Origin of the sequence: Paraburkholderia sp. GAS38 (genome assembly GCF_050434965.1) — a bacterium.
Lineage (GTDB): Bacteria > Pseudomonadota > Gammaproteobacteria > Burkholderiales > Burkholderiaceae > Paraburkholderia > Paraburkholderia phenazinium_A.
Genome location: NZ_JBNDJO010000017.1, coordinates 1 through 194,709, shown reverse-complemented (window position 1 = coordinate 194,709; position 194,709 = coordinate 1). Strand labels below are relative to the sequence as shown.

The following is a 194,709-nucleotide window of genomic DNA, read 5'->3' as shown; positions in this document are numbered from 1 at the left end:
GTCTATCGCGGCCAGCCCGATCCGGGGTTCTGGCCGCGGCTGTCGGCCAAGGCGACCAATTACCAGTTTCTGCCGGGCGTCGTGACGGGGCTGGCATTGGGGATGGCGCGGCCGTGCTTTGGGCAGACCATTGCCATGCGGCGCGAAACGCTCGAGAAGATCGGCGGCTTCGCGCAGTTCGTGCATCACCTGGCGGAGGATCATGCGATCGGCGAAGCGGTGCGCATGATCGGCGAGAAGGTGGTGATACCGCCGTTCACGGTGTCGCATGCGTGCGTCGAGACCAGCGCCACCAAGCTGATTGCGCACGAATTGCGCTGGAGCCGGACCATCCGCACGATCGATCCGGTCGGCCATTTCGGCTCGGTATTGACGCATCCGCTCGCTTTCGCATTGCTTGCTGCCGCATTCTCGGGTGGTGCGCCGTGGGCATGGCCGCTCGTGGCGGTGGCGCTGCTCGCGCGACTGGCGTTGAAGGTACAGTCGGATCACGCGCTGGGGCAAGCGTATAGCGACTTATGGCTGCTGCCGCTGTGGGATCTCGTGTCGTTTCTGATCTTCGTGGCGAGTTTCTTCTCGACGCGAGTGATCTGGCGAGGCTTCAGCTTCAAGGTGGACGGCGACGGCTTGCTGTCGCCGGTTCAGGACGAGTAGGGCAACGAAGATGCTATCCAAAGACCGCGCACGCCCGCTCCGGCCGCGTGCGCGGATTTCCGCGGCAGTCACGCTCCTTTGAAGCGCAATACCATTTTGCAGCCTGGCTGATTGTCGTGTATTTCCACGTCGGCGTCGTGCACGCGCGCAATGGCTGCAACCAGGCTCAAGCCGAGGCCGTGTCCGGCCGGCGCATGGGCCTGTTGATTCGGACTGCGATAAAACGGCCGCAAGACCGCCTCGCGCTCACCCGCCTCGATGCCGGGCCCCGAATCTGCGACAGACACAATGGGTTCCCCCGCTTCCGTCGTGGCTTCGAGCGTAATCATGCCGCCACGCGGAGTGAACTTGAGCGCGTTATCCAGCAGGTTTTCGACCGCGCCGAACAGCAGGTCTACGTCACCCGTCACCTGAACAGGCTCGTGCCCAAGCACGGTCACTGACAAACCACGATCATCCGCAACGGGTTCGTAGAGATCCACGACATCGCGCAAGACCGTGCTGAGCGACACCTCGCCAAAGCTGGCGCGCCGCCCGTCGGCTTCGATTTCGGCGATTCTGAGCAGTGCGGTGAAGCGGTTCAGCACGATGTCCGATTGCACGATGGCCGCTTCGACGGCGGTCTGGTAATCGTCCACACTGGCCGAACGGCGTCGCGCCCGTTCCAGGCCTGCGCGCAGATGCGTCATCGGCGTGCGCAGGTCGTGCGCGATGCCGGCACACACGCCCCGCACTTCGGCCACGAGCCGCTCTATCTCGTCGAGCATCGTATTGACGATCTCGGCAAGGCGATCCAGATCGTGATGCGTGCCTCGGGTCGGCAGGCGCCGGTTTAGCTGGCCCGCCATGATCTCGCGCCCAGTCACGCTGATGGCCCGGATGCGACGGTTCGACATCGCGTTCAGCGCCGCTCCGCATCCCACAGCAAGGATGATCGTCAACATCAGACCCACGCAGAGCATCTTCACCAGGGTCCGGTCGAAGTCGATGATTTCGTCGATCGAATGCCCCACCACGATGCGCAAGCCGCTCTGGGTCGGCACGATGATGCCGCGAAAATGCGCGTCGATGGCGCGATGGCCGTCTTGCATGACCTGCGTGTAGTAGAACGGTTTGCGGTGCCGGGCAACCGGCAGCGTATGAATATTTCCCGCAAGCCATGTGCCGTCGGCGTCGAACACGCCATAGGGTCTGCTGCTCGCAACATCGCGCCGGCTGAGCGCCGCGATGTCGGCAATCGCCTCCGCGCGGCCAATTGAGTGGAACTCGGCGACCTCTCCCAGCAGCCGCTCGTCGACCTCGTGCAGCAGATAGCTGTGCGTCACCCAGTAAAGCAGGGTGAACAGGACGATAGCCGAACTGATAAACACCGCCAGCAGCCACGTGACGCTGCTGAAGTGCATGCGCGTCTGGCGCTTATTCGCCTGCATGGAGGATATAGCCGACATTTCGAACCGTGTGGATCATCACAGAGAGCCGGCCATTCAGACTGACCTTGCGGCGCAACTGTCCGATATGCATATCGATCACGTTGGTCTGCGCGTTGAAGTGGTAATTCCAGACGGACTCGAACAGCATCGCCCGCGTGACCGGCTGTCCGGCGTGACGCATCATGTATTCGAGCAACTGATACTCGCGCGGCTTGAGCTCGATGACCTCGCCTGCACGCTCGACGTGATGGGTGCTGGTATCGAGGACGAGATCGCCCACGCTTAGTGCGGAGGCTTCGACAGGCGACGAGCGGCGGCGTAGCAATGCATTCAGTCGAGCGGTGAGTTCAAGACTGTCGAATGGTTTGGTCAGATAGTCGTCTCCGCCGGCACGCAGGCCCCGCACGCGCTCGTCGACCGCCGAAAGCGCGCTCAGGATCAACACCGGGGTTTGCTTGCCGACATTGCGCAAGGTGGAGAGGATCGACAGACCGTCGACATCCGGCAGCATGCGGTCCAGCACCACTGCATCGAAATCGCCTTCTAGCGCGCGCAGCAAGCCAGTGTGGCCGCGCGCGACGCTCTCGACGGCAAAGCCATAGTCCTCGAGCGCCGCAGTGACTTCGAGCCGTGTGGGGTCGTCGTCTTCGACAACCAGGATGCGAGGCATGGGGCCCGGCTGGCGGAGGATCGATGCTTCACTTTCCAAGAGGACGTAGTTCCATTAGATGACGCGTCGTTGGGATGCATGCGCAGCGTCGTTGCGGTGTCGCCTGACATCGGGCGTAGGTTCGCGGGCCTCAACGTCTGGCCGCGAAGCGTGCCATGAGTATGTGGCTGTTTCATGACTCGATCTGCGACGCGCCACTTGTCGGCAATCCGTAATAAGAACTTTAACTTCGTAATTTACCCATCACCGGGCATTAATGCGTGGTCTATAGCATCCGGCCTTGTCTGACTCACTGCCCCACCGCCCCATTCAAAAACAAGGATGCATGAACCATGCAACGGGTACGTTCAAAGTTCAATCAGAAACCGCTGACGCAATTCGTTCTTGCGACGCTGTGCGCCGCCGGAGCGCAGGTCTCGCATGCGCAGGCAACCGGCGATCTCGGCTCGGTGCAAAGCACGGCCGTGTCGTCTTCCGATAACAGCGCGCCTGCCGCAAAGAATGCAGAGTCGGCGCCGGCCCAGGCGCCTTCCCAGGGTTCGCTGACGGCCAGCGAACCGAAATCGGTCATCAGCCAGCACTACATACAGAACAGCACGGCGCCCACCTCGAACTACAGCGATATCGTCCAGATCGCGCCTAGCGTGTCGAACATCGACCCGAACGGATCCGGTTTGATGGAGTCGCAAAGCCTCTCCATTCGTGGGTTCCAGGACGGTCAGTACAACGTGACATTCGACGGCATTCCGTTTGGCGACTCCAACGACTTCACCCACCACTCGACCTCGTTCTTCTCGAACCAGGTGCTGGGCAGCATCAATATCGACCGCGGTCCGGGCGACGCCTCGCAGATCGGCTTCGCCACCTTTGGCGGCACGATTGGGTTGGAGTCGAAGGATCCTTCGCTCACGCCGTCGTTTTCGGTGCTGGGTTCATACGGTAGCTGGAACACGTGGATTACCGGCGCGGAACTGAATACGGGCGACATGCAGCAGTGGGGCGATGCCCGCGCGATGGTGGGCTACACGCAGACCGGCAGCGACGGCTACCTGACGGATTCTGCGCAACGTCGTCAGAACGTCTACTTCAAGCTCGAAAAGCCGATTGGCGACAATACTTTAATCACCGTCTTCGCCACCTACAACAATATTCACCAGAATGTGCCGCTCGGCGCAACCGCCGCACAGATTCAGGCCTATGGTCCGAACTTCGGTCTGAACGACAATCCGGCGAGTCAGGCGTTCTCCGGCTACAACGTCGACCTGATCAACACGGACTTCGAGTACATCGACGTTCAGACGAAGGTCGCTCAATGGGTCATCAATAACAAGCTGTACACCTACGGCTACTACCACAACGGCTTTAACGGACTCGATCCGAACGGCGAAACGCCGAACGGCACCAGCCTCGGTGCGAACGATGTGCCGGGTCAGGAGATGAACAACAACTACCGCGCATGGGGCGACGTGCTCACGGCCGAACGGAAGATCGGACCGGGCACGCTGCAGATGGGGGCGTGGATCACGCACCAGTCCAACTTCCGCGACAACTTCAATGTCGACGATTCGTTGAACTTTGCGTTCCTGTCGCAGAACTTCACGATGACCGATACGTTGCTGACGTTCGAGCCTTACCTGCAGTACGCGCTGCAACTCCCCTATGGCCTGACGGTGACGCCGGGTGTGAAGTATGTGTCGTTCAATCGCGATATCGATTCGCCGATGAACCAGAAATCGGGCGATCCGCTCGATTATGGCCATACGTGGACGAAGGTGCTGCCCTCGCTCACGGTCCACGAACAGATTGCTTCCGACTGGAGCGCGTACATCCAGTATGCGCAGGGCTTTCTGGCGCCTAACCTGAATGTGTTCTACGTGCAGAACCCGTCGGTGTCGGGGCAGCCCGATCCGGAGCAAACGGATAACTACCAGATCGGCACGACCTTCAAGACCAACCGTTTGACGGTTTCAGCGGACCTGTACTACATCAACTTCCGCAACGCGGTGACGAGCCGCACGGTGGGCGACAACACGATCTTCACGAATGCCGGCGGCGCGGTGTACAAGGGTTTCGAGTCCGAAGCCACCTTCTCGCTCGGCTACGGTTTCAGCCTCTACGCCAATCTGACGTTCAACTCGGCCAAGCAGAAGAGTACCGGCGACTGGATGCCGAACGCGCCGCAGCAAACCGCTGCAGCCGGCGTGCTCTACGAACACGGCCCGCTCAACGGCTCGCTGATCACGAAGTTTGTGGGCCACCAGTTTGGCGACACCGGCGACACGCAGCCCATTGGCGGCTTTGCGGTGACCAACTTCTCGGCCGCCTACACGATCAAGAGCCTTGCGCCGTGGCTGCATAACACGCGCATCGGCTTCCAGATCGACAACCTGTTCAACCGCACCAGTATCGACGCGCTGGCAGGCTATACCGCTGCCGACAACACGCCGCTGTACTGGACCATCCCGGGCCGTGCCTTCATCGGCACCTTGTCCACCGACTTCTAACCGGAGCTTTCCCATGACCGTCGATACCCTGCTACACCTCGCGAACAATTCGGGCGGCGTTCTGTACGTGATTGCCGCCATGCTGTTCGTCGCCTTGACGATCATCATCGAACGTTGCTGGTTTCTGCAGCGTGCCGCCGGCAGCAGCCGCGCGGCGCTCGAGCAGCTCGACAGACTCGACACGTTCAATGCGGCGACGCTGACCGCCTGCGCCGAGCAGTTTCACGCGCTGCCGATGGCGACGCTGTTCGCCACCGCCGGACGTCTTGCCGGACAGGCCTCGCGCGAAGAGCTCGATGCGTGCCTGGAGGAAGCCATCATGCGCGAAGCGCCGCGCATCGACCGCTTTCTCTGGGTGCTCGACACCATCGTCACACTTGCGCCGCTGCTCGGTCTGTTCGGCACGATCGTCGGCATGTTCAACGCGTTTCAGGTGCTGTCGAACCCAGGCAATGCGCCGACCCAGGTGACGGGCGGCGTGGCCGAGGCGCTGATCGCGACAGCGTCGGGGCTGTTCGTCGCGATGATCGGTCTGGTGTTCTTCAACGGCTTGCACAATCGCGTGCGGGGTGTCGTGCATCAGATGGAGACTGTGAAGGCCGCGCTCGTCAACCGTCTCGCTGGGACGTCGCACGAAGGCTCAAAAGCCGTGCGCGAGGCACCGCGTGCAGTGGTCGGAAAACTTGCGTCGCAGGGAGCGTGACGATGAAGTATTTCGAAGCGCGCAAGGCTCGCATCGAGATCATTCCGATGATCGACATCATGTTTTTTCTGCTGGTGTTTTTCATCATGATCACGCTGCACATGATTCCGAACGCCGGTTTGCGCACACAGTTGCCTTCGAGTACCACGACGCAGTCCTTGCCGCCGCCGAAGGTGACCGTCACGCTCGCGACCGACGGCAGCCTCTCCGTCGATGGCCGCACTTTGAGTCCCGCTGAACTGACGGCGATGCTGGCAGCGAGAGCCGATGCTTCACACACCGTGGTGACGATTGCCGGCTCGAAGCAGGCGCAGATCCAGAAGCTCGTCGCGGTCATGGACGCCTGTCGTGCCGCGGGCGTCTCGCAGATCGCGCTGGCTGCGCAACCCGTGGCGAACTGATATGGCGACTGTCTCCGCCCCCGAGGTTGTGCGGGAACGGCCGCGCCTGATGTCCGCTGCGGTGCTGGCGCTGCTCGCGGAAGTGCTCCTGCTTGGCGGTGCATTTGCGTTTTTGACGCATCGTTCGCCTGCGCCGGCCGAACTGCCGCCGACGTTGCTGACGCTAGCGGCGCCCGCGCCCATGCCGAAACCCGCTGTCGTGCCACCCAAACCGGAGGCGCCAAGCCCCACGCATCCGGTCGTGCCGGTGCATCGTGTGGCGCACGTTGCACCGCCGAAGCCTGCCGCGATCGCGAACCCACGGCCTGAGCCAACGCCCGCGCCGGTCATGCCCGCGGCAACGCCGACTGATCCGCCGCCCGTGCCGCGTCCGCCACCGCCGCCTGCTGCCGCGCCCGCGCCGGCAGTCGTGACTGCCACACCGAGTTTTGAGGGGGCCTTACGCGCGGCCATTCAGGCGGCGCTGCGCTACCCGGAATCGGCGCGTATGGCGGGCATGGCCGGTCGCACGCGGGTCGCGTTTCAGTATCGGGACGGCGAGGTGTCGAACGTGAGCGTCGTGGTGTCCAGCGGCATTGGTTTGCTCGATCGTGCGGCGCTCGCGGCGGTGCGCGATGCGTCGTATCCCAAGCCTGAACCCGCATTTGTCGGCAAGACGCTCGCGGAACAATTGTGGGTCACCTTCAACCTCGACGACCACGAATGACAGCCATCCCGCACTGAGGTTTCGGCATGGCCGGATTAAAGACGCGACGGTTTCAGACCGGAGCGCGATAGCGCTCGTCCGAGTTTCAATCGACATCAACAAACGGAGTCAATTCAAGTGAAAATAAAGCACATTCTGCAAACGCTGACCGTGGGTGGCGTTATCTCTTTGCTTGCCCTTGCCGCGGCGCACGCTGCAACGGTTAAACCCGACGCGCAGTTCGAAGTCGTGAGGCATTATGGTCTGGACGGCGACGAACATTGGGACTACGTAGCGTACGATGCGGTGCGCCATCATCTGTTCATCAGCCGGGACACGCATGTGCAGGTCGTCGATACGCAGACGGGCAAGCTGTTCGGCGAGATCGCGCATACCGATGGGGTGCACGGTTTTGCATTCGTGCAGGACCTTAAGCTCGGCTTCGTGACCAATGGCCGGGCCGATACCATTACCGTCGTCAATCTCGACACGCTGCAGGTGGTCGATACTATCAAGGCCGCAGGCCCGGATCCCGACGGCATTCTCTATGTCCCCTCGCTGCAGCGGATCTTCGTCAGCAACGGGCATGATCAGAGCGTGAGTGAAATCGACGTCGCAACGCGCAAGATCGTCGCCACCTTGCCGGTGGGGGGCAAACCGGAAGCGCTTGCCGCGGACAACCACGGGCATGTCTTCGTCAACGTCGAAGACAAAGGCGAGATCGTCGAAATGGACGGCAGGTCGGCCAGCGTGCTGGCGCATTGGTCGATCGCACCGTGCGAGGAACCGACCGGTCTCGCCATCGACCCCACGAGCGAGCGCCTGTTCTCCGTATGCGCCAACCAGCGCATGATGGTGACGGACGCGGTGTCGGGCCGTCATGTGGCTGAGATTCCGATTGGCGGTCATCCGGACACGGCTGCCTTCGATCCTGCGCTGAAGCTAGCGTTTAGCTCGAATGGCGCGGATGGGACGCTGACGTTGGTGCATGAAGACGATGCGAACCACTACAGCGTCGCACAAAACGTGCAGACGCAAGAGGGCGCGAAAACCATGGCGCTCGACGCCAAGGCACATCGCGTCTATCTCGTGTCGTCGAAGTTCGGCCCTGCGGAAGCGGCTAGCGCCGACACGCCGCATCCGCGACCGAGTGTGATTCCCGGGACCTTCGAGGTACTGGTGGCACAGCGCAAGCCAGCCGGCAGCCGCCATCTCACACCGGATTGATCTCGTCCTGACTACGCCGGGTGGTGCGGGGTCCCAGTACCCGCACCGTCAAGGCCACGGTCAGCAGCGCAGCGGCGATGATGCCGAACATGGCGCCTGCGCCGTACGCACTCAATATCGGCAGCAAGATGAACGGCAGGATGCCGCTGACGATGCGCGACAGCGAATAGGTGCTGCCGATGGCCGTGGAGCGTGCGCCCGCCGGAAATATCTCCGACTGGTACACGTGATAGGCATTACTGAAGACATTCGATGCGCAGGTGGTCAACACACCAAAGCAGACGATCAGCGTGGAATTGTTCGAATAGGCGAAACACAGGCCGCAGGCTGCGATGGCCAGGATCGATACGATCACGAGGGTGCGACGTTCTATCCAGCTGAGAAGCGGAATGGACAGCAGCGAGCCGACCGGGTAGCCCAGAAACGACAGGGCGATAAACAAGGTCCCGTCGGTGACGTCATATCCGCGGCTTTTTACTACCGTGCTGGCCAGTGTGCCAAAGCCGTAATAACCGAATCCTTGCAGCAGGTGGAAGATGGTCAGCATCAGGTAGCGCTTGTCATAGGGCGGGCGGCGCAACAAGGCCACGCGCTCGCGCAACGTGACCGGATGCTGCGTGTTCGCCGCTTCAGGCAGGATGCCCGATATGGTCACCCCCGCGCTTGCGGCGAAGCGCCGAAGCATGGCGTGCGCCTCCTCGACGCGCCCCTGCGCCAGCAACCAGCGCGGACTCTCGGGCAGCTTATGCTGCACGATCAGGACCAGCACAGCCCCCAGGCTGCCGATCACCAGGATGATCCGCCAGCCCGCCACCGCGCCAATGTGCAGCGGATTGAGCCACAGCGCGAGGAACCCCACCAGCGGCACGGCGACATACGAGGTGGTGTAGGCCCACGCGGCCAACCGGCCTCGACGTTCCTTGGGCAGAATCTCGGAGAGGAAGCTATCGGCGACCGGGTAAATCGCGCCTACACCGATGCCGGTGAGCACGCGGCAGATCACGAGCATCCCGGCGTTCACGGAGAACGCACCGGCCAATGAAAACGCGCTGTACCAGACCAGGTTGAACAGGAACGCCTTGCGCCGGCCGATCCGGTCGGCCATGCTGCCGAGACAGAACGAACCGAAAAACATGCCGATAAAGGCCGAGGCCAGCAGGAGCTTGAAGTCGGTGCTGTGTCGGTCGATGCCGTATTCGCCCTGCAGTGCGGTGCCGATCGAGCTGACGAGGAAAATCTCATACATGTCGAAGAACAGGCCGATGCCGATCACCAGCACAACGAATCGATGCAGCGGGCCCACCCGCATGTTGTCCATCCAGTCGCCGAGCGTGAGCGCATGGGTATTTGGCGAGGGCGCCGCATCGGGTGCGGCGCCGGGTGCAGAGGCAGGGAAAGCGGCCTGGGCGCCCGCTCCGCTGCCCAGGCCCAGATTGTTGGCGCTCATGGCGTCTCCTTGATTTATTGGATCATGCTGATGTGCCGCCCACGGTTCTTATGCCTGGTGCGGTGCCGCTGGCTGTGTCATGGCGGGTGCGCGACCTGGGCGCACCCTGCACCACACACCGCGGCAATGACCTTCGCGACTCAGTTCAAGAGTTCGGAAATTTCGATCAGGTTGAGATCGGGATCGCGCACGTACACCGAGCGGATCTTCTGCGTGGCGCCGGTGCGTTCAACCGGCCCCTCGACGATCGGCCACTCCACCTTGTTCAGATGCCTGATCACATCGTCGAGCGGGACGGCGGCAATGAAGCACAAGTCGAGTGCGCCGGGCACGGGGACGTGTGCCTTCGGTTCGAATTCGGATCCGCGAACGTGAAGGTTGATCTTCTGATTGCCGAATCGGAAAGCCAGCCGGCCCGCGCCGAACGTCTCGAGTTCCATCTGCATGACCTGGGTGTAGAAGTGCCGGGTCGCCTCGGGGTCGACACAGGTCAGAACCAGATGATCAAGGTGGTCAATCAATGGCATTGCAAACTCCTGGTTGAACGAAGGCGCGCTACGTCGGAATGCCGCGTCATGTCGTTCATCCTGCTGCATTTCCAGGCGCGCGATAATCGCTGGATTCTCAAGGATGCTTTCCATCCGGGAAAGGCGGCCGCGAGAACCCGCCGGCAAGGCATTGCGGTGGCAGCCTAAGGTTTACCCGCTTAGGCGAGCGACACGACGTGCCGGGGGGTGCCGGCCTGAAATGCGGCGATGTTGTCGATGAGTTGATCGGCCAGCGCCTGAATCGCTTCGTCGCTCGCCCACGCCACGTGCGGCGTCAGAACAAAACCAGGGTGCGACAGGATTTCCTGGAACGGATGGTCGAGCGGCATCGGTTCTTGCGTCACGACATCGAAGCCGGCCCCCGAGATCATCCCCGACTTCAAGGCTGCAACGAGTGCGGTCTCGTTCACCAACCCGCCGCGCGCGGTGTTGATCAGCAGCGGCTTGCGCTTCATCTGAAGAAATTCGGCTTTCCCGATCAGGTCCCGCGTGGCGGGCGTCAAGGGACAATGCAAGGAAATGATGTCGCTCGTCTCAAGCATCTCCTGGAACGGTGTATAGAGCGGACCCATATCCGCGCGGCCTTTATAAGCGGAGAAGAGAACGCGAAGTCCGAGCGCGCGTCCGATATCGGCAACGGCGCGTCCGAGCGCCCCATCGCCGATGATTCCCAGCGTGGTGCCGCTCAGGTCGCGGATGGGAAAGTCGAAGAAGCAGAACTGGTTCGCCTCCAGCCAGCGGCCGGCGCTTACCGCGTCGCGGTAAGCCACGAGGCTGCGCCGCAGTGCAAAGATCAGCGCAAACGTGTGCTCGGGGACGGTGTGCGTGGCGTAGTTCCGGATGTTGCTCACCACGATTCCCCGCTCGCGACAGGTCGTGAGGTCGACATTGTCCGTACCTGTCGCGGCGATGGCGATCATTTTCAGGTGCTTCGCCTGTTCCAGGTCCGAACGGGTGAGGCGAACCTTGTTCACGATGACGATATCCGCATTCGCGATGCGAACCGCAACCGACTCAGCGGGTGTGTTTTGGAAAACCTCAAGGGAATGCGGGAAGGGGAGTGCCTTGAGTACGGTTTGGGGGGAAATGGTTGCGCGGTCAAGGAAGACGACCTTCAGGGGGGCGGGAGCGTTTGGCATGATCGATCTGCAGTGTGGCGTTAGACGTTCGGTGTCGAATCCCCTCCATTGTGAACGGCGCCTGGCGCTGCGGTTTGCTCGATCCTCAACGACGCTTTCCCTAAGGGAAAGGGGCGCTCGAAGTCACGATGAGTGCGGAGACCGGAGCCAGCATGGCCATTCTCATTGGAGCATTTTCCTTGGGATTGCTTGTGAAATTCAGGAACGAGCGACTGTACCGGCAGCGTGACGCTCGAAGCGCCCCCATTCTCGCGCGTGCCGTGTGCGAACACGCGCGAGAGAGAAATCCGCGCTAGCGCGTCAGGCTTCGATCGCAGACGCCTGGTCCTGCGCAGTTCGGCGGAGCTCGATCGCCTGGATCAGTCGCCTGATGGAGTTCGAGATGAAGTCGAGGGTCGGCTTGTCCGTGAAGATCCCGTTTTCGACCTTCTTGTTGACGTGCGGAATGACGATTTCCGGCATAGGCACAACGTGGCAAAGCATTGAACTCAGCGTTTCCCGCAGTTGATACTGCGCGCGGACGCCCCCAAGCGCGCCCGGCGAGATCGTGCAGAAGATAACCGGCTTGTTCTCGAAGCAGCTCGCAAATGCGGGCCGGGAGAGCCAGTCCAAGGTGTTCTTCAGGACACCAGGTATGCCGTGATTGAACTCCGGCGCAACAATGACGACGCCGTCGCTTTGCTCGACGAGGTGGCGTCCCGTTGCGACCGCTGCCGGCAGACCGGCTTCTTCGATATCCTGGTTGTAGTGCGGGAAGTCGCCGATATTCAACAGATCGAGACCGTGCCCGTGGGAGTGAAGCTGCTGGCCGAACGCGTTCAGCACGGTGGACGAGAAAGACGCCTGACGCAGGCTACCCGACAGGCCAACAAATTTGAACGATGTTTTCATGAGCTTGTAGACGAACAACAGGGAAGAGGGACTGGGCAATAAAGAGGATTCGACTATAGCCAACGCGAACACAAGCGGTCGGACATGCACTTTCGAGTTTCGGTCAAATGGTCTACTCGTTGGTCTGACGAAAATGTTCGACCGCGAGATCGATGAATGCCTTGACCTTGAGCGACTGGAATTTGCGGGTCGAGTACACGATCCGGAACTCCCTATCGGCCAGGTGATATTCAGGCAAGATGCGCTGCAAGCGTCCCGTCCGTATGTCGTCCTCAACGAGGTAGGCCGAGAGCGTGGCAATACCCATTCCGGCCAGTGCGCTCGCACGCAACATGCCGATGTTGTTGCACACGAAGGACGTTTTTGGCTGCACGGCGATCGACGTGCCGTCCGCCGCGTGGAAAATCACCTCTTCGCTGCTGTGTTCGGTACGAAAAGCTAGGTAGGGATGATCGGCCAGCTCCGACGGGTGTATGGGCGTGCCATGTTCGGCGAGATAGCCGGGCGCGGCGCAGATGTGAAAATCGGTGGTCGCGAGGTGTCGTGACACGAGGCTCATGGCATTGATGCGGCGCGCGGCGAGAATGCCAAGATCGAACTCTTCCTCGATCAGATCGACCGGGCGATCGGCAAGGACAAGGTCTACGATGACATTCGGATAGGCACGCTGATAGGCCGCAAGCACCGGCGCGAGCTTGTGCTGGGCAAAGAGCGCAGGCGCGGCGACGCGGATGCGTCCCGACGTGCTGACCGCATTCGCCGAGAGCATGAGGTATGTCTCTTCGATTTCACCGAGGATCTGCCGACAGCGTTCCAGATAGATCCGCCCGGGTTCGGTCAGCGACATCTTGCGTGTGGTTCGTTGCAGCAAGCGGGTGCCGAGGTGATCCTCGAGTTCGGAAATGATCCGGCTTGTTCTCGGCACCGCCATATCCAGCGCTTCGGAGGCCCGTGCGAAGCTGTTGAACTCCGCGACTTTGACGAAGACTCGCATCGAATTCAAGGCATCCACGTTGCATTCTCCCGAGCATTGTTAAGGGTGAGGGCCTTGATGCTGCGCCCTGACTACCGGACGCACTCTATCGCGCGGTGTTTCGCTCGACGGGTCAAACGCTTTCGAATTTCGGACATTCGACCTTTTCGGGTCGGCCGCGGGCATCACGGAGCCGTTCGAACAGTGCGTCAAAATGCCACGCAACTTCGCCACCCATCTGGATATGCCCCTATCGAAGTGATAGACTTCCGCGCGTTATTGCGCCCAAACGACATGACCTTCTACAACCGCAAATACCTGACTGCATGGCTTGGCCTGATCGCCATGTGGCTCATCGTATTCGCGCCGGTCGTGAGTCAACTGGTCGTCTCGGCACGCGCGGATGAACCCGTCGCCGCGCTTTGTTCTGCTGCTCAACCTGGTAGTCCAGAGCATCACGATCCCGTCAGTTCACTGGACGCCTGCGGTTATTGCAACCTGTTGGCGCATCATGTGGTGGCGCCGCCTGTTCCTCCCGCTGCGCTGTCTCTCTTCGTACTCACGAGTGCCGCTGCTGCGCCGGTTCTGAATATCCGCTTTACGCCACTCGGCGCTTTTCCTTCCGGTCGTCCACGCGACCCGCCTGCCGTTTCCTGATCGCCGTTATTGCTGCTGGCCGTGCCTAGCCATGCGCCCATGAAGGGCGCGCGCGGCCGCTTGTCCAATGCATTCAGGAAACCTTCATGTTTAACTTCGCTTTGCGAAGGCGGCCCCTTTGCGCGCGCAAACGGGCACGCTCTGTCTCGCCTGTCACGCTCGGCTTGCTGCCGCTTTCCGTCATGCCGTCATTCGCTCAGGCCGGCGATATCGCCAGTGGCGTTACATTGCCTTCGGTGACCATTACTGCGAGTGCACCCAACCCCATCACAGTCGATCCCAATCTGCCGGCCACCGTCGAGACGGTCACCCCCGCCCAGTTCCAGAACTGGAACGTGGTGAACAGCGAGGACGTGTTGCAGTACATGCCTAACCTCGCGGTACGCAAGCGTTTTATCGGCGACCTGAATTCGATCATCGCCGTGCGCGGCACGAGCAATAGCCAAAGCGCGCGAGGACTCGTCTACGCAGACGGTTTGTTGCTGAGCAACCTGCTCGGCAATAGCTATTCGTTTCCACCGGCATGGTCGATGGTGGCGCCTGACGAAATCCAGCAGGTGAGCGTGATCTACGGTCCGTTCTCCGCCGCCTATCCGGGCAATTCGCTGGGCGCGACGGTGCTGATTACCACGCGTATGCCGACGCATTTTCAGGCGGAAGCCGACGTCAAGGGATTTACCCAGCATTTCAGCCTGTTCGGCGTGAACGGGAACTTCAACGGCAGCGAGGCGAGTGCGTCGATCGGCGACAAGGTCGGCAATTTCTCGTATCGGCTCGACGCGAATCATCTCGAGAACACCAGTCAACCGCTGCAGTTCGGGACACTCGCCAGGTCGAACACACTGGCCAAAGCCGGCGACATCCCCGTTACCGGTGCGTATTTCTACAACAACCAGACCAACACGCCGACTGCGGTACTGGGTGTGAATGGGGAAGGTATCGAGCACTCGATCAACGACCAGTTCAAGCTGAAGATGCAGTACGACTTCACGCCGACGCTGCAAGGCGGCTTGACGCTGGGCTATTGGCATCACAGCTATAACAGCCAGACGTCGACATTCCTGCGCGATGACAATGGCAATCCGGTGTATAGCGGCAACGTCAATATCGGGGGCTACGAATACCGGATTCCCGCGGCCGAATTTGCACCCAGCTCGGGCTACAGCGAAAACTGGCTCTATGGCGTCACGCTGAAAACGCGCAACGCGACGGGCTGGAATGGCGAAGCGATTGCTTCCTACTACGATATCGGCAGCAGCGTCGCGCGCACGGCGAACTCAGGCGCGCCCGGCAACGGTCCAGGGAGCGTGACCTTCGGCGACGGCACCGGCTGGAAGACGCTCGATCTGAAGACGACGTATACGCCGGCTACGCCTGCAGCCGGTCTGGCGAACCATGCGCTGACCTTCGGCTATCACTACGACAACTACTTCCTCGACAACACCACGTACAACACGCTCAACTGGCAGGACGGCGCGGGCAACGCATTCGCTAACGCGTTTGCGGGCAAGACCCAGACGCAAGCCGTCTACGCGCAGGACGCCTGGCGTTTCCTGCCGCGCTGGAAGCTCGTGTATGGGGCGCGCTATGAGGATTGGCAAGCCTACGACGGTTCACAGGCGATCGCCGGCACGCGGGTGCCTTATAGCGATGTGAGCGACCAGCATGTCTCGCCCAAGGCATCGCTCTCGTTCGATTTCACCAACGATCTGACGTTGCGCGCATCCATTGGCCGGGCCTACCGCTTTCCGACCGTCAGCGAGCTGTTTCAAGGGCAGATCAACGGTTCCTCGATCGTCAACAACAATCCGAACCTGAGGCCGGAAAACGATCTTTCGAAAGAGCTCACCGCCGAATGGGCTCACTGGAACGGCCTGTTCCGTTTCACACTGTTCCAGGACGACGTCAAGAATACGATCTTCAGCCAGACCGATACGACGGTCGTGCCTAACGTCACGAACTTCCAGAACATCGGCGAGGTGCGTTCGCGCGGCGTCGAGACGAGCTATGCGGGGGAGGACGTCGTGGTGCGCGGGCTGGATCTCATGACGAGCGTGGCTTACACGCAATCGAAGATTCTTGCTAACGCCCAGAATCCGGCGACCGTCGGTAAGTACTTCTACCGCATTCCGTTGTGGCGTGCCGATCTGGTGGCGAGCTATCGCCTGGACGGGCGCTCGACGGTCACCGCGGGCGTGCATTACTCGGGCCGGCAATACAACACGCTGACCAATACCGACACCAATCCGGACGTCTTCGGCGGCACCAGCAGTTACACCGTCGCCGACGTGAAATACACGTTCAAGCCCACGAAGCTCAGCGAGATCGGTATCGGCATCGACAACCTGTTCGATGAGCGCTACTTCGTCTATCACCCGTACCCGGGCCGCACGTTCTACGTGGAAGGCAAGCTGCGCCTGTGAAGTCGGGTCCGAGCTTTAGTCTACGTTTAGCTAATCAGGAGAATTGAATGTCCGCGACCACGACGCACTCCGTGTCTTCGGCACGCAGCACAGCCGGTGCCGGCTATCGAACCTTATGGCGCTGGCATTTCTACGCCGGCCTCTTCGTGATGCCGTTCCTGGTGGTTCTGGCCATCACCGGCACGCTGTACTGCTTTCAGCCGCAAATCGAACCGCTGTTGTACCGGCATCGCCTGGTCGTCGAGCCGCAAGCGCGACCGCGTCTGAGCGAAGACGCGTTGCTGGCGAGCGCCCGCAAGGCGATGCCTGAAGGTGCGCTGGCGACGACCGCGGCCATCGATCAGAACCCTGCACGCAGCGCCGAATTTGTGTTTCGCTTGCCGAGCGGCGAAAAGCAAAGCGTCTATCTGAATCCGTACACAGGAGCGTTGCTTGGCACGCTTAGCGTGGAGCACCGCTTCATGCAGGTGGACCGCATGCTCCATCGCAAGCTGTTACTGGGCAAGCCCGGCGAACTCTTGATGGAGCTGGCCGCCTGCTGGACGCTCGTGATGATCGGTACCGGCGTCGCCCTGTGGTGGCCGCGCGAGACGACGACGTTGCGCGACGCGTTATGGCCGCGCTTCGCGCTTAAGGGGCGTGCGCTCTGGAAGAGTTTGCACGCGGTGTTGGGCATCTGGCTTGCGCTTGGCGCCTTGGCCTTCGTGCTGACGGGGTTACCCTGGTCGGGGTCGTGGGGAAAGCAGTTCAAGGCGCTGGCGACCAGTGCCCATCTCGGCGCACCGCCTGGCTCGTGGGGTGGGCTTCCGTTGCAGTCCACTTTGCCTGGGAGGAGCGATGGGAAACCTGCGCCGGCTAATGTCGCCCACCATGAATCCTCCATGGAGTCGATGCCGGGCATGACGATGGACGACCTGCCGCTGCCCACGACACCGTGGGCGGTGGGCAATGTACCGGTGCCGAATTCGCGCAGTGACGACGCTCAAGGTCACTTTCCACTCGGACGTGTGGTGGCCCTGGTGGCGTCGCTCGGTGTGGCGGGTGGCTACGATATTGTGCTGCCTGCCTCGGCAAGCGGTGTTTATACGGTGTCCTACTTTCCACCGGATCCGCAGCAGGAGCGCACGCTTTATATCGACCAATATAGCGGTGCAGTCCTCAAGGACATTCGTTATGCGGACTACGGCGCGGTGTCGAAGGCCGTCTCTTACGGCACCTCGCTTCATATGGGCCGCTATTTCGGGCTGGTCAACCAGATATTGTGCGTGCTGATCTCACTGGGTCTTGCCGCCATGGCGGTGACCGGTTGCATGATGTGGTGGAAGCGCCGTCCTGCGCGCTCGCTCGGCGCACCAGGCCGCGCACGCGCCGTGCCGCCCATGCGTGCATGGAAGGCCGGCCTGGTGTTCCTTGGAGTCCTGTTTCCGTTGATGGGCGCCAGCATGCTCGCAGTCTGGATGGCCGATCGAACCTTCTTTGGCCGTGCGGCATAGCGTTTGGGTTCTTGAGCACGTGACGCTCGCCGCCCAGACGCGTGGATGCGCGACGCCGCGAGCGGCGGTGCGTCGCGCTGCCGGTTATTCGCCGATGATGTGCGCGACGATGTCGCGGCTTTGAGGATGCTGCCGATGCTCGAACAGGTAGATGCCTTGCCACGTACCGAGCGTCATGCGTCCATGCTCGATCGGCACGGATAGCTGCACTTGCGTGAGGGCGGTGCGCAAATGTGCGGGCATGTCGTCGAGCCCCTCGGTATCGTGCTCGTAGCGGTTGCGGTCTTCCGGCGCGATGGTGCCGAAGTAGGTTTCCAGGTCGCGTTGCACGGACGGATCGGCGTTCTCCTGAATCAGAAGAGAGGCCGACGTATGACGGCAAAACAGCGTCAGGATACCGATCTCGATCTGCTGCTCTTCGACGAACTCGCGGACCTCCGCCGTAAATTCGACGAGTCCACGTACGGGCGCCCTGACGTGAAAATGACGAATGGCTTGCTGCATTGAATCGACTCCTGCCTGGCCGGTTTCATGGGATGCGAAGCACGGGTGCGCCGGCCTGGGTGAAGGGGCGGCAACCGCGCAAGACGATGCGACGAGTATGCCACGCCCTACGGTCCACAGCGCCGGACACGACAGCACCTTCCGCGGCGCGAGTGACGTGCCGGGCCGGCCGTCGCCAGGCAGAACCGGCAACGCGCTTTGATCAGGACTCCCGTGGAGATAGGGCGCCGCAGCCAGGATCGTGTGATTCAGCGCCCGCTGAACTTGCCTTCAATTACCGTTTTCGTCTAATGATTGAAGACGTCGCGCAATCGTTTGCGCGTTGCCGGCAAACGCCGAAGGTTCACAAAAAGCCGTACAAACAGGCTGACGGCGCTGAACTTTATGCATTGCGGGCCGATAACCAGCTATGAGGCGGAAGCGTTCGATCGGTGTCGTGGGCGACATCAACGCGCTGTGCCCAGAATTCGAACCGGAGAATGAGGTATGGGGGCAGATCTGCATGTGGCCGACGAACGTACGAGCTTGACCAGCTCGAACAAATTCGAATTGCTGCTGTTTCGCCTTGGATCGGTCCCCGACAGCGACGCGCATGAGCTCTACGGAATCAACGTCTTCAAGATTCGCGAGATTTCGACGATGCCGTCCGTGACGCCGATTATGGGCGCGTCGGAGTTCGTGATGGGCGCGGTCGACATCCGCGGCCAGATCATTCCCGTGATCGATCTGCCGCGTCTGATGGGTTGCGAGCCGACGCGCGGCCGCAACATCCTGCTGGTGACGGAATTCGCTCGCTCCACGCAGGCATTCGCGGTTGAAGAAGTGGACGATATCGTTCGCCTCGAATGGAATCAGGTGCTGACCGCCGAAGGCGCCGCCGCCGGCAAGTCGATCACGAGCATCGCGCGGATCGACGGCAATACCGGCGACTCGCGGCTCGCGCAGGTGATCGACGTCGAGCAGGTGCTGCGAGATGTGTTTCCGTCGCAACATCCGGCGGTCGACCCGAAGTCCGTCGGCGATCATCTGCAGATGCCTGCCGGCGCCAAGATTCTCGCGGCCGACGACTCGGGATTCGCACGCAAACTGATCGAGCAAGCCTTAGGCGCGATCGGCGCCGAGTACATCATGGCGAAGACCGGCGAAGAGGCCTGGAACATGATGCAGCAGATCGCGCGCGAAGCCCAGACCGAGAAGGTCAGAGTGCGGGACAAGATCGCACTCGTGCTGACCGACCTTGAAATGCCGGAAATGGACGGCTTTACGCTCACGCGACACATCAAGGGCGATGCGCGGATGCGCGACATTCCCGTGGTGATTCATTCGTCGCTCACCGGGGCGGCCAACGAAGCGCACGTCAGAAACGCGGGCGCGAACGGTTATATCGCCAAGTTTGCCGCCGGCGAACTGGCCCAGGCGCTGCGCCAGGCGCTCGCGGGATCCACCGCGGAGTTTCAGATTCAACCGGCCTGAGACGCGCGCGTCGGGTTGCCCGTCAACCCGGCGCGCCTCAATTCGACACGTGCAGGTTCTTCGATAGCACGGTGCCGGTCTGCGGGCTGATCAGCCAGACCGCCTGAATCTCCGTGTAGAGGATCGAGGTGCGGGTCGTGATGTCGGTCGGCTCGTCGTCAGTCGGATCGCTGTGCTCGCGCTGGTCGCTCAGGTAAGGCGGCGCCAGGCTGCACATCAGCGCAATTGCGAAGTCGCCATCCACTTTGGCGAAGGTCGCCGCCGGTAGCGTGAGGTGGCCGCGAATCCTGGTTTTGCCGGTTGCGTCGGACTTGAGTCCAATGAGATCGATCTGCTGGATAAAGCCCTTCGCCTTTGCTTCCGCCGCCACCGTCAGTCCCCGGCCATCGGGTCCGTCGACGGTTTTCTTCAGCAGGATCGCGCCGGGTATGTCTTCGTTAGCCAGGTCCGCGTCGATCGTCAGCACGTGGCTCTTCGACTGGTACAGCACGCCGTAGGGGATGGGGACGACGAACACCAGTTCGCGGTCGAGGCTGGCTTGTGTCAGGCCAAGATCGTGCTGTGCCTTCCGGTAAGGAATCAGCGCACGGATACGGTCGCGCAACGACGGTGCGTTGCCATGGATGCTGTGTTTGGCCAACGTGTTCCGGATGGCAACCGGGTCGTCGCCGACAATTGGCCGTGCCGCGAGGACCTCGGCAATGGCAGCGCTCGCCGCCCCGCTGGCGGCAGCGGCGGTCGATGCCGCCGCGGGTGTCGCAGCGTGTGCGAGGACCGACACGCAGGCCAGCAGGCAAGCCGTGTTGAAGCGAATCAGTCTGGTTTTCAGGTTGGACACAGTGACACCCTCCGGTACGGCAGGAGTCTATCGTAACGGCTGGGCGTTCAACATCGCCGAGCGTGCGGCCCACGTGAAATCAGCCGTCGTGGCATCATCTGATGCACCTTCCCCCCACCGCAGGAGTCTATGCCATGGCGACTTATATCGTCTTCACGCGAGAAAGCACACAGGACCAGAGCGAACTCGACATTTACAGCAGCAAGGTCGGTCCTACCTTCAAGGGCCATGCGGTCAAGATTCTCGCCGCTTACGGACAGCAGCAGGTGCTAGAGGGCGATGCCCCCGAGGGCGTCGTGATCGTGGAGTTTCCGACCACAGCGGAGGCGCGTGCCTGGTACGACAGCCCCGCCTATCAGGAAGTCGCGCAGCACCGCTTCAAGGGCTCGCGCTATCGCGCCGTCCTCGTCGAAGGCGTGTAACACGCGCGCATTGCGCTGTCCGTAGGATGCGCAATGCGCGGTTTTTCTCGCACCATGTTAACGATGGCAGGCGGAGCAAGGCCCGAGATGCATAGGACTACTTACGCCGACAACGAATAAAACGGCCCGGCGAAAGTCGGCTAAGGCTCACGCGCTACGCGTGCGGTACGTCATGAATATATGCACAAATAGATCATATTTAGCGGATCGTGAGGTCGTGGGGACGACTGCTTGAGGCGGCAATGAAAGAGGGGGCAAAGTGAAAGATGCGCTTTTGCGTGCGGCAATTCGCCACAGGCGCTACACTGCGACCGAGTTCCCCCGGAGTTTCTGAGGGGCGTCTATACATTCCAATATAGGAGACGCGACTTCATATGAAAAACATAACAATTCGGCAACTGAAGGCTTTCGAAAGTGTTGCGCGTCATCTGAGCTTTTCCCGCGCGGCGGAGGACCTGCACCTCACCCAGCCGGCCGTGTCGATGCAGGTCAAGCAGGTGGAGGATCAGGCGGGGTTGCCGCTGTTCAGCCATATCGGCAGGCGGATCTTGCTGACCGAGGCAGGCAAGCTGCTGCTGCGTCACAGCATGGTGATTCTGGCGGATCTGAAAGCCGCCGAGCAGTCGATAGCGAGTCTCCAGAGCGGCGGCGCCCAGCGTCTGCGGGTCGGACTGATTACCTCGGGCAGTTATTTCTTTCCGCATCTGATCAGTGCTTTCATGCAGGACAGGAGCCACATCAACCTCGACATGACGGTGCGCAGTCGCGATCAGCTCATCGGTTTGCTGCGAAGCGACCAGATCGATCTCGCCGTGATGGTGCATGCGCCGGATGACCCGGCCATCGTAGCCGAGGCGTTTGCACCGAATTCGTTCGTGCTGGTAGCCGCCCCGACACACCCGCTCGCCGACGAACGCGACATCCCCTATGCGCGTATCGCACTCGAATGCCTGATCGTCAGGGAGAGCGGCACCGACACGCGCAGCGCCGCCAACGATACGTTCCGCAGCCTTGCATCGACGCCACGTTTCATGGAGATCGGTTGCGCCGAGGCGATCAAGCAGTCGGTCATGGCAGGCATGGGCATCAGCTTTCTATCGGCGCAGGCGGTTCAGTCCGAAGTGCGCGCCGGTCTGCTCAAGGTGCTCGACGTGCAGGGTTTTCCGCTTAAGCGCCACTGGTGCGCGGTCCATCGCGCGGACCGGCATCTGCCGCCGGCGGCCCTCGATTTCCGGCAGTTTCTTCTTGCCGAGGGCGGCGCGCGGCTCGAGCATTTCACGGGGATCGACAAGGTGCATACGGGCATGGATATTCCACGTCCTGACGACGCGGCTCGAGAAACACGAACGATTGCCACCACTAGCGCCCGTCACGAAGTCGCGCTTCGTACCCGCGCACTCTTACGAGACGACGGATTGCCAGATGAGCATCACGTTCAGGGCCAGAATCACGCCGGTGGCGACGACAGCGGTGCCGATCAGCTTGCGGCCCGCCGTAAATCCGCCCATCACTGAACGGCGCGAGGACAGGACGACGAGTGCGACGAGCGGAACCGGCAGGATGATGCTCAGTACGATCTGGCTATCCACCATGGCGGTCATGGGATTGCAGGTCATGCAGACGATGACGGCCGGCACCATCGTGATGAGGCGTCGCAGGAGCACCGGCGTCTTGAAACCGACGAAGCCCTGCATGATGTTCTGACCGGCCATCGTGCCCACCACGGAACTGGAGATGCCCGACGCCAGCAGCGAGACGAGGAACAGCGCGGCCGCACCGGCGCCGAGGACGGGCGTCAGGGTGTGATAGGCCACCGCAATGTCCGAGATGCCTGGCGCCTTCTTGCTGAATACTGAAGCGGACATCGTTACCATCGCCAGATTCACGAGGCCGGCGAAGCCCAACGCGATCACCACTTCGCGGTTCGAAAAACGCACCAGCTTGCGGCGTTGATAATCGTTGCGGGCCGGCGCGCGGTTCTGCGTCAGACCCGAGTGCAGGTAGATCGTATGCGGCATGATGGTTGCGCCGACGATACCCACCGCGAGCATCAAGGCATCGTTGCCGTGAAGACGGGGCACGAAGGTGTGAAAGATCGCGGCGTGCCAGTCGGGCGGCGCAATCACCAACTCGCACAGATAGCTCAGACCGATGACGGTGATCAGCGCGGCGATGACGATTTCGAGCGGCCGGAAGCCTTTTTTGTCGAGCGTCAGAATGCCGATCGTGATGATGCCCGTGATCAGCAGACCCCAGCCCATTGCCAGATGGAACAGTAGCGAGATACCCATCGCGGCGCCCATGAATTCGGCCAGGTCGGTCGCCATGGCGGCAATTTCCGAACCGATCCACATCCCCATGACGAGCGGACGCGGAAACTCGTCGCGGCACAACTCCGCGAGACTTCGGCCGGTTACGATCCCGACCTTCGCGGACATCGCCTGAAACAGCATGGCCACGAGGCTCGACAGCAGCACCACCCAAAGCAGTTCGTACCCATAGGTCGAACCGGCCTGGATGTTCGTCGCAAAGTTGCCCGGATCCATGTAGCCGACCGAAGCGATCACAGCAGGACCCGCGAACGGCAACAGTGCACGCACGCCGCGGCGGTTGTTGTCGAGCGTGTCGCGCATCGCCGTGACGGTGTCGGCCGTCGCTTCTCCAGAAAGCGCGTAGCTGGCGGTTCGTTTAATTGCCATCAACATGATGAGCGTCTCTCTTCACGGTGCTGCGTGGTATCGATAGGGACTGACTGCTTCTGCTTATGCTTATGCGCCGGTATCGGAGCGGGACTGCATCGAATCCGTGTGGGGCGCCGTGGACCCGCAGTTCGGATCGAACCGCCGGGCGCACGGCGCCAGCTGCTGCAGGGCCGGCGCGCTTACGCAAGCACGTCGCGGCGTTGCTTCAGGTTGTGGATCGCGTCGAGCGTTTCGTCGTCGACGCGCAAATGCTCCTTGAGCAGTTGACGGGGGACATTCGCTAGCCACTGCGACAGGGTCACCTCGGAGAAGTGGTCCGACTTGAAAAGCTCAAGGAACACAAGATCTTCCTTACCGGTGTTCTTGATGTAGTGACCCAGGTTTTTCTCCACGTAGCCCACGTCCCCCGGGTTGAAGTCCACCGTCTGTGCCGCGGGGCCCGTGTTGAACACCGTCATGCGGCCGGTGCCCTTGATGAAGTACTGCCATTCATCGTTGTCCGGGTGCCAGTGCAGCTCACGCAGACCACCCGGCCTGACCGTCACGAGTGCGGCTGCCACGGTCTTCGAAATCGGGAAGTTGCGGCTGTCCACGATGCGCACTTCGCCGCCCGCGTTAGAGAGGGTCGGCGCCATCGAGCCCATACGGAAGATAGACGGATGATCGGGACGGCCTGCCGGCGACGCGCAGTATTCCTGGTCTGCTGCCAGCGCACCGGCCTTCGCCCCCTGATAGATCCAGAGTTGATCGAGCGGGATTTCCTTGAATTTTTCGGCTGGCACACCGAAGTTCTGCGCCAGAATTTCCGGCGGAGTGTGCGCGAACCAGTCCGTTACCATCAGCGTGTTGAATTCGCCGGCCGCGCCGTTATCGAAAGCCAGCACGAATTCGCCGCCGTTGTCGCCCAGGCCTTGCAGCGAGTGCGGCAGGCCCGGCGGGAAGTACCAGATGTCGCCGGTTTGCACATCGGCGACTTCAGCGCGGCCCTTGGTATCGATGGTCGTGATACGAACCTCGCCGCTGACCATGATGGCCCACTCAGCCTGCTGGTGCCAGTGCAGTTCACGCACGCCGCCCGGTCCGAGGCGCATGTTCACGCCGGCGATGTCCTTCGATACAGGGAACGCCTTCGTCGTCACTTCGCGTGCCCAACCGCCCGCCTGAATGCGCTTGTGCGCCTCGTTGAACGATGCCCATGGAATCGGCATGCCGCCGACGTCGGTGGGCGGCGGGTTGTTGAACGAGGGCAAAACGTCGCGCAGTTGCGGATTTTGCGGGCCGGGTTCGGAAATCGCGGCAGGCGTCGAGTTGATACTTCCTTGCGAAGGACGATCCGGGTTGCCGAATTCCGCGGCTTTGGCAGCGGCCGACGCGCCAAGCGCGACCGCCCCCGCAGCTGCTCCAGCCAGGACACTGCGCCGTTTCATATCAGTCATGCTTTCTTCTCCTAACTATCTGTTTTCGTCAATTCCTGGTGACCGGGATGACGTCCCGTGCCACGCAGGATGTGGGGCAGAACCGGCGAGTTTCCGTGCTGCAGTGAAGCGTCGGTCAACATGAGGCTCACTGCACGATCGGCACCGTCGTCATTCGTTCCGTGCCGCAAATATTAGAAAGATGGGGCACGAATCACCAATCAGGATTTATTGGAGAAACCATAAGCACGTTTGATACACCGTCGATGCAAATCCCCTTACGATCTGCGCCTGACCTGCGGTACTCAGGTGGGGTTGGCGGGTCGGTTCCATACAAACGAAAGGAGTGTGATTATGGGTAGCCTCAGCATGGCTCACTGGTTGATCGTTCTGGCGATCGTCGCGCTTGTCTTCGGTACGAAGAAGATCCGCCATCTTGGTTCGGACCTGGGCGGCGCAATCAAAGGCTTCAAGGAAGGCTTGCAGGAGAGTGAACCCGTCGCGGCGCAGGCGGCCTCGATTCCTGCCGAGCCTGCAATCGACGCGCAGATTCCTCGCGCGACCTCGCAACAATAAGTCGCAGAACTGAATTTTCAGTCCTGCAATGTGGAGATACGGTTGCCATGCTTGATTTCGACATTTCCAAACTGGCCGTCATCGGCACTGTCGCGCTGGTGGTGCTCGGACCGGAGAGACTTCCCCGCGTTGCGCGTACCGCCGGCACGCTGCTAGGACGAGCGCAGCGTTACATCGCTATCGTGCAGGCGGAAGTGGACCAGCAGATCCGCATGGACGATCTGCGCAAATTCAAGGACGGTGTCGAGCGGGCTGCCGGCGATATGCAGGCCACGGTCGACCGTACCGTTGTCCAGCACATGGGTGAACTGCAGGCAGGCGTCGATGCCGCAGCAGCGGATATCCGGGAAGGCTTGCCTGGCGCCTATCTGCCGTCGGTTCACGAAAGTGCCGGCGATTTGCAGAGTGAACTGTTCAAGGTTCGACCGGCACCGGCACCGTTGCCGTTGCCGGTTTCGGTACAGGCCGTCGGCTCGAACCATTCGCTTCGTCTCGCCGCGGATCTGCCGAGCGCGCCGAGGTTTCCGGCTCAGCGCATGCGAACGAAGTGGCACGGCACGGCATCGGCGGGCCGACGTGGCGCAGTCAAGCGCAACCGCATCGTCTCGATGGCTGCCAGCAAGGCCATGGGACGGAATATTGACCGGCTCGCGTAACGCGCGCCGCTTCCGCGAGCGCGGCTGTGGCCGGGAAAGCCGGTAAATTGCAAGCTTGTGTGTCGGCGGAAGGTCCAGATACATTGGGATACAAAGCCCGCCGCGAGCTGGGCTATAAAGCACACATACATGACTGATCGTGGACGTGGAGTGCTTTATGACGACCGATTCGACACAACCCGCCGTTGCCCACGCTCGTGCGTACGGGTTGCCTCTACGGCATCGATCCGTATACGCTGGAGCCCTGTCCGACGCAGCGCGCGAGCCCGTGCGCCGTGGAGGCGGGATGCGTCGGCTGCTGGCCATGCTCGTCTTCCTCGCCGGCGGTTTGATTGCGGAACTGGCGCATCCCGTGCAGTGTTCGCTGATCAACGTGAACCGGGTGCGCGTCAATCTCCGGAAGGAATGATCGCTTGATGGAAACCCTCGACCATGTGCTGATCGTCGACGACGATCGCGGCATCCGCGAGTTGCTCGCCGGCTATCTGGAGAAGAACGGCATGCGCGTCTCGCTCGCCGCCAACGGTCGCCAGATGCGCGCCGTGCTGGAGCAGGGCGCACCCGACCTGATCGTGCTGGACCTGATGTTGCCAGGCGAAGACGGCCTCGTGCTGTGCCGCGAATTGCGCGCGGGCAAGTTCCGTTCGGTTCCGGTGCTCATGCTGACCGCCCGCAGCGAGGAGACGGATCGGATCGTCGGGCTGGAGATGGGCGCCGACGACTATCTCGCCAAGCCGTTTGCGGTGCGTGAGCTGCTGGCGCGCATCCGTTCCGTGCTGCGCCGCGCGCGCATGCTGCCGCCCGGCATGCAGGTGACGGAGACCGCACCGATGATCGGCTTCGGCGACTGGCGGCTCGACACCACCGCGCGCCATCTGCTTGACGCCCAGGGCACCATGGTGGCCCTGAGCGGCGCGGAATACCGCCTGTTGCGCGTGTTCCTCGATCATCCGCAGCGCGTGCTCACGCGCGATCAATTGCTCAACCTGACCCAGGGCCGCCAGGCCGATCCGTTCGACCGCTCCATCGATCTGCTGGTCAGCCGTTTGCGGCAGCGCCTCCAGGACGTGGCGCGCGAGCCTCGTTACATCAAGACGCTGCGCAGCGAAGGCTATGTGTTTTCGGCGGCCGTGACCATGATCGAGGGCAATCCATGACGTTGAGCGCATGGCCGCACTGGCCGCGCACGCTGTTCGCGAGGCTCGCGCTGATCCTGTTCGTCGGCCTCGCGCTGGCGCAGACATTGTCGGTCTGGCTGACCATGACCGAGCGCGATCAGACCATGAACAACGTGATGATGGGTTACATCGAGCGCGAGGTCACGAGTTCGGTCGCACTGCTCGATCATCTGCCACCTGACGAGCGCGCCGAGTGGTTGCCGCGCCTCGCGCGGCGCACCTATCGCTTCATTCTCGGGCCTGGCGTGCCCGGCGCTGCGCCGGACGCCGCGCTGTCGGCGCGCGTGGCGCAATCGATTGCAGACGGCATCGGCAAGCGGTATCCGCTGACCGTCAACGCGGTGCCGGGCCAGCCCGAACGTCTGCAGGTCCATCTGCGCCTGAGCGACGGCTCGCCGCTGACCATCGACTATCAGCCGATGGCAGGCGCGCCGCTCTCGCCCTGGCTGGCGGTGGTGCTGGTGCTGCAACTGATCGTGCTCGCCGCCTGCTGCTGGCTGGCGGTGCGGGTGGCGACGCGTCCGCTGAGTCATTTGGCGCGCGCGGCCGACACGCTAGGTCCCGATCTGAAAGCGGAGCGCCTGCCCGAAGACGGCCCGGACGAAGTGGCGCGCGCGGCGCGCGCTTTCAATGCGATGCATGACCGCGTGAAGCTGTACATGACCGAGCGCCTGCAGATTCTCGCGGCGATTTCGCACGACCTGCAGACGCCGATTACCCGCATGCGTCTACGGGTCGACGTCATGGACGACGACGCGCAGGGGGCCAAGCTGCGGCAGGATCTGCAGGAAATGGAAACGATGGTCAAGGAAGGTGTGACGTACGCCCGCACCATGCACGGCGCGACCGAGGTGCCCATACGCATCGATCCGGACGCGCTGTTCGACAGCCTCGTCTGCGACTATCTGGACGCGGGGAAGGACGTGTCGTTGCACGGGCAGGTCGCGACTTCATTGATCACGCGGCCGCAGGCGCTGCGCCGGATCGTCGGCAACCTGGTGGATAACGCGCTGAAGTTCGGCGGCGCGGCCGAGATCGCGGTTGCGGCCGCACAGGGCGGCGAGGTGACGATCTCAGTGTTCGATCGTGGGCCCGGCATTCCTGCCGAATCGCTGGAAGCGGTGTTCGAACCGTTCGTCCGGCTGGAAGGATCGCGTAACCGCCACACGGGCGGCACCGGACTCGGGCTTGCCATTGCACGACAGCTCGCGCTCGCGATGGACGCAGCGCTGTCGTTGCATAACCGGCCCGAGGGTGGGCTGGAAGCGCGACTCGTGTTGAAAAACGCCGGCTGAAGCGACGTTTACTTCACCGCTCCCAAAGCCAGCCCCTTGACCAGATAGCGCTGCAGCCACGCAAACACCACTGACACCGGCAAGGTCGCGCACAAGGTCGCGGCCATCACCAGATGCCATTCGACGACGTATTTGCCGGCCACCATATCGGTGACCTGCACGGTCAGCGTCTTGTTCTCCGGCGAACGGATCAGCGTATAGACCACCGCGAATTCATTCCATGCGTTGATAAACGTAAAGATCGCAGTGACGACAATGGCGGGCACGGCCAGCGGCAGGAACACCTTGAACACGGCCTTGGCCCGTCCGCAGCCCTCGAGCCAGGCGGACTCTTCGAGATCGCGCGGCACGGTCTGAAAGTACGACGACAGCATCCACACCGCGAACGCAATATTGAACGCCGCATACGAGACGATCACCGCGAGCTTCGAGTCGACCAGATTGCCGTCGCCGTACGGAATCATCGCGGCGAGCCGGAACAGGCCCACCACCAGCAGGATCGGCGAGAGCATCTGCGTGACGAGCAGGAATTGCCGGTACAGGCCACGTCCCTTGAACGGAAAGCGCGCGAGTGCATAGGCGGCAGGCAGGCTGACGGCCAGCGCAAGCGCCATCGAAAGCAGGCTGATCACCACGCTGTTGCGCAAGGCCACGCCGAAGTTGGCGGCCACCCACATATCGGCGAAGTTGCTCCATTGCCAGTGCACCGGCAGCCAGCGCGCCGGATAAACGAACACCTCGTCCGCCGGTTTGAGCGCGGTGAACAGCATGATCGCAAACGGGAACAGCACGAGGACGATCAGCGGAGACAGCGCGAGCCAGCACCACAGCGTGCGTTTCATCTTGGTGCTCATGCGTTTTCTCCTTCCTTCGCCGGCTGCATGCGCAGATACAGCATCGAAAACACGAACAGCATCACCAGCATGATCAGCGATACCGCCGCCGCCTGGCCCGGACGCCCGAGCCGGAAGCCGACTTCGTACAGATAGGTGACCAGAATATGGGTGCTTTCATCCGGACCGCCTTGCGTCATGACCCAGATGATCGGAAACGAGTTGAACACGTAGATGACGTTCAGCAGGATCGCCATGTTGACGAAGGGTTTGAGCAGCGGCAGCGTCAGCTTGCGGAACTGCTGCCAGGCGCTCGCGCCGTCGATGCGCGCCGCTTCGTAGATATCGCCCGGAACGGACGACAGGCCGCCTAGCAGGATCGTCACCGTGAACGGAATCGACACCAGAATGCCGACGCCGATTTCTACCGGAAACGCGAGCTCCGGCGTGGCCAGCCAATGGATCGGCCCGTTGATCAGGCCGAGCCGATGCAGCGTGACGTTGACCATGCCGTAGTCGTCATTGAAGGCCCAGCGCCACACCACGGCGGTCATGGTCAGCGAGACGGACCACGGCAGCATCACAATGGTGCGTGCCACGCCGCGTCCATAGAAGTCCTGATTGAGGACCAGCGCGACCGGTACCGAGATCAGGACGGTGCCGCCCACCACAAAGAAGGTCCAGTAGATCGTGCGCCGCAACGCGCCCAGAAACTCCGGGTCCGCGAAGACGGTATAGAAATTCTTCAGGCCGGTGAAGTCGCGAATCGCGCCAAAGCGCGACACATCGTGCAGCGACTGATACACGATGTTGAAAATCGGATAGCTGATGATAAACAGCGCGAGTATCAGGCTCGGCGCAATCAGCAACCAGGGCGCCGACAGGCGCGGAGAAGCAGGACGGCTCATGCGTGCTCGATCGTAAGTCGCGCCGTGGCCTCATGGCTGGCGCAACGGGATGGGCCGGGTACAACACGGCGCGCGCCGCCTGTCTGCGGTAGCGCGCGCCGGTCTACATTAACGCGGTGTTTCTTCAACTGGGCATGAGCTGGGCATCGGCTATGCCTCGACCCAGCCTTGCCTCAGCCTTACTTGCCGAGCGATTCGTTCGCCTTGTCGGCTGCCGCGTTGAGCGCAGCGGCCGGCTGGGCCTTGCCGAGGTAGATCGATTGCATCGCGTCGGAGACGGCCTTCGCGGTGTCTTCCCAACCCGTGATGGTCGGCGCAAAGTGCGCGCTCGGCAGCAGCGCGATGAACGCCTTCGTGTCAGGATCGTTGAACGCCGGATCGGTCGCTTCGGCCTTCGTCGTCGGCAGGAAGCCTTCCGTGCTGGTGAACTGCACGCGCGGTTCCTTCGTGAACAGATAGTCGAGGAACTTCCAGGCGCTCTTCTTCACCTTCGAGTTCTTGAACATCACGATCGAGTCCGTCACCGCATACGTGGCGTGCGTCGTGCCCATCGGGATCGGATCGATGCCGTACTTCAGGTTAGGCGCTTCCTTCTTGATCTGCTTCGAGAGGAACGGTGCGGAGATCACCATCGCCACGCGACCCTGCTTGAACAGGTTCTGCACGTCTTCGCGGCTGTAGCCGGTCACGCCCGGTTCCGTCAGGCCGTCGTCGATCAGCGTCTTGTAGAGCGTCGCCGCCTTCACGCCGGCCGGCGAGTTGAACGCAGCCTTGCCGTCCTTGCCCACCACGTCGCCGCCGTAGCTCCACAGCGCATAGTAAAAGTAGACGTCCGTTTCGATTTCCTTGCCTTGCAGACCGAAGCCGGCAATGCCTTGCGCCTTCAGCTTCTTCGACGCATCGATCACGTCGTTCCATGTCTTCGGACCGTTCGGGTAGCCGACCTTTGCCAGCAGGTCCTTGTTGTAGTAGAGCGCGCGAGCGGAGGCAGCGATCGGCAGACCGTAGACCTTGCCGTTGATCTCACCCGGCGCCAGGAACGGGCCGATGAAGCGGTTCTTGAAGCTCGCATCCATGTAGCCGTCGAGCGGTTCAGCCACATCGTCCTTCACGAAATCGAGCAGCCAGCGCGTGCCGACAATCGCCAGATCGGCGTTGGCGCCACCGGTAATGTCCGTTTGCAGCTTCTGTTGCAGCGTGTCCCAGCTGACGTCCTCGATCTTGATGGTCGTGCCGGGGTTGGCCTTTTCGAATTCCAGGGCCACTTTCTCGAAGTACGGGGCGGTCGCATCGCTGTAGTGGGCGACGGTGACGCGGACCGTGTCGGCGTGCGCCGCCACGGCCATACCTGCAAACGCGAGCGCTACGGCAATCTTGCCGAGCGCGAAGGAAGCACGGGCTTGCAACGACATTTCTCTCTCCTGGGGTGGTCCGCTGCCGTCGCCGGCCGCTGGGTTGTCAAATTGTTTGAAAAAATCCTACAGGAGTAAAAATTTGTTGTCACGTAGGGTCTACGATATTTTTTCTCGCGGCTGTTTTTGCATAAGATGCTGTAAAGAAGGCGTATTTTTTGCGGTGCAGAGGCGGGCGGCAGGTTGGTCGGAACAGACCCGGTATGCGAAATGAGTGCGTTGTGTTGGAAATTTACAGCACGCGAAGCCTTTAAGCACGAACCTGAGAGCGTTTGACGAGTGGTGCCGGCGTGCTCCGGACCACCGCGATTCACCCGGTCGGCGGCGGTGCCGGCAGGCAAAAAGCAGGGAGAGACATGACTCGAGTGGTGTTGGTCACCGGCGCCTGTGGCGGGATTGGTAGCGCGCTGTGCCGGCGTTTTGTCGAACTGGGCGACACCGTGCTGGCGCTCGACCTCGACGCAGCGGCGCTCGAAGCGCTTGCCGGCGGCTTCGAGGCGGGCCGCGTGACGCCGGTGGTGGCCGATCTGGCCGATGCGGCGGCGGTCCAGCAAGCCGTCGCGCAGGCGGTCGCGCTGCGCGGGCCGGTCGACGTGCTGGTCGCCAACGCGGGCGGCGCCAAGGGGCTGACGCTGGCGACGACCGACGTCGCCAGTTGGCACCGCGACGTCCATCTGAACCTGAACGGCACGTATCACACGGTGGAGGCCGTGCGTACGTCGATGATCGAACGCCAGCAGGGCGTGCTGGTGCTGATCGGCTCGGTGAACGGCATGGCTTCGCTCGGCCACCCCGCGTACAGCGCGGCGAAGGCCGGTCTGATCAGCTATACCAAGGCGCTGGCGCTGGAATTGGGCAAACACGGCATCCGCGCCAACATCGTCTGTCCGGGCACCGTGAAGACGAGGGCCTGGCAGGCGCGGGTCGACAAGAATCCACAGGTCTTCGAGAACCTGAAGAAATACTATCCGCTGCGCGACTTCGCGACACCGGACGACATCGCCGACGCGGTGCAGTTTCTCGCCTCGCCGATGGCGCGTGTGATTACCGGTGTGGCGCTGCCGGTCGACGGCGGCCTGATGGCGGGCAACCGGCTGATGGCCGAGGAATTGACGCTCGAGACGCTTTGAACCAGTGAACGTGGTGCGCCCGCTTCGCGGTGGCACCGGACGACGATGAGGACAGCATGGCAGCAGTGCAACTGAGCGGCATTTTCAAGCGTTACGGCGACACCCAGGTGGTGCATGGCATCGATCTGGATATCGACGACGGCGAATTCGTCGTGCTGGTCGGGCCGTCCGGGTGCGGCAAGAGCACGCTGATGCGCATGGTGGCCGGTCTCGAAGAGATCAGCGGCGGCGATCTGCTGATCGGCGGGACGCGCGCCAATAGCCTTGCGCCGCAGCAACGCAATATCTCCATGGTGTTCCAGAGCTACGCGCTGTATCCGCATCTTTCCGTCTACGAAAACATCGCCTTCGGGCCGCGCATCCGCAAGGAGTCGTCCAGCAGTTTCAAGCCGCGTATCGAAGCCGCGGCGAAGATGCTTAACCTGGGCGGCTACCTCGACCGCTTGCCGCGTGCGCTTTCCGGCGGCCAGCGTCAGCGCGTGGCCATGGGCCGTGCGGTGGTGCGCGAACCGTCGCTGTTCCTGTTCGACGAACCACTGTCGAATCTCGATGCGAAGCTGCGCGTGCAGATGCGCACGGAGATCAAGGCGCTGCATCAACGTCTGAAGAATACGGTGATCTACGTCACGCACGATCAGATCGAAGCGATGACGATGGCCGACCGGATCGTCGTGATGAACGCGGGCCGTATCGAGCAGATCGGCCGGCCGCTGGATCTCTACGATCGTCCGGCGAATCTGTTTGTGGCCAGTTTTCTCGGCTCGCCTTCGATGAACTTTGCCGAAGGCGTACTGGTGAGCGGCGCAAGCGGTCTCGCGCTGAAACTGGCTGACGGCAGTGAAGTGGCGCTGTCGCAGGCACCGGCTTCAGCCAGGACCGGCGCCAAGGTCACGTTGGGCATTCGGCCCGAGCATATCGAAACGCTGGCGCCGCCGGATGGCGTGTCAATGGAAGTCGAAGTGGTGGAGCCGACTGGCGCCGAGACCCACTTGTACGGGAAAATAGGCGGCAGCACGTGGTGCGTGACGACGCGCCAGCGCTCGACAATCGAGCCTGGCCAGCGCGTGGCGCTCCGCTTGCCGATTGGGCATATTCATCTGTTCGATACGGAGAGTGGACGCAGGCTTGCCTGAAACCGCGTGTGGCCGCTGATCTCCATAGAACCAAGACGCGGATTCCAGACCTTGAACCCATAAGGAACACACGGGTGTCCGCTCCCAACCTGATTCCCCACATTCGCGGCGCATTGACCCAGCTACGTCCGGCTGAGCGCAAGGTCGCCGACATGGTGCTGAGCGACGTCGACTTTGCGATGCGCGCCAGCATCACCGAGCTCGCTCAGCGCGCGGAGGTGTCCGAGCCTTCGGTGACGCGCTTCTGTCGCGCGGTCGGTGCGAATGGGCTGCGCGACTTCAAGATGCAACTGGCGCAGAGCGTGGCGGGGGGCTTGCCGTATGCGTCGACGGCCGTCGCGCGGGATGACGATATCCAGACCCTGCTCGACAAGGTCGGCGAAGCGGCGGTCGAAGGCATCACGCATGCGCGTGGGGCGCTCGATCCGGTTGTCGTGGAGACGGCGATTGCCGCGTTGGCCGGCGCGCGCCGCGTGTATTTCTTCGGCGTGGGTTCGGGATCGGGACTGGTGGCCCAGGATGCGGCGCTGCGTTTCCTGCGGCTCGATATCGCCGCGAGCGCATTCACCGATGGTCATTTGCAGCGCCTCTACGCCGGGCTTCTCGAGCCGGGCGATGTGGCGTTTGCGGTGTCGCACTCGGGGCGCAGCGTCGAAGTGAACGAAAGCATCCAGATCGCCAAGGAGCGCGGCGCGACGACCATTGCGCTGACCAATGTCGGCTCGCGGCTTGCGTGGCTGGTCGATATTCCACTGCTGCTGCGCGTGCCGAGTGCGATCGATCCGAATACGCCGGGCGTGTCGCGGCTCGTGCATCTGTGCATCATGGATGCGCTCGCAATCGGCGTGGCGCTCAAGCTTGGGCCCAAGACGCTGGAGAAGATGCGGCATGCGAAGGCGCGGCTCGCGCATGAGCCGGAGCCGGCGGCGGGGGAGTCGTCGTAAGTGCCGCATATTTCCTTGCCAACTCCGACGTTGCACACCGCTCGCCTGCTATTGCGTCCTTTCACGGAAGCCGATACGGACGCCATCTTCGCGCTGCACAGCAGCGCACGCGTGTTGCGCTACTGGGATGCGCCGCCCTGGAAGACGCGCGCGCAAGCAGAGCGCTTTGTCGTGGTTTGCAGAAAAATCGAGCAGGAAGGCAGCGGCGCGCGGCTGGCCATCGAACGTGCCGCCGATGGTGTGTTCATCGGCTGGTGCTGTTTGATCAAATGGGATCCGGACTATCGCAGCGCGACGATGGGCTACTGCCTCGATGACACGGCATGGGGTCAAGGCTTCGCCACCGAAGCCGCAGGCGCCTTGTTGCAGTGGGGCTTCGATACGCTCGATCTGAACCGCGTTCAGGCCGAGACCGACACGCGCAACGCGGCATCGAGCCGCGTGCTCGAGAAGCTCAGGTTTGTCCGCGAAGGTACGTTGCGGGAAGATTGCATTGTGGATGGCGAGGTCTCGGATTCCTGGGTGTATGGGCTTCTCAGGCGGGAATGGAAGCCGTCGCTGTGAGGTCACTCACGGTTTGGCAAGTTGCCTGACCGAGTCCCTCTATCAACTGAGTCTGCACCGACAGGGCTTGCGCGTTGAGCGTGTCCGGCGCCAAACGACTGCCCGACAACCAAACGTGCAGAACCTCGTCTCGATGGGTTACGACCTCTGTACAGACCTCGAAAGAATTGCGAGCGAAGTCGGCTATGCCGACTCGGCGACGTTGCGGAGCTTGGGCAGCACGGCTAGCCCGGCAAACCAGGTGAACGGCCAGATGAGCGGCCAGATGAACGGTACAACGAGCGGCTACGGTACGCCAGGCACTCCCAACTCGGAGAGCGGCATGGCTAACGGGGCGCCGAACTCGGGTTTGCCGAGCAGCAATAGCTCCACGGCCAACAGCGCTCCCAAGACCAATAACACACTAGCGACCCCGAGCGTGGTGTCGCCCGCCGCGGGACAATAGCAGCGGGTAACGACGGTGGACAGGGAGCGATCAACCAGTGACAATCGTTTGTAGAATAAATCAATGTCCAGAGTAATGTTCTCCATGTTCCCAGATCCCTGGCTAGACCGTTGGCTAACACTGATCGAGTCGCGGGCCGGTGATCGGCCCGTGCTTGAGATTGGCTGCGGTTACGGCGACGATACTGCAACCTTGACGAAGACCGGTCTACGCGTAATCGGTTTTGACCTGTCGTTGAGCGCGGTAACGTCGACCAAAATCAGAGTACCCTCGGCGAGCATCGAACGGCGAGACGTTCGCGATCCGCTTCCCGAAGAAGCGACGGACCTGGGCGTTGTGTTGGCGAGCCTGTCGCTTCACTATTTTGCCTGGGAAGAAACCGTGTCGATTGTGGAACGCGTGCGATTGGCGCTTCGACCGGGCGGCGTATTGCTGTGCCGATTGAATTCCACCGAGGATCGAAATTTTGGTGCGGACGGGGGCGAGGAAATCGAGCCGAACTATTTTCTGGTGGACGGACAGGCGAAGCGCTTCTTTGACGAAAGCGCGGTGCGTCGACTCTTTGCGGATGGCTGGCGCACGGTTGCGTTAGAGCATACCGTGACTGATAAGTACCGCAAACCAAAAGCAGCTTGGGAAGTGGTTCTCGAGCGGGAATGATCGTCCGGAGCGGGCGCGCGACACCCGGAGTGCGTCACCCGAGGATCACAGCAAAGAGATCAAAACAGCAAGGATACCTGGGCAGCAGATAGCGGCCACCCGCAATCCATAAAGCAGGCAGCGCGCGGAGACGCGACTATCGCCGTAGCCGCTTCAGGGCAGATTCTTTGTGATGTCCTCGCCCAGCCACTTCTGCGAAATTTTCGCGAGCGTGCCGTCCGCACGCAGGCTTTGCAGCGTGGTACGTATCTTCTCGTTCCATTCGGGATCGCCTTTGTCGGTCGCAATCCAGTTCGGCTCGGCGTACAGTTGGGCGACGATCTTGAACGCCGCCGTCTGGTTAATACGCGCCTTGGCGGTCGCCAGATCGGAGATTACGGCATCGAGACGCACGCCGGGACCCAGCGCCAGGTCGCCGAAGGCGACCGTCTCGTCACTCGGTATTGCTTGCACGGCGCCGAAGGGAAAGGCAATCGGAGGCGTATTGGGGATCACCAGATTTTTCTGCAGATAGTTTTCATAGCTCGAGCCCAGGCCCACGCCGACTTTCTTGCCGGTCAGGTCTTTGGCCGACTGGATCCGGGTCTCCGCCTTGTTCACCACCAGCACTGCCGGGGAGGCGTAGTACGCCACCGGAAAGTCCAGCACACGCGCACGTTCCGTGTTCGGTGTCATCGAGCAGACGCAGAGGTCCCAGCGACCGTTCCAATGTCCGCCCACCACCACTTCCCAACTGGGCGCGGCGAGTTCGATCTTGACGCCGAGGCGTTGTGCAATGGCTTTGGCTACGTCGACGTCGAAGCCCGCATAGTGATTGGACGCGTCGACAAAACCGAATGGGGGATAGCTGTCCACCAGAATGTCACGCATGACGCCGCTGCGCTGGACACGTTGCAGGGTTTCGCCGGCATGCGCGGCCAGCGCGCTCAACATGACGGCGGCCATCACAAGGGCACTTGGGATCGATTTGAACTTCATGAGGTTCCTTAACAGGAGATCGGGCGCGCGCCGCACGTCCACCGATCAGATATGAGCACGTGCATAGCCTTTGCCGAAGCGGCGTTCAAGGCGTGCTTGCAGCAACTCGCAGACGATGGACATCACCCAGTAGATCGCGGCCGCCGCGATCAACATTTCCATATAGTGGTATGTGCTGCGGCCGTAGGATTGCGCAACGAAATTCAGTTCCCATACGCCCATCAAGGAGACGAGGGAAGAGTCTTTCAGCATCGAGACGAACAAACTGCCGGCCGGCGGGATGATGATGCGCAGCGCCTGCGGCGCGATCACGCGCAATGCGATCACGTGCCGCGGCAGACACAGGGCCAATGCCGCTTCTCGCTGTACGGGCGGGACCGACAGCACGCCACCGCGAATGGTTTCAGCCAGATAGGCGCCGTAGTTCAACGACAGCGCCATCACACCCGATGTCACCGGTCCCATGACGACACCGACCTGCGGCAGTGCCAGGTAAATCAGCAGCACTTGCAGCATCAACGGCGTACCGCGAAAGAACGAGCCATAGAACGTCGCGAGGGCGAAGGCAACCGGACTCGCGGACATGCGACCGGCGGCGACGAGCGTTGCGATCACGCAGCAGCATGAGATTGAGATCAGGGTGATCAGGATCGTCAGCGGCGCACCCTGGATAAAGTCGTCGGGAGAGAGGTGCAGGCCCAACAGAAACGGCAGTTTGTCGCGCACCAGTGAAAACTGTAGTCCGAGGTGCGACAGCAGCAGCACCAGCAAGGCGAGCAGGATCAACCATGTGATCCGCGCACGGATCTGGAAGCGGGCACGGCTACGCAACTCTTCACGTAGCGTGTCGAATTCCACGAGGGGCGCGCCTGGTGTGTCGGGTACGGCGGCAATGTCGTGCAAATGCCTGAGCTTCAGCTTGAACATGGAAACGCAAACGGTGAGGTGGCTCGGAAGGCGGCAAGCCTATGCGCTTGCGCCCGAAAGTGTAAATGGTTAGTGACGCGCAACGAAAAAGTAAAAATGCTTATGGATATATTGATACGGTATAAGGGCAATTGCGTCCGGGTGCTAGCATGCACGATCATAAAAATCATGTACCACCGCGACGCGCACAGGAAATTGGCGTCATGTCGGAGCGTAGCGGGCCAGGTACGGCAATATCATTTAAACAGCATGTCAGATAGACCTTCCGACTCACTGATCTCGTTGCGCGGCGTCAGCAAATGGCACGGCCGCACGCAGGTTTTGAAAACCGTCACGCTCGATATCCGCGCCGGCGAGACTCTGGTGATCTGCGGGCCGTCAGGCTCGGGTAAATCGACCCTGCTGCGCACGATCAATGGCCTGGAGAAACGTCAGGTGGGCTCCATTGACGTTGCCGGCGTCGCGCTGGATCTGGAATGCCGCAACGCCGAAGCGGTCCGACGCCATGTCGGCATGGTGTTCCAGCAGTTCAATCTGTTTCCGCATCTCACCGTACTGCAAAATCTGCTGCTGGCGCCGATGCATGCTCGCCGTATATCCCGGGACGAGGCGGAACAGTCGGCGCGATACTACCTTGCCCGTGTGCATCTTCAGGACCACGCCGATAAATACCCGGCGCAACTCTCCGGCGGCCAGCAGCAACGCGTCGCGATTGCCCGGGCGCTATGCATGCGGCCGAAGATCATGTTGTTCGACGAACCTACCTCGGCGCTGGATCCTGAAATGGTCCATGAAGTCCTCGATGTGATGGCCGAACTCGGTGAAGAAGGCCTGACGCGAGTGTGTGTGACCCACGAAATGGGTTTTGCCCGCCGCGTCGCGGACCGGGTGGTGTTCATGGACGGTGGAGAAATCATCGAAGTGGCGGCGCCGGATGTGTTTTTCGAGCGCTCGTCGAATGAGCGTACGCGGCAGTTCTTAAGCAGGGTGCTGGCGCATTGAGCCTGCCATGAGTCGCGCGACGCGCGACTCGATCAGGAGAAACGGGCAATCGTAAAGGCGGACGAGGCGGACACAGATCCGCTCGGTGGTATTCAGACGTATCTTGACAGGTGAGCCAAAAAAATGAACCAGAAAAGCTACTTCGGTATTAATTTAGGATTACTGATGTGGTCGGTGTCGGCCGCATCGGTATGGGCCCAAAGCGCACCGGGCGCAGCCACATCCGGTGTGCAACCCGCGGCAGCCGCCAGCGCGCCGGGCGTGACACTGGACTCGATGGTGGTCACCGGTAGCCGGGCGGTCAACCGCTCGCAGCAGAACAGCACCACTCCCATTCAGGTCATTAGCGCAAAGGATCTCGCGGCCACGGGACAGGGCAATCTGCTCGATGCACTGAAAACTTTGGTGCCGTCATTGACGACACCCGCTGTGGGCTACGACGCCGGCGCGCTGTCTCGCACCTTCCAGCTGCGCGGCTTGGGACCGGGCGAAACACTGGTGCTCGTCAATGGCAAGCGGCGCCATCTTTCGGCGACGCTGTATGCGGACGAGGATCCATCCCAAGGGGCGAATGCGGTTGACCTGGACTTGATACCGCTCGCGCTGATCGATCACGTTGAAGTTCTGTTGGGGAGCGCGGCGGCGCAGTATGGCTCGGACGCCATTGCGGGCGTGATCAACATTGTTCTGAAGCGTGCCAGTCAAGGTAGCACGGCCACCGTTACCGGAGGCGCATACGGCAGTGGGGGCGGCGCCACTGGTCAGGCCGATGTCGAACAGGGGCTGCCGATCGGCGATGACGGTTACCTGACCTTGAGTGCGGGATTCCGGCACCATGGCTACTCCAATCAGAGCGGGCCCAGCGGTGGACCCGAACCCGCCAGGGTGCAAGGCGATCCGCAGACCAATATCGGTACGTTCGGTTTTAACCTGGAGCGCTCGCTGACCCCGGGCGTGACGTTGTACAGCTTCGGGACGGTTGCGGACCGTACCGTGCGTGCCTACGAAGACTACCGTTCGCCGTCCTATATCAGCGAGAACATGCCGGAGTTGGCGGCCCTGTACCCGAACGGCTTTTCTCCGGTGGAGCGCAGTCACGAAACCGACTTCAGCTTTACCATCGGCGTCAAAGGCAGGACGGATTCGAACTGGGACTGGGATCTGAGCACGACCTATGGTCGCGACGAAATCAGTTTGAGCAATCTGAATACCGCCAACTACAGTCTGCTGACCGACAACGGTTATACGCCAACGTCGTTTTACGTCGGCAGCTATACGTCCTCGGAGTTGACTACCAACCTGGATTTGCGCAAGTCGTTTCAACTGCCGCTGTGGAGCGCGCCGGTCAACGTCGCGGTGGGCCTCGAACATCGCTATGAAACGTTTAGCCTGGGCGCGGGCGAGCCCGGCTCGTACTATGAAACCGGGTCCGTTGCATTCCCGGGTTATCTGCCGACCGATGCGAGTAGCTCGAACCGGCAGAGCGTCGCCGCCTACACGGATGTCTCGACGCATATCTTGCCGCCCTGGCAGGTCGATCTGGCCGTGCGCGCCGAAGATTACCAGGCCCTCGGTGCATCCGTTGACGGCACGGTATCGACGCGCTACGACTTCACCGATGCGTTTGGTGTGCGCGGGTCGGCAGGGACGGGCACTCATGCTCCCACCCTGGTGCAGGACCACTACTCGGCCACCAACGTGACGACCGGCGGCGCCTCGATCCAGATTCCGTTAGGCTCACCGGGTGCGGCGATTCTCGGTGCTCCTAATCTCAAGGACGAAACATCCCGGCAATTTAGCCTCGGCATTGCTGGCAAGCCGACTCACAATTTCGACTATAGTCTGGACTTCTATCAGATCGACGTGGACAACCGTATCGTGGATAGCGGCGGTATCTACGGGCCGCTTGCCGCAGAGGCGATTGCAGCAAACGGAACCACGGTGCCGGCCGATGCGGTCGAAAACACCTATGCGCAGTTCTTTACCAACGGCGCCGATACGCGTACGCGGGGGATCGATGCGGCATTGAACTACCTGACGGATTATGGCCGCTACGGCAGCGTGAAGTGGAATCTCGATGCCAACTATAACCGCACCACCATCCGTCATATCAACACGCCGGCAAGCCTCGCTGCGGCCGGTGTTTCAGTGCTGGACGCCATTCAGACCTCGAACCTGACGACCGCGACACCGCGCATCGTGGTCTCGGGGGCGGGTGTCTACACGCTGGGCAACTGGCGGGTAACGCTGCGTGAAACCTACTACGGCAAATCCACGCAGGTTCAATGGTCGACGGACTACAGCACGGTGTATCCGGACAACGTCAATCCGGCCTTTATCACTGACCTCGATATCGCCTACAAGATCAACCGGAACGTGACGGTGGCGCTCGGCGCCAACAATCTGTTCAACACCTTCCCCAACAAGAATAATCCGAACGCGGAGCCTAACTTCGACATGTATCCGCATTTGTCACCGTATGGGATCAATGGCGGCTACTACTACATGCGGTTGACCTGGCAGATTTGAGTTCGATGGCGGTTGCGCGGCGCGATGCGGGTTTGATCGTGGCAAAGCGGAGCGGGACAGTGCGTGGTGCTTGCCTGCTGCTATGGCTGGGCATTGGGTTGGGCTGCGCTCTGCTTTTCGAAATCCTGAGCGGAAATGCCACGCCCTTTATATAGGAACGCGGTCAAGTCCCAGATCGTCTGGTCGTCTTGCGTCTTGCCGAACGCGGGCATCGCGGTCATTTTGACGCCGTTCTTGATGACCCAGAACATCATCTTGGGATTGTTCCGGCGCGTCGGCGCCAGCAGTTCCGGTGCGAGCGGCAGGATCCCCTGACCGATCGGACTCAGCGCGTGTCCCGGTGCGCCGTGGCACGCCGCACAAGTGCTCGCGTAAAGACGCGCACCGGCCTCGACGTTGGCGGTAGTCATCAGATCGGGCGGCACCTCGATATCAGCCGCGTGGCGGTGCAACGACTGCAGGTAAGTCTTGTGCAGCAGCCACGCGACGAGCGGGTTATGTCCGGACGTGGCCGAGACATCGTACACGCCCGAGTACATGAATCCGAAGCCGGCCGCGCCGGCCACGACCGCCGTCGCGACGAACGCGCTCAGCGTGGGATGCCGGGAAAGGAATGAGGCTTCTCTGGCTACCGAGTTCATGTTCGACTACCTGCTATAAAAAATGGGGAAGTGGATTGCTGCGTGCAAGGCCTCGAAATACACACTGACACAAGCGCTTGTGTCAGACCGTGTAGTCATTGTTGGATCGGGTAGATGACGGCGCCCTTGCCCGGTGATTACAGATTTGTCATTTACCCGTAGTGACCGGACCTGGTCGCGCATAGCACTTCAACGCGCATTGGGTCTGGACTGTGCTGCGTAGGCATGACGCCCGACGAGCGCTTTGAACCATTCGACGTATCGATCAAAATTGGCGACAATCGCCCCACGCAGCGACGGTGAATGGCCCCCGTTGCCGTATCTGCCGCTCAATCTGAAAGTCTGAAAAGGCAATATGAAACACGTGCTCCTCGCTGCGCTCGCGGCCGCCTCTTTCGTCACCTGCGTTCATGCGCAAAGCAACGCGTCGGGCCCGCTCGCCACGCCTTCGGGCACGCTGCAATTCGTGCGTGCCGATCGCGATTTCACTGCCATGCTCGACAAGGAAACGTTCGATCGCTTCGAGGCGAACGGGCTCACGCATTTCGATGACGTCGGCAGCACAAACGACAGCGTTACGCGCATGCTCGTGCAGACCGAGTCAGGCCCGGTGCTGTACGACTTTCGCCGCCGTCCGGCGCTCGTGCAGCGCCTGGACAAGCGCATGACGATCAGGCGCGTGTTCTGGCAAGGCGATGAAGTCGTCATGCAAGGCTCGCAAGGCTGGTTTCGATTCGAGCACGGTGTGCTGACGAAGCTGCAGTCTACGAGCACGATCTACCATTGATCATTCAGCTCAGACGGGCTGGTGATGCGCGAAGAAATCAAGCAGACTCTGCGGCGCGTTGGGACCAAGACACGCTTCGAGTACGCCTTCCGCCGCTATAGCCTCAGACGCGCTGCGAGGGAAGAGGTCTTTTTCATACGCAGCGAGCGCCGCTTCAACGTCGCCAGGATTCGCGGCGATGGCCTGCGCGAGTTCAGCGCCGTCGAACATGGCGAGGTTGGCCCCTTCACCAGAGGGGATCATCAGGTGCGCCGCATCGCCTAGCAGCGTCACCCCGGGTACGCGAGCCCATCTGTGCCCAACCGGAAGCGCATGAATAGGGCGCGGCACAGGGTCCGTCTCGCCGTCGGTGATGAGCGCTGTTAGCGCCGGAGCCCAACCCTCGAACTCCTCGGCAACGCGGGCCTTGGCCGCTACCGGGTCGGAGAAGTCGATGCCGTCGATCCAGTCCTTGGGCTTGTGTAACTCCACGTACGTGTGCAGCACACCATTCGGCTCGCGGTGCGCGAGGATGCCCTTTCCGGGCGCAAGCGCAAACAGCGCGCCATCGCCAACCGCTTGCGCGCTAGCCTTGTGACGGGTGTCGCTGTCGTACAGGTGCGTTTCAATGAATGCTGTGCCCACGTACGCCGGTTTCGCCTCTGAAAGAAGCGGACGAACTCTCGACCACGCGCCGTCCGCCCCCACGAGCAAGTCTGTCGTCACCGTCGAGCCGTCGGCAAAGGTCAACTTATGCCGGCCGTCGCCGAGCGCAGACGCTGTGGCAAGTTTGTGTCCCCAGCGGATCGTGTCGGCAGGAAGTGAGTCGAGCAGAATCCGCCGAAGTTCGCCTCGCGGTACCTCGGGGCGGCCGCCGGTGCCGTCGTCGGGTTCATCAAGCAGGACGTTGCCGTCCTTGTCGAGTACCCGCGATGCCTGACCGCCGGCGTGAATGATCGCGAGAAACGGATCGAAGAGCCCTGCTGCCTTGAGCGCGAGCTGCCCGTTGTATTCGTGGATATCGAGCATGCCGCCCTGCGTACGCGCGTTAGCCGAGGCTTCCGCTTCGTAGACCGTCGCGGCAATGCCGTGGACGTGGAGGACTCGGGCAAGCGTCAGCCCACCCAGTCCCGCACCAATAATCGCAATCGAAGTGTTCATCCTGATTCCTTGATGGTCGGAGGTCGTCACACGATCTGCTTCAGACAGTCTATGGAACGTCATTCCATAGTATTATTGGAACGGCATTCCATAAGTGTCAAGATGAACAATGGCAAAAAAAGCACGCAGCACCCAACGGCGCGAGGATTCGCTCTCGCCGGATCGAATCATTGAGGCGTCCATTGCGCTGCTGGACAGTAGCGGGGAGAACGGCCTGACGTTTCGCGCCCTGGCCGAGCGGCTCGCCACCGGCCCTGGTGCGATTTACTGGCACGTCGCCAGCAAGAGCGATCTGCTGACCGCCGCGTGCGACGCTATCGTCGCTCGCACGCTGAGCGAGCCCGTGGTCGGCGCGACGCCGGAGGCCAGCATTCGTGCGCTCGCGCTGGGCATGTTCGACGCGATCGACGCGCATCCATGGGTTGGCTCGGCGCTCACGCGCGCCCCGGGTCAGTTGCCCGTCGTGCGTATTCTCGAACGCCTGGGGCAGCAGTTACGCGCGCTTGGCGTGCCGGACGAAGAACAGTGGGAAACGGTGTCCGCGTTGTTGAGCTATATCCTTGGCGTCAGCGGACAGAACGCGGCGAACGCGCATTTCGCGCGGGAGCGGGACGCCGATAGGTCCAACTTCCTGGATGAGGTGGCGACCATGTGGTCTCAGCTCGATCCGGATGAATACCCGTTCACTCGCAGCGCAGCCGCACAGTTGCGGGTCCACGACGACCGTGTCGATTTTCTCGCCGGGATCGATCTCATCCTTGGCGGGATCAGCCAGCGCGCGGCCGCTGCCCGGAAGGGGCGTGCAGGCGTCGCCGGGACGAAGAGCAGGCGTTGATTCTTCGAGGTCGTATTGAGTGAGGATGACTGACTATCCCCTCACTCCACCACCGCCTTCGGCTCAGCCGAACGACTCGAGCCGCGCACAGCCCGTCCACCAAACGCGCAGACGATCAACGTCGCCGCCACCAGCACGCACAACGCCAGTCGCAACCCCAGCAGTCCTGCGCCGAATCCGATTAGCGGCGGGCCCACCAGAAAGCCCGCGTAGCCCGCCGTGGCGGCCATGGAGACACCTACGGCCGGCGTCGGAGTCGAGCGGCCGGCAGCACTGAAGATGACCGGAACGATGTTGGCCAGACCGAGGCCGACGAGCGCAAATCCTATACAGGCGGTGAACGCGCTTGGGATGCTCAGCACCAGAGCAAGACCGCTCGCCGCGACGAAACCGCCCAGCGCCACCACCTTGCTGGAACCCAGCCGGCGCACGAACACGTCGCCGATGATGCGACATGCCGCCATCGAAAAGGCGAACGCGGAATAACCGAGTGCCGCAATGCTCGCCTCGCCGGTCAGGACGGTGCGCAGGAACACTGCGCTCCAGTCGGCTATCGCGCCTTCCACCATCATGCACAGGAACGCCAGCGCGGCGAGCCTCATGACAGCCGCACTGGGCAGCGCGAAGCCGCTGCCACCTGGCGCTGCACGCGGTCCAAGCTCGCGAAGCGCAAGACCGGCGGCAGCAAGGATCAGTGCGCCGATCAACACATCCGGCAACGCCAGGCTGGCGATCACGCCCATCCCGCTCCTTTGGAGCATCGCGCCGGTCGCGGCGCCGAGTAGGCCGCCGGCGCTCCACGCAGCGTGGAACGACGACATGATCGGCGCGTGCCAGGCGCTTTCGATGGTACTGGCATGGCCGTTCATGGATACATCCAGCGCGCCGTTTGCCGCACCCAGCAACAGAAGCACGATGCACAACAACGGAAAGTTCGGCGCTAGCGCAGGCAGCGGCAGCGCCGCCACAAACGCTACGCCGAGCAGAGCGGTGGCCCGGCCGCTGCCAAGCCGGGGCGCCAGGCGTCCTGCAAGCGGCATCGCGACGATGGCGCCTAGCGCGAACGCGAACAGCGCCATGCCCAGCGAGGCATCGCTTAGCGAAAGGTGTTCCTTGATACGTGGCACTTCGACCGCCCACGCGCCGATCCCGAAGCCATTGGCCAGAAACACCGCGACGGTTGCAATACGCTCCTTGACAGGCTTCATGGCGTGGCCACGATTACGCTACCGCAGACCTTTTCAAGCGTGCGTCGCCCGTCGGCGTGGAGGTCCGCCTCGATCACCAGATAGTCGACGTCCGATGCCGGCGCGACCACGAACGGGGCCGCGGTCATCAGCTTTTCGGATGTCATCGCAATGGCGACCAGACCGCTCGCTTTCACCATGGCGCGCTTCAGTTCGGCATCTTCCGCTTCGAAGGCCGCCACACCTTCGATGGGGTCGAGGGCGCACGCCCCCAGAAAGCAAAGATCGGCCTTGATCTGCTGGACCTGCAGCAGCGCGGTGGCCCCAACCGCACCGGCAACCTGTTTCCCAACCCTGCCGCCGACCAGGATGACATCGAAGCCCGGCCGATCCAGCAAACGCAGGCACGCCTCGGGCGAGTTCGTGATGACCGTGAGGCCGGCGTTGTCAGGCAGCGCTTGCGCGATCGCGACGTTCGTTGAGCCCGCGTCGAGCAGGATGACCTGCTTCCTCTGCACGATCGACACCGCAGCGATAGCGAGCCGCTGCTTGCGATCGACCGCCTCGCGCATCCGCGTGGATGCGGGATGGTCAGCGGGGGAGGTGAGCAGCGCGCCGCCATAGACCCGCTTGCAATGGCCGGCGCTGGCGAGGTCGCGCAGGTGGCGGCGCACCGTATGCTCGGACGTGCTGAGTTCGACCGCCAACTCCGACGCGAGCACGCGGCCCTGCGCTCTGAGCCGCTCAAGAATGAGCCGCTCGCGCTCCTCGGGCAGAAGCCCGTCTACTGCATCCTGCCGCGTTCGTTGCATGCGTGCTTCCCGCTTGAATGGCAAAACGATCATAAACGAGCATAATGTATATAAAACGAGCAGAATACGCAATAGGCGGCGAGCCGGTTAGCCCAAGGTCGAAAACGCGGTGGAGGTAGTACGCGGCGACCTCGGCGGTCGGCACGTTGAGGGCATTCAACCGGTAGGCGCTGAACAGGCCGTTGGCTAGAGCGCGTCAATCCAGGCGGTGACTGCAGCGTTCACGTCTTTGCTGCGGTCCTGCATGATCCAATGGCCTGTGTGGGACCACACGTCAACTTCCGATTTCGGATGTGCGAACCAGGTTCGCATGCGGTTGGCCTGCTCGTTGTCGCGGCACAAGTGCTTCACAGGCACTGTGAGGCTTTTGCAGAACGTGGCGCTCGCCTCTCCAATGCCGACCTGATCGCCGCCAAAGAACAGTGGGGCAAAGGACTCGCGTACGACATGCGCGGGCATGCCCTGGACGCGCCTCGCGTGCCAACGCTTGTACGCCGGATCGGTGCTGCGGTCATAGACAAGTTCGAACAGGGCAGGCGCCGCCACGCCGGGATCGCCGGCGTTCAGATCGCGGCTGGTTGTCGCAAAGAGTTTGGCCGCGGCTTCGGAGAGGCCGAGCGCGCCGTCGACGGACACCACGGCACTGACCAGGTCCGGCCGCCTGGCGGCAAGTCGGGCGGCGATCTGACCACCCATCGAATGGCCCACGATGATGAACTTCTGGCCGGGATATTTCGTCGCGATAAACGCCTCGATGTCCGAGACATAATCCGCGGGCGTGTAGGCGCCCGAGGGCATGACCTGCGATCTGCCATGTCCGCGCAGATCGACAGCGACGACACGGTATTGGCTTTCGAAGTACGGCAGTTGCCAGCTCCAGTCATGGGAGTCGCAAGTCCAGCCGTGGAGAAACATCACATTCTTGCCTTGGCCTCGCTCCGTCGCGAACAGCGTCGCCGGCGATTCGGGCGCAGCAGAGGCCGTACGGCTGCCCAGCGCGCCTGCTACAGTCGCCGCACCGGCGATCTTCAGCATGCCGCGTCGGGACAGTTTGTGTTTCATCATTTCCATTCGTTATCCTTATTGATTGAGCGTGCATCAACCGCCTGGCTCGCTCGCCTGCATGACGTCGAGCTCGAAGCAATTGACCTGACTCCATGTTATACGTTGGATATCTACGGTCAATTACGCACCTTCAGGTGCGCAGATATACAGAAGGATGCTGGGATGACTTGCGAGGTCGATGAGGTTTTCTTTGCGGACTGTGCCGCACGCTCGTTTTTCGATCAGGTGGCGAACAAGTGGTCGGTGATGATTCTCACGCTGCTCACCAGGAAGCCAACCCGCTTCAACGAGATCAAGCGCAGGCTGGAAGGCGTCACGCACAAGGCGCTTACGCAAGCCTTGAGGCGCCTCGAACGGAATGGCCTGATCGCGCGGGCGGTGCTCAATACTTCGCCGGTAGCGGTGGAATATTCGATCACGGAACTCGGGCGAACCTTGCAGGTTCCGTTCGGCGCGGTTTATGCGTGGTCGATCGAGCATCTGGATGAGATTGACCAGGCACAAAAGGTCTATGACCAACATGCGCCGTGAGAGCCATAGTGCCAACACCCGGCCCGTAGCGGGAGACCCTGCCGCTAGTGGGTGATTGGAGACGAGCACCTATTGAGGCGAATCTCCAAAAACCGAAATTAATCTTTGCGAACAACGCGCTTAATTCTTAGCGCCCGCTTTCCTAAACTTGCTGTTAGCTGCTATGGACTCGGTCGCGCGAGTTTGATCGCCACGAGCCAAGCGTACAACGACCGCTATGGAGACATGCAAATGGGTCGTTTACGTCGAAATTGCAGTCCAATCAAAGAGGAACGGGTCATGAAAAAGGCAACTAGCACACTCATCGCGGCGCTCGCCGCACTCACGCTGTCGGGCGTCGCTTATGCGCAGAACAACACGCTGGCCACCCCGACCACCGTGTCGCCCGCCGCCACTGCAACGAGCGGCTACGGCGCGCCTGGCGCCACCAATTCGGAAAGCGGTATGGCCGCCGGATCGTCGAACTCGAACCTGTCGAATAGCTCGAGCAATAGTGCGGCGGCTCTCACTAACCTCCCCGGGAGTCACAACACGCTGGCCACCCCGAGCACAGCGTCTCCGGCTGGCCAATAACGGCAATTGAGGACGACAACCAGGCGTCAATAAACGACGGCAGGAATAAGTCAATACGACTGGCTTAGCTTGCCGTCACGCGCCAGATGGCCGAACCCGCCCCCACGTTGAATGACAGCGTCGGGGCGGGTTCGGCCATGAGCGCTTGTCTGTCTCGCGTGCCTCTGTTCGGCCGCGTGGCGCAGACGCCGCGCCCCATGCCGTTCCCGCAGAGCACCGCCTCCATCGCCGCAACCTGTTGCTTACTTGCCGCCGGTGACATCGAGGAACGTGCCGGTGATGAACGAAGCCTCGGCGCTTGCCAGCCATAGGATCGCCCGCGCAACCTCTTCAGGCTGACCGCCTCGTCCCATGGGGATCGAGTCTTTGACGCGGTCCACCCGTCCCGGCTCGCCGCCACTAGCGTGCATGTCGGTGTAGATGTGTCCCGGGCGAATGCAGTTGACACGTATCCCATCCCGCGCGACTTCTTTGGCGAAGCCGGTAGTGAATGTCTCAAGCGCACCTTTCGAGGCAGCATAGTCGACATATTCGTTTGGACTGCCAAGCCGGGCCGATGCCGATGAGATGTTGATCACCGCGCCGCCTCGACCATTGTGACGACGCGACATCCGCTTCACCGCCTGCTGCGCGCAGAGGATCGGGCCTATCGCATTGACCGCAAAGATGCGCTGCATCCGCTCGAATGCGAGATCCTCTAGCCGAGACTGCTGCGCAATGATCGCGGCGTTATTGACCAGCACATCGATGCGGCCGAACTTCCGGTCGATCGCGGCGAATAGCTGAGCGACCTGCTGCGGATCTGCGCTGTCTGCACGCATGGCTAAAGCCCGGCGCCCGACAGCTTCCACATCGGCGGCCACCGCAAGAGCGGCAGACTCGTTGGAGACGTAGCTTATCGCTACGTCGTAACCCTGTGCGGCAGCCAACCGCGCAGTCGCCGCGCCTACGCCACGGCCTCCGCCCGTTATCAGAATCAATGGGGTCTGCGGAACAGTATTCATTGAGGGAACCTCCATGTGTGATGCTTGCGCTGTGCCGCCTTTATCCGAATGCTGCCTGGCTCGGCCGAATAACAGAGCAGTGTCAATCGCCTTATGCGCAAGAGCGTCAAGCGGCGGCCCATGCGTTGATGTCGAGGACCGCGTCAGCGAACGCTTCGGGTGCCTCCTGCGGAAGATTGTGGCCGGCGTTCGGCACGACGCGGTTCTGATGGCGTCCCGTGAAGCGCTGTGAGTTCGCCTGCCTTCCCCCGGGTGGCGAAACGCCATCGGCGTCCCCTTCGAGCGTGATCGTAGGCACCGTGATCGACGGCATGGCGGACAAGCGGCGCTCGATATCGTCAAACTGGGGATCGCCGTCGACCAGTCCGAAACGGTGCCGGTAAGAATGGACGACCACATCGACGAAATCGGGGTTGTCGAACGCCGCTGCCGAGCGCGCGTAGGTGTCGTTGTCGACGCGCCAGGTCGGTGACCATAGCGACCATAGCAGACGACAGAACGCGCGCCGGTTTTCAGTCAGTCCGGCCCGGCCGCGCTCGCCATGGAGGTAGTACTGGTACCACATCCGGTATTCCTTTTCGGGGTCGGCGGGCCGCACGGCGCTAGCTATGTTCTGGATGTTGTAGCCGTTGACCGAGACCAGTCCTCGCGCTCTCGAAGGATAGAGCGCGGCCACGATGCATGCCGCCCGGCCGCCCCAGTCGTACCCGCCGAGCGTGGCCTGGCCAATCTGAAGTGCATCGAGTAGCGCTAGCAGGTCTGCTCCAAGCGCCGCTTGCTGGCCCGAGCGAAGTGTCGTGGGCGCAAGGAAGCGCGTTGGCCCGTATCCCCGAAGATAGGGGGTGATGACGCGGGCGCCCTGGGATGTCAGGCGTGGCGTCACCTCCGCGTATGCGTGGATGTCGTAAGGGAAACCGTGTAGCAGGACCACCGGCCAGCCGTCGGCATTGCCCTGTTCGTCATAGGCGATGTCAAGCAGGTCGGTTGCAATATGTTTAAGCATGGTGTCTTCCTTCGCAGCAAGAAGGATATCTATCCTGCGGCGGTCCATCAAACCAGATAAATTGCCGAATCGCGTTAGAAAAACGCCTGGTTCCGGGTTGGACTGCCAATGTCGGCCGTTCGACATTGCGAACTGGATCGCTAACAACCGATCACTTTGCCCGACTTGACCTGCTACGATAGCTCTGTCCCTTTACGGAGAAACGGTCGATGACGAACATAGAAGTGCTTCGCGCTTTTTATGCGCGATACATAACGGCCAAGGGAGCGTGCCGAGACCCGAGCGTCCAGGCGGCATTTGCGTTGGTCGAAAGGGAAAAGTATCTGGGTCCCGGTCCATGGAACGTGTACACGTTGACGGGATACATCTCGACCGACACGTCCGACCCTGCCGTTCTCTATCAGGACATCCTGATCGGGCTCAAGACCGATCGAGGCATTAACAACGGTGAGCCGAGCCTCCATGCCCGGTGTCTGGACGCAGCCGCCATCTCGCGGGGCGAAACCATCACACACATCGGTTCGGGAACCGGCTATTACACGGCACTTCTCGCGCACCTCACTGGTGAAGCAGGGCATGTGGCTGCGTATGAGATCGACCCGGGTCTGAGTGCGCATGCGACGTCGAACCTTGCTCACCTGGAACACGTCCGGGTGCTTGAAGAAAGCGGAACTCACGCAGTGCTGCCGCGCTCGGATTTGATTTACGTGAGCGCGGGTGCGACGCATCCATTGGATAGCTGGCTTGAGGCACTCAATGATGGCGGCCGTCTGATTTTCCCGTTGACGCCAAATCGCGGCCTCGGCGGCATGCTGCTTGTGACACGTGTTGCGGCCAACTCATACGCGGCAAAGTTCATCTCACCGGCGCAGTTCATCGAGTGTATCGGAGCTCGCGACGATGCGACCGGAGAATCCCTGGTCAGTGCGTTCAAATCAAATACGACGGCGGCAGTCAAGTCGCTAAGATTGAAAACGCCCGCGGACCAATCGGCGTGGTTCGTGGGGGCCGACTGGTGGCTATCGACCTCCGAGCCGGCCTGACTTCCGCCAGATTCCACCAGACTTGTCTGTTGAGCGACCGTTACACACTACCTTCACCATGGATTCCTGCGTCATGACCGCCACCCGTCGTGCCTATCTGATCGAACAACTGGCCGAGATGCCGCGCTTCCTCGCCGAGGTCTTTCAGGGGATGCCCCGAGAGCACCTTGCTCGCGCGCCGGAAGAAGACAACCTGTCGCTGGTCGAGCATCTCTGGCATATCAAAGACTGCGAGAGCGACCTCTATTACCCGCGAATCGTACAGGCTCTCGATCACGACAAGCCGGCGCTGTTGCCAATGCCGGACATCGGCAGTTGGCCGCTTGCACGCGCTTACGCACAGCGTGACGGCGACGACGCGATCCGTGAGTTTACGACGCTACGGCGGCACTTGATCGATCGCCTGCAAGATCTGGAGCCGAGTCAGTTTGAGCGGGTCAGTATCCGGCAGAACGGCTCGACCTATGAGGTGTACGACCTGCTTGAGCATCTTGCGGATCATGATCGTGACCACCGGTGGCGTATGGCTGCGCTATTGCGGCGCGGCTTGCTCGCCTGACACCGGATTTCGCCCTCTTCATGCCGTGGTCCTCGAGATGAATTCTTTTTCACGGTTCCATAATCGACCCGCCGGGCGCAAGCGGCTACGCTTTCGCTTATCCGGATGCAAGCGAGTGGTCGCCGAAGAAGCGGGTGAATCGCCCATCGAACTTGCCCGCATTTGAGTGAGCGTCGGCCGCGTGTGTCCGACGCTCGCAAAACCTATATTACGTTAGCCTATCATCATGATTTACGTAGACGAGTTGAAAAGCGGCGCCTGGAGCGCCCGCGGTCCGCAAGCCCAACATTGCCGGCTGTTTTCGGACGATCCGACGCCCGATGCGCTGTTTGCAATGGCCTTGCAAATCGGACTTGATCCCGCCTCATGGATTCCCTCACGCGCGGCCGACGGCACCTTCACGCCGAAGGGTGCGCCGTACTACTGGATTCGCCCCGACGTGCGAGCGAAAGCTGTCGCTGCCGGCGCACGGCGCCTTAAGAACAAGGACGCCGACCGGCTTCTGGCGCAAGTCACGGTTAATGTCTCGAACATGCCAATGCCGGTTGCGGACTAGGCAACAGGGGACCCGTATATCCATGTAAATCGTCGGCTAACTCATCAGGTACGGTTGGCGACTTCAACGGAATGAGATCGCAGCGGCGTCGGCCTGGAGCGCGGCCTCGAACATGGGTTTGCCTGGACCTGCTAACCATTCGTCGAAACTCAACAGGTGTCCAAATTCGCTCTTTAGGGCAGCGATGTCCGCATGGCCCGCGAGTCGGCCGTCGTCGAACAGGGATGTAAGACGATCAAGGAAGCTGTTGTCCTGCAACAGGCTATCGGGGAAGCGGTAATAGGCGATTAGCTTGCCCGCCGCGCGGCTCAGACTTTCCTGTAGCGTCACGCCAGTCACCTCGTCCCCGGCAATTTCGATGGTCCGGCCGACGAATCTGTCTGGATCGGAAAAGATGGTCGCGACGATCTTGCCGATGTCTTGCACCGCAATCACCTGTCCGGTCTGACCCGGTCGCAGAAACGACATGAAAACTCCCTTGTCGAGTCCCATGCCGGGAAGCATCAGAAGTTCCATGAAGCCGGCGGGGCGAATGATCGTGCTGCGCAGACGGGTGCCGCGAACATGCGCTTCAATCTCGGACTTGCTATCGAAGTGGCCCATTCCGGTCTTGTCGGGACCAGCAGCATTGACCGAGGTATAGACGAAATGTTGCACGCCCATTTCGATGGCGATGTCCGCGACGCTTTTGCCGTAGCGGATCTCCTGCTCGTCGGATATGCCGTACAACGCGCCCTGTCCCGAACTGGGTTGCACGCTGAAGACGCCATAGGCTCCCGACGTTGCGTTCCTGATCGAATCGCTGTCCGAAAAGTCGCCCTTGAATAGCTCGACGCCCAGGTCCAGGAGAGCTTTCGCCTTGTCGCTGGTGGGATTGCGGACCAGCGCCCTGACCGGCCATCCTTGCAACTTAAGCGCGGTTGCGACGGCTCCGCCTTGCTGTCCAGTGGCACCGAACACAAGCACGGCTTTGGAGGCGGCTGCATCCTGCCTGATCAGGCTGTTTGATTCATGAATATCAACGGTCATTTTCCACCCCAGTCTGTTAGAGATAGGTTATGGTATACATTTGATACTTGAATGCAATTACGCACCTGAATGCTACTAGGTAGCCTGGAATATCCCGGACAATGTCGACACCATCCCGAGAAGACCTTGAATTAAATCGCGTCGTGCTCGAAGAAATTACGACCAAGTGGTCGCTGCTTGTCCTTGGTTGTCTCTGCGGCGGCGCCATGCGGTTCAATGCGCTGCGAAGAGCAAACGAGGGCATCACCCAGAAGGCGCTGACTCAATGTCTTCGCCGGCTTGAGGCCAATGGCTTCATCAATCGCTCGGTCATCAGCACGGCGCCAGTTGCCGTCGTCTACGAAATATCGCCGCTCGGGCGCTCTCTCGAGCCGCATCTACAAGCGATCCTGAAGTGGGCAGAAGATCATCGGGAGGATGTCCAGGCTGCGCAGAGAGCCTTCGCCGCTCGCAGCCCTTTTCCTTGAGAGCATCACGCCGTGGCAATACCACAGCAACGTTGCGTAAAGCCTGGCCACCCGCAACACGATGGCCCGCTACGCAGGGTTAGCGAGCCATGCTTTCCTGGATGGACATGTTTCCATAGCGCGCTTGTAGCCTTCGCGTGCGCGGGTGCGAGCCATGTAAGACTGCTCTACCTCACCGAGGGTGATGCCGCCACTTGTTTGGGGGCAACTCCAGAGCGTAGGTCACCGAAATGTCGGCTGCGGTGAACGTCTCGCCAGCAAGATAGGGTGTATGCGCAAGCCGACGCGTCACCAACGTCAGCCGGCTTTCGAAAACCCTCCGCGCCTGACCCGCACTCCAGTTCTGCCGCTCGGACTCCGGCGCGATAAGGCGGGCGCCAACGACGAAGTAGATGGAGGCCGCGAGACCGGCTTCACCGAGGTGGAGGAACTGCTGGTAAGCGGGGAACGCAGGATCGCGCGGGGTGGGCGCGAGCGGCGTCGGCCCGTAGCGAGCCATCAGGTACTCCATGATCGCAATGGACTCGACCATCGTGACGTCGCCATCCTGAATGGCCGGAATGAAACCGGCGGGATTGATGGCCAGGAACTCCGCGTCTTCTTCGACACCGGCTAGCAGGTCCACTGGCCTCAGCCGGTAAGCGAGCCCCATCTCCTCCAGCAGCCAGACGACCCGGAACCCTCTTCCTTCTCCAAATACGGTGATCATCTTTCGCAACCCTCCTTTGATCAGGTTTTATCTACCTTATTTCGGAACGACGAATGGGAACCTCGAAAATCGACATCATCGTTGGGGTTGGCTGCGGAGCTGGGAAGCCTCCGAATCTGCTGCTTCGCGCGAGAGTGCGGTGCAAAGCGGCCATTACAAAAAGTTGTAGACTCGCGGTTAATCTGGCTATCGATTGACGAGCAGCGGTGTGAGCACGCTTACCTTGCTACTGACCGTCTGTGTTCGCGTGCTCCAGCCGGAGTTCGCGAGCTAAACGCGCAATGTATCAATCAACGCGCGTAGACCGCTCGATACGTGACGGTGGCCAGAGTAATAAAGACACAGGCCGGGCATAACCGGGCACCAATCGGCCAATACGCGCTCAAGGTGACCATCGCGCAATGCGTCGCGGACATGATGATCCGGCACGCCTGCTATACCACCTGGAGCGGCCTTCGGGATGCAGCACCTCAGCCGCATGAAAGAATCGCTGTTTTGGGTATTGGGGGATTGGGGCACGTTGCCTTGCAGCTATCCAGGGCGTGCGGTTTCGAGACCATCGCGATTACACACTCCGCGGACAAGCGGGACCTGGCCATCCAGCTAGGCGCGGATCAAGTGGTTGGCAATGGCACGGAACTTCGCGATCTTGGTGGCGCCGACGTACTATTGGTCACCACCAACGAGTCCGGCGCTGCAGAGGAGGCCATGGCGGGTCTGAGGGTCGACGGTCGCGTGATCCTTTGCGGACTGGACTTCAGCAAGCCGTTCTCGATCTCGTCGCAGGGCAAGCCGTTCCACATGATGCGCCAACGGGTAATCGGCTCCACGCATGCGGGACTGCGCCATCTCAGCGAGGTGCTTGACCTCGCCGCAAAAGGAAAAGTTAAGCCAATCGTCGAGACCTTTTCGCTAGACCGTGCCACCGAAGCGTATGACCGTCTCGCTTCCGGGAAGATGCGCTTCCGTGGAGTATTCACACCTTCACATAGCAACTGAACGCAAGTACTGCCGAGCGGACGCCGCGTTGCGTCTCGCTCGGCAAGTGCTTTGGCCTGGCTTTTCATTCCAGGGGGTGCATAGGCTTGCGGGCGACGAAGTGCAACCACGACGCGTCACTCGTGTGGGCATCGCCATCGATACGCTTGCCGTCACCGCATCCGAACACGGATTCAACCCGGAACCCTAGTGATTCCAATTGGCGCCGCTGTTCGGTCAACGTCGTGTACACGATCAGGATGCCGAAAAAATGGGCTGCCGCCGTCTTGATCGAATACCCTTCGTAGTTGCGATGAAAACGCGCGTGCCGCATGTAGTTGTAGGAGGCAAGAGGAAGCGTCCGTAGTGCCCGTAAGGTCCGCCATCCGTAGCGTAATGGGTTGAGCGTAAAACGCGGCATCAGCTTCGGGATACTGTCCTGGAACCCAGGGCCATCGCGATTGTGGCTTGAGAACCAGACCAGGCCGCCGGGCCGGGTAACGCGGAACATCTCTTTCAGGATCAGAACGCGGTCTTCGTAGGCCACACAGTCGATTCCGTTGCAGCTGAAAGCCGTCAGCGCATAGTGATCGGTTGGCAACCCTGACATGTCCCGCGCATCCATGTGATACAGATTGAGATCCGGGTAGCGAGTGCGAGCGTGCTCGAGCAGTTTGGCCGTGTAGTCGATCCCAGTGTAATTGGACGAAATCTGCATCATTAACGGAATCGTGCGGCCCGCGCCGATACCGATGTCGAGCAACGGCTCGCCGCGACACTCCTCGGCGATCTGGTCGAATGCGGCTTTTTCCCCAGGGTCGATCCACGACTTGCTCCGAAGGAACTCGCGCGAGGCATCGCGCGAGTTCCAGGCACGCTGGTTTATCTGGTCAAGCGTAAGTTGAATGTCCATTACGAGACTCCCGTCTCATCTCAAGCCCAAAACCGCAATCGCCAAAACGAGGACGCACCTTTCCGGCGCCGGTCGGTGGCGACGAGGCGCGGGGAGATCTTTATGCGTTGACTCGGGCGGATGGAAGCGTTCGTCCAGGTCCGTTGCTACGGCCCTGACTCCCGGTTACTGCTCAAACAGGCGAGCGAATACAACAAAAACAATACGGTGATCTATACAAAAGGATAAATTTATCGATACGATTACCTTTCCCGTTGCCTACATCATCGTAAGTTAACCCGGTGAGGTCAACGCTTCAGTGTGCGCCAGCGTACACTCTGCCCAGCCCATCGGCAGAATGGTCCGGTCATGACCAGCGGAGCGGTGCGAACGTCCGTTCTTATAGCGAGCGGAAACAGCGCACCGCGCTCCCGGCGTTGCCACACGGGTCGAACGCCACACCGTGTTCGCCAATCAGGCGACAATCAACCCGTGCTTGGGCAACAACCGTTTGAGCACGAAATGCCTGTGATACTCGGCTGCGGAATGGAACGAATAGGCTCGACTGTTCCTGATGCGCGTGAAGTTCCTCTCTGTCAGCGCCTCATCCAGTTCCGAGCCCCACGCACCAACGGAATACGCCGCACATCTCGCGACCTGAAGCGACCCTTGCTCCATCGCCTCCGTCCAGGCGCGCTCGCGCTCCGTCATTTCTCCTTCGTGTGCAATCAGCGTCTGAACGGCGTTCTCGATCGCATCGAACGGGACAATTGTGCCGCGCGAGGCTTCGGTATAGCGCTTTTCAGCGACGCGCATAAAGAAGGCGTGAAGCTTGCGAGACGCTTCCAGAAAATTGTCCGGATTCGAGCGGCTCTCGAGGTGACCGCTTTGCTTATAGCGGAACGCCCATTTCAGGAATGGACGATCCGGGCAGGTATCGACGCCACCGTGTCCGATATGTGCAGCATTCTCAATGAACCCATAGAGCCGTCTGAACTTCGAAGCACTGCCCTCGACGTAATTCTTCGTCTCGTGGCCATGGCCATCGGAAATCTGAATCGAATCGATATCAATCGAATTCAGCCACGATGTAACACCTGCGAATCCAAAATGGGCGAACGTGTCGGCGTAAACGTGGGCCGCAATCCCTGCCAGCACCAAACCGAAGTCTTCCTGCGCGAAGCCCAGGTGATGCTCCAGCATTTCGTTCGCAATAGCGCTGTCCTTCTGGCAAACGAGCTTTTCCAGGTAGTTGGTCCCCTTGTTACCTGGCAAGAAATGAAACGGCACCCAAACGAGCCGGCTATCGTCGCGCCCCTCCTTGTGATTCGTCTTGCGGCGCACGAAGTTCGCAGCCTCCCTTTCAAGGTGACCGAGCCCTGCGAAAATACCGGTCTCCAGGGGGTGATGCGCCGTGGGTATAGTGACCACCGACTCGCAAAAGTCGCCCCCTACCTCCCGAACGGAAATGAGGTCTTCGTCGTTCTGGTCGTCCACATATTGCGAAGCATAGGCAATAGTTTCGGCATCCTCCTTCGGAATGCCGGCCGCCGCAGCCATTGCATATGTCGCGTAATAGTGCATATCGCGCTGCATAAACTCCCCCGGACGTGTGTAATCGGGTCGATTCTACTGCCGGCTCTTCTATTAAGGTGGGTCGATTCTCACTGAAAACCTGCCTGTTGCCAGAGCGCTTTTGTCCTTAACGTCCTTTGCGCCAAAATTTCCCCATACAGGAAACGCCAGAAGCCGGTGTTACCATCCTTCGCTCAGATTAAAGCCCGCCTCGTTCATATCCTTTGGACGACAGTTCGAATTTCCAACCAGCACCTTCGTTCGAAGGAACAGACAGTGAACTGCACACACCCGTCGGCGCATTCCGATGCACCCGGAGAAGAAAGGCATGGACGAATCCTGGAGGCCCTTCATGACCATGGCTGGTCGGAACAGGACAACTTTCTTCCGCCGGATTTGACGCTCTCGCTCGCGCTGGAATGTGCGACGCTTGCGGCTGCCGGGACGCTCGCATTGGCGCGGGTCAGCCAGGGCGCGGCGCGTTCGCTCCAGCCCGATGTCCGCGGCGACCGGATTCACTGGTTGGAGGCGGGGCAATCCGACGCCTGCGACCGGTATCTCGCGATCATGGAAACGTTGCGTGTCGCGTTGAATCGCAGGCTCTTTCTGGGACTCGAAGAATACGAAAGCCATTTCGCGTTCTACGCGCCTGGCGATGCGTATCTGCGACACCGCGATCAGTTTCGCCATGACGACAGGCGCACGGTGTCGGTCGTCGTCTATCTGAATGCAGACTGGCTGCCTGAGCATGGCGGTGAATTGCGACTGCATCCGGAGGGCCTGCGCATGTGGGATATCTCGCCGGTCGGTAGCCGGATTGCGGTGTTTCTATCCGCCGATATGCTGCACGAGGTATTGCCCGCGACGCGCGATCGCCTGTCGCTCACCGGATGGTTCAGACGCCGCGCGTAATGGCGCTGGCTTTCATGCGTTGATTCTTGAGACGGGGAGGCTCTATGAAATTCGACTGGCACCGGGACCCGATTAATCGGGCCACCAAAATTGACGAGACCTACAGGAACACTCAGAACGTTCGGCGGTTTCTGAAGAGTGAGTGTGGTGAGACGTTTAAGTTCGATCGACTCTTCATGGCCTGGATTAAAAGCGGCGTACCCCGGAACATGGGGGAGGTGGCGGACGAATGGATCAGGTTGCGGAAGGCCGACGGCGGAATTTGACTGCTCTGTGTTGAATGGATTGCGCGGCACGCGGCCAGTCGCGGCCATTTGCCAATCTCGCTAACCGGTCACTCGAGTGGCCGGTTCACTCTGAAACCCGCCAAACGCATGTCTGGTGACGTGCCCATCGGTCATTTGACCGATACCCTACCGGCGCCTTCCCTGCGATCCTTGCGTTCATACCAATTGCGCCCCCCGACTGGATGGTGCTCTGGTTCGGCGGATTCTGAGCCGCCAGCCACCAACAGCTTTAATCCCTTCATATCAACGGAGCATCTATGTCCATCCGTATCAAGCTTGCCGCTTCACTCGTTGCACTCTCGCTTGCTGGCGCATCGTTCGCACAATCTCCGGCGACAAAGCCTGAGCGCATTCGCGGCGACATCGTGTCGTTTTCGGGCGACGCCTTGACCGTACATCGCCGCAGCGGCGACACCGTGACGATCACCTTGAGCGACGCGTCGAAGGTAAGCGCGGTGAAGGCGATCCAGCTCTCCGATATCAAACCGGGCTCATATGTCGGCACCGCGGCGATGCCGGGTCCCGACGGCAAGCTGACCGCCACGGAAGTGCTGGTGTTTCCCGATGCCGCGCGCGGAACGGGCGAAGGGCACTATGCATATGATCTCGGCGCCAACAGTTCGATGACGAATGCCAATGTGGACACTGTCGTCGAGGGCACGAGCGGACGCGATCTGAAACTTTCCTATAAGGGTGGCAGCAACACCGTCACGGTGCCGACCAATGCACCGGTCGTGACGCTTGCACCAGCCACACGTGCAGACCTGATTGTAGGCAAGAAAGTGTTTGTCATCGCTACCCCGGCCAACGGCGGAGCCCATAACGCGCAATTTGTCGTGGTCGAAAAGGACGGCGTAGCACCGCCAATGTGATTGTTTCCGGCGTCGCAGCGCGACTCAGGTGTGCGTCGGGTGACACGGTCGCTGCACGGTCTTGGCGAGGTGTGTCGCACCAGACGACACACCAGGCGAAATTTAAAAGGAGTTTCAATGGCTACTCATCTTTCGGATACCACTCGCCTTCAGAATGAGCGGTGGCTCAAACACCTTTACTTTATCCGTGCCGCGTTCTCTGTCGTCTGGGTCGCGCTTGCGTTCACCATCGGACAGCAGGTCACGGCGATCGGAGCCGCACTGCTTATTGTCTATCCCGTATGGGATGCGCTGGCCAATTACGTCGACATGTCGCGTAGCGGTGGAATGCGCAAAAATTTCACTCAGGCTTTTAATGTCTTCGCTAGCGCGGCTATAGCGATTGCGGTGATTGTTGTGTTGTACGTAAATACAAGCTCGGTGCTTGATGTATTCGGTGTCTGGGCCGTTCTGTCCGGATTACTTCAGCTCGCCACTGCCGCGCGCCGCAGGAAGCGCTTTGGTGCGCAATGGGCAATGATTCTGAGCGGAGGCCAGTCAGCACTGGCGGGTGCGTTTTTCATCGCGCAGGCCCATGCATCGACGCCTCCTGCGATCGTCAAAGTGGCCGGCTACGCAAGTGTAGGGGCAATCTATTTTCTTGTCTCCGCGTTGTGGCTGTCGGCCGGCCAACTGCGGCGAAAGTCTGCATCGACGCCTTAAAGAACTGGACTACCGTGACCGTTGTTTCGCAGGTGCTGAGATTCGGCGATCGCTGTACGGTGGGCGCCAGCACAGATTGGATCATCCTTTCGACGCGTGTTATCGAACGGTGAGCGGGTAGCGCTCCGTCGCGTCAATCTTCGCTCTGCGAAGCCATCCATCCGAACCGGCGCGACAACCTGAGCGTCGCCGCCCGCAGCGTCTGCGCGGGTCCACCGGTGAGTTCGCTATCGAAGCTGCCGCTCGGTCCCATCAATGCCAGCACGAGGCAGATGCTTCCCGTGTGATCGAGAATCGGCGCAGCCAACGTGTCGATGCCCGGCACCGGCCGGCTCAATGCCGAGTCGATCCCGTGCGCGCGGATCTGTGCGAGGCGCTGGGCGTACTGTCCGGCGGACTGCGGCGACGCCATGTCTTTGCCGCTCGCCAAGGCGGGCTTCGCTGACCGGTTCGCCGTAGCGGCGAAATGCTCCCTCTTGTCCACCCCCGCCAGCCGCAAGTGATCCTGCGCCAGCAGACCTTGACGCACGTCGTCCGCCACATACGCCGCGAACACCCGTCCGATGGCCGTGTTCACCAACGACATCACCGTGCCCACCCGCAAGCTCACATGCAACGGCCGCGCGGATTCTTCCAGGCGCACGACGGTCGGCCCAAGCGGCCCAAGCACCGCCATCGCGACGCTCATTGCCGTCGATGCCGCCAGTTCGACCACCTCCGGCTCTGCTTCGCGCGTCGGCGACAACCGCTGCAGTCCGATCAAGCCCAGCTCCAGCGCAAGCGCACCGGCTTCGAAACAGCCGGCCGCATCGCGATTCAGCAAGCCGATTTTCAGCAGGCTCACCAGATGCGGAAACGCCTTGGCCGGCGGCATGCCTGCAGCGGCCGCGAGGTCGCGCAAGTTCAGAGGGCGCGCGGCCGCGACCAGCGCGGCGAGCAACTCGCCGGTGCTGTCGAGCGACTGGATGCCGCGCTGCGGTTTCGCCGCGGCGCTAGCAGCGGTGCTGCCGGCGTGAGAGGTGTCGAGAGAATCGGTCACGATGAGGAAGAGGCCAGCAGAGAAGGGGGCGCTGTCAGTTCTGCGCTGATGTCGCGCGTCGCGGCGAGCAGCGCGCCGGCGGTCGCACCGCCGGCGGCCACGTCGATCGCGCCGGTCGAGCCGATCACTGTCAGCGCGAGGCATAAGCGGCCATGCGCATCGAGTACCGGAGCACTGAGACTGCTGATGCCCGGACTCGGCGCATCGACGCTGGATTCGAGTCCGCGTGTGCGGATGGCGTCCAGAGCGGCGTCGAAGCGGGCGCGTTCAGCACGCGGTGTCATTGCGCCACCGGTACCCGACTGATTCGCCCACATGCGCTCCAATGTCTCGCGTGGCAGATAGGCGCAAAACACGCGGCCCGTGGATGTCGCCGGCAACGACATCACCGTGCCCACGTGCAGATTGACGTGCAGCGGAAAGCCCGCGTGCTCATATCGAACGATGGTCGGTCCTTGCGGCCCGGCAATGCAGATCGCGACGCTAAAGCCGATCGCCTCAGCCAACGCGGCGACGCGCGGCACGGCGGCCCGAAATGCCGGTTGATTCTCCAGATGCAGCAAACCCAGCCGCAGCGCAAGCGGGCCGGGTTCATAGCGGCCCGACAACTCGTCGCGCTTGATCAGGCCCAACTGGCTCAAGCTGACCGCATAGGCGTGCGCCTGCCCTGGCGCAATCTGCGCAGCGGTGGCGAGATCGGACAACGCCAGCGGTCTGCGCGCCTGGGCGAGTGCCTGCAACACGCGGCCGCCCACTTCGACGCTCTGAATTCCGCGCTGCGTTTTACCGCCGTCTGCCGTGTCGCCAGCACCGGCACCCGCGCGCTTGTCCACGCCCGGGCCCTTTCTGGAAACCGCACCGGAGTCCGTTTTGGCTGCTTTGCTCACACCTGCGCTCGTCCGTAAAAGGGCTCCATGTTAGCCGAAGGTCGTCTGCTTTCCTTTCTCATCATAGGTGTTTATGAGTTTGCGTATAGCGATACATTTCGCTATTGACAAATAATCTCGCCCGGCCATAAGATGCCTTCACCCCGACACACCGGCGCAGTCATAGAGTCAAAACGGGGCGAGACAATCCTCCAATGCCGTCTGCTTGCGCGCCCCGTTCCGAACGGCGCCCATGCCGGCCGTCTCGCCTCACGTCCAACTTTTGAGGGAGACAAGCATGGCAAAGGCATTCGCATCCCAGGCCGATCTGGAAGAAAAGAAAGTCACGTGGACGCAACTGTCCGAGAACGCTTATGCCTACACCGCGGAAGGCGATCCGAATTCCGGCGTGATCATCGGCGACGACGGCGTGCTGATCGTCGATACCACCGCCACGCCTGCCATGGCGCAAGACCTGATCGCGAAGATCCGTAGCGTCACCGACAAACCCATCAAATACGTCGTGCTGTCGCACTACCACGCGGTGCGCGTGCTCGGCGCTTCCGCGTATTTCGCCGAGGGCGCGCAGCAGGTGATCGCGAGTCGCGGCACCTATGAAATGATCGTCGAGCGCGGCGAGCAGGACATGAAGTCGGAGATCGAACGTTTCCCGCGCCTGTTTGCCGGGGTCGAGACGGTGCCTGGCCTGACCTGGCCCACGCTCGTGTTCGAGAAGGACATCACGCTGTTCCTCGGCAAGCTCGAAGTGCGCATCGCACATCTGGGGGCGGGTCACACGAAGGGCGACACGATCGTCTGGCTGCCGTCGCAGAAGGTGCTGTTCTCAGGCGACCTCGTCGAATACGACGCCGCGTGCTATTGCGGCGACGCGCAACTCGCGCAATGGCCGGCCACGCTCGAGGCGCTGCGCGCGCTGAACGCGGACAAGCTGGTGCCGGGCCGCGGTCCCGCGCTGACCACGCCCGCAGACGTCAACAAGGGCCTCGATTACACCAAAGACTTTGTGACGACGCTGCTGCAGCAGGGTCGCGAAGCCGTCGAGCAGAAGCTCGATCTGAAGGCGGCCATGGCGCACACCCGCAAGGCCATGGACCCGAAGTTCGGCCACGTCTTCATCTACGAGCACTGTCTGCCGTTCGACGTTTCGCGGGCTTTCGACGAGGCGAGCGGTATCACGCATCCGCGCATCTGGACGGCGCAGCGCGACAAGGACATGTGGGACGCGCTGCAGGCCTGACGGGAGCGCACAGCGTGCAGAGCGTGAAGATGGACGGAGACAAGATGGGCATTAACTACCAGACGCTGTCGTTCGAGTATCAGTCGTGCCGCGAGCAGCAGAGCGGCACGCAAGCGACGGCGTATCCGGTGATCGTGGTCGGTGCGGGGCCGGTGGGGCTCGCCACCGCAATCGACGTCGCGCAGCAGGGCGTGCCGGTCGTGCTGGTCGACGACGATTGTTCGCTGTCGACCGGTTCGCGCGCAATCTGCTTTTCGAAGCGCTCGCTCGATATCTTCGACCGGCTCGGCTGCGGTCAGCGCATGGTGGATAAGGGCATTAGCTGGAACGTCGGCAAGGTGTTCCTGAAAGACGAACTGGTCTACACGTTCAATCTGCTGCCGGAGAGCGGTCATAACCGGCCTGCGTTTATCAATCTTCAGCAGTACTATGTGGAAGGTTATCTGCTGGAACGTGCACGGGAATTGCCGAATCTCGAGATCCGCTGGAAGAGCAAGGTGGTGGGCATTCGGCAGGACGGCGCACCCGGGAGCGACGACGCCAACGTTACGCTGACGGTCGAAACACCCGCCGGGCATTACCCGCTGTCCGGCCGTTACGTGGTTGCAGCGGACGGCTCGCGCAGTCCGATTCGCAATCTGATGGGTCTCGACACGCATGGTCGTACCTTCAAGGACCGCTTCCTGATCGCCGACGTCAAGATGGAAGCGGAGTTTCCCACCGAGCGCTGGTTCTGGTTCGATCCGCCGTTTCATCCGAATCAGTCGGTGCTGTTGCATCGTCAGCCGGACAACGTGTGGCGGATCGATTTTCAGCTTGGCTGGGATGCCGACCCCGCGCTCGAGAAAACACCGGAGCGTGTGATTCCGCGTGTGCGCGCGTTGCTCGGACCGGAGGCGAAGTTCGAGCTGGAGTGGGTGAGCGTCTATACATTCTCGTGTTTGCGGATGGATCGCTTTCGCCACGGCAACGTGCTGTTCGCCGGCGACTCGGCGCACGGCGTTTCGCCGTTCGGCGCGCGCGGGGCGAATAGCGGCGTGCAGGATGCGGAGAATCTCGCGTGGAAGCTGGCGATGGTGCTGAGCGGGCGAGCGTCGGATGCTTTGCTCGACACCTACGCCAGCGAGCGCGAATCTGCAGCCGACGAGAATATCCGCCACTCCACCCGTTCTACCGATTTCATCACACCCAAGAGCGCGGTGAGCCGGGTGTTTCGCGACGCTGTGCTCAAACTCGCCCGCGATCATGCATTCGCGCGGCAACTGGTGAATAGCGGGCGCCTCTCCGTGCCGGCGGTGTTGCGCGACTCGGCGCTCAATACGGCGGACAGCGAGCGCTTTGCCGGCCAGATGGTGCCGGGTGCGGCATGCTGCGACGCGCCAGTTCGTCTTGGCGGGCAGCCGGCGTGGTTGCTGCAACAACTCGGCCAGCAGTTCACGGGCATGCTGTTTTGCGGCGCTGGGGGCATCGATGAGGCGACATGTGATGCGCTTCAAGCCCTGCAGCGCGGGGCGATTCCTTTGAAACTGGTCGTGCTGGTAAGTGCGGATGCTACGGAGGGCGTGTCTGCACTTGACGTCGCGTTATCCGGTGCAACGGTCTTGCACGACACGGAGGGTCTGGCGAAGACGCGCTATGACGCCACGCCCGGCGCGTTCTATCTGATTCGCCCCGATCAGCACGTTTGTGCGCGCTGGCGTCGCCTGGACGCCGGCCGTGTCGAGCAGGCATTGAAGCGCGCGTTGTGCGTGGGCGGCACGGCGTGATCGTGGCGTGGCATGGGCACAGGCATGCAGCACGCGAGCGCCACGAGAGAACAGGAGACAACCATGACACTGAACACACAACCGAATCTCGCACGCCCCGACGACTTTTATGAAGCGCTGATCGACATGCATCGAGACTTCGACGATGCGCAGAGCCAGTCGGCGAATGCGCAGTTAATCCTGCTGCTGGCGAACCATATCGGCGATCACGCCACCTTGCTCGAAGCGATGCAGCATGCGCGTGCAGGCGCCGCGCAGGCAGGTGGGAAGCAGCAGGGCGCGGCTGCGTCGTTCGACGCCTGAGCGGGTGGCGCTTGCATGTGAATGCTGTACAGTGGCCGTTTTCCCGAGTGCCCAGGCAACGAGCCCGAACCCTGCAATGCAGCGTATCCCTCTCTTCCCGTTGTTGCATGATGGCCCGTCCGATGTCCAGGTATGGCGGGTCGATATCCCCTTCGATCAAACGCTCGAAAGCGAAGCATTCAGCGCGCTGTCGAGCGACGAGCGCGCGCGTGCGCGAGTGTTTCGTCGCAGCGAAGACACGCTGCGCTTCGCGGCCGCGCGTGCGGCCCTGCGCGAGCGACTCGGGAACGCATTGGGCGTCGCGCCACATGCCGTGCGTCTGGCGCGTGATGCCATGGGGCGTCCGTGCCTGGCTGCGATGGATGCAATGGCGGAGGTGGTTGAACTCGCCGAACCGGTTGGGGCGCGTGCGCTTGATTTCAACGTATCCCACTCCGGTGCCCACGGTCTGATCGCGCTGTCCGCTCGCCGCAGGGTGGGGGTCGATATAGAACAGTGCAACGTACAACTCGACTGGTGCTCGCTCGCCTCGTTGACACTGGCTGACAGCGAAGCGGCATGGCTCGATCAGGCGGAGGCCGGCCAACGTCTCCACTGGTTTTACGATGCCTGGGTTGCCAAGGAGGCGTTGCTCAAGACAACGGGCGTGGGCGTGACGCGTGGCTTGCAGCGCCTGACCGTCCTGCCACGCGACGGCACGCGTGTCGTCTTGCGCGATCAGGTGCCTGATGAAGCGCGCGACTTGTCGGCAACGTGGCTCGCCGCGCCTGCGGGCTATGCCGGCTGTGTTGCCTGGTCGACGACGGATCACGGCGCAATTTGACCGCACGCGTCGGGCCGAAGTCCCCAACTGAATCCCGAACATCGCGACATGCTCGTGTCGTTGGCGAGTTTGTTTGTGGGTTGCGGCACTCGCGCGGAGGATGTCGTGCGCGACGCGGCGAAGCATTGCGCGGAGTGTGCTCGTCGAACGAATGCCGGTTGCCTTCGACCGCATCGTGATGCAGCGCTGGCGTGAGCGTGTAGCGCGGCTATGATGGCAGGGCTTGCAGTATGCTGGCTGCTTCCTTGCCTGACAAAAGCTCGTCCCACGCTCGCTCATGTCCGCACAATTGACTCGGTCGAAATCGCTTCGCCATGACACGGAAACGCCAACGCCGAACCGGATGGAGACGTTGTGGCTCGCCGTAGCGCTCTCCCTGGGAAGCGCGATTGCCCTGGGCCTCGCACGATTCGCGTACGCGCTGTTGTTGCCCGCGATGAAACTCGATCTCGGCTGGAGCTTTGCCCAGGCCGGCGCCATGAACACGGCCAATGCATTGGGTTATCTGCTCGGCGCGCTTGCTTTTCCGCGCTTGTCGCGGGGCGCGTCGACGGCTGCGCTGTTTGTTGCCGGATGCATAGCGACGGCATTGCTGATGGCGGTCAGCGGCATGGTCGTCGACACGCACGCCTTGCTCACCTTGCGCGTGATGACCGGCGTGAGCAGCGCGCTGATCTTCGTCAGCGGCGGGGTGCTGGCGGCGCGCCTTGCTTCCTCGCGGCCGCGCGACGCCGGACTCGTGCTCGGTTTGTACTACGGCGGCGCCGGCTGGGGCATCGTAGCTTCCGCGATACTCGTGCCGTTGACGATTGCCAGGGCGATCCACGGCTGGCAGCTTGCGTGGTTTGCGCTGGCGGCCGGGTGCCTCGCTTTCTCGCTGGTGGCGATCGGCGCGGCCCGCAAAATCGAACGGGGCCACGCGGTGGTATCGAAGGCGGTGGCCGCGCAGCCGGCGTCCGACTCTGGACTGCACTGGCCGCGTTTTAGTCTTGCATTGGGCGGCTATGGATTGTTCGGCGTCGGGTATATCGGCTACATGACGTTTATCGTTGCGCTGTTGCGCAACGCGGGGATGAGCGCGGCCATCGTGACCGGCTTCTATATCCTGCTCGGCGCGGCGACAGTTGTCTCGGCGCGTCTGTGGTCAGGGCTGCTCGACCGGATGCGCGGCGGCCAGGCGCTCGCGGTACTCAACGGACTGCTCGGCCTCGCGACGCTACTGCCGGCGCTTGCCACGCATCCCTTCGCCGCGTTTGTTTCGGGGGCCTTGTTCGGCGCGACGTTTTTGTCCGCAGTGGCGTCGACGACCGCGTTCGTGCGACACAACCTGCCTGCCAGTCATTGGGCCAAAGGTATTAGCGCATTCACGATCGTGTTCGCGTTCGGGCAGATCGTCGGGCCATTGGTGATCGGTTGGGTATCGGATGGCGCTGGGCTTGCGCGCGGGTTGGTGTATTCGGCCGTGTTGCTCTTGGCCGGCGCCGTGCTGGCGGCGTGTCAGAAACCGGTGGATGGGCGGGGGTAACGACAGACGCTGGGGCGATGGTTCCGGTTCCCGGGCGTTTGATGCATCACGCCCGGGTTTTCCTCGCGTTGTCCGCTAGTGCTTCGGTACCGTTGGCGTCGACAGTAAGCTGCTGCCGCTGGTTCCGCCCGTCAGGCCGCCGAGCAGGCTCGTCAACGGAGCGAGCAGGGAGGATCCGCCGCTGGTTCCACCGCTCAGCCCGCCGAGCGTGCCGGTCAGCGAGGTGACCAGGTTGGTCAACGGCGCAACCGGACTGCTTGATGAGCTTGTACCGACGACGCCCGACGACGACCCGTGCGAGCTTCCACCACCCAGGACACCTGTTAGTCCACCTAACAAGGTTGTGAGGGGGGCGACGGGGCTGCTGCTTGCGCTACTGCCGCCGCTTTGCGAACCGCCGGTGACCGGCGCGACGCGCAGGCCGCCAAGCAATGCGGTGACAGGTGCCAGCAGATTGCCGGCGCCGGATACGCCCGTTTCGCCGGCGCTGCCTTTGTTGCCCGTCGTCCCGTTGCCTACGCCATTGCCGTTCCCGCTGCCGCTGTTGTTGCCGACGGTGATGGGCACAATCGGCACGCTGATGGCACCGACGTTGACCACCAGATCCACGATCGGATTGAGCAGGCCGCTGGTGATCTGGTTGCCGTTGCCGGAGCTGGAACTGGTGCCTGATCCAGATGAACCGCCTGAATTGCCGGAGCCGCCTGAGCCGGAACCGCCGTGGCCGCCATTTCCGCCGGTAGAGCCGCCGCCGTTGCCTCCGGAGCCGCCGTTTCCGCCCGAGCCGCCGCTTCCACCGGAACCACCCGAGCCGCTCCCCCAGCCGCCATGGCCACCATCACCAGAACCGCCCCCCGAAGAGCCGCCACCATTTCCACCGGAACCGCCGCCACCATATCCGCCGGAGCCTCCGTTTCCGCCGCTTCCGCCGCTTCCACCGCTTCCGCCGCTTCCGCCGCTTCCACCGCTTCCACCGCTTCCACCGCTTCCACCGCTTCCACCGGAGCCACCGCTTCCACCGGAGCCACCTGAGCCACCTGAGCCACCTGAGCCACCTGAGCCACCGCTTCCGCCAGAACCACCCGAGCCGCTCCCCCAGCCGCCATGGCCGCCATCACCAGAGCCGCCCCCCGAAGAGCCGCCACCATTTCCACCGGACCCGCCACCACCATATCCGCCGGAGCCTCCACCGCCACCATTTCCACCGGAGCCGCCGTTTCCGCCCGAGCCACCGGAACCGCCCGAGCCACCGGAGCTTCCTCCGCCACCACTGCTACCGCCGCTACCACCCGTCCCACCTGACCCCGTCCCCCAACCTCCTTGACCGCCATCACCTGAACCACCGCCATATCCGGAGCCCGAACCCGAACCAGAGCCCGTGCCACCGCCCCACGGCGAGCCGCCCACTGAAGCCCAGGCTGAACCGCTGCCCCAACCGTATCCCGACGCGGAGCTACCGCCCCAACTAGAGCCCGAACTGGCGCCCGTCGTACTGCCGCCGGAGCCTATTCCGGTCGAGCCGCTACCGCCCGTCCAAGGAGACCCCGCGCCCGGTAGACCGCTGCCGGTCCAGCCGCTTTCCGGTATCGAAGGCGGTGTCATGCTGGTGAAATCGCCTGCCTGACATGACGTAGCGAGCGACCACCATAGGATTACGCTCGCCGATGCAACAAGAGTGTGTTTGAAGGGAGCCATGATTAGTCCTTTCGCGATGGAATCGCGTCCTGATTGGTCAAAGGTGTAATCAGTGCCCCCGGAAAACCGCTGATCGGTCTTGCAGAAAGTGTTTGCTCCGGGCCCGATGTCGCGCGTGTGTGCGATGCCGTTTTTTAATGTCGGGCGCGGTAGCGCCATGCATGGATATGGCTTGCTCGGGCAGGCGAGCGGCGCAAGTTCCGAGCCAACGTATGCCTGACGACGCGCGATGCAAGCCGCGCGCGTGCGGTTCGAGCATCGATCAAAACGAGAGGGGGAGACGCCTTACCTGGCGGACCGGCGCACGCGTCACCGCGGAAGGCCGACGCCGCAGTGAGCGCAGTCGGGTGCGCAGACGATGTTACGTGTTCCCGTCGCGGGCGACGTAACCCCGCCGTTACGTCACACGCCGCGGCTATCTATCAGACAATTCGCCGCACGAATATAGTATGGACTCCGATATATAAGACCGCACGTTAGAAACGCGCGTTTAGATTTGCACTGACGGAATGCTCTTCATGCAGCGCAACGCGAACATCGAACGGCTGTGCCGGATGCCGGAGATCCGGTACAGCTTCTCGCGCAGAAAGCGCTCGTAGCCGGCGGTGCCGTCCACGGCCACCTTCACCAGATAGTCATATTCGCCGGACACCAGATACGCCTCGAGCACTTCGGGCAGCGTCGCCAGTTCGGCGCCGAAGCGCGCGAGCGCGTCGTCCTCGTGACGGTCCAGCGTCACCTCGAGGAGCACCACGTCGGCGAAGCCCAGCTTCTGCTGATCGAGCAACGCCACGTACCCGCGAATGTAGCCTTCGGTCTCCAGTTGACGGGTGCGATTCCAGCATGCGGTGGTCGACATGCCGACCAGATCCGCAAGTTCTGCATTCGAAAGCCGCGCGTTCTTCTGCAGCTCCCGCATGATTTTTCGATCCTGGTTGTCCAAGGGACGGTTTCGGCTGGTCATGGTGGATTAGGAAGAATATTCAGGTAAATTTGATTCTACAAGAAGAGTGTTCCTAAGGTGGTGGCTGGCGGCAAGCATTTAAGAAGCCCGTCCATGGGCGCTGAAGGTATATTTTGAGGGTGCTTCCATGCCCGGGACAAGCTTCCGGTCGGACGGATGTTCCTTCCGTCCAATCGGCGCAGCCATAAGCTGCCGCCTGATGTCGCGCCGCCTCCACCGTAGGCGGCCGCGGCGGGCCATTTCCGGTGCGACCGACGCCGAGCGATGCGCTCGCCGGGCATGGACGCATGTCCTTCATCGACCGCCAATCTATTCATCGCAACGTCCGCGCGCATCGCTGGAAACGTTTCCGGAAGCCGCGTCGAGCCATTGCTCTCAGCGGCGATAGCGCATTCAAACCCGGCGCAGCACCTGTTTACCCTGACAGTGCCTTGTCTGACGGTGTTTCTGCCATCCTACGCAACCTCATTCAAACGCCTGTCCGCGCTGGGCGAGCGTGCATTACACGGTTGTCGCGCGTGGGGACTATCAGCCGGTATTTATTCCGAAAAGATTTTTCCCACATATTGATCATTTGCGATGTCCCGAATTAAGATGACTTCCCTCGACGCACTCCGCGTGTCGAGTCGGCGAAGAGTCAATTTGCGGTATCCGTTCAACGAGTCAGGTTCGGGACGCGACGGTTGACCGTCAGCATCCCGCCAACGCAGCAGCTAAAAACTTGGGAGACGAAGATGCTGAGCCCGCACGAATTCGCAACGCTGATGCTGGTCAAGGACGCCACGGAGCAACTGGAGGTAGACCGGGCCGACCTCGACGTGCTGCTGTCACGCCAACTGGTCAGCCTCGAGCATGCGCCGTCCGGTCAGGCGTTGCCGCGCTTGACCCGCGAAGGTCACTCGTTCCTGAAGGCCGCCGGACGGATTCATTGAGCGAGTACGCCTGAAACGCCACGCGGTTCGCATACCGCCCCACCGAGGATTCGCTACAACGATAAAGTGTACGTACGTGCTGTTATAAAACCTGAGAGAGTAGTCAGTCTATTAGTTTGTTGTGCTTATTTAATAACAAGAAAATATCACGGGGATGAACGAGATCTTGCGATGCCCGCGCGCTGCAATGCGCTCGCCATCCCTTCCCAGCCATGCCATGACCCGCGCATGCCTCGCCAATCCTGGGAGTGCAACGGTGGGTCGATTTTAGGAGCTTGACGATGAACGAGTGGATTCCGGAGCAGCTTGCCTCCGCTCAAAAGGCCAACCTCGAAGCGTTTTACGGAGCGGCCAATCTGGCCTTCGAGGGCTTCCAGAAGCTGACCGAACTGAATCTGCAAGCGGCCAGGGCGGCCCTTGCCGACACGCACACGTTGATGTGCGCAACCGATCCGCAAGCGTTCGTTGCGCAGCAGGCCGGACCCAACGGTGCGCTCACCGAACACGCGCAATCGTATTACCGCCGTCTGTATGAGATCGCCGCCGGCACCCACGCCGGTTTCGCGACGATTGCAGGGGCGCAGTACGAAGCGCACAATCGCCGGGTGCAGGCGCTCTTCGAGGACGTGTCGAAGCAGGCGCCGGCCGGTTCCGAAGCGGCCGTTGCGGCGCTTAAGAAGCTGCTCGAATCGAGCAGCGCCCTTTACGACAGCGTCAACAAGTCGGCGCGGCAGGCCGTCAACATGGCCGAAGGCAGTTTCGACGCGGTGCTCTCGCACACTTCGAAAGCATCAGGGGTAACGACCGGGTGAGCGGCCGGCCAGGCTGAACGCGCGGTGACCGGAGCAACATCCTCTCACGCGAGGCAGCCGCCATGACAAAGCAGATCGCACTCATCACCGGTGGAATGGGCGGGATCGGCGAAGCCATTGCCGTCAAATTGCACGACGCCGGTTATACGACGGTGGTCACCTACTCGCCCACCAACACCGGTGCGCACACGTGGCTTGAGCGAATGGAGGCGGCGGGGCGCCGCTTCCCCGCCTACGAGGTGGACGTCGCGGATTACGACTCGTGCCAGCAGGGTGCGCAGCGGCTTCAGGCCGAAGTGGGCAATGTCGACATTCTCGTCAACAACGCCGGCATCACACGCGACGCCAGCTTCAAGAAGCTCGACAAGATCAACTGGGATGCGGTGCTGCGCACCAACCTCGATTCGCTCTTCAACATGACGAAACCGCTCTGCGACGGCATGGTGGAGCGCGGCTGGGGCCGCATCGTCAACATCGCGTCCATCATCGGCTCCAAGGGCGGCTTCGGCCAGACCAACTATGCGGCCGCCAAAGCCGGCATGCATGGATTTACGAAGTCGCTGGCGCTGGAAGTGGCTAAAAAGGGCGTGACGGTCAATACCGTGTCGCCTGGTTTTATCGCTACCAAAATGGTCATGGCCGTGCCGCAAGAAGTGCTCGACACCAAGATCATTCCGCAGATCCCGGTGGGAAGACTCGGACAGCCCGACGAAGTCGCGGCACTCGTACTCTATCTATGCTCGCACGAGGCCGCCTTCGTTACCGGCGCCAACATCGCCATCAACGGCGGGCAGCATCTGCAGTGAAGCGCAGTCAAGCGCACGTCGATTTCTGCCAGCACCCCTAAGCATCGCGACGGGCTTCGATCCCACAGTGTGCGCTTTGCCAGCATCTCCACCGGCAGATTATTTCGACACGGTCTTTTTTTCGTGGAACCATCTATATTGTTGCAATGGCCGGCGGCAGGCAGGGCGGCGCGCGGTCCATCCACAGCCCGGCAGCAGCTTGCTTCGGGATCGGTCGTCAGGCACGGCAAAAGGGGGAGACATGTCGACCTCACCGCTTATCGATGGTGGCGCCCCGCGCGATGCGGGTGGGCATGTCGCGCAGACCGACGAGCGTCTGTATAACCACGACCTTGCGCCGGTGCCGCTCAACAAGCGCACCTGGACCGGCTATTGCATTTTCGCCATGTGGATGTCGGACGTGCACAGCGTCGGCGGCTACACGTTTGCGGCGAGCCTGTTTCTGCTCGGCATTTCCGGCTGGCAGGTGCTGATTGCGCTAACCATCGGCATCCTGATTGTTTATCTGCTGATGAACCTGGTCGGCAAGCCCAGCTATGTGCACGGCATTCCGTTTCCGGTGATGGCCCGCGTCAGTATGGGCGTGATGGGGGCGAACCTGGCGGCGGTGATTCGCGGCGTGGTGGGGATTGTCTGGTACGGCGTGCAGACCTACTTTGCCTCTAAAGCGGTGGCCACGCTAGTCATCCTGTTCTTCCCGGCGGCCACGGCACTGCACGATTTCCGCTTCTTGCGGCTCGATGGATTGGGTTGGATCAGCTTCCTGTTCATGTGGGTGTTCCAGTTGTTCATTTTTCAGCGCGGCATGGAGACGATCCGCAAGTTCATCGACTTCTGCGGACCGGCCGTATATGTAGTGATGTTCGCGCTGATGGCGTGGATCCTGTCGCAGGCGGGCCTGGGCAGTCTGAGCCTGACGCTCGGCGGCAAGGTGCTGTCGGGCAGCGAGCAATTCGCCAGCATGGGCAATGCCACGCTGCTGGTGGTGAGTTACTTCGCCGCGCTGCTGCTCAACTTCGGCGATTTCTCGCGCTTTGCCAAAAGCGAGCGTCAGATGAAGGTGGGCAATTTCCTCGGCCTACCGGTCAACTTCATCGTCTTCGCCATCATCACGGTGGTGGTGACGTCGGGAAGCGCCACCGTGTTCGGCTCGATGATCATGGACCCGGTAGCGATCGTCGCGCACATCCAGAACAAGGCGGCCGTGGTGATCGGCAGCCTGACGTTCATCGTGGCGACAATGGGCATCAATATCGTCGCCAATTTCGTCTCGCCTGCTTACGATATCGCGAACCTGTTCCCCAAGCACATCGACTTCAAGAAAGGCGGCCTCGTGGCTTCCATTCTCGCGGTGCTCGTGTGCCCGTGGATTTTCGTCGACAGCCCGAAGGCGATCACGATCTTTGTCAGCGTGTTCGGTTCGGTCCTCGCGCCGCTCTATGGCGTGATGATGGCGGACTTTTACCTCATCAAGAAGCAGCAGGTCGAAACGGCCGAGCTGTACAGCATGTCGCCGCAAGGGCGCTTCTACTACGACGGCGGCTGGAACAAGGTGGGCATCGCGGCGCTCGTCATTGCCGGGATCATCTCGGTGGGCTGGGAACTCTGCACGCAACTGCTGCATGTCTTGCCGGACAACAACTTCGGCTGGCTCATCGGCGCCATGGTGGGCGCGGTGCTTTACGTGACGATGATGCGGGCGGCGCACCGCACCTGACGCGAGCGGCCCGCAAGGACCGTGGCACCGATGGCTACTTGTGCTGGGTGCGCAGGTCGACCGCCATGGAGGCGCTGGCCGGTTTCGCCGCGTCGTCGAGATGCACCGCGACGTTGCGATACACGTCGCGGCAAAACTGCATGCCGTTGGTTACATCGTGAGTCTTGTCGACCGGGGGCGCGATTTTTTCAGGGTTGGCGAGCGCGGCGTCCACCGCCATCTCGTCGCTGGAATCTGCCTTCATGATGCCGATGCCCTGAATCGTCACGGCAACGCACGGGTCCGGCACGTCCTTGCCGTGCGTCGCGGCGACGTTGAAGTTGATATTCAGGCGCCAGAACCCTTCGTGAATGTTCTGATGAATGATCACGGCCTTGACCAGGTCCTGATGCGATAACAAGTACTCGCTGTTTGCCATGATGTGCTCCTCGAACAGGGTCCTCTTTCGAGTGCAATGTCGCGCGAGGCGTTGCCTCAGCCTGACGGGATACTGCATGCCGGATCACATTGTACGAGGCTGAAAATCACAATCAAGACGCGTGCTGCAATCAGGCGACACGTTGCGACCTGGACCTGTTTAACGCCCCGACTGGGATGCGCTGCGCGGCGCGACGAGCGGCAACACGACCCATACCTCGAGTCCACCGCCGTCGCGTGCGTGAAACTGCAGAGACCCACCGTGCAGTCGCGCGATACGTTCGACGATCGCGAGCCCGAGTCCTGTGCCTCCCGCTTGCGCACGTGCGTTGCGGCCGCGCTGAAACGGCGCCTTCAAGGCTTCGAGTTCGTGCGCCGCGAGCCCCTCACCGCGATCGCCGACCGCGACATAGGCGGTGCCGCTGTGCACCCATGTGCGCACAGCGAGACCCACGCGGCCGTATACCACGGCGTTCTGCATCAGGTTCATCAATAGCCGCATCATGGTGATTGGACGAAACGCGAACACCGGCACGGCACCCAGCGAGAGTTCGAATTCGTGGCCCAGCCCCGCAAAATCCGCGGCGAGCCGGCTGATGAGCGCATTGAGATCGCCGGCTTGCGCCGTCTCGCGCTCGCCGCTGCCGGCGTAGTCCATGAACTGCTGGAGGATGGTTTCGATCTGGTCGAGATACGCTTCGGCCGCCACCACGAAGCTATCGTCGCCGTTGTCGGTGATTGCCATGGCCATCGCTAGCCGCAGCTTGGTCAGCGGCGTGCGGATGTCGTGCGAGATGCCGGCCAGCATCACCGCGCGCGTCGCTTCGGCTTGCTGCAGCGCTTGCGTCATCTGGTTGAAGGCGCTGCTTACCTCGGCGATTTCCGTGGGGCCATCGGTCGGCAGCGGTGGTGGTGTTTCGCCTGAACTTACGCGGCGTGCCGCATGCGCCAGATTTTGCAGCGGCCGGTTCAGATGCCGCTGGATCAGATAGCCGGTGAGCGCGGCTGCTGCGGCAAGGCCGAGCGAGAGCAGAATCGCCGCGTCGAGACCTGCGCCGCGAGCGTCCTCGGGAATCGGCAGGGCGATCCAGTAGGGCATGTCATGCGCGTGAATGCGGATCCACAGACGCTGGCCGCCCAGGGTTTGCCAGCGTACCGGCATGTCGGCGGGCAGGTGTTGGCGCAGGGCGTCCAGAAACACCTCGCGCTGATAGGTGACGTAGAAATGCCGCAGGCTCGGCGTCGGCTCGAGCTCGTCTGTGGCCGGCGGCTGTGCGCCGTGGTTGAGGCGGGCCACCAGTGCATCGCGCGCATTGTCGGGTGCGGCCTCGAACAGCGAGTCGAGCGTGGTGACGTAGTTGGCGAACACGGCGGCGGTGCGTTCGACGCGCGGTCTTTGCACATAGTGCAGCAACACCGTGAGCGAACAGACCTGCGACAGCATGACAAGCACGATCAACAATACGATGTTGCGTGCGAGCAGCGTGCGCGGCAAGCCGAGGCGCTTCAAGGCCACCGTCATGATTCGACGTCGGCGATCAGCATGTAGCCGACGCCCCAGACGGTCTTGATGAAACGCGGTTTGGACGGATCGTCCTCGACAATCTGGCGCAAGCGCAGTACCTGCACGTCGATGCTGCGATCGAGCGCATCGTGATCGCGACCACGGGCGCGCGCGATCAGATTGTCGCGGCTCACGGGCCGATTCGGCGATGACGCCAGTGCCACCAGCAGCAACATCTGCGCGGAGTGAATGTCCAGCGGCTCACCCTTGCGCGATAGCGCCTGCTTGCCGATGTCGAGACTGAAGTCGCCGAAGCGCACGGTCTGCGAGATGACGGTTGGATCACCTGAGGCGATTTTCTGGCGCCGCAGCAAGGCGCGGATTCGCGCCACCAGTTCGCGCGGCAGGAAGGGCTTGGCGAGGTAATCGTCGGCGCCCGTTTCGAGACCCACCACCTTGTCGAGCGGGTCGCCCTTGGCGGTCAGCATCAGGATGGGCAGCGTTTGCCCTTCGGCGCGCAGCCGGCTACAAATTTCAAGGCCGTTCTCCTCGCCGATCATCAGATCGAGCACCAGCAGGTCGTACGGCTCGCGCTGCAAATAGCGGTCGAGCCGTTTGCTGTCCTCGACGACGCGCACTTCGAAGCCATGGCCGGTCAGAAAGCGCTGCAGCATATTGCGCAATTCGGCTTCGTCGTCGAGCACGATGATTTTCGCGGGTCGATCCATGCATGGGCTCCTTAGGCGCGCATCCGGCTACCAGAATAGCGGTTTTCGGGGACAGTGCGAACATACGCACCGCTCGCCCGATACGCCCACGATCCCTCTGATGATTGCCTCGCTCAGTGTGCTGCCGCGCGCTGCTGCATGAATGCTTCGATTTGCGGCAAGGTTACGTAGCCGGCCTTCTGCGTATCGATCGCGTCGAAATTGCGGGCGACCATCGGCATACCGGCTGCCGCCTGTTGGCGGGTCAGCTTGCCGTCCTGCGTGGTGTTCGCGCTGGCAAAGCGGCTTTGCAACTGCTGCGCCATTTGCGCCATGCGCTGCGGGTTGCCGCCCATGGGCGGCGTCGCGGTTTGCGCAAAGGCGCCGCCGCAGGCGAGGCACAGCGCCAGAATCGTCAACATCTTCTTCATTACGTTCTCCGTAGAGTTTGCCATCGTGCGTCGTCGGCCTTGTGCTGCGATCCGTTCGATGACAGGTCGAATTCTTGTCGACTCTGGCGGGGAAGGCAATTTGGAAATCATGTCGCCGTATGTCGCGACATGGTTGGGGGGCTGGTGGCGGGGAACGGGAAGTGGAACGCGAAGCGCCGTTGCGTTCGCGGAACGCAACGGCGGCTGCCGTGACACGCGCCGGATGTTGCCGCGCGCGTGCCAACAGGCAGTGGGTTTCTTAGGGCGTCACGTCAATGGAAGATCAGATACAGGATGACGAGGACGATGAGCGGCACGCCGAGTAGCCAGCCAAGGATATAGGGCATGAGAATTCTCCTCCGGTTGATGGTTTGCGTTACCACCGCTATCCAGCATCCGGCGTGCCTACTCCTGGTCAGCGTGGGTTGGGCGCCGCTGCCGTCCCCTCAAGCGACGCGGCACCTCCCGCTGCAAAAGGCAGTTCACCGCTGACGATCGTCTCATATGCCGCGTTCAATCGCGCCACGTCCTGCTCGCGATCGCTCGCCTGCACATTGCGCAGCTCGGGTAGATTCAGCGTGACAGGCAGGCAATGCGGATAGTCCCGCACTCGCAGTTCAGGCGCGATGGTCGTGAAAAAAGCCGTAGTGGGGACGTCGAATCCGGCGGCGATATGCACTGCGGCGGTATCGGAGGTCAGCACGTAGCGAGCGTGCCTGATCCACGCAAGAAAGTGCGCCGTGCCGGTCGAGGTGGCCGCCACGTCGACGTAATGCGGATGATCCACGGCTCCAAAACCGAGCACAGGCAGACCGAAGCGCTCAAACAGTCGGCTCACCAGCGCGCGGCGTACCGGTTGTGGAATGCTGCGGATCGGCGTGCTGGCCGTCGGGCAAAACAGCACATACGGCTGCTCGCGCCAGGGCTCGGGCAAGCGTGGCAACTCGAGCGTCTGGAGCCAGCGGTTAGCCTTGTGCGCGGACGGAACGCTTTCGGGCAGCACGCCAAGCGCAGCGAGAAAAAAGTCGATCATCGGCAACGACATGAAGCCGGGCCAGAAGAGGTGGTTGCCCATGTCGATGCGCGTTTCGCCGGCCGGGATATCGGCGAGCGGCCACGGCAATGGACGCGTTGGCGCGAGCTTGCCTGCCGCCAGCGCGTAGAGCTGTTCGACGTAAGGCGGCGAGAGTTCCGGCCGGTAGATCACGAAGCGCACTTGCGGATGAGCGTGCTGGATCGCAGCCAGTGCGGTCAGGCCGATGATCGAATCGCCGAGCGTCACGCCCATGCCGTTGATCACGTGGGCGACGGCAATCGTCGAGTAGTCGAGTACGAATGGATGAGCCGCTGCGTTGAGGATGCCGGGCTGGCTCGCGAGCGCGTCGTGCTCACCGATCTCTGCATCGCGCTGCTCCAGGTCGTACGGCGCGATGATGCGTCCGTCGGGGGCGAGCAGGGATCCGGCATGGGTGAGCGCTTCGTCTGCACGTAGGCTTTGCAATTCGAGGGTTCCGTTGGTTGTGTCGAGGGGTAAGCCTTGAATCATAAGCCACCCGAATGAAGACCATTGGGAATAAGCATTTTACGAATGTATTTCGGCGAAGGATAAAGGGCAGACCAGACTAATTACGCGGCGTTCCGCGGGTTGAGCCGGTGGGACCGATGCCGGTTCGACCCAGCTCACGGCGCCCGCGCTCCACGACACAGGGCTGCCATGTCTCTTCCCGAGCAAACGCATCAACCCGTACGCGCCGCAACCGCGGCTTTTATCGGCACCACCGTCGAGTTCTACGACTTTTACACCTACGCCACGGCGGCAGCGCTGGTCCTTGGCGACGTCTTCTTTCCCAGCAGCAACCACTTTCTGAGCACGATGGCGTCGTTTGCGACCTTTGCGGTCGGCTTTCTGGCGCGCCCGTTGAGCGGCATGGTGTTCGGGCATTGGGGTGACCGCCTGGGCCGCAAGAAGATGCTGCTGCTGACGATGTTCCTGATGGGCATTGCCACAACCGGCATTGGACTGCTGCCGAGCTACGAACGTATCGGCATATGGGCACCGGCGTTGCTGATCGGGCTGCGGATTCTCCAGGGGATCGCGGTGGGCGGCGAATGGGGTGGCGCGGTGTTGATGGCAAGCGAGCATGCGCCGCAGGGGCGGAAAACCTTCTTCGCGTCGTTTCCGCAGATGGGCAGCCCGGCCGGCCTGATCCTGTCGCTGTTGTCGTTTCGCTTCGTGACCTCGCTCGATCACGCGAGTTTTGTGTCGTGGGGATGGCGTCTGCCGTTTCTCGCCAGCTTCGTGCTGCTGGTGATCGGTCTCGTGATCCGGATGGGGGTGAACGAATCACCGGAGTTCGAGCGCTTGAAGCGGACGCAGCAAGTGGCGAAGTCGCCTGTCGCAGAGGTGCTGCGTACGGCCTGGTATCCGATTCTGCTGGCCGCCGCCGCGACCACGATCGGCTCCGCGGGATTCTTCTTTACCAACACGTTCATGATCTCGTATGTCACGACGTATCTGGGCATGCCCAAGTCGCTGATTCTCGATTGCCTGTTCGCGGTCACCATCATTCAGCTTTGCTCGCAACCCATCGCGGCGTTGATTGCCGAGCGTGTCGGTGAAACGCGGTTTCTCACGGGCGCGGCCTTGCTCTCGATGATCACGCCGTATCCGATGTTCCTGCTCGTCAATACGCAACAACCGCTTGCGCTGATTGCGGGGATTTCGCTGGCGGTGGTCACGTTGTCCGCGATCTACGCGGTGATTGCCGGGTTCATGACGCCGGCGTTTCCGACGCGGGTGCGTTACTCGGGAATCTCGATTGCCTACCAGTTGTGCTGCACGATCGCCGGCGGCACGACGCCTTTGATCGGGACGATGCTGGCCCAGCATTACAAGGGCGAATGGATGCCGCTTGCGTGCTTCTTTACGGTGCTGTCGGCGATTTCGTTGTTTGGGATTGTTGGGCTCGGGCGTTATCGGAAGGGGTTGGGTTCGGAAGAGGTGGTGGGGGTGTTGGCGAATTGATTTCGCGCTGCATGGCCAGAGGTTGAGGCGCGATTGCTCGCGCCCGTTTGTCTATGGATGCTTTGTCCGCTATCGGGCCGCCCCGATCTCTCGCAAGCAATCGTCGTATTCCGCCGAATCCAGCAGCACGAACGAGAACCAGGTTTCTTGCCCTTTCGACGCGATTGCACGCTGCAAGAAATTTAACGCGGAGCGATTGCATTGCTGCTCGAAGACCCGCCAAGGTGTGGTGGTCCGTGGCGAATAGTCGGCGATGGCGTCCGAGTAAGGCATCGTTCCCCTTGCATCGATGCGGAAAGCTTCGACTCCGATAACGGCGATTTCCATGCGTTCACACGTCGCGACAAGATCCAGTGAGTCGCTGGGGTTCAGAAATATCTCTCCGCCCGATTGGACCTTCGCGCGCTCCAGATATGGGGCATAGAGTTCGGTTTCTGTCGTCATGTCCAGTTTCTCAGAACGGATTTAACCAGCCGGGATTGTTTCGATTGGAGACCTGCACAATCGTACCATCGAGGTCATTTCGGATGACATAACTTCCGTCACTGTTTACGTAAGCTGTGCGTTACGGGTCGTGTCCGGGTGGCTAACAGCCGTCGCGCGGCCGGTCGCGTCGTATGTCCATTCCAGCACGCGCGAGCATCGCATGCAGCAGCACATCCGCGCCACGCGCGACGTCCTCCGGCAGCGCGTCTTCCGCTTCGTTATGACTGAGCCCGTTCACGCAGGGAATAAACACCATCGCAGTAGGGCAGTATTTGGCCAGATGAATCGCATCATGTCCCGCGCCGCTGATGATGCGCTGATGCGGATAGTCGAGCGCCTCGACCGCATCGGCAACCGCCTTCACGCAGGCCGGGTCGAACGGTGTGGCCGGGCTGATCCAGTGGTGCGCGACATCAACCGTCACGCCACGCCGTTCGGCAATCGCATCGAAACGCTCGCGCAGCGCGGCTTCCATTGCTTCGATGCGCGCGTCGTCCGGATGACGCAGATCGATCGTGAACGACAGGTCCGCTGCAATCGTGTTGCGCGACGCGTTGCGAATCCCGATCTCGCCGACGGTGACGAGTCCCTCGGGCGCAAAATCCGCGGCCATCGCTTCCAGCGCCGCTGCCATTTCTGCCGTTGCAAACAAAGCATCGCGACGAAACGGCATCGGCGTGGTGCCGGCATGCGCAGCTTGCCCACGCACGCGTGCGTCGAGCCAGCGAATCGCCTGGCCACCTGTCACGACGCCAATCGGCACGCCGTTGTTTTCCAGTACCGGGCCCTGTTCGATGTGGGCTTCGAAATAGGCATCGAAAACGGTCCCGGGCACCGCACGCTCGCCGCTATAGCCGGTGGCGCTCAACGCATCGGCAACGGAGACGCCGTCGGCATCCCGCGCGTTCAACGCCTGCTGTAGCGGCATCACGCCGGCAAACGCCGCCGAGCCGAGCATCGCAGGCGTGAAGCGCGCGCCCTCTTCATTGGTCCACACCACGATCTCGATGGGCTTGTCCGTTTCGATCCCCGCGTCGTTCAGCGTACGCACGACTTCGAGCGCGGCCAGCACGCCATACACGCCGTCAAAGCGCCCGCCTTCAGGTTGTGTGTCGAGGTGACTGCCGCTCGCCACAGGACTCGCGTGATTCACTCTGCCCGCGCGCCGGGCAAACAGATTGCCCACCCGATCCACGCTCAGCGTCAGTCCTGCCTCCGTGCACCATTGCGCAAACAACGCGCGGCCCGCGGCGTCCTGTTCGGTGAGTGCGAGACGCCGCACGCCACCGCCCGCAGTCGCGCCGATCGTCGCCATTTCCATCAGACTCGACCAGAGCCGCTTCGCATTGATTTTCAGCATCGCTTCCATTTCCTCGTGACGCTGCCAGGATCCGGCAGCTTGGGTTCGCCATGCTGTCTTTATCGAAAATCCAAAATCATTTGTCCAATTTCTAATTATTATTTTCAGTATAATTTTCGCGAATGATCACGCCCGCGGAGCGCGCAATGAACAAGGACAGGCCGGATACCTATCTGAACGACCGTCTCGACTGGAACCTGCTGCGGACCTTCCTCGTGATCGCCCGGGAACAAAGCGTCAGCCGCGCAGCGACCCGTCTGCATCTTTCGCAGCCTGCCGTGAGCCAGGCGCTGCGCCGGCTCGAGGAGCAGCTTGGCCGCCGCCTCGTCGACCGGCATGGTCCGCGTATCGAGGTCACGCGTGCGGGCGTGGACGTCCGGCAAATTGCTGAGGATGTCTACGGAACCATCTCGCGCCTCTCGCTTGCGAATGAAGACAGCAGCGACCGCGATATCTCCGGCATGGTGCGCGTGAGCGTGGTGAGCGGCATCGACTTTCCCGCTTACGATGCTTTCCTTGCCGGCTTTCATCGCGACTATCCGCGTATCGAACTCGAGAGCCAGGAGATGCGCAGCGCCGATGTCGTCAACAGTCTGCAGCAGAAGACGGCCACACTGGGATTGACGCCTAAGCGCGCGCTGCCGAAGCGGGTCGAACATCGCGTGTTTCTACGCCAGCGTTATGGATTGTTTTGCGGCCGCCATCATCCGTTGTTCGGTCAGACAGGCTTGACGATCAGTGACCTCGTCGGCGAAAACTTCGTTTCGTTCACCGGCGACAAGGTCGGCGATCACATGTCGCCCCTGACGTTCTTTCGCGACGAAATGGGCTTCACCGGGCGCGTGGTGGGTTCCTCCTCGAGCATGCCGGAGGTGCGGCGCTTCATCTTCGCGGGCTTCGGCATCGGCTGTCTGCCCGAGCACATTGTGCGCGACGACGTGGCCGAGGGCCGCCTGCAAAAGCTGCCTCCCGAGAACGGCGTGGCCGATGTGGACGTGCACCTGCTTTGGTCCAGCGACCGCAGATTCAGCGCGGCGGAAAGCGCCTTCCTCAGTGCGCTGCATACGTTCATCGATCAGCACGAAGCGCAGACCGAAGGCGCCGAAGATGCCGAAGACGAGTCCGGCGCGGAACCCACCGGCGCTGCGGCATCAGACGATCAATAGCCGCGTGCCATATCCACCAGATTGTCGAGTGGCTCGCCGCGCACGAGGCGTCGCACGTTCTGCGCGACCTGCAAGCCGATCGTCTCCGGACTGGCCACCGACGCCATATGCGGCGTAACAATCAGATTCGGCGCGCTCCAGAACGGATCGCCCGGCGGCAGTGGCTCATTGGGAAACACATCGACGATGGCGCCGCCAAGCCGGCCATCTGCCAGCGCAGCGTGCAGATCCTGCGGCACCAGATGTTCCCCGCGGCCCACATGAATCAGCTTGGCACCCGGACGCAACTGGCCCAGCGTACGCGCATGCAGGATGCCGCGCGTCGCCTTGGTGAGCGGCAGCAGGCAAACCAGAATATCCGTGCCTTGCAGGAACGGCGCGAGGGCGTGCTCGCCTGCGAACGTGTCGATGCCCGGCAGATTCTTGGGGCTGCGCGCCCAGCCGCGCACGGCAAAACCGAGCCGGTGCAGATCGCTCGCAACAGGGCTGCCAATCTCGCCCAATCCCATGATGCCGACCGTGCATCGCGACGGATCGGATTGTTGAGGCCGCAACCAGATCTCCTTGCTCTGGTTCGCCAGGACGCGGTCGAACTGGCGGTGAAAGTGCAGCACGCCCCACGTGACGAACTCGCTCATGCGGCGCGCGTGGTGCGGGTCCACGACCCGGCAGACGGGCACGCGCGGCAGGCTCGGATCCGACAGGATGTTATCGACCCCCGCGGCGATGCTATGCACGAGCTTCAGGTGCGGCAGCGTGGCAATCGCACCGGCGGGCGGATTCCAGCAGACGGCGACCTCGGCGTCGTGCGCATGGGCGGTGCTGTACAGGCTCACCTTCAGTTCCGGCGCGGCGCGCTGGATCGGAGGGATGAGGTGTGACATGTCGTAGTCACGGCTAATCAGAACGAGTTGAGTCATGAACGGGCAGGGCTTTACGCGCCGGGTCCCGACGCGGGTGGATTCGTGGATGACGAGGCAGTTAGCGGCGGTAGTCGGAGCCCGTATTGTCGATCAGGCGCAGCGCCGCTTGCCACGCCAGTTCGGCGATGTCCTCGGAGTCGTCGCGATTGAACTGGCTGGCCGTCAGTTCGCATACGGCTGCCGACGGAATCCGCAGCGTGGCGCCGCCTGCGAGCGCCGCGATCTGTGCCTGGCAGGCACGCTCGAGAAAGTAGATCTCATGAAACGCCGCGGCAGCGCTCGCGCCGCCGGCGAGCAGGCCATGGTTGCGCAGGATCATCGCCTTATGCGGACCCAGGTCGCGCACGAGGCGCTCGCGTTCGCCGAGATCCAGCGCAATGCCTTCGTAGTCGTGATAGCCGAGCTTGCCGTAGAACTTCAGCGCGTGCTGGCTGATCGGCAGCAGGCCATGCTCCTGCGCCGCGACGCCGATGCCGGCGGCCGTATGCGTATGCACCACGAAGTGCAGGTCGTCGCGCGCCATATGGACGGCCGAATGGACCGTGAAGCCGGCGGCGTTGACGCGAAAGCGCGCGGGCTCGGCTGCGGCGCGTTCGTCGATGACGCGGCCCAGGTGGTCGATCTTGACCAGATCCGAGGCGCACATTTCATGAAACAGCACGCCGTAGCGGTTGATCAGAAACGTCGGCGTGGCGCCCGGCAAGCGCGCGGTGATGTGCGTGTCGATCATGTCCGTCATGCGGAAATGCGCGACGAGGCGGTACAGCGCCGCCAGGTCCGTGCGGATTTTCCATTCGACGTCCGCGTCGGCATCGGACGAGGCAGGTGCATCCTCAGCGTGAAGCGAAGTGGGCTGGGTTTCCATCTGGGAGGTCTCTCAGGTTTGCAGTGACAAGTTCGACAGTTATCGCTGGCGCGGCGGCATTAGTCAATTTTCTAATTTTTATGCTGATCATTGGGCGCGCGAATGATGGCCCGCAGTTCCTTACGAATCACTTTGCCCGTCGCCGTCATAGGCAGGCTGTCCACGAAGCGTATCTCGCGCGGATACTCGTGGGCGGCGAGGCGCGTCTTCACATGCTGTTGAATCTCGCGCACCAGATCGTCTCCAGGCACGAAGCCGGCATTCAGCACCACAAACGCCAGCACGATCTCCGTACGCTCGGCATCCGGCGCACCGACCACCGCAGCCATGCAGACTGCCGGGTGCTGGAGCAGGCAATCCTCGATCGAAGCCGGTCCGATCCGGTAGCCGGCGCTGGTGATCACGTCGTCGTTGCGTCCGACGAAACGGATAAAGCCGGCGTCGTCGCGCTGGCCCAGATCGCCGGTGAGCAGATAGCGGCCGCGGAACTTGTCGTGCGTCGCCGCGGCATTGCGCCAGTAGCCGAGGAACATCACTGGATCGGGGCCGGCAATCGCAATGTTGCCGATCGTGCCGTTCGGCACGGGCTGACCGTCGTCGTCGACGATCGCCACTTCATGACCCGGCACCGCTTTGCCGATGGCACCGATGCGCGGCGCGAACAGCGACGCACATGAGGACACCACGACGTTGCACTCGGTCTGCCCATAGAACTCGTTGATGGTCACGCCGAGCGCAGCGCGTCCCCATGCAATCAGTTCCTCGCCGAGCGATTCGCCGCCGCTTGCCACCGCGTGCAGCGAGAGCGTCCAGCGCTCAGGCTGGGGCACGGTGCGCATCATCTTGAGGGCGGTGGGCGGCAGGAACGTATGCGTGACCGCGTGGCGCGCCAGCAGGTCGAACGCGGCCTCGCCGTCGAACTTGTCGAAACGGCGCGCGAGTACGGTGACGCCGTGATGCCACGCGGGCAGCAGGACGTCGAAGAGGCCACCAATCCACGCCCAGTCTGCCGGCGTCCAGATCACCTTGGCCTGTGCGGGAAAGCAGGCCTGCGACAACTCCACGCCCGGCAGATGCCCAAGCAGGACACGTTGCGCGTGCAGCGCGCCTTTCGGTTTGCCGGTGGTGCCGGAGGTGTAGATGATGACGGCCGGATCTTCAGACGAGGTGTCGACCGGTGCGAACGCCTCGGACTCGGCATTGAGCGCGTCCCAGAAGGCATGCACGTCGCTCGCAGCGGCGGCGCTATCCGCGTCGACGCAATACACCGCTTTCAGTTCGGGCAGCGTGTGGCGGATCTCGGCGAGTTTTTGCAGGCCCGCCGCGTCGGTGATGAGTGCTGCGGCGGCGCTGTCCGCGAGCCGGTACTGGATTGCGTCGACGCCGAACAGCGCAAAAAGGGGCACCGCGATGCAGCCGGCCTTGTAGGCGGCCAGATGCGCGAGAGCGGTTTCGGGCGATTGCGGCAGGAAGATCGCCACGCGGTCGCCCTGCACGACGCCGTTGCGGCGTAGCGCGTTGGCGAACTGGTTGGAGCGGGCCTTGAGATCGTCGAAGCTATAGCGCGTGGCGCTGCCGTCGCGTTGCTCGTAGATCAACGCGAGGCGCCCTGAGCCGTCGGCCCATTTGTCGCACACGTCCACGCCGATGTTGTATCGCTCGGGAATCTGCCATGCAAAGTTTGCCGCCAACGTCTCGTACGTCTGTGCTGCTGGAAGCATCGCTTCCTCCTCGTGTCCATGAAAGCCGCTGCACACACCAGTCTGCGCTGCACGCTCGGGTGTGCAACCGGATTTGAGTAGAACCCAGCTATGGAGGTGAGTCAAGTTGAGGTATGTGAGCGCAATGCGCCGCTCACAAACTCAAGGACTGCAATGCATCTTTACCGGATTCGAGAAAATCAGGCGCGCTATTCATGCAACAATTCGAGCGGGTTTTTGAAGGATCGTATGGATACGCTACAAAAAATGCGCGTGCTCGTTCGCGTCGTCGAAGCGGGCAGTTTCACCGGTGCCGCGCAGCACCTCAACACCACCACGGCCTATGCGTCGCGTGCCGTCTCCGATCTCGAGGCGCGTCTGCGCACGCGCCTGCTCAATCGCACGACGCGCCGCATTGCACTCACCGAAGCGGGCGAGCGTTACCTGCATCGTTGCGAGGAAATTCTCGCCTGTGTCGATCAGGCCGAAGCCGAGGCGAGCGATGCGCAGGCGCGTCCGTCCGGCAAGCTGAAGGTCCACGCCATGACGGGTATCGGCCAGCACTGCATCGTGCCCGCTATAGGCCGCTATCAGCAACGCTATCCGGAGGTCAAAGTAGAGTTGACGCTGGCGCAGCGCGAGCCGGATCTGATCGACGAAGGCTATGACGTCGCACTCGTGCTTGCCACGGAACTGCCCGACTCGGGGCTGATCTCGCAGCGCCTCTGCAGCACGTTCAGCATTGCCTGCGCGTCGCCGGCTTACCTCAAACGCAACGGCGTGCCGCAGACGCCCGCTGACCTCGCTACGCACACCTGCCTGCAAACGGCTACGCCAATTTTTCCGGCGCACGAATGGGTGTTTCAGGGGCCGCGCGGCCGGGAGTCGTTCGCACCAACTGCGTCGACGTTCTGCGTCAATATCGCGGAGGCGGTGGCGGTGGCGGTGGCGGTGGGCGAGGGCATGGGGATTGGCTTGCTGCCCTTTTACTCAGCGGCGAGCGGTCTGCGCAGCGGCGCGCTGGTGCGCATTCTTCCGGAGTACACAACGCAGCACACGAACGTCTATGCGTTATATCCGTCGCGCCAGTATCTCGACGCGAAGATTCGCACGTGGGTTGAGTTCCTGCGCGACGAGCTGCCTGCAATGTTCAATCACGAATGCGTGGATGCTGCCGCGTCGAGCAATCTGCTGTACTAACCGATACTTTGCTGCAGTGCATGATTACTGCGCTGCAGCATGCAATATGACATTTTGACAAAGGGAAAACCCGTAATCGGTAAATTCCGGCATCCTTATTGACTCGGGTCATACACCTTCGCCCTAATCGGGAAAGTCCTAACACCGTGTGAGCATGGTTCGCGCTAGTCTTCTCGTCAGAGGAGGCAAACCATGAGACGCGTATTTAATATTGCTGTACTGATGCTCCTTGCGTACCTGACAGTGGGCCGCGCACTGACCCATGCGCAAGCGGGGGAAGAAGGCACCATATCGTGCGAAAAAGGGGCCGAGATGATCCGCCTGGGCGCCATGGACAAGGGCTTCTCCGAAGCGGCGTCCAGTGGGCAAGGACAGAATTTCCTTTCGGGCTGTCTCGTGACAGGCGAGGCGCGCGTCAATGATCAGGTGGTTGCGCGCGATTAATTCGCTGCCATGCGGTACGCATGAAACGTCTGATGATTGATTTTTGCTGCGGGTGCGTTCCATACCGCGTATCGAATTTTGCGTAATCCAGCTCCTTAACGGGGCTGGATCTGTTTTCTCTCCAGCTTTTATCTCCGCTAAAAAAGATCTTCGTGCCTGCAATTGACGAGGATCTCGGCCACGCTCGCCGAGTTTGGCAACTCAATCGTATTGGCGACCAGCAACGCAATGTCCTCCGGCTGGGTCATGGCTTCGGGCGGCAGATCGGCGAGACCCGCCGCCATTTCCGTATTCACGAACCCTGGACAGATAGCGGTGGCGCGAATGCCGTCGTCCCAGCCTGCGCGCCGTACGGCATGATTGAGTGCGATCACCGCATGCTTCGACATCTGATAGCCGGCGTTGAGGTTCTTCACGCGCTTGCCGGACAGCGAGGCAATCTGCACCACGCGGGCATTGCCGGCCCGCCGCAAGTGCGGCAATGCCGCCTGAATCAACCGGAACGGCGCCTTGACGTTGATATCCAGCGTCTCTTCCAGTAGTTCGTCGCTGCCGTCTTCCAGACTGATGGGCTTGCAGATGCCGGCATTGCTGATCAGCACGTCGATACGCCCGAACCGTTCCACCGTGGCGTCGACCCAGCGGCGCCCTGCCTCGGGGTCGCGCGCTTCATAGGGAAACACCAGGCTGTCGAGGTGACCGTAAAGCCCTGCGGGATTGCGCACGCCCAGCGACAGCAGATAGCCGCGCCGGGCCAGTTCTTCGGTTATCTCCCGGCCGATGCCGCGGCTCGCGCCGGAAATCATCGCTACCTTCTGCATACGACTCTCCCTAGAACCCTGCGTCGATGACGATTTTGGTGCCGTCGCTAAAGCGGCTCAGACGAAACGCGTGGGGATCCACGAGCGCTGTATCGTTCGCGACCAGATCGGCCATCAGCTTTCCGGCTGCCGGACCGATGCCGAACCCATGGCCGGAAAAGCCCGTGCCGATAAATAATCCCGGCACGGTATCCACGTCCGAGATCACCGGAATCGCGTCGGGCGTCACATCCATGTAGCCGGCCCAGCGCTGCGCGATGCGCGCATGGCTCAAATGCGGGAACACCTTGATGAACTCGCGCAGCCCCGCGTCGACGTAGGGGACGATCGGCTCGGGATCGAGCGTGCGAACCTGTTCGAAGGCGGTGGGCTGATCGAGCGCCCAATGCCGCGGGCGCCGCAGTTCTTCGAAGAAGCGGGCGCCGATGCCGATACGCAACGAGCCCAATTGGCTCTTTAACGCTTCGATGTACTTGAAGAACAGACGGAAGCTGTCGGGGGTGAGGTCGCTGTAAGTGCGAAATCCATTCGCCACCGTATAACCTCCATCCGCGCGCTTGCGAAACGCAAAATGCTTGTTGCTCGCACTGCAGGTGGGGCCGCCTTCAAGCGGTTCGGTTCGAAGTACTGATGCTTTCACCAGCAGTTGCGGCACGTCGACATCGAGGTTGCCGCAGAACAGTCGCGACCATGCACCGCCGGCCACCACCACGCTCTGGCAGCGGATCGTGCCGTGCTCGGTGACGACCGCGCTGACCCGGCCGCCGCTCGTTTCGATGCCGCGTGCCGCGCAGGGCGTCAGAATCTTCACGCCGCGCTTGCGCAACGCGTTGGCGATGGCGGGCGCCGCCCGTTGCGGTTCGGCGCGGCCATCGCCGGCGGTAAAGAGGCCGCCCTTGAACGATTTCTTCGCGCCAGGCAGCAGGGCGGCGACATGCTTCGGGTCGACTACGCGCGTATCGAACGCATCGCCGGCGAGGTTGCGTGCGTTCTCGAGCCAGGTGCGATGCCCCTCCATGACCTTGTCGTCCTCGGTCATGTAGAGAATGCCGCACTGGTTGAAGCCGGTGTCGATGCCGAGGTCGCGGTCCAGGGTGCGCCACAGCTTCAGGCTTTCGATGCTCAGTTCGAATTCGCGCATGTCGCGATGGGTGACGCGAACCCAGCCCCAGTTGCGGCTCGACTGCTCGCCGGCAATATGCCCCTTCTCGCAGAGCGCCACCCTTAGGCCTTTGTTGCTCAGATAAAGCGCGGTACTGACGCCGATAATCCCGCCGCCGACCACAACGACGTCGACTTCGGCGGGCAGGCTGGTGTCGCTGGCGACAGTCTCGACTTGTGGTCCCATAGTGTTGGCGGCCCGTTAGATGCGGATGAGTAGGTTAGTGATGTTGTTCGGCGATAGCCGTCTCGGCTGCCGGTGCCTGCGCCTTGCGTTGCCCGCGCGTCGCGCCACCTTGCCGCGGGTTCGCGTGACGGTTCGTCCAGCGGTCGATGTGATTGATGGCATGCGTGAGCGGCACCGTGATCAGCAGATAGACCACGCCGGCGGCCACCAGCGGCGACAGGTTGGCCGTATTGACGGACGTATTCTGCCCGATGGTGAAGAGATCGCGCTGCGAGGTCAGCAGGCCGAGAAAGTAGACGAGACTCGAATCCTTGACGATCGAAATGAACTGGTTAGCCAGCGCCGGCAAAATGCGGCGGATGCCTTGCGGCACGATGACGTGGCGCATGCTGCTCCAGTACGTCATGCCGAGCGCCTGACACGCGGAAAGTTGTCCACGTCCTACGCTTTGAATCCCCGAGCGGAAAATCTCCGCGATATAGGCCGACGAAATCAGGCCCAGCGCAACGATGGCGAGCGGGTAAGGGTTAGGTCCGAAGATCGCCAGCCCGACCGGCGCGAGACCCTGGCCCACCAGCAGGATGACGAGCGCGGCGGGCAGGCCGCGAAACACGTCGATAAAGACCTGTGCGGGCAACATGAGCCAGCGCGTGTGCGATACCGCCATCAACGCGAGGACCATGCCGGCCGCGATGCCGAGCACGGTTGAAAACAGCGACAGCACCAGCGTATTGACGAGGCCGGTGCATAGCAACGAGGGCAGCGACCCGATCAGCAACGGCCAGTCGAGAAAGTTCTGCAGGAAGGCATTCATGATTCGCTCCTGTCTGAGCGTCGGCGGCCGGTCGATGAGCGTTCGGCGGCCGCCGGGTTGCGTGTTCGTTGCTGCGTCGGTGGGTCTTGCGCGTTGATTAGATGCCGCTTGTGTACAGACTAGCTGCCGGTCTTCATGACATACGGCGGCAGGTTCGCCGGTTTTGGATAGCCCGGATGGAACTGCAGGTACAGCTTGAGCCAGGTGCCGTCGGCGACGAGTTCGTCGATGGTCTTGTTCAAGGCCGCCTCGAGCTTCGCATTACCCTTGTGCACCGGAAATCCTGCCGGTAGATTGACCGCGGAGATATCGAGCTTATCGGCTATGTTCATCTGCGGATATTTGCCTTGCAAGCCTTCGACGAGCGTCTTGTCGACGAAGTAGCCGTCAATGAACTTGGAGCGCAACGACAGGAAGCCCGCATTCAGATTCGGAAAGCGCACGATCTGCGCGCCAGGCAAGTAGCTGTCCGAATACGTATCCTCGATCGTGCCTTGCACGACACCGATGCGCTTGCCCTTTACCGAAGCGGGGTCGCTCGTGATCGGACTGTCGGGCAAGGTCGCCACGCTCAACAGGCCGGTCAGGTAGCCCTCGGAGAAATCGACCATCTTCAGGCGTTCCTTGGTGATGGAAATCGAACCGGCGGCAAGATCGATCTGCTGGTTCGCCACGCTCGGCAGCAGGCCGCTGAAGTCTTGCGCGCGAAAGTCGGCGGTAAGGCCGAGCTTCGTCGCGATGGCGCGCAGCAGTTCGACGTCGAAGCCGGTCATCTTGCCGTCGTCGATATACGAGTAGGGCTTGTTGTTCGCATCCACGCCGGCGACGAGCTTGCCGGGTGTCAGCGTGCCGACGTCCTCAGCTTGCGCCGCGGTGGCCGCGGCAAAGGACAGGGGGACGACTATCGCGAAGAGGCGCAGAAAATGGCGAAACCGCATGATGTTTGCTCCGTCGAAAGGACTACCGATTGAAGAGGATGGCGAGGAAGTCAATGCAATATCCTGGAGAGAAACTCGCGTGCGCGGGCTGAGCGCGGACGGTCGAAAAACACTTCCTTCGCTTCGTCCTCGACAATCGCACCTTGATCCATGAACACGACGCGATTGGCGACGCGCCGCGCGAAGCCCATTTCGTGCGTGACGCACAGCATCGTCATGCCCTCTTGCGCCAGCCCGGTCATGACGTCGAGCACCTCGTTGACCATTTCCGGATCGAGCGCCGAGGTGGGCTCGTCGAACAGCATGGCCACCGGGTCCATCGAAAGCGCCCGCGCAATCGCCACGCGTTGCTGCTGGCCACCCGATAGTTGCGACGGAAACTTGTCCTCATGGGCGCGCATGCCGACCCGCTGCAAGAGCGCGCGGGCCTTGTCGGCCGCTTCGTCGCGGCTGCGGTGCAGTACGCGCATTTGCGCGAGCATCAGGTTCTGGCGCACGTTAAGGTGTGGGAACAGTTCGAAGTGCTGAAACACCATGCCCACGCGTGCCCTTAGTTTGACGAGATCCGGCTTCTTCCGGTTGAGAGCAGTCGTGGTCACCGGCGTGCCGGCCACCACGATCTCGCCCTGCTGCACCGGTTCCAGCCCGTTGACGGTCTTGATCAAGGTGGACTTGCCGGAGCCCGACGGTCCGCAGATCACGACCACTTCCCCACGGCCGATGTACGCCGAGCAGTCGGTCAGCACCCGGTGTTCGCCGTACCACTTCGAAACGTTGAGCAGAGAGATCATGGGAGAGGCCTCGTTCTTGACGTGCTTCACGACAGGGCGGCGCGTGCGCGGCCGTCCCAGAGATCGTCGAGCTTGTAGAGCGCAGCGCCGACCGGCACGGCCCAATGGCTCGCCATGCCCGCAACGCTGATCGGGAATGTGCCTTCGCCGAACGCGCCCGGCGCGGCATCGAGCCCTAGCAGGTGTTGCGCCACGCGCTGGCCCAGATAGCTCATCAACGCGACACCGTTGCCGTTGCAACCGAGCGCGTAGTGAATGCCGTTGTGTTCGCCGATATGCGCGAGCTTGTCGCCGGTCATCGCAACATAGCCCTTCCATGCATGGGTGATGCGCACGTCGCGCAATGCCGGCCAGAGCTGGATCATCTTCGCGTACAGAATCCGCGCGGCCTCGCGCTCGTCCACTTCGCGGATGGCGGGCCGCGAGCCGAAAATCATGCGGGTACCGTCCGGCGAGGGCCGCGTGTAGAACAGATTGCGCTTGGAATCGCTGATCATCCGCCGGCCAGGATTGAGGGCGGACATCAGTCCGGCAGGCAGTGCTTCGGTGGCGATCTGGTAGCTGGCTACAGGCAAGACGCGTCGCGAGAAGAACGGCAGGAGCGGCCCTGTGTAGCCGTTGGTGGCGACCAGCACGTGCTTCGCTTCGATCGGGCCGCGAGCGGTCTGAACATGGAAATGCGCGCCGTGCCGCTCGATGCGCTCGACGGCGGCGTGCGAATGCAGGCTCGCGCCGCGGCGCCGGGCCAGGCCGCGCAGGGCGCGATGATATTTGGCCGTATGCAGGCCGCCGTATTCGTCGACGAGGATGCCGCCATAGTAGTAGTCCGAACCGATGATCGAGCGTTGCTCGGCACGGGTAATCAGGTGCACCGTGACGCCGGTTTTATCGTGCAGCAATTCGCCTTGCTTGCGCAGATGCTCGAAATGGCCCTGCGTGAAGGCACCGAAGAAGCGGCCGGTAATCTGCAGATCGGCGTCGAGCGCTTCGTCGGCGATCAGGTGCTGCAGATACTCGAAGCTCGCCATCGACTCACGCATCAGGCGGCCTAAGCGATCGGACGAAACGCCGCGAATCGCGTTAGTCAGGGCCAATTTCTGTCCGCTCGATACCATTCCGCCGCTGCGCGTACTGCCGCCCGCGCCGATCTCGGCCGCGTCGAGTACCGCGACGCTCGCGCCCTGGCGGGCAGCTTCCGCGGCCGCGGACAGGCCGCAGTAACCGCTACCGACGATCGCCAGATCGACGCGCTCCGGCACCGGATCGCGCGACGTCTCGGGCGGCGCCGCATCCCACCAGTAGGGCGCAAGCCGGAAATCGTCGTGGAACAGCAGGGCGTCGGGTCGCATGGCTTCTTTAACGTTGCAGGATGAGAGCCAGTCTAGGTTTGCGCCGCCTATCCGGTCAAATACGGCCAAAAACGTCTTCTATTCATTTTTGATATGGCATGCTGACGAGAGGCGAGGCTAAACGGATGGGACTCATCTGATGAATCAGCGACAGATAGAGGCGTTCAGGCTGGTGATGCTGCGCGGCTCGATGACGGCGGCGGCCGAGGAGCTGGGCACGTCGCAGCCGAGCATCAGCCGCTTGATCGCGGAGCTGGAGCAATCGACAGGGCTCGCGTTGTTCACGCGTAACGGCGGCCGCATCCAGGCCACGGACGCGGGCAGCGCGTTTTATCGCGAGGTCGATCGAAGCTTTGTAGGCCTGGAAAAGCTCGTGCATTCCGCGCGTGAGATTCGTCAGTTCGGCACGGGACGCTTGCGATTGGTGGCGGCGCCTGTGCTGGCGCTGTCGTTTGTACCGACCGTGATCGAGCGTTTTCTGGCGGCGTATCCACGCATTGCGGTGTCGCTGGAAATGCGCAGTGAAGGGACGATTCAGCGCTGGGCGTCGTCGGCCTATTGCGATATCGGTTTCTCCACCGCCACGCCCGATGCGTTCGGTGTGACGAGCGCCGAGCTATACCGCTTGCCCGGTGTGTGCGCGTTGCCGGCGGGGCATCCGCTTACGGCCAAAAAACACATTCACGCCCGCGATCTGAAGGATCAGCACCTCATCTTGCCCTCGTATGCGGACGACACGCGTTCGGCCCTCGATCGTGTGCTGCGCCAGGCGGAGGTGAACCAGGTGCCCACAATCGAAACGCCGTATGGGGCGACGATTTGCGCCATGGTGTCGCGCGGACTCGGGATCGGTTTGGTGAATCCGCTCGCCACGCTCGATACGAATCCGGAGCGGATCGTGTTCCGGCCGTTTTCACCGGATGTGCTATTCCGCGGCTTTACGGTGTGTCCGCAACTTCAGCATGTCAATCCGGTCGTGCAGGCGTTTCTCGAACTCGCTACTGAGACTATGGAACGGGAACATGGACACTTCCGCAGCGATGTGGTGGTGCGGGCTTAGTGCGGGATCGATCAAGGGACCGGTCGCACACTGCAGGAATCTTGCCGCGGACCACTCAACGTGGATAGCGTATCGACGATCTCCACGAAGGATGGGCGACTCGCAACCGTCTCGCTTAAGCACGCGGCCTTGAGTTGCGCCAATGTGGCTAACGTGGCGGAAGCCGACGCCGAAGTAGACCCAGCTCCAGCTTCATCGCAGCGCGCGATCAACTCTTCGAGCAGGCAGCCGAACGCCCGTACTTCGATGCGTTGAAGCAACGGCGCTAGCGTCCGATCATCCACCGCGTAGAACGACGCCGCGCCGAAATCGCCCAGCAGTGCGCGCCCCGCGCCGCAATGAAGAATATTGTGGGCATACAGGTCGCCGTGCATGATGCCTTGCTGATGCAAATGACCGGCAGCGGATGCGATGCCGCGTGCGATGCGCAGTGCCGAGGCGAGATCGAAGCGCGTGTCTTCGCTGTAGATGTCACGGGTGCACGAATCGAGGCTGGGCGGCCCGGCCAGGTTGGTGAATTGCGGATCGATCAGCTCCATCACCAGGCCATGGCTGTCGGCAGGGTGATCCTTCACTTTGCCGAGCACCGGAATCAGGTTGGGATGGGTGCCCGCGTTGATGCAGGCGGCCATCTCGCTGTACGGCAAGCCGTCGCTTGTCACGTCGCCTTTGAAGAGTTTCACGGCGACATGGCGATCATCTTCATTAGGAATCCGATGCGCGGCACGATGGATGACACCCGAGGCGCCTTCTCCGAGCCGATGATGCAGCTCCAAAGCATCCCAATGCATATCCGCGATGGGTGTTTCGTTCAGTGCAGCAGCTTCCAGCAACGCAGTAAATGGATTGCCCGCATAAGCAAGCCATGAAAGCCGAGGCAGCGCGAGCAACCATGCAGGGAGCTCCGTTAGCCGATTCGCTGCAAGCCGGATCAGTTCAAGGCGGGAGCACGCAGACAGTTGCGAGGGCAACGACTGCAGGCGGTTGCCCGCCAGCATCAGTTTCTGGAGATATGTGCAATGGCCGATTTCGGGCGGTAGCGCCTCGACTTCGTTATCGGTCAGGATGAGCCAGCGAAGCGCGCGCGGTAGCGATTGCCCCGACACCGTGCGAATCCGGTTCGCCTTGAAGCCCACCATGCTCAACTGCTCGCACTGGCCGAGGACTTCAGGCAACTCGGTGAAGCGGTTGTTGGAGCAGAACAGGATGCGCAGCTTATGCAGACGCGGCAAGTCGTGCGGTAGCGACGAGAGCGCGTTGCCGGAGAGGTCGAGGATTTCCAGCGTGTCCGCCAGATCGAAAATCTCGCGCGGAAATTCGCGGAGTCCGCAGGCTAACGTCAGGCGCTGCGTACCGGCCAGTTGTCCGGCGAATAGTTGGTCGAGGGTCGTGGTCACTGTGATGAGGCGAGCGTGGCGCGTGCCGGCAGGTTGATTCGATAAGGCTCGATTCTACTTGCATCGTCTAACCGGTGGCTTCTGTCGTTCTGACTTGCACTTCACGAAGGCAATCCGGATTGAGAAGTACACCAGAATGATCGAGCTGAATAGTCACACCTCATGGCCCCAATGCGCAGAGCATATTGAGTGCGACTAGATGTAACACTTTGTTAGATTGCCGCTCGCGCATTTGAAAATGTCCTCTTTTGCGAACTAGACTTTCACACACAAGACGATTCGGGGCGGCGTCATTACCCGAGTTCATTCGACCGGGAGCGAAGAGGGTTGATCGATGAAACGGCAAATATTGACTGTCGCGACTGCTGTTGCACTCATGTTTGGGGCAAGCTTACCGATCGCGGATGCCGCGACTTATTCGAACGGAACGGCAACCGCGACGCTCACGGTCTCTCTCACGTTGCAGGCGAATTGCTCCATTGCAGCCAGCCCACTGAACTTCGGCACGAACGGTGTGCTGGCCACCGCCATCAACCAGCAGACCAACGTAGCTGTCACCTGTACGAACACGACACCGTATAACGTCGGGCTCGATGCCGGCACCGTCACCGGCTCATCCGTCACAAGCCGGCTGATGGCTGGCACCGCCACGGGCAATACAGCTACCACGGTCGGCTTCCAGTTGTACCAGGACTCCGGACACACCACGGTGTGGGGCAACACGCAAGGCACCAATACCGTGGCGGGCACGGGCACAGGGGCTGCGCAATCGATTGCCGTGTATGGCCAGGTGCCCGCGCAATCCACGCCGAAGCCGGACACGTACCAGACCACAGTCACTGCGACGGTCTACTTTTGACGGGCCGCGGCGCGCCAGGTGCGCAAGGACTCATCGCCGGCTTACTGCTGCTGTCGTTCGCAGTGGTGGCGAGCGCGTCTACCTTGCAGATCTCGCCGGTCACCGTGGATCTTTCGCCAGGCGAAAACGCATCGGGCATCACGCTGCGCAATCCTGGCGACACGCCGCTGTATGGTCAGGTGCGTGTGTTCCGCTGGGACCAGGCGAACGGCGACGATGTGCTCACGCCAACCACAGACCTCGCGGCCAGTCCGCCGCTCATCCAGATTCCGGCGCATAGCGACCAGCTGATCCGGCTGGTGCGTGCGATTCCGGCGCCGCCCTCTGGTGAACAAAGCTACCGACTGCTGATCGACGAATTGCCGGCACCGGACGAGCCCGTCGCCAACGGCGTGACTATCCGTTTGCGCTATTCGGTCCCGGTGTTCGTCGAACCTGCCGGCACAGCCGGCGTCCCGGTGCTGTCGTGGCATCTGATGCATGACAACGGGCACTGGGTACTGCGCGTCGACAACAGCGGTTCGCGACGCGCCCAGATCGCGGCCGTGCAACTGCTCGATGGCACCGGCAACCCGTACGATATCAACAAGGGCTTGCTGGGTTACGCGTTGGCAGGACGCGGTCGTCAATGGCAGGTGACGTTGCCGCCCGACACTGCGCCGAGCGGCGTCATGAAGATTCGCGCCCAGGTGAATGCGCTGCCCGCCGAAGCTACGCTCGGCACGCAGTAGTCGCCCAATCGCGAGCGCGCTTCGTGGGTCAACCGGAGAGGACATGACGGGTCACAAGCCGATCGATGAGAATAAGACAGACAGCACATCGCTGGTACGCCGTGCGCGTCGCGGTACTCGCAAACATTCTGCTTATCGTTGCGTGTCCCTGCGCGGTTGCTCAGGCGCCGATGCTGCCTGTCAGCACCCGCGCGCATGAATCGCGAGACCTGTACCTCGAAGTGACCCTGAACGGACAGCGCACTTCGGTGATCGTGCATTTCCGCGAGGTTGACGGACACCTGGTTGCAACCGGTAGCGATCTGAACAGCCTCGGTATCGCGACCGAGCGGCTCGGTATCGCGGATACGGCGGAAGTGCGCCTCGACGACATTACCGGCCTGCGCTATCGCTACGATGCCGCGCAGCAGGCGATCGATCTGCAGGCGCCCGACAGTATCCGCAAGCCGTATCGCTTCGATACCCGTGAGCTGAGCGCGACGCCGGCGGCGACGTCCTCGCGCGGTCTCGTGATCAACTACGATGCGTTCGTCCAGACCGATACCGAGCAACGCCTCGCGTTCTACAGCGAGGAGCGCTACTTCGACCCGGCCGGCGTGTTCAGCACGACCGGCATTGCCTACCTGTATAGCGACCTGAGCCGCTATACGCGCTACGATACGTCGTGGAGCCGCTCTAATCCCGCTACGCTGGACACGACCCAGATCGGCGATACGATTTCGGGTTCTCTCGCGTGGACGCGCTCACTTCGCATGGCCGGGTTTCAATGGCGCAGCAACTTCGCCTTGCGCCCCGACCTCGTGACGTTTCCCGTGCCGACTCTCTCCGGCACGGCGGTCGTGCCTTCTTCCGTCGACCTGTACATCAACAGCGTCCGGCAATATAGCGGCAACGTGCCGAGCGGACCGTTCATCGTCAACAACGTGCCGGGCATCACCGGTGCCGGGCAAGCCACGGTCATCACCCACGATGCGCTCGGCCGTACCGTGGAGACCTCCGTACCGCTCTACGTCGATACCCGCTTGCTGGCGCCGGGTTTGTCGAGCTATTCGTTCGAAGCAGGCTTTCTGCGCCGCAACTACGGTATCGATTCGTTCGACTACGATCCGCGGCCGGCGGCGAGCGCGTCGGCGCGCTACGGCGCGAACAGCGCCCTGACACTCGAGGGCCATGCCGAAGCGACCAGTGGCCTGTACAACGCGGGGGCTGGAGCGCTGCTGCGTCTCGGCATGGGCGGCGTCGTCAATGGTTCGCTTTCGGGTAGCGCCGGCCGACTCGCGGGAACGCAGATTAGTTTGGGATACGAATTGATAGAGCCGCACTTTTCGATCGACGCACAATCCATTCGCGCGTTCTCGAACTACGGCGACCTCGCTGCCCGCGACGGCACACCGGTGCCGACGGCGACCGACACCGTCACGCTGGCGTTGCCATTCTTCAGCCACCAGACGTTTTCAGTGAGTTATATCGGGTACCGCTTTCCCCAGGCGCCGTCTTCGCAGATCGGCTCGGTTTCATACACGCTGGACTTCGGCAACCTGGCCTCCGTGAACCTCAGTGCGTATCAGGACTTCAAGCAGCACAGCTCGCGCGGTGTGTTTTTAGGCCTGAGCTTCGGCCTCGGTCACAACACGTCGATCAATGCGAGCGTGGGGCGGCAGGGCGGCCAGTCGAACTACAACCTCAACGCAGTCCGGCCGCCCGACTACGGCGGTGGCTGGGGGTGGGGCGTTCAGGCCGGCGACAACGGCGCCGTGCCGTTTCAGCAGGGCCAGTTGCAGTACCTCGGCAACGACGGCGAAGTTACGGGTGTCGTGCAGAATCTTGCGGGGCACACGAGCGGTTCGCTCGATCTCACCGGCGCAGTCGTGCTAATGGATCACGTGCTTGAGCCTTCGCGGCGCATTGACGATGGTTTTGCGCTCGTCTCGACAGACGGCGTGGCGGGCATCCCCGTGCTGCATGAAAACCGCGTGATCGGCACGACCGACAGCAGCGGCCATCTGTTGATTCCGGACCTCAACTCGTACCAGCACAACCAGGTCAGCATCGACAGCATGAATCTGCCCGCCGACGCGCGCATCGCAACGACGTCGGCCGACCTCGTACCGCAAGCACAGTCCGGTGTGCTGGCGCGCTTCGGCGTGACACGCTACAGCGCTGCATCGCTGATTCTGCATGATCCGGACGGCAAGGTCCTGCCGCCAGGTGCGCGTGTGCACGAGGTGGAAAGCGGCAAGGACACCATCGTCGGTTACGATGGCATGACGTTCGTCGACGGCCTCCAGCAGACCAACCATCTCGTCGTCACAAGCGGTGCGCTGCGTTGCGCGGTGAGCTTCGACTATGCTCGGCCCAAGGATGGCTCCTTGCCGACCATCGGGCCTCTGACGTGCAGGCCCTTATCGGACCACGCCGGAGTCGGGCCATGAGGCGGGTCGCCATCATCTTCTGGGTCGCATGCTTGCTGGCAGGCATGATGCAGGGCGCGCACGCACAAAGCTGCAATGCCAGCGCGTCAGCGGTCAATTTTGGCTCGGTCAGTCCGATCAACCGCAGTGCGGTCAGTACGACCGGCACCGTCACGGTGACCTGCACATGGCCTGCCATCACGCTGACGCCGAACGTCGAGGTCTGTCTGAATCTTGGCGGCACCAGTCCGCGTGCATTGGCAAACGGCAGCAATCAGATGCAGTACGACCTCTACCAGGATGCGGCGCACTCGCTGACGTGGGGATCGATCTACTCCGGCACGACACCGATTTCGCTGGCGCTCGTCAAACCTCTCTCGGGGACAACCGCCAGCGCCTCCGTCACCTTCTACGGGCAGATCGCCGCCAACCAGCCCACGGTACCCACCGTGAGCAACGCCAGCACCGTCTATACGCAGAACTTCGGCGGCAACCAGACTTCGCTCAACTATGGATTCTATTTGCTGGGTGCTCCGACGTGTGCGTCGCTGACCGCCACCGAAAGCACGTTCGCGTTCAGCGCAAGCGCCACCGTCATCAACAACTGCAACATCAGCGCGACCAACGTCGCGTTTGGCGCAGCCGGCGTGCTGAGCAGCGCATTGAGCGCGACAGGATCGATCACGGCGCAGTGCACCAATGGCGACGCTTACCGGATTGCGCTCAACGGTGGCGCGAGCGCCAATGTTGCGGCCCGGCAGATGCAGCGCTCAGGCGGCGGGGGGAGTGTCGGTTACCAACTGTATGTCGACTCGGCGCATACGAGCGCATGGGGTGACGGCACCGGCGGCACCGTCATGGCAACGGGAACGGGTACCGGCATCGCCCAGGTTTTCAGTGTGTATGGTCTGGTGCCGCAGCAGAGCACGCCGGCGCCCGGCAGTTACAGCGATACGATCACCGCCACCATCAGCTTTTGACGTGACGTTGAATGAGCTGGGAAGGGGAACCCGGTTGACGATGTCCGTTTAGAACGCAACGGTCAAAACCGTGCTTTGCGTGGTTTGCTTCGCGGCTTGAAGTTGGGAGAGCGGCTGCGTCGGATCCAGTGGCCCACGCCCGATCGCGTTCGCCGCGCCGTGCAGGCACGATACGTTGGGCAGGGCGAAGGTTTTTGTCGCGTCCGAAGAGCGGATTTCGCAGGTCTCTTGTACGACGAGGCTCACGGCGATCGGCGCCAGTTCAGCCGCCGAGGCTGGTGTCGTCTTGGCGATGCTGCCCAGCAGAAAAGGCACGGCAGCGCCGAACGTTAGCGTTTTGCGCACCCCGCGCAAACGAACCGCCGCACTGCGCTGAGGCCGGGAAGGTCCGAAGATCGAAACCCCACGGCAGCCCCGTGCATGTGTATGTGCCTTGCTTTCGTGAACGAACCGCATCCGCGTGCCCTCTTGTCTTCGCGTATCCGAAGAGGTCAATCCGACTGACTCTTGCTATGTGAATAGCATCAGGTATATCGGCATTCGCGCGGAAATCTGAAGGGTGTTCCCGTTTATCGGCTATGGGCTTTCGCCGAATCGGCGACCTGCGGCGGGATATGGCGGGCGATGCCGACGATCGGCCATACTGTGGCCAGCGCACCGAGCGCGGCAATCCACATCGTCGGTACGAGGCCGAGCTTATGTGCGCTGAGTCCCGCCATCATGCTGGCGAGCGGCATCGTGCCCCAAAGCACGAATCGCATCGTTGCGTTGACGCGGCTCATCAAATCCTTTGGACATACCATCTGCCGCAGGCTGATCTGCGAGACGGCGAAGAAGACACCGCCGAAGGCCGTACCGAAGATCGAGGCTATCAACACTGCCTGCGCAAGCCGCGTTTCGTTGATCGGCAGGCTTGCGGCCAGCGGCGTCAGTATCGAGAACGCGGCCGCCACAACCAGTCCCCCGGTGAGTAGCGTGCTGATGCCGAACCGGCGCCGCGCTCGCCCGAGCAGCAGTGCGCCCACCAGGCCACCTGCCGCGACCGATGAGTAGACGCTACCCAGCCCGGCCGGTCCGAGCCGCAGCGTCTGAAGCACCAGGATGGGCGTCAGGGTGGTGAGCGCCGTGGCAAAGAAGTTCGAGAAGACCATCGCGAGTGCAATGACGCGCAAGGCGGGTTCGGACCAGACGAAGCGGAATCCGTCGATCATCTCCTGACGCAGACCGCGCTTGCTCGTACTGGCATGCGCCTCTTCTTTATGCGGTACGCGCGTCAGGATTGCCGCGCAGGCAAGATATCCGATGGCATCCAGCAGAACCACGAGGGGGGCGCTGATGAGTTTCATCACGAAGCCGATCACGATAGGCGTGCCGGCGTCGGCGGCTCGCGATGACGTTGTGAGCAGCGAGTTGGCGCGATAGCTTCCGTTAGATCCGACCAGCAAAGGTACGTACGCCTGATAGGCGATGCTGTAGAAATGACTGGCCACGCCGACGAACAGCGCAATGATGTAGAGATACGGCATGCCAAGCCGCCCACTCAGCCATACGATCGGGACCGTGCCGATCAGTAACGCGCGACTCACTGCCGAGAAAATCATCGCGTAACGTTTGGACATGCGATCGATCCATACGCCAGCGGGCAGCAGCAATAGCATGGGGCCAACTGTTTCGGCCGCCGTCAGGTAGCCGACCTGGCGACTGTCGGCCGAGAGGTATTGAATGGCGAGGACCGGAAGTGCCAGAGCCCATGAGCGGCCGCCCATCTGGATCGCCAGATTCGCGAACCAGAACCAACGGAACGCGGTTGCCCGGGTTTCTGCGTTCGAATTGATTGAGGACGCCATAGGGCGACGCTCCTGGTGGGGATCGGCTCGTTCTGGTGAATGCGTTACGCGACTTCAGGTGACTCGAGTGGCCCTTCAACGCCGCAGTGCCGCAATAGCGCTCCGATATCCGGCGCCCTGCCACGAAAGGCTTCAAACGAATCGAGCGCTCGACGGCTGCCGCCGACTGCGAGGATCTCGGCTCGGAAGCGGGCTCCCGTGTGTGGGTCGAGGACATTGCCCTGTCCGGCTTGCGCGGCTTCTTCGAAGGCGCCATAGGCGTCGCTCGACAGCAGTTCGGCCCACTTGTATCCGTAGAAGCCGGCTGGATATTCGGGGCTGGCGAAGATGTGAGTGAATTGATTGCAGTAGCGCGAGATGGGCATCAGAGGTTCGAAGCGATAACGCCGATTGACATCGACCCAGAGCGCTGCGACTGGCGATAGTGATGACGCATCTGTGCTAGATGCCGTTGGCAGTGTCGCGGGGCCACCAAGATGAATCAGCATGTCAAACATGGCGAGCGCCACTTGAGTCCGCATCTGCAAGCCGCTACGAAAATGCCTGGCCGCTGTCAATTTGTCGAACAGATCCCGCGGCAAAGATGCGCCGGTTTTGACGTGCGAGCTTATCGCCGACAGGACGTCCCACTCCCAGCAGAAATTCTCCATGAACTGCGAGGGCAGCTCGATGGCGTCGCCCTCGACGCCATTGACACCCGATACCGCGAGTTCATTGACCGTCGTGAGCATATGGTGCATCGCGTGACCGAATTCGTGGAATAGGTCAATGACGTCGGTATGGCTGAGCAGTGCGGGTTTGTCGCCGGCCGGCGGCGAGATATCGCAGCTCAGATAGACGATTGGACGCACGACCTCCCCATGGGCATTCAGATGGCGCGTGCGTCCGTCTTCCATCCATGCGCCGCCACGCTTGCTTTCGCGTGCGTAGGGATCGAGATAGAAGTGAGCAAGTAAAGTGCCGTCTTTGTCGGCAACCTGGAACAGGCGCACATCAGGATGCCAGGTTTCGCCATCCGCCCGTTTAATCTCGATGCCGAACAGGGTTTGCGCGATCTGGAACAACCCATCCAGTACGGCTTGTTCCTGGAAGTACTGTTGAAGTTCGAGTTGCGAAAAGTCATAGCGCTGCTGGCGCAGTTGCTCTGCGACGAAGGCCACATCCCAATCTTTCAACGGAGAGATGCCCAGAACCTCTTCAGCGAAAGCACTCAGCTCCGCCCAGTCGTTTGCCGCCTTCGAACTCGCACGCTGTCCAAGATCTTCCAGAAAGGCGACGACTCGAGCTGGGGTCTCAGCCATTTTGCGGGCAAGCGAAACCTCCGCATAGTTCTGATAGCCCAGCAGTTCGGCCTCTTCCTGGCGCAAGGCAAGCAGCTCGAGCATCACCGGCGTGTTATTCCATTCCGGCTTGTCGGCGGCATATTGCTGGCCCAGTTCGGACGCGAGGGTCGACCAGGCGCCGTACATTTTCTCGCGCAGCGGGCGATGCTCGGCATAACGCTGCACCGCTGTATGAAACGGCTCGTGCAGGGTGAATTTCCATGCGAGCCCCGTCTGTGCGCCCGAGTCCTGATTGGCGGCTTCACGGGCGGCCTCGCGCACGTCCTCGGGCAGTCCCGCCAGTTCTTCCTCGCGATAGACCCAACACGCGTATGCATCCCGCGCGTCCTGCACGTTGTCCAGAAACGCTTTGTGTAACGCCGCTTGCCTTCCACGCACTGTCGCAAAGCGCGCCTTACTCGCCTCCGGCAGTTCTGCTCCTGCCATGCGGAAATGGCGCAGGGCATCGTCGAGCACCTTGCGACGCGTCGCAGAGAGTTGCGCTGCTTGCGGGCTTGCCACCATGGCTTGATATTTCTCGTGCAACGCCAGGTTTTGGCCAAACGCCACCCAGAATGCCGTGACCCGTGTGAGGTTCTGATCGTAGGCTTCGCGAAACGCCGGCGTGTCGATCATACCGCCCAGATGCGTGAGCGTGCGCCAGGTGCGGGCCAACGGCTCGGTTCCAAGCTCGACGGTCGTGACAACGGCTTGCCAGGTTGCTGGCGTCGTTGGCTGGGTGGCTTTGTCAACCGTAGCCTGGGCGGTGGCTAGCAGGACATCGAGTGCCGGTGTGATGTGCTCAGGTCTGAGTTGGGAAAAGAGCGGGAGGTCCGTAGCAGCAAGTAGCGGATTGGTCGGGGGCATGGATAGGCTGGTTTTATTTTTTGGTCGGCAGAGCATGAAGATTGGCTAGATCTTCCATGCTCGCTACTTTCTTGGAACTAGCTTCTTAGAGTATGAAGACAGCAATATGTTCCGCTAAGGCCGCTGCTCTTTAGGCGCGCTTATGCCGGTTGAATGCCTAAACAACGCGGCAGCGCTCGACGCACATGAACAGCGCGCCGCCGCTGCCGGGCGCTCTAACAGTTTTGCTTCGGATAAGGCGAGTCTGGCGAATACCGCTCCAGCGTTTCCATGTCTATCGGGCCCTTGTCGTCGTCGACGAAGCCGCATTTGGCGCTTCTTAGCGAGCCGTGAATGACTACCCCGTCTTTAAGCCGCTGTTGGGTTCGCGCATCGTAGTCCGACAGTTGATCTACCAGGGCACGTAACCGGTACAACCGGTTGTCGAAAATCATGAATGCGTCGGGTTGCGCGTCATCGCGCTTAAGGAAGAAGTACGTCACATTGCCGGCATTCAACCCCTCGTGCCTGAAAACATGACTGCCGAAGCGCGGAAATGCGATCACGCCATTTTCGATAGCAATGCCCCCGTCGAGAACCATGCCGGTTGGGATCGTGCTGTCGTAAGGCGTGCAATTCAGTTGCGGATACCCCGGTATGGGGCAAACCGGCATGACGATCTTCAAGGCTGCCGCATTTAGCCCCTGGATTTTCTTGCCTTCCCTATCGAAAACGGATGTCCCGTCAGTCATGAAATTGGGCGACAGCAGATGCAGATCCGGTTTCATGTCCGGACGCAAGGTCACCTCGTCCCACGACACCTCGAACACTTTGTCTCCGTTGATGATGAACGAGGTCACGCTGCGAGGGTCGCCTTGCACGCGAACGGGAAAGTTGGGCGACATTCCATTGATCGTTCGGCCGAAATAGAAAACGTGGTCTTTATCGTGCGCCCATTCGTGATCGTCGTTCGATCCCGTCGGCGTAAAGCATTTGAAGCTGGCCAGGTCGGCGCCTTCGATCCGCACGGGCGTATACGGAAACACGCCGCTCTCATCGTCAAAGGCATGGGTGGCATAGAACAGCGAAACACCGTCCGAGGCATACAGTCCCGGCTTGCAGCCGCTGGCAGCCGTACCGCCCTTGACGGATGATTCGTCCAGTAACTTCAGCTCGCGCCCGCTGGTGACCTGGTAGTACTGCCTCTCCTTGTGGACCTCGTAGTGCCTCAGCGCGTCGGGAAGAAAACACTGCGGATCGATGACGGGGGCGCCGCGATCGTGACAACCGGGCCCTTCCGGCACCTCGGTCAACTTTACGTAGTAGCCCTTGCCGTCGACCATCGCGAAGCTCTCGGAGTGGCCCGAGTTCCATAGCTCGAGAAGTTTCATGCTATGCGATTGACAATCCCCCTCCTTGACCTTCGTCCACGATGCGGTCGAACCCGAGAATTCCTTCCCGGGTGTCGGGACGTACCAGGTTTCCTCGCAGGTCGTCGTCGTATAAGCGTGAGCCGGGCCTGCGAACAGGCAGAGGACCAGAAAGATAATGCGCGCCGCTTTGCTCAAGGATGAATGCCTCGCTTTCATGTTGTTAGCCGAAGTAAAACGTGCGTTGGCGCGGGGGTGCCGTGAAGCAGCCTACGCTCGTCACAGCAGCATGCCATGAGTCGGACAGTCGGGTAAGTCCCGATGACAGGCGATTCACAGCAGTTTACGCACAAATAAAACGACCATGCTTTTATTTACACGGCGAATCTCCGCACGTATGATGGCTTGAAAAAAGCAAACCCAAAAGTCCTTATCAAGGAGACGCCGGATGCATGTCAAAGACCTGTTTCAGTTGGAAGGCAAGGTGGCGCTGATTACCGGCGGCTCGCGCGGACTCGGTTTGCAGATGGCCGAGGCGCTCGGTGAAATGGGCTGCCGCGTGGCGATCACCGCACGCAAGGCCGACGAACTCGCGGAAGCGAAGGCACATCTGGAAGAGCGGGGCATCGAGGTCCAAACCTTCGTCAACGATCTCGCCAGATTCGAGAGGATTCCCGACCTTGTCAGCGACGTGTTGGCCGTGTACAGCCACATCGACATTCTGGTCAATAACGCTGGCGCCACGTGGGGCGCCCCAGCGGAAGACTATCCCGACGAGGCCTGGCACAAGGTGATGAATCTGAACATCAACGCGCCGTTCTTTCTCGCGCGTGAAGTGGGCAAGCGCAGCATGATTCCGCGCCGCGCGGGCAAGATCATCAACATCGCTTCGATCGCGGGTCTGAAGGGCGCGCCGGCAGGCATGAATACGATTGCCTACAACACCTCGAAGGCCGCGGCGATCAACTTTACGCGGGCGCTGGCTTCGGAGTGGGGGCGCCACAATATCAACGTCAATGCGATTTGTCCCGGCTTTTTCCCATCGAAGATGTCGGCGGGTTTGCTCGCCACCATGGAAGAGTCGATCATTGCGCATTCGCCGCTGCACCGGCTTGGCGGCGAGGAGGATCTGAAGGGCTCAGTGGTGTTTCTCGCCAGCGAGGCATCGCGGCATATCACCGGTCAGAATCTGGCGGTGGACGGCGGCGCTAGCATCGTGTGACGGTACTTGGGCGTGCTCAAGAAACGTGATAACTGGAGTCCCCCATGAACACCCTTCATCACGCGCACTGGCCGGCTGGCGTGCCGCATCATCTGAGCCTGCCGCAAACCAGCCTGTTCTATAACGCGGAAGTGGCGGCGACGCGTTTCCCGGACAAGCCGTTCATCATCTTCTACGACACGCCGCTGAGCTTCGCGCAGTTCAGGGACGAAGCCGAGCGTATTGCGGGCTTTCTGCAACAGGAATGCGAAGTAAAAGCCGGGGATCGCGTGCTGCTCTATATGCAGAACAGTCCGCAATGGGTGTTGTCGTACTACGGCATCTTGCGGGCGAATGCGGTGGTGGTGCCGGTCAATCCGATGAACCTGACGGACGAGGTGCGTCACTACGTGGAGGACAGCGGTGCGACGACCGCGATCGTGCCGCAGGACCTGTACCCGCAGATCGAGCCGCTGCTGGGCGAGGCAGCCGGGCAGGGGTTGAAGCATGCGATTGTCGCAACCTATAGCGACTACCTGAAACGCCCGTCGTCGATCACCCCACCCGAATTCGTAGCGGCGCCGAAGCGATTGATTGAACGTGCCGGCGTAACGGCCTGGAGTACGGTGCTCGAACGGCGCCTCGCGCCAGGGCCGTTGACCGCAGGCCCGGATGACCTCTGCGTGATGCCCTACACATCGGGTACGACAGGCAGGCCGAAGGGTTGCATGCATACGCATCGCAGCGTCATGAGCACGCTGGTCGGTTGCAGTGTCTGGTTCGCGGGATCGCAGGACAGCACGCATCTGTCCGTGTTGCCGATGTTTCACGTCACCGGCATGCAGGGCGGTATGAACGGGCCGTTGTATGCGGGCGCAACGATTGTCATATTGCCGCGCTGGGATCGCGACGCCGCTGCGCAGTGCATGCAACGTTACGGCATCACGTCGTGGCAGTCCATTTCGACGATGATGGTCGACTTTCTGTCCAACCCCAAGCTGGCCGAATACGATCTTTCCCGACTGACCGGTACGCGCGGCGGCGGCGCGGCGATGCCCGCCGCGATTGCACGCAAGCTCAAGGACCTGACCGGCCTCGACTATGTGGAAGGTTACGGCATGTCCGAGACGATCGCCGCGACGCACATCAATCCGCCGCAGCGTCCCAAGCCGCAGTGCCTTGGCATTCCGGTGTTCGATCTCGACGCGCGCGTGATCGACCCGGCCTCGTTACAAGAACTGGCGCGAGGCGAAACCGGTGAGATCGTCGTGAACGGGCCGCAGGTAATGCAGGGTTACTGGCGCAATCCCAAGGGTACGGCCGAAGCGTTCGTCGAGCTCGATGGCAAGCGTTTCTTACGCACGGGCGATCTGGGCCATATCGACGAGGACGGTTATTTCTTCATGACCGACCGCCTCAAACGCATGATCAACGCGTCGGGCTACAAGGTCTGGCCGGCGGAGGTGGAGGCGCTGATGTACCGGCATCCGGGCATCCATGAGGTCTGTGTGATCGGCGTGCAGGACGAACGCCGCGGCGAGACCGTGAAGGCGCTGGTGGTGCCCGCTACGGGCTACGCGGATACGTTGACGGAGAGCGAGGTCATCGCCTGGGCGCATGAGCAGATGGCGCCTTACAAGGCGCCGAGGCTGGTCGAGTTCGTGACGTCGTTGCCCAAGTCCGGCAGCGGCAAGATTCTGTGGCGCAAACTGCAGGAGGAGGATGCCGCACGCGCGGCAGCCGCCGCGGGCAAGAAAGCGTGACGCGCGCCTAGCCGATTTTCCACGACAGTTCGGCGGCGCGGCCGTCGCGTGGCAACGCGAGCGTGGCTTCCAATCCTTTGACCGCGCCGTTGCGCAAGGTGAGCGTGCCGCCATGCGCGGCCGCGACGCTGCGTGCAATCGTCAGCCCGAGGCCGGTGCCGCCGCTTGCGCCGTTGCGCGAACCCGAGACGCGGAAATACGGCTCGAATACGCGCTCGAGCAAGGCCTCGTCCGCAATGCCGGGACCCGGATCGCTGACGACGATGCGCAGCAGGTTCTCGTCGTCGCTCACGCGGATGCTTGCTGCGCCACCGTAGCGGATCGCATTGTCGAGCAGGTTCTGCAAGCACCGCTTCAGATTGCGCGGATAGCCTGACAAAGGACGATTCGCACGACCTTCGACGCTCACGTCGTGGCCCGCCTCGCGTGCATCCTCAGCAAGCCCTTCGAGCATCGAATTGATATCGATCTCGTGGCGCGCTTCGGTAATCTCCACGCCCTGAACGGCGTCGAGCGTCGCGCCTACCATGGCTTCCATCTCGTCGAGATCGCCGCGCAGCCGTTCTCGCGATTCGGCATCGGGCAACATTTCCATGCGCAGCCGTAAGCGGGTGAGCGGCGAGCGCAGATCGTGCGAGACGGCCGTCAAAAAGCGCGTGCGTTCAGCGAGACTGCGGGATAGTAGCTCCTGCATCGAATTGAACGACTGCGCGGCGGTGCGCACTTCAAGCGGTCCCGTCACCGGCAGCGGTGGCCGATGAATGTTGCGGCCAAGCGCCTCGGCCGCCTTGGCCAGTTCCTTCAATGGCTTTACAGCAAATCGCACGGCCACGAGTGCCAGCAGAAGGACGGCCGTTAGCCGCACCAGATAGATCCGCAGCAAATAGTCGAGCACGAGCGTGCCTGGTTCAGTCAGCATGCCGGCCTGGCCTTCATTGGCCTGTACATCGAGCCATTCGCCCTGTGGCAACCTCAGTTGCAGATGAAAATCGCCGGACGGCATGCGCGAATTGAACAGGCTGAGGATGCCGTGATGGCGGCCGGTTTCGTCGCGCAACTGCACGTCGAGCAGGCGGACCTCGATCGGCTCGCCGAGCCGCCGGTGAATCACGCCCGCGATCAGGTCGCTCACCGTGCGTTGCGCGAGCGAACCTGCGGGTGCCGTAGCGGGCGTATCGATCCATTGCAGACGGTAGCGCTGATCGGCGAGCTCCGCGGCAATCGCATGGCGCGTGGTCTCATCCGGAGCATGCTGCAGCAACCGCACGGTGTCGGCGAGGCGGCTGGCAAAGAGGCGCGCGGGAATCTCAAGCGTGCGGTTGTCGTGAGTCTCGAACCAGATGGTGCTAGTGAAGAGCTGCCCCGCAAACATGCCCACGACGAGAATCAGCACGAGTCGCCCATATAGCGTGTCGGGCCAAAAGCGCAGTTTCATGGCGATGCGCCGCTCAGGCTTCGTGCGTGACATCGGCCACCAGCATGTAGCCTTCGTTACGCATGGTGCGGATCAACCCGGAGCCGCGTGGCGAATCCTTGAGATGCTGGCGCAGACGGCTGATGCAAACATCGATGGAGCGGTCGAGCGGCGTGCGTTCCTTGCCGAACACCCGGTCCAGCAGAAACTCGCGTGACAGTGGCCGGTTCGGGTGATCGAGCAGCGTGCGCAGCGCGCGATAGTCGGAGCCGCCGAGCGAGACCACCACGCCGTCGGGCGAGAGCATCTGCTTCATGCGCGTGTCGAGTTTCCAGCCGGCAAAGCTCACGAACGTAGACGAATCCGTGAGCCGTTCGCCCGGCACGCTGCGCGTGCGCCGCAGCACCACCTTGATCTTGGCGACGAGCTCGCGCGGATCGAAGGGCTTGGGCAAATAATCGTCGGCGCCCATCTCGAGGCCGAGGATGCGGTCGAGCAAGCCGCCGCGCGCGCTCAGGATAATGATCGGCACGGCGTGCGTGCGCCGCAGCTCACGCGTGATGTCCAGACCATCTTCGCCTTCGAGCATCAGGTCGAGTACGACGAGATCGACGGGCGAGGTGTTGATGACCTGCTTCATCTGCACGCCGCTTTCGACGGCGGTGGCCCCATAGCCCATGCTGCGCAGGTAGTCCTGCAACAACTGGCGAATGTTGGGGTCATCGTCGACAACGAGTATGTGGTCCATCGTTCCGTTCTTGTGGGCGGCTCGCATGCTATCCGCAACGCGATTTTTACGCTCGCGTTTGCGCCAACACATTCCATTACAAAACAGCCGTGTTTCAACACATTGCCATTACATTGCGCCGCTAAAGTGGAGCCCGCAAATGGCAATCATTCTCATTTACGCACTATACCATGTCGATTTTCCGGTTTCAGTCGTTCGCACGCCCACTCCGCGCGGCCACGCGCGCCCTGACTGCCTGCGCGGTGCTCAGCTTCGCGACCCTCGGGGCCAGCATGGCCGCGCACGCCGCGACGCCGCCGGCTACGGTCGCGGTACCGGCGCAGACCGTGACCGATCTGGCGGGCCGCACGGTTCGCATTCCGGCTGAGCCGCATCGCATCCTGCTCGGCGAAAGCCGTCTGCTAATGGCGGTGGCGCTGCTGGAAGGGAAGCAGCCGCTGGCCCGGATCGTGGGCTGGCAGGGCGACTTGCCGACGATGGATCCGCAGACCTTCGACGCCTACGCCGCGAAATTCCCGGGCATCAAGCAGATTCCGCTGATCGGCAAAGCCACGGAAGATAGCATCAGCGACGAGAAGGCGTTGAGCCTCAAGCCCGATCTCGCCATCTTCAGTCTCGCGGGCCACGGTCCGAGCCGCTATAACGCGCTGGTCAAGCAACTGGAGGCGACGGGTACCACGGTGGTATTCGTCGACTTCCGGCTGCATCCCATGCAGAACACCCTGCCGAGTATCGAACTGCTCGGTAAGGTGATGCACCGCGAGCAGGAGGCCAACGCCTACGTGCAGTTTTATCAGCAGCATCTGGCGCGAGTGCAAGCGGTGGTGAACCGGATCCCGGCGCAGCAGCGACCCAAGGTCTTTATCGACCTGCTCGCCGGCGTCTGGGATGCGGGATGTTGCCACACCGCGGGTAATGGCAACTTCGGAGAATTCATCGAGGCCGCAGGCGGTCGCAACATCGCGGCGGGGTTAGTGCCGGGTGTGCTGGGCGACATCAGCATGGAGCAGATCATCGCTGCGCAGCCCGACGTGTATATCGCCACCGGCAGCCGCAGCAAACCGGGCCTGGCTTCGCTACGCGTCGGCGCATTGACGAGCGGGCACGATGCCCAAGCGAGTCTCGCGGCCCTCGTCGCACGGCCGGGCTTCGACACCATCAAGGCAATTCACGATGGTCGCGTGCACGGTATCTCGCACAATTACTATGACTCGCCGTACAACATCGTGGCGATCGAGGCATTCGCCAAATGGTTCTATCCGCAGCAGTTCAAGGATCTGGACGTCAATGCAACGCAGTCCGAACTATATAGCCGCTTCCTCGCGGTGCCGCCGGACGGCGCCTATTGGGTAGATGGGACCGGGGATGCCGCTCGGGCCGCTACGCCGGTAGCGTTGCACTGAGCGGGCGGTTCATGGCGACTCTTCAGCATCAGGCCGCGCCGCACGATCTTAGCGTGCGGCATTACAAACGTCTCACGTACCGGCGCGTCATGTGGCTCTTCGCCGTGATGGCGCTGATCGTTTGCGCGTTGCTGTTCGATCTGCGCACCGGACCATCGGGGTTGCCGTTGATGGCGCTGCTGCATACGGTCTTCGACCGCGCTGCCGCCGATCCGGCGACGACCGTGATCGTCTGGCAGATTCGTTTGCCCTATGCGGTGATGGCGCTGCTGGTGGGCGCGTCGCTGGGTTTGTCGGGTGCGGAAATGCAGACCATCCTCAACAATCCGCTCGCGAGCCCCTATACGCTCGGTGTGTCGGCAGCGGCCGCGTTTGGCGCGTCGCTTGCGATTGTGCTGGACGTCGCCATTCCCGGCGTGTCGCAGACGTGGATCGTCTCGGCTAACGCATTCGTTTTCGCGCTGCTTTCCGCGTTGCTGCTCGACGCGGTTGCGCGCTGGCGCGGCATGAATACCGCAGGTGTGGTGCTGCTGGGCATCGCACTGGTGTTCGCGTTTCATGCTTTGGTTTCGCTGATGCAGTTCATGGCCTCGGCCGATGCCCTGCAGGGTCTCGTGTTCTGGACACTCGGCTCGCTGGCGCGCGCCGATTGGCCCAAGATCAGCGTGCTGGCGATTGCGTTGGCGCTAGCGTTGCCACTGTCCATGCGCAACGCCTGGACGCTCACCGCGTTGCGTCTCGGCGAAGACCGCGCGGCCAGTTTTGGTATCGACGTGCGGCGCCTGCGGCTCTCCACGCTGCTGCGCGTGTCGGTACTGTCGGCGCTGGCGGTATCGTTCGTGGGCACGATCGGCTTTGTCGGACTGATTGCGCCGCATATCGCGCGCACCTTGTTCGGCGAGGACCATCGTTTCTATCTGCCGGGCAGCATGCTGATTGGCGCGCTGACGCTCTCGCTGGCGTCCATTGCTTCGAAGCTGATCATTCCGGGCGTGCTGATTCCGGTTGGGATCGTCACGGCGCTGGTGGGCATTCCGCTGTTTCTCGGCATCGTCGTGCGTTCGCAGGGGCAAATGGGATGAACGGCCTGTGCATTCACGATCTGAGCGTGCGCTACGACAAGCGCCAGGTGCTGACTTCGCTCGAAGCGGGTCCCTTGCCGCGTGGTCAGATCACTGCGCTGCTTGGCCCGAACGGCAGCGGCAAGTCCACGTTGCTGCGCGCGTTGGCGGGTCTCACGCGGGTCCACGCCGGTTCGCTCTCGCTCGACGGCGAAACGCTCGCCTTGTCGGCGGCGAGCGCCCGTTCGCATAGCGTCGTTTATCTGCCGCAGGCGCTGCCCGCGGGCGTGCGCCTGCAAGTGCTCGAATCGGTGCTGGTGGCATGTCGCGCCACGCGCGGATATGGCGCTGCGTCGGCGCATGCCGCGCACGGCGACGATCTTGTGCATGCGCATGCGATTCTGCGCAGGCTCGGGATCGACGACCTCGCTTCACGCTCGCTCGATGAATTGTCGGGTGGTCAGCGGCAACTCGTCGGCATTGCACAGGCACTCGTGCGCGACCCGCAAGTGTTGCTGCTCGACGAGCCGCTCTCGGCGCTCGATCTGAATCACCAGTTCCACGTGATGCAGGTGCTGCGCGAGGTCACGCGCGAAAGCCGGATCGTGACCGTCGTGGTCCTGCACGACATCAATGCGGCGATGCGCGCCTGCGAATGCGCGATGTTGCTGCACGAGGGGCGCATCGTGCGCTTCGGGCCGCCGCCCGAGGTCGTCACACCGGCGACGCTCGGCCAGGTATTCGGTGTCGCCGCGCGTATCGAGCCATGCTCGCGCGGCCACCATCAGGTTCTGATCGACGGACTCGTCGCTTAGACGGGCATCGCCAGCCGTTAGCCATACGGCCCAGCCAGCCCCTTCCATGCCGCTTTCGGCTCGCTCCGCACGACACCGCCCAGCCGCGGTGTCGTGCGGTCGCGCGCGGGCGGCTCACTAGAAACTTCAGGACAAACATGAAGAAGACTTTGGTTATCGCCCTATGCGCGGCGGGGTACGCCTGCGGGGTGCAGGCACAATCGAGCGTGACGCTCTACGGGGTGATCGACGCGGGCCTTTCCTATACGAGCAACGCGAAGGGGCATGCCGCATGGCAAGCGGGCAGCGGCGACGTGACGGGCAGTCATTGGGGCTTCGTCGGTCATGAAGATCTCGGTGGCGGTACAAAAGCGATTTTTCAGCTCGAAAACGGCTTTAGCGTAATGAACGGATCGCTTCGCCAGGGCGGCCGGGAGTTCGGCTATCAGGCGTATGCAGGGCTGTCGAACAACCGCTTCGGCACGGTGACGCTCGGACGCCAGTACGACTCGGTCGTGGACTATGTTGCGCCGCTCAGCTTCACCGGCATTCATCCGGGTGGCAACAATTTTTCCGCTCATCCGTTCGACAACGACAACCTGAATAACTCATTCCGCGTCAACAACTCGGTGAAGTTCACCAGTACGTCGTACGAAGGATTGCGCTTCGGCACGCTGTACGGCTTCTCGAACGAAGCGGGCGGCTTTGACGACAATCGTCTGTACAGCTTCGGCGCTGCGTACAATGCGGGTCCGTTGAGTCTCGGTGCGGGCTACCTGCAGGCTAACAACGGCGGCAGCAGCAACACAAACGGCGCACTGACCTTGACTGACCGCACCTTCATCGCCGCACAGCAACGAATCTATGGCGCGGGTGCGAACTACACCGTTGGCGCGGCGCGGTTCGGCTTCGTGTGGACGCGCACGCAACTGGGTGGGCTCGATACGATCAACGGGGCGAACAGTCTCGGTCTCGCGGAGAACGGCCAGGGTGCGAGCTTCAACAACTATGAAGTGAACGCAAGTTACGCGCTGAGCCCGGCGCTCAGCCTGACCGGCGAATACACGTACACGGACGCGGCGCTTTCTACGGCGAGTGGGCAGCATCATCCGAAGTGGCAGGAAGTGTCGGTGCAAACCGATTACATCCTTTCCAAACGCACGGACCTGTATCTGCAGGCGAGCTATCAGCACATCGACAGCGACGGGTCAGGATTGACGGCCGATGTAAGCGGGCAAGCGCTTTCCTCGACGGACCAGCAGGTGGTGGTGGGCGTGGGGATGCGGCATCGGTTTTGATGGGTTTATGCCAGGCCCGTGTGTTGCCGGGGTATTGGCGACACACGGGCGCAGGAACGGTGGTGAAGGGCTTCAATCCACTGCAATCATCACCTTGTTTTCGTGTTTGACGCCGCCTAGTTCGAAGTACGTCAGACCATCTTGCTTCATGCCGAGTGAGCGATAGAAAGCGATGGCGCTCTCGTTTTGCGAGTTCACCATGAGCCAGATCGAGCGGCTGCCGGTTTTCGTCAATGCGATCTCTTTGGCCCTCGTCAACAAGCCCGAGCCGATTCCCTGTCCGGCGAAGCACGCCTGGACGTAGAGTGTTTCAATCTCCGTCTGAATGTCCGCATGTTGCGAAGCGAAGCGCACGACGATATAGCCGGCGAGATTCCCCTCGCGCTCGGCGACCAGCATGACAGCGCCAGGGTCTTGCGCAAGCGTGCGGAATCGCTCGGGTGTAAAGGATGCCAGCACGTATTGAGCGATAACCTCGGAGATGCCCGCCGTCGCATAGGTGTGAATCCAGACCTGCGCGCCGAGCACCGCAATACGCGGCGCATCGTCGGCGAGGGCGGGGCGAATCAGGTACGTGGAGCTCATGTCAGTCTTTTGGAGTAAGGCGCGGATCGGCGCTATTCTGACATGCATGCGAAGCATGACTTAGGGATGTGCAAGCGATTCGACAAACTCCTGAATGAACCCGGCCACTTCAACCGGCGCCTCGAGCGGAGACAGGTGGCCGCTGCCCGGCACCACCTGCATGCGCGCGTGCGGAATGTGGGGAAGCAGTTGTGAGCGCAACGTTTCGACACTGTCCACCCGGTCCAGTTCTCCTGCGATGACAATGGCAGGCACGTCGATCGCCGCTACCTCCCTGGTGATGTCTTCGAGGCTCGCGTAGAGCGGCCATGCGGCTTTGGCCTGAGGGGCGCCGCGCAGGCTGTCTTCAATGACCTGCTCGCGATGTGCAGCGCTCAACGGTTTCGCGGTAAGCATGTGATCGATGGCTGCTTCGACCGACGCGCGAGACGTATAGGCGCTCTCCATCTGTGCGCGCACTTCGGCGGGAAGCACCAGCGGCACCGGAGGCGAAGGCGCAACCATGACCAGTCCCGCGAGTCCCTTGGGACGACGCGACGCCAGCAGTTGTGCGATCTTGCCGCCCATTGAGTGACCGACCAGCACGAACTGGTCGAGCCGCAGCGAGTCGATGACACCTTGCGCGTCGTCGGCGAAATCCGCGAGGGCGTAGCCGCTAGCGGGGGCGTCGGAGTCTCCCCAGCCGCGGTGATCGGGCGCGACCGTGCGGTAGGCCTTCGGTAGTGCGGCGATGACGTTGTTCCATGTGCGTGACGAGCCGCCCCAGTAGTGCAAAAACACGATGGCGGGCGTGCCGTTGCCCTGATCGGCGACGTGGAGGTGAATGCCGTTCGATGCGATTTTCATTGCGATGCTCCTTCGATATCCCGTTGCTTCAATGCTGTTTCCGGACCCTGAAGCGATAGTAGATTGAAGCATCGGGCGCGATAATCCCGCATCCAGTATCATCAGTCGATCGTCAAATTCCTGAATGGACCCGCCATGGACCGTTTCGCGAGCATTGCCGTTTTTGTTGCAGCGGTGGACGAGGGCAGCCTGGTGGCGGCCGGCAGACGTGCCGGGCTGTCGGCATCCATGGCCGGGAAGTATCTGAGCGCGCTGGAGGCGGATCTGAACGTGCGCTTGCTGCAGCGGAGTACGCGCAGCCTGAGCCTCACGGAGGCCGGTCGCGCCTATTACCTTCGCTGCAAGCGGATTCTCGAAGAACTCGACGACGCCAACAGCGAAGCGAGCGACGCACACAGCACCGCGCGGGGGACCTTGCGTGTCGCTGCGCCGGTCACATTCGGCGCGATGCATATGGGCGATGTCGTGGCGCGGTATCTCGAGAGCCATCCCCACGTGAACATCGAGGTTGCGCTCGACGACCGGTATGTCGATCTGCAGAACAACGGCATTGATGTCGCTATCCGCATTGGCCGCTTGCCTGATTCTCAACTTGTCGCGCGGCGTCTCGCGCCATGCCGGATGACCGTCTGTGCCTCGCCGGCGTTTCTCGCGCGTGAAGGTGTGCCTGCCACGCCGGAGGATTTACATCGCGCGCCTCGTCTGGCATTCAGCGAGGCGGTCTCGATGCCTGAATGGACGCTGACCGACGAAGCGGGCCGCGAGCACGTGGTAGACGGGCCGCACCGGATGCAGGCCAACAACATGCAGATGCTGCTTTCGGCGACGCTCGCCGGAGTCGGTATTGCATACGGTCCCACGTTCGTGTTCGGACCGCACATCCGGGCGAAGGAACTGGTGGTACTGCTGCCTGGTTACCGTGCACCTGAGTTGACCGTCCACGCGGTTTATCCGACCGCACGCTACGTGCCGTCCAAGGTGCGCCGGTTTATCGAGTACCTTGCGGATGCGTTCGGCGACCGGCCACCATGGGACGCGTATTAACCGCGCGACACCAGAGCGCCGCGGCGTTGGAAGCGGATGTCTGCGACGGTTGGTTCCAGCGGTGAACTCAAGCTGTCGATAACGCCGTCCGCATTGAACTGGAAAGTCACTTGCAGAGGCGGGCCAAAGCGGGGATCGCCGTCCTCCTTGAGTTCGAACGTCGTGCCGTCGCAGCTTAGCAGGACGCCAGTCAAGCCTCGCCAGCGCCAGCCCAATACACCCGCGTCTTCATCTTCGAACACCGAGAACTCGCCGTATGCGGGGTGCGCGTAGTCACCGACGTAGTCTTTCAAAGGCCGGGCAGGTTCGCTCCAGGTTGCCCTAAGCGCCTCGCGGCTGCGCCGCTCCGTCTCTTCCGCGTCGAGCGCTTTACGTCGCCTCTCGCGGAACGTCTCCAGCCAGTTGAGAGGTTCGTGCGAGCGCAGGCGGTCGAAGACGGAATAGATCAATAGCTCGTTCACCGGACCAGGATCGCGATTGGTGAGGACAACCACGCCGAGACGATGCCCGGGCATCATGCTCATCATCGAACCCCATCCCGGCAGGGACCCCGTATGCGAAACCGTTCGATCACCGCGATACTGCTCGCAGCGAAGCCCCAAACCATAATGGCGAGTGCCGACCTCGCTGAACTCCGATTCTTCAAAGTAAATCTGCGGGGTCATCATCTGCTCTATGACGCTTTTCGACAGTAGCTGAGATCCGTTAGCTTCGCCTTGGGAAAGCAGGAAACCTAACCACTTTGCCATGTCCGAGACGGACGTGTTGATGCCTCCCGCGGGCGCCGCGTGCATCGGCCACAACCTGCCTCGATAAACGCGAGCGGCATCTCGGGGATGCGGCGAGGCATGATCGGTTGCGGCCTCAAGCGCGTGCGTCGAAAGACTGACATGCTTAAAGCCTAACGGACGCAGCAGGCGTTCGGTGGTGAAGGTCTCCCAGCTTTGTCCGCTGATCTGCTCGGCCACGACGCCAGCCACCACGTAGCCGAGATTGCAGTACTGGCTGACCTCGCGAAGCCCGCGACTCGGCTGCAGGTAACGCATGGCCTCCAGAATGTCGGCACGCGAGCGCTCGCCCGGCGGCGACCAGATCCTGTCGTGACGCGGCAGGCCGCTTTGATGCGTAAGCAGGTCGTGTACGGTGAGGTTCTTTGAGGCGATCGGATCGTAGAGCTGGAAATTCGGCAATACGTCCTGGACGCGCGTGTCCCAGCTCAGCCGCCCCTCGTCGACGAGCAAGCCGAGTCCGGCGGCCGTGAACGACTTGGTCAGGGAGCAAAGCATGAACTGCGTGTCGATTGTCACGGGCAAACGGGTTTCCATATCGCGCGTGCCATAAGCCTGCAGCTTGATGACTTCGCCGCCCTGTACCACTGCGAGCGCGAGTCCGGGAACTTGCCAGTGCGCCATGGCCTCTTCGACCAGACTGTCCAGGTTGCTCAAATCGGGTTCGCTCATCGTATCGATACCTCCTTAAGGCAGTTCCCAATGTCAGTGGCTCGCGGGCGGTCGAGTCACGTAGTGCTCTCGAGACTAGTCGTCCAGACGCAGCATCATACGGTGCTCGTCGTAGAAGCGATCCCCGATGCGTATGGCACGCGGTTCGAAACCGTACCGCTCGAATCCGACCGATCGATACAACCCTTCCGCCCGTGGATTCTCAGTGTGTACAGCGAGATGGAGTTGCAGCAGCTTCATTTCGCGAGCGTGTGCAACGATCGTGTCAAGCAATTTGCGGGCAACACCGCTGCCGCGCCAGGCCGTGTCAACGAAGACCCCCCAAAGCATGGCTCGATGAGCGACCTGAGCCAGCGGCTCGCGCCTTAAGCCAACAATGCCAATCAACTCGAGTCCGCTAAACGCGCCGAATACGATCAGGTGCTCGTTGTGGCGAATCCGCTCGATGATGGCTTGAGGCGTGAGTCCCGCTTCTTCTTCATAGGTGGGCCACAGTGCTGCTGGGGAGTCCAGAATAGCCTTTAGACGGAGCGCCTTGAATGCTGGTGCGTCGTTGCTGGTCAAGGGCTTGATGACGAGTTGAACGTTGTCCACTGGTGTCTTTGGTAGAGTTGGTATTGGCTTATGATACTTCTGCGACAATGATGAGGTTTTCTACGACCATCATGCCATGCACCTGGACCTTACCGACGATCCCAAGGCGGATGACGAAGCGTTTGTCATTGACCAGACCCGCGCGTACAACAGGCGTTTTTCGCAGGGCGGGGCACAACGACTTTGCGTATTCGCCCGCGATGATGAGGATCACATTATTGGCGGGCTGACCGCCAAGACCTACTGGCAGTATCTGGACATCTCTTTTCTTTGGGTTCACGAGCGTCACCGGAAGCTCGGTTATGCAACAACGCTAATGCTGGCCGCGGAGGCAGAGGCGCGGCGGCGTGGCTGTAAGCAGGTCATCGTCGATACTTTCAGTTTTCAGGCGCCGGAATTCTATCGAAAGCTAGGCTACTCCGAATGGGGCCGCCTCACTGAAATGGACGGCGTACATGAGCGTCATTTCTTTCGCAAGGCGCTTTGAGTCGCACGACTTACTGAGTCGGTAGTCGCCGGTTGACGCAGCGCAGGGACCTATTGACGATCACTCGTTGAGTTCTTTACGAAGGTTGAAATCGCATCAACGACATTGTTCGCTAAAGGAAGATGCGGGTCCGTATAGGCGGCGAGGTTTTCGCTTCGGTCAGGCGTATGGACAGCCTTCAAAACATGATTGGCATCGGGGAGGAACACCAGCTCCGCCCGAGGATCCGCCTGCTTTAGCCGTTGCGCATTTTCAGGTGCGACCTGAAGATCCCGCATGCCTTGCATAATGAGCACGGGCTTGGTGTAACCCGCCAGCAGGGTAGCGGGATCAAGTGTCAATTCGCTCATGAGAAAACGCTGAATTTGTGGCCCGAACAATGGCAGCAAGAGGGGATCGATCCTCGTCGCGTCCACCGCGTGCCCAGCTTCGAGGGATTCGAGTATCGACATGGCATTGTCCAGAATCGCGGCATTTGCCGGGTTCGATCGTAACTGTTCCCTCAACACTTGCCCGAGCGGACGTCCTGCTGTGGCGACCAGGATTAGCCCGCAAATGTCGTGGCTGTCTTGCGCGGCCTTTAGCGCCACCAGGCCGCCTTCGCTATGACCCAGCACCCAGACGCAAGACACGCCGGTCCGCTTGCGGATAGTCGCTATCCACGCATGCACGTCGCTCGCGTAGTCCTGAATGGTGACGTCATTGGCATCGGGTACAGCGGATGCGCTACCGAACATCCCTCGCTTGTCGATTCGAACCGAGGCGATACCGCGGCTCAGCAGTCCTTCAGCGAGCAATTGATAGGTTGAGGTGTGAAGGCCGTTTGGGCCGTCGCCGTTCCGGTTGGTCGGACCAGAACCCGGCACGATCAGGACGACGGGCGCGCCGTGGCTTGCGGGCGAAAGCAGCGTGCCACGCAAGGGACCCATTGGACCGGGTGCTTCAAGCTCGGTCTGTACGGTCTGCGCGATGGTTGCGGATTGGATAGCTGCGGCCATGGCGATAGCGGCGAGAAGGCTCATGCGCAGTGCCTCCGAGGCACGAAGACGAGACCCGGAAGTGTGCCACATGACCGGAAATTAGCACGACCCGCGCAAGCAATCGTTGCAAACTTCTCCGCTCTCACCGGATTCTTCAGGAAGCATGCTGATGCCGGTACTCCTGCGTCACCCCCTCGTATCCATACCCTGCCGCACTGCATTCGACCACATGAACGTTCGAATGCGGATGAACCTCGTCCAGCAGCTTCGATAACAATTCGAACGCGGCCTTGTGATAGGCCGCGATCTGAAACTTCGTGTTGGTCCCCTCGGTAATCGAAACCGTCAGCCGGAACGAGTTTTTGCCAAGCTCCGCAAGCGACTGCTCATTGATAAACCAGTCTTCAAGAGCGATGTACTGAACAGCCACCGTCGTGTTCACCGGCTTCTTGTCGAGCAGCGTGCACGTAAGCGATGTCAATTCGCGCGCCACGGTGCGGGAAAGCGCCGCATTGGGCGTACCGGAGAGGTTCACAGAGATGCCAGGCATATTGCCCTCCAAACATGAGTAGGAGACAGCATCGTGCCTGTGTCGTTGCTATTGGAAAAGCGGGAATATATGATCCCATCCATCGGAAAACCAGTTGGATAGGACATGCGACGCTTCGATCTTGACGCCCTCAATACGCTCGTGGCGGTCGCGGACCTGGGCAGTCTGTCCGCTGCGGCCGCGCATCTCTGCCGGTCGCAATCCGCGGTCAGCGAACAGGTGAGGAAACTCGAAGAGCTCTGCGCCTTGACGCTATTCCTGCGCGGCAAGAAAGGCGTCAGCCTGACTCCGGCCGGCGACCGTCTCCTCGCGCATGCCCGTTCGCTTCTGCGACTCAACGACGTTGCGTGGCTGGACATGCAAGGCGTGGTGTTGTCGGGCGATCTGCGGCTCGCCATCACCGATTACTTTCGGCCTACTGATCTGGCAGGCATTCTGAAAGGTCTGGGCGAACAGTATCCGCGTCTGCGTCTGCATGTTTTCATCCGCAAAAGCGCGCTGATTGAACACGATGTGGAGCGCGCCGATTTCGATCTTGGGATCTCCATGTCCATCGTCGGGCGTGGGGAGGAGAGCGACGAGGACACTGCGCACCGGCGCGTTGCGCTTAGACGCGAACCGCTGATGTGGGTTGCGGGCGCATCGTACAAGGTGGATCGGAGCGCGCCGTTGCCGCTGATCACGCTGCCGGGTCATTGCTCGATGCAGCGGTTTGCCCTCGCGAAGCTGACGGAACAACGCATCCGCTATTTCGTTGCGCATACCGCCTCAGGCATTAGCGGCTTGCAGTCGGCACTTTCAGCCGGTCTCGGCATTGCTTGCCTGAATGCATCCGCTGTCCCCGGCGGGGTTCGGGCGTTGGAACGCGAGATCGACCTGCCCGAGTTGCCCATGGTCGAGTTTTCGCTGCTGATACCTCGCTCCGGCGAATCGGATAGGGTGCGCGAAGCGGCCGACGTGTTGATTAACCGGTTCAAGTAGCGGCGTCGGCCTGCTGGTTTCCTTGCCCCTGCCGCGCGAGTCGTTCCAGCAAAGCATGAAACGCCTGCTTGATGCGCTCCACCGCCGCCGTCTTGTACGGAAACTGCTGGTTCCGTCCATGCACGAGCATGCTTGCATTGACCTCGAACACGACGACGGCGCCGTCACGATCGAGCGCGCAGTCGATGCCGAAATAGTCCAGACCGATCGCGTCGCGAATCGACCGCAAAGCCGCTTGCTGCGCGGCGCCGAAGACGCGCCACGGATCGTCCAGAAACGCCCGTTCCTCGTCCTGCATCCAGGTATGGGTGGTCATGCTGGTGGTGACGTGGTGGACTTTCCATTTATCGTCGATGGCGAGGTGATACGGCAGGATTTCGTCGCCAACGCAGAAGAAACGGTATTTGCGGAAATAGCCATCGTCGGACCGGTAGTCGACAAACGCGGTGAGATAGTAGCTGCGTGGTTCGTGTCCGCCAAGGAATGTATGCAGTTGCGAGGCACTCTCCATCTTCTCGAAGTCGTCGCCGCCGTGTGTGCCGGCGGGTCTCGCCAGCAACGGAAACGTTAGCATGGCTGACGAATTTGAGGCGAGCAGGTCGCGCAGTTCAACTGCCTGATACTGCCGCGTTTGCGGTACGCGACAGCCCGGCAACGCCGCAAGGCGTCGCGCAATCGACTCCCGGCCCGTACCCTCGATCGCCTTGGGAGGGTTGACGACCGGACCGCCAATTTGCTCGACAAGCGCTTGCGCGGGTGCGAGGAAGGCGTGTCCCCGATCGACGTCGGAAATCAGATTGACGACAACGTTTGCGTAAACGCCCAGCCGATCGACGTCGTATGCCGTGTCCGGCAATAGGGTGACGATATTGCTTTCGAAGCGCGCCTGCTCGATCAGATACTCGATGGGGGTGTTACCCGCACTGGGCCCGAACACGAACAGCACGCGGAAATCCGGCGGCGCGACGATGGCGGGCACGGTGATCAGCGGCTTCAATTTCAGCGCACGCCGATAGGTCGCGTCGGCGGCGCTATGGAGACCTAGCGCCTGCTGCAGATTGGCGACGATGTGCAAGGTGGTGGCATCGTCGGGTTCGTGTTCAAGGGCCTGTTTGAAATGATCCAGCGCGCGTTGCCGCCGTCCCGCGCAAGCTTCGGCGAGTCCGATCTGGCGATGCACGGCGGCGTGATCGCCGGGGCGGTTCAACAGGTGACTGAGCCGGCCGATTGCTTCGTCGAACCGATCACGCCGGATCAATACCTGGCCGAGTCTAAAGCATGCGTCCCAGTGATTGGGGTCGAGGTCCAGTGCTTGTCGATAATGCGTTTCGGCCAGGTCGAAATGGCCTTCCTGATGATACGAAGAGGCCAGAGAAAGAAGACGATCGATGGGCATGATGGGAGCGCACCGCAAGCGAGCCACGTGGTGGTCATGCATGCGGGTGGTAAAGCGATGGTTCAGTGGGTCTTCATGTCCGGCGGAAGAGGTTGAACCTTGCTGGACGGGGCGAATGAACCGAGCATAGCAGCGCCGCGCTTCGTGCCAATCGTGCCTTGAAGTGGAAAATTTACGGCAGGTTACGAGAGGGGTGTTTGGTAAGGGTGCGTAATGCGAGGGGGTACTACGTGCCGATGGACGCTCTAAAGCCGACGCAGTCAAGTTCCGGTCGACGTGTACTTCCGCACCCCGAAGCGCCACGCCACGAAGCTCGTCGCAAGGAACGCGAATCCCACCGCGGGCGCCAGCGGCAGGAACCACCCTGGCGCACCGAGCGGATCAGCCTTGTGCAAAATCGCCAGCACCGGAAAGTAGGCGATGCAAGCAATCGGCACGACGAAAATCAGAAAGTTGCGGAACCAACTAGTGTAAAAACCGAGCGGGTACTGCGCAGCCTGCACGCCGCCGTAAGTCACCACGTTGACCACCTCCAGACTTTCGACGGTCCAGAAGGCGAGCGTTGCCTGCAAGACCATCAGTCCGAAGAACAACGCTACACCCCCGGCAATCGTCCAGAGCGCTAACGCAACTTCGCCCACACCCCAATGAAGATCGAGTGCCCGGGTGGCTACTGCCAGCACCAGCAGGCCCTGAATCAGACGGCCGATCACTCGCAGCCGGAAGTCGTAGCCGATTGTCGAACGGGACACGCCCTTCGATCACGACGCGGCCGGCAGTGGGGCGCAGAATGCCGGACAGAATCTTGATGGTGGTCGACTTGCCTGCGCCGTTGGGGCCGATAAAACCGAGCAGTTCGCCGCGTTGCAGACTGAAGCTGACGTCCTTGAGGGCCTCCACCTCGCGCCAGCGACGCCGGAGCAGGCTGAGCAAGCCGGGTTGGCGCTCCGCGATGCGGTAGGTTTTAGCCAGGCCTTCGACCACGATCTGAGACATGCCATCCTCGCTGAGTCGTCGATGCTGCCGATTGTTTTCAGCCCGACCGTGCGGGCCGAAAAGCGCAAGATGTTAGCAGAAACCGGGACGTGGCCGTTCGTGGCTGAGATTCACCGCTCCAAAACAAATAAGCACTCCTTGCCCGCTTAAAGCAGACAAGGAGTGCAGAGGCGCCTACGCCAACCCGGATCGTAGAAGAACCCTATTCCCCGACGACAAAATTCACCAGCCGCCCGGGGATGGCAATCTCCTTCATCACCTTCCGCCCCTCCAGCAAAGCGCCGACCTGTGGTTCGGCTTTCGCCGCTGCCGCGAGAGCATTCGCGTCGAGCCCGGTCTCGCCGTGGAAACGATGTCGCACCTTACCGTTGACTTGCACGACGTACTCCTGGCGCTCATCGAGCGCCAGCTCCGGGTCGAAGTTCGGCCATGGCGCATACGCGAGTGTGCCGTCGTACCCCAGCTTGCCCCACAACTCCTCCGCAACATGAGGTGCAAACGGCGCCAGCAGCTTGACGAAAGTCTCCACCACTTCGCGCGGCCGGATGGAAGCGTGAGTCAGTACGTTAGCCATTTCCATCAACCGCGCGATGGCGGTGTTGAAACGCAGCCCCTCAATATCCTCAGTCACCGTGCGCACGGTTTTGTGCCGTAATCGCAGCAGAACTTCAGGCACATCCGGACCATCCTGCACCAGCGGATGCGGCATATCGTTGTCGTCGCAAACCATGCGCCACGCCCGCTCGAGAAACCGGCGCACACCGGTCAAGCCCGAGGGTTGCCACGGCTTGGCGACCTCCAGCGGGCCCATAAACATTTCATAGAGTCGCAATGCGTCGGCGCCGTACTCCTGCACCACGTCGTCCGGATTGACCACGTTAAAGCGCGATTTCGACATCTTCTCGACCTGGCGGCTCAGTTCCACCGTGCCGCTGAAATGCTTGCCGTCGCGTTCGACCACCTGGTCGGACTCGTAGTAGCGGCCTGCTTCGTCCTTGTACGAAAAGGCCAGCATCATCCCCTGATTGAACAGCTTGCGGAACGGCTCCTTCGTCGACACCACGCCGATGTCGTACAGCACCTTGTGCCAGAACCTCGCGTACAACAAGTGCAGCACGGTATGCTCGGGACCACCCACATAGACATCCACGGGCATCCAGTATTTTTCCGCTTCCTTGCTGACGAACTCGCGGTCGTTGTGCGGGTCGAGGAAACGCAGGAAGTACCAGCTCGAGCCGGCCCATTGCGGCATCGTATTCGTCTCGCGCATCGCAGGGATGTCAGTATTGGGCACGGTGGTTCGAACCCAGTCCTCCGCGCGGGCGAGCGGCGGCTCTCCGCCCGGAGCGGGTTTGTAGTCGTCGAGTTCGGGCGGCAGGAGCGGCAACGCGTCCTCGGGCAACGGCACGATCGAATCGTCGGTCAGATGCAGAACCGGAATAGGCTCGCCCCAATACCGCTGACGGGAGAACAGCCAGTCTCGCAGACGATAGGTCACTTTCGCGCGACCGGCGCCGTGCTGTTCCAGCCACGTCACCATGGCCTGCTTTGCCTGCGCGACCGTCAACCCATTCAGGAAGCCGGAGTTGACCATCAGGCCGTCGCCTTCATACGCTGCCTGCGTGATGTCGCCGTTTAAACCATCGTCGACAACCCGTACGATTGGCAGACCGAAGTGTCGAGCGAACTCATGATCCCTTCCGTCATGCGCCGGCACCGCCATGACGGCGCCGCTGCCATAACCCGCCAGCACGTAGTCCGCGACCCACACCGGCAGGCGCTCACCGCTCACGGGATGGATAGCGTATGCGCCAGTGAACACGCCGGTTTTCTTGCGACCCGCATCGCCGCGCACGGTGTCGTCCAGCGTTTTTGCCCGCTCGATATACGTGTCGACGGCGGCGCGGGCCTCGGGCGTGACGATGCTGGCGAGCAATGCGTGCTCAGGGGCGAGGATGCAGCACGTCGCGCCGAACAGCGTGTCCGCGCGCGTGGTGAAGACGGTCACCGAGTGGCGGCTGCCTGCAATCGGCAAATGGATATCTGCGCCTTCCGATCGTCCCACCCAGTTGCGCTGCATGGCCTTCACATTTTCGGGCCAGTCCAGTTCGTCCAGATCGTCCACCAGGCGGTCGGCGTAGTGAGTGATGCGCAGCATCCATTGGCGCATCAGACGGCGTACGACCGGGTCGCCCGTCTCGACGTACTTGCCGTCTTTCACTTCCTCATTGGCCAGCACCGTGTTTTGCGCGGGACACCAGTTCACGGCGACCTCGGCCTGATAGGCGAGACCCCGTTCGAACAGCTTCAGGAAGATCCATTGGGTCCATCGCACATAGGCCGGGTCGGTGGTGGCGAATTCCCGGCTCCAGTCATACGAAAAGCCCAGGCGCTTGACCTGGCCGCGAAAGGTTTCGATGTTGCGCTTCGTGGTGATGGCCGGATGAACGCCGGTACGCATTGCGTAGCGCTCGGCGGGCAAGCCGTAGCTGTCCCAGCCCATCGGATGCAGCACGTTGAAGCCGAGCATGCGCTTGTACCGGCACAGGATGTCGGTCGCGGTATATCCCATCGGATGCCCAACATGTAATCCCGCACCCGATGGATAGGGAAACATGTCCAGCGCATAGAACTTCGGTTTAGTTGGATCGATCTGTGCCCGGAACGTGGAATGTTCGTCCCAATAGGCTTGCCACTTGGGCTCGATCGCTTTTGGATCGTAGGCCATCTGTTACCCCTTGCCGGCGAAACGGGTTCAACCGGCTTTGTCCGTATGCAGCCGCGATTGCGGCGATGGAATGGCTACGGCCGCCAAGACGCCATGGCTCAGCGGCCGAGCGGTAGTCGGCGGATAGGGAGGTAGACAGATAGGGGCGTGCCAAGGCGTGGGTCGTAAAACCCGTGTACATCTGCCGAGGACGCGATAGTGAACACCATAAGAGCGTAACGGTTAGCCCGTAATGTGTAACGAGTTTGCACGAATCGCGGCTTTCTGTAAATCTTCGAACGTCGAGGTCCTTCGTTGAGGCGGCACTCGCGCACTCCTTAAAACATGACTGCTCCCGATTGAACAGGATAATCAGTGACTCATTTCACCATGCGTCGAAGTCTGATTCTTGGACTACCGCTGTTACTTGGCATCGGCGTTGCCAACCCGCTTTACGCAGCCGAATCGCCGCTAGCCGATATCGAACGCCGACACGGCGGACGCCTTGGCGTGTTCGCCGTCGATACCGGTTCGGGGCGAACGCTAAGTCATCGCGCGGATGAACGCTTTCTGATGTGCAGCACCTTCAAAGGGCTTTTAGCGGCACAGGTGCTTGCCCGTGTAGATAGCGGCAAGGATAGCCTCGAGCGTTTCGTGCGGTACACGGAGAAGGATCTGATCTTCACTTCTCCCGTGACGAAAGCCAACGTTGCGCAGGGTGCCATGTCGGTCGGCGCGCTTTGCCAGGCGATTGTGGAGGTGAGCGACAACACGGCGGCAATCCTGTTGATGCGAAGCGTGGGCGGTCCTGCTGCCTTGACTCAATTCGTTCGAAGTCTCGGCGATACCGTCACACGCTCGGATCGGTACGAGCCCGAGTCGAACCAATATAGCGGCGTGCTCGATACGACGAGTCCAAGAGCCATCACCCACGCGGTAAGCCGAATTCTTTTAGGCGATGTCTTGAGTCCCCCGTCGCGTGCGCAACTGGAAAGCTGGATGGTCGCCTGCAAGCCTGGCCTCAACCGGCTTCGTGCAAGTCTGCCTGCGGACTGGCGGCCGGCCGACCGCCCCGGAACGAGCGTCGAAGAGGAAACAAACGACTACGCCATCGTACGGCCGCCAGGGCGCGCGCCGCTTCTTGTCGCCGCGTACTACGATGCGCCCGGCGTGAGCATGGACGCTCGCGAGGCCGTCCTGCGCGAGGCTGGCGCTGTCTTCGTGCAATGGGTGACGGCCAGCGCTTGATGTATGAGGAGGGTTTCAAACCCGGCCTGTGCGTGCACATGACCGCACTGACAAGTGTAGCTTGTCAGTTGACTCCGGCTTATCCGCCGGTTATCGTGTGCACATGTCGAACGCGGGCCACATCGCGTTCGGCCACCCGCTCGGGGAAATGTGTCCCGGGCGCTTCGAACTCTCCATGATCGAATGCGCCTTGACCTCGCGAAGGTCTTGGCCGGTCACGCCGGCATGTTCCGTCCGTTTGGATCGGAACATCCACACTTTGCATTTAGGATGACGAAATAGAGGGCGACGGTGTTACCTGGTCGGCCGTTACATCGCCTCCCAATTGAAAGGAAACGCCATGCAGTTTCTTAAAGCTCCACGCGATGTTCTGATTCACCCATTGCAAATCGTCTGCGGCATCGTGGAGCGGCGCAGCACGCTTCCCGTTCTCTCCAGCGTGCTGGTTTCCACCGCCGGCAACCAGTTGCATTTCCGCAGCACCGACCTCGAGTTGGAACTCAGTGCAACGGAAAATATCGACGCCCGCGAGTCCGGCACGGCCTTAACCGTGAACGCACGCAAGCTGCTGGATGTGGTGCGAGCCATGCCCGACGCACCGATCAGCCTCGCTGTGTCAGGCACTCGTCTCATCATCCAGGGGCCAGGCAGCCGGATATCCCTGCATGCGGGGAGCGCGGAGGATTTCCCGCAGATCCGGCAAAGCGCGGAGCCGGAGATGGCGCTTTCTGTCGGCGCAGGCAATCTGAAACGCCTGCTGCACATGGTGCACTTCGCGATGGCGGATAACGACATTCGTTACTTCCTGAACGGCGCACTGTTGATCAGCGGATCAGAGCTCACGGCCGTAGCCACCGACGGTCACCGGCTGGCTACCGCACGTATCCCCGCCCAAACCGGCCACGATTCGCGGGAGATCATCGTGCCGCGCAAGGCGATTCTCGAATTGATCCGCCTGCTACCTGACGACGACTCGACGGTTCTGCTCACCACCGCAGCGGGATATGCGAGTTTCGCGTTTGGGAAGATTCTCTTCACGTGCAAGCTGATTGCGGGCCGGTATCCGGACTTCAGGCGCGTAATTCCAGATGGGTTCGAGGCGGAGTTCACGATCGACCGTCAGGCGTTTTACGCGTGTCTGCAGCGTGCAGCAGTACTAACCACTGAGAAATTCAAAAGCATCCAATGTTCCGCGGGCCATGGCCGGTTACAGGTCAGCGTCAGCAATCCGGAGGACGAGGAGTCGGTTGAAGAGCTTGAGATAGCCTACGATGGTGCGCCGGTAGACCTCAGCTTCAACATCCGCTATTTGCTGGACGCCATGGCGACACTGCGGACCGATACCCTGGAGGTTCGCTTGAGTTCAACCAAACTGAGCGCCCTGATCGTCGCACCGGGTGAGGAAGCGTTCAGGTACGTCGTCATGGCATTGCGGAAGTGATGGCGTGTTTTGCGGCGCGAGCGTGTTGCACCGTAGCGTGCCGGAATCGGATAATGTCGGATATTAACCGTTGGGGCGACCGTCCATCCATTCCATGAGCTACCGCAGACGCTCTATCTACAATGCACGGCTCATGTACCTGGGCGTTGCGCTCGCCTGAGCGACGGTACGGCTTGGACCTTCGATCCGAAGCCCGATTGTTTAACCTGAAGGAGAGTGGCATGGCATATGGCGAGCACAAGTACCAGGTTTCAGTGCAGTGGACCGGCAACCGCGGCACCGGCACGTCGGGCTATCGAGACTACGGACGCGATCATACGATTCGCTCGGGCAGCAAGCCCGACATTCCAGGCTCGTCGGACGCAGCGTTTCTCGGCGACGCGGCACGCTGGAATCCGGAGGATCTGCTTGTCGCGTCCGCATCGGCCTGTCACAAGCTGTGGTACCTGCATCTGTGCGCCGATGCCGGCATTGCGGTGCTGGACTATCGCGACGACGCGGAAGGGACGATGCTCGACAGTCCGGAGCAGGGCAGATTCACGCGAATCGTGCTGCGCCCTCACGTGACGATTCGTGCGGGGGATGACCCTGACCTCGCCGCGCATCTGCATCACGCGGCTCATGAAAAGTGCTATGTTGCGAACTCGGTCAATTTCCCGATTGTCTGCGAGCCGACCATCGAACTCGCTGCAACCTGACCGGGTGCGGCAATCCGCGGACCCCGCAAGGACATCCGCGCAACGAACGAGAGCAAAGACGTGGGCGAGTGGGATACGGGGTACGTAGATGAGATTGCCTACACGTTCGGCTATTGCGACGAGCTGAATCCACTACGGCTGAAGCTTCCGTTGCTGTATGCCGGGCTTGTACCGCCCTCCGTTGGTAACGCATGCGAGCTCGGGTTCGGGCACGGCGTCAGCGTCAACATTCACGCGGCCGGGTCGAGCACGCAATGGCATGGCACCGACTTCCACCCGCCTCACGCGCACTTCGCCCAGCAACTCGCCGAGCGCGCCGGATCGCAGGCGCAATTGTGCGGTGAACGCTTCTCTGAGTTCTGCCGGCGCGACGACCTGCCCGATTTCGATTTCATCGGCATGCACGGCATCTGGAGCTGGATCTCCGAGGAAAATCGCGCGCTGCTTGCCGAATTCATCCAACGCAAGCTGAAGCCCGGCGGCGTGCTGTACCTGAGCTACAACACGCAACCCGGTTGGACACCAATGCTGCCCGTGCGCGAATTGATGCACCGGCATTTTCAGATCGGTGCTGAATCCGCGCAGCATGACGGCATGATTGCTGAGGCGCGCATGGCGGCTCGCATCAAGGACGCCGTCGGTTTTGCGCAAGCCGTATTCGCGACGCAACCGGGCTATGCCGTGGTTAACCCCTTGCTGGCAGAGCGTGTCGAGGCGCTCTCCGCGGAGAGGCCAGAGTATCTCGCGCATGAGTACTTCAATCGCGACTGGCATCCCATGTCGTTCTTGCAGGTGGCCTCGTCGCTGACTGCGGCCGGTTTGAGTTATGGCGGACCGGCGGACTATCGCGATCATGTCGACGAGATCAACCTCAGCGCGGCGCAACGCGCTCTTTTGGCGGGCATTGCCGATACAGGCTTGCGTGAGTCGGCGCGCGACTTCTGCGTGAACCGCTCGTTGCGGCGCGATTACTGGATCAAGGAACCCCGCACGCTGACGGACGACGAGCGCGATACGGCGCTGCGCGCGCATCGCGTGATCCTCGCGCTGCCGAGAGCGTCTGTGGCGCTGAAGGTGCGTGGCGCACTCGGCGAAACGACCTTGCCGGAAGCGCTATACGGCCCGATTCTCGACGCGCTGTCGAGCCATCGCCCCGTGCCTTTGTCCGATATCGAACGCGATGTTCGCGCGCGAGGCATCACCTTGGCGCAGATCGTCGAGGCTGTGCTGCTGCTGATCAGCATGGGCGCATTGCTGAATGCCCAGCACGACGCGCAGATCAGCGCGGCCCGGCCGTCAGCAGAGCAGTTGAACGCAGCAATCTGCGAGCAGGCGCGTCACCATGACGACGTGCATTTCATGGTGAGTCCGGTTTCGGGATCGGGCGTTTTTATGCCGCGTCTGCCGCAGCTTTTTCTGTTGGCGAGGCGACATCAAATGCAGCAACCGGCGCAATGGGCCGAATTCGCAGAGACGGTGTTACGCGCGGATTCGGAATCAAGCCAGAAAGCTAAGGCATCGCCATCAACAGTTTCTTTGGCCGATCTGACGGCCAAAGCGCAGCGCTTTGCGCAGCTTCATCTTCCGATCTTGCAGGCATTGGGCATTGCTTAGGTAGGGCATTCCTTGGCCCGACGCAACCGCACGCGCGCCTAGATCGCCTCCGCCACCCGCACGATCAAAAACGCAGCCGGAATGAGCATCGCCTGCGCGACGAGCGTGCCCACGACGCGTGCACCGATCAGCGTCGTAATCGCGCGGCGGAACCGATTTTCCGTGACCCGTCCTTCGATGACGTCGTCGGTCATGACGGAAATCTGCGGATCGATCATGACGGTCAGGACGATCGTCGCAAAGCCGTTGATGACCGACGACAGATTCGCGCAGGTCACGCGCAACTCCGGTTTCAGAAAACCCGCGTATAGCGACGCGAAAACGCCCACGGTCCAGAGCGCCATCGCCAGCACGTTCAATACGATGACCTTCCACGACACGCCTGAGCCGCTCGCCAGTTGCGTCACGTTGGTGCGTGACGGCAGACGCGCGCCGTGCCGGATGTAAGCAATGCCGCCGCGACTGAAGGCGTGGAGCGCGAGACGCGGAAGCGAGCGGTGCGCCTGGAAGTGCACGACGGCGCGGCTAAAGTAGCGCTGAAACGTGGGGATGAGGAGCGCGCCGACGATGGTGGCAATCGTCGCCGCCAGCAGGAGCAAACGAAAATCGCCGAGCATGCCTTGCGCAATGTGCCGCGCGATATCCTCTTCGACGCGCTTTGCCAGAAACGGCCCCTGAAAAGAATTCGCGGTGCGAGACACGAGGGCGATGATGCCGAACAGCGCGAACGATACGGCGATCCTGCGCGTGCGCACCCCTGCGATCCGGACCGCGTACGCGAGGGTCGCGATCACGTGAATGACAAAGGTCAGTGCGCAAATAATCAGTAGCTGGGCGTCCATGATCGAGGCGGTAGTCGCGGCCCCGCCAGTCTACATGACGGCAGATGATGCCCGCGAAGCTGCCGTCGTGCACATGCTTGAACTACTCGCATCCATTCACGCGCGTTTGCGGGCCACTGCCTGATAAGGTTCGCCGGCGCTGAACCGGTCCAGCCGGTCGCTTGCCTCGGTAACGGCCCAAAGCGGGGCTTTCTGCAATTGGTGGTCGTACACCGTCGCGATGGCCGCGAAAATCTCGTAGCCGGCGCGCTCGAGTACCCATTCGCCCGAGGCGCGGCCACGCTCGAAGCAGGCGGCGCTCGCGGCGTCCGCGGTACGCAGCGCTTCAGGGGTCAGCATGCCGTAGCCCGCCTCGACGATGAAGGCTGCGAGGAGCATCGCCTGCGTCACGGTCTGGGCGGCGCTGACGCTGCCTTGCCCGCGTCGCAGGCTGTCGAGTGCGAGGTGGACCTGCAGGGCAAGTTCTTCCGCGGTCGTCCTCGGAAGCGGCAGCAACATAGCCTTTGCTGCCCGCGCGCGGGCGGCCTGGGTGTTGCCGGAAAACGGAATGGTCTTGGCCATGAGCGGGCACGTGAAAGGTTGGCAGATGCAATAACGGCCTCTCCGGCAAAAGCTTAAGGCCCATCTGCACAGTCGGCCGTCGAACGCCGGCCGGCTGCACTCGGCGTGCTCAGCCGTGGAATGACCTTCGGCCACAGGCGGCAACGAAACACGCTTCCCGCTCACGCCGCCACATACCGCATCTCCCTCGATTCACCCATCAACAGCGCGCGATTTTCATCGGCCGCCGCGCGCAGATAGTCCCACAACGACGTGACGCGCCGCAGCTTGCGCAGATCTTCGCGGCAGCAGAGCCAGAAATGCCGCGTCACCACAACCTCGTCCGGTAAGACCGCCTCGAGCAGCGGATTGAGCTCGGCCATGAAGCAGGGAAGAATGGCGAGCGCGTTGCCTTGCAGCGCAGCATGGTATTGAGCGATCACGCTGGTGCTGCACAGATTGGCCGTGGCGTTGGGGATGGTGCGGTCCAGATAGAGCAACTCGCGGCTGAAGGCGAGATCCGCAACATAGCTGATAAACGCGTGGTCGCGTAAGTCCGTCACCGTGTTGACGGGCGGATGGCGATCCAGATAGCTGCGCGTTCCATATAGCTTGAGCCGGTAGTCGCACAGCTTGGTGTAGACGTACTGGCCGCGCTCGGGGCGCTCGAGCATGATGGCGAGGTCCGCTTCGCGTTTGGAGAGACTGACGAAATGCGGAACCGGCAGCAGGTCGATTGAGATGTCAGGATGCTTGCCCGCAAAGCGCGCGAGTTGCGGCGACAGAAAAAAGCAGCCGAAGCCCTCGGTCGATCCCACCCTCACGTGTCCCGAGAGCGAGTGCGCACCACCCGTGAATTGTTCAGCGGCGGATTGCACGGTGGTTTCGACGGTGTCGGCATAGGCGAGCAGACGCTGGCCGTCTGAGGTCAGGACGAAGCCGTCCGCGCGCGACTTGTCGAACAGCACGGTGCCAAGCGCAGCTTCCAGTTCCCTTACGCGACGCGCCACGGTGGTGTGGTCGACGCCCAGGCGCTTTGCTGCGCCGCTTGCCCGTTGGGTTCGCGCCACCTCGAGGAAGTAGCGCAGATCGTCCCAGTTCAAACTTTGCATCCGGTCTCCGTGCAGCAGGGCACTTGTGTTTTTTTGCATATCAGATGGGCTTTTTCATCTCTATGCCGTGGATATTCGAATAACTATACTCGGATGCAAGCCGCTAGAACAACCACGGCTTAGGCAGCCCGCGCGATTCGCGCGATCGGCGAGCCTACAAAAAAGACCGGAGACACAGGATGCAGATGCAATCGACCCCCGACCGGGCGGCAGTTGCCGCACCGCTTCCCAGGCGCGCCAGGGACTACCTGCTCGCCGGGTGGGCCAGCATGGCCGGCACCACCATCGAATGGTATGACTTCTTTCTCTACGGCACGGCTGCCGCGCTCGTATTCAACAAGATCTTCTTTCCGACGCTCGATCCCATCCTCGGCACGCTAGCCGCGTTTGCGACCTATGGCGTGGGGTTCATCGGCCGTCCGATGGGCGGTATTGTCTTCGGTCACTTTGGCGACCGGATCGGCCGCAAGTCGATGCTGCTCGTCACGCTGTTGCTGATGGGCATTCCAAGCATGGTGATCGGCCTGATTCCGTCGTATCAGAGCATCGGCTACTGGGCCGCTGCGTTGCTGGTGGCGATGCGGTTTTTGCAGGGCATGGCGGTGGGCGGCGAGTGGGGCGGCGCCGTGCTGATGGCGGTGGAACATGCACCGCCTGGCCGCAAGGGCTTCTTCGGCAGTCTGCCGCAAACCGGCGTGGGCTTCGGACTGATCTTGTCCTCGCTAGCCATGGCCGCCGTCACCGCGCTGCCGGAAGCCGACCTGCTCGCATGGGGCTGGCGCATTCCGTTTCTCGCCAGCATTGCGCTGGTGGTAGTTGGCTGGGTAATCCGCGTACGCGTGCCCGAATCGCCGGACTTCGAGCGCGTAAAAGCGCGCGGCGAGCCGGTGAAGGCGCCGATCCTCGAAGCGATGCGCCGCCATCCGCGCGAACTGCTGATCATCATCGGCGCGCGCAGTGCGGAGAACACCTGGTTCTATCTGGTGGTCGCGTTCGCGCTGGCCTATGCGGCCAACCAGTTGAAGATCCCCAAGGCCGCCATCCTCCATGCGATTACCGCGGGTGCCGTGCTGTCCTTGTTCACCATGCCGTTTTGCGGCTATCTGAGCGATCGCATCGGCCAGAAACGCCTGTTCCTGATCGGCCTCGTCATCATGTGCCTGTTTGCGGCGCCGTTCTTTGCGATGCTCGGCACGCGCGATCCGTTGACTGTCTGGTGGGCGATGGTGCTGGGCGTCGGCGTCGTGTTCCCGATTCTGTATGCACCGGAGTCACAGTTATTCGCTTCGCAGTTTCCGGCCGAGATTCGCTATAGCGGGATCTCGCTGTCGGTGCAGATTGCCGGCGTACTGGGCGGCGGTATCGCGCCGATGATCGCGACCGCCTTGCTCGCCGTGGGCGCCGGCCGCCCGCACTACGTGGTGGTTTATATGGTGGCGCTCGGCGTTGTCGCGTTGCTCTGCACGCTGATGATGCGCCCGCGCGCCGACCACTAGTCCATCCGTAGCCCACTCACCTTATCTATCCGAACCTAACCGAGAGAGCCCATCATGAATGCTGTTACCCAGGCGTCGAACGCGAACGTCAGCACGGTCAAACTGCTGATCAACGGCGAGTTCGTCGAATCGAGCACGCGCGAATGGCGCGATATCGTCAACCCGGCGACTCAGGAAGTGCTGGCACGCGTGCCGTTCGCGACCGCCGATGAAGTGGATGCGGCCATCCGTGCCGCGCATGCCGCGTTCGCCACGTGGAAAAACACGCCGATAGGCGCACGCATGCGCATCATGCTGAAGTACCAGGCGCTGATTCGCGAACACATGCCGCGTATCGCGAAGACCTTGTCGGCCGAGCAGGGCAAAACGATTCCCGATGCGGAAGGCGATATCTTCCGCGGCCTCGAAGTGGTCGAACATGCCTGCTCGATCGGCACGCTGCAGCAAGGCGAGTTCGCCGAGAACGTCGCGGGCAGCGTCGATACGTACACGCTGCGTCAGCCGATCGGCGTATGCGCCGGCATCACGCCGTTCAATTTCCCGGCGATGATTCCGCTGTGGATGTTCCCGATGGCGATCGTCTGCGGCAACACGTTCGTGCTGAAGCCGTCGGAGCAGGATCCGCTGTCGACGATGCAACTGGTGGAACTAGCCATCGAAGCCGGTATCCCGAAGGGCGTGCTGAATGTCGTGCATGGCGGCAAGGACGTCGTGGATGCGCTGTGCACGCATGAGCTGATCAAGGCGATTTCGTTCGTGGGCTCGACGGCGGTGGGCACGCATGTGTATCGCCTGGGCAGCGAACACGGCAAGCGCGTGCAGTCGATGATGGGCGCGAAGAATCACGCGGTGGTGCTGCCCGATGCCAATCGCGAACAAACCTTGAACGCGCTCGCAGGCGCCGGCTTTGGTGCAGCAGGCCAGCGTTGCATGGCGACTTCGGTGGTCGTGCTGGTGGGGGCGTCGCAGCAGTGGTTGCCGGAACTGGTCGAGAAGGCGAAGACGTTGAAGGTCAACGCGGGCAGCGAGTCGGGCACGGACATTGGCCCGGTGGTGTCGCGTGCGGCGAAGCAGCGCATTCTCGGCCTGATCGAAGCGGGCGTGAAAGAGGGCGCCACGCTTGCCCTCGACGGCCGCGGCGTGAAAGTGAAGGGCTTCGAGGAAGGCAACTTCATCGGCCCGACGATCTTCGCCGACGTCACCACCGAAATGGAAATCTACCGCACCGAAATTTTCGGGCCGGTGCTGGTGGTGCTGAGCGTGCCGACGCTCGACGATGCGATTGCGCTCGTCAACCGCAATCCGATGGGCAACGGCGTGGGACTCTTCACGCAGAGCGGCGCAGCGGCGCGCAAGTTCCAGAGCGATATCGACGTGGGCCAGGTGGGGATCAACATTCCCATTCCGGTGCCGGTGCCGTACTTCAGCTTCACCGGTTCGCGCGGCTCGAAGCTCGGCGATCTCGGCCCGTACGGCAAGCAGGTCGTGCAGTTCTACACGCAGACCAAAACGGTTACGGCGCGCTGGTTCGACGACGCGACCGTCAACGATGGCGTCAACACCACTATAAGCCTGCGCTAAGCGCTCGGCGCGAGGCACTCTGGATCACGAAGGGGAGACGCAATCATGAAGATCGGTTTTATCGGACTCGGCAATATGGGTGCGCCGATGGCGCAGAACCTGCTAAAGGCCGGCCACGCAGTGACCGTGTTCGACCTGAACGCGCGGGCCGTACAGGCGCTGGTGGCCGCGGGCGCCAAGGCGGCGGCGTCGCCTAAAGCCGCGGTGACGGACGTCGAATGCGTCATCACGATGCTGCCCGTCGCAGCTCACGTGCGCAGCGTGCTGACCGCCGACGATGGTGTGCTGGCGGGGATCGCCAAGGGCGTGACGATCATCGATTCGAGCACGATCGATCCGGCGAGCGTCAAGGCGTTCGCCGAACTCGCGGCGCAGCACGGCAATGCGTTTGTCGATGCGCCGGTGTCGGGCGGCACGGGCGGCGCAGCGGCCGGCACGCTGACGTTCATGGTGGGCGGTAGCGCAGCGGTGTATGAGCAGGTCAAGCCGGTGCTGTCGGGAATGGGCAAGAACATCGTTCATTGCGGCGATACCGGCACGGGCCAGGTGGCGAAGATCTGCAACAACCTGGTGCTCGGCATCACGATGGCGGGGGTGGCCGAAGCGATGTCGCTGGGCGCCGCGCTCGGCATCGATCCGAAGGTGCTGGGCGGGATCATCAATACGTCCACCGGGCGCTGCTGGAGTTCCGACACGTACAACCCGTTCCCGGGCGTGATCGAAACGGCGCCGTCGTCGCGCGGTTATACCGGCGGTTTCGGTACGGATCTGATGCTGAAGGATCTCGGTCTTGCTACGGATGCCGCGAAGCAGGTGCGTCAGCCGGTGTATCTCGGCGCGCTGGCGCAGCAGTTGTATCAGAGCATGAGCATTAAGGGAGCGGGCCGGTTGGACTTCTCGGCGGTGATCAAGCTGTATCAGGCTGGGGACGTCTGATAGCGGACAGAGCGGTCAAGCGGTGCTTTGAGGGCGCCGCTTGCTCTTTGATTGCTTGATTGCCCGGTTGTGGGCATTCGCGAGCTGCGAGCCTGCGAATGCCGTCAAGCACGCTAAAACGCAGACGGCCCGCCGCCGCGGTGCAGAACGTCGGCGATACGCGTGCGCAACTCGTCGCCGCCCGCCACTTCGTGAATGGGCCGGGACGTCTCGCCGATCTGCATGAATTTCCCCACCAGCGCGAGCGCGGCCGGATTGCCGCCGTCTCTTAGCACTTTCGCGGCATAGCGGCGCCATTCGGCGTCGTTGAGCTTGAACAGACATCCGGCCAGCAGGGCGATCGACGCCGTGTTGGTCTTCTCGGCCCATTCGAGGCGTTTGAGAAGACGCACGGCGCCGATCCAGTCGGCGTCGCGGATATGGAGGCGCACTTCGCCGAGGTCGATCGGCAGCGCGTCGCGGCGCAAGACCCGCAACGCCAGCAACATATCTTCCAGATCTTCGCGCGGGGCATCCTTCAAGCCCAGCGTGAAGATCTTCAGCAGCAGTGCGATCACATCGTCACGGCATGAGAGATAGGACGCAACGTGATTGGCCGGCATCGCCGTCCTCCGATTCGCGTGACGAACGGCGTCCTGGAGCCACGCCTATCAGAAGTCGTTCGTCTGGTTCAGGTCGCCTGCGGAAACCGTGACTTCCGACGACGAGAACACCGCGTTGCCGCCGTCGCCTTCTTCCGGCTTGGCCGCCTTGCCGGCGAGGATGGACATCGGATTGCCGCCGGTCTCGAGACGCTGGATTTCCTTCGTGGCGCCCGAATTCAGCGAAACGGAGCCATCCGCACCGACGTGGCCGACATTGTCGCCGCTGCCGTTGTACAGATTGCCCTGGCTGTCTTCCTGCAGATGCAGGGCTTCGCCGCCCGCCGTGGAATTGATCTTCACGTCGTGCAGACCTTGGCCTGCTTCGCTGGCGCCGGCAGCCGGACTGGCCCCTGCCCCGGCAGCGGGACTTGCACCCGCGCCCGGAACTGCGCCGCCGCCAGGCGCACCGCCGGTGGACGGGATGCTACCGGCCTGCGGCAAGCTGCTCGAGCCACTGCCGAGATCCATGCCACTACCCGAGCCGGAGCCCGAACCGCTGCCCGAGCCCGAACCGTTACCGCTCGCATCTTCAAGCAGGGTCTCGATGTCCTGCAGCAATTGCTCGACAGCCTGGTCGGCGCTGCCCGACGTGGATGTGGACGGCGCGCTTTGCGTCGTGGGATTCAGATACGCCGACGATATGGTGTTCATCGTTACCTCCTCGCGAGATAAAGTTTGGGACGGTCTCGTGGACGACTGCACAGGGGAGTCATTTGGACCTTGGGGGAGGTTACGACTGGCCGCGCAGCAAAAACGGCGCCGATACGAACGGCCGTCACGCGATGCGAAGCGGGTGAGGGGAGCCGGGGCCGGCCGTCTTCGCTACATCAGCGTTAGCGCAGCTCCTGCACTGTATGCAGATCGAGCTCGAGGAACTGGGTGCCTTCCACCGGATTGAACACGTATGCCGGGATCGGCACGAACCCGAGCAACGCGTAGACCTTTTGCGCCGCCTGCATGGTTGGGAGCGTATCGAGCCGGATCTTCGAGTAGCCGCTCTCCTTCGCGATCTGCACGATGCTTTCGGCGAGGCGCTTTCCCAGTTCAATCCCTTGCGCTCGGATCTCACGCGCGCGCGTGTTTCGTGTTAAAAAACGGAGCTCGTCCGTAGTTCGCGCGCAGGGTGCTGACACAGTGGCCAGCCAGCTACCCACCCACCGTCCGGAACGCATCCGCATGAGAAGGGCTCGATGTTCAACTATTCGTTGTTCCGCTTCGTTAGGCTCAATAGCCGGCACATCTGGCTCGCGATAGCCACGGCTTCGGCCGTTGCCCTGGCGGGTTGTGCATCGTTGCCGTCCCCGTCCACGCAGAGTCATGCGGACGCTCCCGCAGCCGGCCAACCGGCCGATGGCCCCTTACCGGTTCCGCCCAACCTTGTCGCGTTGACGCAGCCCGAAGGTCAACAGCGGCTGATGTCGAGCACCGACAAGCAGTCGTACTGGCCACTCTCGGAGTATTTCGAAACGCAGCGGAACGAGGCGTACTGTTCGGTGGCAAGCTCGGTGATGGCGCTGAATGCGTTGGGCATCCAGCGTCCCCAATCCACGCAATACCCTGACTTCCCATACTTCTCTCAAGAGGATTTCTTTCGCAGCGTCGATCCGCAGGTCGCCAATGCCGCGCGGGTCTCGCACGAAGGTATGACGCTCGACCAACTCAGCGCGGTGCTGGGTGAATTCCCGGTCGAAGTTAAAAAATTCCATTCTGGCGATCTCACGCTCGCGCAGTTTCGCGAGCTGATCCGCGATACCACGGCGCATAGCGACCGCTTTGCGCTGTTGAACTTCAGGCGGGTGGAGATCGGCGAAGCGGGCGGCGGTCACTGGTCGCCGCTTGCCGCCTTCGACGCCGCGAGCGATAGCGCGCTTGTCCTCGACGTCGCGCGCTACAAGTACCCGGCGGTGTGGGTGTCGATCGCGCAGTTGTACGCGGGATCGCAAGCGGTCGATAACGTCAGCGGGTTGTCACGCGGCCTGGTAATTGTTAGCAAGCGCGTGAATTGATGGAACGTATTGAGCCTGCCGCGGACGTCATTCGCCTGCGCTCGTCCCCACCGCGCCGTCCTGCGGCGATTTCATGCGCGAACTGAACAGCAGCGGCAGCACCAGCAGGTAGAGCGCCGCGCCGATGGCCCACACGAGACCCGGCCACATGTGCTGACTGGCCGCGTAGAGCCATGTCACCGCGAGCGGCCCTCCCACGCCAATCAGACTCGCGATGCTCGTGAGCGTGCCCTGCAATTCGCCTTGACGGCTATCGTCGACTTGCCGTGCGAGCATGGCCTGCAGCGACGGCATGGTGATGCCGCCCACCGCGAACAGCGGCAGGATGGCGAAGGGCATCCATCCGCGCGTTGCAATGGCCATGAAGACCAGGCCCAGACCGTCCGCCGCCAGTCCGATCAACAACGCGACGCGTTCGCCCAGCCGTGCCACCAGCGGCCCGATAGCGAAGGCCTGGGATACGGCATGGCAGGCGCCGAAGGCGGCCAGCGAGGCGCCGGCGATCGTCGTGGACCACGCGAAATGGTCCTCGCCGTAGATGATCCACAGCGTGGCGGGGGTTTGCGAGCCGAGCATGATGATGGCGTAGACGCCCACGAGCGGCATCAGGTTCGGCGTGCCGCGCAGACGATGCAAGGCGGCGAACGCGTTCATGTTGCGCTTCTCCCGAGGACCGCTTTGCCGCTCGCGCGATTCGGGCAAGACGAAATACGCCAGCAACAGATTCAGCCCATTCATCGCCGCGGCCGCGACGAACGGCGCCCGCAGATGCAACGCGCCGAGCAGACCGCCGATCAGCGGTCCCGCAATGAAGCCCACGCCCAACGCCGCACCCATCTGACCAAAGCGGCCCGCGCGCTCCGCTTCGGGCGTGACGTCGGTGAGGTAGGCCGTGGCGACGGCCATGTTCGCGCCGGTGATGCCGGCGAGCACACGACCGATATAGAGCCACGAGAGGCCAGGCGCCGAGGCCATCACCAGATAATCGACCGCCGCTCCCGCGAGCGATGCCAGCAGCACCGGACGACGGCCGAAGCGATCGCTCAGCGCGCCGAGGATGGGAGCAAACAGAAACTGCATCAACGCATAAACGGCGAGCAGGGCGCCGTAGTTTCTGCTGACAGCGGTGTCCGAGCCGGCGAGGCTGTGCAGCAGTCCCGGCAGGATGGGAATGATGAGCCCGAAGCCGATTGCGTCCAGCAGTACCGTGAAGAGTATGACGATATGGGGTTTTTTCAAAACGCTAGGGCCTCGCATAAATTTCCTGGCATACCTTACGAAGTGCCTCTGCGAACAGCAGGCTGGGCATGCGCTGCGCTTCGTTCATGCGCGTAAACAGCGCAATGGGCGACAAGGTCCATTCGAACGAGTACGGCACGATGGCAACGCCAGCGATGCGCACCAGCTCCTCGGCGATATCCGCCGGGACGATGGACACCGACTGCTCGCCCGCGACGATCATCTCGCCGATCAGCTTGGACGAGTAGCTTTCGACAATCGGTGTCGGCGGCGTCAGGCCTGCGCCGAGAAAGAGGTCGGCGACCTGCTCGCGCATGGGCGTGTTCGGCGCGCCCAGTATCCAGTCCAGTTCGGCCAGCTTCTGCCAGTCCAGCCGGCCGCGCGCCAGCCGGGCCGCGAGGCGGCGGCTGGCAATCAGGCGCGGTTGCTGGCGATACAGGATCTCGACGCCGACCTGCTGCAGATCGAGCGAAGCCGAGGCGCGTCCGATCACGATGTCCACCGTGTGGTCCCGCAACTGGGCCAGCAAGTGCTCGCTCGTGCCCTCGTGAATCGTCACCGTCAGGCGCCGGTCGCCTTCGGGCCGGGTGCGTTCAATCGCCGTCGACAGCATCTGGCCGGGAATGAACGGGATCACGCCGATATGCAGATGCGCGGCGTGCCCGGACGCCACCGCCTCCATTTCCCGCACCAGATGGTCGAGATCCTCGGTCATCGCCCGTGCTCGCGCCAGCACGACCTTGCCCAGCGCCGTGGGCGCCATGCCGCGTGCCGAGCGGTCGAACAGCGGCGCCCCGAACATGTCCTCCAGCTCCGCCAGCGCATTGGTGACCGCAGGCTGGCTGCTCGCCATATGTTCGGCGGCGCGCGTCAGGGAGCCGTGCTGCTGGATCTGCAGCAGCAGCGTGAGGTGGCGCATTTTCAGCCGCGAGGCCAGTCTGCGCACCACCACGTTGGGATCGAATGCCGCCATCAAGGTGCCGCGCCATTAGAAAAAGGTGATGGGGGCATATTAACTCCAAATATTGTCCTTATGGCTCGTCCCTAGAATGAGTTGTCGCTGGATTCGCGCCGCAAGGGCGCCCGCCAAACCGCCAAAGATAGGGCTCAGAACATGAACGCATCGGATCGCCAGGCCGCACTCGATTACCACGAATTCCCGATTCCGGGCAAAACGGCGGTCACCGCCACCAAGCCGCTGGTCACCCAGAGAGATCTCGCCCTGGCGTACACGCCCGGCGTGGCCGCGGCCTGCGAGGAAATCGCTGCCGATCCGCTCAACGCGTTCCGCTTCACCGGGCGTGGCAATCTGGTGGGCGTCATCACGAACGGCACCGCGGTGCTGGGCCTGGGCAATATCGGCGCGCTCGCTTCCAAGCCGGTGATGGAAGGCAAGGCGGTGCTGTTCAAGAAGTTCGCCGGAATCGACGTGTTCGACATCGAGATCAACGAGACCGATCCGGACAAGCTGGTGGACATCATTGCCGGCCTGGAACCGACCTTCGGCGGGATCAACCTCGAGGACATCAAGGCGCCGGAATGCTTTACCGTGGAGCGCAAACTGCGCGAGCGGATGAAGATTCCGGTCTTCCATGACGACCAGCACGGCACGGCGATCACCGTGTCCGCGGCCTTCATCAACGGTTTGAAGGTGGTGGGCAAGAGCATCAAGGAGGTCAAGGTGGTGACCTCCGGCGCGGGCGCGGCGGCGTTGGCCTGCCTCGAGTTGATGGTGGAACTCGGCCTGCCCATCGAAAATATCTGGGCCACCGACATCGAAGGCGTGGTCTATCAAGGCCGTACCACGCTGATGGACCCGCAGAAAGCGCGCTTCGCTAAAGACACCTCGGCCCGCAAGCTGGAAGAGGTCATCGAAGGCGCGGACGTGTTCCTCGGCCTGTCGGCCGGCGGTGTGCTGAAGCCCGCCATGGTGGCGCGCATGGCGGCTCGCCCGCTGATCCTGGCGCTGGCCAACCCCACGCCGGAAATCTCGCCGGCCGAGGTGCAAGCGGTGCGCGACGATGCGGTCATCGCGACCGGCCGCTCCGACTATCCGAACCAGGTCAACAACGTCCTGTGTTTCCCCTATATTTTCCGGGGTGCGCTGGACGTGGGCGCGACCACCATTACCCCTGAAATGGAAAAGGCCGCGGTCTACGCGATCGCAGCCCTTGCGGAAGAAGAGCAGAACGAAGTGGTGGCTGCGGCGTATGGCGCGTATGGCGTGGACTTCGGGCCCGAGTACTTCATCCCGAAGCCGTTCGACCCGCGCCTGATCGTGCGTATCGCGCCGGCCGTGGCCAAGGCGGCGATGGAAAGCGGCGTCGCCACGCGCCCGCTGCAGGACCTGGAGGCGTACACCGAGCAACTGCAGCAATTCGTCTACCGCTCCGGCGCCTTCATGAAGCCGTTGTTCGCGGCGGCGCGGCAGATTGTCCGCGAGGGCGGCAAGTCGCGCATCGTGTTCACCGAAGGCGAGGAAGAACGTGTACTGCGGGCGGTCCAGGGCATCGTCGACGAAAAGCTGGCGCGGCCGATTCTGGTGGGGCGTCCGGAAGTGCTGATGGCGCGGATCGAAAAATACGGCTTGCGTCTGCGCCTCGGTCACGACGTCGAAGTGACGAATCCTGAGTATGACGAACGATTCCATCAATACTGGACTACCTACTGGGAATTGATGTGCCGCGACGGCATCACCAAGGAGATGGCGCGCGTGGAAATGCGCCGCCGGCTTACGCTGATCGGCGCGATGATGGTGAAGCTGGGGGATGCGGACGGGATGGTGTGCGGCACGGTCGGCGCGTATCACGATCACCTGCGCTTCGTCGATCAGGTGATCGGCAAGAAAGCGGGTGCGCAGACCTACGCGGCCATGAACATTCTGCTGCTCGACAATCGCACCGTTGCGCTGGTGGACACCCACGTCAACGACGACCCGACGGCCGAACAGATCGCCGAATTCACGATTGCCGCGGCGCACAGTATGACAGGGTTGAACCTGGTGCCGAAGGTGGCGCTGCTGTCGCGCTCTAACTTCGGCTCGGGCAGTTCGGCCTCCGGCGCGAAGATGCGGCGCGCGCTTGAACTGGTGACGCAGCAGGCGCCGACGCTGGAAGTCGACGGTGAGATGCACGGCGATTGCGCGCTCGACGAAGCACTGCGCTCGCGCATCCTGCCGATGTCTCGCCTGAAGGGCGCGGCGAATCTGCTGGTGTGCCCGAACGTCGATTCGGGCAACATTGCCTACAACCTGTTGAAGACCGCGGCGGGCAGCAATGTTGCCGTGGGCCCGTTCCTGTTGGGCGCCAATGCGCCGGTGCACATTCTCACTTCGAGCTCGACGGTGCGCCGGATCATCAACATGGCGGCACTGACGGTGATCGACGCGAATCGCGAGGCCGATACGAACGCCGCCGCGCGATGAAGTAACGCCCGTCTCGAGGACGTCTGCGCGAAAAGCGCAGCGGCTTCGAGACGGAGGGCTTAGCCCCGCTTGTTCCTGCCGGCCCGATTCCCTTTCAGGCCTCTGATCTCTCTGACGCTGTGAACGTCCCGGACGCTACGGACGTCTCGCACGTCAGGCACATCTCCGCGTTTCTCCAGCGCCTCCCGCAACACCCGCCGGCCTTGCGGTTCCTGCGCGCCGCCCTTCGTGCTGCGCAGCGCGCCCGAACGCGCCAGCACAACCGCGACCCAGCAACACGCGCAGAGCAAGATGAGCACACCGGCTGAGAAGCTCATTCTTTCGTGGTCCTTTCGTTTATAACGCGGTTTGCAAGCACGTTGCGGCCTCTGGAATGATGCGCAACGCGTGAGGACGCAGTGTATAGCGGGTTGCGCCGAGGCGGTCAGATATCGATTTCGTTATCTCGGAAATAACGCCAGCAAATATTTGCCGGCTAATTGGCCTTCGACTATCCCCCTGATGCTGTTCGTCTGCTGGGGCCTTGTCCCAGCGCCCGACCGCATATCCAGCCCAACCCGCCATGGAAAAATTTATGAAAGCAGAGATGACCCGCACGCTTCGCCATCTATTCCGCATGCCGGCTACCGTCCTCGCGGTGGCCAGCCTCGGCCTCGCGCTGGGCGCCCACGCCGACACGACTCAACCGCTTGGCGTCGCGTTCGTCTATCTCGGCAATCCCGGCGACGCGGGCTGGACTTACGCGCACGAGCAGGGCGTCAAGGCCGTCGAAACGCAGTTCGGCGACAAGATCAAAGTGACCCGGGTCGAAAACGTGCCCGAGTCCGCCGACTCCGAACGCGTCTTCCGCGACCTCGCGGCGAAGGGCAACAAGATCGTGGTCGGCAGCAGCTTCGGCTACCAGGACTTCGAGCTGAAGGTCGCCAAGGACTTCCCGGACACGGTGTTCGAGCATGCCACCGGCTACAAGAAGGCGGCCAACTTCGGCACCTACGACGTGCGCACCTATCAGAGCGCCTACCTCGCGGGCGTCGTGGGCGGCTATACGAGCAAGACCAACACGCTCGGTTTCGTCGGCTCGGTGCCGGTGCCGGAAGTGGTGCGCAACATCAATGCGTTTACGCTCGGCGCGCGCTCGGTCAATCCGAATGCCAAGGTGAAGGTCATCTGGATCAATAGCTGGTTCGATCCGGGCCGCGAAAAGCAGGCCGCCGAAACCCTGATCGGCGAGGGCGCGGATGTGCTGATCCAGAACACCGATTCGACCGCCACCATGCAGACCGCCGAGCAAAAGAAGGTCCACGCCTTCGGCTGGGACTCGGACATGAAGAAGTTCGGCCCGAATGCGCAACTGGGCGCCTGCGTGACCTATTGGGGTGTCTACTATTCACATCTGATCGAGCAGGTGCAGGCGGGCAAATGGACCAATGCGCCGGTCTGGTGGGGCTTGAAGGACAAGGCCATTGACCTCGCCGACATCAATACCGACGCTGTCTCCGCTACCGCACAAAAGGCGCTGGCGCAAAAACGCCAGGACATTATCGACGGCAAGTTCGACCCGTTCGCCGGCCCGATCAAGGATCAGACCGGCGCAGTCAAGGTCGCGGCCGGCCAGAGCCTGGCCGATGCGGATCTGTCGCGTCTGAACTGGTTCGTGCAGGGCGTCGACGGCGCGCTGCCCAAGTAAGCCGGCCGCTGGCTGTTTGCCGCCTGGCGCCGGCGGCTCGCCGAGCTGATCACTAACAAGGAGACCTGTCTGTGAGTCTGACCATTGCCGCGACGCCCGCCGGCGACGCCCCCGTTTATCCGCCGCAGGGGCTCACGCCGACGCGCGAGCAGATCGTGCGTCATCTGCGGCATTCGTGCGCGGTCGCCGAACGGGCGACGCTGATGGGCCACCACCCGTTCGGTGCGATCCTGGTCGGCCCCGATCAGGAGACCGTGTTGATGGAGCAGGGCAATGTCGACACGGTCAATCACGCCGAGTCGGTGCTGGCGCGCGTCGCGGCGCTCAACTTCACGCCGCAGTACCTGTGGGGGTGCACGCTGTACACCTCGGTGGAGCCGTGCTGCATGTGTGCGGGCACCGCCTACTGGGCGAACATCGGCCGCGTGGTGTTCGGCATGACGGAGATGCAGCTGCTGCAGGCCACCGGCGATCACGCCGAAAATCCCACCATGAGCGTGTCGTCGCGCTATGTCTTCGACCATTGCCAGAAGCCCGTCGAGTTGATCGGACCGGTTGCTGAGGTGGAGGAGGAAATCATGCGGGTGCAACGGGCGTTCTGGGCCTCGCGGACAGGTTGACGGCCGACGATATCGGCCGTTTCGCGTTGTAGGACAACGTATAATGGACGGGTCAGCAAACAACCAAGGAGGTCCATGATGACCGCGTCCCCAACCCTAACTGCGCCGCCGATGCGCGTGCGTGGGAGTCTTGCTGACCGGGTGGTGAACTACATCAACGAGCAGGTCGCGGCGCACACGCTGACGCCCGGCGACAAGCTGCCCACTGAGACAACCTTGATGTCGCTGCTCGGCGTCAGCCGCACGGTGGTGCGCGAAGCCATCTCGCGCCTGCAGGCGAATGCGGTGATCGAGACGCGTCACGGCATCGGCAGTTTCGTGCTCGAACCGCGCCGCGAGTCGCTGGGTCTTGCGATGGTGCCCGCCACCACGTTGGCCGACCTGCTGTCCGTGATGGAGTTGCGCATCAGCCTCGAGACCGAGTGCGCAGGGCTCGCCGCCCAGCGCGCCAGCGAGCGCGACCTGGCGAATATCCGCGCGGCGCTCGACGCCATCGAAGCCACCAGTCGTGCCGGCGGCGACAGCGCAGCCGCCGATTTGCGCTTTCACGTGGCGGTGGCGGGGGCAACCGGCAACCGTTACTTCGTCGACATTCTCACGCAGATGGGCACCGCGCTGATTCCGCGGCATCGTGTCGATTCGCCGAGCCTGGCGCAGAGCGATCCTGTCGCTTATATGGCGCGGGTCAATATGGAGCACGAGGGCATTCTCGATGCCATCGCGCGGCGCGATCCCGAGGGCGCGCGGGCGGCGATGCGCATGCATCTGTCGAGCAGCCGCGAACGGCTGCGGCGGTTGAGTAGTGCGTCGGAAGAGGGTGTCGAGCGCACGCTTTGAGTTGCCTCGGCCGACGTCAGGCCAAACTGTGCGCATGGCGACATCGCGACATTGCTTTCGCCGGAGTGGCCTCGCGCCGACGAGGTTGGTGCTCGATATCTACCAGCGGCAGGTCCTCGCTCAGCGGAAAACCGTCAGCCAACCGTCCCGGCAATGCTTGACTGGCATGCGATGTCACGGCAGTGTCATCGTACAACTGGTCAGGTTGGAGCTAAATTCCGGCCGCGAAACGAGAGATTTTCGTGGGGTCGTTGCCCCTTGTGCGTGCTCCACCGGCGCGGAAAGTGGCTGAATATCAGGCTCAAGCCGCCTGATGACAGGGTAAACACCTTGTTGGAAGCCCAGGATAAAACAGAGTAGACTGTCGTCAGACAACGTATCTCGGATTGTTGGCTGGAGTCATCCCACTCCACGTCCAACCCAGCCGCGTTGCGTTCGATTTGGCCGTCGCCCAGGCCGATCCAGGAGACGCCCTTGCCCTCTGTTCTCACCACGACGCCCGACCCGCTGGAATCCGCGGTCGCGAAGGTCAAGCGGCACATTCTGCCGCTGTTTCTGATCATGTTCATCGCGAACTACATCGACCGTGTGAACATTGGCTTCGTCAATTCGCACATGCAGGCGGATCTAGGCATCGGCGCGGCTGCGTACGGTCTGGGCAGCGGGCTGTTCTTCGTCGGCTACGCGCTGTTCGAAGTGCCGTCGAACGTCCTGATGCAAAAGTACGGCGCACGCGCATGGCTCACCCGCATCATGGGGACGTGGGGTCTCGTGGCCGGCGCGATGGCCTTCGTCTGGAACGACACCTCGTTCTATGTCTTGCGTTTTCTGCTCGGCGTGGCCGAGGCGGGTTTCTTCCCGGGCGTGGTGTTCTACTTCACCCAATGGCTGCCGCAGAAGGAGCGCGGCAAAGCCATCGCGGTGTTTCTCGGCGGCTCGGCGCTCGCGTCGGTGCTGTCCGGTCCGATCACCGGTAGCCTGCTTTCGATCAGCGGGCTCGGCCTGCGCGGCTGGCAGTGGATGTTTCTGATCGAAGGCGGCTTTTCGATCGTGCTGTGCGGCGTGAGCTGGGTCCTGCTGAAATCGCACATTCGCGATGCCGCGTGGCTGACGGCGGAAGAGCAGCGCATTTTGCAGACGTCGATCGCCGCCGAGCAGGCTGAGCGCGACGCGCTCGGCGGCGCGCATTTGCCGGCCATGAAGCTGCTGAAGGATCCGCAAATCTTGCTGTTCTGCTTCCTGTACTTCGCGATTCAACTGACCATCTACGCGGCCACGTTCTGGCTGCCCACCATCATTCGCAAGATGGGCGGACTCTCGGATTTCCAGGTCGGCATGTTCAACACCATTCCCTGGCTGATTGCGATGGTCGCCATGTACTGCTTTGCGGTGCTGTCGGCGAAGTGGCGTTTCCAGCAGGCGTGGCTCGCAGGCGCGCTGGTGATTGCCGCATGCGGGCTGTTTGCGTCGACCTCCGGCAATCCGGTCTTCTCGTTCGTGGCGATCTGCTTTTCGGCTATCGGCTTCAAGGCAGCGTCTTCGCTTTTCTGGCCGATCCCGCAGGGCTATCTGGATGCACGCGTGGCGGCGGCGGTGATTGCGCTGATCAACTCGGTCGGTAATCTGGGTGGATTCTTCGCGCCCGCTGCGTTTGGCTATCTGCAGCAGCATACCGGCTCGATTTCCGGGGGCCTGTATGCGTTAGGCGTGGCGTCGCTCGTCGCGGCGGCGGCCGCTTTCCTGACCCGCAATCGCCGCGTGAATCACGACGTCGTGGCGCCGCCGCTTCATAGCAAAGCCCACTGATCATTCGGATACCTATCCAACGACACTTGCCAGCCGGCTCTATCACTTCACGAGTCTTACTTCATGTCTACGAAACCTATTCAATCGAACGCCACGCCGACCGTCACCGAGTTGCGCGTCGTGCCGGTCGCCGGCCGTGACAGCATGCTGCTGAACCTGAGCGGCGCGCACGGGCCGTTCTTCACGCGCAACATCGTAATTCTGCGCGACAGCGCCGGCAACACCGGCGTCGGCGAAGTGCCAGGCGGCGAGAGCATCCGCAAGACGATCGACGACGCACGGCCGCTCGTCGTCGGCCAGTCGATCGGCAATCTGCAAGCGGTGCTAAACAAGGCGCGCACACAGTTCGCGGACCGCGACGCAGGCGGTCGCGGCCTGCAGACCTTCGACCTGCGCACCACGATCCACGCGGTGACCGCGCTCGAAGCGGCGCTGCTGGATCTGCTCGGACAGCATCTGGGCGTGCCGGTCGCTGCGTTGCTCGGCGAAGGCCAGCAGCGCGACGAAGTCGAAATGCTCGGCTACCTGTTCTACATTGGCGATCGCAAGAAAACCGATCTGCCGTACGCGAGCGGCGCGGAGGGTCGCGACGCCTGGGAGCGGATCCGCACCGAGGAAGCGATGACGCCGGAAGCGGTCGTGCGGCTGGCCGAGGCTGCGCAAGCGCGCTACGGTTTCAACGACTTCAAGCTCAAAGGCGGCGTGCTGCCGGGCGATGCCGAGATCGAAGCCGTGACCGCTTTGGCCGAGCGCTTTCCCGATGCACGCGTGACGCTCGACCCGAACGGCGCATGGTCGCTGGCGGAAGCGGTGCGTTTGTGTCGCGACCAGCGCGACGTGCTAGCTTATGCGGAAGACCCGTGCGGCGCGGAGAACGGCTACTCGGGCCGCGAAGTGATGGCGGAATTCCGCCGCGCGACCGGCCTGCCGACGGCAACCAACATGATTGCGACCGACTGGCGCCAGATGGGCCACGCTATCCAGCTGCAATCCGTGGATATCCCGCTGGCCGACCCGCACTTCTGGACCATGCAAGGCTCGGTGCGCGTGGCGCAGATGTGCAACGACTGGGGGCTGACGTGGGGTTCGCATTCGAACAATCACTTCGACATTTCGCTGGCGATGTTCACGCATGTCGCGGCGGCGGCGCCCGGCAAGATCACCGCCATCGACACGCACTGGATCTGGCAGGACGGTCAGCATCTGACGCGCGATCCGCTGCAGATCGTAGGCGGCAAGGTCAAGGTTCCGCAAGCGGCAGGCCTCGGCATCGAACTCGATCTGGATGCGCTCGACAAGGCGCATGCGCTTTATCAGCAGCACGGCCTGGGTGCGCGCGACGACGGTGCGGCCATGCAGTACCTGATTCCGAACTGGAAGTTCGACAACAAGCGTCCGTGCCTCGTGCGCTGATTCTAACCGCGGACCTGGACCCTCGATCCCCGATACGGCGACGGCCGGCGTGGCCGTTCACTTTTTCTCAAACTTGACACTCTTCAGACCATGACGACCCCTCAAGAACTCAAAGCGATTGTTTCCGAAGGCTTGCTGTCGTTCCCCGTGACCGACTTCGATGCGAACGGCGACTTCCGTGCCGACACCTACGCGGCGCGCCTCGAATGGCTCGCGCCGTACGGCGCAACGGCGCTGTTCGCCGCAGGCGGCACCGGCGAATTCTTTTCGCTGACCAAGAGCGACTACAGCAACGTGATACGGACTGCTACGGAAACCTGCAAGGGCAAGGTGCCGATCCTCGCCGGCGCAGGCGGCCCAACGCGGGTGGCGATCGAATATGCGCAGGAAGCCGAGCGGCTCGGCGCCAAAGGCGTGCTGCTGATGCCGCACTACCTGACCGAAGCGTCGCAGGAAGGCATTGCCGCGCATGTCGAGCAGGTGTGCAAGTCGGTGCAGAACATGGGCGTGATCGTTTATAACCGCGCCAATTCGAAGCTCAACGCCGACATGCTCGAGCGTCTGGCGGATAGCTGCCCGAACCTGATCGGCTTCAAGGACGGCGTGGGCGAGATCGAGGCGATGGTGACGATTCGCCGCCGGCTCGGCGATCGCTTTTCGTACCTCGGCGGCTTGCCCACCGCGGAAGTCTATGCGGCGGCGTATAAGGCGCTGGGCGTGCCGGTGTATTCGTCGGCGGTGTTCAACTTCATTCCGAAGACGGCAATGCAGTTTTATCGCGCGATTGCTGCCGACGACCATGCCACCGTGGGCAAACTGCTCGACGAGTTCTTCCTGCCGTATCTGGCGATTCGCAATCGACGCCAGGGTTACGCGGTGAGCATCGTCAAGGCGGGTGCGAAGCTGGTGGGCCGCGACGCCGGTCCGGTGCGCGCACCGCTTACGGACCTGACTGCAGAGGAACTGGCGCAACTGGACGTGCTGATCAAGAAGCTCGGCGCGCAGTAAGCTTCACGAATGTGGCGAGTGGCGGCGCGCGGGAGAGGCTCGTAGCGTGCCGCCGGGCTGGCTTCTGCCACGCCGCGCACGCTTTCAATGCATATAGGTGACGCGCCGCTCGCGGACCGTGAGCTCAAGTCCTGCCTCAAGCAGCGCGATCGCAAACCAGCGGACCACCTTCAGCACGACGCTCATCGCCTGTTGCGGTAGCCAGTCTTCAAGCAACCTGATCGCCTCGTCGCTGCGCATGCTCTGCAGCAGCGCGATGGATTGCAGCAGCATGGCTTCGTCTTTCGCAAGATCGCTGGCACAGCGGCAGCGCGTGTCGAGCGGCCGGCGCGTCACGCTCATGACCGAACGCATGAGCAAGTCGAACGAGACGAGACCATCGTGCGAAAGACCGGCCTCGGAGAGCGGTTCGCGCCAGCTTTCGCGCTTGCGCATGGCGTCGCACTGAGGACGCAGCCACATCCTGAGCGCGGAGAGGACGGTTTGCTCGGCCATGTCGGGGTGTTGTGCGAGAGACTCGTCGAGCAGTGAGTACGGCTGCTCCGATAAGCTAAGGAAAGGCATGGGACCTCCAGGCTGAAATGAACGCTGCGCCGGCGCGGGGCGCATAGAGAAGCGCGCACGGGGCGCGCAGCGATCGAGCTGTGTGCTACGACTATGACGCGTGCTGAAGGTCGACCCGCCGAGCCGCGCACGCGTTGGGTTCGTTCTTAATTCGCGGGTGACGGCTTCGACGACGGCCCGGTCCATTCCCGCACGTGGGCGCTGCGCTCGGGCCTGGCCACGGCACGTTGCGCCGCTTGCGGTGTGCCGACGAACAGGAAGCCGAGCAATCGTTCGGACGACTGAAAACCGAGCGCCGCGTGCATGGCTGTGTCGTAGCTGTCCGGACCAGTGGCCCAGAAGCCGCCGTAACCGAGCGCGTGGATCGCGTTCAGCATATTCATCGTCGCTGCGCCGACTGCCAGCAACTGCTCGACTTCGGGCACCGTCGACTCCTCGTCCACCGCCGCACCGAGCGCAATGATCACCGGTCCCGCTTGCGCTTTCCTCGCGCGATGCGCATGCGCGGCACGCGGCTCCCCCGGCGAGCGGGCGCACGCGATATCCACCAGTACCTCACCCAGCGCGACGCGTGCCTCGCCCCGCACGACGACGAAGCGCCACGGGCGCAGATTGCCGTGATCCGGCGCGCGCAGGGCGGCATCGAAGATCGACGCAAGGGCTGCGTCGTCAGGACCGGGGCTCGTCAACGGCCAGTGCGACTGACGCGACAACAGCGTGCTCAGCACGATGTCCGTGTGATCTTGCGGCTCTGGAGCGGTGGCACGGTCGGGCGAGGCAATAGCGAGAGGCGAATTCATGAGAGGCGGCATCACAGTGTTGGCATGACGCCAATGATGAGACAGATTGCTCGTTAATGCAAATGATTCTCATTTAAATATTTTGCCGATGAGGTTATGCGTATCGGCTCGCCGGACGGCTGGCTGGCAGGTGTGACGAAGGCCGCATGGGCCTAGGGGCGAGCTTTGCGGCCGCCAAAACTCCTTGACAAAGGGTAGCGCGCCCTCTAATTTACGCGTCTAAACACAAATGATTCTCATTTGCGCAACACCTTCACACCCGTTTCGATGCCGGCGAATGTGAGGACAGACCGGTCCGAAACGACGCGGGCCTGCTGCCGAGTCGAATCAGGCGAGCCGTGTGGCGGGCTCAGATGTGAATGATACTTATTCAAGCGATTCAACAATCTACAGCGGAGCGTTCAATGAGCTGGGGCGATGAAGACACAAATTTCCACGTAGTCGTCAATGACGAAGAGCAGTACTCGATCTGGCCGGACTACAAGGCGATTCCCGCAGGCTGGCGCGAAGCGGGCAAGTCCGGCAAGCGGGCCGAGTGCCTTGCATGGATCGATGAGGTCTGGACCGACATGCGTCCCTTGAGCCTTCGCAAGGCGATGGCCGAGGACGTAGCCCGAGAAACCGCGGCGCGCGCGGGATCGGCGGCCTGATCGATGACCGGATCCGTCGCGGTGCCTGCCGTGCCGATCGCATTGCAGCCGGTGCGCTTGTTCTGTCTGCCGCATGCGGGCGGTAACGCCATGCTGTATCGGCGCTGGGCGCAGCGTTTGCCGCGCGGCGTGCAGGTTGAGCCGCTGGAATTGCCGGGGCATGGCGCGCGTCGTGCGCTGCCCGCGCATACGGAATGGCCCGCGCTGGTCGACGCGTTGCTCGTCGACCTAGAGGGACGGCTCGACGGCGAGATGCCGTTTGCGGTGTTCGGCCACAGCATGGGCGCGCTGGTCGGGCTCGAACTGATCCACGCACTGCGCGAGCGTCATGGTCTCGTGCCGGTATGGTTCGGCGCCTCGGGTTCGGTTGCGCCGAGGCGCCGTAAGTGGGAGACACATTGGCTCGACTGCACGCACGACGCGATGGTCGACAGGCTGCGCGAACTCGGCGGCACGCCTGCGGAGCTGCTCGAGGACCGCGACTTTATCGACTTCGTGCTGCCGCTGTTGCGGGCCGACTTCCATCTTTGCGGCACCTATCGGCGCGAGTTGAATGACGAGACCGGCATTGCACAGACCTCGCCAAGGCTCACCGTTCGCTCGCCGCTCGACTGTCCGGTCGAAGTGTTCATGGGCCGCGACGACAGCGCCACCGCATGCGTCGAAGACGTCGCAGCCTGGCGTGAGGAAACGCGCGCCACGTGCGTGCTGCATCGTTTCGACGGCGGCCATTTCTATCTCGACGGCGCGCCCGAGCCTGTGCTCGCGCGTGTCGCCACCTCTCTTGCGGATGCGCTCGCGCAGTCGGCTCACGCTGCGCCGGCGCGTCTATCGAAGGCCGAAGCATGGATACATTGATCAGCGGTATCGACGAGGTGCTCAGCGAACAGGTGCTGGAGCAAAACGGCTCGCGCGTGCTGGTGCTGAGTCCGCAGGGCGCGCTCAATGTGGACGCGTGCCTGCCGCAGTTGCGGGAACGGGTTGCGCGCGCCAGGACGACCTATGGCGGCGTGCTGCTGCGCGGTTTCGATGCGCTCGGCGCCGCCGGTTTCGATCGACTCGTCACAAGCTTCGGGCAACCGCTGCTGACCTACGAATTCGGCTCGACACCGCGCAGCAAGGTCGAGAAAGGCGTGTATTCGTCGACCGAGTATCCGGCCGATCAATGGATCGATCAACATAATGAGCAATCCTACACGCTCAACTGGCCTGCCTCGATCTGGTTCTACTGCGACATCGCGGCGGAGCAGGGCGGCGCGACGCCGGTTGCCGATAGCCGGCTTGTCTACGAACGGCTCGACCCCGCGTTGCGCCGACATTTCGCCGAACGGCAGGTGATGTACGTGCGCAACTACGGTAACGGTCTCGATCTGCCGTGGGAGCAGGTGTTCGGCACCGGCGAGCGCGACCAGGTCGAACAGTATTGCCGTGCCAACCGGATCGACTATGAGTGGCTCGACGACGGCGAGGCGTTGCGTACGCGCCAGGTGTGCCAGTCGGAGTTGCGTCATCCGGTGACCGGCGAGACGGTGTGGTTCAACCAGGCGCATCTGTTTCATGTGTCGAACCTGCCGCCTGCGGTGCGCGAGGCGCTGCTGGAAGTTGTCGACGACGACCGTTTGCCACGCAATACGTTCTTCGGCGACGGCACACCGATCGACGCCGCGATGCTCGACGAAATCCGCGCGGTCTATCGCGAGACGATGTTGTCGTTCGCCTGGCAGGCCGCCGACACGCTGATCCTCGACAACCTGCTGATGTCGCATGGCCGCGCGCCGTTCGCCGGCAAGCGGCGCGTGCTGGTCGCAATGACGGCCTGAACCCCCTTCGGCTACGGCGCACATGAGTGCGCCGGCGGTCGGAAACCCTCTCGAATCAAGATCATTCATGAGTCAAACTGCAAGCGAAGCGTCGAAGGACCTGCTGTCGATTTCGAAGGCGTACGTTGCGTTGCCGCCGGAGAAGCGCGCGGCGTTCCGCGCGCGCCTGAAACAGCGCGGCATCGACCCCTCGCGCTTGCCGATTGTGCCGTTTCCGGGCGGCGAGCGTCGTTTTGCGCTCTCGCATGCGCAAGAGCGTTTGTGGTTTCTGTGGCGTCTCGATCCCGCGAGTGCCGCGTACAACGTCACCGGTGCGGTGCGTCTGCGCGGCCGGCTCGACGCGCGCGTGCTGCGCACGGCGCTCGACCGGGTGGTCGATGCGCACGAGAGTCTGCGGCAGCGTTTCGAAGAAGTCGACGGCGTGCCGTTCCAGATCGCAGGCGAGCGCCGGTACGGTTGGGATGAATTCGAGCTCGAGGGCGGCCGCGATCCGGAAGCGGCGCTCGACGCGCTGCTGGCTGGCCGCTCCGCGTTACCGTTCGATCTCGAGCACGGTCCGCTGTTGCGCGTGGCCTTGGTCCGTCGCGCGGCGGACGATCATGTGCTGCATATCGCCGTGCATCACATCGTTGCAGACGGTGTGTCGATTGATGTTTTTGTGGCTGAATTTACGGCTGCTTATCGTGCGTGTGTGGAAGAGGCGGAAGCGGGCGCGATTGATGGGGCACTGACCACAGGGGCTACCGGCACACCACCCGTGCAATACGGCGACTACGCGCAATGGCAGCGCGAATGGTTCGACGAGGATGCGCTCGAACGCCAGCTCGATTATTGGCGCGAACGCCTCGGTACCGAACATCCGGTGCTGGAGTTGCCGCATGCGCGCTCGCGCACCGGCATGCGCAGCGGTGCCGGCGCGCGCGTGACACGCGTGCTGCCGCCGGCGCTGCGTGCGACGTTGGGCCAGATCGGCGAGGCGGGCGATGCGACGCTCTTCATGGTGCTGCTCGCGGCGTACGACGTGTTGCTGGCCCGCTACAGCGGCCAGCGCGACATTCGCGTCGGCGTGCCGGTTGCCGGCCGCGATCGCACGGAGGTGACGCGGGCGATCGGCTTCTTCGTCAACACGCTGGTGGTGCGCACCGAATTCGCGGGCCTCGTGACGTTCGCCGACCTGCTGACCCAGGTGCGCGAGCGCGTGCTCGAAGCGCATGCCAGTGCCGAGCTGCCGTTCACCAAGGTAGTCGACGCGCTTCAGCCGCAGCGCAGCTTCGGCCACACGCCGCTGTTCCAGGCGATGTTCAACTACCTCGGCGCGGATCGCGACATGCCGCCGTTGCCGGGGCTCGACGTGTCCCATCATGAGATCGATACGCAGACCGCGCGTTTCGATCTGGTGCTGGCCGCGCGCGACCGCACGCACGGTCTTGAAGTCTCGCTGACCTACGCAGAGGATCTGTTCGACGGTTCGGTCATCGCACAGATGCTCGATCATTACGTTGGCTTGCTTGAGCAGATTGCGCGCGACGCGGCCGCGCCGCTAGGCTGCTTCGAACTGGTGCGCGAGATCCCTGCCATGCCCGCGCAAAAGACCTTCGAGCCGGTGCCTGCGCGCTTCGCGGCAAGCGTGGCGCGGCAGCCGCACGAGCTTGCTGTGCATTGCGAAGGGGAGCGCACGACGTATGCCGCACTCGACGCATGGGCCAACCGGATCGCGCGGCAACTCGCCGTTGCGGGCGTACGCGCGGATGAGCGGGTCGGTATCTGCATGACGCGTTCGATCGGTATGGTGGCGTCGCTGCTCGGCACGCTCAAATCTCCGGGCGCGTTCGTGCCGCTCGATCCCGCTTATCCGGCCGAGCGCCTCGCGCTGATGATGGACGACGCGAATGTGCGCGTGCTGCTGACCGATCGCGCGACACGTGAGCAATGTGGTGCGTTGTTCGCCGGTCGTACGGTGATCGATGTCCATGCGCTGGATGGCGGGACGGGCAAGGACACGAGCGCGAGCGCTACGCCGGCGCACTCGCCCCATCCCGAGCAACTGGCTTATGTGATCTACACCTCGGGATCGACAGGCCGGCCGAAGGGCGTCGCCATCACCCACGGTGCATTCGCTGCTCACCTCGACGACTTCATGGCGGCGCATCGCATCGATGCGAGCGACACGGTGCTGCAATCGTCGACGATCAACTTCGACGTCGCACTGCACGAACTGCTGCCCGCGTTGCTGCGCGGCGGCAAGGTCGAAATGCGCGGCCCCGAGGCGTGGGACATCGAGACGACGAGCCGGCATCTGATCGATGCACGCGTGACGTTCTCGCGCCTGCCCACGGCATACTGGCAACAATGGCTGCGCAACCCGCCGCCGGCAGACGCGCTTGCTGCACTGCGGCAGATCACGGTCGGCGGCGAGGGCTTGCCGGGCGACGCGCTTGCGCAATGGCGCGGCGGCCCACTCGGTCATATCGGCCTCGCGAATCTGTACGGTCCAACCGAAACGACGGTGGCGTGCATGTATCGCGCCACCACCGCCGACGACGCGTCGCAGCCGATCGTTTCGATTGGTGTGCCGTACGCTTCGCGCACGGCTCGCGTACTGGATAGCGACGGCAACGAGGCGCCGGTCGGCGCACTCGGCGAACTCTGTATTGGCGGCCATACGCTGGCGCGCGGCTATCTTGACCGGCCGGCTCTGACGGCCGAGCGTTTCGTTCCCGATCCGTCGCATCCTGGCGCACGCCTGTATCGCACTGGCGACCTGTGCCGTCGCCGTCCCGACGGCGCCATCGATTTCCTCGGGCGCCTCGACCAGCAGGTCAAGCTGCGTGGCCTGCGCATCGAACCGGGCGAAATCGAAGCGGCGCTGCGCCGCCGGCCAGGCGTCGCGGATGCCGTGGTAGTGCTTGCGAAGGATCTCGGCGCGCCGCGCCTGGTCGCCTACGTGGTCGCGAAAGACGGTATGACCGTGCAGAGCGCTTCGCTGCAGCAGGCCCTTGCGCAGCAGTTGCCGGCGCACATGGTGCCTTCGGCGATTGCGTTACTCGATGCGCTGCCGCTCATGCGCAACGGCAAGGTCGATCGAGCGGCACTTCCTGCAATCGATGCATCGGATAACGAACTACACATCGCACCGCGCAACGACGCCGAGCGCGTGTTGCTGGCCCTCTGGGAAGCGGTGCTCGGGCGTGAAGGCCTGGGCGTCGAAGACGACTTCTTTGCCGTAGGCGGCGATTCGATTCTGAGCTTGCAACTGATTGCCCGTGCTCGCTCGCAAGGCTGGTTGCTGACGCCGCGCCAGGTATTCGAGCATCCCACGGTGGCGCGCCTGGCTACGGTAATGCGTCCGCTGGAGGAAGGCGGCGCGGCGCTCGCAGAAGTGCGTGACGCATTGCCGTTGACGCCAATTCAGGCGTGGTTCTTTACGCGTTATCCGAACGGGGAGCCGCATTGGAACCAGTCGGTGTTGCTCGAAGTACGCGGCGAACTGGAGGTGGATGCGCTGGAGCGCGCGCTGAACGCGCTCGTCGCACGTCATGATGCCTTGCGTCTGCGTTTCGAGCGTCATCCGGATGGCTGGACGCAGCGCGTGCTGGCCGATGCGCCGCCGGGGCTGCTGAGTGTGGTCGATCTGCGGAACGCGGTAAGCGCGACGGTGGCGCCGGACACACCGGGCGATTGGCAAGCGGCGTTGGCGGAGCAAGGCCAGCTCGCACAACAAAGTCTCGATCCGCAGGCGGGTCGCCTCGTGAAGGCGATTTACTTCAAAGTACCTTCGACAATGAACGGTACAGCGCATGGCGCCGCGTCGGGGCGTCTGTTGCTGGTGATCCATCACCTCGCCGTCGACGGCGTGTCGTGGCGCATCCTGCTAGCCGATCTTCAGGAAGCCTATACAGCGACGCTCGCACGCAAAGTGCCGGCACTCGGCGCTAGCACACCGTGGAGCGTCTGGGTCGGCGCGCAGCGCAAGGCCGTGAACGAGAATCGGCTGACCGGTGCGTTGCATGCATGGCAGCATGTGCTGACCGGTTCGACGCCGGGACTGGCGGCGCCAAGCGGTACCGCCGCATCGAGCCACCGGATCGACTGGCGCCTCGACGCCGCAGCGACCGCCGCGCTACGCCGGGCCGCGCCGCGTGCATACCGTCTTGGTGTCGACGAACTGCTTCTGACCGCACTCACGCGTACGCTCGCCAACGCACTCGGCAGCCGCGGTGCGTTGCTCGCACTGGAAGGGCATGGCCGCGACCTGAACGAAAGCCACGGTTCGGACCTGAGCCGCACGGTCGGCTGGTTCACGTCTCGCTACCCGGTCTGGTTGCCCGCGCAACCAGATGACGCGCAAGCGCTGATCGCGACCAAAGAGCGTCTGCGCTCGCTCCCGGATGATGGCCTGTCATGGGGCTGGTTGCACGCCTACGGTACAGCGGCCCAGCGTGAAACGCTCGCGCAGTTCGGTGCGCCGCGCATCAGCTTCAACTATCTGGGCCAGTTCGATCAAAGCCTCGCCGCCGACGGCCCGTTCGGCTTTGCGAGCGAAGCGGCGGGCAATCCGCAACCGGACGACGAAAAGCTCGTCTACACGCTGGACATCAACGGCATGATCGTGGGCGACTGCCTGTCGCTCGGCTGGCGCTACGACCCTGCGGTGCTCGCGCAAGCGGACGTCGAAGCATGGCTGGCTGCTTTCGACCGCGAAGTCGCACGACTCGTCGCTCATTGTGCCGCGGCGACGCCGCGTGCAAGCGCGGCGGATTTCCCGCTCGCGCGGCTGAGTCAAGATGAACTCGATGCGCTCGACCTGCCGCTCGATACCATCGAAGACATCTACCCCGCGACGCCGCTGCAAACCGGGCTGATCTTCCACAGCCTGCTGGAACCGGGTGCTTACCTGAACCGCAAGCGCCTGACGCTGCGCGGCACGCTCGATCTCGACGCGATGCGCGCTGCGTGGCGCACCGTCGTTGCACGGCACGCGGTGCTGCGCACGCGTTTCGTGCGCGGTCATGGCGGCGCGATGCTGCAGGCCGTGTACGCGGAGGTGCCGGAGCCGTTTGCCGCGCACGACTGGAGCAGCCGTACTGACTACGAGTCAGCGTTTGCTCAATGGTTCGAGCTCGACGCACCGCAATTGATCGATCTGGACGCGGCGTGCCTGATGCATGTGGCGCTTTTCAAGCGGCCCGATGGTGCGCACGATCTGGCGTGGATCAATCATCACGCGCTGGCTGACGGCTGGAGCAATGCGCAACTGCTGGGCGAGCTGAGCCGCGCTTATCGGGCAGCGAGCTGCGGCGAGACGCCGCTGCTCGATCCGGTTGTGCCGTACCGGTCGTACCTCGAATGGTTGCGCGAGCAACCGGATGCGGGCGAATGGTGGCGCGCTCGACTCGCCCGCGTCGACCGTCCTGCGCTGCTGCTCGACAGTGTGCCGTCGTTGCCCGACAAGGCTTCGCGCGGCGTGCGGACGGGCAGCGCATTCCTCCATCGTGCGCAGACTCTCGACGCTGCGCTCGGCGCGGCGCTCGTGCAAGCCGCTCAAACGTATGGCGTGACGCTCAATACGCTGATCCAGGGTGCCTGGGCGCTGGTGCTGGCGCGCTATGGCAATCGCCGCCAGGTTGCGTTCGGCGTGACCGTCGCGGGGCGTCCGGCGGACCTGCCGGGTTCGGCCGCGATTCAAGGGCTGTTCATCAACAGCTTGCCGCTATGGGTCGACGTGCCCGCGCATCAACCGGTCGCGGAATGGTTGCGCGGGCTGCAGACGTACAACGTGGAACTGCGCCAGGCGGGGCACGCCCCTCTGTCGTCCATCCAGCAGTGGGCCGGCGCGGGCTTCGGCACCTTGTTCGATTCGCTGCTGGTGTTCGAGAACTTCCCGGTCGATCCTGCGTTGAACGACGGGTCGCTCGGCTTGAGCGTGGCGTCCTCGGAGTCTTTCGAGCGCACGCATTATCCGTTGACGCTGGGTGTGGTTCCGGGTGAGCGCATTGCGCTGGAGTGGAGTTGGGATGCGCAGCGTTTGCCGGAGGCGACGCTCGATGTATTGCAGCGCGCCTATGTGGACCTGCTCACACAGTTGACGCACGGCGAAACGCAAACCGCTACGCTCTCGCGCTTGCGCGTTGCCGGGCGGGATGCGGCGAGTGGTGCGGCAAGTGGGAGTGCGGCTCACGCCTATCGCTCCGTCGTCGAGCGTTTCGAGGCCGCGGTACGTGAGCACCCGGACGCTTTGGCGGTCCATTGTGACGGCGCGACGCTGAGTTATCGCGAACTAGACCAGTGGGCCAACCGGATCGCGCGCCGGCTCGCCACAGAAGGCGTGTGTCGCGAAGCACGCGTGGGTGTTTGCGTCGAGCGTTCGCCGGCGTTGATCGCGGCGTTGCTCGGCGTGCTGAAAGCGGGCGCCGCATACGTCCCGCTAGATCCGGCGTATCCGCGCGATCGTCTGCGCGACATGATCGACGATGCCAGGCTTGCGACGCTGCTGACCGACGCGAGCACTCATGCTGCGCATGCCGAACTGACTGCCTCGGTGCTGTGTGCAGAGATTCGGGTGGACCAGATCGCCACTACAGAGCCGGACTACGATCTCGGGTATCCGCTGCACCCCGCGCAACTCGCCTACGTGATCTATACGTCGGGCTCTACGGGCAAGCCGAAGGGTGTGGGTATCAACCATGGCGCGCTGAGCCTGCATCTGGACGACTTTATCGCCGAAAACGCCTTGAGCGCAGCGGACCGCGCGCTGCAATTCGCGACCGTCAATTTCGATGGGGCAGTGGAGCATATTTTTGCCACGCTGGCCGTGGGAGCCTCGCTCGAATTGCGCGGCCCGGTGTTGTGGAGCGGCGCAGAATTCAGCCGTGTACTGCGGGAACGCAATGTCACGGTTGCAGACTTGCCGACGGGGTACTGGAAGCAATGGGCGCAGCAACTCTCTGAGGACACCGCAGGATTCGCCTTGCGCCGCGTCACGGTGGGCGGCGAAGCGTTGCCCGGTAGTGCGGTTGCGCAATGGTTGACGGGACCGCTCAAGGACATCCCGTTGGTGAATACGTATGGCCCCACCGAGGCAACCGTGACCACGTCGGGGCAGACCGTTACCGTGGATCACGCTGCAAGTGTGGCCGTGTCGATCGGGTTGCCGTGGGCGTCGCGGACCTATCGCATTCTCGATGCCGACGGCGAGCCGGTGCCCGAAGGCGCACTGGGCGAACTATGCATCGGTGGCGCGACGCTGGCGCGCGGCTATCTCGACCGGCCCGCGCAGACAGCGGAGCGTTTCGTGCCCGATCCTTTTGGGCCGTCAGGCTCGCGTCTCTATCGCACCGGCGATCTGTGCCGCTGGCTTGCGGACGGCAGCGTAGCGTATCTGGGCCGCCTGGACGATCAGGTGAAGGTGCGCGGCTATCGCATCGAACTGGGTGAGATCGAACGCGCACTGAGCATGCAGCCTGGCGTGGCCGAAGCCGTGGCGATCGTGCGAGGCGATCAGGAAGCGAAGCGGCTGCTGGCTTATGTTGTTGCCGCAAGCGGGAAGGCCGCGCTTTCTGGCGCCGTGCTGCGCGAGGCGCTGGCCCGCACGCTGCCGGCGTATATGGTGCCGTCGGCGATCGTACCGCTCGACGTGCTGCCGACGCTGCCTAACGGCAAGCTTGATCGCAAGGCACTGCCGGATGTCGACGGGGATAATACGGATTACGTAGCACCTCAGACGGAGATGGAAACGCTGCTCGCGGGTATCTGGCAGTCGGTGCTCGGCATCGAACGGGTCGGCGCGCGTGACGACTTCTTTGCGCTCGGCGGCCACTCGCTGCTCGCGCTGCAAGTGGCCGCGCGGCTGCAACGTGCGCTTGGCCGCGAGATCGCGCTGCGTACGCTGTTCGATCATCCGGTGTTGAGCGCGCTTGCGGTTGCGCTCGATGACGTGATCGCAGAGAGTCCTAACAAACGTAGCCTAAAACCGGTCCGCCGCCTGCGTCGACGCGAGGTTCGGCCCACACATGGTCAGGAGCGCCTGTGGTTCCTCTGGCGTCTCGCGCCTGACAACCCGGCCTACCATCTGTCGCTGGCCGTGAAGGTCGATGGCGCACTTGACGCTTCCGCATTGCGCTTGGCGCTTGCCAGCGTCGTGCGCCGTCACGAGATGCTGCATAGCCGCTTCGAGGAGCGTGACGGTGCGCCCTGGATGATCGTGGACGAGCATCTCGATTGTGAATGGTCCGAGGCGGCATTCCCGGATATCAGCGATACCGCACACCCGTCGCTCACGGCGTGGCTGCGCGACGGCGCGGCGAAACCGTTCGACCTCGCACGCGGCCCGGTGCTGCGCGCGCAACTCGCGCGCCTTGGCGACGGCTCGCATGTGTTTGGGCTGGTGGTGCATCACATCGCCGCCGACGGTTGGTCGATGAACCTGCTGATCGACGAACTGCTGACCGCCTACGCGGCGCATCGCAGCGGCCAGGTGCCTGCATTCGCGCCGTTGCCCGTGCAGTACGCGGATTTCGCCGTCTGGCAGCGCGAGACGCTTGATGCCGCGGCGCTCGACCGGCAGCTCGACTACTGGCGCACATGCCTCGGCGACGAACAGCCGCTGCTGGAATTGCCGGCGGATCGCCCGCGGCCGGCGCTGCGCAGTGCACAAGGCGGGCAGGTCGAAGGCGTGCTAGATCAGCCGCTTGCCGATGCGCTGCAAGGTTTCGCACGCCGTCGCGATGCGACCGTGTTTATGACGTTGCTCGCAGCATTCCACGCGCTGCTGCATCGCTATGGCGGCCAGCGCGATATCCGCGTGGGGATTCCGTTGTCGGGTCGCGAGCCGCTGGAGATCGAGCCGTTGATCGGCTTCTTCGTCAATACGGCGGTGATTCGTGCCGACCTCACGGGCGCATTGCCGTTCGATGCGTTGCTGGCGCAAGTCAAGCAACGGGTACTCGAGGCGCAGGCGAATCAGGACGTGCCGTTCGCGCAGATCGTCGACGCTCTGCAGCCAACGCGTGCGGCCAATCACACGCCGTTGTTCCAGGCGATGTTCAATCTGGATGTTCCCGCAGGACCGCTCGATCGGCATGCCGGTACCGCATTGCGATTGCAACCGCTGGGCGGTCAGCGTACGGCTGCGCAGTTCGATTTGACACTGAGCGTGTCGATTGCGGATCGGGTGAACCTGTCGTTCAGCTATGCGGCCGACCTGTTCGAACGCGCGACGGTCGAGCGTCTGTTGCGCGACTACGTGGGCGTGTTGACGCAACTCGTGCAGGAGGACATAGCGCCGAAGACACCGCGCTTGCGCGACTTTGTACTGGAAGCGCGGCCTGTCGCGCAGCGCGGCGCGAGTGAGCCGTTTGCGTCGTCCGCGCGGTTTGTGTCCGTGCACGCACGCATCGCGGAGCAGGCGCGCCGCTCGCCCGATGCGATCGCGTTACGTTGTGATGGCGCGACGCTTAGCTATCGGCAACTGGATGAGCGCGCCGCTCAGCTCGCGCAGCGCCTGATTCGTCGTGGCGTGAGTGCGGAAGGGCGTGTCGGCGTCTGCGTGACGCGTTCGCTGCAAATGGTGGTGGCGGTACTCGCGGTGATGAAGGCGGGCGCGGCATACGTACCGCTCGATCCGGGTTATCCGGCCGCGCATCTGGGCGGCATGATCGACGATGCGATGCTCGCTTGCACGCTGGTCGACGCAGCGGGACGCCAGCGGTTGGAAGAAATCGCAGGGGAGCATGTGTTCGTCGATGTCGATGTTGAAGTCTCGAGTGCGGGACAGGACAGCAAACAGAGCGCGGAAGACTTCCCGCTCACACCGGTTCGCGCGGATCAACTCGCCTACGTGATCTACACCTCGGGTTCGACAGGCAAGCCAAAGGGCGTCGCGGTTGCTCACGGTGCGCTAAGCCGTCTTCTCGACAGCATGCAGTCTCGTCTCACACTGGGCGCCGATGACGTCTGGCTCGCCGTGACCACGCTGTCCTTCGATATCGCCGCGCTCGAGCTCTATCTGCCGTTGCTTGCGGGCGCAACGATCGAGCTGGCGACGCGCGAAGCCGTCGCGGACGGTCGACGCCTCGCGGCGCTCCTCGACACGTCGAAGGCGAGCGTCATGCAGGCGACGCCGATGGGCTGGCGCGTTCTGCTCGACGGTGGCTGGCAAGGCCAACGAAACGGCAGTACGCCGTTGCGCGCATTGTCCGGTGGCGAAGCACTGCCCGCGGATCTCGCCGACGCACTGCAGACGCGCGGCGTGCAGCTATGGAACATGTACGGCCCGACCGAAACGACGATCTGGTCGAGCGCGGCGCGGCTTGATGTAGGCACGCCGATTACGCTTGGCGCCCCGCTCGAACACACGACGCTGATGGTGCTCGACGCGGACGGCAATCCGGTGCCGGACAACGGAATCGGCGAGCTGTGCATCGGCGGGGACAATCTCGCACGCGGTTATACGCGGCGCGCCGGACTGACCGCCGAGCGTTTCGTGCCGGACCCGCACGGCGCGCCCGGGGCACGCCTGTACCGCACCGGCGACTTGTGCCGTGTGCGCAGCCACGGCCCGCTCGAGTATCTCGGTCGTGCCGATCAACAGGTCAAGCTGCGAGGCTTCCGGATCGAGCTGGGCGAAACCGAAGCGGCGCTGCGCGCGCTCGACGGTGTCGCCGACGCGGTATGCCAGATTCAGGGCGAGGGCACGGCGCGCCGGCTTGTCGCATTCATCACCGGTGAAGCCGATCCGGCCGCACTGCGTGCCTTGCTCGCGAGCCGCCTGCCGGCTCAACAGATCCCCGCGCAGATCGCACGTCTTGAAGCGTTGCCGCTGACGTCGAACGGCAAGCTGAATCGCAAGGCATTGCCGTTGCTCACGCCAGGCGCAACGGAAGCGTATCGGCCACCCGTCACCGCCACGCAAATCCTCCTGTGCCGCATCTGGACGGAGGTGCTGGGCGCTGCGCAGGTCGGGATAGACGACGATTTCTTCGCGCTCGGCGGTCATTCGTTGCTGGCGGTACGGGTGGCGGCGCGCGTCGGCGAAGCGCTTGGCCGCAAGATCGAACTGGCGTTGCTGTTCGCGCATCCGGTTCTCGCCGATCTTGCCGCGCAACTCGATAGCGTAGCTGCCACGCAAGGCGATGGGCCGGATGCGCTCGATGCGCTGCAGGATCTGATGGATTCCTTATGAACGACTGGCTTGCGGGAATCTCGGTCCGCGCCTGTACGCGGCTTGCATTGCAGAAGAACAGGAAACGATGAACGTGACGGACCAAACTTCGGCGCAACCTTTCTCCGTGTCTGACGAGGCGGCTGCACTCACCGCGGCAGCGGCTACCGCAACCGCTGCCACCTACACCGCAGCGCCGCCCGCCGCTCGCCGACCCGACGCATTACGGCTCGCGCAGCAGTACGCGGCCCTGCCCGAAGACAAGCGGGCGCTGTTTCGCGCGCGTGCGCGCGCCCAGGGGCTCGGTGCGGACGCGTTGCCCGTAGTGCCGCTCGTACCGCGCCCAGCGCGCTTTCCGTTGCTGTTCGCGCAGGAGCGTCTGTGGTTTTTGTGGTGCCTCGATCCGCACCACGCGGGCTATCACATCACGCATACGTTGCGACTATCCGGCACTTTCAATGTCGCCGCGCTTCAGGATGCATTGGCGCAACTGGTGCAGCGTCACGAAGCGCTGCGGCTGCGCTTCGATGCGAACGACGGCGTGCCGATGCAATACCCGGCCGCCGACGCCGGCTACGGCTTTGTGCAGCAGACGATCGCGGACAATGGCGCATCGCTCGATGAGGCGCTGCACGATTTCGCGTGTGAACCGTTCGATCTCGTCAATGGGCCGGTGCTGCGGGTTGGCGTGTTCGAGACCGGCCACGACCAGCGCGTGCTGCAGGTAGTGGTGCACCACATCGTCGCCGATGCCTGGTCCATGGACGTGTTGTTTCGCGATCTGCTCGCGCTGTATCACGGTGCGCGCAATCTTCCGGCGTTGCCGGTGCAACTGGCGGACGTCGCATTGTGGCAGCGCGAATGGGCGGCCAACGATTTGCTCGAAGGGCAGATTGGCTATTGGCGCGAGCGGCTCGCGGGCGCACCGGCGGCACTCACGTTGCCGCGCGACGTGCCGCCACGCGCGACGCGTTCGCACGACGGCGGCCTTGTCCGGCTGTCGATTCCGGCTGCGCTGGCCGAGTCGTTGCGTACGATTGCACGCAGCCAGCGCACGACGCTCTTCACGCTGCTGCTCGCCGTGTTCGACGTATTGCTGTGCCGCTATTCGGGGCAACGTACGGTGGTGGTCGGCGTGCCCACCGCGGGACGCGGTCGTACTGAACTGGAGGGGCTGGTCGGGTTCCTCGTCAACACGCTGATCGTGCGGGCCGATCTGGACGGCGCGCAACCGTTCGACGCGTTGCTGCGCGGCCTGCATGACCGCGTGCTCGAAGCGCAGGCCCATCAGGACGTGCCGTTCGCGCGGCTTGTCGAGGCGCTCGCTGTCGAGCGCAATCTCGACAGCTCGCCGCTGTTTCAGGTGATGTTCGATCTGGCGGCGGATACCGTGCAGGCCCAGCCTGCCGCGCTGGCTGGTGACGATGGTCTCGCGGTCGAATCGATGCCCGACGTTGCGCCCACCGCGCGTTTCGATCTCGCGCTGAACACGCGGGATCGCGGAACGGGTGGTGCATTGCAATTTGCGTTGACCTATTCGCGCGACCGCTTTGTCGAGACGACAGCGCAACGCTTGCTGGACGACTATGTCGAGCTGCTCGAACAGGTCGCTGCGCAACCCGAGCGCAGGATCGGCGATCTGGCGGTACGACGTGGCGGCTCAGAGGCCGTGCGCGACGACGCGGGCGATAACGTAGGCAGCAAACCGCACGACATCGCACGCGGTCCGTTCCGCGCGGCGCACGAGCGTGTCGCCGAGCGTGCCCGGCAATGTCCGGCGCGCGTCGCCTTGCGTTGCGAGGGCGAGCAGTTGACCTACGCAGACCTCGACGCATGGGCGCAGCGCATCGCGCTCGCGCTGCGTGCGGACGGTCTCGTTTCCGGCGAATGCGTGGGCCTGCTGCTGGAACGTTCGCCGGCACTGCCCGCAGCGCTCCTCGGCGTCTTCAAGGCGGGCGGGGCGTTCGTGCCGCTCGATCCGGACTATCCGCAGGCGCGTCTGCAGGCGATGATCGTCGATGCCGGCGTGACGCGAGTGATCGTCGACGAGGCTACGCGCAACGATTGGCGCGATTTGCTCGCGCCGCTGCGTACGGTGCTTGCCGCGGCGGTGCGGCACGATGCGACGCCCGCCGTGCACGCAAGCGATGAACCAGATTCCGGCGATGGAACACGCGGTCAAGACGTTCCCACTAGCAACGATCAAACCAGCGCACCCGCATGGCCCGTGCACCCCGACGCGCTCGCCTACGTGATCTACACCTCGGGGTCGACCGGCACGCCGAAAGGCGTGGCGATTTCGCATCGCTCGCTTGCTCTGCATCTGGACGACTTCCTGCACGACCACCGCATCGCCGAGTCCGATATCGTGCTGCAGTCCTCAACGATCAACTTCGACGTCGCGTTGCATGAACTGTTGCCTGCGCTGATAGCGGGCGGCCGTGTTGTGATGCGTGGTCCGCAGCCATGGGAACTGGCATCGCTGAACCGCACGCTATGCGACGAACGCGTGACGTTCGCGCGGATTCCAACGGCGCTATGGCAGCAGTGGCGTATCGCGCTGCCGCCGGCAGAAGATATCGCGCTGCGGCAGATCACGGTCGGCGGCGAGGCCTTGCCTGGGGATGCCTTGCAGCGCTGGTACGAAGGCCCGCTCGCGAACGTCGCAATCGACAATCTGTATGGCCCGACCGAAACCACCGTGGCGGCACTGCATCATCCTGTTGGGCGCGCTGACGCGAACCACGCGATCGTCGCAATTGGCCGCTGCTATCCGGCGCGTCACGCTTATGTCGCGGATCTCGACGGCAATCGCGCTCCCGACGGAGCGTTGGGCGAGCTGTGCATCGGCGGCGCAACGCTTGCGCAAGGCTATCTGGCGCGGCCGGGGTTGACGGCCGAACGCTTCGTACCCGATCCGTACGGTGCGCCCGGCTCGCGCGTCTATCGTAGCGGCGACCTGTGTCGCGCGCGTGTCGACGGCACCATCGATTTTCTGGGTCGGATCGATCAGCAGGTGAAGCTGCGTGGGCATCGTATCGAACTCGGCGAGATCGAGGTGGCGTTGCGGCGTATTGCGCAGGTTCGCGAGGCTGTTGTCGAACTGCGCGGGGAAGGGGAACGCAAACGCCTCGTTGCCTATTTCACCGGTTCTGCCGATCCGGACGCGGTACGCGAAGAACTGGTGCACACCCTGCCGGCTTCGCATGTGCCGTCGCTGTGCATGGCGCTCGATGCATTACCGACGCTGCCTAACGGCAAGCTCGACCGTCGCGCGCTGCCCGAACCGGACGACACGCTGCAGGGCACCGCGGTGGCGCCCGCGGGGGCCGTCGAAACGGCGCTGCTGGCTGTCTGGCAGACCGTGCTCGGGCGCGCGGACTTCGGCGTGACCGATAACTTCTTTACGCTCGGTGGCGATTCGATTTCGAGCCTGCGCGTGATTGCCCAGGCGCGTGCCGCGGGCTGGACGGTTTCGCCACGCCAGGTGTTCGAGCATCCTACGGTGCAGGGCCTTGCGCGAATGGCGCAGACTAGTGTTGAACCCGCAGAGGGTGCACCTGCCGCAAGTGTAGCGTTCGACGTGCCGCTTGCGCCGATGCAACGGTGGTTCTTCGAGCGCTATCCGGATGCGCCGGCACGTTGGAATCAATCGGTACTGCTGCGCAGTGCCGAGGCGCTTGACGTTGACGCGTTGCGTACTGCGTTTGCGGCGGTGCTGGCCGTTCATGATGCGTTGCGCGCGAGCTTCCGGCGCGACCCGCAGACGGGTGAATGGACGCAGACGATTTTGCCGCCGGCGTCGACGATCGGCGGTGAGTCTGCATCTGCAGTGGCATTCAATACAGCTAACGAAGCCGACGTATTACGTATCCTGGACCTGCGAGCCGCTGCCGATCCGGCCGCCGCTATCGAGGCGCTCGCGGACAGCGTGCACGACAGTCTCGATCTCGCCGGCGGCAAGCTGCTTCGCGCGGCCTACGTGATGACGCCGGACGGCGCACGACTGCTGGTCGTCGTGCATCATCTGGTGGTTGACGGTGTGTCGTGGCGCATCCTGCTCGACGATTTGCTGAGCGCTTATGAATCAGCCTGCGCTTCCGGCGCACAGGCGGTACAGTCCCGTTCCGGCACGGCATGGAGCGAATGGACCCAACGTCTTGCTGAATACGCGAACCTGCCGGAGCATCTGAGCGAACTCGCCTGGTGGCAGGCTCAGCTGGAAGCGCCTGTGAGCGCGGTTGCAGCGGCTGATCTCACGACCTGCGCACAAAATATGCAGCGTCCCACCTTGCATCGCACCTGGACGCTCGACGCGCAGACCACGCGCCGTTTGACGGACACCGGTCGCCGCATCGACGAGGTGCTGCTGGCCTCGCTCACGCAGGCCTTTGCCGGGCATGCGCCGCAGGTGCCCGTGATCGTCGAACTCGAGGGACACGGCCGTCGCGAGTGCGCGCCTGGACTCGAACTGAGCCGCACGGTGGGGTGGTTTACCACGCAGTATCCGTTGCGTTTGACTGCCGCGCCGCAGATCGAGACGACCCGCCGCGAGATCGCGGCACTTCTGCGCAACGTGCCGGCGGAGGGCATGCATTTCAACCTGTTCCGCTACGGTGGATCCGCGTCGACACGTGCCGTGCTGAACGCATTGCCGCGCACGACCATTGGTTTCAATTACCTCGGACGGTTCGAAGAAAGACTGAGCGAAGGCCGCTTCACATTCGCAACGGAGGATAGCGGCAACGGCGCTGGCGCGAGCGTGGCCACCGGGCCGCGTCACATGCTGGATCTGAATGGCCTCGTTGCGAACGGCTGCCTGAAAGTCGAGTGGAGCGTGGCGCAAGAGGTGTTCGATGTGCCGCAGCTTGAGCGGCTAATGGCCGCGTTCGACGAACATGTGCGGGCGCTGGCGGATCCCGTGGAGCACTTTACTGACGTCGCGCACCTGCGAGCGTCGCCCGACAAGACGGATGAGGCAGCGCGACAGCATCTCTACGACGGGTTGACTGTCTCCGCGCGTGCGCCCGCTCCGACAACCGACGCCGCGCAATCCGGCGCGTTCGAATTGTGGCGGCAGCGCTTTTACAGCGAGGCATTATTGTGCCCACCGTACACTGCGGCCGGCGACGCGGACGTCCAGCCGCTGAACGCGAGCGGCGCGCCGCTGACGCTCTTCTGCTTCTACTCGGGTTTTGGACTCGTTGGCGAATACCGCTTTCTTGCCGCCGCGCTACAAGGCATCGCCAGCGTGCTCGCATTGCGTTCGCCTGGTTTCGCGCGCGACGCGGGCGACGTTCGTCATGACCGGCCCGCTGACTTCGAGTCGCTTGCGCAAGCCTGTGTCGAGCGAGTGTTGAAAGCGCAGCCCACGGGACCGTTCCGGCTGCTGGGCTGGTCTTTCGGCGGCCGGCTCGCCGCGACGGTCGCCGCGCAACTGCGCGCACGCGGTCACGTGGTGGACTTTCTCGGGCTGCTCGATACCGCGACACACACCGCCGAGGCGCATGAAGATGAAGGCGGCGAGCAAGCCGGCTTGTCCGCGTGGCTCGACCGGCAGGCGGACGGCGTGCAACTGCGGACCTTGTTCGAGCGCGCGGCCGAACTGGATGCCATGCACTACCGGCTGCGCGTGGCTCACACGTTGCCGACCCTCGACGTGCCGATCACGTTCTGGCGCGCCGCCCGCGATACCGTGGCGGGACGCGAACGCGACTGGCGCGCACATACAAGCGCGGCTGTCGAAGAGGTGCGGATCGATGCAAGCCATACCGGAATCGTGCTTCATCCGGCGTTGCACGATAGCGTGAGGGAGCGTCTGGAAAGGCTGCGGAATCCGCAGTCGCAATTGCAGCACACACAACACGCGCAGCAACCGCTCGGCGCAGCGGCGCCGCAACCCGGCGCTGCCTGCACGCAGGATGGTTAACCTCACCCCATAACAATCGCGACGGCGGCCGCGCAAGCGAAACCGCTACGTCCTCCTACCCACTTTCAATCAAGCTACGGCGTGAGTTATGCAGTCATCAAGCGGTCCCTCGCTTTACCAGCTTTCCGGCGTCGACTTTTCGATCGGCGACCGGCTGCTGTTGCAATCCATTTCGCTCGATATCGCGCCGGGCCAGGTCGTAGGCCTGATCGGTCATAACGGGTCGGGCAAGACCTCGTTGATGCGGCTGCTGGCCCGCCTGCATCAGCCGACGCGCGGCAGCATTCATTTCGACGGCGCGCCGCTCGCGAGCTGGCCGCACCGGCGTTTCGCGCAACAGGTTGCGCATCTGCCGCAGTACACACCGTCCACCGATGGCCTGCTGGTGCGCGAACTGGTCGCGCTCGGCCGCTATCCCTGGCATGGCGCGCTGGGCCGCGTCACCGCGGACGACCGCGAGCGCGTCGAGGAGGCGATGGCATGGACCGACGTCGCCCGCTACGCGGACCGCGCGGTCGACAATCTCTCGGGCGGTGAACGCCAGCGCGTCTGGCTGGCCATGCTGATTGCGCAGAACAGCCGCTGCGTGCTGCTCGACGAACCCACCTCGGCGCTCGACATCAGCCACCAGATCGAAGTACTGGGCCTGATTCGTTCGCTGTGCGAAAAGCGCGGCATGACCGCGATCGTCGTGCTGCATGACGTGAACATGGCGACGCGCTTCTGCAACGAACTGATCTCGCTGCGCGGCGGCAAGGTGCTGATGCAGGCGAGTCCGGCGGAAATCATGCGCCCCGACAGTCTGGAGGCGATCTACGGCGTGCCGATGGGCGTGCTGACGGATCCGCAGACTGGCTATGCCATCGGGTTTCCGCGATGACGAAGTCCCTGATTCGACCCACGCGCGATGGAGCGATGCCGGACCCGCAGCGCCGCCGGCTGCTCGCGGGACTCGGCGCGCTCGGTACGTCCTGTGCATTCAGCGCATTCGGTGCGGCGAACGCATACAGCGCGACAAGCACAGCGACGCCCGCCAATCTCGCGCCGCACCGCATCGTCACCCTCAACTGGGAGTTGACCGAAACGTTGCTCGCGCTTGGCGTGACCCCCATCGGCACACCGCTACCGGACTGGTACCGCAGCACGATCGTCGAGCCGCCGCTGCCCGCCAGCGTGGCCAATATCGGGCTGCTATACCAGCCGAACTTCGAGATGTTGCAGGCGCTCGCGCCCGACCTGATGATCATCACGCCTGGCCACGCGCCGGCCAAACCCTGGCTCGAGCGCCTCGCGCCGACGATCACGCTCGGCGCCTACATGTCGAGCGACGCGCCATACCCGGCGCTGCTCGGCGAAACCGCCGAGCTCGCCGCGCGGCTGCAACGTCCGGAACACGCGACGAGCCTGATCGCCGCAACTGAGCGCAACACGGCCGAGATCCGCGCGCAACTCGCCGCGCGCCCAGCGTTGCTGCGCGCGCCGGTGCTCGTCGCCGATCTGGTCGACGATCGCCATTTGCGTGTCTATGCGCGCGGCAGCCTGTTCGACGAGATGTTGCAGAAGCTCGCGGTCGGCAACGCCGCGAATCCCGCCACGGGCGGCAGCCCGTGGAGTACCGAGTCCGGCTTCGCGCTGGTGCCGGTGCAGCGCCTCGTCGAGGTGCCGCAGGCGAGCGTGCTGCTGGTGGGTCCGGTGGCGCCGTCCGCGCGCGCCGGTCTCGCGCGCAATGCGATCTGGCAGGCGCTGCCGGTGGTGCGCGAGCGCCGCGTGGCCGTGCTGCCCGTGATTGCGCCTTACGGAGGACTGGTTTCGATGCAGCGTTTCGCACAAGCGGTCGCAGCGGCGCTGGCTACCATCGACAATGGCGGAGGCGGCGTTGCGTAATCTTGCTGCTTCTCCCGCGCCGGACACAGTGCGCGACTTTCGCGCCGCCCTTGTTGGCGTGCTGGGTGTCGTCGCTCTGATCCTGGCAGTCCTTTCCATTCATGCGCAACTGAGCGGTGCGTCGTTCTGGACCACGCTGACCGCACCGAACCGCACGGACCTGCATCAGGTACTGGTACGCGACAGCATGCTGCCGCGCATCGCCATGACGCTGCTGTGCGGCGGTGCACTGGCGCTGGCGGGTACGCTGGCGCAGCAGGTGCTGCGCAATCCGCTGGCCGAGCCGATGACGCTCGGTATTTTCCCCGGCGCGTATCTCGCGCTGACCATAGCCGAACTGTGGGCGCCGGCGTGGCTCGCCGGCGGCCGCACCGTCGTGGCGCTGGCAGGCGGCGGGCTGGCGATGCTGCTCGTGTTCGGGCTCGCGTGGCGGCAGCGCATGTCGTCGCTGGCGGTCATCCTGTCGGGGATGATCGTGAACCTGTATTGCGGCGCCATCAGTCTCGCCATCGCCATGTCGAACTTCGACCTGTTGCGCGGCCTGATGATCTGGGGTGGCGGGGCGCTCGACCAGAGCGGCTGGCAGGAAAGCCGCCAGCTTCTGTGGAGCGTACTTGCTTGCGTGGTCGCCACCGGCCTGCTACGCCGTCCGCTCGGCGTGTTCGAGGCGGGCGATTCGACCGTGCAGAGTCTCGGCATCTCGTTGCAACGCACGCGCTTTGCCGCGCTGCTGATCGCGGTGGTGTTGACGGCCTGCGTCGTGTCGGCGGTGGGCGTGATCGGCTTCGTCGGTCTGGCCGCGCCCACGCTCGCGCGCCTCGCGGGTGCGAGGCGCCTCAGACAGCGCCTGATCTGGGCGCCGTGCCTCGGCGCCGCACTGCTGTGGGCGACGGACGAAATCGTCCAGGCGATGTCCACGACGGAACTGTTCTCCTCGCATCTGGTGCCCACCGGCACGGTCACGTCGCTGCTCGGCGTACCGTTGCTCCTGCTGTTGCTGCCGCGCCTGCGCAGCCAGCCGGACCTGCATGCGAGCGCTATCGCGCACGCACCGCCGGGCAAGCTGGCGACGCGTCTGCCGTGGGCGATCGTCGGCCTCGTGGTGGTGACCATGCTGACCTTTGCCGTGTCGCGCGGCCTCGATGGCTGGCGCGTCTCCAGTCTCGCGCAGATCGACGCGTTGCTGTTCTGGCGGCTGCCGCATACGGTCGCGGCGATGGCGGCGGGCGTATTGCTGGCGATTGCCGGCACGCTGATCCAGCGCGTCACGGCCAATCCGATGGCGAGCCCCGACCTGCTCGGGGTGAGCTCGGGCGGTGCGCTCGGTATCGTCGTCGTGCTGTTCGCCGGACTCGAGCCGACGCCGGGCTTCCTGTTCGCCGGTTGCCTCGCCGGCGCTATGACGACGCTTGCGCTGCTATTGTGGCTGGGCGGCCGGGCCTCGTTCGCGCCCGAGCGGCTGCTGCTGATCGGCGTGGGGATCAGCGCGCTGTTTCAGGCGATCGTCGGCGCGCTGTTAGCCAGCAACGATCCACGCGCAGGTCTCCTGATGAATTTTGTGGTCGGCTCGACCTATTACGTCGAACCCGTCGCGGCGTATGCAGCGGGCGCAATCGCGCTCATGGCATTGGTGCTCGGACCGTTGATGGCGCGCTGGCTCGAAACGCTCGGTCTCGGCGCGCCGATGGCGGGCAGCCTCGGTGTGCCGGTGGTGCGGGCGCGGCTCGCGATCCTCTTGCTGGCGTCGCTGTTGACGGCCACGTCCACGCTGCTGGTGGGGCCGTTGTCCTTCGTCGGCCTGATTGCGCCGCATATCGCCCGCTTTTCCGGCGCACGCAGGCCGGCCGTGCAGATGTTCGTGGCTGCCATCTTCGGTGCCCTGCTGATGGGCTTCGCGGATTGGCTCGGCCGGCAGCTCGTGTTCCCGCTGGAGATGCCGGCGGGCCTCGTGGCGACGCTAATCGGCGGTCCGTATCTGATCGCGCTGACGTTGCGCAAGACGGTTTCGTCCACCTGAGGCGCGCTGGAGCGTGACGGGATTGCCACGAATCACCCCATCGAACGTAAAATAATTTGCAAATGAGAATCATTATCGAATAACATCTCATTCGCGATAACGCGATGCATGGCGCACGACATCTGCGCCGTGCATCGATGCGCGAGAGCGGCTTATCGCCGGTCGCGGTACTAGGGGAAGTGCAAAGCCGCGAGTCACCTTCGCAACGAATACATCATCCTGACACATCTCGTTAGGAGTCCATTTCAATGGGACGAACGGGGTGTGTCTTCACGCTGAAAATTTGCCTGCCACGATGAAAATAACCATGGACCTTTGCCAGACACGACGAGCCAAAGCTCGCTCGTTGCATTCCCGGCTGACACCGGTAGCGATCTCGCTGCTCGCAATCTGGGCCGGCCACGCCCGTGCGCAAACGACGCCTGCCGGCACGACGGGCACGACCAGCGCCGCCAGCACGACGGCCAGCGACAACGTGCTGCCGGCCGTCAGCGTGACGAGCACCGCCGACGCCACCACCGAGGGCAGTGGCTCTTACGCCGCTACCAGCGCGACGGTCGCCGGGCAGACGGCGCAACCGCTCAAGGAGATCCCGGCATCGGTTTCGGTGCTGACGCGTCAGCGCATGGACGACCAGAACATGACGAGGATCCAGGACGCGTTGCTGTATGTCACGGGCGTCGAGTCGCTTTACTATGGCGACGGCACCGCCTACTACAAGGCGCGCGGCAATTATCTGGGTATCGAGTTCGATGGCGTGTCGGTCGTCAGCGGCCTGCAGTACCAGACCCAGTTCGACCTGGCCATGTACGATCGCGTCGAAGTGTTTCGCGGACCGGAAGGCGTGATGACCGGCGCAGCGGACCCGACCGACCCGGGCGGCACGGTCAACCTGGTGCGCAAGCGCCCGCTGGATACCTTCCATATCTCCACCGAGACGCAGGTGGGTACCTTCGGCAGCGTGCGTCAGATGGTCGACGTCACCGGGCCGCTCAACAAGGACGGCTCGTTGCGCGGCCGTGCAGTGATCGTCGGCAGCGACGGGCTGAAATCCGTGGATGGCGTGCGCGAGAAGACCTTCATGGCCTACGGCGCGCTCGACTACGACATCAACCCGCGTACGACGATCGCGCTGTCGGCCGCCTATGAGGTCGATCCGGTGTCGGGCTTCGACTATGGCGTTGGTGGCACGGCTGCCGGTACGCGGCTGCCGAGTTCGTATTCGCAGAACTTCAGCCCGAGCTGGAACTATGCCTACACGTCGCTGGCGGAAACCAACCTGAACCTGACGCACCGCTTCGAGAACGACTGGAAATCGCAGACCACGTTGTTCTATCGCCATGAACTGCAGTCGGGCGAGTACGCGTATTCCGGGCCGGGTGTGAGCCAAAACGGTTACGCCGACTATGCCGACCAGCGGCAACGCATCACCTACGACTGGTTCGGCGCGGACACGAACGTCTCGGGCCCGGTTCAGTTGTTCGGCCAGACGCATACGTTCACCATTGGCGCGAACTACTCGCTGCTCAAGGAGACCACGGAATCGGGCTTTGCTTCGCTCGACGGTCCGTTCGGCGGGGCATACAACGTCTTCGATCCGGACTCGGTCCCGCAGGTCAACATACCGTTCACCTACGGCTCCAACATCCGCACGGAGCAGTACGGCGTGTACGCGCAGGGACGGATTCATCTCGCCAAGCCGCTGACGCTCGTGCTCGGTGCGCGCGAAACCTTCTTCAACGAAGAGTCGCAAAGCATCTTGCCGACCGTGTCCGACTGGACCACCAGCACGCGGATGAACGGCAAGTTCCTCCCGTCCGCAGCGCTCGTCTATGACATCGTTCCATGGTTGAGCGCTTACGTCAGCTACTCGAAGGTGTTCTCGCCGCAGACGGCGACGACCTACACCGGCGGCGCCTTGCCGCCGGCAACCGGCCAGCAGTACGAAACCGGCCTGAAGGGTAATTTCCTGAATGGGCGGCTCGGTGTGACCGCGGCGTTGTTCCGCATCGACACAGACAACGTCGCGATTGCGGATCCCAACAATCCGACCGGTTCGATCGCAGGCGGCGGGGCGCGCAACGAGGGCTTCGAATTCGAAGTCACGGGCCAGCCGCTGCCGGACTGGAATGTGTACGCGGGCTATACGTACCTGAACCAGGACTTCACGAACCAGACGGCCAATTATTCGGACGGCACCGATCCCAAGCACCTGTTCAAGCTCTGGACGACCTACCGTCTTTCGCAAGGATTCCTGAACGGTGTGACGATCGGCGGCGGGATGCTGGCGCAGAGCGCGATCACGCGCGGTGTCGAGCAGGGCGGCTACGCCATCTTCAATGCGCAAGTGGGCTATCGTTTCAACAAGCACGTCAACGCCTCGCTGACGTTGAACAACATGTTCAATCGCGAGTACTACATCCGTCCGCCAGGTACGTTCTTTAGCGAGTTCGGCGACCGGCGCAACCTGATGTTGACGGTGCGCACCGACTTCTAAATCGAAGCGGTCGAGGCATGCGCATCAATGCGATGCGCATGCCGGTTGTGAGACGCGCGGCTCCGCTTCACAGCGGGCCGCGCGTTGGTGTCAGTGCGTTACGCCCATCGCGCAACGGAAAGCAGTCGTCCCGGAAGCAGGCTGACCTGAAAGGACTTGAAAGATCTTGACAAGACAGGGCATCATGTCTAATTTTGTATAAATGAGAATCATTAACATTTATATTCGAGATGTTGAGCCGGTTGTGCGCCTGCCGTCCGGCGGCGGATTGTGAAGCACGCTCCGCACGCCATGCCGGCATCGTTGCGCCGTCCACTTCCGAGTCATTCACAGGAACTATTGCCATGACGCAAGCTACGCCTTTGCTATTCGACTTTGCGCCGTTCGCCGGCAAGAGCGAACAATACGTAGAACTGATCAAACAGTTCGCCGCTGCTCACTCGTTTCGCAGCGCCACCGTCGACGAGCTGCTGCTTGACGATGACTATCACCGCCGTCCGTTGCGTCCCGAAGACTTCGAGTTTCTGAAATTCGCCAAGCCGGTGCGTCAGCACAATGTGAGCCGCCTGCCGTCGCTTGCTTCGAACCGGACGCTGCTGTCGATCTACGAGCTGGGCATCGCGCGCCTGCCGCGCAGTGCGGACGCCTTGGAATGGCAGCACTTCAGCGAGTTCTACCGCGACGAGGTGCAGGTACGTGGCGCGCAGCTTGCCCCGTTCCTCGAAGCCTACGCGTTCGAATATCTCGCGCAGGACCACGTCATCGAAACGGAGGCCGCGGCGGCGAGCGCGCGGCTTGCCCGCATCGTCGACGACGAAACCGCCTTCTGGAGCGAGACGTTCGAGCGGCTCATGCGCAACGACTATCTCGAGGAAGGGCTGCGCTTCATCATGGTCCAGCGCTGGGCTCTGGCGCCGTCGAAGCGCCGTGCGCTCGCCCGTGCTACCGCGAGCGGCCTGTTCGACATGTTGCCGGCCGACCTGCGGCCCACGCTCGAGGGCGAACTGCCTGACGACGCGCTGTTGCAGCGGGTAGCAGGTGCCTGCGGCGTGACGCGTCAGCAACACGCTTACTGGCAGTTCTATCTGCCCACCAGCATGGCGAAGTGCAATCTGCTGTATGCGCTGGGACGCCGGCCGGATCGCGCGTTCGCACTCGCCGGTGCGGCCTTTGCCGCGCAAGCCGAGTGGTTGGCGTTCGGCCTCGCGCTCGAACGTGCGTGTGCGCATTTGCAGCCCGCCGGGCGACGCCGCGGCGATGCGGCCGAACGCAAAGCCGAACTGGCGTCGCGCTTCACGCAGGCGTTGCAGGGCATCGAAGACGAGTTCGGTGCGGCGGCTTTCGCCCAGACCGTGCAGGGCGTGGCGGCCGCCGAGCGGCTCGCCGAGCGCGGTCGCTGGGATCTCGGCGAGCAACTGCTGTGGCTGTCGTCGATTCGCCGTTACGTCGAGTTCGCGCATCGCATCAGCACGCGCATCGACGCGGAGTGCCCCGGCATCGACCGCGAAACTTTCGTCGAACCGCATGAGATGTGTTCGACCACTCACGTGCACAACGACCACCGGCTCGTGACCATTCAGGAAGGCGAAATGCTGTTCTGGGGCAACGTCGGCATGCAACTGAAGATGAACGAAGGCGACATGGTGCTGATCCCCGACGGGCGCCTGCATGGCTCGACCGTTGTTTCGGGCGAGTGCACCTACCACCAGCCGATCATCCCGGACGACTGGGTTCAGGCGCTGGTCGCCGAACTGGACGCGAAGGCCGAGGCCTGAGCGCCGCGGCGGCGGCAGACGTCGCGAGCAATCGCAGACGAAGCCAACCGCCGCTGCTTTCCTGAATGCCGGAACGCCTGGGACAGGGCGCCGGTTCCCCCGCAAACCGATATCGCAGTTGACGCGCGCCCGCGAGGACGCGTGCCGGCCCGCTCGCCGCTGCGCGATGCAGACGTGTGTGACGACAAAGGACTTTGAAGATGCGATCAAATGAGGGAACCGTGGAGGGTGGGGTGCAGCTTGCTGCATCGCACGTGTCGAATCCGCACGAGGCAGCGTCGCTCGGCGACGGTTTCGACCCCGGCGACTGGAAGAGCCGGATCATCGCCGGCCGCGCGACCGGCGCGGCGGCGAATCCGCCGGCGTGGCTCGACGCTTCGTATGAAACGTTGTGCACGCACGTAATGGACCCTGCGTATCCGTGCTTCTTCGGCACGATCGCCGAAAAGCGCGGCGAGATGTTCTATTCGTACGTGAACGGCAAGGACATTCGCGATCTGCCGGCGACGATGCAAACGTTCGCGGAGCTGGTCACGCTGCCGCAATACCGCAAGAACAACATTGCGATCTTCTTCGAGCCGGACGCGCAACCGCTCACGCATGAGGCGTATCACGCGTGGTTCTGGAGCATCCTGCAGCATCTGCACGACGTCGACCCCGATCCGAAGGCCGATGCGCAGCCCGAGCCGTCGCACGAGGACTGGGAGTTCTCGTTTGCCGGCGTGGAGACCTTCGTGGTCTGCGCATGCCCGTCGTTCCGTCTGCGGCATAGCCGCAATCTGGGGCCCGGCATGGTGCTGCTGTTCCAGCCGCGCAGCGTATTCGTCGACACGATCACCAACAAGGTGATTGGGCGTGAAGCGCGCAATCAGGTGCGCAAGCGCCTCGAAACGTGGGACGAAATTTCCGCGCATCCCGATCTCGGCTTTTACGGCGACCCCGGCAATCTGGAGTGGAAGCAGTACTTTCTCGACGATGCCAACCTGCCTGCCGACGACCGTTGCCCATTCCTGAAGCGTCAGCGCGAGAAGGCCGCGCAGCTTGCGGCCGCCGTGCCGGCTCATACCTCGACGCATCCGGATGCATCGATCGACAAGGTGTCCGGGTTCGCTCACGGCAGCTACACGCATTGGCATCCGCGTGCAGCGGCTGCGGCCGAAAGCCCGTTCGCGCCGCATGCGGCGCGGCATGGGGCTGAGCACCGGCATCTGGCCGACAGCGAGCACGAGCGTCGCGAGCACGGCGAAGAATAAGCAGGCGGGCGGCGTGCCGCCTGCATCGCCGCAGCAGGCGCGGCGTGTCATACGAGATGGTGAAATGACTGAGAACATGATCGAACGGCTGCGCGCGCTGAGCGCGTCGCGTGCGACGGACACCGCGCTGGTGACGCTCGATGCGGCTGGCGAGACCCGCTATCACTACGCTGATCTCGACCGGCGCGCTCGGGTGATTGGTGCGCGTCTGCGTGGTGTGGGTGGTGCGGGTGGTGTGCGTGCCGAACCGGATGGCAGCGATAACGACACTCCTCCACGCGCGCTGCTGCTGATGGACAGCGGTGTCGATTACGTCGCTTCGTTCTTCGCTTGCCTCTACGCGGGCATCATCGCTGTGCCGGCTTATCCGCCGGAATCGTTGCGCGGACAACATCTGGCGCGCCTCGAGTCGATCGCCGCCGACGCCGGCGCGAGCTTCATCCTGACGACCGCGACACTCGCCGGCAAACTTCGCGACGCGTTCGCGGCCATCGCGCCGCGTGCCGAACTCATTGCGGTGGATGCGCTCGATTTCATCCGCGTCGATACGGACGCTTTCGAGCCACATCGCGCACATCCCTCCGACGTCGCCTTTTTGCAGTACACCTCTGGCTCGACCTCGGCTCCGAAGGGCGTGATGGTCACGCACGGTAGCCTGTGGGCCAACGAAGTGGCGATCCGCGAAGGCCTCGGCGTTCGCGACGACGACGTGTTCGTGAGCTGGCTGCCGCTCTATCACGACATGGGGCTGATCGGCACGCTGTCGCAACCCGTGTTCAGCGGCATTCCGCTGGTGTTGATGTCGCCGCAGTATTTTCTGGAGCGGCCGGTGCGCTGGCTCGAAGCGATTGCGCGCCATCGCGGCACGATCTCGGGCGGTCCCGATTTCGCGTACCGGTTGTGCGCCGATCGCGTCAGTGACGAACAACGCGCGGCGCTCGACCTGTCGTGCTGGCGGCTAGCGTTTTCCGGATCGGAGCCGGTTCGCAAGGTGACGCTGGATGCGTTTGCCGCGCGTTTCGAAGGTATCGGCTTCGATCCTCACGCGCTGTTTCCGTGCTACGGCCTGGCTGAGGCGACGCTGTATGTGAGCGGTGTCGCGCGGGGCGATGGAGCGCGGGCGCCGTCGTTCTCGGCGACTGAACTGGCGGCAGGGCGGGCCGAACAGGATGCTGACGGCGTACCGCTCGTCTCCTGTGGCAAGCCTGCGAGCAGTCACGCGTTGGCCATTGTCGATCACGCGAGCGGTGCCGTGCTTGAGGCCGGGCAGATCGGCGAAGTTCTGGTTCAGGGCCCGAGTGTCGCGGCTGGTTACTGGCGACGGCCTGAAGATACCGCGCGCACGTTTGTCGAGCGCGATGGGGCGCGTTGGCTGCGCACGGGTGATCTGGGTTTCCTGCACGACGGCGAGCTCTATGTCGCGGGACGCATCAAGGATCTACTGATCGTGCGCGGCCGTAATCTGTATCCGCAGGATCTCGAGCTTGTGATCGAACGCGAGGTCGAACTGGTTAGGCGCGGACGTGTTGCGGCATTTGCGGTGGAAGTCGATGCTCAGGAGGGGATCGGCATTGCGGCGGAAGTGTCACGCAACATGCAGAAGCTCGCGTCGCCTGAAGCGATTGCCACGGCGCTGAGCGAAGCGGTTGCGCTGGCTTGCGGCGAACCGGCGAGCGTCGTTGTCCTGCTGAATCCGGGTGGACTGCCGAAGACATCGAGCGGCAAGGTGCAACGCGCGGCATGCGGACGTGGCTGGCAGCAGCGTTCGCTGGATGCGTATGCGTATTTTGTGCAGGGGCGGCGGGTCGATGTGGCTGCGTCGGGTGAGGCGGGCGCAGCCTCGACTCGTATCGAAGAAACGCCGTCGCCGGGAGATGCTGGAGCGGTGTCTGCGTCTTCTGGGCCGTGTGCACCATTGACCGGCACCGAACAGGCGCTTGCGACGCTGTGGCGCGACGTATTGCGCTTGCCGCAGGAGCGGCCTGCACCTGACGACAGTTTCTTCGCGCTCGGTGGCAATTCGCTCGCGGCGGTGCAAGTGGTGGCCCTTGCCCGTGCACACTGGACCGTCGACTACACCTTGCGTGATGTCTTTAGCGAGCCCGTTCTGAAGGACGCCGCGGCGCTGATCGAGCAGAAAAGCATGCATGGCGCCGCTGCGCAGGAGCTTGCACTGGTGCGTCTGCCTGACGGGCAGCGTCTGATATCGCGCGCCTCGGATGCACAACGCGGCCTCTGGCTCACGTGGCACCAGGACCCTGCGAGCGCTGCTTACAACATGAGCGGCGAACTGCGTTTGTCCGGTGAGCTGGACGTGCCGGCATTGCAACGCGCGTTCGACGAGCTCGTGCGTCGCCATGAGATCCTGCGCGCGCATTTCACGCTCGGCGAAGACGGCGAACCGCTGCAGATCATCGATAGCAGCGTACGAATTCCGTTACCGGTGACGCGGATTGACGCGAGCTCTTCCGTCGAGCAACAGGCAGCGTTCGATAAATTGATCCAGCAGGTCGGTCGCCAGCCATTCGATCTCGAACACGGACCACTGCTGCGTGCTCACCTGGTTCGCACCGGTAGTGACGAGTACCGTTTGCTGCTCGCGCTCCATCACATCATCGCGGACGGCTGGTCGGTGAACGTGTTGCTTACGTCGCTGGCTGAGGCCTATCGCGCACAACGAGTTCCGCCGGATGCGGCGACTTCCGGCACGGCGCCGTCGTTGCAGTTTGCGGACTACATTACGTGGGAGCGTGCGACGCTCGACACGAACGTGATCTCGCGCCAGCTCGATTACTGGCGCAATCAACTTGCCGCGGACAGCGATCCCGCAGCGGCAGCGCAACTCTTTGCGCGACCGGCTAACCGCCTTGCAGGCGCCGAAGATCTCGCAGGGCACCAGCGCAGCCTAAGCTTTTCGCTTTCCGCCGACACCGCTGCAAAGCTGAAGCGCTTTGGCGGAACCCGCCGCGCGTCGCTCTTCATGACCATGCTCGCGGTCTTGAACGCTGTGTTGCAGCGTTTGAGCGGCAGGGACGATATCCGCGTCGGTGCGCCGCTCTCGCTGCGCAAACGGCCCGAAGCGCAGTCGATGGTGGGCTACTTCATCAATCTGCAGGTTCTGCGCACACGCATGAGCCTGCATCGCGACTTCGGCGCACTCGTCGATGCCGTGCGCGAGACGGTGCTCGCTGCGCAGGAACATCAGGATGTCCCGTTCGACCGGCTTGTGAGTGCGCTGCTGCCGAACCGCGCGAGCAATAGTGCGGCGCTGTTTCAGGTCAAGTTGACCGAGCAGCAACCCTTTGCTGAAGCCGCGTTTGCACCGCTCGAAGCGCAACTGCGTGTTCTGTTGAACGACGCACCGCATTTCGACCTCGCGCTCGACTTTACCGATTCGGGTACGACAGTCGACTGTCTGCTCGCCTACGACGATGCGCTTTTCGATGCGACGTTTGCGGCGCGCTTTGCTGAGTTGTTCGCAATGCTTGCGAAGCGGCTCGTTGAGGCGCCTGGTGTGGAACTGAATGCGCACGATACCGAGGCGTCGGCGCTGCCGTCATCGCCGCAACGCTCAGACGAGCCACAAGCCGCCCTCGCCGCATCCGCAGTGTCAGGCGAACCGGGCGAGTATGCCGCGCATGACGTCCTGACATTGTGGAATGCAAGCGTGGCGCGTTGCGCCGACCGCATCGCCGTATACGACGGCGAGCGCAGCGTGACATTCGGCGCGCTGGACGCCGCGGCCGAGGCACTCGCCGCCCAGCTCGACGTATTGGGTGTAGGTGGCGAAGCGCGCGTCGGCGTGTTGGCAGGGCGTTCGATCGAGCAGGTGCTCGGCATGCTGGCAGCCTTCAAGGCGGGCGCAACCTGGGTGCCGTTCGATCCGCAGACACCGGCGGCGCGCATCGCTGCGCAGATCGCGGACAGCGGGGCGGTCGCGTTGCTGCATGCTGGGGCATTGCCAACGGGTCTTGTCGATTTGCGCATCGATACCTTGGCGCTGCGCTACGACTTCGTGACCTCGCTGCAATCGCTGCAGTCGTTGCAGTCGCAACCATCGCAGGGCGCGTCCGTATCACACAAGCGCCGCGCAGCCCACGCAGACAGCGCCGCCTACATGATCTACACCTCGGGTTCGACCGGCGAACCAAAGGGCGTAGTGATTACGCAGCGCGCCCTCGCGAACTACGTCCATGGCATGCTTGCCACCTTGCGGGTCGACGCTGACGCATCGTTCGCGATGGTCTCGACACCTGCCGCCGATCTCGGTCACACGGTGCTGTTCGGCGCGCTGTGCTCGGGGCACACGCTGCATCTGCTGGCGCAGGATCTCGCGTTCGATCCGGACGGTTTTTCGCGCTACATGGCCGAAAATCGAATCGGCATACTGAAGATCGTGCCGAGCCACCTCGCCGCGCTGCTATCCGCCGCGCGTTCCCGAGACGTGTTGCCGGGCCAGGCACTGATTGTCGGCGGCGAGACGACTTCCGCTGCGCTACTCGAACGGCTTCGTGCGCTCAAGCCCACATGCCGCATCTTCAACCACTACGGTCCGACGGAAACCACGGTGGGCATCGCGATGCATGCGCTCGCAGATACCACGGAGCCGGCCCGCGATCTTCCGCTGGGTGGGCCGTTACCCAATGCCCGCATCTATCTGTTGGACGAACGGATGGAGCCGGTGGCTCGGGGCGCCGAGGGCGAGTTGTATCTCGGCGGCCCGGGTGTCGCGCGCGGCTATCACGGTCGTGCGGGTCTCACGGCGGAGCGCTTCGTGCCCGACCCGCAGGTGCCGGGCGCGCGGCTCTATCGTTCCGGCGATCGCGGCCGGTTCGCTGCGGACGGTCTGCTCGAATACCTCGGACGGGTGGACGACCAGGTGAAGGTGCGCGGCTACCGGGTCGAGCCCGGCGAGGTCGAACGCGCGATCCGCGCTGTGGACGGCGTGCAGAACGCAGCGGCACTCGTGTACGAATCGACCCCGGCCTCGGCTTCGATCTCGAGCAAGCGACTGGCCGCTTTCGTCGTGTCGAGCCGCGCGCTGGAGGCTGTTATGGCGGACGCTGCACGCACGCTGCCTGACTATATGATGCCGGCGGAGGCGATCGCACTCGCTGCGCTTCCGCTCAACGCCAACGGCAAGCTCGACCGTGCCGCATTGCGAGCGACACTGGCCGCACACCTGGAGGCAAAGTCCGCACCTAACACCGACGACGATCACGCCGACAACGCCGATGTGCCCCGCAGTGCAGCCGAAGTTGCGCTGGCGCAGATCTGGGCGGATGTGCTGGGCATCGAGCCAGGCATGATCGGAAGTGAGCAGAATTTCTTCGAGGTTGGCGGCGATTCGATCCTCGGCCTCAAAGTGGTCGCGAAGGCACGCAAGGCCGGCCTGTGGGTGACACCGAAACAGTTGTTCGAGCGCCGGACGCTTGCAGAACTCGCGCTGCACGCAGCGTCGAAGGCCGTGGCGGGTAAGCAGGACAACCAGCGGCCGGCGTCGATCAAGCGCCTGACCGACGCGGCCCGTACTCGCACGGAAGCCTCGTACGCGCAGCAGCGGCAGTGGTTCATGTGGCAGCTTGCACCGGAAAGCAGTGCTTATCATGTGGCGGGCGGCCTGTGGCTGACGGGTCAGGTAGATGCGAAGGCGCTGCGTGCGAGTCTGGAAGCGATAATGGCGCGGCATGAGGTGCTGCGCACGCGTTTCGTTGCG

General features: G+C 62.6%; 166 protein-coding genes and 3 pseudogenes. 93 read left to right on the top strand and 76 right to left on the bottom strand.

What is annotated here, in order from left to right; all coding sequences use genetic code 11:
• On the top strand, positions 1-654 hold a 654-nt coding region (locus P3T42_RS31760; RefSeq protein ID WP_429308296.1), incomplete at its 5' end, for a glycosyltransferase.
• A 68-nt stretch (positions 655-722) separates the two neighbouring features.
• On the opposite strand, the gene P3T42_RS31755 is transcribed toward P3T42_RS31760, so the two are convergent.
• Both P3T42_RS31755 and P3T42_RS31750 read right to left on the bottom strand, forming a co-directional pair.
• A complete protein-coding gene (locus tag P3T42_RS31755) occupies positions 723-2,084 on the bottom strand; it encodes a sensor histidine kinase (protein WP_171991648.1) in 1,362 nt (453 codons plus the stop codon).
• The gene (locus tag P3T42_RS31750) at positions 2,071-2,754 is read right to left on the bottom strand and encodes a response regulator transcription factor (RefSeq protein WP_074296732.1); all 684 of its coding nucleotides are present in this window, start codon (positions 2,752-2,754) and stop codon (positions 2,071-2,073) included. Before P3T42_RS31750 ends, P3T42_RS31755 begins: the two co-directional genes overlap by 14 nt.
• A gap of 332 nt (positions 2,755-3,086) precedes the next feature.
• Here P3T42_RS31750 and P3T42_RS31745 point away from each other — a divergent pair, with 332 nt between their 5' ends.
• The 5 genes from P3T42_RS31745 to P3T42_RS31725 all read left to right on the top strand — a co-directional run bounded on the left by P3T42_RS31745 (position 3,087) and on the right by P3T42_RS31725 (position 8,274).
• Positions 3,087-5,258: a TonB-dependent receptor gene (locus tag P3T42_RS31745; RefSeq protein ID WP_074296730.1), complete on the top strand. Its 2,172-nt coding sequence runs from the start codon at positions 3,087-3,089 to the stop codon at positions 5,256-5,258.
• Positions 5,259-5,271: 13 nt separating this feature from the next.
• Positions 5,272-5,961: a MotA/TolQ/ExbB proton channel family protein gene (locus P3T42_RS31740; protein WP_429308295.1), complete on the top strand. Its 690-nt coding sequence runs from the start codon at positions 5,272-5,274 to the stop codon at positions 5,959-5,961.
• Positions 5,962-5,963: 2 nt separating this feature from the next.
• Positions 5,964-6,362, top strand: coding sequence for an ExbD/TolR family protein (locus tag P3T42_RS31735; protein WP_074296725.1), 399 nt, complete (start codon positions 5,964-5,966; stop codon positions 6,360-6,362).
• Between the two features lies 1 nt (position 6,363).
• The gene (locus P3T42_RS31730; RefSeq protein WP_429308294.1) at positions 6,364-7,068 is read left to right on the top strand and encodes a TonB family protein; all 705 of its coding nucleotides are present in this window, start codon (positions 6,364-6,366) and stop codon (positions 7,066-7,068) included.
• 117 nt (positions 7,069-7,185) lie between these two features.
• On the top strand, positions 7,186-8,274 hold the full coding sequence (locus P3T42_RS31725; RefSeq protein WP_429308293.1) for a hypothetical protein: 1,089 nt from the start codon (positions 7,186-7,188) through the stop codon (positions 8,272-8,274).
• On the opposite strand, the gene P3T42_RS31720 is transcribed toward P3T42_RS31725, so the two are convergent.
• The 5 genes from P3T42_RS31720 to P3T42_RS31700 form a co-directional block, all read right to left on the bottom strand.
• On the bottom strand, positions 8,261-9,721 hold the full coding sequence (locus P3T42_RS31720) for an MFS transporter (RefSeq protein WP_429308292.1): 1,461 nt from the start codon (positions 9,719-9,721) through the stop codon (positions 8,261-8,263). The two genes, P3T42_RS31725 and P3T42_RS31720, sit on opposite strands and share 14 nt — an antisense overlap.
• 140 nt (positions 9,722-9,861) lie before the next feature.
• Entirely contained in the window at positions 9,862-10,248 is a 387-nt protein-coding gene (locus P3T42_RS31715; protein ID WP_429308291.1) for a VOC family protein, read from the bottom strand.
• Between the two features lie 179 nt (positions 10,249-10,427).
• Complete coding sequence (locus P3T42_RS31710) at positions 10,428-11,408, bottom strand: D-2-hydroxyacid dehydrogenase (protein ID WP_429308290.1); 981 nt, start codon at positions 11,406-11,408, stop codon at positions 10,428-10,430.
• Between the two features lie 300 nt (positions 11,409-11,708).
• Complete coding sequence (locus P3T42_RS31705) at positions 11,709-12,362, bottom strand: NADPH-dependent FMN reductase (RefSeq protein ID WP_429308289.1); 654 nt, start codon at positions 12,360-12,362, stop codon at positions 11,709-11,711.
• A gap of 49 nt (positions 12,363-12,411) precedes the next feature.
• Positions 12,412-13,293 (bottom strand): LysR family transcriptional regulator, encoded by an 882-nt coding sequence (locus P3T42_RS31700; protein ID WP_429308307.1) that lies wholly within the window; start codon positions 13,291-13,293, stop codon positions 12,412-12,414.
• A 273-nt stretch (positions 13,294-13,566) separates the two neighbouring features.
• On the opposite strand from P3T42_RS31700, the gene P3T42_RS31695 reads away from it, so the two are divergent.
• The 3 genes from P3T42_RS31695 (at position 13,567) to P3T42_RS31685 (ending at position 17,845) form a co-directional block, all read left to right on the top strand.
• Complete coding sequence (locus P3T42_RS31695; protein ID WP_429308306.1) at positions 13,567-13,929, top strand: DUF2946 domain-containing protein; 363 nt, start codon at positions 13,567-13,569, stop codon at positions 13,927-13,929.
• 182 nt (positions 13,930-14,111) lie between these two features.
• Positions 14,112-16,352, top strand: a complete 2,241-nt coding sequence (locus tag P3T42_RS31690) for a TonB-dependent receptor (protein ID WP_429308288.1) — start codon at positions 14,112-14,114, stop codon at positions 16,350-16,352.
• Positions 16,353-16,399: 47 nt separating this feature from the next.
• Positions 16,400-17,845 carry a PepSY-associated TM helix domain-containing protein gene (locus P3T42_RS31685; RefSeq protein WP_429308287.1) on the top strand — a complete coding sequence of 482 codons (1,446 nt, stop codon included), beginning with the start codon at positions 16,400-16,402 and terminating at the stop codon, positions 17,843-17,845.
• Positions 17,846-17,929: 84 nt separating this feature from the next.
• Here P3T42_RS31685 and P3T42_RS31680 read toward each other — a convergent pair whose 3' ends face one another.
• Complete coding sequence (locus P3T42_RS31680) at positions 17,930-18,349, bottom strand: secondary thiamine-phosphate synthase enzyme YjbQ (protein WP_074296704.1); 420 nt, start codon at positions 18,347-18,349, stop codon at positions 17,930-17,932.
• A 486-nt stretch (positions 18,350-18,835) separates the two neighbouring features.
• Between P3T42_RS31680 and P3T42_RS31675 the strand changes: the two genes are divergently transcribed.
• Positions 18,836-19,822, top strand: coding sequence for a chemotaxis protein (locus tag P3T42_RS31675; protein WP_429308286.1), 987 nt, complete (start codon positions 18,836-18,838; stop codon positions 19,820-19,822).
• Positions 19,823-19,859: 37 nt separating this feature from the next.
• Here the strand turns inward: P3T42_RS31675 and P3T42_RS31670 are convergent, their stop codons facing one another.
• On the bottom strand, positions 19,860-20,660 hold the full coding sequence (locus tag P3T42_RS31670) for a hypothetical protein (RefSeq protein ID WP_074296699.1): 801 nt from the start codon (positions 20,658-20,660) through the stop codon (positions 19,860-19,862).
• A gap of 134 nt (positions 20,661-20,794) precedes the next feature.
• Between P3T42_RS31670 and P3T42_RS31665 the strand changes: the two genes are divergently transcribed.
• Both P3T42_RS31665 and P3T42_RS31660 read left to right on the top strand, forming a co-directional pair.
• On the top strand, positions 20,795-21,082 hold the full coding sequence (locus tag P3T42_RS31665) for a DUF1330 domain-containing protein (RefSeq protein WP_074296697.1): 288 nt from the start codon (positions 20,795-20,797) through the stop codon (positions 21,080-21,082).
• Between the two features lie 374 nt (positions 21,083-21,456).
• Positions 21,457-22,596 (top strand): LysR substrate-binding domain-containing protein, encoded by a 1,140-nt coding sequence (locus tag P3T42_RS31660; protein WP_429308285.1) that lies wholly within the window; start codon positions 21,457-21,459, stop codon positions 22,594-22,596.
• On the opposite strand, the gene P3T42_RS31655 is transcribed toward P3T42_RS31660, so the two are convergent.
• Positions 22,483-23,787, bottom strand: coding sequence for an Nramp family divalent metal transporter (locus P3T42_RS31655; protein ID WP_074296692.1), 1,305 nt, complete (start codon positions 23,785-23,787; stop codon positions 22,483-22,485). The two genes, P3T42_RS31660 and P3T42_RS31655, sit on opposite strands and share 114 nt — an antisense overlap.
• 176 nt (positions 23,788-23,963) lie before the next feature.
• Positions 23,964-25,220 (bottom strand): cupin domain-containing protein, encoded by a 1,257-nt coding sequence (locus P3T42_RS31650; protein WP_074296689.1) that lies wholly within the window; start codon positions 25,218-25,220, stop codon positions 23,964-23,966.
• 333 nt (positions 25,221-25,553) lie between these two features.
• Here P3T42_RS31650 and tatA point away from each other — a divergent pair, with 333 nt between their 5' ends.
• From tatA to P3T42_RS31625, 5 genes and pseudogenes are all read left to right on the top strand, one after another.
• A complete protein-coding gene (tatA, locus tag P3T42_RS31645; protein WP_074296687.1) occupies positions 25,554-25,775 on the top strand; it encodes a Sec-independent protein translocase subunit TatA in 222 nt (73 codons plus the stop codon).
• A 47-nt stretch (positions 25,776-25,822) separates the two neighbouring features.
• Positions 25,823-25,979: pseudogene (locus P3T42_RS31640) on the top strand (Sec-independent protein translocase subunit TatA/TatB); the annotation flags it as partial.
• Positions 25,980-26,717: 738 nt separating this feature from the next.
• Positions 26,718-26,840 carry a hypothetical protein gene (locus P3T42_RS31635; RefSeq protein ID WP_290439565.1) on the top strand — a complete coding sequence of 41 codons (123 nt, stop codon included), beginning with the start codon at positions 26,718-26,720 and terminating at the stop codon, positions 26,838-26,840.
• Between the two features lie 7 nt (positions 26,841-26,847).
• Positions 26,848-27,588: a response regulator gene (locus tag P3T42_RS31630; RefSeq protein WP_074296683.1), complete on the top strand. Its 741-nt coding sequence runs from the start codon at positions 26,848-26,850 to the stop codon at positions 27,586-27,588.
• The gene (locus P3T42_RS31625) at positions 27,585-28,904 is read left to right on the top strand and encodes an ATP-binding protein (RefSeq protein WP_429308284.1); all 1,320 of its coding nucleotides are present in this window, start codon (positions 27,585-27,587) and stop codon (positions 28,902-28,904) included. The genes P3T42_RS31630 and P3T42_RS31625 overlap by 4 nt, the downstream gene beginning before the upstream one ends.
• 8 nt (positions 28,905-28,912) lie before the next feature.
• Here P3T42_RS31625 and P3T42_RS31620 read toward each other — a convergent pair whose 3' ends face one another.
• The 3 genes from P3T42_RS31620 to P3T42_RS31610 all read right to left on the bottom strand — a co-directional run bounded on the left by P3T42_RS31620 (position 28,913) and on the right by P3T42_RS31610 (position 32,057).
• A complete protein-coding gene (locus P3T42_RS31620; protein ID WP_074296679.1) occupies positions 28,913-29,758 on the bottom strand; it encodes a carbohydrate ABC transporter permease in 846 nt (281 codons plus the stop codon).
• On the bottom strand, positions 29,755-30,645 hold the full coding sequence (locus tag P3T42_RS31615) for a carbohydrate ABC transporter permease (protein ID WP_074296677.1): 891 nt from the start codon (positions 30,643-30,645) through the stop codon (positions 29,755-29,757). Before P3T42_RS31615 ends, P3T42_RS31620 begins: the two co-directional genes overlap by 4 nt.
• Before the next feature lie 179 nt (positions 30,646-30,824).
• Positions 30,825-32,057 (bottom strand): ABC transporter substrate-binding protein, encoded by a 1,233-nt coding sequence (locus P3T42_RS31610; protein WP_429308283.1) that lies wholly within the window; start codon positions 32,055-32,057, stop codon positions 30,825-30,827.
• A gap of 356 nt (positions 32,058-32,413) precedes the next feature.
• Between P3T42_RS31610 and P3T42_RS31605 the strand changes: the two genes are divergently transcribed.
• The 6 genes from P3T42_RS31605 to P3T42_RS31580 all read left to right on the top strand — a co-directional run bounded on the left by P3T42_RS31605 (position 32,414) and on the right by P3T42_RS31580 (position 36,933).
• The gene (locus tag P3T42_RS31605; protein WP_429308282.1) at positions 32,414-33,187 is read left to right on the top strand and encodes an SDR family oxidoreductase; all 774 of its coding nucleotides are present in this window, start codon (positions 32,414-32,416) and stop codon (positions 33,185-33,187) included.
• A gap of 56 nt (positions 33,188-33,243) precedes the next feature.
• Positions 33,244-34,320, top strand: a complete 1,077-nt coding sequence (locus tag P3T42_RS31600) for an ABC transporter ATP-binding protein (protein WP_429308281.1) — start codon at positions 33,244-33,246, stop codon at positions 34,318-34,320.
• A gap of 74 nt (positions 34,321-34,394) precedes the next feature.
• On the top strand, positions 34,395-35,264 hold the full coding sequence (locus P3T42_RS31595) for a MurR/RpiR family transcriptional regulator (RefSeq protein ID WP_074296669.1): 870 nt from the start codon (positions 34,395-34,397) through the stop codon (positions 35,262-35,264).
• Between the two features lie 15 nt (positions 35,265-35,279).
• Positions 35,280-35,828 (top strand): GNAT family N-acetyltransferase, encoded by a 549-nt coding sequence (locus P3T42_RS31590; protein ID WP_429308280.1) that lies wholly within the window; start codon positions 35,280-35,282, stop codon positions 35,826-35,828.
• A gap of 115 nt (positions 35,829-35,943) precedes the next feature.
• On the top strand, positions 35,944-36,273 hold the full coding sequence (locus P3T42_RS31585; protein ID WP_429308279.1) for a hypothetical protein: 330 nt from the start codon (positions 35,944-35,946) through the stop codon (positions 36,271-36,273).
• 75 nt (positions 36,274-36,348) lie between these two features.
• Positions 36,349-36,933 (top strand): class I SAM-dependent methyltransferase, encoded by a 585-nt coding sequence (locus P3T42_RS31580; protein WP_429308278.1) that lies wholly within the window; start codon positions 36,349-36,351, stop codon positions 36,931-36,933.
• Between the two features lie 153 nt (positions 36,934-37,086).
• Here P3T42_RS31580 and P3T42_RS31575 read toward each other — a convergent pair whose 3' ends face one another.
• Complete coding sequence (locus P3T42_RS31575) at positions 37,087-37,911, bottom strand: transporter substrate-binding domain-containing protein (protein ID WP_429308277.1); 825 nt, start codon at positions 37,909-37,911, stop codon at positions 37,087-37,089.
• 45 nt (positions 37,912-37,956) lie between these two features.
• Complete coding sequence (locus P3T42_RS31570; protein ID WP_429308276.1) at positions 37,957-38,838, bottom strand: amino acid ABC transporter permease; 882 nt, start codon at positions 38,836-38,838, stop codon at positions 37,957-37,959.
• 249 nt (positions 38,839-39,087) lie between these two features.
• On the opposite strand from P3T42_RS31570, the gene P3T42_RS31565 reads away from it, so the two are divergent.
• Positions 39,088-39,840, top strand: coding sequence for an amino acid ABC transporter ATP-binding protein (locus P3T42_RS31565; RefSeq protein WP_429308305.1), 753 nt, complete (start codon positions 39,088-39,090; stop codon positions 39,838-39,840).
• Positions 39,841-39,963: 123 nt separating this feature from the next.
• Complete coding sequence (locus tag P3T42_RS31560) at positions 39,964-42,369, top strand: TonB-dependent receptor plug domain-containing protein (RefSeq protein ID WP_429308275.1); 2,406 nt, start codon at positions 39,964-39,966, stop codon at positions 42,367-42,369.
• Positions 42,370-42,449: 80 nt separating this feature from the next.
• Here the strand turns inward: P3T42_RS31560 and P3T42_RS31555 are convergent, their stop codons facing one another.
• A complete protein-coding gene (locus P3T42_RS31555; protein ID WP_074296658.1) occupies positions 42,450-43,010 on the bottom strand; it encodes a c-type cytochrome in 561 nt (186 codons plus the stop codon).
• A gap of 355 nt (positions 43,011-43,365) precedes the next feature.
• On the opposite strand from P3T42_RS31555, the gene P3T42_RS31550 reads away from it, so the two are divergent.
• On the top strand, positions 43,366-43,797 hold the full coding sequence (locus tag P3T42_RS31550) for a hypothetical protein (protein ID WP_429308274.1): 432 nt from the start codon (positions 43,366-43,368) through the stop codon (positions 43,795-43,797).
• Between the two features lie 9 nt (positions 43,798-43,806).
• Here P3T42_RS31550 and P3T42_RS31545 read toward each other — a convergent pair whose 3' ends face one another.
• Positions 43,807-44,937, bottom strand: coding sequence for an FAD-dependent oxidoreductase (locus tag P3T42_RS31545; RefSeq protein ID WP_429308273.1), 1,131 nt, complete (start codon positions 44,935-44,937; stop codon positions 43,807-43,809).
• 109 nt (positions 44,938-45,046) lie between these two features.
• Between P3T42_RS31545 and P3T42_RS31540 the strand changes: the two genes are divergently transcribed.
• A complete protein-coding gene (locus P3T42_RS31540) occupies positions 45,047-45,772 on the top strand; it encodes a TetR/AcrR family transcriptional regulator (protein WP_074296654.1) in 726 nt (241 codons plus the stop codon).
• Between the two features lie 41 nt (positions 45,773-45,813).
• Here the strand turns inward: P3T42_RS31540 and P3T42_RS31535 are convergent, their stop codons facing one another.
• The 3 genes from P3T42_RS31535 to P3T42_RS31525 all read right to left on the bottom strand — a co-directional run bounded on the left by P3T42_RS31535 (position 45,814) and on the right by P3T42_RS31525 (position 48,806).
• Positions 45,814-46,980: an MFS transporter gene (locus P3T42_RS31535; RefSeq protein ID WP_074296652.1), complete on the bottom strand. Its 1,167-nt coding sequence runs from the start codon at positions 46,978-46,980 to the stop codon at positions 45,814-45,816.
• On the bottom strand, positions 46,977-47,771 hold the full coding sequence (locus P3T42_RS31530) for a DeoR/GlpR family DNA-binding transcription regulator (protein ID WP_429308272.1): 795 nt from the start codon (positions 47,769-47,771) through the stop codon (positions 46,977-46,979). The genes P3T42_RS31535 and P3T42_RS31530 overlap by 4 nt, the downstream gene beginning before the upstream one ends.
• Before the next feature lie 186 nt (positions 47,772-47,957).
• Positions 47,958-48,806, bottom strand: a complete 849-nt coding sequence (locus P3T42_RS31525; RefSeq protein ID WP_429308271.1) for an alpha/beta fold hydrolase — start codon at positions 48,804-48,806, stop codon at positions 47,958-47,960.
• An 18-nt stretch (positions 48,807-48,824) separates the two neighbouring features.
• Between P3T42_RS31525 and P3T42_RS31520 the strand changes: the two genes are divergently transcribed.
• Positions 48,825-49,367: a winged helix-turn-helix transcriptional regulator gene (locus P3T42_RS31520; protein ID WP_429308270.1), complete on the top strand. Its 543-nt coding sequence runs from the start codon at positions 48,825-48,827 to the stop codon at positions 49,365-49,367.
• A 279-nt stretch (positions 49,368-49,646) separates the two neighbouring features.
• The gene (locus P3T42_RS31515; protein ID WP_074296646.1) at positions 49,647-49,940 is read left to right on the top strand and encodes a hypothetical protein; all 294 of its coding nucleotides are present in this window, start codon (positions 49,647-49,649) and stop codon (positions 49,938-49,940) included.
• A 242-nt stretch (positions 49,941-50,182) separates the two neighbouring features.
• On the opposite strand, the gene P3T42_RS31510 is transcribed toward P3T42_RS31515, so the two are convergent.
• Positions 50,183-50,944: a glucose 1-dehydrogenase gene (locus P3T42_RS31510; RefSeq protein ID WP_074296644.1), complete on the bottom strand. Its 762-nt coding sequence runs from the start codon at positions 50,942-50,944 to the stop codon at positions 50,183-50,185.
• 106 nt (positions 50,945-51,050) lie between these two features.
• Positions 51,051-51,947 carry an alpha/beta fold hydrolase gene (locus P3T42_RS31505; RefSeq protein WP_429308304.1) on the bottom strand — a complete coding sequence of 299 codons (897 nt, stop codon included), beginning with the start codon at positions 51,945-51,947 and terminating at the stop codon, positions 51,051-51,053.
• A gap of 209 nt (positions 51,948-52,156) precedes the next feature.
• Here P3T42_RS31505 and P3T42_RS31500 point away from each other — a divergent pair, with 209 nt between their 5' ends.
• The 3 genes from P3T42_RS31500 (at position 52,157) to P3T42_RS31490 (ending at position 54,105) form a co-directional block, all read left to right on the top strand.
• On the top strand, positions 52,157-52,990 hold the full coding sequence (locus P3T42_RS31500) for a protein-L-isoaspartate O-methyltransferase family protein (RefSeq protein ID WP_429308269.1): 834 nt from the start codon (positions 52,157-52,159) through the stop codon (positions 52,988-52,990).
• A 73-nt stretch (positions 52,991-53,063) separates the two neighbouring features.
• Positions 53,064-53,549: a DinB family protein gene (locus P3T42_RS31495; protein ID WP_074296636.1), complete on the top strand. Its 486-nt coding sequence runs from the start codon at positions 53,064-53,066 to the stop codon at positions 53,547-53,549.
• 226 nt (positions 53,550-53,775) lie between these two features.
• The gene (locus P3T42_RS31490; protein WP_074296634.1) at positions 53,776-54,105 is read left to right on the top strand and encodes a DUF4031 domain-containing protein; all 330 of its coding nucleotides are present in this window, start codon (positions 53,776-53,778) and stop codon (positions 54,103-54,105) included.
• A gap of 63 nt (positions 54,106-54,168) precedes the next feature.
• On the opposite strand, the gene P3T42_RS31485 is transcribed toward P3T42_RS31490, so the two are convergent.
• Positions 54,169-55,134: an NmrA/HSCARG family protein gene (locus P3T42_RS31485; RefSeq protein WP_429308268.1), complete on the bottom strand. Its 966-nt coding sequence runs from the start codon at positions 55,132-55,134 to the stop codon at positions 54,169-54,171.
• Between the two features lie 101 nt (positions 55,135-55,235).
• Between P3T42_RS31485 and P3T42_RS31480 the strand changes: the two genes are divergently transcribed.
• Positions 55,236-55,601 carry a winged helix-turn-helix transcriptional regulator gene (locus P3T42_RS31480; RefSeq protein WP_074296630.1) on the top strand — a complete coding sequence of 122 codons (366 nt, stop codon included), beginning with the start codon at positions 55,236-55,238 and terminating at the stop codon, positions 55,599-55,601.
• Between the two features lie 172 nt (positions 55,602-55,773).
• On the opposite strand, the gene P3T42_RS31475 is transcribed toward P3T42_RS31480, so the two are convergent.
• Together P3T42_RS31475 and P3T42_RS31470 are read right to left on the bottom strand one after the other, a co-directional pair.
• Positions 55,774-56,310 (bottom strand): glutathione S-transferase family protein, encoded by a 537-nt coding sequence (locus tag P3T42_RS31475; RefSeq protein ID WP_429308267.1) that lies wholly within the window; start codon positions 56,308-56,310, stop codon positions 55,774-55,776.
• A gap of 270 nt (positions 56,311-56,580) precedes the next feature.
• The gene (locus P3T42_RS31470) at positions 56,581-56,790 is read right to left on the bottom strand and encodes a LysR substrate-binding domain-containing protein (RefSeq protein WP_429308266.1); all 210 of its coding nucleotides are present in this window, start codon (positions 56,788-56,790) and stop codon (positions 56,581-56,583) included.
• Between P3T42_RS31470 and P3T42_RS31465 the strand changes: the two genes are divergently transcribed.
• Positions 56,698-57,309: a zinc-binding dehydrogenase gene (locus P3T42_RS31465; protein WP_429308265.1), complete on the top strand. Its 612-nt coding sequence runs from the start codon at positions 56,698-56,700 to the stop codon at positions 57,307-57,309. The genes P3T42_RS31470 and P3T42_RS31465 overlap by 93 nt on opposite strands.
• 64 nt (positions 57,310-57,373) lie before the next feature.
• On the opposite strand, the gene P3T42_RS31460 is transcribed toward P3T42_RS31465, so the two are convergent.
• The gene (locus P3T42_RS31460) at positions 57,374-58,201 is read right to left on the bottom strand and encodes a class I SAM-dependent methyltransferase (protein WP_429308264.1); all 828 of its coding nucleotides are present in this window, start codon (positions 58,199-58,201) and stop codon (positions 57,374-57,376) included.
• Between the two features lie 453 nt (positions 58,202-58,654).
• A complete protein-coding gene (locus P3T42_RS31455; RefSeq protein WP_143788338.1) occupies positions 58,655-59,776 on the bottom strand; it encodes a DUF6765 family protein in 1,122 nt (373 codons plus the stop codon).
• A gap of 255 nt (positions 59,777-60,031) precedes the next feature.
• Between P3T42_RS31455 and P3T42_RS31450 the strand changes: the two genes are divergently transcribed.
• The 4 genes from P3T42_RS31450 (at position 60,032) to P3T42_RS31435 (ending at position 62,528) form a co-directional block, all read left to right on the top strand.
• On the top strand, positions 60,032-60,667 hold the full coding sequence (locus tag P3T42_RS31450) for a 2OG-Fe(II) oxygenase (RefSeq protein WP_074296620.1): 636 nt from the start codon (positions 60,032-60,034) through the stop codon (positions 60,665-60,667).
• Positions 60,668-60,711: 44 nt separating this feature from the next.
• Positions 60,712-60,933: a DUF6434 domain-containing protein gene (locus tag P3T42_RS31445; RefSeq protein WP_429308263.1), complete on the top strand. Its 222-nt coding sequence runs from the start codon at positions 60,712-60,714 to the stop codon at positions 60,931-60,933.
• A gap of 278 nt (positions 60,934-61,211) precedes the next feature.
• Positions 61,212-61,826: a hypothetical protein gene (locus P3T42_RS31440; RefSeq protein ID WP_429308262.1), complete on the top strand. Its 615-nt coding sequence runs from the start codon at positions 61,212-61,214 to the stop codon at positions 61,824-61,826.
• Positions 61,827-61,943: 117 nt separating this feature from the next.
• A complete protein-coding gene (locus tag P3T42_RS31435) occupies positions 61,944-62,528 on the top strand; it encodes a DUF308 domain-containing protein (protein WP_429308261.1) in 585 nt (194 codons plus the stop codon).
• A 133-nt stretch (positions 62,529-62,661) separates the two neighbouring features.
• Here the strand turns inward: P3T42_RS31435 and P3T42_RS31430 are convergent, their stop codons facing one another.
• Together P3T42_RS31430 and P3T42_RS31425 are read right to left on the bottom strand one after the other, a co-directional pair.
• Positions 62,662-63,567: an IclR family transcriptional regulator gene (locus P3T42_RS31430; RefSeq protein ID WP_429308260.1), complete on the bottom strand. Its 906-nt coding sequence runs from the start codon at positions 63,565-63,567 to the stop codon at positions 62,662-62,664.
• Complete coding sequence (locus P3T42_RS31425; RefSeq protein WP_083640418.1) at positions 63,564-64,454, bottom strand: IclR family transcriptional regulator; 891 nt, start codon at positions 64,452-64,454, stop codon at positions 63,564-63,566. Before P3T42_RS31425 ends, P3T42_RS31430 begins: the two co-directional genes overlap by 4 nt.
• A 277-nt stretch (positions 64,455-64,731) precedes the next feature.
• Between P3T42_RS31425 and P3T42_RS31420 the strand changes: the two genes are divergently transcribed.
• From P3T42_RS31420 to P3T42_RS31400, 5 genes are all read left to right on the top strand, one after another.
• Positions 64,732-65,691 (top strand): MBL fold metallo-hydrolase, encoded by a 960-nt coding sequence (locus tag P3T42_RS31420; RefSeq protein WP_074296610.1) that lies wholly within the window; start codon positions 64,732-64,734, stop codon positions 65,689-65,691.
• 44 nt (positions 65,692-65,735) lie between these two features.
• Entirely contained in the window at positions 65,736-67,457 is a 1,722-nt protein-coding gene (locus P3T42_RS31415) for an FAD-dependent oxidoreductase (protein ID WP_429308259.1), read from the top strand.
• A 63-nt stretch (positions 67,458-67,520) separates the two neighbouring features.
• A complete protein-coding gene (locus P3T42_RS31410; RefSeq protein WP_074296608.1) occupies positions 67,521-67,760 on the top strand; it encodes a DUF2783 domain-containing protein in 240 nt (79 codons plus the stop codon).
• A 76-nt stretch (positions 67,761-67,836) separates the two neighbouring features.
• The gene (locus tag P3T42_RS31405; RefSeq protein ID WP_429308258.1) at positions 67,837-68,583 is read left to right on the top strand and encodes a 4'-phosphopantetheinyl transferase family protein; all 747 of its coding nucleotides are present in this window, start codon (positions 67,837-67,839) and stop codon (positions 68,581-68,583) included.
• Between the two features lie 343 nt (positions 68,584-68,926).
• Positions 68,927-70,108, top strand: coding sequence for a YbfB/YjiJ family MFS transporter (locus tag P3T42_RS31400; RefSeq protein WP_429308257.1), 1,182 nt, complete (start codon positions 68,927-68,929; stop codon positions 70,106-70,108).
• Between the two features lie 75 nt (positions 70,109-70,183).
• Here the strand turns inward: P3T42_RS31400 and P3T42_RS31395 are convergent, their stop codons facing one another.
• A complete protein-coding gene (locus P3T42_RS31395) occupies positions 70,184-70,717 on the bottom strand; it encodes a hypothetical protein (RefSeq protein WP_429308256.1) in 534 nt (177 codons plus the stop codon).
• A gap of 1,576 nt (positions 70,718-72,293) precedes the next feature.
• Positions 72,294-72,767, bottom strand: coding sequence for an Lrp/AsnC family transcriptional regulator (locus tag P3T42_RS31390; RefSeq protein WP_429308255.1), 474 nt, complete (start codon positions 72,765-72,767; stop codon positions 72,294-72,296).
• A 734-nt stretch (positions 72,768-73,501) separates the two neighbouring features.
• Between P3T42_RS31390 and P3T42_RS31385 the strand changes: the two genes are divergently transcribed.
• The 4 genes from P3T42_RS31385 (at position 73,502) to P3T42_RS31370 (ending at position 77,034) form a co-directional block, all read left to right on the top strand.
• Positions 73,502-73,699, top strand: a complete 198-nt coding sequence (locus P3T42_RS31385) for a hypothetical protein (RefSeq protein ID WP_429308254.1) — start codon at positions 73,502-73,504, stop codon at positions 73,697-73,699.
• A gap of 281 nt (positions 73,700-73,980) precedes the next feature.
• Positions 73,981-74,511, top strand: coding sequence for a TIGR01841 family phasin (gene phaP / locus P3T42_RS31380; RefSeq protein WP_429308253.1), 531 nt, complete (start codon positions 73,981-73,983; stop codon positions 74,509-74,511).
• Between the two features lie 62 nt (positions 74,512-74,573).
• The gene (phbB, locus tag P3T42_RS31375) at positions 74,574-75,317 is read left to right on the top strand and encodes an acetoacetyl-CoA reductase (protein ID WP_429308252.1); all 744 of its coding nucleotides are present in this window, start codon (positions 74,574-74,576) and stop codon (positions 75,315-75,317) included.
• 241 nt (positions 75,318-75,558) lie between these two features.
• A complete protein-coding gene (locus P3T42_RS31370) occupies positions 75,559-77,034 on the top strand; it encodes an NCS1 family nucleobase:cation symporter-1 (RefSeq protein ID WP_074296589.1) in 1,476 nt (491 codons plus the stop codon).
• A gap of 34 nt (positions 77,035-77,068) precedes the next feature.
• Here P3T42_RS31370 and P3T42_RS31365 read toward each other — a convergent pair whose 3' ends face one another.
• From P3T42_RS31365 to P3T42_RS31345, 5 genes are all read right to left on the bottom strand, one after another.
• Positions 77,069-77,530: a hypothetical protein gene (locus tag P3T42_RS31365; protein ID WP_429308251.1), complete on the bottom strand. Its 462-nt coding sequence runs from the start codon at positions 77,528-77,530 to the stop codon at positions 77,069-77,071.
• Positions 77,531-77,611: 81 nt separating this feature from the next.
• Entirely contained in the window at positions 77,612-78,973 is a 1,362-nt protein-coding gene (locus tag P3T42_RS31360) for an ATP-binding protein (RefSeq protein WP_429308250.1), read from the bottom strand.
• Positions 78,970-79,683 (bottom strand): response regulator, encoded by a 714-nt coding sequence (locus P3T42_RS31355; protein WP_074296583.1) that lies wholly within the window; start codon positions 79,681-79,683, stop codon positions 78,970-78,972. The genes P3T42_RS31360 and P3T42_RS31355 overlap by 4 nt, the downstream gene beginning before the upstream one ends.
• A gap of 113 nt (positions 79,684-79,796) precedes the next feature.
• The gene (locus tag P3T42_RS31350; protein WP_429308249.1) at positions 79,797-80,093 is read right to left on the bottom strand and encodes an EF-hand domain-containing protein; all 297 of its coding nucleotides are present in this window, start codon (positions 80,091-80,093) and stop codon (positions 79,797-79,799) included.
• Positions 80,094-80,508: 415 nt separating this feature from the next.
• On the bottom strand, positions 80,509-81,639 hold the full coding sequence (locus tag P3T42_RS31345; RefSeq protein ID WP_429308248.1) for a glycosyltransferase family 9 protein: 1,131 nt from the start codon (positions 81,637-81,639) through the stop codon (positions 80,509-80,511).
• A 168-nt stretch (positions 81,640-81,807) separates the two neighbouring features.
• Between P3T42_RS31345 and P3T42_RS31340 the strand changes: the two genes are divergently transcribed.
• Entirely contained in the window at positions 81,808-83,118 is a 1,311-nt protein-coding gene (locus tag P3T42_RS31340; RefSeq protein ID WP_429308247.1) for an MFS transporter, read from the top strand.
• Between the two features lie 69 nt (positions 83,119-83,187).
• Here P3T42_RS31340 and P3T42_RS31335 read toward each other — a convergent pair whose 3' ends face one another.
• The 3 genes and pseudogenes from P3T42_RS31335 to P3T42_RS31325 all read right to left on the bottom strand — a co-directional run bounded on the left by P3T42_RS31335 (position 83,188) and on the right by P3T42_RS31325 (position 84,973).
• Positions 83,188-83,562 carry a hypothetical protein gene (locus P3T42_RS31335; protein ID WP_429308246.1) on the bottom strand — a complete coding sequence of 125 codons (375 nt, stop codon included), beginning with the start codon at positions 83,560-83,562 and terminating at the stop codon, positions 83,188-83,190.
• A 10-nt stretch (positions 83,563-83,572) separates the two neighbouring features.
• Positions 83,573-83,668: pseudogene (locus P3T42_RS31330) on the bottom strand (colicin E5-related ribonuclease); the annotation flags it as partial.
• A 36-nt stretch (positions 83,669-83,704) separates the two neighbouring features.
• The gene (locus P3T42_RS31325; RefSeq protein WP_429308245.1) at positions 83,705-84,973 is read right to left on the bottom strand and encodes a Zn-dependent hydrolase; all 1,269 of its coding nucleotides are present in this window, start codon (positions 84,971-84,973) and stop codon (positions 83,705-83,707) included.
• A gap of 137 nt (positions 84,974-85,110) precedes the next feature.
• Between P3T42_RS31325 and P3T42_RS31320 the strand changes: the two genes are divergently transcribed.
• Positions 85,111-86,130 (top strand): LysR family transcriptional regulator, encoded by a 1,020-nt coding sequence (locus P3T42_RS31320; protein ID WP_083640491.1) that lies wholly within the window; start codon positions 85,111-85,113, stop codon positions 86,128-86,130.
• Here P3T42_RS31320 and P3T42_RS31315 read toward each other — a convergent pair.
• The 3 genes from P3T42_RS31315 to P3T42_RS31305 form a co-directional block, all read right to left on the bottom strand.
• A complete protein-coding gene (locus tag P3T42_RS31315) occupies positions 86,124-87,014 on the bottom strand; it encodes a 2-hydroxyacid dehydrogenase (RefSeq protein WP_083640490.1) in 891 nt (296 codons plus the stop codon). The genes P3T42_RS31320 and P3T42_RS31315 overlap by 7 nt on opposite strands.
• 97 nt (positions 87,015-87,111) lie before the next feature.
• The gene (locus P3T42_RS31310) at positions 87,112-87,918 is read right to left on the bottom strand and encodes a class II aldolase/adducin family protein (protein ID WP_074296573.1); all 807 of its coding nucleotides are present in this window, start codon (positions 87,916-87,918) and stop codon (positions 87,112-87,114) included.
• A gap of 71 nt (positions 87,919-87,989) precedes the next feature.
• On the bottom strand, positions 87,990-89,639 hold the full coding sequence (locus P3T42_RS31305; RefSeq protein ID WP_429308244.1) for an acyl-CoA synthetase: 1,650 nt from the start codon (positions 89,637-89,639) through the stop codon (positions 87,990-87,992).
• Between the two features lie 228 nt (positions 89,640-89,867).
• Here P3T42_RS31305 and P3T42_RS31300 point away from each other — a divergent pair, with 228 nt between their 5' ends.
• Together P3T42_RS31300 and P3T42_RS31295 are read left to right on the top strand one after the other, a co-directional pair.
• Complete coding sequence (locus P3T42_RS31300) at positions 89,868-90,818, top strand: LysR family transcriptional regulator (RefSeq protein WP_429308243.1); 951 nt, start codon at positions 89,868-89,870, stop codon at positions 90,816-90,818.
• A gap of 192 nt (positions 90,819-91,010) precedes the next feature.
• Entirely contained in the window at positions 91,011-91,262 is a 252-nt protein-coding gene (locus P3T42_RS31295; protein WP_074296567.1) for a hypothetical protein, read from the top strand.
• 137 nt (positions 91,263-91,399) lie between these two features.
• On the opposite strand, the gene P3T42_RS31290 is transcribed toward P3T42_RS31295, so the two are convergent.
• The 6 genes from P3T42_RS31290 to P3T42_RS31265 all read right to left on the bottom strand — a co-directional run bounded on the left by P3T42_RS31290 (position 91,400) and on the right by P3T42_RS31265 (position 97,323).
• Positions 91,400-92,083 (bottom strand): SDR family NAD(P)-dependent oxidoreductase, encoded by a 684-nt coding sequence (locus tag P3T42_RS31290; protein ID WP_074296565.1) that lies wholly within the window; start codon positions 92,081-92,083, stop codon positions 91,400-91,402.
• 10 nt (positions 92,084-92,093) lie between these two features.
• Complete coding sequence (locus P3T42_RS31285; protein WP_074296563.1) at positions 92,094-93,431, bottom strand: NAD(P)/FAD-dependent oxidoreductase; 1,338 nt, start codon at positions 93,429-93,431, stop codon at positions 92,094-92,096.
• A 34-nt stretch (positions 93,432-93,465) separates the two neighbouring features.
• Positions 93,466-94,245: an amino acid ABC transporter permease gene (locus P3T42_RS31280; protein WP_074296561.1), complete on the bottom strand. Its 780-nt coding sequence runs from the start codon at positions 94,243-94,245 to the stop codon at positions 93,466-93,468.
• A gap of 119 nt (positions 94,246-94,364) precedes the next feature.
• Entirely contained in the window at positions 94,365-95,183 is an 819-nt protein-coding gene (locus tag P3T42_RS31275; RefSeq protein WP_074296559.1) for an ABC transporter substrate-binding protein, read from the bottom strand.
• A gap of 50 nt (positions 95,184-95,233) precedes the next feature.
• On the bottom strand, positions 95,234-95,974 hold the full coding sequence (locus tag P3T42_RS31270) for an amino acid ABC transporter ATP-binding protein (protein WP_429308242.1): 741 nt from the start codon (positions 95,972-95,974) through the stop codon (positions 95,234-95,236).
• Positions 95,975-96,000: 26 nt separating this feature from the next.
• A complete protein-coding gene (locus P3T42_RS31265) occupies positions 96,001-97,323 on the bottom strand; it encodes an NAD(P)/FAD-dependent oxidoreductase (RefSeq protein ID WP_429308241.1) in 1,323 nt (440 codons plus the stop codon).
• Positions 97,324-97,462: 139 nt separating this feature from the next.
• Here P3T42_RS31265 and P3T42_RS31260 point away from each other — a divergent pair, with 139 nt between their 5' ends.
• A complete protein-coding gene (locus P3T42_RS31260) occupies positions 97,463-98,383 on the top strand; it encodes a LysR substrate-binding domain-containing protein (RefSeq protein WP_074296552.1) in 921 nt (306 codons plus the stop codon).
• Between the two features lie 11 nt (positions 98,384-98,394).
• Here the strand turns inward: P3T42_RS31260 and P3T42_RS31255 are convergent, their stop codons facing one another.
• Positions 98,395-99,780: a leucine-rich repeat-containing protein kinase family protein gene (locus P3T42_RS31255; protein ID WP_429308240.1), complete on the bottom strand. Its 1,386-nt coding sequence runs from the start codon at positions 99,778-99,780 to the stop codon at positions 98,395-98,397.
• 334 nt (positions 99,781-100,114) lie between these two features.
• Here P3T42_RS31255 and P3T42_RS31250 point away from each other — a divergent pair, with 334 nt between their 5' ends.
• The 4 genes from P3T42_RS31250 (at position 100,115) to P3T42_RS31235 (ending at position 104,761) form a co-directional block, all read left to right on the top strand.
• Positions 100,115-100,639 (top strand): Csu type fimbrial protein, encoded by a 525-nt coding sequence (locus P3T42_RS31250; protein WP_083640417.1) that lies wholly within the window; start codon positions 100,115-100,117, stop codon positions 100,637-100,639.
• Positions 100,636-101,370, top strand: a complete 735-nt coding sequence (locus P3T42_RS31245) for a fimbrial biogenesis chaperone (RefSeq protein ID WP_429308239.1) — start codon at positions 100,636-100,638, stop codon at positions 101,368-101,370. The genes P3T42_RS31250 and P3T42_RS31245 overlap by 4 nt, the downstream gene beginning before the upstream one ends.
• Before the next feature lie 125 nt (positions 101,371-101,495).
• The gene (locus P3T42_RS31240; protein WP_429308303.1) at positions 101,496-103,802 is read left to right on the top strand and encodes a fimbria/pilus outer membrane usher protein; all 2,307 of its coding nucleotides are present in this window, start codon (positions 101,496-101,498) and stop codon (positions 103,800-103,802) included.
• Positions 103,799-104,761, top strand: a complete 963-nt coding sequence (locus P3T42_RS31235) for a Csu type fimbrial protein (RefSeq protein WP_074296545.1) — start codon at positions 103,799-103,801, stop codon at positions 104,759-104,761. The genes P3T42_RS31240 and P3T42_RS31235 overlap by 4 nt, the downstream gene beginning before the upstream one ends.
• A gap of 48 nt (positions 104,762-104,809) precedes the next feature.
• On the opposite strand, the gene P3T42_RS31230 is transcribed toward P3T42_RS31235, so the two are convergent.
• The 4 genes from P3T42_RS31230 to P3T42_RS31215 form a co-directional block, all read right to left on the bottom strand.
• Positions 104,810-105,115 (bottom strand): hypothetical protein, encoded by a 306-nt coding sequence (locus P3T42_RS31230; RefSeq protein ID WP_074296543.1) that lies wholly within the window; start codon positions 105,113-105,115, stop codon positions 104,810-104,812.
• A 215-nt stretch (positions 105,116-105,330) separates the two neighbouring features.
• Positions 105,331-106,608 (bottom strand): MFS transporter, encoded by a 1,278-nt coding sequence (locus P3T42_RS31225; protein WP_429308238.1) that lies wholly within the window; start codon positions 106,606-106,608, stop codon positions 105,331-105,333.
• 44 nt (positions 106,609-106,652) lie between these two features.
• Positions 106,653-108,797: a M3 family metallopeptidase gene (locus P3T42_RS31220; RefSeq protein WP_429308237.1), complete on the bottom strand. Its 2,145-nt coding sequence runs from the start codon at positions 108,795-108,797 to the stop codon at positions 106,653-106,655.
• 215 nt (positions 108,798-109,012) lie between these two features.
• Positions 109,013-110,344 carry a DKNYY domain-containing protein gene (locus P3T42_RS31215; RefSeq protein ID WP_429308236.1) on the bottom strand — a complete coding sequence of 444 codons (1,332 nt, stop codon included), beginning with the start codon at positions 110,342-110,344 and terminating at the stop codon, positions 109,013-109,015.
• Between the two features lie 250 nt (positions 110,345-110,594).
• On the opposite strand from P3T42_RS31215, the gene P3T42_RS31210 reads away from it, so the two are divergent.
• Entirely contained in the window at positions 110,595-111,368 is a 774-nt protein-coding gene (locus P3T42_RS31210; protein ID WP_074296537.1) for an SDR family oxidoreductase, read from the top strand.
• Positions 111,369-111,412: 44 nt separating this feature from the next.
• Entirely contained in the window at positions 111,413-113,110 is a 1,698-nt protein-coding gene (locus P3T42_RS31205; protein ID WP_429308235.1) for a long-chain fatty acid--CoA ligase, read from the top strand.
• Between the two features lie 7 nt (positions 113,111-113,117).
• Here P3T42_RS31205 and P3T42_RS31200 read toward each other — a convergent pair whose 3' ends face one another.
• Both P3T42_RS31200 and P3T42_RS31195 read right to left on the bottom strand, forming a co-directional pair.
• Positions 113,118-114,545, bottom strand: a complete 1,428-nt coding sequence (locus P3T42_RS31200; RefSeq protein WP_429308234.1) for an ATP-binding protein — start codon at positions 114,543-114,545, stop codon at positions 113,118-113,120.
• Positions 114,546-114,558: 13 nt separating this feature from the next.
• On the bottom strand, positions 114,559-115,272 hold the full coding sequence (locus P3T42_RS31195; protein ID WP_429308233.1) for a response regulator: 714 nt from the start codon (positions 115,270-115,272) through the stop codon (positions 114,559-114,561).
• 170 nt (positions 115,273-115,442) lie between these two features.
• On the opposite strand from P3T42_RS31195, the gene P3T42_RS31190 reads away from it, so the two are divergent.
• The 4 genes from P3T42_RS31190 (at position 115,443) to P3T42_RS31175 (ending at position 119,828) form a co-directional block, all read left to right on the top strand.
• Positions 115,443-116,675, top strand: a complete 1,233-nt coding sequence (locus P3T42_RS31190; RefSeq protein WP_429308232.1) for an ABC transporter substrate-binding protein — start codon at positions 115,443-115,445, stop codon at positions 116,673-116,675.
• Between the two features lie 11 nt (positions 116,676-116,686).
• Complete coding sequence (locus tag P3T42_RS31185; protein WP_074296527.1) at positions 116,687-117,757, top strand: FecCD family ABC transporter permease; 1,071 nt, start codon at positions 116,687-116,689, stop codon at positions 117,755-117,757.
• Entirely contained in the window at positions 117,754-118,551 is a 798-nt protein-coding gene (locus tag P3T42_RS31180) for an ABC transporter ATP-binding protein (RefSeq protein WP_429308231.1), read from the top strand. The genes P3T42_RS31185 and P3T42_RS31180 overlap by 4 nt, the downstream gene beginning before the upstream one ends.
• A 137-nt stretch (positions 118,552-118,688) precedes the next feature.
• Positions 118,689-119,828: a porin gene (locus P3T42_RS31175; protein ID WP_074296523.1), complete on the top strand. Its 1,140-nt coding sequence runs from the start codon at positions 118,689-118,691 to the stop codon at positions 119,826-119,828.
• Positions 119,829-119,900: 72 nt separating this feature from the next.
• Here the strand turns inward: P3T42_RS31175 and P3T42_RS31170 are convergent, their stop codons facing one another.
• Positions 119,901-120,413 (bottom strand): GNAT family N-acetyltransferase, encoded by a 513-nt coding sequence (locus tag P3T42_RS31170; protein WP_171991645.1) that lies wholly within the window; start codon positions 120,411-120,413, stop codon positions 119,901-119,903.
• 60 nt (positions 120,414-120,473) lie between these two features.
• Positions 120,474-121,259, bottom strand: a complete 786-nt coding sequence (locus tag P3T42_RS31165) for an alpha/beta fold hydrolase (RefSeq protein ID WP_074296521.1) — start codon at positions 121,257-121,259, stop codon at positions 120,474-120,476.
• Between the two features lie 135 nt (positions 121,260-121,394).
• Between P3T42_RS31165 and P3T42_RS31160 the strand changes: the two genes are divergently transcribed.
• Positions 121,395-122,303: a LysR family transcriptional regulator gene (locus tag P3T42_RS31160; protein WP_074296519.1), complete on the top strand. Its 909-nt coding sequence runs from the start codon at positions 121,395-121,397 to the stop codon at positions 122,301-122,303.
• Here P3T42_RS31160 and P3T42_RS31155 read toward each other — a convergent pair.
• Together P3T42_RS31155 and P3T42_RS31150 are read right to left on the bottom strand one after the other, a co-directional pair.
• The gene (locus P3T42_RS31155; RefSeq protein ID WP_429308230.1) at positions 122,300-123,763 is read right to left on the bottom strand and encodes a serine hydrolase; all 1,464 of its coding nucleotides are present in this window, start codon (positions 123,761-123,763) and stop codon (positions 122,300-122,302) included. The genes P3T42_RS31160 and P3T42_RS31155 overlap by 4 nt on opposite strands.
• A gap of 75 nt (positions 123,764-123,838) precedes the next feature.
• The gene (locus P3T42_RS31150) at positions 123,839-124,357 is read right to left on the bottom strand and encodes an N-acetyltransferase family protein (RefSeq protein ID WP_429308229.1); all 519 of its coding nucleotides are present in this window, start codon (positions 124,355-124,357) and stop codon (positions 123,839-123,841) included.
• Between the two features lie 76 nt (positions 124,358-124,433).
• On the opposite strand from P3T42_RS31150, the gene P3T42_RS31145 reads away from it, so the two are divergent.
• Entirely contained in the window at positions 124,434-124,844 is a 411-nt protein-coding gene (locus tag P3T42_RS31145; protein ID WP_429308228.1) for a GNAT family N-acetyltransferase, read from the top strand.
• Between the two features lie 50 nt (positions 124,845-124,894).
• Here the strand turns inward: P3T42_RS31145 and P3T42_RS31140 are convergent, their stop codons facing one another.
• Both P3T42_RS31140 and P3T42_RS31135 read right to left on the bottom strand, forming a co-directional pair.
• Entirely contained in the window at positions 124,895-125,842 is a 948-nt protein-coding gene (locus tag P3T42_RS31140; protein WP_429308302.1) for an alpha/beta hydrolase, read from the bottom strand.
• A 136-nt stretch (positions 125,843-125,978) separates the two neighbouring features.
• The gene (locus tag P3T42_RS31135) at positions 125,979-126,374 is read right to left on the bottom strand and encodes a tautomerase family protein (protein WP_074296510.1); all 396 of its coding nucleotides are present in this window, start codon (positions 126,372-126,374) and stop codon (positions 125,979-125,981) included.
• A 105-nt stretch (positions 126,375-126,479) separates the two neighbouring features.
• On the opposite strand from P3T42_RS31135, the gene P3T42_RS31130 reads away from it, so the two are divergent.
• Positions 126,480-127,355: a LysR substrate-binding domain-containing protein gene (locus P3T42_RS31130; RefSeq protein ID WP_429308227.1), complete on the top strand. Its 876-nt coding sequence runs from the start codon at positions 126,480-126,482 to the stop codon at positions 127,353-127,355.
• Here P3T42_RS31130 and P3T42_RS31125 read toward each other — a convergent pair.
• From P3T42_RS31125 to P3T42_RS31115, 3 genes and pseudogenes are all read right to left on the bottom strand, one after another.
• On the bottom strand, positions 127,348-129,015 hold the full coding sequence (locus tag P3T42_RS31125; RefSeq protein WP_429308226.1) for a tetratricopeptide repeat protein: 1,668 nt from the start codon (positions 129,013-129,015) through the stop codon (positions 127,348-127,350). The genes P3T42_RS31130 and P3T42_RS31125 overlap by 8 nt on opposite strands.
• A complete protein-coding gene (locus P3T42_RS31120) occupies positions 129,012-129,434 on the bottom strand; it encodes an ABC-2 family transporter protein (protein ID WP_429308301.1) in 423 nt (140 codons plus the stop codon). Before P3T42_RS31120 ends, P3T42_RS31125 begins: the two co-directional genes overlap by 4 nt.
• Before the next feature lie 43 nt (positions 129,435-129,477).
• Positions 129,478-129,735 (bottom strand): annotated as a pseudogene (locus P3T42_RS31115) (ATP-binding cassette domain-containing protein); the annotation flags it as partial.
• Here P3T42_RS31115 and P3T42_RS31110 point away from each other — a divergent pair.
• On the top strand, positions 129,616-129,897 hold the full coding sequence (locus tag P3T42_RS31110; protein WP_429308225.1) for a hypothetical protein: 282 nt from the start codon (positions 129,616-129,618) through the stop codon (positions 129,895-129,897). The pseudogene P3T42_RS31115 and the gene P3T42_RS31110 sit on opposite strands and share 120 nt — an antisense overlap.
• Before the next feature lie 52 nt (positions 129,898-129,949).
• Here P3T42_RS31110 and leuS read toward each other — a convergent pair whose 3' ends face one another.
• On the bottom strand, positions 129,950-132,475 hold the full coding sequence (leuS, locus tag P3T42_RS31105; protein ID WP_429308224.1) for a leucine--tRNA ligase: 2,526 nt from the start codon (positions 132,473-132,475) through the stop codon (positions 129,950-129,952).
• Positions 132,476-132,844: 369 nt separating this feature from the next.
• Between leuS and bla the strand changes: the two genes are divergently transcribed.
• From bla to P3T42_RS31085, 4 genes are all read left to right on the top strand, one after another.
• Positions 132,845-133,702, top strand: a complete 858-nt coding sequence (gene bla, locus P3T42_RS31100; protein WP_429308300.1) for a class A beta-lactamase — start codon at positions 132,845-132,847, stop codon at positions 133,700-133,702.
• Positions 133,703-134,042: 340 nt separating this feature from the next.
• Positions 134,043-135,143, top strand: coding sequence for a DNA polymerase III subunit beta (dnaN, locus tag P3T42_RS31095; protein WP_429308223.1), 1,101 nt, complete (start codon positions 134,043-134,045; stop codon positions 135,141-135,143).
• Between the two features lie 221 nt (positions 135,144-135,364).
• Positions 135,365-135,841, top strand: a complete 477-nt coding sequence (locus tag P3T42_RS31090; RefSeq protein WP_429308222.1) for an OsmC family protein — start codon at positions 135,365-135,367, stop codon at positions 135,839-135,841.
• A 60-nt stretch (positions 135,842-135,901) separates the two neighbouring features.
• Complete coding sequence (locus P3T42_RS31085; RefSeq protein ID WP_429308221.1) at positions 135,902-137,455, top strand: class I SAM-dependent methyltransferase; 1,554 nt, start codon at positions 135,902-135,904, stop codon at positions 137,453-137,455.
• 38 nt (positions 137,456-137,493) lie between these two features.
• On the opposite strand, the gene P3T42_RS31080 is transcribed toward P3T42_RS31085, so the two are convergent.
• The 3 genes from P3T42_RS31080 to P3T42_RS31070 all read right to left on the bottom strand — a co-directional run bounded on the left by P3T42_RS31080 (position 137,494) and on the right by P3T42_RS31070 (position 139,988).
• Complete coding sequence (locus P3T42_RS31080; protein WP_429308220.1) at positions 137,494-138,297, bottom strand: lipid II flippase Amj family protein; 804 nt, start codon at positions 138,295-138,297, stop codon at positions 137,494-137,496.
• 96 nt (positions 138,298-138,393) lie between these two features.
• Positions 138,394-138,858 carry a hypothetical protein gene (locus P3T42_RS31075; protein WP_429308219.1) on the bottom strand — a complete coding sequence of 155 codons (465 nt, stop codon included), beginning with the start codon at positions 138,856-138,858 and terminating at the stop codon, positions 138,394-138,396.
• Between the two features lie 161 nt (positions 138,859-139,019).
• Positions 139,020-139,988 (bottom strand): LysR family transcriptional regulator, encoded by a 969-nt coding sequence (locus tag P3T42_RS31070; RefSeq protein WP_074296500.1) that lies wholly within the window; start codon positions 139,986-139,988, stop codon positions 139,020-139,022.
• Positions 139,989-140,128: 140 nt separating this feature from the next.
• On the opposite strand from P3T42_RS31070, the gene P3T42_RS31065 reads away from it, so the two are divergent.
• Genes P3T42_RS31065 through mmsB form a run of 3 tightly spaced genes read left to right on the top strand, consistent with a single transcriptional unit; the run spans position 140,129 to position 143,962 of the window.
• A complete protein-coding gene (locus P3T42_RS31065; protein WP_429308218.1) occupies positions 140,129-141,445 on the top strand; it encodes an MFS transporter in 1,317 nt (438 codons plus the stop codon).
• Between the two features lie 54 nt (positions 141,446-141,499).
• The gene (locus P3T42_RS31060; RefSeq protein ID WP_429308217.1) at positions 141,500-143,026 is read left to right on the top strand and encodes a CoA-acylating methylmalonate-semialdehyde dehydrogenase; all 1,527 of its coding nucleotides are present in this window, start codon (positions 141,500-141,502) and stop codon (positions 143,024-143,026) included.
• Positions 143,027-143,071: 45 nt separating this feature from the next.
• Complete coding sequence (gene mmsB, locus P3T42_RS31055; RefSeq protein ID WP_429308216.1) at positions 143,072-143,962, top strand: 3-hydroxyisobutyrate dehydrogenase; 891 nt, start codon at positions 143,072-143,074, stop codon at positions 143,960-143,962.
• 113 nt (positions 143,963-144,075) lie between these two features.
• On the opposite strand, the gene P3T42_RS31050 is transcribed toward mmsB, so the two are convergent.
• From P3T42_RS31050 to P3T42_RS31040, 3 genes are all read right to left on the bottom strand, one after another.
• Positions 144,076-144,564, bottom strand: a complete 489-nt coding sequence (locus tag P3T42_RS31050) for an HrpB1 family type III secretion system apparatus protein (RefSeq protein ID WP_429308215.1) — start codon at positions 144,562-144,564, stop codon at positions 144,076-144,078.
• A 48-nt stretch (positions 144,565-144,612) separates the two neighbouring features.
• Positions 144,613-145,257, bottom strand: a complete 645-nt coding sequence (locus P3T42_RS31045; protein ID WP_429308214.1) for a hypothetical protein — start codon at positions 145,255-145,257, stop codon at positions 144,613-144,615.
• Positions 145,258-145,439: 182 nt separating this feature from the next.
• The gene (locus P3T42_RS31040) at positions 145,440-145,778 is read right to left on the bottom strand and encodes a GNAT family N-acetyltransferase (protein WP_429308299.1); all 339 of its coding nucleotides are present in this window, start codon (positions 145,776-145,778) and stop codon (positions 145,440-145,442) included.
• An 18-nt stretch (positions 145,779-145,796) separates the two neighbouring features.
• Here P3T42_RS31040 and P3T42_RS31035 point away from each other — a divergent pair, with 18 nt between their 5' ends.
• Positions 145,797-146,612, top strand: coding sequence for a phytochelatin synthase family protein (locus tag P3T42_RS31035; protein ID WP_429308213.1), 816 nt, complete (start codon positions 145,797-145,799; stop codon positions 146,610-146,612).
• 27 nt (positions 146,613-146,639) lie between these two features.
• Here P3T42_RS31035 and tet read toward each other — a convergent pair whose 3' ends face one another.
• Both tet and P3T42_RS31025 read right to left on the bottom strand, forming a co-directional pair.
• Positions 146,640-147,851, bottom strand: coding sequence for a Tet(A)/Tet(B)/Tet(C) family tetracycline efflux MFS transporter (tet, locus tag P3T42_RS31030; RefSeq protein WP_074296492.1), 1,212 nt, complete (start codon positions 147,849-147,851; stop codon positions 146,640-146,642).
• A gap of 4 nt (positions 147,852-147,855) precedes the next feature.
• On the bottom strand, positions 147,856-148,824 hold the full coding sequence (locus tag P3T42_RS31025) for a LysR family transcriptional regulator (protein ID WP_429308212.1): 969 nt from the start codon (positions 148,822-148,824) through the stop codon (positions 147,856-147,858).
• A 141-nt stretch (positions 148,825-148,965) separates the two neighbouring features.
• Here P3T42_RS31025 and P3T42_RS31020 point away from each other — a divergent pair, with 141 nt between their 5' ends.
• The 7 genes from P3T42_RS31020 to kdgD all read left to right on the top strand — a co-directional run bounded on the left by P3T42_RS31020 (position 148,966) and on the right by kdgD (position 158,646).
• Positions 148,966-151,275, top strand: a complete 2,310-nt coding sequence (locus tag P3T42_RS31020) for an NADP-dependent malic enzyme (RefSeq protein ID WP_429308211.1) — start codon at positions 148,966-148,968, stop codon at positions 151,273-151,275.
• A 574-nt stretch (positions 151,276-151,849) separates the two neighbouring features.
• Entirely contained in the window at positions 151,850-152,962 is a 1,113-nt protein-coding gene (locus tag P3T42_RS31015; RefSeq protein WP_429308210.1) for a BMP family ABC transporter substrate-binding protein, read from the top strand.
• A 77-nt stretch (positions 152,963-153,039) separates the two neighbouring features.
• Complete coding sequence (locus P3T42_RS31010; protein WP_429308298.1) at positions 153,040-153,582, top strand: nucleoside deaminase; 543 nt, start codon at positions 153,040-153,042, stop codon at positions 153,580-153,582.
• Positions 153,583-153,660: 78 nt separating this feature from the next.
• Positions 153,661-154,419: a FadR/GntR family transcriptional regulator gene (locus P3T42_RS31005; RefSeq protein ID WP_429308297.1), complete on the top strand. Its 759-nt coding sequence runs from the start codon at positions 153,661-153,663 to the stop codon at positions 154,417-154,419.
• A gap of 474 nt (positions 154,420-154,893) precedes the next feature.
• A complete protein-coding gene (locus P3T42_RS31000; protein WP_429308209.1) occupies positions 154,894-156,225 on the top strand; it encodes an MFS transporter in 1,332 nt (443 codons plus the stop codon).
• Positions 156,226-156,288: 63 nt separating this feature from the next.
• Positions 156,289-157,638: a glucarate dehydratase gene (gudD, locus tag P3T42_RS30995; protein ID WP_429308208.1), complete on the top strand. Its 1,350-nt coding sequence runs from the start codon at positions 156,289-156,291 to the stop codon at positions 157,636-157,638.
• A gap of 90 nt (positions 157,639-157,728) precedes the next feature.
• On the top strand, positions 157,729-158,646 hold the full coding sequence (kdgD, locus tag P3T42_RS30990) for a 5-dehydro-4-deoxyglucarate dehydratase (protein ID WP_074296485.1): 918 nt from the start codon (positions 157,729-157,731) through the stop codon (positions 158,644-158,646).
• A gap of 84 nt (positions 158,647-158,730) precedes the next feature.
• Here kdgD and P3T42_RS30985 read toward each other — a convergent pair whose 3' ends face one another.
• Together P3T42_RS30985 and P3T42_RS30980 are read right to left on the bottom strand one after the other, a co-directional pair.
• Positions 158,731-159,210, bottom strand: coding sequence for a hypothetical protein (locus P3T42_RS30985; protein WP_429308207.1), 480 nt, complete (start codon positions 159,208-159,210; stop codon positions 158,731-158,733).
• Positions 159,211-159,356: 146 nt separating this feature from the next.
• Positions 159,357-160,010 (bottom strand): nitroreductase family protein, encoded by a 654-nt coding sequence (locus P3T42_RS30980; RefSeq protein ID WP_429308206.1) that lies wholly within the window; start codon positions 160,008-160,010, stop codon positions 159,357-159,359.
• 404 nt (positions 160,011-160,414) lie between these two features.
• Here P3T42_RS30980 and P3T42_RS30975 point away from each other — a divergent pair, with 404 nt between their 5' ends.
• The 12 genes from P3T42_RS30975 to P3T42_RS30920 all read left to right on the top strand — a co-directional run.
• Positions 160,415-160,660, top strand: a complete 246-nt coding sequence (locus P3T42_RS30975; RefSeq protein WP_074296482.1) for an MbtH family protein — start codon at positions 160,415-160,417, stop codon at positions 160,658-160,660.
• Positions 160,661-160,663: 3 nt separating this feature from the next.
• Positions 160,664-161,518 (top strand): thioesterase II family protein, encoded by an 855-nt coding sequence (locus P3T42_RS30970; RefSeq protein ID WP_429308205.1) that lies wholly within the window; start codon positions 160,664-160,666, stop codon positions 161,516-161,518.
• A complete protein-coding gene (locus P3T42_RS30965; RefSeq protein WP_429308204.1) occupies positions 161,506-162,480 on the top strand; it encodes a TauD/TfdA family dioxygenase in 975 nt (324 codons plus the stop codon). Before P3T42_RS30970 ends, P3T42_RS30965 begins: the two co-directional genes overlap by 13 nt.
• A 67-nt stretch (positions 162,481-162,547) precedes the next feature.
• The gene (locus P3T42_RS30960) at positions 162,548-173,659 is read left to right on the top strand and encodes an amino acid adenylation domain-containing protein (RefSeq protein ID WP_429308203.1); all 11,112 of its coding nucleotides are present in this window, start codon (positions 162,548-162,550) and stop codon (positions 173,657-173,659) included.
• 73 nt (positions 173,660-173,732) lie between these two features.
• Positions 173,733-179,567 carry an amino acid adenylation domain-containing protein gene (locus P3T42_RS30955; protein ID WP_429308202.1) on the top strand — a complete coding sequence of 1,945 codons (5,835 nt, stop codon included), beginning with the start codon at positions 173,733-173,735 and terminating at the stop codon, positions 179,565-179,567.
• An 88-nt stretch (positions 179,568-179,655) separates the two neighbouring features.
• A complete protein-coding gene (locus P3T42_RS30950) occupies positions 179,656-180,447 on the top strand; it encodes an ABC transporter ATP-binding protein (protein WP_429308201.1) in 792 nt (263 codons plus the stop codon).
• Positions 180,444-181,451, top strand: a complete 1,008-nt coding sequence (locus P3T42_RS30945; protein ID WP_429308200.1) for an ABC transporter substrate-binding protein — start codon at positions 180,444-180,446, stop codon at positions 181,449-181,451. Before P3T42_RS30950 ends, P3T42_RS30945 begins: the two co-directional genes overlap by 4 nt.
• A complete protein-coding gene (gene fhuB, locus P3T42_RS30940) occupies positions 181,444-183,468 on the top strand; it encodes a Fe(3+)-hydroxamate ABC transporter permease FhuB (protein ID WP_429308199.1) in 2,025 nt (674 codons plus the stop codon). The genes P3T42_RS30945 and fhuB overlap by 8 nt, the downstream gene beginning before the upstream one ends.
• A gap of 346 nt (positions 183,469-183,814) precedes the next feature.
• Positions 183,815-185,965 (top strand): TonB-dependent siderophore receptor, encoded by a 2,151-nt coding sequence (locus P3T42_RS30935; RefSeq protein ID WP_253190086.1) that lies wholly within the window; start codon positions 183,815-183,817, stop codon positions 185,963-185,965.
• 344 nt (positions 185,966-186,309) lie between these two features.
• Positions 186,310-187,740: a peptide synthetase gene (locus P3T42_RS30930; RefSeq protein WP_429308198.1), complete on the top strand. Its 1,431-nt coding sequence runs from the start codon at positions 186,310-186,312 to the stop codon at positions 187,738-187,740.
• Between the two features lie 200 nt (positions 187,741-187,940).
• A complete protein-coding gene (locus tag P3T42_RS30925) occupies positions 187,941-188,993 on the top strand; it encodes a YqcI/YcgG family protein (RefSeq protein ID WP_429308197.1) in 1,053 nt (350 codons plus the stop codon).
• A gap of 64 nt (positions 188,994-189,057) precedes the next feature.
• A partial coding sequence (locus P3T42_RS30920) for an amino acid adenylation domain-containing protein (protein ID WP_429308196.1) occupies positions 189,058-194,709 on the top strand: 5,652 nt, incomplete at its 3' end.

Bases quoted from the DNA above. Each gene is read 5' to 3' on its own strand.
- P3T42_RS31410 (WP_074296608.1), top strand. From the start codon at position 67,521: ATGACACTGAACACACAACCGAATCTCGCACGCCCCGACGACTTTTAT.
- P3T42_RS31390 (WP_429308255.1), bottom strand. From the start codon at position 72,767: ATGACCAGCCGAAACCGTCCCTTGGACAACCAGGATCGAAAAATCATG.
- P3T42_RS31615 (WP_074296677.1), bottom strand. From the start codon at position 30,645: ATGAGCCGTCCTGCTTCTCCGCGCCTGTCGGCGCCCTGGTTGCTGATT.
- P3T42_RS31265 (WP_429308241.1), bottom strand. From the start codon at position 97,323: ATGCGACCCGACGCCCTGCTGTTCCACGACGATTTCCGGCTTGCGCCC.
- P3T42_RS30985 (WP_429308207.1), bottom strand. From the start codon at position 159,210: ATGCCTTTCCTTAGCTTATCGGAGCAGCCGTACTCACTGCTCGACGAG.
- P3T42_RS31065 (WP_429308218.1), top strand. From the start codon at position 140,129: ATGCAGATGCAATCGACCCCCGACCGGGCGGCAGTTGCCGCACCGCTT.
- P3T42_RS31560 (WP_429308275.1), top strand. From the start codon at position 39,964: ATGAACCAGAAAAGCTACTTCGGTATTAATTTAGGATTACTGATGTGG.
- P3T42_RS31610 (WP_429308283.1), bottom strand. From the start codon at position 32,057: ATGTCGTTGCAAGCCCGTGCTTCCTTCGCGCTCGGCAAGATTGCCGTA.
- P3T42_RS30970 (WP_429308205.1), top strand. From the start codon at position 160,664: ATGACCGGATCCGTCGCGGTGCCTGCCGTGCCGATCGCATTGCAGCCG.
- P3T42_RS31015 (WP_429308210.1), top strand. From the start codon at position 151,850: ATGAAAGCAGAGATGACCCGCACGCTTCGCCATCTATTCCGCATGCCG.
- P3T42_RS31205 (WP_429308235.1), top strand. From the start codon at position 111,413: ATGAACACCCTTCATCACGCGCACTGGCCGGCTGGCGTGCCGCATCAT.
- P3T42_RS31570 (WP_429308276.1), bottom strand. From the start codon at position 38,838: ATGTTCAAGCTGAAGCTCAGGCATTTGCACGACATTGCCGCCGTACCC.
- P3T42_RS31715 (WP_429308291.1), bottom strand. From the start codon at position 10,248: ATGCCATTGATTGACCACCTTGATCATCTGGTTCTGACCTGTGTCGAC.
- P3T42_RS31460 (WP_429308264.1), bottom strand. From the start codon at position 58,201: ATGGACATTCAACTTACGCTTGACCAGATAAACCAGCGTGCCTGGAAC.
- P3T42_RS31485 (WP_429308268.1), bottom strand. From the start codon at position 55,134: ATGACCGTTGATATTCATGAATCAAACAGCCTGATCAGGCAGGATGCA.
- P3T42_RS31035 (WP_429308213.1), top strand. From the start codon at position 145,797: ATGTTCAACTATTCGTTGTTCCGCTTCGTTAGGCTCAATAGCCGGCAC.
- P3T42_RS31635 (WP_290439565.1), top strand. From the start codon at position 26,718: ATGCGTCGGCTGCTGGCCATGCTCGTCTTCCTCGCCGGCGGTTTGATT.
- P3T42_RS31325 (WP_429308245.1), bottom strand. From the start codon at position 84,973: ATGGAAGCGATGCTGAAAATCAATGCGAAGCGGCTCTGGTCGAGTCTG.
- P3T42_RS31305 (WP_429308244.1), bottom strand. From the start codon at position 89,639: ATGCTTCCAGCAGCACAGACGTACGAGACGTTGGCGGCAAACTTTGCA.
- P3T42_RS31195 (WP_429308233.1), bottom strand. From the start codon at position 115,272: ATGGACCACATACTCGTTGTCGACGATGACCCCAACATTCGCCAGTTG.
- P3T42_RS30950 (WP_429308201.1), top strand. From the start codon at position 179,656: ATGCAGTCATCAAGCGGTCCCTCGCTTTACCAGCTTTCCGGCGTCGAC.
- P3T42_RS31250 (WP_083640417.1), top strand. From the start codon at position 100,115: ATGAAACGGCAAATATTGACTGTCGCGACTGCTGTTGCACTCATGTTT.
- P3T42_RS31165 (WP_074296521.1), bottom strand. From the start codon at position 121,259: ATGAAAATCGCATCGAACGGCATTCACCTCCACGTCGCCGATCAGGGC.
- P3T42_RS31190 (WP_429308232.1), top strand. From the start codon at position 115,443: ATGTCGATTTTCCGGTTTCAGTCGTTCGCACGCCCACTCCGCGCGGCC.
- P3T42_RS31405 (WP_429308258.1), top strand. From the start codon at position 67,837: ATGCAGCGTATCCCTCTCTTCCCGTTGTTGCATGATGGCCCGTCCGAT.
- P3T42_RS31135 (WP_074296510.1), bottom strand. From the start codon at position 126,374: ATGCCTGGCATCTCTGTGAACCTCTCCGGTACGCCCAATGCGGCGCTT.
- P3T42_RS31545 (WP_429308273.1), bottom strand. From the start codon at position 44,937: ATGAACACTTCGATTGCGATTATTGGTGCGGGACTGGGTGGGCTGACG.
- P3T42_RS31260 (WP_074296552.1), top strand. From the start codon at position 97,463: ATGAATCAGCGACAGATAGAGGCGTTCAGGCTGGTGATGCTGCGCGGC.
- P3T42_RS31495 (WP_074296636.1), top strand. From the start codon at position 53,064: ATGACCGCCACCCGTCGTGCCTATCTGATCGAACAACTGGCCGAGATG.
- P3T42_RS31655 (WP_074296692.1), bottom strand. From the start codon at position 23,787: ATGTTGATGGCAATTAAACGAACCGCCAGCTACGCGCTTTCTGGAGAA.
- P3T42_RS31555 (WP_074296658.1), bottom strand. From the start codon at position 43,010: ATGAACTCGGTAGCCAGAGAAGCCTCATTCCTTTCCCGGCATCCCACG.
- P3T42_RS31580 (WP_429308278.1), top strand. From the start codon at position 36,349: ATGTTCTCCATGTTCCCAGATCCCTGGCTAGACCGTTGGCTAACACTG.
- P3T42_RS31500 (WP_429308269.1), top strand. From the start codon at position 52,157: ATGACGAACATAGAAGTGCTTCGCGCTTTTTATGCGCGATACATAACG.
- P3T42_RS31060 (WP_429308217.1), top strand. From the start codon at position 141,500: ATGAATGCTGTTACCCAGGCGTCGAACGCGAACGTCAGCACGGTCAAA.
- P3T42_RS31630 (WP_074296683.1), top strand. From the start codon at position 26,848: ATGGAAACCCTCGACCATGTGCTGATCGTCGACGACGATCGCGGCATC.
- P3T42_RS31075 (WP_429308219.1), bottom strand. From the start codon at position 138,858: ATGGCCAAGACCATTCCGTTTTCCGGCAACACCCAGGCCGCCCGCGCG.
- P3T42_RS31360 (WP_429308250.1), bottom strand. From the start codon at position 78,973: ATGACGGTGGCCTTGAAGCGCCTCGGCTTGCCGCGCACGCTGCTCGCA.
- P3T42_RS31090 (WP_429308222.1), top strand. From the start codon at position 135,365: ATGGCATATGGCGAGCACAAGTACCAGGTTTCAGTGCAGTGGACCGGC.
- P3T42_RS31270 (WP_429308242.1), bottom strand. From the start codon at position 95,974: ATGATCTCTCTGCTCAACGTTTCGAAGTGGTACGGCGAACACCGGGTG.
- P3T42_RS31700 (WP_429308307.1), bottom strand. From the start codon at position 13,293: ATGCGAGTCTTCGTCAAAGTCGCGGAGTTCAACAGCTTCGCACGGGCC.
- P3T42_RS31145 (WP_429308228.1), top strand. From the start codon at position 124,434: ATGCACCTGGACCTTACCGACGATCCCAAGGCGGATGACGAAGCGTTT.
- P3T42_RS31155 (WP_429308230.1), bottom strand. From the start codon at position 123,763: ATGAGCGAACCCGATTTGAGCAACCTGGACAGTCTGGTCGAAGAGGCC.
- P3T42_RS31350 (WP_429308249.1), bottom strand. From the start codon at position 80,093: ATGAAGAAGATGTTGACGATTCTGGCGCTGTGCCTCGCCTGCGGCGGC.
- P3T42_RS31185 (WP_074296527.1), top strand. From the start codon at position 116,687: ATGGCGACTCTTCAGCATCAGGCCGCGCCGCACGATCTTAGCGTGCGG.
- P3T42_RS31575 (WP_429308277.1), bottom strand. From the start codon at position 37,911: ATGAAGTTCAAATCGATCCCAAGTGCCCTTGTGATGGCCGCCGTCATG.
- P3T42_RS31735 (WP_074296725.1), top strand. From the start codon at position 5,964: ATGAAGTATTTCGAAGCGCGCAAGGCTCGCATCGAGATCATTCCGATG.
- P3T42_RS31160 (WP_074296519.1), top strand. From the start codon at position 121,395: ATGGACCGTTTCGCGAGCATTGCCGTTTTTGTTGCAGCGGTGGACGAG.
- P3T42_RS31660 (WP_429308285.1), top strand. From the start codon at position 21,457: ATGAAAAACATAACAATTCGGCAACTGAAGGCTTTCGAAAGTGTTGCG.
- P3T42_RS30980 (WP_429308206.1), bottom strand. From the start codon at position 160,010: ATGAATTCGCCTCTCGCTATTGCCTCGCCCGACCGTGCCACCGCTCCA.
- tatA (WP_074296687.1), top strand. From the start codon at position 25,554: ATGGGTAGCCTCAGCATGGCTCACTGGTTGATCGTTCTGGCGATCGTC.
- P3T42_RS31175 (WP_074296523.1), top strand. From the start codon at position 118,689: ATGAAGAAGACTTTGGTTATCGCCCTATGCGCGGCGGGGTACGCCTGC.
- P3T42_RS31510 (WP_074296644.1), bottom strand. From the start codon at position 50,944: ATGAATACTGTTCCGCAGACCCCATTGATTCTGATAACGGGCGGAGGC.
- P3T42_RS31050 (WP_429308215.1), bottom strand. From the start codon at position 144,564: ATGCCGGCCAATCACGTTGCGTCCTATCTCTCATGCCGTGACGATGTG.
- P3T42_RS31340 (WP_429308247.1), top strand. From the start codon at position 81,808: ATGTCTCTTCCCGAGCAAACGCATCAACCCGTACGCGCCGCAACCGCG.
- P3T42_RS31020 (WP_429308211.1), top strand. From the start codon at position 148,966: ATGAACGCATCGGATCGCCAGGCCGCACTCGATTACCACGAATTCCCG.
- P3T42_RS31080 (WP_429308220.1), bottom strand. From the start codon at position 138,297: ATGGACGCCCAGCTACTGATTATTTGCGCACTGACCTTTGTCATTCAC.
- P3T42_RS31685 (WP_429308287.1), top strand. From the start codon at position 16,400: ATGTCCGCGACCACGACGCACTCCGTGTCTTCGGCACGCAGCACAGCC.
- P3T42_RS31180 (WP_429308231.1), top strand. From the start codon at position 117,754: ATGAACGGCCTGTGCATTCACGATCTGAGCGTGCGCTACGACAAGCGC.
- P3T42_RS31210 (WP_074296537.1), top strand. From the start codon at position 110,595: ATGCATGTCAAAGACCTGTTTCAGTTGGAAGGCAAGGTGGCGCTGATT.
- P3T42_RS31515 (WP_074296646.1), top strand. From the start codon at position 49,647: ATGAAAAAGGCAACTAGCACACTCATCGCGGCGCTCGCCGCACTCACG.
- P3T42_RS31540 (WP_074296654.1), top strand. From the start codon at position 45,047: ATGGCAAAAAAAGCACGCAGCACCCAACGGCGCGAGGATTCGCTCTCG.
- P3T42_RS31320 (WP_083640491.1), top strand. From the start codon at position 85,111: ATGAACAAGGACAGGCCGGATACCTATCTGAACGACCGTCTCGACTGG.
- mmsB (WP_429308216.1), top strand. From the start codon at position 143,072: ATGAAGATCGGTTTTATCGGACTCGGCAATATGGGTGCGCCGATGGCG.
- P3T42_RS31605 (WP_429308282.1), top strand. From the start codon at position 32,414: ATGACTCGAGTGGTGTTGGTCACCGGCGCCTGTGGCGGGATTGGTAGC.
- P3T42_RS31625 (WP_429308284.1), top strand. From the start codon at position 27,585: ATGACGTTGAGCGCATGGCCGCACTGGCCGCGCACGCTGTTCGCGAGG.
- P3T42_RS31315 (WP_083640490.1), bottom strand. From the start codon at position 87,014: ATGTCACACCTCATCCCTCCGATCCAGCGCGCCGCGCCGGAACTGAAG.
- P3T42_RS31290 (WP_074296565.1), bottom strand. From the start codon at position 92,083: ATGCAGAAGGTAGCGATGATTTCCGGCGCGAGCCGCGGCATCGGCCGG.
- P3T42_RS31455 (WP_143788338.1), bottom strand. From the start codon at position 59,776: ATGCAGCGCGATATGCACTATTACGCGACATATGCAATGGCTGCGGCG.
- P3T42_RS31130 (WP_429308227.1), top strand. From the start codon at position 126,480: ATGCGACGCTTCGATCTTGACGCCCTCAATACGCTCGTGGCGGTCGCG.
- P3T42_RS31300 (WP_429308243.1), top strand. From the start codon at position 89,868: ATGGATACGCTACAAAAAATGCGCGTGCTCGTTCGCGTCGTCGAAGCG.
- P3T42_RS31665 (WP_074296697.1), top strand. From the start codon at position 20,795: ATGGCGACTTATATCGTCTTCACGCGAGAAAGCACACAGGACCAGAGC.
- leuS (WP_429308224.1), bottom strand. From the start codon at position 132,475: ATGGCCTACGATCCAAAAGCGATCGAGCCCAAGTGGCAAGCCTATTGG.
- P3T42_RS30925 (WP_429308197.1), top strand. From the start codon at position 187,941: ATGCGATCAAATGAGGGAACCGTGGAGGGTGGGGTGCAGCTTGCTGCA.
- gudD (WP_429308208.1), top strand. From the start codon at position 156,289: ATGTCTACGAAACCTATTCAATCGAACGCCACGCCGACCGTCACCGAG.
- P3T42_RS31280 (WP_074296561.1), bottom strand. From the start codon at position 94,245: ATGAATGCCTTCCTGCAGAACTTTCTCGACTGGCCGTTGCTGATCGGG.
- P3T42_RS30945 (WP_429308200.1), top strand. From the start codon at position 180,444: ATGACGAAGTCCCTGATTCGACCCACGCGCGATGGAGCGATGCCGGAC.
- P3T42_RS31525 (WP_429308271.1), bottom strand. From the start codon at position 48,806: ATGCTGAAGATCGCCGGTGCGGCGACTGTAGCAGGCGCGCTGGGCAGC.
- P3T42_RS31490 (WP_074296634.1), top strand. From the start codon at position 53,776: ATGATTTACGTAGACGAGTTGAAAAGCGGCGCCTGGAGCGCCCGCGGT.
- P3T42_RS31695 (WP_429308306.1), top strand. From the start codon at position 13,567: ATGACCTTCTACAACCGCAAATACCTGACTGCATGGCTTGGCCTGATC.
- P3T42_RS31550 (WP_429308274.1), top strand. From the start codon at position 43,366: ATGAAACACGTGCTCCTCGCTGCGCTCGCGGCCGCCTCTTTCGTCACC.
- P3T42_RS31345 (WP_429308248.1), bottom strand. From the start codon at position 81,639: ATGATTCAAGGCTTACCCCTCGACACAACCAACGGAACCCTCGAATTG.
- P3T42_RS31310 (WP_074296573.1), bottom strand. From the start codon at position 87,918: ATGGAAACCCAGCCCACTTCGCTTCACGCTGAGGATGCACCTGCCTCG.
- P3T42_RS31415 (WP_429308259.1), top strand. From the start codon at position 65,736: ATGGGCATTAACTACCAGACGCTGTCGTTCGAGTATCAGTCGTGCCGC.
- P3T42_RS31005 (WP_429308297.1), top strand. From the start codon at position 153,661: ATGACCGCGTCCCCAACCCTAACTGCGCCGCCGATGCGCGTGCGTGGG.
- P3T42_RS31370 (WP_074296589.1), top strand. From the start codon at position 75,559: ATGTCGACCTCACCGCTTATCGATGGTGGCGCCCCGCGCGATGCGGGT.
- P3T42_RS31620 (WP_074296679.1), bottom strand. From the start codon at position 29,758: ATGAGCACCAAGATGAAACGCACGCTGTGGTGCTGGCTCGCGCTGTCT.
- P3T42_RS31710 (WP_429308290.1), bottom strand. From the start codon at position 11,408: ATGCCAAACGCTCCCGCCCCCCTGAAGGTCGTCTTCCTTGACCGCGCA.
- P3T42_RS31285 (WP_074296563.1), bottom strand. From the start codon at position 93,431: ATGGGACCACAAGTCGAGACTGTCGCCAGCGACACCAGCCTGCCCGCC.
- P3T42_RS31530 (WP_429308272.1), bottom strand. From the start codon at position 47,771: ATGCAACGAACGCGGCAGGATGCAGTAGACGGGCTTCTGCCCGAGGAG.
- P3T42_RS31170 (WP_171991645.1), bottom strand. From the start codon at position 120,413: ATGAGCTCCACGTACCTGATTCGCCCCGCCCTCGCCGACGATGCGCCG.
- P3T42_RS31650 (WP_074296689.1), bottom strand. From the start codon at position 25,220: ATGACTGATATGAAACGGCGCAGTGTCCTGGCTGGAGCAGCTGCGGGG.
- phaP (WP_429308253.1), top strand. From the start codon at position 73,981: ATGAACGAGTGGATTCCGGAGCAGCTTGCCTCCGCTCAAAAGGCCAAC.
- P3T42_RS31070 (WP_074296500.1), bottom strand. From the start codon at position 139,988: ATGCAAAAAAACACAAGTGCCCTGCTGCACGGAGACCGGATGCAAAGT.
- P3T42_RS31750 (WP_074296732.1), bottom strand. From the start codon at position 2,754: ATGCCTCGCATCCTGGTTGTCGAAGACGACGACCCCACACGGCTCGAA.
- P3T42_RS31435 (WP_429308261.1), top strand. From the start codon at position 61,944: ATGGCTACTCATCTTTCGGATACCACTCGCCTTCAGAATGAGCGGTGG.
- P3T42_RS31680 (WP_074296704.1), bottom strand. From the start codon at position 18,349: ATGCAGCAAGCCATTCGTCATTTTCACGTCAGGGCGCCCGTACGTGGA.
- P3T42_RS31600 (WP_429308281.1), top strand. From the start codon at position 33,244: ATGGCAGCAGTGCAACTGAGCGGCATTTTCAAGCGTTACGGCGACACC.
- P3T42_RS31720 (WP_429308292.1), bottom strand. From the start codon at position 9,721: ATGAGCGCCAACAATCTGGGCCTGGGCAGCGGAGCGGGCGCCCAGGCC.
- P3T42_RS31535 (WP_074296652.1), bottom strand. From the start codon at position 46,980: ATGAAGCCTGTCAAGGAGCGTATTGCAACCGTCGCGGTGTTTCTGGCC.
- P3T42_RS31040 (WP_429308299.1), bottom strand. From the start codon at position 145,778: ATGCGTTCCGGACGGTGGGTGGGTAGCTGGCTGGCCACTGTGTCAGCA.
- phbB (WP_429308252.1), top strand. From the start codon at position 74,574: ATGACAAAGCAGATCGCACTCATCACCGGTGGAATGGGCGGGATCGGC.
- P3T42_RS31565 (WP_429308305.1), top strand. From the start codon at position 39,088: ATGTCAGATAGACCTTCCGACTCACTGATCTCGTTGCGCGGCGTCAGC.
- P3T42_RS31755 (WP_171991648.1), bottom strand. From the start codon at position 2,084: ATGCAGGCGAATAAGCGCCAGACGCGCATGCACTTCAGCAGCGTCACG.
- P3T42_RS31675 (WP_429308286.1), top strand. From the start codon at position 18,836: ATGGGGGCAGATCTGCATGTGGCCGACGAACGTACGAGCTTGACCAGC.
- P3T42_RS30965 (WP_429308204.1), top strand. From the start codon at position 161,506: ATGGATACATTGATCAGCGGTATCGACGAGGTGCTCAGCGAACAGGTG.
- P3T42_RS30930 (WP_429308198.1), top strand. From the start codon at position 186,310: ATGACGCAAGCTACGCCTTTGCTATTCGACTTTGCGCCGTTCGCCGGC.
- P3T42_RS31740 (WP_429308295.1), top strand. From the start codon at position 5,272: ATGACCGTCGATACCCTGCTACACCTCGCGAACAATTCGGGCGGCGTT.
- kdgD (WP_074296485.1), top strand. From the start codon at position 157,729: ATGACGACCCCTCAAGAACTCAAAGCGATTGTTTCCGAAGGCTTGCTG.
- bla (WP_429308300.1), top strand. From the start codon at position 132,845: ATGCGTCGAAGTCTGATTCTTGGACTACCGCTGTTACTTGGCATCGGC.
- P3T42_RS31470 (WP_429308266.1), bottom strand. From the start codon at position 56,790: ATGCGGCTGAGGTGCTGCATCCCGAAGGCCGCTCCAGGTGGTATAGCA.
- P3T42_RS30975 (WP_074296482.1), top strand. From the start codon at position 160,415: ATGAGCTGGGGCGATGAAGACACAAATTTCCACGTAGTCGTCAATGAC.
- P3T42_RS31355 (WP_074296583.1), bottom strand. From the start codon at position 79,683: ATGGATCGACCCGCGAAAATCATCGTGCTCGACGACGAAGCCGAATTG.
- P3T42_RS31025 (WP_429308212.1), bottom strand. From the start codon at position 148,824: ATGGCGGCATTCGATCCCAACGTGGTGGTGCGCAGACTGGCCTCGCGG.
- P3T42_RS31730 (WP_429308294.1), top strand. From the start codon at position 6,364: ATGGCGACTGTCTCCGCCCCCGAGGTTGTGCGGGAACGGCCGCGCCTG.
- P3T42_RS31140 (WP_429308302.1), bottom strand. From the start codon at position 125,842: ATGGCCGCAGCTATCCAATCCGCAACCATCGCGCAGACCGTACAGACC.
- P3T42_RS31295 (WP_074296567.1), top strand. From the start codon at position 91,011: ATGAGACGCGTATTTAATATTGCTGTACTGATGCTCCTTGCGTACCTG.
- P3T42_RS31275 (WP_074296559.1), bottom strand. From the start codon at position 95,183: ATGCGGTTTCGCCATTTTCTGCGCCTCTTCGCGATAGTCGTCCCCCTG.
- P3T42_RS31420 (WP_074296610.1), top strand. From the start codon at position 64,732: ATGGCAAAGGCATTCGCATCCCAGGCCGATCTGGAAGAAAAGAAAGTC.
- P3T42_RS31400 (WP_429308257.1), top strand. From the start codon at position 68,927: ATGGAGACGTTGTGGCTCGCCGTAGCGCTCTCCCTGGGAAGCGCGATT.
- P3T42_RS31235 (WP_074296545.1), top strand. From the start codon at position 103,799: ATGAGGCGGGTCGCCATCATCTTCTGGGTCGCATGCTTGCTGGCAGGC.
- P3T42_RS31745 (WP_074296730.1), top strand. From the start codon at position 3,087: ATGCAACGGGTACGTTCAAAGTTCAATCAGAAACCGCTGACGCAATTC.
- P3T42_RS31690 (WP_429308288.1), top strand. From the start codon at position 14,112: ATGCCGTCATTCGCTCAGGCCGGCGATATCGCCAGTGGCGTTACATTG.
- P3T42_RS31445 (WP_429308263.1), top strand. From the start codon at position 60,712: ATGAAATTCGACTGGCACCGGGACCCGATTAATCGGGCCACCAAAATT.
- P3T42_RS31335 (WP_429308246.1), bottom strand. From the start codon at position 83,562: ATGACGACAGAAACCGAACTCTATGCCCCATATCTGGAGCGCGCGAAG.
- P3T42_RS31480 (WP_074296630.1), top strand. From the start codon at position 55,236: ATGTCGACACCATCCCGAGAAGACCTTGAATTAAATCGCGTCGTGCTC.
- P3T42_RS31365 (WP_429308251.1), bottom strand. From the start codon at position 77,530: ATGCAGTATCCCGTCAGGCTGAGGCAACGCCTCGCGCGACATTGCACT.
- P3T42_RS30960 (WP_429308203.1), top strand. From the start codon at position 162,548: ATGAGTCAAACTGCAAGCGAAGCGTCGAAGGACCTGCTGTCGATTTCG.
- P3T42_RS31045 (WP_429308214.1), bottom strand. From the start codon at position 145,257: ATGAACACCATATCGTCGGCGTATCTGAATCCCACGACGCAAAGCGCG.
- P3T42_RS31385 (WP_429308254.1), top strand. From the start codon at position 73,502: ATGCTGAGCCCGCACGAATTCGCAACGCTGATGCTGGTCAAGGACGCC.
- P3T42_RS31475 (WP_429308267.1), bottom strand. From the start codon at position 56,310: ATGATCACCGTATTTGGAGAAGGAAGAGGGTTCCGGGTCGTCTGGCTG.
- dnaN (WP_429308223.1), top strand. From the start codon at position 134,043: ATGCAGTTTCTTAAAGCTCCACGCGATGTTCTGATTCACCCATTGCAA.
- P3T42_RS31505 (WP_429308304.1), bottom strand. From the start codon at position 51,947: ATGCTTAAACATATTGCAACCGACCTGCTTGACATCGCCTATGACGAA.
- P3T42_RS31440 (WP_429308262.1), top strand. From the start codon at position 61,212: ATGTCCATCCGTATCAAGCTTGCCGCTTCACTCGTTGCACTCTCGCTT.
- P3T42_RS31200 (WP_429308234.1), bottom strand. From the start codon at position 114,545: ATGAAACTGCGCTTTTGGCCCGACACGCTATATGGGCGACTCGTGCTG.
- P3T42_RS31220 (WP_429308237.1), bottom strand. From the start codon at position 108,797: ATGCCCCCGACCAATCCGCTACTTGCTGCTACGGACCTCCCGCTCTTT.
- P3T42_RS31225 (WP_429308238.1), bottom strand. From the start codon at position 106,608: ATGGCGTCCTCAATCAATTCGAACGCAGAAACCCGGGCAACCGCGTTC.